General features: G+C 39.7%; 224 protein-coding genes, 2 other RNA genes and 3 pseudogenes (1 of these 229 running past the window's edge). 145 read left to right on the forward strand and 84 right to left on the reverse strand.

Features of this window, described 5'->3' with window-relative positions; translation table 11 throughout:
- Positions 1 to 56 precede the first annotated feature (56 nt).
- From aceE to acnB, 14 genes and pseudogenes are all read left to right on the forward strand, one after another.
- The gene (aceE, locus tag FVA72_RS06670) at positions 57 to 2,723 is read left to right on the forward strand and encodes a pyruvate dehydrogenase (acetyl-transferring), homodimeric type (RefSeq protein WP_004261984.1); all 2,667 of its coding nucleotides are present in this window, start codon (positions 57 to 59) and stop codon (positions 2,721 to 2,723) included.
- A 13-nt stretch (positions 2,724 to 2,736) separates the two neighbouring features.
- Positions 2,737 to 4,596, forward strand: a complete 1,860-nt coding sequence (aceF, locus tag FVA72_RS06675; protein ID WP_004261981.1) for a pyruvate dehydrogenase complex dihydrolipoyllysine-residue acetyltransferase — start codon at positions 2,737 to 2,739, stop codon at positions 4,594 to 4,596.
- A 204-nt stretch (positions 4,597 to 4,800) separates the two neighbouring features.
- Positions 4,801 to 6,228 carry a dihydrolipoyl dehydrogenase gene (gene lpdA / locus FVA72_RS06680; protein WP_094961375.1) on the forward strand — a complete coding sequence of 476 codons (1,428 nt, stop codon included), beginning with the start codon at positions 4,801 to 4,803 and terminating at the stop codon, positions 6,226 to 6,228.
- Positions 6,229 to 6,518: 290 nt separating this feature from the next.
- The gene (locus tag FVA72_RS06685; protein WP_110592152.1) at positions 6,519 to 7,853 is read left to right on the forward strand and encodes a hypothetical protein; all 1,335 of its coding nucleotides are present in this window, start codon (positions 6,519 to 6,521) and stop codon (positions 7,851 to 7,853) included.
- A gap of 16 nt (positions 7,854 to 7,869) precedes the next feature.
- Positions 7,870 to 8,193, forward strand: coding sequence for a hypothetical protein (locus FVA72_RS06690; RefSeq protein WP_036959259.1), 324 nt, complete (start codon positions 7,870 to 7,872; stop codon positions 8,191 to 8,193).
- 371 nt (positions 8,194 to 8,564) lie between these two features.
- Complete coding sequence (locus tag FVA72_RS21640; protein ID WP_243154742.1) at positions 8,565 to 9,914, forward strand: hypothetical protein; 1,350 nt, start codon at positions 8,565 to 8,567, stop codon at positions 9,912 to 9,914.
- Between the two features lies 1 nt (position 9,915).
- Positions 9,916 to 10,170 (forward strand): hypothetical protein, encoded by a 255-nt coding sequence (locus FVA72_RS06700; RefSeq protein ID WP_094962978.1) that lies wholly within the window; start codon positions 9,916 to 9,918, stop codon positions 10,168 to 10,170.
- A gap of 194 nt (positions 10,171 to 10,364) precedes the next feature.
- On the forward strand, positions 10,365 to 10,715 hold the full coding sequence (locus FVA72_RS21975; RefSeq protein WP_137018929.1) for a hypothetical protein: 351 nt from the start codon (positions 10,365 to 10,367) through the stop codon (positions 10,713 to 10,715).
- The gene (locus FVA72_RS06710; protein ID WP_004265618.1) at positions 10,712 to 10,948 is read left to right on the forward strand and encodes a hypothetical protein; all 237 of its coding nucleotides are present in this window, start codon (positions 10,712 to 10,714) and stop codon (positions 10,946 to 10,948) included. The genes FVA72_RS21975 and FVA72_RS06710 overlap by 4 nt, the downstream gene beginning before the upstream one ends.
- A 134-nt stretch (positions 10,949 to 11,082) precedes the next feature.
- Positions 11,083 to 11,154, forward strand: a pseudogene (locus FVA72_RS22205) (dihydrolipoamide dehydrogenase); the annotation flags it as partial.
- 290 nt (positions 11,155 to 11,444) lie between these two features.
- Entirely contained in the window at positions 11,445 to 12,641 is a 1,197-nt protein-coding gene (locus FVA72_RS06715) for a hypothetical protein (protein WP_110592151.1), read from the forward strand.
- 3 nt (positions 12,642 to 12,644) lie between these two features.
- Entirely contained in the window at positions 12,645 to 12,929 is a 285-nt protein-coding gene (locus FVA72_RS06720) for a hypothetical protein (RefSeq protein ID WP_094962985.1), read from the forward strand.
- Between the two features lie 130 nt (positions 12,930 to 13,059).
- Positions 13,060 to 13,413, forward strand: coding sequence for a VOC family protein (locus FVA72_RS06725; RefSeq protein WP_110592150.1), 354 nt, complete (start codon positions 13,060 to 13,062; stop codon positions 13,411 to 13,413).
- A gap of 441 nt (positions 13,414 to 13,854) precedes the next feature.
- Positions 13,855 to 16,452, forward strand: a complete 2,598-nt coding sequence (gene acnB / locus FVA72_RS06730; protein WP_096863178.1) for a bifunctional aconitate hydratase 2/2-methylisocitrate dehydratase — start codon at positions 13,855 to 13,857, stop codon at positions 16,450 to 16,452.
- Between the two features lie 62 nt (positions 16,453 to 16,514).
- On the opposite strand, the gene FVA72_RS06735 is transcribed toward acnB, so the two are convergent.
- A complete protein-coding gene (locus tag FVA72_RS06735) occupies positions 16,515 to 16,892 on the reverse strand; it encodes a VOC family protein (protein WP_004261953.1) in 378 nt (125 codons plus the stop codon).
- A gap of 190 nt (positions 16,893 to 17,082) precedes the next feature.
- Here FVA72_RS06735 and FVA72_RS06740 point away from each other — a divergent pair, with 190 nt between their 5' ends.
- The 4 genes from FVA72_RS06740 (at position 17,083) to FVA72_RS06755 (ending at position 20,196) form a co-directional block, all read left to right on the forward strand.
- Positions 17,083 to 17,448 carry a YacL family protein gene (locus FVA72_RS06740; RefSeq protein ID WP_004261949.1) on the forward strand — a complete coding sequence of 122 codons (366 nt, stop codon included), beginning with the start codon at positions 17,083 to 17,085 and terminating at the stop codon, positions 17,446 to 17,448.
- Positions 17,449 to 17,590: 142 nt separating this feature from the next.
- Positions 17,591 to 18,463 carry a small-conductance mechanosensitive channel MscS gene (mscS, locus tag FVA72_RS06745; protein ID WP_004261945.1) on the forward strand — a complete coding sequence of 291 codons (873 nt, stop codon included), beginning with the start codon at positions 17,591 to 17,593 and terminating at the stop codon, positions 18,461 to 18,463.
- A gap of 210 nt (positions 18,464 to 18,673) precedes the next feature.
- Entirely contained in the window at positions 18,674 to 19,309 is a 636-nt protein-coding gene (gene argO, locus FVA72_RS06750) for an arginine exporter ArgO (protein ID WP_004261942.1), read from the forward strand.
- Positions 19,310 to 19,461: 152 nt separating this feature from the next.
- The gene (locus tag FVA72_RS06755; protein ID WP_004261938.1) at positions 19,462 to 20,196 is read left to right on the forward strand and encodes an oxidative stress defense protein; all 735 of its coding nucleotides are present in this window, start codon (positions 19,462 to 19,464) and stop codon (positions 20,194 to 20,196) included.
- Here FVA72_RS06755 and FVA72_RS06760 read toward each other — a convergent pair.
- Positions 20,193 to 21,104, reverse strand: a complete 912-nt coding sequence (locus FVA72_RS06760; RefSeq protein ID WP_110592149.1) for a LysR family transcriptional regulator ArgP — start codon at positions 21,102 to 21,104, stop codon at positions 20,193 to 20,195. The two genes, FVA72_RS06755 and FVA72_RS06760, sit on opposite strands and share 4 nt — an antisense overlap.
- Before the next feature lie 203 nt (positions 21,105 to 21,307).
- Here FVA72_RS06760 and rpiA point away from each other — a divergent pair, with 203 nt between their 5' ends.
- Both rpiA and serA read left to right on the forward strand, forming a co-directional pair.
- Positions 21,308 to 21,970: a ribose-5-phosphate isomerase RpiA gene (rpiA, locus tag FVA72_RS06765; RefSeq protein ID WP_110592148.1), complete on the forward strand. Its 663-nt coding sequence runs from the start codon at positions 21,308 to 21,310 to the stop codon at positions 21,968 to 21,970.
- 613 nt (positions 21,971 to 22,583) lie between these two features.
- Entirely contained in the window at positions 22,584 to 23,834 is a 1,251-nt protein-coding gene (gene serA / locus FVA72_RS06770; protein ID WP_004261923.1) for a phosphoglycerate dehydrogenase, read from the forward strand.
- 38 nt (positions 23,835 to 23,872) lie between these two features.
- Here serA and FVA72_RS06775 read toward each other — a convergent pair whose 3' ends face one another.
- From FVA72_RS06775 to zapA, 3 genes are all read right to left on the reverse strand, one after another.
- Positions 23,873 to 24,466, reverse strand: a complete 594-nt coding sequence (locus FVA72_RS06775; protein WP_110592147.1) for a 5-formyltetrahydrofolate cyclo-ligase — start codon at positions 24,464 to 24,466, stop codon at positions 23,873 to 23,875.
- A gap of 120 nt (positions 24,467 to 24,586) precedes the next feature.
- Positions 24,587 to 24,768: non-coding RNA, 6S RNA (gene ssrS, locus FVA72_RS06780), on the reverse strand.
- 111 nt (positions 24,769 to 24,879) lie between these two features.
- Positions 24,880 to 25,209, reverse strand: coding sequence for a cell division protein ZapA (gene zapA / locus FVA72_RS06785; protein ID WP_004913067.1), 330 nt, complete (start codon positions 25,207 to 25,209; stop codon positions 24,880 to 24,882).
- A 139-nt stretch (positions 25,210 to 25,348) separates the two neighbouring features.
- Here zapA and FVA72_RS06790 point away from each other — a divergent pair, with 139 nt between their 5' ends.
- The 7 genes from FVA72_RS06790 to gcvP all read left to right on the forward strand — a co-directional run bounded on the left by FVA72_RS06790 (position 25,349) and on the right by gcvP (position 35,326).
- Positions 25,349 to 25,933, forward strand: a complete 585-nt coding sequence (locus FVA72_RS06790) for a YecA family protein (protein WP_094962992.1) — start codon at positions 25,349 to 25,351, stop codon at positions 25,931 to 25,933.
- Between the two features lie 199 nt (positions 25,934 to 26,132).
- Positions 26,133 to 27,455, forward strand: a complete 1,323-nt coding sequence (gene pepP, locus FVA72_RS06795; RefSeq protein ID WP_110592146.1) for a Xaa-Pro aminopeptidase — start codon at positions 26,133 to 26,135, stop codon at positions 27,453 to 27,455.
- A gap of 34 nt (positions 27,456 to 27,489) precedes the next feature.
- Positions 27,490 to 28,668, forward strand: a complete 1,179-nt coding sequence (gene ubiH / locus FVA72_RS06800; RefSeq protein WP_110592145.1) for a 2-octaprenyl-6-methoxyphenyl hydroxylase — start codon at positions 27,490 to 27,492, stop codon at positions 28,666 to 28,668.
- Positions 28,669 to 28,694: 26 nt separating this feature from the next.
- Entirely contained in the window at positions 28,695 to 29,924 is a 1,230-nt protein-coding gene (gene ubiI, locus FVA72_RS06805) for an FAD-dependent 2-octaprenylphenol hydroxylase (RefSeq protein ID WP_110592144.1), read from the forward strand.
- A 689-nt stretch (positions 29,925 to 30,613) separates the two neighbouring features.
- On the forward strand, positions 30,614 to 31,708 hold the full coding sequence (gcvT, locus tag FVA72_RS06810; RefSeq protein ID WP_110592143.1) for a glycine cleavage system aminomethyltransferase GcvT: 1,095 nt from the start codon (positions 30,614 to 30,616) through the stop codon (positions 31,706 to 31,708).
- A 45-nt stretch (positions 31,709 to 31,753) separates the two neighbouring features.
- A complete protein-coding gene (gcvH, locus tag FVA72_RS06815; protein ID WP_036958523.1) occupies positions 31,754 to 32,146 on the forward strand; it encodes a glycine cleavage system protein GcvH in 393 nt (130 codons plus the stop codon).
- A 303-nt stretch (positions 32,147 to 32,449) separates the two neighbouring features.
- Positions 32,450 to 35,326, forward strand: a complete 2,877-nt coding sequence (gene gcvP / locus FVA72_RS06820) for an aminomethyl-transferring glycine dehydrogenase (RefSeq protein ID WP_110592142.1) — start codon at positions 32,450 to 32,452, stop codon at positions 35,324 to 35,326.
- Between the two features lie 101 nt (positions 35,327 to 35,427).
- Here gcvP and FVA72_RS06825 read toward each other — a convergent pair whose 3' ends face one another.
- The 3 genes from FVA72_RS06825 to ygfZ all read right to left on the reverse strand — a co-directional run bounded on the left by FVA72_RS06825 (position 35,428) and on the right by ygfZ (position 38,184).
- A complete protein-coding gene (locus tag FVA72_RS06825) occupies positions 35,428 to 36,324 on the reverse strand; it encodes a YncE family protein (protein ID WP_165119666.1) in 897 nt (298 codons plus the stop codon).
- A gap of 244 nt (positions 36,325 to 36,568) precedes the next feature.
- Positions 36,569 to 37,189 (reverse strand): HD domain-containing protein, encoded by a 621-nt coding sequence (locus tag FVA72_RS06830; protein ID WP_004261871.1) that lies wholly within the window; start codon positions 37,187 to 37,189, stop codon positions 36,569 to 36,571.
- 11 nt (positions 37,190 to 37,200) lie between these two features.
- On the reverse strand, positions 37,201 to 38,184 hold the full coding sequence (gene ygfZ, locus FVA72_RS06835) for a tRNA-modifying protein YgfZ (protein WP_110592139.1): 984 nt from the start codon (positions 38,182 to 38,184) through the stop codon (positions 37,201 to 37,203).
- Between the two features lie 247 nt (positions 38,185 to 38,431).
- Between ygfZ and sdhE the strand changes: the two genes are divergently transcribed.
- Together sdhE and FVA72_RS06845 are read left to right on the forward strand one after the other, a co-directional pair.
- Positions 38,432 to 38,698, forward strand: a complete 267-nt coding sequence (gene sdhE, locus FVA72_RS06840) for an FAD assembly factor SdhE (protein ID WP_004261864.1) — start codon at positions 38,432 to 38,434, stop codon at positions 38,696 to 38,698.
- Positions 38,679 to 39,089 carry a protein YgfX gene (locus FVA72_RS06845; RefSeq protein WP_110592138.1) on the forward strand — a complete coding sequence of 137 codons (411 nt, stop codon included), beginning with the start codon at positions 38,679 to 38,681 and terminating at the stop codon, positions 39,087 to 39,089. Before sdhE ends, FVA72_RS06845 begins: the two co-directional genes overlap by 20 nt.
- A 99-nt stretch (positions 39,090 to 39,188) precedes the next feature.
- Here the strand turns inward: FVA72_RS06845 and fldB are convergent, their stop codons facing one another.
- Entirely contained in the window at positions 39,189 to 39,707 is a 519-nt protein-coding gene (fldB, locus tag FVA72_RS06850; protein WP_004261816.1) for a flavodoxin FldB, read from the reverse strand.
- 117 nt (positions 39,708 to 39,824) lie between these two features.
- Here fldB and xerD point away from each other — a divergent pair, with 117 nt between their 5' ends.
- The 7 genes from xerD to FVA72_RS21645 all read left to right on the forward strand — a co-directional run bounded on the left by xerD (position 39,825) and on the right by FVA72_RS21645 (position 52,364).
- Complete coding sequence (gene xerD / locus FVA72_RS06855; protein WP_004261814.1) at positions 39,825 to 40,727, forward strand: site-specific tyrosine recombinase XerD; 903 nt, start codon at positions 39,825 to 39,827, stop codon at positions 40,725 to 40,727.
- Between the two features lie 21 nt (positions 40,728 to 40,748).
- Positions 40,749 to 41,453 (forward strand): bifunctional protein-disulfide isomerase/oxidoreductase DsbC, encoded by a 705-nt coding sequence (gene dsbC / locus FVA72_RS06860; RefSeq protein ID WP_096863312.1) that lies wholly within the window; start codon positions 40,749 to 40,751, stop codon positions 41,451 to 41,453.
- A 9-nt stretch (positions 41,454 to 41,462) separates the two neighbouring features.
- A complete protein-coding gene (gene recJ, locus FVA72_RS06865; protein ID WP_110592137.1) occupies positions 41,463 to 43,196 on the forward strand; it encodes a single-stranded-DNA-specific exonuclease RecJ in 1,734 nt (577 codons plus the stop codon).
- A 128-nt stretch (positions 43,197 to 43,324) separates the two neighbouring features.
- Positions 43,325 to 44,426, forward strand: a protein-coding gene (gene prfB, locus FVA72_RS06870; protein ID WP_096863166.1) for a peptide chain release factor 2 whose coding sequence is annotated in 2 segments (ribosomal slippage) — positions 43,325 to 43,402 and positions 43,404 to 44,426 — 1,101 coding nt in all. Because the reading frame shifts where the segments join, the coding sequence is not laid out codon by codon here.
- Positions 44,427 to 44,433: 7 nt separating this feature from the next.
- The gene (lysS, locus tag FVA72_RS06875) at positions 44,434 to 45,951 is read left to right on the forward strand and encodes a lysine--tRNA ligase (protein ID WP_004261800.1); all 1,518 of its coding nucleotides are present in this window, start codon (positions 44,434 to 44,436) and stop codon (positions 45,949 to 45,951) included.
- A gap of 846 nt (positions 45,952 to 46,797) precedes the next feature.
- Positions 46,798 to 47,352 (forward strand): hypothetical protein, encoded by a 555-nt coding sequence (locus tag FVA72_RS06880; protein WP_004261796.1) that lies wholly within the window; start codon positions 46,798 to 46,800, stop codon positions 47,350 to 47,352.
- Between the two features lie 20 nt (positions 47,353 to 47,372).
- Positions 47,373 to 52,364, forward strand: coding sequence for a hypothetical protein (locus FVA72_RS21645; protein ID WP_243154743.1), 4,992 nt, complete (start codon positions 47,373 to 47,375; stop codon positions 52,362 to 52,364).
- Between the two features lie 223 nt (positions 52,365 to 52,587).
- Here FVA72_RS21645 and FVA72_RS06890 read toward each other — a convergent pair whose 3' ends face one another.
- The 3 genes from FVA72_RS06890 to FVA72_RS06900 form a co-directional block, all read right to left on the reverse strand.
- On the reverse strand, positions 52,588 to 53,406 hold the full coding sequence (locus FVA72_RS06890) for a helix-turn-helix transcriptional regulator (protein ID WP_004261788.1): 819 nt from the start codon (positions 53,404 to 53,406) through the stop codon (positions 52,588 to 52,590).
- Positions 53,407 to 54,136: 730 nt separating this feature from the next.
- The gene (locus FVA72_RS06895) at positions 54,137 to 54,499 is read right to left on the reverse strand and encodes a nitrous oxide-stimulated promoter family protein (protein ID WP_096863321.1); all 363 of its coding nucleotides are present in this window, start codon (positions 54,497 to 54,499) and stop codon (positions 54,137 to 54,139) included.
- Between the two features lie 276 nt (positions 54,500 to 54,775).
- On the reverse strand, positions 54,776 to 54,988 hold the full coding sequence (locus FVA72_RS06900) for a DUF465 domain-containing protein (RefSeq protein WP_004261774.1): 213 nt from the start codon (positions 54,986 to 54,988) through the stop codon (positions 54,776 to 54,778).
- A 267-nt stretch (positions 54,989 to 55,255) separates the two neighbouring features.
- Here FVA72_RS06900 and eco point away from each other — a divergent pair, with 267 nt between their 5' ends.
- Positions 55,256 to 55,732, forward strand: coding sequence for a serine protease inhibitor ecotin (eco, locus tag FVA72_RS06905; protein WP_094962081.1), 477 nt, complete (start codon positions 55,256 to 55,258; stop codon positions 55,730 to 55,732).
- Between the two features lie 211 nt (positions 55,733 to 55,943).
- Here the strand turns inward: eco and FVA72_RS06910 are convergent, their stop codons facing one another.
- Positions 55,944 to 56,381, reverse strand: a complete 438-nt coding sequence (locus FVA72_RS06910; protein WP_004261767.1) for a universal stress protein — start codon at positions 56,379 to 56,381, stop codon at positions 55,944 to 55,946.
- Between the two features lie 299 nt (positions 56,382 to 56,680).
- Between FVA72_RS06910 and FVA72_RS06915 the strand changes: the two genes are divergently transcribed.
- Both FVA72_RS06915 and FVA72_RS06920 read left to right on the forward strand, forming a co-directional pair.
- On the forward strand, positions 56,681 to 57,610 hold the full coding sequence (locus FVA72_RS06915; protein WP_110592136.1) for a cation diffusion facilitator family transporter: 930 nt from the start codon (positions 56,681 to 56,683) through the stop codon (positions 57,608 to 57,610).
- A 234-nt stretch (positions 57,611 to 57,844) separates the two neighbouring features.
- Entirely contained in the window at positions 57,845 to 58,885 is a 1,041-nt protein-coding gene (locus FVA72_RS06920; RefSeq protein ID WP_110592135.1) for a galactose-1-epimerase, read from the forward strand.
- A gap of 85 nt (positions 58,886 to 58,970) precedes the next feature.
- Here the strand turns inward: FVA72_RS06920 and FVA72_RS06925 are convergent, their stop codons facing one another.
- The 3 genes from FVA72_RS06925 to prpB all read right to left on the reverse strand — a co-directional run bounded on the left by FVA72_RS06925 (position 58,971) and on the right by prpB (position 62,549).
- The gene (locus FVA72_RS06925; protein ID WP_110592134.1) at positions 58,971 to 60,425 is read right to left on the reverse strand and encodes a bifunctional 2-methylcitrate dehydratase/aconitate hydratase; all 1,455 of its coding nucleotides are present in this window, start codon (positions 60,423 to 60,425) and stop codon (positions 58,971 to 58,973) included.
- 11 nt (positions 60,426 to 60,436) lie between these two features.
- Positions 60,437 to 61,600 (reverse strand): bifunctional 2-methylcitrate synthase/citrate synthase, encoded by a 1,164-nt coding sequence (gene prpC, locus FVA72_RS06930; protein WP_094962084.1) that lies wholly within the window; start codon positions 61,598 to 61,600, stop codon positions 60,437 to 60,439.
- A 61-nt stretch (positions 61,601 to 61,661) separates the two neighbouring features.
- Positions 61,662 to 62,549 (reverse strand): methylisocitrate lyase, encoded by an 888-nt coding sequence (prpB, locus tag FVA72_RS06935; protein WP_110592133.1) that lies wholly within the window; start codon positions 62,547 to 62,549, stop codon positions 61,662 to 61,664.
- A 245-nt stretch (positions 62,550 to 62,794) separates the two neighbouring features.
- Here prpB and prpR point away from each other — a divergent pair, with 245 nt between their 5' ends.
- Both prpR and FVA72_RS06945 read left to right on the forward strand, forming a co-directional pair.
- A complete protein-coding gene (prpR, locus tag FVA72_RS06940; RefSeq protein WP_110592609.1) occupies positions 62,795 to 64,411 on the forward strand; it encodes a propionate catabolism operon regulatory protein PrpR in 1,617 nt (538 codons plus the stop codon).
- A 561-nt stretch (positions 64,412 to 64,972) separates the two neighbouring features.
- Positions 64,973 to 66,115: an MFS transporter gene (locus FVA72_RS06945; protein WP_004261743.1), complete on the forward strand. Its 1,143-nt coding sequence runs from the start codon at positions 64,973 to 64,975 to the stop codon at positions 66,113 to 66,115.
- A gap of 71 nt (positions 66,116 to 66,186) precedes the next feature.
- On the opposite strand, the gene FVA72_RS06950 is transcribed toward FVA72_RS06945, so the two are convergent.
- Positions 66,187 to 67,131: an ATP-grasp fold amidoligase family protein gene (locus FVA72_RS06950; protein ID WP_036958454.1), complete on the reverse strand. Its 945-nt coding sequence runs from the start codon at positions 67,129 to 67,131 to the stop codon at positions 66,187 to 66,189.
- 373 nt (positions 67,132 to 67,504) lie between these two features.
- Complete coding sequence (locus FVA72_RS06955) at positions 67,505 to 68,602, reverse strand: fatty acid desaturase family protein (protein ID WP_096863325.1); 1,098 nt, start codon at positions 68,600 to 68,602, stop codon at positions 67,505 to 67,507.
- A 556-nt stretch (positions 68,603 to 69,158) separates the two neighbouring features.
- Between FVA72_RS06955 and FVA72_RS06960 the strand changes: the two genes are divergently transcribed.
- The 5 genes from FVA72_RS06960 (at position 69,159) to fghA (ending at position 73,031) form a co-directional block, all read left to right on the forward strand.
- Complete coding sequence (locus tag FVA72_RS06960) at positions 69,159 to 69,485, forward strand: DUF1090 family protein (protein ID WP_110592132.1); 327 nt, start codon at positions 69,159 to 69,161, stop codon at positions 69,483 to 69,485.
- A 186-nt stretch (positions 69,486 to 69,671) separates the two neighbouring features.
- Positions 69,672 to 70,589: a bestrophin family protein gene (locus FVA72_RS06965; RefSeq protein WP_036958452.1), complete on the forward strand. Its 918-nt coding sequence runs from the start codon at positions 69,672 to 69,674 to the stop codon at positions 70,587 to 70,589.
- A 192-nt stretch (positions 70,590 to 70,781) separates the two neighbouring features.
- A complete protein-coding gene (gene frmR / locus FVA72_RS06970) occupies positions 70,782 to 71,054 on the forward strand; it encodes a formaldehyde-responsive transcriptional repressor FrmR (protein WP_004261729.1) in 273 nt (90 codons plus the stop codon).
- Between the two features lie 17 nt (positions 71,055 to 71,071).
- Positions 71,072 to 72,184: an S-(hydroxymethyl)glutathione dehydrogenase/class III alcohol dehydrogenase gene (locus FVA72_RS06975; protein ID WP_004261726.1), complete on the forward strand. Its 1,113-nt coding sequence runs from the start codon at positions 71,072 to 71,074 to the stop codon at positions 72,182 to 72,184.
- A 10-nt stretch (positions 72,185 to 72,194) separates the two neighbouring features.
- Positions 72,195 to 73,031 (forward strand): S-formylglutathione hydrolase, encoded by an 837-nt coding sequence (gene fghA / locus FVA72_RS06980; protein WP_110592131.1) that lies wholly within the window; start codon positions 72,195 to 72,197, stop codon positions 73,029 to 73,031.
- A 104-nt stretch (positions 73,032 to 73,135) separates the two neighbouring features.
- Here fghA and FVA72_RS06985 read toward each other — a convergent pair whose 3' ends face one another.
- From FVA72_RS06985 to hemP, 9 genes are all read right to left on the reverse strand, one after another.
- Positions 73,136 to 73,354, reverse strand: a complete 219-nt coding sequence (locus FVA72_RS06985; RefSeq protein WP_004261720.1) for a HEAT repeat domain-containing protein — start codon at positions 73,352 to 73,354, stop codon at positions 73,136 to 73,138.
- A gap of 265 nt (positions 73,355 to 73,619) precedes the next feature.
- Positions 73,620 to 73,832, reverse strand: coding sequence for a HEAT repeat domain-containing protein (locus FVA72_RS06990; RefSeq protein WP_004261718.1), 213 nt, complete (start codon positions 73,830 to 73,832; stop codon positions 73,620 to 73,622).
- A 304-nt stretch (positions 73,833 to 74,136) separates the two neighbouring features.
- Complete coding sequence (locus FVA72_RS06995; protein ID WP_110592130.1) at positions 74,137 to 74,925, reverse strand: heme ABC transporter ATP-binding protein; 789 nt, start codon at positions 74,923 to 74,925, stop codon at positions 74,137 to 74,139.
- Positions 74,926 to 74,927: 2 nt separating this feature from the next.
- Positions 74,928 to 75,929, reverse strand: coding sequence for a FecCD family ABC transporter permease (locus tag FVA72_RS07000; protein WP_094962090.1), 1,002 nt, complete (start codon positions 75,927 to 75,929; stop codon positions 74,928 to 74,930).
- The gene (locus tag FVA72_RS07005) at positions 75,926 to 76,747 is read right to left on the reverse strand and encodes a heme/hemin ABC transporter substrate-binding protein (RefSeq protein WP_094962091.1); all 822 of its coding nucleotides are present in this window, start codon (positions 76,745 to 76,747) and stop codon (positions 75,926 to 75,928) included. The genes FVA72_RS07000 and FVA72_RS07005 overlap by 4 nt, the downstream gene beginning before the upstream one ends.
- Positions 76,748 to 76,763: 16 nt before the next feature.
- Positions 76,764 to 77,813 carry a hemin-degrading factor gene (locus tag FVA72_RS07010; protein WP_096863328.1) on the reverse strand — a complete coding sequence of 350 codons (1,050 nt, stop codon included), beginning with the start codon at positions 77,811 to 77,813 and terminating at the stop codon, positions 76,764 to 76,766.
- Positions 77,814 to 77,838: 25 nt separating this feature from the next.
- Positions 77,839 to 79,851, reverse strand: a complete 2,013-nt coding sequence (locus FVA72_RS07015; protein ID WP_110592129.1) for a TonB-dependent hemoglobin/transferrin/lactoferrin family receptor — start codon at positions 79,849 to 79,851, stop codon at positions 77,839 to 77,841.
- A 52-nt stretch (positions 79,852 to 79,903) separates the two neighbouring features.
- Complete coding sequence (locus tag FVA72_RS07020; RefSeq protein ID WP_137018932.1) at positions 79,904 to 80,182, reverse strand: hypothetical protein; 279 nt, start codon at positions 80,180 to 80,182, stop codon at positions 79,904 to 79,906.
- Positions 80,183 to 80,281: 99 nt separating this feature from the next.
- Positions 80,282 to 80,455, reverse strand: coding sequence for a hemin uptake protein HemP (hemP, locus tag FVA72_RS07025; protein WP_226617232.1), 174 nt, complete (start codon positions 80,453 to 80,455; stop codon positions 80,282 to 80,284).
- A gap of 209 nt (positions 80,456 to 80,664) precedes the next feature.
- Between hemP and FVA72_RS07030 the strand changes: the two genes are divergently transcribed.
- Complete coding sequence (locus FVA72_RS07030; protein ID WP_110592128.1) at positions 80,665 to 81,294, forward strand: NAD(P)H-binding protein; 630 nt, start codon at positions 80,665 to 80,667, stop codon at positions 81,292 to 81,294.
- Between the two features lie 200 nt (positions 81,295 to 81,494).
- On the opposite strand, the gene FVA72_RS07035 is transcribed toward FVA72_RS07030, so the two are convergent.
- From FVA72_RS07035 to FVA72_RS07055, 5 genes are all read right to left on the reverse strand, one after another.
- The gene (locus FVA72_RS07035) at positions 81,495 to 82,439 is read right to left on the reverse strand and encodes a DUF1177 domain-containing protein (protein ID WP_004261693.1); all 945 of its coding nucleotides are present in this window, start codon (positions 82,437 to 82,439) and stop codon (positions 81,495 to 81,497) included.
- Positions 82,439 to 83,164: a dipeptidase PepE gene (pepE, locus tag FVA72_RS07040; protein WP_137018934.1), complete on the reverse strand. Its 726-nt coding sequence runs from the start codon at positions 83,162 to 83,164 to the stop codon at positions 82,439 to 82,441. The genes FVA72_RS07035 and pepE overlap by 1 nt, the downstream gene beginning before the upstream one ends.
- Positions 83,157 to 84,362, reverse strand: coding sequence for an aminotransferase class V-fold PLP-dependent enzyme (locus tag FVA72_RS07045; protein ID WP_110592126.1), 1,206 nt, complete (start codon positions 84,360 to 84,362; stop codon positions 83,157 to 83,159). The genes pepE and FVA72_RS07045 overlap by 8 nt, the downstream gene beginning before the upstream one ends.
- A 17-nt stretch (positions 84,363 to 84,379) precedes the next feature.
- Positions 84,380 to 86,008 (reverse strand): OPT/YSL family transporter, encoded by a 1,629-nt coding sequence (locus FVA72_RS07050; RefSeq protein WP_094962098.1) that lies wholly within the window; start codon positions 86,006 to 86,008, stop codon positions 84,380 to 84,382.
- A 63-nt stretch (positions 86,009 to 86,071) separates the two neighbouring features.
- Complete coding sequence (locus FVA72_RS07055) at positions 86,072 to 86,785, reverse strand: IclR family transcriptional regulator (protein WP_004261689.1); 714 nt, start codon at positions 86,783 to 86,785, stop codon at positions 86,072 to 86,074.
- A gap of 494 nt (positions 86,786 to 87,279) precedes the next feature.
- On the opposite strand from FVA72_RS07055, the gene galE reads away from it, so the two are divergent.
- The 10 genes from galE to fhuB all read left to right on the forward strand — a co-directional run bounded on the left by galE (position 87,280) and on the right by fhuB (position 100,797).
- The gene (galE, locus tag FVA72_RS07060; protein WP_110592125.1) at positions 87,280 to 88,305 is read left to right on the forward strand and encodes a UDP-glucose 4-epimerase GalE; all 1,026 of its coding nucleotides are present in this window, start codon (positions 87,280 to 87,282) and stop codon (positions 88,303 to 88,305) included.
- 12 nt (positions 88,306 to 88,317) lie between these two features.
- Complete coding sequence (locus FVA72_RS07065) at positions 88,318 to 89,382, forward strand: UDP-glucose--hexose-1-phosphate uridylyltransferase (protein ID WP_110592124.1); 1,065 nt, start codon at positions 88,318 to 88,320, stop codon at positions 89,380 to 89,382.
- A gap of 68 nt (positions 89,383 to 89,450) precedes the next feature.
- On the forward strand, positions 89,451 to 90,605 hold the full coding sequence (galK, locus tag FVA72_RS07070) for a galactokinase (RefSeq protein WP_110592123.1): 1,155 nt from the start codon (positions 89,451 to 89,453) through the stop codon (positions 90,603 to 90,605).
- Positions 90,606 to 90,640: 35 nt separating this feature from the next.
- Complete coding sequence (gene galM, locus FVA72_RS07075; RefSeq protein ID WP_110592122.1) at positions 90,641 to 91,672, forward strand: galactose-1-epimerase; 1,032 nt, start codon at positions 90,641 to 90,643, stop codon at positions 91,670 to 91,672.
- Between the two features lie 153 nt (positions 91,673 to 91,825).
- Positions 91,826 to 92,830 carry a substrate-binding domain-containing protein gene (locus FVA72_RS07080; RefSeq protein ID WP_004261677.1) on the forward strand — a complete coding sequence of 335 codons (1,005 nt, stop codon included), beginning with the start codon at positions 91,826 to 91,828 and terminating at the stop codon, positions 92,828 to 92,830.
- A 263-nt stretch (positions 92,831 to 93,093) separates the two neighbouring features.
- Positions 93,094 to 94,725: a sodium/sugar symporter gene (locus tag FVA72_RS07085; RefSeq protein ID WP_094962103.1), complete on the forward strand. Its 1,632-nt coding sequence runs from the start codon at positions 93,094 to 93,096 to the stop codon at positions 94,723 to 94,725.
- 288 nt (positions 94,726 to 95,013) lie between these two features.
- Positions 95,014 to 97,089 (forward strand): TonB-dependent siderophore receptor, encoded by a 2,076-nt coding sequence (locus FVA72_RS07090; protein ID WP_110592121.1) that lies wholly within the window; start codon positions 95,014 to 95,016, stop codon positions 97,087 to 97,089.
- Between the two features lie 48 nt (positions 97,090 to 97,137).
- Positions 97,138 to 97,920: an ABC transporter ATP-binding protein gene (locus FVA72_RS07095; protein ID WP_110592120.1), complete on the forward strand. Its 783-nt coding sequence runs from the start codon at positions 97,138 to 97,140 to the stop codon at positions 97,918 to 97,920.
- A complete protein-coding gene (locus FVA72_RS07100; protein WP_110592119.1) occupies positions 97,911 to 98,837 on the forward strand; it encodes an ABC transporter substrate-binding protein in 927 nt (308 codons plus the stop codon). Before FVA72_RS07095 ends, FVA72_RS07100 begins: the two co-directional genes overlap by 10 nt.
- Positions 98,827 to 100,797 carry a Fe(3+)-hydroxamate ABC transporter permease FhuB gene (fhuB, locus tag FVA72_RS07105; RefSeq protein WP_110592118.1) on the forward strand — a complete coding sequence of 657 codons (1,971 nt, stop codon included), beginning with the start codon at positions 98,827 to 98,829 and terminating at the stop codon, positions 100,795 to 100,797. Before FVA72_RS07100 ends, fhuB begins: the two co-directional genes overlap by 11 nt.
- Positions 100,798 to 101,031: 234 nt before the next feature.
- On the opposite strand, the gene FVA72_RS07110 is transcribed toward fhuB, so the two are convergent.
- Positions 101,032 to 102,012, reverse strand: a complete 981-nt coding sequence (locus FVA72_RS07110; protein WP_004261663.1) for a LacI family DNA-binding transcriptional regulator — start codon at positions 102,010 to 102,012, stop codon at positions 101,032 to 101,034.
- A 269-nt stretch (positions 102,013 to 102,281) separates the two neighbouring features.
- On the opposite strand from FVA72_RS07110, the gene FVA72_RS07115 reads away from it, so the two are divergent.
- The 5 genes from FVA72_RS07115 to FVA72_RS07135 are packed head-to-tail and all read left to right on the forward strand — an operon-like array spanning position 102,282 to position 107,767.
- The gene (locus tag FVA72_RS07115; RefSeq protein WP_110592117.1) at positions 102,282 to 103,199 is read left to right on the forward strand and encodes a GNAT family N-acetyltransferase; all 918 of its coding nucleotides are present in this window, start codon (positions 102,282 to 102,284) and stop codon (positions 103,197 to 103,199) included.
- Positions 103,200 to 103,226: 27 nt separating this feature from the next.
- Positions 103,227 to 104,477 carry an MFS transporter gene (locus FVA72_RS07120; protein WP_004261658.1) on the forward strand — a complete coding sequence of 417 codons (1,251 nt, stop codon included), beginning with the start codon at positions 103,227 to 103,229 and terminating at the stop codon, positions 104,475 to 104,477.
- 1 nt (position 104,478) lies between these two features.
- Positions 104,479 to 105,555, forward strand: a complete 1,077-nt coding sequence (locus FVA72_RS07125; protein ID WP_004261656.1) for a Gfo/Idh/MocA family protein — start codon at positions 104,479 to 104,481, stop codon at positions 105,553 to 105,555.
- Positions 105,552 to 106,616: a sugar phosphate isomerase/epimerase family protein gene (locus tag FVA72_RS07130; RefSeq protein ID WP_004261652.1), complete on the forward strand. Its 1,065-nt coding sequence runs from the start codon at positions 105,552 to 105,554 to the stop codon at positions 106,614 to 106,616. Before FVA72_RS07125 ends, FVA72_RS07130 begins: the two co-directional genes overlap by 4 nt.
- 11 nt (positions 106,617 to 106,627) lie before the next feature.
- Positions 106,628 to 107,767 (forward strand): Gfo/Idh/MocA family protein, encoded by a 1,140-nt coding sequence (locus tag FVA72_RS07135; protein WP_110592116.1) that lies wholly within the window; start codon positions 106,628 to 106,630, stop codon positions 107,765 to 107,767.
- A 182-nt stretch (positions 107,768 to 107,949) separates the two neighbouring features.
- On the opposite strand, the gene FVA72_RS07140 is transcribed toward FVA72_RS07135, so the two are convergent.
- The 6 genes from FVA72_RS07140 to FVA72_RS07165 form a co-directional block, all read right to left on the reverse strand.
- A complete protein-coding gene (locus tag FVA72_RS07140; protein ID WP_110592115.1) occupies positions 107,950 to 109,554 on the reverse strand; it encodes a DUF6056 family protein in 1,605 nt (534 codons plus the stop codon).
- Complete coding sequence (locus FVA72_RS07145; RefSeq protein ID WP_110592114.1) at positions 109,547 to 110,485, reverse strand: glycosyltransferase family 2 protein; 939 nt, start codon at positions 110,483 to 110,485, stop codon at positions 109,547 to 109,549. The genes FVA72_RS07140 and FVA72_RS07145 overlap by 8 nt, the downstream gene beginning before the upstream one ends.
- On the reverse strand, positions 110,482 to 110,847 hold the full coding sequence (locus tag FVA72_RS07150; RefSeq protein WP_110592608.1) for a GtrA family protein: 366 nt from the start codon (positions 110,845 to 110,847) through the stop codon (positions 110,482 to 110,484). The genes FVA72_RS07145 and FVA72_RS07150 overlap by 4 nt, the downstream gene beginning before the upstream one ends.
- A gap of 294 nt (positions 110,848 to 111,141) precedes the next feature.
- The gene (locus FVA72_RS07155; RefSeq protein WP_371021498.1) at positions 111,142 to 111,474 is read right to left on the reverse strand and encodes a DMT family transporter; all 333 of its coding nucleotides are present in this window, start codon (positions 111,472 to 111,474) and stop codon (positions 111,142 to 111,144) included.
- A gap of 91 nt (positions 111,475 to 111,565) precedes the next feature.
- A complete protein-coding gene (locus FVA72_RS07160; protein ID WP_110592113.1) occupies positions 111,566 to 112,867 on the reverse strand; it encodes an HdeD family acid-resistance protein in 1,302 nt (433 codons plus the stop codon).
- Between the two features lie 27 nt (positions 112,868 to 112,894).
- Entirely contained in the window at positions 112,895 to 114,169 is a 1,275-nt protein-coding gene (locus FVA72_RS07165) for an MASE1 domain-containing protein (RefSeq protein ID WP_110592112.1), read from the reverse strand.
- A 393-nt stretch (positions 114,170 to 114,562) separates the two neighbouring features.
- Here FVA72_RS07165 and FVA72_RS07170 point away from each other — a divergent pair, with 393 nt between their 5' ends.
- Complete coding sequence (locus tag FVA72_RS07170; RefSeq protein ID WP_110592111.1) at positions 114,563 to 115,327, forward strand: phage baseplate protein; 765 nt, start codon at positions 114,563 to 114,565, stop codon at positions 115,325 to 115,327.
- Positions 115,328 to 115,468: 141 nt separating this feature from the next.
- Complete coding sequence (locus tag FVA72_RS07175; RefSeq protein WP_110592110.1) at positions 115,469 to 116,563, forward strand: glycosyltransferase family 9 protein; 1,095 nt, start codon at positions 115,469 to 115,471, stop codon at positions 116,561 to 116,563.
- 63 nt (positions 116,564 to 116,626) lie between these two features.
- On the opposite strand, the gene FVA72_RS07180 is transcribed toward FVA72_RS07175, so the two are convergent.
- The gene (locus tag FVA72_RS07180) at positions 116,627 to 117,193 is read right to left on the reverse strand and encodes a serine acetyltransferase (RefSeq protein ID WP_110592109.1); all 567 of its coding nucleotides are present in this window, start codon (positions 117,191 to 117,193) and stop codon (positions 116,627 to 116,629) included.
- A 311-nt stretch (positions 117,194 to 117,504) separates the two neighbouring features.
- Here FVA72_RS07180 and tssD point away from each other — a divergent pair, with 311 nt between their 5' ends.
- Positions 117,505 to 117,906, forward strand: a complete 402-nt coding sequence (gene tssD / locus FVA72_RS07185) for a type VI secretion system tube protein TssD (protein ID WP_256372574.1) — start codon at positions 117,505 to 117,507, stop codon at positions 117,904 to 117,906.
- A 23-nt stretch (positions 117,907 to 117,929) separates the two neighbouring features.
- Positions 117,930 to 118,982 (forward strand): PAAR domain-containing protein, encoded by a 1,053-nt coding sequence (locus FVA72_RS07190; RefSeq protein ID WP_165119668.1) that lies wholly within the window; start codon positions 117,930 to 117,932, stop codon positions 118,980 to 118,982.
- 1,188 nt (positions 118,983 to 120,170) lie between these two features.
- On the opposite strand, the gene FVA72_RS07195 is transcribed toward FVA72_RS07190, so the two are convergent.
- From FVA72_RS07195 to allD, 5 genes are all read right to left on the reverse strand, one after another.
- The gene (locus FVA72_RS07195; protein WP_110592105.1) at positions 120,171 to 121,049 is read right to left on the reverse strand and encodes an aspartate/glutamate racemase family protein; all 879 of its coding nucleotides are present in this window, start codon (positions 121,047 to 121,049) and stop codon (positions 120,171 to 120,173) included.
- A 36-nt stretch (positions 121,050 to 121,085) separates the two neighbouring features.
- Entirely contained in the window at positions 121,086 to 121,664 is a 579-nt protein-coding gene (uraD, locus tag FVA72_RS07200; RefSeq protein ID WP_243154744.1) for a 2-oxo-4-hydroxy-4-carboxy-5-ureidoimidazoline decarboxylase, read from the reverse strand.
- A 157-nt stretch (positions 121,665 to 121,821) separates the two neighbouring features.
- Positions 121,822 to 122,607, reverse strand: a complete 786-nt coding sequence (gene allE, locus FVA72_RS07205; protein ID WP_004261565.1) for a (S)-ureidoglycine aminohydrolase — start codon at positions 122,605 to 122,607, stop codon at positions 121,822 to 121,824.
- A 58-nt stretch (positions 122,608 to 122,665) separates the two neighbouring features.
- A complete protein-coding gene (gene allC / locus FVA72_RS07210) occupies positions 122,666 to 123,898 on the reverse strand; it encodes an allantoate deiminase (RefSeq protein ID WP_036958433.1) in 1,233 nt (410 codons plus the stop codon).
- 235 nt (positions 123,899 to 124,133) lie between these two features.
- Positions 124,134 to 125,180, reverse strand: coding sequence for an ureidoglycolate dehydrogenase (gene allD, locus FVA72_RS07215; protein ID WP_004261559.1), 1,047 nt, complete (start codon positions 125,178 to 125,180; stop codon positions 124,134 to 124,136).
- A 358-nt stretch (positions 125,181 to 125,538) separates the two neighbouring features.
- Between allD and fdrA the strand changes: the two genes are divergently transcribed.
- The 5 genes from fdrA to FVA72_RS07240 are packed head-to-tail and all read left to right on the forward strand — an operon-like array spanning position 125,539 to position 131,128.
- Entirely contained in the window at positions 125,539 to 127,209 is a 1,671-nt protein-coding gene (fdrA, locus tag FVA72_RS07220; protein WP_110592103.1) for an acyl-CoA synthetase FdrA, read from the forward strand.
- Positions 127,210 to 127,219: 10 nt separating this feature from the next.
- Positions 127,220 to 128,485: a DUF1116 domain-containing protein gene (locus tag FVA72_RS07225; RefSeq protein ID WP_094962122.1), complete on the forward strand. Its 1,266-nt coding sequence runs from the start codon at positions 127,220 to 127,222 to the stop codon at positions 128,483 to 128,485.
- A 32-nt stretch (positions 128,486 to 128,517) separates the two neighbouring features.
- A complete protein-coding gene (locus FVA72_RS07230; protein ID WP_004261551.1) occupies positions 128,518 to 129,330 on the forward strand; it encodes a DUF2877 domain-containing protein in 813 nt (270 codons plus the stop codon).
- Between the two features lie 25 nt (positions 129,331 to 129,355).
- Positions 129,356 to 130,258: a carbamate kinase gene (locus tag FVA72_RS07235; protein ID WP_104872849.1), complete on the forward strand. Its 903-nt coding sequence runs from the start codon at positions 129,356 to 129,358 to the stop codon at positions 130,256 to 130,258.
- Between the two features lie 33 nt (positions 130,259 to 130,291).
- Entirely contained in the window at positions 130,292 to 131,128 is an 837-nt protein-coding gene (locus tag FVA72_RS07240) for an aldo/keto reductase (RefSeq protein WP_110592102.1), read from the forward strand.
- An 11-nt stretch (positions 131,129 to 131,139) separates the two neighbouring features.
- Here the strand turns inward: FVA72_RS07240 and allS are convergent, their stop codons facing one another.
- Positions 131,140 to 132,066 carry an HTH-type transcriptional activator AllS gene (gene allS, locus FVA72_RS07245; RefSeq protein ID WP_110592101.1) on the reverse strand — a complete coding sequence of 309 codons (927 nt, stop codon included), beginning with the start codon at positions 132,064 to 132,066 and terminating at the stop codon, positions 131,140 to 131,142.
- Between the two features lie 324 nt (positions 132,067 to 132,390).
- On the opposite strand from allS, the gene FVA72_RS07250 reads away from it, so the two are divergent.
- The 5 genes from FVA72_RS07250 to glxR all read left to right on the forward strand — a co-directional run bounded on the left by FVA72_RS07250 (position 132,391) and on the right by glxR (position 137,403).
- Complete coding sequence (locus tag FVA72_RS07250; protein WP_004261541.1) at positions 132,391 to 132,876, forward strand: ureidoglycolate lyase; 486 nt, start codon at positions 132,391 to 132,393, stop codon at positions 132,874 to 132,876.
- 74 nt (positions 132,877 to 132,950) lie between these two features.
- Positions 132,951 to 133,760, forward strand: coding sequence for an IclR family transcriptional regulator domain-containing protein (locus FVA72_RS07255; protein ID WP_094962123.1), 810 nt, complete (start codon positions 132,951 to 132,953; stop codon positions 133,758 to 133,760).
- Positions 133,761 to 133,937: 177 nt separating this feature from the next.
- Positions 133,938 to 135,719 carry a glyoxylate carboligase gene (gene gcl, locus FVA72_RS07260; protein ID WP_004261535.1) on the forward strand — a complete coding sequence of 594 codons (1,782 nt, stop codon included), beginning with the start codon at positions 133,938 to 133,940 and terminating at the stop codon, positions 135,717 to 135,719.
- Between the two features lie 12 nt (positions 135,720 to 135,731).
- Positions 135,732 to 136,508, forward strand: coding sequence for a hydroxypyruvate isomerase (gene hyi / locus FVA72_RS07265; protein ID WP_004261532.1), 777 nt, complete (start codon positions 135,732 to 135,734; stop codon positions 136,506 to 136,508).
- A gap of 13 nt (positions 136,509 to 136,521) precedes the next feature.
- The gene (gene glxR, locus FVA72_RS07270) at positions 136,522 to 137,403 is read left to right on the forward strand and encodes a 2-hydroxy-3-oxopropionate reductase (protein WP_110592100.1); all 882 of its coding nucleotides are present in this window, start codon (positions 136,522 to 136,524) and stop codon (positions 137,401 to 137,403) included.
- A gap of 191 nt (positions 137,404 to 137,594) precedes the next feature.
- Here glxR and FVA72_RS07275 read toward each other — a convergent pair whose 3' ends face one another.
- The 3 genes from FVA72_RS07275 to FVA72_RS07285 all read right to left on the reverse strand — a co-directional run bounded on the left by FVA72_RS07275 (position 137,595) and on the right by FVA72_RS07285 (position 141,916).
- Positions 137,595 to 138,890 (reverse strand): uracil/xanthine transporter, encoded by a 1,296-nt coding sequence (locus FVA72_RS07275; protein WP_004261525.1) that lies wholly within the window; start codon positions 138,888 to 138,890, stop codon positions 137,595 to 137,597.
- Positions 138,891 to 138,960: 70 nt separating this feature from the next.
- On the reverse strand, positions 138,961 to 140,325 hold the full coding sequence (allB, locus tag FVA72_RS07280; RefSeq protein ID WP_094962126.1) for an allantoinase AllB: 1,365 nt from the start codon (positions 140,323 to 140,325) through the stop codon (positions 138,961 to 138,963).
- A gap of 100 nt (positions 140,326 to 140,425) precedes the next feature.
- On the reverse strand, positions 140,426 to 141,916 hold the full coding sequence (locus FVA72_RS07285; RefSeq protein ID WP_004261518.1) for an allantoin transporter: 1,491 nt from the start codon (positions 141,914 to 141,916) through the stop codon (positions 140,426 to 140,428).
- 763 nt (positions 141,917 to 142,679) lie between these two features.
- Here FVA72_RS07285 and FVA72_RS07290 point away from each other — a divergent pair.
- From FVA72_RS07290 to FVA72_RS07310, 5 genes and pseudogenes are all read left to right on the forward strand, one after another.
- Positions 142,680 to 143,819 (forward strand): glycerate kinase, encoded by a 1,140-nt coding sequence (locus tag FVA72_RS07290; protein WP_004261517.1) that lies wholly within the window; start codon positions 142,680 to 142,682, stop codon positions 143,817 to 143,819.
- 433 nt (positions 143,820 to 144,252) lie between these two features.
- Positions 144,253 to 144,537, forward strand: coding sequence for a hypothetical protein (locus tag FVA72_RS07295; RefSeq protein ID WP_243154745.1), 285 nt, complete (start codon positions 144,253 to 144,255; stop codon positions 144,535 to 144,537).
- Between the two features lie 9 nt (positions 144,538 to 144,546).
- Positions 144,547 to 145,349, forward strand: a pseudogene (locus tag FVA72_RS07300) (antitermination protein).
- 98 nt (positions 145,350 to 145,447) lie between these two features.
- Positions 145,448 to 145,999, forward strand: a complete 552-nt coding sequence (locus FVA72_RS07305) for a YagU family protein (protein ID WP_004261499.1) — start codon at positions 145,448 to 145,450, stop codon at positions 145,997 to 145,999.
- 367 nt (positions 146,000 to 146,366) lie between these two features.
- Positions 146,367 to 146,726 carry a hypothetical protein gene (locus FVA72_RS07310; RefSeq protein WP_004261497.1) on the forward strand — a complete coding sequence of 120 codons (360 nt, stop codon included), beginning with the start codon at positions 146,367 to 146,369 and terminating at the stop codon, positions 146,724 to 146,726.
- Between the two features lie 195 nt (positions 146,727 to 146,921).
- On the opposite strand, the gene hdeA is transcribed toward FVA72_RS07310, so the two are convergent.
- Positions 146,922 to 147,224, reverse strand: a complete 303-nt coding sequence (hdeA, locus tag FVA72_RS07315) for an acid-activated periplasmic chaperone HdeA (RefSeq protein ID WP_004261494.1) — start codon at positions 147,222 to 147,224, stop codon at positions 146,922 to 146,924.
- A 473-nt stretch (positions 147,225 to 147,697) separates the two neighbouring features.
- Between hdeA and FVA72_RS07320 the strand changes: the two genes are divergently transcribed.
- Together FVA72_RS07320 and FVA72_RS07325 are read left to right on the forward strand one after the other, a co-directional pair.
- Positions 147,698 to 148,219: a YagU family protein gene (locus FVA72_RS07320; RefSeq protein WP_004261490.1), complete on the forward strand. Its 522-nt coding sequence runs from the start codon at positions 147,698 to 147,700 to the stop codon at positions 148,217 to 148,219.
- 261 nt (positions 148,220 to 148,480) lie between these two features.
- Complete coding sequence (locus FVA72_RS07325) at positions 148,481 to 148,873, forward strand: YgiW/YdeI family stress tolerance OB fold protein (protein ID WP_110592099.1); 393 nt, start codon at positions 148,481 to 148,483, stop codon at positions 148,871 to 148,873.
- A gap of 80 nt (positions 148,874 to 148,953) precedes the next feature.
- On the opposite strand, the gene FVA72_RS07330 is transcribed toward FVA72_RS07325, so the two are convergent.
- Complete coding sequence (locus FVA72_RS07330) at positions 148,954 to 149,160, reverse strand: hypothetical protein (RefSeq protein ID WP_004261484.1); 207 nt, start codon at positions 149,158 to 149,160, stop codon at positions 148,954 to 148,956.
- Between the two features lie 143 nt (positions 149,161 to 149,303).
- Here FVA72_RS07330 and FVA72_RS07335 point away from each other — a divergent pair, with 143 nt between their 5' ends.
- The 3 genes from FVA72_RS07335 (at position 149,304) to gss (ending at position 152,672) form a co-directional block, all read left to right on the forward strand.
- Complete coding sequence (locus tag FVA72_RS07335) at positions 149,304 to 149,444, forward strand: hypothetical protein (RefSeq protein WP_165119623.1); 141 nt, start codon at positions 149,304 to 149,306, stop codon at positions 149,442 to 149,444.
- Positions 149,445 to 149,496: 52 nt separating this feature from the next.
- Complete coding sequence (locus FVA72_RS07340; RefSeq protein ID WP_004261480.1) at positions 149,497 to 149,946, forward strand: lysis protein; 450 nt, start codon at positions 149,497 to 149,499, stop codon at positions 149,944 to 149,946.
- An 830-nt stretch (positions 149,947 to 150,776) separates the two neighbouring features.
- Positions 150,777 to 152,672 (forward strand): bifunctional glutathionylspermidine amidase/synthase, encoded by a 1,896-nt coding sequence (gene gss, locus FVA72_RS07345; protein WP_110592098.1) that lies wholly within the window; start codon positions 150,777 to 150,779, stop codon positions 152,670 to 152,672.
- Between the two features lie 339 nt (positions 152,673 to 153,011).
- On the opposite strand, the gene FVA72_RS07350 is transcribed toward gss, so the two are convergent.
- Positions 153,012 to 153,143, reverse strand: coding sequence for an entericidin A/B family lipoprotein (locus FVA72_RS07350; protein ID WP_004261473.1), 132 nt, complete (start codon positions 153,141 to 153,143; stop codon positions 153,012 to 153,014).
- 400 nt (positions 153,144 to 153,543) lie between these two features.
- On the opposite strand from FVA72_RS07350, the gene FVA72_RS07355 reads away from it, so the two are divergent.
- Positions 153,544 to 154,059 carry a lipocalin family protein gene (locus FVA72_RS07355; RefSeq protein ID WP_004261469.1) on the forward strand — a complete coding sequence of 172 codons (516 nt, stop codon included), beginning with the start codon at positions 153,544 to 153,546 and terminating at the stop codon, positions 154,057 to 154,059.
- A 431-nt stretch (positions 154,060 to 154,490) separates the two neighbouring features.
- A complete protein-coding gene (locus tag FVA72_RS07360; protein WP_206535591.1) occupies positions 154,491 to 155,054 on the forward strand; it encodes an RES family NAD+ phosphorylase in 564 nt (187 codons plus the stop codon).
- Positions 155,055 to 155,739: 685 nt separating this feature from the next.
- On the opposite strand, the gene FVA72_RS07365 is transcribed toward FVA72_RS07360, so the two are convergent.
- The 11 genes from FVA72_RS07365 to FVA72_RS07415 form a co-directional block, all read right to left on the reverse strand.
- On the reverse strand, positions 155,740 to 156,891 hold the full coding sequence (locus FVA72_RS07365) for a hypothetical protein (protein ID WP_137018936.1): 1,152 nt from the start codon (positions 156,889 to 156,891) through the stop codon (positions 155,740 to 155,742).
- 193 nt (positions 156,892 to 157,084) lie between these two features.
- Positions 157,085 to 158,266 (reverse strand): site-specific integrase, encoded by a 1,182-nt coding sequence (locus tag FVA72_RS07370; RefSeq protein WP_110592095.1) that lies wholly within the window; start codon positions 158,264 to 158,266, stop codon positions 157,085 to 157,087.
- A complete protein-coding gene (locus tag FVA72_RS07375) occupies positions 158,221 to 158,430 on the reverse strand; it encodes an excisionase (protein WP_068445436.1) in 210 nt (69 codons plus the stop codon). Before FVA72_RS07375 ends, FVA72_RS07370 begins: the two co-directional genes overlap by 46 nt.
- A 44-nt stretch (positions 158,431 to 158,474) precedes the next feature.
- On the reverse strand, positions 158,475 to 158,681 hold the full coding sequence (locus tag FVA72_RS21980; protein ID WP_110592094.1) for a hypothetical protein: 207 nt from the start codon (positions 158,679 to 158,681) through the stop codon (positions 158,475 to 158,477).
- A 442-nt stretch (positions 158,682 to 159,123) separates the two neighbouring features.
- Positions 159,124 to 159,303, reverse strand: coding sequence for a hypothetical protein (locus tag FVA72_RS07385; protein WP_110592093.1), 180 nt, complete (start codon positions 159,301 to 159,303; stop codon positions 159,124 to 159,126).
- A 44-nt stretch (positions 159,304 to 159,347) separates the two neighbouring features.
- Positions 159,348 to 159,848 carry a siphovirus Gp157 family protein gene (locus FVA72_RS07390; RefSeq protein ID WP_042844832.1) on the reverse strand — a complete coding sequence of 167 codons (501 nt, stop codon included), beginning with the start codon at positions 159,846 to 159,848 and terminating at the stop codon, positions 159,348 to 159,350.
- Positions 159,848 to 161,812 (reverse strand): hypothetical protein, encoded by a 1,965-nt coding sequence (locus tag FVA72_RS07395; RefSeq protein ID WP_110592092.1) that lies wholly within the window; start codon positions 161,810 to 161,812, stop codon positions 159,848 to 159,850. The genes FVA72_RS07390 and FVA72_RS07395 overlap by 1 nt, the downstream gene beginning before the upstream one ends.
- Before the next feature lie 12 nt (positions 161,813 to 161,824).
- Positions 161,825 to 162,157 (reverse strand): hypothetical protein, encoded by a 333-nt coding sequence (locus FVA72_RS07400; RefSeq protein ID WP_110592091.1) that lies wholly within the window; start codon positions 162,155 to 162,157, stop codon positions 161,825 to 161,827.
- A 635-nt stretch (positions 162,158 to 162,792) separates the two neighbouring features.
- On the reverse strand, positions 162,793 to 163,449 hold the full coding sequence (locus FVA72_RS21655; protein WP_110592090.1) for a hypothetical protein: 657 nt from the start codon (positions 163,447 to 163,449) through the stop codon (positions 162,793 to 162,795).
- A gap of 128 nt (positions 163,450 to 163,577) precedes the next feature.
- On the reverse strand, positions 163,578 to 164,735 hold the full coding sequence (locus FVA72_RS07410; RefSeq protein WP_110592089.1) for a type I restriction endonuclease: 1,158 nt from the start codon (positions 164,733 to 164,735) through the stop codon (positions 163,578 to 163,580).
- A gap of 9 nt (positions 164,736 to 164,744) precedes the next feature.
- Positions 164,745 to 165,437: an XRE family transcriptional regulator gene (locus FVA72_RS07415; protein ID WP_110592088.1), complete on the reverse strand. Its 693-nt coding sequence runs from the start codon at positions 165,435 to 165,437 to the stop codon at positions 164,745 to 164,747.
- A 104-nt stretch (positions 165,438 to 165,541) separates the two neighbouring features.
- On the opposite strand from FVA72_RS07415, the gene FVA72_RS07420 reads away from it, so the two are divergent.
- From FVA72_RS07420 to FVA72_RS07490, 15 genes are all read left to right on the forward strand, one after another.
- Positions 165,542 to 165,751 (forward strand): helix-turn-helix domain-containing protein, encoded by a 210-nt coding sequence (locus FVA72_RS07420; protein ID WP_110592087.1) that lies wholly within the window; start codon positions 165,542 to 165,544, stop codon positions 165,749 to 165,751.
- Positions 165,752 to 165,822: 71 nt separating this feature from the next.
- Positions 165,823 to 166,278 carry a toxin YdaT family protein gene (locus tag FVA72_RS07425; RefSeq protein ID WP_110592086.1) on the forward strand — a complete coding sequence of 152 codons (456 nt, stop codon included), beginning with the start codon at positions 165,823 to 165,825 and terminating at the stop codon, positions 166,276 to 166,278.
- Between the two features lie 17 nt (positions 166,279 to 166,295).
- On the forward strand, positions 166,296 to 166,520 hold the full coding sequence (locus FVA72_RS07430) for a hypothetical protein (protein ID WP_110592085.1): 225 nt from the start codon (positions 166,296 to 166,298) through the stop codon (positions 166,518 to 166,520).
- Between the two features lies 1 nt (position 166,521).
- Positions 166,522 to 167,478, forward strand: a complete 957-nt coding sequence (locus FVA72_RS21985; protein ID WP_110592084.1) for a hypothetical protein — start codon at positions 166,522 to 166,524, stop codon at positions 167,476 to 167,478.
- Positions 167,475 to 168,212, forward strand: coding sequence for a replication protein P (locus tag FVA72_RS07440; protein WP_165119670.1), 738 nt, complete (start codon positions 167,475 to 167,477; stop codon positions 168,210 to 168,212). Before FVA72_RS21985 ends, FVA72_RS07440 begins: the two co-directional genes overlap by 4 nt.
- A gap of 230 nt (positions 168,213 to 168,442) precedes the next feature.
- Entirely contained in the window at positions 168,443 to 168,673 is a 231-nt protein-coding gene (locus FVA72_RS07445) for a hypothetical protein (RefSeq protein WP_110592081.1), read from the forward strand.
- Positions 168,674 to 168,786: 113 nt separating this feature from the next.
- Positions 168,787 to 168,957: a hypothetical protein gene (locus FVA72_RS07450; protein WP_165119672.1), complete on the forward strand. Its 171-nt coding sequence runs from the start codon at positions 168,787 to 168,789 to the stop codon at positions 168,955 to 168,957.
- Positions 168,958 to 168,993: 36 nt separating this feature from the next.
- On the forward strand, positions 168,994 to 169,335 hold the full coding sequence (locus tag FVA72_RS07455; RefSeq protein WP_110592080.1) for a hypothetical protein: 342 nt from the start codon (positions 168,994 to 168,996) through the stop codon (positions 169,333 to 169,335).
- A gap of 21 nt (positions 169,336 to 169,356) precedes the next feature.
- Complete coding sequence (locus FVA72_RS07460) at positions 169,357 to 170,244, forward strand: hypothetical protein (protein ID WP_110592079.1); 888 nt, start codon at positions 169,357 to 169,359, stop codon at positions 170,242 to 170,244.
- Positions 170,245 to 170,350: 106 nt separating this feature from the next.
- Positions 170,351 to 170,944 (forward strand): DUF1367 family protein, encoded by a 594-nt coding sequence (locus FVA72_RS07465; RefSeq protein WP_110592078.1) that lies wholly within the window; start codon positions 170,351 to 170,353, stop codon positions 170,942 to 170,944.
- 11 nt (positions 170,945 to 170,955) lie between these two features.
- On the forward strand, positions 170,956 to 171,270 hold the full coding sequence (locus tag FVA72_RS07470) for a Ref family recombination enhancement nuclease (RefSeq protein WP_110592077.1): 315 nt from the start codon (positions 170,956 to 170,958) through the stop codon (positions 171,268 to 171,270).
- Positions 171,258 to 171,791, forward strand: a complete 534-nt coding sequence (locus FVA72_RS07475; protein WP_110592076.1) for an antiterminator Q family protein — start codon at positions 171,258 to 171,260, stop codon at positions 171,789 to 171,791. The genes FVA72_RS07470 and FVA72_RS07475 overlap by 13 nt, the downstream gene beginning before the upstream one ends.
- A gap of 193 nt (positions 171,792 to 171,984) precedes the next feature.
- Complete coding sequence (locus FVA72_RS07480) at positions 171,985 to 173,169, forward strand: hypothetical protein (protein WP_110592075.1); 1,185 nt, start codon at positions 171,985 to 171,987, stop codon at positions 173,167 to 173,169.
- A gap of 126 nt (positions 173,170 to 173,295) precedes the next feature.
- Positions 173,296 to 173,496, forward strand: a complete 201-nt coding sequence (locus FVA72_RS07485) for a phage holin family protein (protein WP_110592074.1) — start codon at positions 173,296 to 173,298, stop codon at positions 173,494 to 173,496.
- Positions 173,477 to 173,968 (forward strand): lysozyme, encoded by a 492-nt coding sequence (locus FVA72_RS07490; protein WP_110592073.1) that lies wholly within the window; start codon positions 173,477 to 173,479, stop codon positions 173,966 to 173,968. Before FVA72_RS07485 ends, FVA72_RS07490 begins: the two co-directional genes overlap by 20 nt.
- Before the next feature lie 44 nt (positions 173,969 to 174,012).
- Here FVA72_RS07490 and FVA72_RS07495 read toward each other — a convergent pair whose 3' ends face one another.
- Positions 174,013 to 174,564: a hypothetical protein gene (locus FVA72_RS07495; RefSeq protein WP_110592072.1), complete on the reverse strand. Its 552-nt coding sequence runs from the start codon at positions 174,562 to 174,564 to the stop codon at positions 174,013 to 174,015.
- A gap of 86 nt (positions 174,565 to 174,650) precedes the next feature.
- On the opposite strand from FVA72_RS07495, the gene FVA72_RS07500 reads away from it, so the two are divergent.
- From FVA72_RS07500 to FVA72_RS22210, 3 genes are all read left to right on the forward strand, one after another.
- A complete protein-coding gene (locus tag FVA72_RS07500; protein WP_165119674.1) occupies positions 174,651 to 174,824 on the forward strand; it encodes a hypothetical protein in 174 nt (57 codons plus the stop codon).
- A 20-nt stretch (positions 174,825 to 174,844) separates the two neighbouring features.
- A complete protein-coding gene (locus FVA72_RS07505) occupies positions 174,845 to 175,294 on the forward strand; it encodes a lysis protein (RefSeq protein WP_405029963.1) in 450 nt (149 codons plus the stop codon).
- Between the two features lie 378 nt (positions 175,295 to 175,672).
- On the forward strand, positions 175,673 to 175,876 hold the full coding sequence (locus FVA72_RS22210) for a crAss001_48 related protein (RefSeq protein WP_405029962.1): 204 nt from the start codon (positions 175,673 to 175,675) through the stop codon (positions 175,874 to 175,876).
- 271 nt (positions 175,877 to 176,147) lie between these two features.
- Here FVA72_RS22210 and FVA72_RS07510 read toward each other — a convergent pair whose 3' ends face one another.
- Entirely contained in the window at positions 176,148 to 176,279 is a 132-nt protein-coding gene (locus FVA72_RS07510) for an entericidin A/B family lipoprotein (RefSeq protein WP_048607741.1), read from the reverse strand.
- 401 nt (positions 176,280 to 176,680) lie between these two features.
- Between FVA72_RS07510 and FVA72_RS07515 the strand changes: the two genes are divergently transcribed.
- The 3 genes from FVA72_RS07515 to FVA72_RS07525 all read left to right on the forward strand — a co-directional run bounded on the left by FVA72_RS07515 (position 176,681) and on the right by FVA72_RS07525 (position 178,710).
- Positions 176,681 to 176,923 (forward strand): hypothetical protein, encoded by a 243-nt coding sequence (locus FVA72_RS07515; RefSeq protein ID WP_048607740.1) that lies wholly within the window; start codon positions 176,681 to 176,683, stop codon positions 176,921 to 176,923.
- 404 nt (positions 176,924 to 177,327) lie between these two features.
- A complete protein-coding gene (locus tag FVA72_RS21990) occupies positions 177,328 to 177,600 on the forward strand; it encodes a hypothetical protein (RefSeq protein WP_110592070.1) in 273 nt (90 codons plus the stop codon).
- An 81-nt stretch (positions 177,601 to 177,681) separates the two neighbouring features.
- Positions 177,682 to 178,710, forward strand: a complete 1,029-nt coding sequence (locus FVA72_RS07525) for a terminase small subunit (protein ID WP_110592069.1) — start codon at positions 177,682 to 177,684, stop codon at positions 178,708 to 178,710.
- Here FVA72_RS07525 and FVA72_RS07530 read toward each other — a convergent pair.
- A complete protein-coding gene (locus tag FVA72_RS07530) occupies positions 178,707 to 179,342 on the reverse strand; it encodes a response regulator (RefSeq protein WP_110592068.1) in 636 nt (211 codons plus the stop codon). The two genes, FVA72_RS07525 and FVA72_RS07530, sit on opposite strands and share 4 nt — an antisense overlap.
- Positions 179,343 to 179,580: 238 nt before the next feature.
- On the opposite strand from FVA72_RS07530, the gene terL reads away from it, so the two are divergent.
- The 25 genes and pseudogenes from terL (at position 179,581) to FVA72_RS07655 (ending at position 202,872) form a co-directional block, all read left to right on the forward strand.
- Positions 179,581 to 180,978: a phage terminase large subunit gene (gene terL, locus FVA72_RS07535; RefSeq protein WP_110592067.1), complete on the forward strand. Its 1,398-nt coding sequence runs from the start codon at positions 179,581 to 179,583 to the stop codon at positions 180,976 to 180,978.
- 4 nt (positions 180,979 to 180,982) lie between these two features.
- Positions 180,983 to 182,485: a phage portal protein gene (locus FVA72_RS07540; RefSeq protein WP_110592066.1), complete on the forward strand. Its 1,503-nt coding sequence runs from the start codon at positions 180,983 to 180,985 to the stop codon at positions 182,483 to 182,485.
- Positions 182,486 to 182,522: 37 nt separating this feature from the next.
- Positions 182,523 to 183,251 (forward strand): phage head morphogenesis protein, encoded by a 729-nt coding sequence (locus tag FVA72_RS21995; protein WP_110592065.1) that lies wholly within the window; start codon positions 182,523 to 182,525, stop codon positions 183,249 to 183,251.
- Entirely contained in the window at positions 183,248 to 184,504 is a 1,257-nt protein-coding gene (locus tag FVA72_RS07550; RefSeq protein ID WP_110592064.1) for a DUF2213 domain-containing protein, read from the forward strand. The genes FVA72_RS21995 and FVA72_RS07550 overlap by 4 nt, the downstream gene beginning before the upstream one ends.
- Positions 184,504 to 185,001: a structural cement protein Gp24 gene (locus FVA72_RS07555; RefSeq protein WP_110592063.1), complete on the forward strand. Its 498-nt coding sequence runs from the start codon at positions 184,504 to 184,506 to the stop codon at positions 184,999 to 185,001. The genes FVA72_RS07550 and FVA72_RS07555 overlap by 1 nt, the downstream gene beginning before the upstream one ends.
- A complete protein-coding gene (locus tag FVA72_RS07560) occupies positions 185,001 to 186,068 on the forward strand; it encodes a major capsid family protein (protein ID WP_042844781.1) in 1,068 nt (355 codons plus the stop codon). Before FVA72_RS07555 ends, FVA72_RS07560 begins: the two co-directional genes overlap by 1 nt.
- A 54-nt stretch (positions 186,069 to 186,122) precedes the next feature.
- A complete protein-coding gene (locus tag FVA72_RS07565; RefSeq protein WP_105881054.1) occupies positions 186,123 to 186,464 on the forward strand; it encodes a hypothetical protein in 342 nt (113 codons plus the stop codon).
- Positions 186,465 to 186,466: 2 nt separating this feature from the next.
- Positions 186,467 to 186,898, forward strand: coding sequence for a DUF4054 domain-containing protein (locus FVA72_RS07570; RefSeq protein ID WP_110592606.1), 432 nt, complete (start codon positions 186,467 to 186,469; stop codon positions 186,896 to 186,898).
- Positions 186,898 to 187,356 carry a hypothetical protein gene (locus tag FVA72_RS07575; RefSeq protein ID WP_110592062.1) on the forward strand — a complete coding sequence of 153 codons (459 nt, stop codon included), beginning with the start codon at positions 186,898 to 186,900 and terminating at the stop codon, positions 187,354 to 187,356. Before FVA72_RS07570 ends, FVA72_RS07575 begins: the two co-directional genes overlap by 1 nt.
- Positions 187,356 to 187,724 (forward strand): phage collar protein, encoded by a 369-nt coding sequence (locus tag FVA72_RS07580; RefSeq protein WP_110592061.1) that lies wholly within the window; start codon positions 187,356 to 187,358, stop codon positions 187,722 to 187,724. Before FVA72_RS07575 ends, FVA72_RS07580 begins: the two co-directional genes overlap by 1 nt.
- A complete protein-coding gene (locus FVA72_RS07585) occupies positions 187,714 to 188,229 on the forward strand; it encodes a phage gateway protein (RefSeq protein WP_110592060.1) in 516 nt (171 codons plus the stop codon). The genes FVA72_RS07580 and FVA72_RS07585 overlap by 11 nt, the downstream gene beginning before the upstream one ends.
- A gap of 9 nt (positions 188,230 to 188,238) precedes the next feature.
- Complete coding sequence (locus FVA72_RS07590) at positions 188,239 to 189,726, forward strand: DUF3383 domain-containing protein (RefSeq protein WP_110592059.1); 1,488 nt, start codon at positions 188,239 to 188,241, stop codon at positions 189,724 to 189,726.
- Between the two features lie 9 nt (positions 189,727 to 189,735).
- Complete coding sequence (locus tag FVA72_RS07595) at positions 189,736 to 190,188, forward strand: phage tail fiber protein (RefSeq protein ID WP_068445366.1); 453 nt, start codon at positions 189,736 to 189,738, stop codon at positions 190,186 to 190,188.
- Between the two features lie 50 nt (positions 190,189 to 190,238).
- Entirely contained in the window at positions 190,239 to 190,697 is a 459-nt protein-coding gene (locus FVA72_RS07600; RefSeq protein WP_109911397.1) for a hypothetical protein, read from the forward strand.
- Between the two features lie 82 nt (positions 190,698 to 190,779).
- Positions 190,780 to 193,290, forward strand: a complete 2,511-nt coding sequence (locus FVA72_RS22000) for a hypothetical protein (RefSeq protein ID WP_405029961.1) — start codon at positions 190,780 to 190,782, stop codon at positions 193,288 to 193,290.
- Positions 193,287 to 193,814 (forward strand): phage baseplate protein, encoded by a 528-nt coding sequence (locus FVA72_RS07615; RefSeq protein ID WP_110592058.1) that lies wholly within the window; start codon positions 193,287 to 193,289, stop codon positions 193,812 to 193,814. Before FVA72_RS22000 ends, FVA72_RS07615 begins: the two co-directional genes overlap by 4 nt.
- Before the next feature lie 3 nt (positions 193,815 to 193,817).
- A complete protein-coding gene (locus FVA72_RS07620) occupies positions 193,818 to 194,111 on the forward strand; it encodes a phage baseplate plug family protein (protein ID WP_096863415.1) in 294 nt (97 codons plus the stop codon).
- Positions 194,104 to 194,919: a baseplate hub protein gene (locus FVA72_RS07625; RefSeq protein ID WP_110592057.1), complete on the forward strand. Its 816-nt coding sequence runs from the start codon at positions 194,104 to 194,106 to the stop codon at positions 194,917 to 194,919. Before FVA72_RS07620 ends, FVA72_RS07625 begins: the two co-directional genes overlap by 8 nt.
- 3 nt (positions 194,920 to 194,922) lie before the next feature.
- Positions 194,923 to 195,615 carry a Gp138 family membrane-puncturing spike protein gene (locus FVA72_RS07630; protein WP_110592056.1) on the forward strand — a complete coding sequence of 231 codons (693 nt, stop codon included), beginning with the start codon at positions 194,923 to 194,925 and terminating at the stop codon, positions 195,613 to 195,615.
- On the forward strand, positions 195,612 to 195,956 hold the full coding sequence (locus FVA72_RS07635; protein WP_110592055.1) for a hypothetical protein: 345 nt from the start codon (positions 195,612 to 195,614) through the stop codon (positions 195,954 to 195,956). The genes FVA72_RS07630 and FVA72_RS07635 overlap by 4 nt, the downstream gene beginning before the upstream one ends.
- Entirely contained in the window at positions 195,949 to 197,136 is a 1,188-nt protein-coding gene (locus FVA72_RS07640) for a baseplate J/gp47 family protein (protein ID WP_110592054.1), read from the forward strand. Before FVA72_RS07635 ends, FVA72_RS07640 begins: the two co-directional genes overlap by 8 nt.
- On the forward strand, positions 197,133 to 197,792 hold the full coding sequence (locus FVA72_RS07645) for a DUF2612 domain-containing protein (protein WP_110592053.1): 660 nt from the start codon (positions 197,133 to 197,135) through the stop codon (positions 197,790 to 197,792). The genes FVA72_RS07640 and FVA72_RS07645 overlap by 4 nt, the downstream gene beginning before the upstream one ends.
- A 5-nt stretch (positions 197,793 to 197,797) precedes the next feature.
- A pseudogene (locus tag FVA72_RS22215) lies at positions 197,798 to 198,178 on the forward strand (phage baseplate protein); the annotation flags it as partial.
- A 546-nt stretch (positions 198,179 to 198,724) separates the two neighbouring features.
- On the forward strand, positions 198,725 to 199,318 hold the full coding sequence (locus FVA72_RS22220) for a phage baseplate protein (protein ID WP_405029965.1): 594 nt from the start codon (positions 198,725 to 198,727) through the stop codon (positions 199,316 to 199,318).
- Positions 199,319 to 200,376: 1,058 nt separating this feature from the next.
- A complete protein-coding gene (locus FVA72_RS07655) occupies positions 200,377 to 202,872 on the forward strand; it encodes an SIR2 family protein (protein WP_165119676.1) in 2,496 nt (831 codons plus the stop codon).
- Between the two features lie 298 nt (positions 202,873 to 203,170).
- On the opposite strand, the gene FVA72_RS07660 is transcribed toward FVA72_RS07655, so the two are convergent.
- The 5 genes from FVA72_RS07660 to radC all read right to left on the reverse strand — a co-directional run bounded on the left by FVA72_RS07660 (position 203,171) and on the right by radC (position 206,081).
- Positions 203,171 to 203,551, reverse strand: a complete 381-nt coding sequence (locus tag FVA72_RS07660) for a hypothetical protein (RefSeq protein ID WP_110592050.1) — start codon at positions 203,549 to 203,551, stop codon at positions 203,171 to 203,173.
- Positions 203,552 to 203,650: 99 nt separating this feature from the next.
- Positions 203,651 to 204,403 carry a glycine zipper domain-containing protein gene (locus tag FVA72_RS07665; RefSeq protein WP_110592049.1) on the reverse strand — a complete coding sequence of 251 codons (753 nt, stop codon included), beginning with the start codon at positions 204,401 to 204,403 and terminating at the stop codon, positions 203,651 to 203,653.
- A gap of 5 nt (positions 204,404 to 204,408) precedes the next feature.
- Entirely contained in the window at positions 204,409 to 204,804 is a 396-nt protein-coding gene (locus tag FVA72_RS07670; protein ID WP_110592048.1) for a hypothetical protein, read from the reverse strand.
- A gap of 10 nt (positions 204,805 to 204,814) precedes the next feature.
- Entirely contained in the window at positions 204,815 to 205,375 is a 561-nt protein-coding gene (locus FVA72_RS07675; RefSeq protein ID WP_110592047.1) for a recombinase family protein, read from the reverse strand.
- Positions 205,376 to 205,625: 250 nt separating this feature from the next.
- Positions 205,626 to 206,081, reverse strand: coding sequence for a RadC family protein (gene radC / locus FVA72_RS07680; protein WP_137018938.1), 456 nt, complete (start codon positions 206,079 to 206,081; stop codon positions 205,626 to 205,628).
- Between the two features lie 97 nt (positions 206,082 to 206,178).
- Between radC and FVA72_RS07685 the strand changes: the two genes are divergently transcribed.
- From FVA72_RS07685 to FVA72_RS07695, 3 genes are all read left to right on the forward strand, one after another.
- A complete protein-coding gene (locus tag FVA72_RS07685; protein ID WP_110592045.1) occupies positions 206,179 to 207,033 on the forward strand; it encodes a hypothetical protein in 855 nt (284 codons plus the stop codon).
- A gap of 131 nt (positions 207,034 to 207,164) precedes the next feature.
- Positions 207,165 to 207,416, forward strand: a complete 252-nt coding sequence (locus tag FVA72_RS07690; protein WP_110592044.1) for a hypothetical protein — start codon at positions 207,165 to 207,167, stop codon at positions 207,414 to 207,416.
- A 75-nt stretch (positions 207,417 to 207,491) separates the two neighbouring features.
- The gene (locus FVA72_RS07695) at positions 207,492 to 210,158 is read left to right on the forward strand and encodes a DUF927 domain-containing protein (RefSeq protein ID WP_110592043.1); all 2,667 of its coding nucleotides are present in this window, start codon (positions 207,492 to 207,494) and stop codon (positions 210,156 to 210,158) included.
- 379 nt (positions 210,159 to 210,537) lie between these two features.
- On the opposite strand, the gene FVA72_RS07700 is transcribed toward FVA72_RS07695, so the two are convergent.
- Complete coding sequence (locus tag FVA72_RS07700; RefSeq protein WP_110592042.1) at positions 210,538 to 211,464, reverse strand: LysR family transcriptional regulator; 927 nt, start codon at positions 211,462 to 211,464, stop codon at positions 210,538 to 210,540.
- Between the two features lie 155 nt (positions 211,465 to 211,619).
- Between FVA72_RS07700 and FVA72_RS07705 the strand changes: the two genes are divergently transcribed.
- Both FVA72_RS07705 and FVA72_RS07710 read left to right on the forward strand, forming a co-directional pair.
- Positions 211,620 to 212,708: a 4-oxalomesaconate tautomerase gene (locus tag FVA72_RS07705; RefSeq protein ID WP_110592041.1), complete on the forward strand. Its 1,089-nt coding sequence runs from the start codon at positions 211,620 to 211,622 to the stop codon at positions 212,706 to 212,708.
- A 174-nt stretch (positions 212,709 to 212,882) separates the two neighbouring features.
- On the forward strand, positions 212,883 to 213,143 hold the full coding sequence (locus FVA72_RS07710) for an EexN family lipoprotein (protein WP_110592040.1): 261 nt from the start codon (positions 212,883 to 212,885) through the stop codon (positions 213,141 to 213,143).
- 354 nt (positions 213,144 to 213,497) lie between these two features.
- Here FVA72_RS07710 and FVA72_RS07715 read toward each other — a convergent pair whose 3' ends face one another.
- From FVA72_RS07715 to smpB, 3 genes are all read right to left on the reverse strand, one after another.
- Positions 213,498 to 215,192 carry a site-specific integrase gene (locus FVA72_RS07715; protein WP_165119678.1) on the reverse strand — a complete coding sequence of 565 codons (1,695 nt, stop codon included), beginning with the start codon at positions 215,190 to 215,192 and terminating at the stop codon, positions 213,498 to 213,500.
- An 82-nt stretch (positions 215,193 to 215,274) separates the two neighbouring features.
- Positions 215,275 to 215,638: a transfer-messenger RNA gene (gene ssrA, locus FVA72_RS07720) on the reverse strand.
- Between the two features lie 48 nt (positions 215,639 to 215,686).
- On the reverse strand, positions 215,687 to 216,169 hold the full coding sequence (gene smpB / locus FVA72_RS07725) for an SsrA-binding protein SmpB (RefSeq protein WP_004265004.1): 483 nt from the start codon (positions 216,167 to 216,169) through the stop codon (positions 215,687 to 215,689).
- Positions 216,170 to 216,322: 153 nt separating this feature from the next.
- Here smpB and FVA72_RS07730 point away from each other — a divergent pair, with 153 nt between their 5' ends.
- Both FVA72_RS07730 and FVA72_RS07735 read left to right on the forward strand, forming a co-directional pair.
- Positions 216,323 to 216,757: a type II toxin-antitoxin system RatA family toxin gene (locus tag FVA72_RS07730; RefSeq protein WP_036959027.1), complete on the forward strand. Its 435-nt coding sequence runs from the start codon at positions 216,323 to 216,325 to the stop codon at positions 216,755 to 216,757.
- Positions 216,741 to 217,046: an RnfH family protein gene (locus tag FVA72_RS07735; RefSeq protein WP_153673938.1), complete on the forward strand. Its 306-nt coding sequence runs from the start codon at positions 216,741 to 216,743 to the stop codon at positions 217,044 to 217,046. Before FVA72_RS07730 ends, FVA72_RS07735 begins: the two co-directional genes overlap by 17 nt.
- A 173-nt stretch (positions 217,047 to 217,219) precedes the next feature.
- On the opposite strand, the gene bamE is transcribed toward FVA72_RS07735, so the two are convergent.
- The 3 genes from bamE to nadK form a co-directional block, all read right to left on the reverse strand.
- Entirely contained in the window at positions 217,220 to 217,612 is a 393-nt protein-coding gene (gene bamE, locus FVA72_RS07740) for an outer membrane protein assembly factor BamE (RefSeq protein ID WP_004265001.1), read from the reverse strand.
- Between the two features lie 112 nt (positions 217,613 to 217,724).
- Entirely contained in the window at positions 217,725 to 219,386 is a 1,662-nt protein-coding gene (gene recN, locus FVA72_RS07745; RefSeq protein ID WP_110591986.1) for a DNA repair protein RecN, read from the reverse strand.
- 86 nt (positions 219,387 to 219,472) lie between these two features.
- Complete coding sequence (nadK, locus tag FVA72_RS07750) at positions 219,473 to 220,372, reverse strand: NAD(+) kinase (protein WP_110591985.1); 900 nt, start codon at positions 220,370 to 220,372, stop codon at positions 219,473 to 219,475.
- A gap of 101 nt (positions 220,373 to 220,473) precedes the next feature.
- Here nadK and grpE point away from each other — a divergent pair, with 101 nt between their 5' ends.
- Positions 220,474 to 221,067 (forward strand): nucleotide exchange factor GrpE, encoded by a 594-nt coding sequence (grpE, locus tag FVA72_RS07755; protein WP_004264998.1) that lies wholly within the window; start codon positions 220,474 to 220,476, stop codon positions 221,065 to 221,067.
- A gap of 53 nt (positions 221,068 to 221,120) precedes the next feature.
- Here the strand turns inward: grpE and ung are convergent, their stop codons facing one another.
- On the reverse strand, positions 221,121 to 221,801 hold the full coding sequence (gene ung / locus FVA72_RS07760) for a uracil-DNA glycosylase (protein WP_110591984.1): 681 nt from the start codon (positions 221,799 to 221,801) through the stop codon (positions 221,121 to 221,123).
- Positions 221,802 to 222,181: 380 nt separating this feature from the next.
- On the opposite strand from ung, the gene grcA reads away from it, so the two are divergent.
- Positions 222,182 to 222,565 carry an autonomous glycyl radical cofactor GrcA gene (gene grcA, locus FVA72_RS07765; protein WP_036959024.1) on the forward strand — a complete coding sequence of 128 codons (384 nt, stop codon included), beginning with the start codon at positions 222,182 to 222,184 and terminating at the stop codon, positions 222,563 to 222,565.
- A 158-nt stretch (positions 222,566 to 222,723) separates the two neighbouring features.
- Entirely contained in the window at positions 222,724 to 224,169 is a 1,446-nt protein-coding gene (locus tag FVA72_RS07770) for an ankyrin repeat domain-containing protein (protein WP_110591983.1), read from the forward strand.
- Positions 224,170 to 224,201: 32 nt separating this feature from the next.
- Here FVA72_RS07770 and srmB read toward each other — a convergent pair whose 3' ends face one another.
- The 4 genes from srmB to FVA72_RS07790 form a co-directional block, all read right to left on the reverse strand.
- The gene (gene srmB / locus FVA72_RS07775; protein WP_110591982.1) at positions 224,202 to 225,539 is read right to left on the reverse strand and encodes an ATP-dependent RNA helicase SrmB; all 1,338 of its coding nucleotides are present in this window, start codon (positions 225,537 to 225,539) and stop codon (positions 224,202 to 224,204) included.
- Positions 225,540 to 225,730: 191 nt separating this feature from the next.
- Complete coding sequence (gene gltS / locus FVA72_RS07780) at positions 225,731 to 226,936, reverse strand: sodium/glutamate symporter (RefSeq protein ID WP_110591981.1); 1,206 nt, start codon at positions 226,934 to 226,936, stop codon at positions 225,731 to 225,733.
- Positions 226,937 to 227,581: 645 nt separating this feature from the next.
- Positions 227,582 to 228,499, reverse strand: coding sequence for a formimidoylglutamase (gene hutG / locus FVA72_RS07785; protein WP_110591980.1), 918 nt, complete (start codon positions 228,497 to 228,499; stop codon positions 227,582 to 227,584).
- Positions 228,500 to 228,501: 2 nt separating this feature from the next.
- Positions 228,502 to 229,233 (reverse strand): IclR family transcriptional regulator, encoded by a 732-nt coding sequence (locus FVA72_RS07790; protein WP_004912819.1) that lies wholly within the window; start codon positions 229,231 to 229,233, stop codon positions 228,502 to 228,504.
- A 158-nt stretch (positions 229,234 to 229,391) separates the two neighbouring features.
- Between FVA72_RS07790 and trmN the strand changes: the two genes are divergently transcribed.
- Complete coding sequence (gene trmN, locus FVA72_RS07795; RefSeq protein ID WP_110591979.1) at positions 229,392 to 230,126, forward strand: tRNA(1)(Val) (adenine(37)-N(6))-methyltransferase TrmN; 735 nt, start codon at positions 229,392 to 229,394, stop codon at positions 230,124 to 230,126.
- A gap of 30 nt (positions 230,127 to 230,156) precedes the next feature.
- On the opposite strand, the gene nadB is transcribed toward trmN, so the two are convergent.
- Positions 230,157 to 230,686 carry the 3' end of an L-aspartate oxidase gene (gene nadB / locus FVA72_RS07800; RefSeq protein ID WP_165119680.1) on the reverse strand. 1,066 nt of this gene lie beyond the right edge of the window, so only the last 530 of its 1,596 coding nucleotides appear in the window; its start codon lies off the right edge, out of view; its stop codon occupies positions 230,157 to 230,159.

A 230,686-nucleotide genomic window follows, 5' to 3' on the forward strand; every position in this document is an offset into this window, starting at 1 on the left:
CAGGAAGATAGGCTCCACATAAACATATAAAATAGATAACAGATAAGGAATACACCATGTCAGATATGTTAAAAAATGACGTGGATCCGATTGAAACTCGCGACTGGCTACAGGCGATTGAATCGGTCATCCGTGAAGAAGGTGTTGATCGTGCTCAGTTTATTATCGAACAGGTATTAAGCGAAGCGCGTAAAGGCGGTGTTAATATTGCCGCTGGTGCATCTGGTCATTCTGATTACATCAACACAATTGCTGTTGAAGATGAGCCGGCATACCCTGGTAACATGGATTTAGAGCGCCGTATTCGCTCTGCAATTCGTTGGAACGCAGTGATGACTGTTTTACGCGCTTCCAAAAAAGACTTAGAACTGGGTGGCCATATGGCTTCTTTCCAGTCATCAGCAACTTTATATGAAGTGTGCTTTAACCACTTCTTCCGTGCGCATAATAACAATGACGGCGGGGATTTAGTCTTCTTCCAAGGCCATATCTCTCCAGGTATTTACGCACGTGCGTTCTTGGAAGGCCGCTTAACTGAAGAGCAAATGAACAACTTCCGTCAAGAGATTGGTGGAAATGGTCTGTCTTCTTACCCACACCCTAAATTAATGCCTGATTTCTGGCAGTTCCCTACGGTATCAATGGGTCTGGGTCCAATTAATGCTATTTATCAAGCAAAATTCCTGAAATACCTTGATAACCGCGGACTGAAAGATACATCAGCTCAGCGCGTATATGCATTCCTTGGTGATGGTGAGATGGATGAGCCAGAGTCTAAAGGTGCAATTACTATCGCAACTCGCGATAAATTAGATAACTTAGTATTTGTTATCAACTGTAACCTGCAACGTTTAGATGGACCAGTTACAGGTAATGGTAAAATTGTTAATGAACTAGAAGGTATCTTTAATGGTGCTGGCTGGCAAGTTATCAAAGTTATGTGGGGCGACCGTTGGGATGAATTACTGCGTAAAGATACAAGTGGTAAACTTGTTCAACTAATGAACGAAACCTTAGACGGCGACTACCAAACCTTTAAATCACGTGACGGTGCATACGTTCGTGAACACTTCTTTAATCGTTACCCAGAAACTGCAGCATTAGTTAAAGATATGACTGATGATGAAATTTGGGCACTGAACCGTGGTGGTCACGATCCGAAGAAAGTGTATGCTGCATTCAAAAAAGCACAAGAAACTAAAGGCAAACCAACTGTTATTTTAGCGCAAACCATCAAAGGTTATGGTATGGGCGAAACTGCAGAAGGTAAAAACATTGCTCACCAAGTGAAGAAAATGAACATGGATGGCGTTCGTCATTTCCGTGATCAATTCAATGTACCCGTTGCTGATGAGCAAATTGAAAAACTGCCATACATTACGTTTGAAAAAGATTCCGAAGAGTACAAATATCTGCATGAGCGCCGTCAAGCGTTAGGTGGTTATTTGCCAGCTCGTCGTTCAACCTTTGACGAAAAACTGGATATCCCTGCACTGGCAGATTTCAGCCAATTATTGGAAGAGCAATCTAAAGAAATTTCAACAACTATCGCGTTCGTTCGTGCGTTGAACGTTATGTTGAAAAACAAATCGATCAAAGAGCGTTTAGTACCAATCATCGCTGATGAAGCGCGTACATTTGGTATGGAAGGTCTATTCCGTCAAATCGGTATCTATAGCCCTAAAGGCCAGCAATATACTCCGCAAGACCGTGAGCAAGTTGCTTACTATAAAGAAGACTCTAAAGGTCAAATTCTGCAAGAAGGGATCAATGAGCTGGGAGCAGGTTCTTCTTGGTTAGCGGCTGCGACATCATACAGCACTAACAACTTGCCGATGATCCCATTCTATATCTACTACTCAATGTTTGGTTTCCAACGTATTGGTGACTTGATGTGGGCAGCGGGTGACCAACAAGCACGCGGTTTCTTAATTGGTGGTACTTCCGGCCGTACAACCCTGAATGGTGAAGGTCTACAGCATGAAGATGGCCATAGCCATATTCAATCACTGACTATCCCTAACTGTATTTCTTATGACCCAGCTTTCGCTTACGAAGTTGCGGTGATCATGCAAGACGGCTTAGAGCGTATGTACGGTGAGAAACAAGAAAACGTTTACTACTACATCACGACGCTGAATGAAAACTACCACATGCCAGCAATGCCAGAAGGCGTAGAAGAAGGTATCCGTAAAGGTATCTATAAACTGGCTTCTGTTGAAGGTAGCAAAGGTAAAGTTCAGCTGTTAGGTTCAGGTTCAATGATGCGTCACGTGCGTGAAGCCGCTGACATCTTGTCTGCTGAGTATGGAATCGGTTCTGATGTCTATAGCGTGACTTCATTCACTGAATTGGCACGTGATGGCCAAGATTGTGAGCGTTGGAACATGCTGCACCCATCTGAAGCACCACGTGTTCCATACATTGCTCAAGTTATGAATGATGCACCAGCAGTTGCATCAACTGACTATATGAAACTGTTTGCAGAACAAGTTCGTACTTATGTTCCTGCAAGTGATTACCGTGTTCTGGGTACAGATGGTTTCGGTCGTTCAGACAGTCGTGAAAACCTGCGTCACCACTTTGAAGTGGATACATCCTATGTGATCGTTGCAGCGTTAGGTGAATTAGCTAAACGTGGTGAGATTGATGTAAAAGTCGTTGAAGAAGCGATTAAAAAATACAACATCAACCCAGATAAAGTTAACCCACGTTTGGCATAAGAGGTAAAAATCAATGTCTATTGAAATCCAAGTGCCTGATATCGGTGCTGATGAAGTTGAAGTCACCGAAGTGATGGTTAAAGTTGGCGACAAAGTAGAAGCTGAGCAATCGCTTATTACCGTTGAAGGTGATAAGGCTTCTATGGAAGTCCCATCTCCACAAGCGGGTGTGGTAAAAGAAATTAAAATTGCTGTTGGCGATAAAGTGACAACAGGCAAATTAATCATGGTATTCGAAGCGGAGGCGGGTGCAGCAGCGCCTGCTCCTGCAGAAGCCCCTACGGCTCCAGCGGCAGCGCCAAGCGCAGCTGCATCTAAAGATGTTGCTGTTCCAGATATCGGTGGCGATGAAGTTGAAGTTACTGAAATCATGGTTAAAGTCGGTGACAAAGTAGAAGCTGAGCAATCTTTAATTACTGTTGAAGGTGATAAAGCTTCAATGGAAGTTCCTGCACCATTTGCTGGAACGGTTAAAGAAATCAAAATTGCAACCGGTGATAAAGTTAAAACCGGCTCATTGATTATGGTCTTTGAAGTTGCAGGCGCAGCACCTGCGGCGGCACCAGCTGCACAAGCTGCTGCACCAGCGGCTCCAGCAGCATCAGCAATTAAAGATGTTAACGTTCCAGATATCGGTGGTGATGAAGTTGAAGTCACTGAAGTCATGGTAAAAGTGGGTGATACCGTTTCTGCTGAGCAATCAATCATTACCGTTGAAGGTGACAAAGCGTCAATGGAAGTTCCTGCGCCATTTGCTGGAACAGTTAAAGAAATCAAGATTGCGACTGGCGATAAAGTGAAAACTGGCTCGCTGATCATGACTTTTGAAGTGGCAGGTGCAGCGCCTGCAGCGGCTCCAGCAGCTCAACCGTCTGCTCCGGCTCCAGCGGCAGCTCCTGCACAAGCAGCGCCAGCGAAAGCAACTGACAGCAAAACTGAATTTGTTGAAAACGACGCATATATCCATGCAACACCGGTTATTCGCCGCTTAGCGCGTGAATTTGGTGTTAACTTAGCGAAAGTTAAAGGTACAGGTCGTAAGGGCCGTATCCTGCGTGAAGACGTTCAAGCTTACGTGAAAGATGCCGTAAAACGTGCGGAAGCTCCTGCAGCTGCGGGTGGTGGTTTACCAGGTATGCTGCCATGGCCGAAAGTGGATTACAGCAAATTCGGTGAAGTTGAAGAAGTTGAACTGGGTCGTATCCAAAAAATCTCTGGTGCTAACCTGAGCCGTAACTGGGTAATGATCCCGCACGTTACGCTGATGGAAGAAGTGGATACCACTGAAGTTGAAGAATTCCGTAAGCAACAAAACAAAGAAGCTGAGAAGAAAAAACTGGATGTGAAAATCACACCATTAGTTTTTGTCATGAAAGCTGTTGCTCGTGCTCTGGAAGAAATGCCACGCTTTAATAGCTCCATTTCTGAAGATGCACAGCGTCTGTTCCTGAAAAAATATATTAACATCGGTATTGCCGTAGATACGCCAAATGGCTTAGTTGTTCCTGTCTTCAAAGACGTTAACAAAAAAGGCATTTTAGAGCTATCTCGCGAACTGATGGAAGTTTCTAAGAAAGCGCGTGCAGGTAAACTGACTGCGTCTGATATGCAAGGTGGTTGTTTCACGATTTCAAGCCTTGGTGGTATCGGAACTACCGGTTTTGCACCTATCGTGAATGCACCAGAAGTTGCAATTATGGGACTGTCACGTTCTTCAATGAAACCTGTTTGGAATGGTAGCGAATTTGTTCCTCGCCTAATCCTGCCAATGTCACTGTCCTTTGACCATCGTGTAATCGATGGTGCTGATGGAGCTCGCTTCATCACCCTAGTAGGGCAATTAATGAGCGATATTCGCCGTTTAGTGATGTAAATAATAAGACCGGCGAATAGGCCGGTCTGTTTTATTTAGGCTGAGGCAGAATTTTTTGCTGCTGCTACGAAAGGTTGGGAGTTACATCACGAAATGAGCCTTTTCAGGGTGTTAACAATTCTGTAAACTGCTCTCGGTGTGTACTTTTCCAGTGGAAGATCGTTTATTCAGCAGTACCGCTGGACAAAACAAAAAGAGGTCATGATGAGTACTGAAATTAAAGCCCAAGTCGTTGTGCTTGGTGCAGGCCCTGCAGGTTATTCTGCGGCTTTCCGTTGCGCTGACTTAGGTTTAGAAACTGTTTTAGTAGAACGTTATTCAACCCTTGGTGGTGTTTGTTTAAACGTTGGTTGTATTCCTTCTAAAGCTTTACTCCATGTTGCAAAAGTGATCGAAGAAGCAAAAGCTTTAGCAGAACACGGCATTGTTTTTGGTGAGCCAAAAACTGACATTTCCAAAGTTCGCTTATGGAAAGAAAAAGTGATTAATCAGCTGACGGGTGGTCTGGCTGGTATGGCTAAAGGCCGTAAAGTTAACGTAGTTAACGGCTTCGGTAAATTCACAGGTGCCAACACGCTGGTTGTTGAAGGTGAAAACGGTAGCACAACTATCAATTTCGATAACGCAATTATTGCTGCGGGTTCCCGTCCAATTCAATTACCATTCATTCCACATGAAGACCCACGTATTTGGGACTCAACCGATGCATTAGAACTGAAAGAAGTTCCTGAGCGTCTGCTGGTTATGGGTGGGGGTATCATCGGTTTAGAAATGGGAACTGTGTATCATGCACTGGGTTCTCAAATCGATGTGGTTGAAATGTTTGACCAAGTCATCCCAGCGGCTGACAAAGATGTGGTTAAAGTATTCACCAAACAAATCAGTAAAAAATTCAACCTACTATTAGAAACTAAAGTAACAGCCGTTGAAGCGAAAGAAGACGGTATCTACGTTTCTATGGAAGGCAAAAAAGCTTCCGCAGAGCCGCAACGTTACGATGCTGTATTAGTGGCAATCGGCCGTGTTCCTAATGGTAAAAACTTGGATGCAGGCAAAGCTGGCGTTGAAGTTGATGACCGTGGCTTTATCCATGTCGATAAGCAAATGCGCACTAACGTTCCTCATATCTTCGCTATCGGTGATATCGTTGGCCAGCCAATGTTAGCTCACAAAGGTGTTCACGAGGGGCACGTTGCCGCAGAAGTTATCTCTGGTCTGAAACATTACTTTGACCCGAAAGTGATCCCATCAATCGCTTATACTGAGCCAGAAGTTGCATGGGTTGGTTTAACTGAGAAAGAAGCGAAAGAACAAAATATCAGCTACGAAGTTGCGACTTTCCCATGGGCAGCATCAGGCCGTGCAATTGCATCTGATTGCGCCGAAGGTATGACTAAGCTGATTTTCGACAAACAATCTAACCGTGTTATCGGTGGGGCTGTTGTCGGTGTGAACGGTGGTGAATTACTGGGTGAAATCGGCCTAGCAATTGAAATGGGTTGTGATGCTGAAGATTTAGCATTAACTATCCATGCTCACCCAACACTGTATGAATCAATCGGTATGGCTGCTGAAATTTACGAAGGTAGCATTACTGATTTACCAAACGCAAAAGCGAAAAAGAAAAAATAATTTTCTTTAATCGCATAGATAAATAGTATCTCTAGTATGCTGTTTATCACTAAAGCGAATTGAAGCCAATGTGGAAACACGTTGGCTTTTTTTGTTTTTGTGAATATAAACAATCAGCCACATGTCTTTATCCAATTATTTATTAAAACCAATATTAATCATTTTATAAGTAATATGTATTTAATTTTAAATAACTGAATATTTTTTAGTAAAAACGGTTAGTTGACTATAAAAATATTAAATTCTAATTTCTTTATTCTGTTTTTTATAACTAATAAGGAAGTTAGTTTATGGATGGTGTGACAGACCTAGGTACAATAACGGTATGGGGAAGTAACCCTAGACCGCATTTCAATGATTGTTTTAATAATTATGATAATGCTCATGAAGATATTGATTTAACTGGGAGGTATGAAAAATTAAAAAGTATTTTACATGAAAATCTTTATGATAATATAAAACTAGCTGATATCCATGATGATGTTAATAATCACAAAATCGATGCTTTTCAAGATTATTCTACTACAATTAAAAATGATTTAAAATCTAAACAAATATCAATTGAAAATAATTTAATTACCTTAAGAAAGGATATTGCGGAGATTGAAAAATCGCCTGGCTGGAAATTTATCATTGATCCACAAAAATATCCTTGTACATACAAATGGCATTTTCAATCTTCAGACTCCTCAAATTTAAAAATTTCAGCAATCTTTAAATTTCGCACAATTGAAGATAGGGACAGGCTCCTCGCAGAGGATTTTGACGATAATATACCCGGTATACCGAGATTTCCTTTTGATAATATAGATCTATATATAGATGCGGTTAATAAGCGAGCTGACCGTGATGCTAGAAATCAATTGCTCGAAATTAAGAGACAACATAAAAGTATCACGGATAAAATTCAGTTTAATTTAAATGAGTTAAATAAGCTGAAAATAGCTCAAAGTAGCATGTTTGCTATTCCCTCTCCGAATGTTCCTACATTACCTCATGGTGTTGGTTTAAATACGCAAGTCACACAAACGGCAAACAGCAACATAGTAAAAGGTGTCGAAAAGACATTAGGCAATATTCGCGATGGCTTAGCTGAAACGTTTGATTGCTCTTTTGGCATGAGTTGCTCAAATGATATAGATAAAGCAGCAAAAAATTCAAATGTTGGGAAACCTCATACTGGTGGCGACCAAATACCCGAACAAGGAAAAATTGATACGGGTGGAAACCAGATACCTGAGCAAGGGCGGACGGATACTGGCGGAGATCAAATACCTGAACATATAGATAATACGCATATAACCCCACTGCCTAATCAGATTACAGTAGAAGATATTGCCTATTTATCTGAAAACAAAAATAATATTAAAAATAAATGGCATCAGGGTAGTTTTAACTCTCCTGACGAATCATTACAGAAGCATTATGAAAAACATGGAAAAGAAGTTGGAGCGGGTAGTGTTGAGCAGTACAGAAACAAAGCTGAAGAATTTGTCAAAAACTTAAAAGGTGCTAGAACAGTGAAAGTAAGAGGTGCGACTGATAATGTGACTCGTTATTATAAAAACGGGAAATATTTAGATAGAACATCCGAAGGGAAAATAATATCTTTTGGAAAACAATAATATAGAGGGATATGTTATGTGGCATGATTTAAATATTACAAAAGTGAGCTGTATAGAGAAAACAGTTGCTGAATTCACAGTTACTATGATCCCTATTTTGCCTTATGCCAAAATGAAGATAAAAATTTATGAAGATCAGTCGGGTTTTTTTACAGGTATGACGGATTTAGCAATAAAAAGAAAATTTGATGGTTGCCCCGAGTGCGCCATTGGACGTGGAAGTACCATTGAAAAAGCGTTAGAAGATACTATCCTCTATTTTAAAGAAATGTTGAGTCAAGATGGTTTTACTGAATTAACCGAAGATGATATTAGCTACGCAGAGTGGTCTGATTTTTAAAAGTTAAAAGATCCCAGTTCGGTACTGGGATCTCTGCTAACAATTTTACTCATCCTCAGCTAACTGGATGATTAGCTGTCCGGTTTGGCTGCTGAGATTTACGAAGGTAGCATTACTGATTTACCAAACGCAAAAGCGAATTGAAGCCAATGTGGAAACACGTTGGCTTTTTTTGTTTTTGTGAATATAAACAATTAGTCACATGTTTCTGTTCTATTATTTATTAAAATCGATATTAATCATTTTATAAGTAATAAGCTTTTAATTTTAAATGGCCGAATGTTTATTAATGATAACGGTTAGTTGACTATAAAAATATTAAATTCTAATTTCTTTATTCTGTTTTTTATAACTAATAAGGAAGTTAGTTTATGGATGATGTGACAGACCTAGGTACAATAACTGTATGGGGAACTCGATCACCTGTTGATAATAATACCGCTTTATATTTCGGTGATGGATATTATGAAGGATATAACAGTTATCTTGAAAGTTATAGACATGATATTTCACCTGAATGGTATCATTCCCTAAATGATTTTATGGATTACATGTCATATTGTGAATACATGGTTACTCCCATAGATATTGAGCCTTTATTAGACAAAAATGGAAAGGTTGATTTATCATCAAAAGAAAATATTGAAACAAAAAAGGGAATAATTAAAGAGCATATCGAGAAACAAAAATTATTTTTGGAAGAAGTTGAAGGATTTAATGAATGGAAATTTTTAAATAATCCAGAGAAATATCCTTTTGAACAAGAAATAATAATATCAGGCAGATTAATCAGAAAAGAGTATAAAACCTCAGCTGAGCTAGATAGCTTTTTAGTTGGATATAATAAGAATACCTATCTAGACAGTTTGAATGACAATTATAAATATGGAGATGGGGATGAAGAGATACTTGATAAGTCGGCAAGAGAAAGTATTGTTTCTGTTAAATATCTACATAGCAGATTAATTAATGCCATTGATGTTAATACAGAGAATTTGAATAAACTCAACTTTACTCAAAGTAGCATGTTTGCTATTCCCTCTCCGAATGTTCCTACATTACCTCATGGTGTTGGTTTAAATACGCAAGTCACACAAACGGCAAATAGCAACATTGCAAAAGGTATCGAAAATGCCTTAGGTAATATTCGTGATGGCCTAGCGGAAACGTTTGATTGCTCTTTTGGCATGAGTTGCTCAAATGATATAGATAAAGCAGCAAATAATTCAAATGTTGAGAAATTTCATACTGGTGGCGACCAAATACCTGAGCAAGGCCGGATAGATACAAGCGGAAACCAAATACCCGAACAAGGAAAAATTGATACGGGTGGAAACCAGTTTCCAGAACCGATCGAAAAACTGCCTGGAACATCTATTCCTGATACTCTATCTTTAGATAACCTCGCCTATTTAGACAAGATTACACAAGGTGAACATGCGGGAATCAGAAATAAAGAGGGGCGTCCAGTCAGTTCAGTCATTAATGATGTTCAAAAATCGAGGCCTTCAGATATCTTAATACAAGATGATGGTCGTTGGGTTGTAAAAGGTAATGACGGAAGAATACATCTAATTGAGCCTGATGGAGAAGTGGTCTCGTCATTTAAAAATAGTGATAAAAATACTGCTCAACGTACTAGAGATGGGCGATGGAATAGACCTAGTAATGAAAAACTAGATGAATTTAAAGAAAAATTTTCTGATTATGTGAGGTGGTAGGATGGATACATTAAAAATTAATTACATACCAGAAGCGGATGTAACTTTATTTGATATTCGTTTATCTGAATCGGAAATTGTAATTTATACAGATTGCTTAAATTACGTTTTAACTCATTTATCTGATGAGCAAATATATGAAAAAACGGAATGTTCAAATAAACAAGAGTTATCACATTACTTGACAGATCTAAAAAATTTAATGAAATCAATGGAACATAGAAGATACCTTCCTAATAGGTACAAAAATCTATAAAAAATAATGGCATAGTGGCTATTTAAAGAGCCACTATGCCAACAAATTTTAGTCTCTTACCTCAATCATTTTACTCGCTCTCAGCCAACCGGATGATCAACTGTCCGGCTTGGCGAGTGAGAGTATGTGGTTACTCACCTTAAACCCAAACTCACTCAATCACTTGCCGCTTAACGTGAGTTGTGGGCTGGGGTTTGGTTTACCTCGGTTGGGGGGAACCCATTGTATACTTTCTGGTTTTGACCACTGCTTCTTTAGCCGTCAGTGTTTTTACACTACAATCGTGCTTATTCTCAGCTGTGAGAGCATGGGACAAACATGTAACTAGGCCCGATGGCGTTTTTGAACCCTTAAATGATAATCCAGCACAAAAAAATGCTGCTGCCGAGAATTTCATCCGAGAAATCTTTAAAGATCCTAAAGTAGTTCGAAACGATTTAGGTGGTGGTGCATTTGAATATCGTTTGCCTAGTGAAAAAGGCGTTAGATATAATGCGGATGGCTCATTTAATACTGTGTTAGACCCAAAGAAGGCAATAAAATGAAAGATAATAAATTAGAACTATTTTTTTCAAGTCCAATGGAATATGAGAATCTAACGTTAGAGGTTCAATTAAATTGGGAGCGGGTTGCAGAAATTAATCAAGATAAAGGTGTAGATAATTTAGAAATTGAACTATTTGGTTCAGATTTATCCCACGGTTTTACAGCTAAAATGCCTTTAGATGATCTAATTTCAATATTGATTGAAGCCAGAGATACATTAAAGAAACAATGAATTTTTACTGAATGAGTAAAAATCCTTGCTCTACACAGGGATCTGAATTAACGGTCTTACTCGCTGTCAGCTAATGGGATGATTAGCTGTCCGGTTTGGCTCGTGAGGGGGAGTGGCTACCTTAGGGAATATTCGGTATGGCTGCTGAGATTTACGAAGGTAGCATTACTGATTTACCAAACGCAAAAGCGAAAAAGAAAAAATAATTTTCTTTAATCGCATAGATAAATAGTATCTCTAGTATGCTGTTTATCACTAAAGCGAATTGAAGCCAATGTGGAAACTCATTGGCTTTTTTTGTTTTTGTGAATATAAACAATTAGTCACATGTTTCTGTTCTATTATTGATTAAAATAGATATTAATCATTTTATAAGTAATACGCTTTTAATTTTAAATGGTCGAATCTTTATTAATGATAACGGTTAGTTGACTATAAAAATATTAAATTCTAATTTCTTTATTCAGTTTTTTATAACTAATAAGGAAGTTAGTTTATGGATGGTGTGACAGACCTAGGTACAATAACGGTATGGGGAAGTAACCCTAGACCGCATTTCAATGATTGTTTTAATAATTATGATAATGCTCATGAAGATATTGATTTAACTGGGAGGTATGAAAAATTAAAAAGTATTTTACATGAAAATCTTTATGATAATATAAAACTAGCTGATATCCATGATGATGTTAATAATCACAAAATCGATGCTTTTCAAGATTATTCTACTACAATTAAAAATGATTTAAAATCTAAACAAATATCAATTGAAAATAATTTAATTACCTTAAGAAAGGATATTGCGGAGATTGAAAAATCGCCTGGCTGGAAATTTATCATTGATCCACAAAAATATCCTTGTACATACAAATGGCATTTTCAATCTTCAGACTCCTCAAATTTAAAAATTTCAGCAATCTTTAAATTTCGCACAATTGAAGATAGGGACAGGCTCCTCGCAGAGGATTTTGACGATAATATACCCGGTATACCGAGATTTCCTTTTGATAATATAGATCTATATATAGATGCGGTTAATAAGCGAGCTGACCGTGATGCTAGAAATCAATTGCTCGAAATTAAGAGACAACATAAAAGTATCACGGATAAAATTCAGTTTAATTTAAATGAATTAAATAAGCTGAAAATAGCCCAAAGTAGTGTATTTGCCGTTCCCACACCGAATGTTCCTACATTATCTCATGGCGTTGGTTTAAATACGCAAGCTACACAAACGGCAAACAGCAACATAGTCAAAGGTGTCGAAAATACCTTAGGTAATATTCGCGATGGCCTAGCTGAAACGTTTGATTGCTCTTTTGGCATGAGTTGCTCAAATGATTTAGATAAAGCAGCAAAAAATCCAAATGTTGGAACGGAGTTATCAGATTCTGATAGAATAGCGCTAGGCGGGACTGGCTCAGGAAGCCCTGACGGATGGGAGCCTGATAATAACTTAAGTACATCAGATAGGCGTTCAATACAGTCTTTGAGGGGGCAAGTAAGGTTACATAAAGAGAAATTAGCCGCTTATCGACGTAATCCAGATGCTTTTGACAACCAAGGACACCTTAAGAATGCGCCCAATAATACGGTTAGGCAACGCATTATTGATGGGCGAATTAAGCATTTAGAAAAAGAAATTAAAACATTTGAAAAGAACATAAATGAAATTAAGAATGGTAAAGGTTAAAATATGAAAATAGAACTGAGTCTACTGGAAGAGGCTATAGTAGCCATTTTCAAAGAGATGAAAGTACAGGGAATGGATAATATAGACTTAGATGCAGATTTTTATTGGAATGTGCCTTCTGAATCTATTTATGATATTTACAATGAGCCTACTCAGTTAGATATTGGGCAGTTAGAAGCTGATTATGAGATGCTATGTAAAGCTAAAGAAAATGAATTACTTATAAAGTATAACTTAAAAAATATATCAGCCATTCTTCGTTATTTATCAGAAAAACACGCAATATGATCTGACTTGATGATACTAAAGGTGTAAGCAAACGCTGGTTTGGCTATTGCTTACACCTTATCTACATCTACTAACTTTCAATCATGCGTGTAAGCTAAAACAAAATAATAGATATCAATAAGAAATCGCTATGCAACTAAAACCCTCTGCAATTTTAATTCATGTACCTGATGTTCAAGCGGGTTTGGCTTGGTATCAGCAAGCTTTTCCACAAGCAAAGGCAGAATACTTGCCTGAATTTGATTTCACCTTACTGCATGTCGGAGACTTCACGATAGAAGTGGTGCAAGCGGATGAAAAAGTCAGTGAGGGTAAAAAAGGGACTGTATTGTATTGGCAAGTCGATGATTTTGATTTGGCTTTTGAGCATTTCACTCAACTAGGGGCAAAACTGTATCGCGGGCCAATGTTAATAGATGGTAACAATCGAATGTGCCAACTTGAAGACCCATTTGGCAATTTAATTGGTTTAAAAGGGCAGTAAAATCCATTAAAACATTTAAAGAAATTAAAACCAATCGCAATGATTTACCTTATCAATTAGTAATATAAATAAAATTGCGATAAAAAATATAATTTGTGATAGCTGATGAAAAAAGGCACTAATTAGGGTGCTTTAAATTTTAAAATGCATTATAAAAAGTATGGTTTTTTCGGCGTTTTACGATGATTAATAGTATCTTAAGCTGAAAAATAGCCAGTAATGAAGTGTTAAGGCGTAAAGTTAGTAGTTAAATGTTGCTTTCTTGTGAATGAATTAACATTACGTTTAAATTCTGCTATGCTGATCGCCCGAAGCTGGGCATAATTTTACCGCCATTGAGATTATGCGAGCAAATTCCTCTGACCTGGCACCGGATGATAATTTTGTCAGTATGGTGCAGAGAGCCGGGTATATAAATAACAAAGAAGCGAGGAGAACGTCGTGCTAGAAGAATACCGTAAGCACGTAGCCGAGCGTGCCGCTCAAGGGATTGTCCCTAAGCCATTAGATGCGTCACAAGTAGCTGCACTGGTAGAGTTACTCAAAAACCCACCCAAAGGTGAAGAAGATTTCCTGTTAGACCTGCTGACCAACCGCGTCCCCCCTGGTGTTGATGAAGCAGCGTACGTAAAAGCTGGATTTTTAGCCGCGATAGCTAAAGGCGAAACTTCCTCTTCTCTTATCTCCCCTGAAAAAGCCATTGAACTGTTAGGTACTATGCAGGGTGGATATAACATTCACGCACTAATTGAAGCGTTGGATGACGAAAAACTGGCGCCAATCGCCGCTAAAGCACTTTCCCACACCTTACTGATGTTTGATAACTTCTACGACGTAGAAGAAAAAGCGAAAGCGGGAAATGTTCACGCTAAACAAGTTATTGAATCATGGGCGGATGCCGAGTGGTTCAAAGAGCGTCCTGCGTTAGCTGAAAAAATGACCGTAACTGTGTTCAAAGTTACGGGTGAAACTAACACAGATGACTTATCGCCAGCGCCTGATGCATGGTCACGTCCAGATATCCCATTACACGCGTTAGCAATGCTGAAAAACGCACGCGATGGTATTGAACCAGACGATGCGGGTAATGTTGGTCCAATCAAGCAAATTGATGCATTAAATAAAAAAGGCTTCCCATTAGCTTACGTGGGAGATGTCGTCGGTACCGGTTCTTCTCGTAAATCAGCGACTAACTCCGTGCTGTGGTTTATGGGGGACGATATCCCATTTGTACCAAATAAACGTGGCGGTGGGGTGGTATTAGGCGGCAAAATTGCACCAATCTTCTTTAATACGATGGAAGATGCGGGCGCATTACCGATTGAAGTGGATGTTTCTAAACTGAATATGGGCGATGTGATCGACATCTATCCATTTAAAGGTGAAGTTCGTAACCACGAAACCGGTGAACTACTAGAAACATTTGAATTAAAAACAGATGTGCTGATTGACGAAGTCCGTGCGGGTGGTCGTATTCCATTAATTATCGGCCGTGGTTTAACCAATAAAGCACGTGAATCACTGGGCTTAGAAGCGACAGATGTATTCCGTCACGCGAAATCCGTTGCACAAAGCAACCGTGGTTTCTCATTAGCACAAAAAATGGTTGGTCGTGCTTGCGGTCGCCCAGGTATTCGCCCTGGCGAATATTGTGAGCCAAAAATGACCTCTGTAGGTTCACAAGATACAACCGGTCCGATGACCCGTGATGAACTGAAAGACCTAGCTTGCCTTGGTTTCTCAGCAGATTTAGTCATGCAGTCATTCTGCCATACAGCAGCGTATCCAAAACCTGTTGATGTGACAACACACCATACCTTACCTGATTTCATCATGAACCGTGGCGGTGTTTCTCTTCGTCCGGGAGATGGTATTATCCACTCATGGTTAAACCGTATGTTACTGCCAGATACCGTTGGTACAGGTGGTGACTCACATACGCGTTTCCCAATTGGTATTTCATTCCCTGCGGGTTCAGGTTTAGTCGCATTTGCTGCGGCGACAGGGGTTATGCCACTGGATATGCCTGAGTCAGTATTGGTTCGCTTTAAAGGTGAAATGCAGCCGGGTATCACTTTACGTGACCTTGTTCATGCAATTCCGCTATATGCAATCAAAGACGGCCTATTGACCGTAGAGAAAAAAGGTAAGAAAAACATTTTCTCTGGCCGTATCTTAGAAATTGAAGGCTTACCTGAGCTGAAAGTCGAACAAGCGTTTGAATTAGCGGATGCGTCAGCAGAGCGTTCAGCGGCGGGTTGTACTATCAAATTAGATAAAGCGCCAATTATCGAATACCTGCAATCGAATATCGTTCTATTAAAGTGGATGATAGCCGAAGGTTATGGTGATCGTCGTACTATCGAACGCCGTATCAAAGGAATGGAAAGCTGGTTAGCGGATCCACAACTGCTGGAAGGTGATGCAGATGCGGAATACGCGGCAGTGATTGAAATCGACTTGAATGATATCAAAGAGCCAATTCTGTGTGCCCCAAATGACCCAGATGACGCACGTTTATTGTCTGATGTGCAAAACGAGAAAATTGATGAGGTCTTCATCGGTTCTTGTATGACAAACATTGGCCACTTCCGTGCAGCAGGTAAGTTATTGGATTCTCATAAAGGCCAATTACCAACACGTTTATGGGTTGCGCCGCCAACTAAGATGGACGCAGCGCAACTAACCGAAGAAGGTTACTACAGCGTGTTTGGTAAGAGTGGTGCGCGAATTGAAGTTCCAGGGTGTTCACTGTGTATGGGTAACCAAGCACGTGTAGCTGATGGGGCGACAGTCGTTTCCACTTCAACGCGTAACTTCCCTAACCGTTTAGGAACAGGTGCGAATGTTTACCTCGCATCAGCAGAACTGGCAGCGGTAGCTTCTCTGTTAGGTCGTTTACCAACGCCAGCAGAATATCTGCAGTTTATGGATAAGGTCGATGAAACAGCGGCGGATACATACCGTTACCTGAACTTTGACCAGTTATCACAATATACCGAAAAAGCGGATGGCGTGATTTTCCAAACAGCGGTGTAATAAGGTAATATTAATAACGGAGGCTCCTAATGTTAGGGGCCTTTTTTAATTGGGTGTATTTGCTAAATATATTCAGAAATTTCGATTAAATTTAAATCGACATCACGTAAGTAAATAGATCTAATTGCTCCAGTTGCACCAGTCCGATTCACCGGCCCTTCAATAATTTTTACACCTTGTTGTTCAATATGCATTTGCACGTCACACAGCGGTATATCACTAATAAAACATAAATCGAGTGCACCCGGTACAGGCAAGTGGGCTTTGGGTTCAAATTCTTTTCCATATTGGTGAATATTGATTTTTTGCTTCCCAAAACATAACGCATAACGCTGTTCACCAAAGGTAATAACTTCCATTTTTAACACCCGTTGGTAAAAGTCAATGCAGGCATCAATGTTAGTTGTGGTTAGCACTATATGGTCTAAGCGATCGATCATTAGAGCTCCTATTGTTTTAATTATGACTATTTTAATTATTTTCTTATTTAATATTAAGTGAATTACGTGGCTTATGTGTTGAAATCGGTGCTTTACTCAATTTTATTTTTTCTGTTGGTAATACCTCTCAACAAAGCGGTTTGACTCGCGTTATACTAGGTTCAATAACGCAAGAGTAGAGGGACTGCATATGGACTACCAATTTTTCCAAGATATCACCGGAGCTATCTCCGCTAAATTCTCGATGGATCATGAGGCTATTGGATATTGGCTTAATGAAGAGGTTAAAAATAACCTTAGTCTGTTAGATGCTATTGAAGAAAACTATGAAAAAATCAAAGGAAGTGAAAAACAATGGGAGCTTATTGGCCACGAATATACATTGTTGCTTGATGATGAAGAAGTGATGATCCGCGCCAACCAATTATCATTTGAAACTGAAGGGTTGGAAGAAGGAATGAGTTATTATGATAATGAAAGTGTTGCATTTTGCGGCACTGATGACTTCTTATTAATGCTAAAAGATTATCGAATTTTTGTTATAGAAAATAGATAAAATAATTTTATTTAGTGATTTGTTTTGTGTTTTAATGAATCATCGCTATTATTTGCAATGTACGGCCAGCCATTAAACGTTTCGTTAAAGATTTATTGGTTGGGGTTAATATTGATAATTGGATCCTAAAGGGCATATATATATGAATACTGATGATGTTACAGGCGCGTTGAATGATGCAACGAATTGGTTTGTGGCGAACCAAGATCTGTTAGTTCAGTATGCTGTGAATATCGTGTCTGCTATCGTTATCTTGATTGTCGGGATGATGATTGCAAAATGGGTCGGGCGTGGTTTACATCGCGTGATGACCATGAAAGGCATTGATTCAACAGTGAGTGACTTTTTATCAGCGATAGCGCGCTATACCATTGTTGCATTCACCTTAATTGCTGTATTAGGGAAAGTTGGCGTACAAACAGCCTCTGTGATTGCGGTAATGGGGGCGGCCGGTTTAGCTGTTGGCTTAGCATTACAAAACTCGCTGGGTAACTTTGCCGCAGGTGTGTTGCTGGTGGTATTTAGGCCACTAAAAGCGGGGGAGTATGTCTCAATCGGTGCTGTTGAAGGTACAGTGCAAAATGTACAAATATTTTCAACTACGCTAAGAACCGCAGATGACCGTATTATTGTTATTCCTAATGGAAAGATCATTGCCGATAACATTATTAATACCAGTCGTGAGCCTAACCGTCGTCAAGATATTATTGTAGGTGTTGCTTACGATTCTGATATTGATGTGGTGAAAAAAGTATTAGGTGATATCGTCGCCGCAGATAGCCGTATTCAGCATGCTAAAGGCGTTACTATCCGTTTACATGATATGGCACCATCGTCATTAAATTATTTAGTGCGTTTTTGGACCACCAATGGTGATGCATGGCCTGTGTATTGGGACTTGCTAGAAGAGTTTAAGCGAGCATTGGATAAACATAATATTGGTATCCCATTCCCACAAATGGATGTTCATGTTCATAAACAAAATGCGCCTATCAAGCAAGATTCTGCCGAGTAATATTTAGAAAGTCATATTCAGCAGTTTCACTGAAAATAAGAGCCTGTCTTCGATAGGCTCTTATTCATTTCTCACTCCTATATTTTTCTTACCGATCCGTTTTTAGTTATAAGTGATACTTATGACCTATTAGACTTAATCATTTCCACTAATAATTTTTTCTCGTTAATATTCATGCATATTAATTGAATAAAAAGTTGGAATTAATGCATGTTTTCGATCTATTTACAGGGTGCACTGTTGGGTGCAGCGATGATATTACCTTTAGGGCCGCAGAATGCTTTTGTCTTACAACAAGGAAGCCGGAAGCAGTTTCATTTAATGAGTGCATTATTATGCGCTTTAAGTGATACCGTTTTAATTATCGCAGGTGTTTTTGGTGGGAGCGCTTTATTAAGCCAGTCTGAAATATTAATGCAATTGATTACATGGGCAGGCGTAGTATTTCTTCTATGGTATGGCTATGGTGCGTTTCGGACAGCACTCAGCCCTGATGAGGTCATACTTCAAACAGAAAGCCGTGCTATCACAAGATGGAAAGTGATTGTCACATTATTTGCCGTCACTTGGCTGAATCCTCATGTTTATTTAGACACCTTCGTTGTATTAGGTAGTGTGGGAGGCCAATTAGAAAGCCAGCTGAGACCTTGGTTTACGGCTGGAGCATTAACGGCTTCTTTTGTGTGGTTTTTTGCGTTAGCGATACTTGCAGCTTGGTTTTCACCCGTGTTAAATAAACCGCGTTCACAGCGCATTATTAACATTTTTGTCGGTAGCGTGATGTGGTTTATTGCATTTCAACTCGCTATACAGGGGCTTAAAGGACTAGGTTTGCTTTCTCAATAACAATATATCTTCAACAGACAAGCAATAACGTTTAATTTCTCATTATTCTGACTGTACTTTTTGTTTCATGTGTTACTGTTAAATTGAGCTCAGGGATAGTTTATTACCAATTATCCCTTTTTTAGCGATAAATAATTGCCTTGGGAGGTTCTGTGAAATTAAAATCTTTAGTTTTAGCTGCGATGGTAGCAGGTGCTGCGGTTCCTACCATGTCATTGGCTGACCCGTTGCCTAATGGTCCACATATTACCACCTCGGGTAATGCAATAGTGAAAGCGACACCTGATATGGCGACGCTGAATATTCAGGTGGAAGTGACTGCTAAAGATGCGGCGGCTGCGAAAGCCGGGGTCGATAAGCGAGTTGCGGAGTATTTTGAGTTTCTTAAGAAAAATGGTATTGAAAAAGAAGATATTAATGCAGCAAATGTGCGAACTCAGCCTAAATATGATTACAGTAGTGTGAAACAAAAATCAACCATCGAAGGCTACACGGCAACACGTTCTGTTGAAGTGAAAGTGAAGAAATTAGACCAACTTAATGTCTTGTTAGATGGTGCTTTAGCCGCAGGTCTCAATGAAATCAACTCAGTACAGTTTGGTGTGGCTAATCCGCAACAGTATCGTGATGAAGCACGGTCTCAAGCGATTAAAAATGCGACAGAACAAGCTAATCTCTTAGCGAAAGGCTTTAATGTTCAGTTAGGCCCAGTGTATAGCATTAACTATAATGCGCCAGCTGCGGTGCCATATCCAATGGCAACAAGAAATTATGGTGGGGCGATGAAAGCCTCTGTTGCTCAAGACCTCAAGATTGATGAGACTTATGAACAACAGAGTATTGATTTTAATGACCAAGTTGATGTGGTATTTGAATTAAAACGCTAGTCTTTTGCGGGTTCATCTTCTTGTTTTAACATCTGGCGCCCAGTTTTTAATAGGGCGTCAGTCACTTTTTTCATCGTACGGCTTTCAGGTGCGAAGCGGTGCCAATAAAGCATGCGTCGCTGACATAGCCCTGGCGTTAAATCAACCAACTCACCATTCGCTAATTCACTTGCTATCTGCAAATGTGGGATCATACAGCAGGTAGAGCCCTGTTTCGCTAACTGTACAAAGGCCTCTGAGGAGTTCACGATATGGCATGGAACACTGCCGGGCGACAACCCAAAGTTTTGTTGCACAAACGCTTGGTGCATATCGTCTAAATGGTCGAAAGCAACCGCAGGCGCTTTTAATAACGAAGAGCGAGTCACCCCATCGGGGAAATATTTCGCTGCAAAGCCAGGTGACGCGACAAAAATATAGTCTAGTGCGCCAAGTTTATCGACCAAGCAACCCGGTAAGGCTTGGGGTTGAATACTGATAGCGCCTACCACTTCACCACGTCTTAAACGTTCTTGAGTTCGAGTTTCATCTTCTACCTGAATATTTAGCCGAATAGGGCTGTTGCCTAATACAGGGTTTAGGGCTGGAAGAAACCAAGTTGCCAAGCTGTCGGCGTTGACGGCAAGTGAGAGCAATAAAGGGGTGGAGCCACTATTTTCATCACCTAACCATTGTTCTTCTAACAATTCGACTTGATGAAGCAATGCTAGCAGTTTTTGCCCTTGTTCAGTTGGGTGTGGCGGAACGGTACGCACAAGTAGTGGCTGCCCAAATAGGTTTTCTAACTGCTTTATACGTTGTGACACAGCAGATTGCGTGATGCAGAGCTTTTGAGCTGCGCGCTCAAAGCCGCGTTCACGGATAACGGCATCCAGTGCTTGTAATGCGCGATAGTCAGGGCGCTTCATCAAAAAGATCTCCTTGTTGTTATTCTACCAAGCACTATGCCATATTTTTACAAATAACACTTAAAAATATTATTGTTGTGGCCTAAATCCCAAGAACCGTGACACAAATACAGCGAACAAAGCTGCAACTTATTGGGTGTCCGGTATATACTAGTTATTAATAACCTTAATCACGACTCAATTAAATCTTAAAAGGCATGAGCATGACTCAGGACGAATTAAAAAAAACGGTAGGTTGGGCAGCACTTGATTACGTAAAACCGGGCACTATTGTTGGTGTTGGAACGGGCTCGACGGCTTCACACTTCATTGATGCATTAGCAACAATGAAAGGTCAAATAGAAGGTGCGGTATCAAGTTCAGAAGCATCAACTCAAAAATTAAAATCATTGGGTATTACGGTATTTGATTGCAATGAAGTGGATTCCTTAGATGTTTATGTTGATGGTGCTGATGAAGTTGACCATCACCTGAATATGATCAAAGGCGGTGGTGCGGCATTAACACGTGAAAAAATTGTTTCTGCAATTGCAAAAACCTTTGTTTGTATCGTTGACGAATCTAAGTTAGTTGATGTGTTAGGTAAATTCCCTCTGCCTGTTGAAGTGATCCCAATGGCGCGTAGCTATGTGGCACGTGAATTGGTTAAACTGGGTGGCACGCCAGAGTACCGTCAAAATGTGATTACAGATAACGGTAATGTGATTTTAGATGTCCATAATTTAAATATTATTGACCCAGTGGCATTAGAAAATACCATTAATGGGATTGCAGGTGTTGTGACCGTTGGGTTATTCGCGAATCGTGGTGCAGACGTCGTCTTGATGGGAACTGCAAACGAAGGCGTTAAAACCATCAAGTTATAATCTATATCGTATTCAATTTTTTAATAAGCCAGTGGAGTTATACCCACTGGCTTGAGGTTGTTGACAAAGCGGGATAAAAGCGTGGTTTTTCCCGCTTTGTGTTATCAGCCGAAAATCAATAAATTGATTTTTCTAGTTTATTTTCAAAACCTATTCGACTTGCCGCCAAACATAATATGTTTGTCAGCAGTCTGAAGCCAGTGGAGTTATACCCGCTGGCTTTTTTGTCTTACTGGTATTTTGTCATTAGTTTATGATTTGATAGAAGCTAAATTAATTAACCAGTTTTATTAATATCACCAATTTGAAATTTATTTTATTTTTTTTAATATCTAGCTATTTTGGTGATATATCTCACACAAATAGGCATTGTGCAGGAAAAATCCTTATTTTGTGTTATCACCCCTGATTTTCTACCATTTAACTTCTTTTTCTTCGCGCTTTTTAGCATCCATTAAGCAAACGGTTGTATTGCTACTGCGCTATTTTTTGCTATGTTGGTATACGCTTCATAGCTCAAGGTAGATGGATGTCATCTCTCTTGAGCTATGTTAGGCAAACACATATGTTCATCTGTTATAAATCTTAAGTACGTTCACGATAGGGTAGGGAAATGGTTAAGGTATCTTTGCAAAAAGACAAAATTAAATTTTTACTGCTAGAAGGTGTGCACCAAAGTGCGGTTGATAACTTAAAAGCTGCGGGCTACACCAATATTGAATATCACAAAAGTGCGTTATCCGACGAAGAATTAAAAGAAGCGATTAAAGATGCACGTTTTGTAGGTATCCGTTCCCGTACTCATCTTACTGAAGAAATTTTTGCAGCAGCAGAAAAACTTGTTGCAGTGGGTTGCTTTTGTATCGGCACCAACCAAGTTGATTTAGATGCTGCGGCAAAACGCGGTATCCCTGTATTTAACGCACCATTTTCGAATACACGTTCCGTTGCAGAAATGGTATTAGGCCAATTATTACTTTTACTGCGTCGTATTCCTGAAGCGAATATGCAAGCCCACCGTGGTATTTGGGAAAAACAAGCGAAAGGCTGTTTTGAAGCACGCGGTAAGCGTCTTGGTATTGTTGGATATGGCCACATTGGTACTCAGTTAGGGATCTTAGCTGAGGGTATCGGTATGAATGTTTTCTTCTATGATATTGAAAACAAACTACCATTAGGTAATGCAACTCAAGTTCGTTCTTTAACTGAACTTCTGAATATGAGCGATGTGGTTAGCTTACATGTCCCTGAGACCCCAAGTACGAAGAATATGTTTGCTAAAGAACAATTCGACCGTATGAAGCCTGGTTCTATTTTCATTAACGCATCACGTGGAACAGTTGTGGATATTCCTTCACTGGCAGCCGCGTTGGAAAGCAAGCATTTATCAGGTGCTGCGGTGGACGTATTCCCAAGTGAGCCAGCTGCAAATAATGACCCTAATGACCCATTTATCTCTGAATTAATTAAGTTCGATAATGTGATTTTAACGCCGCACATTGGGGGCTCTACAGAAGAAGCTCAAGAAAATATTGGGTTAGAAGTGGCTAGTAAGTTGGCGAAATACTCAGATAATGGTTCAACACTATCTGCGGTTAACTTCCCCGAAGTTTCCCTGCCTGTCCATACTGAAGATACCAACCGTTTCTTGCATATTCATGAAAACCGTCCAGGTATTTTGAACAGCATCAACCAAGTATTCACTGAAAATAACATTAACGTTGTTGGCCAGTATTTACGTACATCAGGCAACGTAGGTTATGTGGTTATTGATGTATTAATGCAAACGCCAAACCAAACAGATGAAGCACTCCAGAAATTAAAAGATTTGCCTGGAACCATTCGTGCGCGTTTACTGTTCTAAGTTACGCTAAAAATTGTGTGAAATAATGGCGCGGGTGTTTATGACCAGCGCCATATTTTTTGCGGCGTAATAATTTCGGGTAAAGGAACATCCCAGTGTGCGATGGGGAGTTTTTCTACTTGCTGACAATTATGGGCAAGGCCAATTGGATAAAAACCGGTTTTTTGCCAATTTGCTAGAGTCCTATCATAGAACCCACCTCCCATACCTAACCGTTGCCCTTGAATATCAAATGCCACTAATGGGATAAGCATGATATCCAGTTTCTCAAGTGGTAGCACATCTCTAACATCAAGCGGTGGTTCATCAATATTAAATCGGTTTTTAACGAGTTGACTATCGGGGCGATAGTGAAGAAATAATAAATGGTGACGACTAAAAGGATGTAAAACAGGGAGATAGACTTGTTTGCCTTCAGCCCAGAGCGCCTGAATAAGCGGTTTAGTATCAATTTCGCCATCAAAAGAAAGAAACAAAGCAATCGTGTTGGCTTGTGCTATTTTCGGGTGGTTTAATGCATTATGCATGAGTTGTTCCGCAGCGTCATATTGCTGCTGAGCGCTTAATTGACGACGTGCTTGGCGGATTGTTTGACGTACCTGCTGGCGTTGGGTCGAGAGGGAGTCTTGCATGTGATAACCTGTTATATATGCGATAAAAAACAGTTAACCAAGAAAGTAAATTACTTAAAGTATATCGCAAGATGAAAGGTTATGTAGAAAACAAATGAAAAATAAGCAGGAACTTAATTGAGGGTCTCCAAGATGCCGTTGTAGGCTGTAACCCTTGAACCCTTGGTTCAAGGTGAACGCAGTTTAGCAACCTTTAGGCTTCCTGAGCGAATCAGGCATGCTCACCAGCGCCATAACCACATTCTATTTAGTTGAAATATCGGCTCAGGGGACTCGCCCACTCACGCGCATCTCAGAGAAATTTGGTTTGAGAACTTATCGTTACTCAGTGATTTCATTGTACGAAACTAGATTTAAAATGCAACCTTAATTTTGTATATTTTTTTCTACTAGTGTCTGATTAATAAGCAGATTTACTCTAAGGGCAATACCTGCCTCTCAGTAATTTTCACCTGATCGTGCAACGCTTGTTCGATTGTGTGCTGCAACATTTTTATTTTCTCTTCCATATTATAAGCATAATCACGTGTTTTTGTCTTTTCTTGTGCTAATTCGTGACAGACGTTCAATGCTACGATAAAAATAAGTTGTTCCATATTGGTCACACCGCTTCTATCTTTCAGATTTTGCAAGCGTTGTTCTAATTCTTTAGCCGACTCAAGAAGGGCTTCTTTTTGTTCTGATGGGCAGTTAACTCGCATTGAACGCCCGAAAATCTGGATGTCGACAGGTTGTGCGGACATGATACCTCCATACTGAATAATACTCGCCATAAATACATCATATTTGGCGCAATTAATAGATAAGACAAAAGCATACTGGTCTAGCGGCTATCCTTGATGGTAGCATATCACGAATCATAAGCTAACATGACGAATTCAGATGTCTATACAAAAATCTTTACCAAACTATGAATCACTGGACAAACTACTGCAACAGCACTCAATCGCACTTACTGCCGCGGAGATCCATGGTCTAATAACCGGGTTGATCTGTGGTGGGGGACGTGACCAAAGCTGGCAAACGTTAGTCCATGACCTTGCTAACGATGGTTTAGCTTTTCCACAAACCGTTTCACAGCCACTGCGAGAACTTTTTGATACCACGTTTGAAGCACTTGATGATAGCGAGTTTGCATTTACTATGCTATTTCCTGACGAAGACGCTTCTGTTTTTGACCATGCTGATGCGCTAGCTGGCTGGGTAAATCACTTTTTATTAGGTGTTGGTGTTACACAACCGAAACTGGCTGATAAAAAAGAGATAAGCGAGGTTATCACAGATTTACGCAATATTGGTATGCTTGGTTATGATGAAGACGAAGACCAAGAAGAACTCGAGCAAGCGTTAGAAGAAGTGGTGGAGTATGTCAGGGTGGCGGTGCAATTATGTTACATTGCATTGATTGAGCCAACTAAAGGCCAAGGCCCAACCGCAGTGGAAAATGATAAGCCAGTTCTTCATTAGTTTCTTTTAACGTGTAACGTGAGTTTTCAAAGCCACTTAACTTTATCGGACGATATTATATTATTGATAAAATTAAGTGCTTGAAAACGGGGTGTATCCAGTTTTAAGTCATTTCGCCAGTGTATGTTGCTATGTGATTGGTTAAACACAAGCAATATATTCAGCAATCTAATTATTCTGATAATAAGGCAAAAACGGTATGAATAAACAGGAATTTATTTCTCGTCGCAATGCATTATTGGCTCAAATGCAACCAGGCAGTGCAGCAATTATTTTCTCAGCGCCTCCTGCGCAGCGTAATGCGGATTGCGAATACCCGTACCGTCAACACAGTGATTTCCTTTATTTGACGGGGTTTAGCGAACCTGAAGCCGTATTAGTGTTGATTAAGAGCGATGAAAAACATAGCCATTCTGTTCTTTTTAACCGTGTTCGTGATTTAACTGCTGAAATTTGGTTTGGTCGCCGCCTTGGCCAAGACGCCGCACCTGAAAAGTTAGGTATCGACAAAGCGTTACCTTTCAATGAAATAGAAGAACAACTTTATCAATTATTGAACGGCCTCGATGTGGTTTATCATGCACAGGGGGAGTTTGCCTATGCCGATAAATTAGTATTTGATGCTTTAGATATTTTACGTAAAGGCAGCCGCCGTCACTTACGAGCGCCACAAACATTGGTAGATTGGCGGCCGATTGTCCATGAAATGCGCTTATTTAAGTCAGAAGAAGAAATTAATACTCTGCGTATGGCTGGGCGAATTTCTGCTCTCGCACACGTTAGAGCCATGGAAACTTGCCGACCTAATATGTATGAATACCAACTTTGTGGTGAGTTAGAACATGAGTTTACTCGCCATGGTGCACGTTTCCCTTCGTACAATTCCATTGTGGGTAGTGGTGAAAATGCCTGTATTTTGCATTACACCGAAAATGAGAGCCTAATGAAGGATGGCGAATTAGTCTTGATTGATGCGGGGGCAGAATTTGAAGGCTATGCAGGGGATATCACGCGTACTTTCCCAGTAAATGGCAAATTTAGCCAAGCGCAACGTGAAATTTACGATATCGTCCTTAAAGCGTTAAATACCGCGTTAGAGCTATACCGCCCGGGAACCAGTATTCATGAGGTGACTCGTGAAATTGTTCGTATCAAAACAGAAGGTCTCGTCGCACTTGGAATTTTACAAGGCGATGTGGATCAATTGATCGAAAACAAAGCATATCAGCCATTCTTTATGCATGGTTTAAGTCATTGGTTAGGGTTAGATGTACATGATGTAGGTTTTTATGGCACAGACCGCGACCGTACACTTGAAGTGGGGATGGTATTAACTGTTGAGCCTGGTTTATATATTGCTCCAGATGCCGATGTGCCACCACAATATCGCGGAATTGGTGTACGTATCGAAGATGATATTGTTATCACCGAAAACGGAAATGAAAACTTAACAGATTTAGTCGTGAAAGACCCTGATGAAATTGAAGCCCTAATGGTGGCAGCAACGCACAATTTAGGGTAGCTGTCAGTCATCATAGAAAGGTAATAAACAACGCATGAATGTGATCATCGTGGGGGGCGGTATGGCGGGTGCAACATTAGCACTGGCGATATCATCCCTTAGCCAAGGAAAATTATCGGTTTCATTAATCGAGGCAGCTTTGCCTGATGGCAAACATCCGGGATTCGACGCACGTGCGATTGCGCTAGCCCACGGTACTTGCCAGTCGTTAGCAAAAATAGGCATTTGGCCTGCTTTAGCGGATTGTGTGACCCCCATTAATCATGTTCATGTGTCTGATATAGGCCATGCTGGTTTTGTGAATATCGCAGCCGATGATTATCATATCGATGCTCTAGGCAATGTTATTGAACTGCACGAAGCTGGTGCCCGCCTATTTTCATTGTTACGTAAAGCCCCCGGTGTAACCCTTTATTGCCCTGCAAAAGTAGAAAATGTTTATCGTGAACAAGAGATTGTGACGGTCACCTTGGATAATGGAGATAAGGTGACAGGGGAATTACTGATTGCTGCGGATGGCAGCCATTCCGCGATTGGTAAAGCCTGCCATATGCAATGGCAACAGGACGATTATGGGCAAGTGGCTATTATCGCGAATGTGAAAACCGCCATAGACCCACAAGGCCAAGCCTTTGAACGCTTTACGGAATTTGGCCCATTAGCCTTGTTGCCAATGTCACAAGGCCGTAGTTCATTGGTTTGGTGTCATCAGCAAGAACAAGCTGACACAATCAGGTCTTGGGATGATGAGACATTCAAGGATAAATTACAGCAAGCATTCGGCTGGCGGCTAGGCGAAATCGTCATGGCCGGTAAGCGTCATTGTTATCCATTGGTATTACGTAAGGCGCTTAACCCTGTTAGTCATCGAGTCGTGTTAGTGGGGAACGCTGCTCAGACCCTGCATCCTATTGCGGGGCAAGGCTTTAATTTAGGTATCCGTGATGTGATGCAACTGGCTCACATTGTGGTAGATGCAAACGCGAAAGGGCAAGACATTGGCCGTTATTCATTACTCAGCCAATACCAGCAAGCCAGAGCGTTAGATAGAGACAAAACGGTTACGATAACCGACGGTTTGGTTCGTTTATTTGCGAATCGCTGTTTACCGCTTATTGTCGGGCGTAACTTAGGTTTAATGGCAATGGAAATGTTACCGCCAGCTCGTGATGTTTTGGCTCGCCAAACATTGGGTTGGGTTGCACACCAATAACCACGAAATAAAGAGGAATAAAAAATATGCAATCATTTGATGTGGTTATCGCCGGTGGTGGTATGGTTGGGTTAGCAGTCGCTTGTGGGCTTGAAGGGAGCGGGCTCCGTGTTGCGGTAATTGAGACTCATCCACCCAAGGTACCATTTAGTGTAGCAGAGCCGCATGCATTAAGGGTATCTGCTATTAATGCGGCAAGTGAAAAGTTACTGACCCACTTAGGTGTATGGTCAACTATTAAAGGAATGCGAGCTTCTGCATATAATGGCATGGAAGTTTGGGATAACGATAGCTTTGGGCGTATTACTTTTACCGCTCAAGAACGTAACCTGACGCATTTAGGGCATATTGTTGAGAATAATGTCGTACGTGATGCACTATGGCAAAAGGCGTCGCAGCTTCGCGATGTGACATTATTAGCACCCGCAACGATTAAAAAAGTAGTGTGGGGAGAAAATGATGTTTTTATTACGTTAGATGATGAAAACATGTTAACAGCACGGTTAATTGTGGGGGCTGACGGGGCAAACTCGTGGTTGCGTAGTCATGCGGATATCCCATTAACCTTTTGGGATTATGAACATACCGCGTTAGTTGCTACGGTCCGAACTGAAAAACCTCACGAAGGTGTTGCTCGCCAAGCTTTTGATGGTAAAGGTATTTTGGCGTTTTTACCATTAAGTGACCCGCATCTTTGCTCGATTGTCTGGTCTCAGCCTGCCACTGAGGCAGCAAGGCGCCAGTCTTTAGAACCTACTGATTTTAATAAAGAATTGGCAGTTGCATTTGATATTCGTCTTGGTCTTTGCCAAGTGGAAAGTGATCGATTAACTATTCCATTAACTGGACGCTATGCAAGGCAATTTGCGGCGCAACGTTTAGCGTTGTTAGGGGATGCGGCTCATACCATCCATCCATTAGCGGGCCAAGGGGTTAACCTTGGTTTTATGGATGTCGCTATGCTGATTGGTGAAATTAAACGTTTGCACCGTGAAGGCAAAGACTTTGGTCAATATTTATACTTGCGTGACTATGAGCGTAGCCGTAAGCACAGTGCAGCGTTGATGTTAGCTGGTATGCAAGGCTTCCGTGAATTATTCGATGGTAATAACCCTGCGAAGAAGTTGCTGCGTGATATTGGGTTAGTGTTAGCGGATAGCTTACCGGGGGTTAAACCTCAATTATTGAACCATGCGATGGGGCTGTTTGATATGCCTAAGTGGCTGGAACAGTTACAAGTCGAAGACACTCTCTAAATCCCTTTCTGCAAAGGCACAATCTCATAAATTGTGCCTGAGGTTGTTGACAAAGTGGGATAAAAGCGTGGTTTTTCCCACTTTGTGTTATCAGCCGAAAATCAATAAATTGATTTTCCTAGTTTATTTTCAAAACCTATTCGACTTGCCGCCAAACATAATATGTTTGTCAGCAGTCTGAGGCACAATCTTATAAATTGTGCCTTTTTCTTTTTTAATTTCAATATACAAAGTGTCATCACTGGTTTCTGTATACGAAATAACCCTGCCGATCTTGTTTTAGTATGAATAGCAGACTTTTCTCTTTTTATCATGACTGAAAAAAACTAATTACATTCATTTTTCGCATTAGTTTTATTTATATTGGTGTGATGAGTTTTATTGGCGAAGCTATCATTTAAATTCTTTAATTGATGATATTTTGAGCTTCTAGACGCTAAATGTAAGGGTTTTGAGTGATCATTCTCAATTATTTAACAAAAAGCACTGGCAAAATCAGAGCGCAATCAGTAATACAGATGGATAGTCGCCCTATTTTTTTTTATAGAATAGAACTGCAAACAGTGGTAGGTTTTTTAAAAGTTATCGTTTGCGTCGGGTTAAAATTATCTCGCGACTTTGTTGCAGATGGATAATTTTCACTACGCAATCACCCTGTCATATTAATTAATAATGTAAAGAGGGTATTCATGGTAAAGCAAACAACGCTATATGATGAACATATAGCCTGCGGTGCAAAAATGGTCGATTTTCATGGTTGGATGATGCCGTTGCATTATGGTTCGCAGATCAATGAACATAATTTTGTCAGAACCGAAGCAGGGATGTTTGATGTTTCCCATATGACTATTGTCGATTTACACGGGGAAGGCTGTCGCGATTTTCTCCGTTATCTTCTCGCCAACGATATCAATAAACTTACAGAGCAAGGCAAAGCTTTATATACAGGTATGCTGAATGCTTCTGGTGGTGTTATTGATGACCTGATTGTGTATTACCTCGCTGATGACTTTTATCGTCTCGTCGTCAACTCAGCAACACGCGATAAAGACCTCGCTTGGATTGAACAACATGCTAAAGGTTATGCAGTTGAAATTCGTGTTCGCGATGACTTAGCGTTATTAGCTGTCCAAGGGCCGCAAGCACCAGAAAAGGTTCATTCATTACTGAGTTCGGAACAAAATAGCGCCATTGAAGGAATGAAACCATTTTATGGTATTCAAACTGGAGATTTGTTCATCGCAACCACGGGCTATACCGGCGAAAAAGGTTATGAAATTGCTATGCCTAAAGAGCAGGTCGTTGAATTTTGGCATAAACTGCTTAAGGCAGGGGTACACCCAGCGGGCTTAGGGGCGCGGGATACTTTGCGCCTTGAAGCCGGTATGAACCTATATGGGCAAGATATGGATGAAACGATTTCACCATTAGCCGCGAATATGGGATGGACGATCGCTTGGAAACCAGAAGATCGCCAATTTATTGGCCGTGAAGCATTGGAAAAGTTACGCGAACAAGGTACTGAAAAACTTGTCGGTATTGTGATGCGTGAAAAAGGTATACTGCGTGCAGGGCAAGTTGTCCGCTTTACTGATGAACTGGGGAAACTACAAGAAGGGGTAATAACCAGTGGCTCTTTCTCGCCAACCCTTGGCTTCAGTATTGCGTTAGCGCGTGTCCCGAACGGAATTCAAGACAAAGCAATTGTTGAAATCAGACAAAGAGAAATGCCAGTTGAAGTTGTTAAACCGGGCTTTGTCCGTGAAGGTAACTGCTTAGTGTAATTTGGGCGAATCTGATTAATAAATTTAAAAATTGAGAGGCTAATGATGAGCAATACACCTAAAGAATTAATGTACACCCGTGAACATGAGTGGCTGCGCGATGAAGGTAATGGTGAATTTACAGTTGGTATCACCGAACATGCGCAAGAAACGTTGGGTGACATGGTGTTTGTTGATTTACCCGAAGTGGGGACGGCGGTAAGTGCAGGTGATGACGTTGCAGTCGTCGAATCAGTTAAAGCAGCATCTGATATTTACGCACCACTGAGTGGCGAAATTGTGGCGGTTAATAGTGAGTTGAATGACGCGCCAGAACTCGTAAATGAACAGCCGTATCAAGAAGGTTGGATTTTCCGCATTAAAGCATCGGATACCGCAGAGCTGGCGGATTTGATTGATGCGGCGGGGTATACTTCTATGATTGAAGCCGAAGAATAGTTTATTCGTCATATTTTGTGTTGTGGCGGTGTTGGCTGCACTCGACAACTCGGGTCACATACTTGTGTATGTTCCCCAAGATTGTCTACGTTTGCCGCCTAGCCACAACGCAAACTATTTAGAATAAACACTTTTTAGTGATAGCCATAAGATGAGCTATTTAGAGGATTGATAAAATCTAATTAGTTAGAAACAAGAAACAAGAAACAACCGCAATATCATTGATTTTAAGCGTTATCTCGCAAGTTCCGTAATAACCGCCCTACAACTTATGCATAGCAGACAAAGGATGGGAACACAGATATGTCGATGTCACTGAGTCAATTAGAAAATCGTTCAGAATTCATTTCGCGCCACATTGGTTCATCAGAACAACAATTAAAAACCATGTTAGACACCGTGGGTGCAACGTCATTAGATGCCTTGATGGGCAAAATTGTCCCCAAAGCCATTTTGCTTGCAGAACCGCCAAGAGTGGGGGGGGGAGCAACTGAACAAGAAGCTTTAGCGGAATTAAAAGCAATAGCGTCACTCAATAAACGCTACAAAAGTTATATTGGTATGGGCTATGCCCCTGCTGTGCTTCCGCCAGTTATCTTGCGTAATTTATTAGAAAACCCGGGTTGGTATACCGCTTATACGCCATATCAACCGGAGGTGTCACAAGGCCGTTTAGAATCATTACTGAATTTTCAACAGTTAACTATCGACCTTACGGGGTTAGACCTCGCTTCTGCATCGTTATTGGACGAAGCCACCGCTGCGGCAGAAGCTATGGCGATGGCAAAACGGATCAGCAAACTGAAAGATGCAGATCGTTTCTTTGTGGCGGATGATGTTCATCCGCAAACTCTGGATGTTGTTCGCACACGTGCGGGGACTTTTGGTTTTGAAGTGATTGTGGATAGCGCAGAGAAAGCACTGGAACACGAAGGTATTTTTGGTGTGTTACTTCAACAGGTTGGCACGACAGGTAATGTCCATGACTACAGTTCGCTATTTGCCCAATTAAAAGAGCGTAAAATTGTCAGTTGCGTTGCAGCAGATATGATGGCGCTAGTATTGCTCACTGCACCGGGTAAGCAAGGGGCGGATATTGTCTTCGGTTCAGCGCAGCGTTTTGGCGTCCCGATGGGGTATGGTGGGCCACATGCGGCCTTCTTTGCTTGTCGTGACGAATTTAAACGGGCAATGCCGGGACGTATTATCGGTGTGTCACGGGATGCAGCAGGTAATACCGCACTGCGTATGGCGATGCAAACCCGTGAACAACATATTCGCCGTGAAAAAGCGAACTCGAATATTTGTACATCCCAAGTGCTGTTAGCCAATATCGCAGCCATGTATGCGGTTTATCATGGGTCAAAAGGGCTGAAAATAATTGCAGAGCGTATTCATCGCTTCAGCACTATTTTTGCCAAGGCATTAGCAGACGCAGGTTTTACATCACGCCATAAAACTTGGTTTGATACGTTATGTATTGAAGTCGCTGACAAAACAGCGGTGCTAGCTCGTGCTGAAAAAGCCAAAGTGAATTTACGTACTGATATTCGTGGTGCAGTTGGCGTGACTTTTAGTGAAATCACGACTCGCCAAGATTTAAATGAATTGTTTGCGGTGATCACAGGTGTTGAAACTAAGTTAGATTTTGAAAAACTAGACCAATCTGTTTCAGCGACAGAGCAAGCGATCCCAAGCTCTATGTTACGTGATGATGAAATTTTAGCTCATCCAAATTTTCATCGTTACCATAGTGAAACCGAAATGATGCGCTATATGCATAGTTTAGAGCGTAAAGATTTAGCCTTAAACCAAGCTATGATCCCTCTGGGTTCTTGTACGATGAAGCTTAATGCGGCTGCGGAAATGATCCCAATTACTTGGCCTGAATTTGGCGAGCTACACCCATTCTGCCCACCTGAGCAGGCTCAAGGTTATCACCAAATGATAGAGCAACTTTCCCATTGGTTAGTGCAATTGACTGGTTATGATGCAGTTTGTATGCAACCTAACTCAGGGGCTCAAGGTGAATATGCCGGTTTATTGGCTATTCGTCGCTATCATGAGAGTCGCAATGAAGGGGAGCGAAATATTTGTTTGATCCCGGCTTCTGCTCACGGTACCAATCCTGCCTCTGCGCATATGGCAGGTATGGAAGTGGTGGTAGTGCGTTGTGATGATGAAGGTAATATCGATTTAACGGATTTACGTGAAAAAGCTCAGCAACATAGCGAAGCTCTTTCTTGTGTGATGGTAACTTACCCATCAACCCACGGGGTATATGAAGAAAGTATTCGTGAAGTGTGTGAAATTATTCACCAATATGGTGGTCAAGTATATCTTGATGGTGCAAATATGAATGCTCAAGTTGGGTTAACAACACCGGGCTTTATTGGTGCGGATGTTTCTCACCTGAATTTGCATAAAACATTCTGTATCCCTCACGGCGGTGGCGGACCAGGTATGGGGCCTATCGGTGTGAAAAAACACTTGGCACCGTTCGTACCGGGGCATTCTGTGGTTGAGCAAGAAATGTTAACTGACCAAGGGGCGGTATCTGCAGCCCCATTTGGCAGTGCATCAATTTTGCCAATTAGCTGGATGTATATTCGGATGATGGGCTCTTATGGTCTACGTAAAGCTAGCCAAGTTGCTATTTTAAATGCGAATTATATTGCCAAGCGTCTTTCTGGCCGTTATGACATTTTATATACAGGGCAAGAAGGCTATGTTGCCCATGAATGTATTGTCGATTTACGCCCAATTAAAAGAGATACGGGTATCAGTGAGCTCGATATTGCTAAGCGCTTAATTGATTATGGTTTTCATGCGCCAACCATGTCTTTCCCTGTAGCAGGGACATTAATGATTGAACCGACAGAGTCTGAAAGCATAACTGAAATTGATCGGTTTATTGACGCCATGTTAGCGATACGCGATGAAATTGACCAAGTCGTGAAAGGGCAGTGGACACTAGAAGATAACCCTCTCGTGAATTCGCCTCATGTGCAAACGGAGCTAGCCGGGGAGTGGCCTCATAGTTATAGCCGTGAACTCGCAGCATTCCCAACAGCACAAACGAAAGCGAATAAATACTGGCCAGCAGTAAAACGGCTTGATGATGTGTATGGGGATCGTCATTTACACTGCTCATGTGTGCCGATTGAAGATTATATGTAGGAATATATCGCACACTTCTATTATATAATGTGAATTAAATACTCTTTAGGCTTGATTTCGGTGAGTTACTGAATTCAAGCCTTTATTTATTTAGGATTTATTTAACCTAAATATTGTGAGATACCCGTATAATTTTTACCTTGGTGTAGCTTTTCCACAGCACCTGTTTCTATAATGACTCGGTAAACCCCTCCATTAAGGTCAGCCACATACATCAGTTGTGCAGGCTTATCATATGTGAGTCCAATAGCCTCTTTAAAACCACGGCTTATCACCTTGTAATGGCTTAATCCATCAGCAGAAATATTGGCACAATTTAAGCTATTACCATCGGGCTCAGCGCCTCTATCTGTCCAATATAAAATATGGTTTTCTTTATCAAGCAATAAATCAATAGGTTCGGGGAGGTCTTGAAGGAGTAATTGAATATCAGTTCGTTGATTGGCCGATTGTTGGATTTTAGGCGTTAATGGCACCCTAAAAATACGACCTAAATTACCTTTAGGGGTCCCTTTCTGAGTCCAGTAAATCCAATTATTTGTGACATCAACAGTAATGCCAACACATTGGTCTAATATATCTACTTTATTGTGTTTATCTCGGGGTCTTGCTACATGGACGAATAAATCAGAACCATCAATATTACATGATGAAACCATACCACCTTCACGGTCACACCAATATAATCGTTGATTTACTAAATCAAGATGCAATTGTTTTGGTGTTCTTATCTTTCCGTTGCCTACTAGTATTTTTCTGCCAGTACCATCAAAATTCATCACATTAATGGAACCATCGTCAGCCTCATAATCTTCACCCATATTACTCCAATAAATTAATCGGTTAGCAGGGTCAACGGCAATACCATCAGGAGTCCCACCGAGTCCTTCGATAATTGGAATTGTTTGATGTGTTGATTTATTGAATTGAATTATAGCGGGTGAATGGACATCTAGAAGTAAAAGATAAGGATTTGAATATTCATTGAATTTTTCCATTTTAAACCTCTCTGGCAAATGTTCAATGATAAAGATAGGAGCGATATTAATAATTGGCAAGTTATTAATATTGATATTTCTATATAAGTCGAGATTAATAATTATTAAAAAATATAAAGTAGTTTATTATTTAAATCAAAATAATAAATTAGTGAAAAGTATATCTTGCTGTGGGTAATACACATTAGATTAGATGAGTGTAACACGTTAAATAAAGCGGCTTTGTAGCCGCTTCTGACATAAATTACAGTAACCAGCCTTTTTGCTGAGCGAGTTCCAATTGTAATTTAAGTTGTTGATAAAATTCAGGTAGGATCTGCTGAATATAATCACATTTACTGAGGACTTGTTCCAGACGAATGTGGTTTTCGACCCAACTTTGGCCTTGATTATGCAGGTTCATCAGCATCGGCATCGCTCGGTCAATGGCATTCGCATACACAGATTCCGGGGTTTCTAATGCATCATATTCATTCCACAGAGCTAATAGCGTTTCATTTTGCGGGCTAGGCAGTAAGTTAAAAATACGCTTAGCCGCTTTAACTTCTTCTTCATGAATAGCATCACGAGCGGCATTATCAAATACCAATACATCGCCTGCATCAATTTCAACAATGTCATGAACAAGGGCAAGTTTTATCGCATGTTCGATATTAATGCCTTGAACATAAGGTGCAAAACTCATTGCTGCAACGGCAAATTGCCAACTGTGTTCTGCTGTGTTTTCTTGGCGTTCACGGTTCAATAACTTATTTTTACGATAAACACTTTTGAGTTTATCTAATTCCATCAAAAATTGGACGACTTCGGTAAAAGCCCCAAAATTAACCACCTCTACGGGCTTGTTACCTAATGCAGATGACATAAAAACTCCAATTAATTCTCTTCTAATGAATAAGGTAATGGTGCGATAGTTAGATGACTTTGCTCATCCCCCATAACACGGAAAACGCTATCCGCTTCCATATCGTTATTCATAATGACTTGCACATAGATTTCGCCGCTACCTAAGCGAATAGCAGCTAAAACAGTTCCTGTACGGCGCCATTTATCACCAAGCTGCCATTCCACACCTTCACCAACGACAGGAATAGTGGTACCTGTACCTTTTAAGGTGTACATCGCACGTTTATTTGCACCACGGAATTTTGCACGGGCAACCATTTCTTGACCGGTATAACAGCCTTTTTTAAAGCTAATACCATCAGGTAGGGCTTGTAAGTTGGTTGCTTGAGGTAAATGTTGGGCACTATTTTGTTGATCGATAACCGCAAAACCGGCTTCGATATCAAGGGCTAACCATTGTTCATCGTTGACCTGAATAGCACCTAAGGTTTGGGCCATTTTTTGTGCCGTTTCTTCGTTAGTGATCACTAAAAAACGCTCTGTGGGTAATGCAAAATGTAATATTGTGGAGACGTCGTCTGTAACTACTTGGTTTTGAGCGTCAGGTAATGCAGTAAATAATGTTGCCAGTGCTTCTCTAGCGCCTTTACCCGCGACTCCGACTAATTTCAGTTCTGGTTTTTTTTCAAAGGTGACTTTCGAAAAAACAGCATATTTTTTCAGTTCGGCGAGTTGTGAGTCGGCAACGCTGGTTCTTAATAAATATGAGTAGCCATCTAAATGATGGAATAAGCGGAGGTCGCTCCACATCTTACCTTTAGGATCACAATGTGCTGTTAATGCATGTGATTGCTTGAGTGTGGCGATATCTGCGGTTACTTGGCCTTGCAGGTATTTTTCTGCATCGGCGCCGTGGAGGTGAATAAGTTCCCAGTTTTCCAGTGAAATCAAAACGAGTGGTAAAGACTGAGATCCGAGAGGGAATTGCTGTGTACTATCAATTTGGTTAGTCATGATTTCACCTGTTGTTCTTTGATAGATAAAGGTGCCTAATGGTAAAATAGCTAGATAACATTGCAAGTAGTTATTATGATGAAGCTGTATTATCTAATAGTTTTTTATCATCTGTTTGTAGAAAAACGGTATTTTACTACTAAAATTACAACAATGTAGTCTATAACATGTTTTCTTAGCGGATAATCTGTTAGAGTATGGAAAATAATCAATCTAATCAGTTAACTGCAAAAAAGGCCGTAGTAGAATGGATATTGAGAATAAAGCGCGAATTCATTGGGCATGCCGCCGTGGTATGCGTGAATTAGATATTTCAATCATGCCGTTTTTTGAGTATGAATATGATGACCTAACAACTCACGATAAGCAGGTATTTGTCCGTTTATTAGAATGTGCGGACCCTGATTTATTCAATTGGCTAATGAATCACGGTCGTCCAGATGATGACGAACTTTTTCGTATGATTAAACTGATTCAGGAAAAAAATAAAAATCGTGGTCCTGTGGAAATCTAATCTCTCCATTTCATGGAAAACCCAACTGTTCTCAACCTGTGTTCATGGGGTCATTGGGATGTTTTTACTATTGGCTCCATGGTCCCCTGGTAACTCAATGATATGGTTGCCGCTATTAGTGGTTGTCGTTGCGAGTTGGGCAAAGAGTCAGAAAAATATCAGTAAAATAAAAGGGGTTGCTGTACTGGTTAATGGTAATAAGGTTCAGTGGAAGAAAAATGAATGGAGAATACTGAAAGCACCTTGGTTTACCCGCTATGGTATATTACTGACACTAGAAGCGTTACAAGGTAAACCACAAAAGCTCCATTTGTGGGTTGCAAAAGACGCATTGTCGGAAGAGAATTGGCGTAATTTAAACCAATTATTGCTGCAATACCCTGATATTTAGGCTACCAAAATCATAGGTGATAAATCAAATTGGTAGCCTAGTGTAGGGTAGGTAACCCTCACTTTGGGGGTTCGATGAGCAAGTACATATAAACTTGCATCATAACAGCGCTTCAATTTCCTGAAAAATCTGCACACACCACTGCGCAATACGTTCATCGGTCTGTTCAAACTGGTGGACTTCATCTAATGCCAGCCCAACAAACATATCACCAGTTTCATTGAGTGGTTTAGGGCTATCAAAGGTATAGCCTTCAGTTGGCCAGAAACCGACAAATTTAGCGCCAGTTGGTTTTAGTTGATGATAGAGCATGCCAAGGGCATCAAGAAACCACTCGCCATAATCTATTTGGTCACCCAGTCCATACATCGCAATGATTTTATTTGCGAGGTTAAGATTGGGAAGCGCTTCCCAAATTTCAAGCCAATCTTCCTGTATTTCACCAAAATCCCACGTAGGTATTCCCAAAATAAGAACATCATACTGTTCCATTTCTGCTGGCGGTGTATCGTTAACGTTATGCAATGTGACTAAATCATCGCCGAGAATATCACGTATTTTTTCTGCAACCATTTCGGTATAACAGGTACTAGAACCGTAAAAAAGACCTATTTTCATATATATTATTACTATGTCCAGCTATGGTTTTCATCACAAGAGAGATATTGTAACAGAAGCAGCCACATTCAGGCATAATAGAATCGTGTGGTATTATCTAAAGGAAGCTTATCTGTCGTGGAAACAAAACAACTTAATCCATTAATTGAACAATTTCTTGATACAATTTGGCTTGAACAAGATCTAGCCGAAAATACATTGGCTTCTTATCGTAATGACCTTCAACTATTAGATAAATGGCTTGATGCGCATCAGTTGCATTTAGAAAGTGTTCAATCAATTGACTTACAATCTTTTTTTGCAGAACGTATTGATTGTGGATATAAAGCAACCAGTTCAGCACGTTTATTAAGTGCGATGCGTAGGTTATTTCAATATTTGTATCGGGAGAAAATCCGTCTGGATGACCCTTCTGCGGTGATTGCTGCCCCCAAAATTCCGCAGCGTTTACCCAAAGATTTAAGTGAAAAACAAGTTGAAGATTTATTAAATGCCCCTGCTACCGAAGATGCTTTAGAACTACGTGATAAGGCCATGTTGGAAGTGCTATATGCTTGTGGTTTGCGTGTTTCTGAATTAATCGGCTTAACTTTTTCAGATATTAGCTTGCGGCAGGGGGTTATTCGCGTTGTTGGTAAAGGCGATAAAGAAAGATTGATTCCCTTGGGGGAAGAGGCAATATATTGGCTAGAGAAATATATTGATGAAGGTCGCCCAGATTTATTAAATGGCAAAACTAGCGATATTCTATTCCCGAGTAAGCGTGGCACGAAAATGACTCGGCAAACGTTTTGGCATCGAATAAAATATTATGCAGTACTTGCACATATTGATAGCGAGCTACTCTCACCGCATGTTCTTAGACACGCATTTGCAACCCATTTACTCAATCATGGGGCAGATTTACGCGTGGTACAAATGTTGTTAGGTCATAGTGATCTTTCAACCACCCAAATTTATACTCATGTTGCTACTGAACGGTTACGAGTATTGCATGAGCAGCATCATCCAAGGGGGTGATGCATGATTAAAGGACTATCTATGAAACGCAAATTGTTATTATTGGCTGCTGCATGTATTGCGACTGTGACTTCCACGGTCTATGGGGCAACAGAAGAAAAAGTTATCCGTGATACTTTGGAAAAATACAACATGGTTGTTGAGGTAATTAAACCTTCGCCAATCGTTGGGCTGAATGTTGTTGAAACCACAACAGGGGTTGTTTATATCACTGATGATGGCAAATATTTATTGCAAGGGCCAATTTATGATATGAGCGGTAAAAATCCAGTCAATATCAGTAATCAGCCATTAATGAAAAAAGTAGAAGCGCTCAAAGATGAAATGATTATCTTCAAAGCCCCTCAGGAAAAGCATGTTGTGACAGTTTTTACCGATATTAGCTGTGGTTATTGTAAAAAATTACATGAATCTGTTGGTGAATTAAACAGCCAAGGTGTTACGGTGCGTTATCTGGCTTATCCACGCCAAGGTGCAGATAGCGACGTAGGAAAGAAAATGGCATCTATTTGGTGCAATGGCCTACAACAAAAAGCATTAACTCAAGCGTTTAAAGGTGAAGAAGTTGCCATGATTGAAGATTGCAAAATTGACCTAAGTAAACATATGAGTGTGGGTAATTTATTCAAAGTGACGGGAACACCAGCAATCATCCTACCGGATGGGCAATTACTGCCTGGCTACATGAAACCGGATGCCCTTGTTCAATTACTCAACGAAAAATAGTTAATTATTGTGAATGTAGAAACACTCTTACAACAAAGACAGCAGCAAAGTTCTGCCGCTCAACTTCCTGGCTTGCCTGAGCTATTACAACGAATTTACCAGCATCGGGGCATCACGGATATCACTCAGTTAGAGCGCAAAGCAGCTAATTTATTGGATTATCGGACATTATCGGGTGTTGATAAGGCATTGCCCCTACTTTATCGTGCGTTAAATGAACATGAAGCTATTACTATTGTTGGGGATTTCGATGCGGATGGAGCAACCAGTACGGCATTAGCTATTAGAGCTCTAAAATCAATGGGATATAGAAATATCAATTATATCGTTCCGAACCGTTTTGAAAATGGTTATGGATTAACGCCATTGGTTGTCGAAGAAGCTCGTAAACGCGGAACGAATCTCATTATTACCGTTGATAATGGCATCTCATCCCATGAAGGGGTTGCAGTAGCTAATCAATATGGAATGAATGTAATTATTACCGATCACCATCTGCCGGGGGAAACTTTGCCTGCTGCGGATGCGATAATCAACCCGAACTTAAATGAATGTTGCTTTGCATCTAAATCATTAGCCGGGGTTGGTGTCACATTTTATTTAATGTCTGCCTTACGTGCATATCTACGTCAGCAAGGGTGGTTTGTGCAGCAAGGGCTAGCAGAGCCTAATTTAGCCGAGTACCTTGATTTGGTTGCATTAGGAACTGTTGCAGACGTGGTTCCTCTTGATACAAATAACCGCATTTTAGTTCACCAAGGGCTAAATCGTGTTAGAGCTGGGCGCTGTTGCGCGGGTATTAAAGCCCTCATTGAGGTTTCCAAACGTGATTTATCAAGACTAGTGGCAAATGATTTTGGGTTTGCGCTTGGCCCTAGGCTAAATGCGGCAGGCAGATTAGATGATATGTCAGTGAGCATTGAATTATTACTGACAGACGATATGGCGTATGCAAGGGAACTGGCAAATGAGTTAGATGGGCTGAATCAAACTCGCCGTGAGATTGAAGCGGGTATGCAGCAAGAAGCGCTCGTGCTTTTTAATCAATTCGAATACGGTGAAAGCCAGTTACCAAATGGCTTAGCCATTTATCATCCTGAATGGCATCAGGGGGTTGTCGGTATACTCGCCTCAAGGATCAAAGAACAATATCATCGTCCTGTTATCGCTTTTGCTCCTGCGGGTGATGGTTTATTAAAAGGTTCTGGGCGTTCCATTCAGGGTGTCCATATGCGGGATGCATTAGAACGGTTAAATACATTACAACCCGGGATTATGCAAAAATTTGGTGGCCATGCAATGGCAGCAGGCTTAACTTTGCATGTTGATCAATTTGACGCTTTTAAACATCACTTTGAATTATTGATGGGTGAATTAGTTCAACCTGAGCAATTGGCTGGGGTAATCTGGAGTGATGGCGAACTTTCACGCAATGAGTTTTGTTTAGAAACTGCGGAACTTATTCGAGAAAGTGGCCCATGGGGACAAGCATTTCCGGAACCTATATTTGATGGTGAATTCCAATTATTACAGCAAAGGCTTGTTGGTGAGCGCCATTTGAAACTTATGCTGGAACCCGTGAATGGTGGGCCAATGTTAGATGCAATTATGTTTAATATTGATGTTCGTCGATGGCCAGATAACAGCATCAAAAAAGCGAAAATAGCCTTTAAATTAGATGTGAACGAATATCGTGGACAAAAAAACGTCCAGCTAATGATTGAGCATATTTGGCCTGATTAAGCCTATCATAAACGGCGGAATAACCAGCAAATAGCGTTTGATGGCGCTATAAACATGAGATAAATTCCGCTATACTAAGCGGTTTGTGAATAAAAAATTATTTTTGACTAACCATAAGATATTGAAAAATGACGTTTGAAATAAACCCAGTAAAAAATAAGATTCAGGACCTGTCTGAACGGACAGTGGTTCTGAGGGGGTATCTTTGACTATGATGCCAAGAAAGAACGCTTAGAAGAAGTCAATGCTGAGCTTGAACAGCCTGATGTGTGGAATGAACCCGAGAGAGCGCAAGCCCTTGGTAAAGAACGCTCATCTCTTGAAGCAATTGTTGAAACGATTGACCAGATGACGCAAGGCCTTGAAGATGTTGAAGGTTTATTAGAGCTTGCGGTTGAAGCTGATGACGAAGACACATTCAATGAAGCTGAAGCTGAACTAGAGCAATTAGAAGGCAAATTAGAGCAACTTGAATTTCGCCGTATGTTCTCTGGCGAATACGATAGTGCAGATTGCTACATTGATTTACAAGCGGGTTCTGGCGGTACTGAAGCTCAAGATTGGGCAAGTATGTTATTGCGTATGTACTTGCGTTGGGCTGAGTCAAAGGGCTTTAAAACCGAGATTATCGAAGAGTCTGATGGTGATGTTGCTGGGCTAAAATCGGCAACAGTCAAAATTATTGGTGACTATGCCTACGGGTGGTTAAGAACGGAAACTGGTGTTCACCGTTTGGTTCGTAAGAGCCCGTTTGACTCAGGTGGGCGTCGCCATACTTCTTTTAGTTCTGCGTTTATTTATCCTGAAGTTGATGATGATATTGATATCGAAATCAATCCAGCGGATTTGCGTATTGATGTATACCGTGCATCTGGTGCGGGTGGTCAGCATGTAAACAAAACGGAATCAGCGGTACGTATCACACATATTCCAACCAATATTGTGACGCAATGCCAGAATGACCGTTCGCAGCATAAAAATAAAGACCAAGCTATGCGCCAGTTAAAAGCGAAGCTATACGAACTGGAAATGCAAAAGAAAAATGCAGACAAGCAAGCGATGGAAGAGAACAAATCTGATATTGGCTGGGGAAGCCAGATTCGTTCTTATGTCCTTGATGATGCAAGAATTAAAGATTTACGTACTGGTGTGGAAACGCGTAACACGCAAGCCGTACTGGATGGTGATTTGGATAAATTCATTGAAGCTAGTTTAAAAGCTGGCCTGTGAGGAAAAAATGTCTCAGGAACAACAAGGTGTTGAACAAGCACCTGATTTGAATAACGAACTTAAAGCACGTAAAGAAAAATTAGCGGCACTGCGTGAAAAGGGTATTCCATTTCCAAACGATTTTCGTCGTGAAGATATTTCCGATAAAATTCATGCGCAATATGATGATAAAACCTCAGAAGAGCTTGAAGACCTAAATATTGAAGTGTCGATTGCTGGCCGTATGATGACTCGTCGTATTATGGGTAAAGCTTCGTTTGCAACGTTACAGGACGTTGGCGGACGCATTCAAATTTATGTATCGCGTGATGATTTAGCGGAAGGCATCTATAACGAACAGTTTAAAAAATGGGACTTAGGCGATATTTTAGGTGCTAAAGGCCGTTTATTTAAAACCAAAACGGGTGAGTTAACTGTTCATTGTCATGAAGTTCGTTTATTAACCAAAGCGTTGCGTCCATTGCCTGACAAATTCCACGGTTTATCAGACCAAGAAACACGTTATCGTCAGCGTTACCTTGACTTAATTGCGAATGATGAATCTCGCCATACTTTTATTGTTCGTTCTAAGATCCTAGCTGAAGTACGTAACTTTATGGTTAGCTACGGTTTTATGGAAGTGGAAACACCAATGATGCAGGTCATCCCTGGTGGTGCTTCTGCGCGTCCATTTGTGACTCACCATAATGCATTAGATATCGATATGTACTTACGTATCGCACCTGAATTATACCTGAAACGCTTAGTTGTAGGTGGTTTCGAACGCGTATTTGAAATCAACCGTAACTTCCGTAATGAGGGGTTATCCCCACGTCATAATCCAGAGTTCACAATGATGGAACTCTATATGGCTTATGCTGATTACCGTGATCTAATCGCATTGACAGAAGATTTGTTCCGTACACTGACACAAAAAGTGTTAGGTAATACTGTTGTTCAGTATGGCGAACAAGAGTTCGATTTTGGTAAGCCATTTACTAAAATGACGATGAAAGAAGCTATTTGCAAATATCGTCCAGAAACGAATGTTGCTGATTTGGATGATATGGATAAAGCGGTGGCAATTGCTCAGTCTATCGGTATTAAGATTGAAAAGAGCTGGGGCTTAGGCCGCGTACAGTGTGAAATCTTCGAAGAAGTTGCAGAAAGCCACTTGATTCAGCCAACATTTATTACTGAGTACCCAGCTGAAGTATCGCCGTTAGCCCGTCGTAATGATGACAACCCATTTATTACCGACCGTTTTGAATTCTTCATTGGTGGTCGTGAAATCGGTAACGGTTTCTCGGAATTAAATGACGCAGAAGATCAAGCTGAGCGTTTTGCTGAGCAAGTACGTCAAAAAGATGAAGGTGATGACGAAGCAATGTTCTATGATGAAGACTATGTCACCGCATTAGAACATGGTTTACCGCCAACAGCAGGTTTAGGCATCGGTATTGACCGTATGGTGATGTTATTCACTAACAGCCATACTATTCGCGATGTTATTTTATTCCCCGCTTTACGTCCTAGCAAAGCTTAAATACCATTATGCCCGGTTAATTCCGGGCATATATTTACATTTATAAGCAATCAATATTACTCTCCTCATGTTTTATTCAAATGCTTCATTTTAGGTTAAAGATAAAACACCATTTACTAGACGTTAAATGAGTAACATGGAATAAAATCACTGAATAGTGTTTTTTGAGTGATTACGGCTATGTGAACGCTATATTTTTATTAAAAATAAATTTGAGTTACGAATCGTATCAATTTAATATAAGTAATTCCGACAGATAACTGCTATGCTTTATTACGTAGTTGGAAATTATGTAGCTGAAATGCCGATAAATTCGTTTTTTTATAATCGACTGATTTTGCTTGTAATTTTTAATTGCTGTTAGTTTTTGGAATTGAATTAAGCAGGTTACCCATATTTTGAATGATGGCGGTTATTGCCATGTCACAGGTTTAAAGTGTGTCAGCAGCTTGATAAATGAAAAGTAGGTGTGTTTATTGTTAGCCATCATTTTATTTGTTAACAATTGTTACAGGGACAGAACTAAAATGAGAATTTACTTGAAAGGTATCTAATTGTTAGCAAGGTTTATCGAGCAACTTAATCGTTATCTGACATAAAATAATAAAAAATTCCGGTAAAGGTGTTAATTTGTCTCTTTATAAGGACTGCTAGCGGAAATTAGCTCATAAATTTAATAGAAATGTAGCAATAAAATAATTTTAAAACTAAAGTTAAGTTAATCTAAATTTATGAGATGACTCTATTTCTACATTCGGGCTTATAGAAAATAGCTAATTTTTAGCTTACACTAAGTTTTTTGGACATCATTATAATAGCGAAGAAAAGTGCTGGTAAGGTAACCATATGTTTTTAAAAAATAAATTTCATGTTGCATTTTTGCTTATAGCAGGTACAGCTCTTCTTTCAGGTTGTACATTTGGTTCAGACACATACAATACAGCAACACCTAATACCCCAAGTAAACAAACAGTCGATACAAGTACCGCTCAGCCGGTAACACAATCGACTGTTGATACCAATCCAGGTCAGGTTGATAACTCTTATCCTGAATCTCAAAAAGTTTTAAACAGCGCAATTAACCGTACACCAGTTGCTTCTACAACTTATGGTGAAGCGGGGGCTGACCAGCAAACATTTGCTCATTTGAATACGTGTGTTAAAGAATTAAACGCGCTCAAAACACTATCACCAAAAGATTACAATCGCTTAGTAGGTTCATTTAAAGAAGTTAGCGAAATCAACCGTCTATATCGACAAGTTGAAGGGACTGCTAGCCCTGACACAATTGAACTATTACAAATGGCAATAGAGTCTAAAACTAAAGTGTTGTGTGCAAAAGTTCGTTATAACTCAGTATTGTCTACCGAATCAACATTGAAGAAAATTAGTGGATTATGAGAATAAACCTTAGGCTTTGTGTGTCACTGGCACTTGTTACGACTTTTTTTAGTCATGCTCCAAAAGCAGAGCGCTTTAACAATGTAATTGATGATTTTGATACCTACCTTCAAATGGAAAAAGAAGGCAAAGTACAAGAGCAAAAACAACAATTGCCAGTTAATACACAAAACCAAGGTTATGATATCTTTTCTTCGCTATCTACCGTTCCTGCGCCAAAAGAGAAGCAAAAATCTGCGGCAGCGAATAAAGGAACTAAAGGCAAAACTACAGGGAAAAGTAAATCTGCTGCTACATCAACGAAGAAAGCAGATGTAGCGAAAGCAGACCCTGTAGAGCCAGAAAAAACGACTTTTCCTGAAGTGTGTGCGGTGGCGACAGAAAATGGCGTAGCGCCTATTTTATTGTCGTCTTACCCTTATTTTTTTCAAAGCAACCAATGGGATCCAGCTTATCTAGCAAAAGATTTTGCAAAGTATCAATTGGTTCTTGACCCACTCGGCTTATATTCATCTAAATTTGCTAAGCCAACAGGTATTAATACCTCTGCTTATCTTGAGCAACTGGCACAATTAATTGAACGCCAGCAATTAACACATCTATATAAGTTTGGTATTGCTCAAGGAGTAGGCCAGCTTATTGCCTATAATCATTTACTCAATGATGATCAACTCGTTTCTGAACTCATTAATCATAATAAGAGTATTGCGCAATTAACGCAGACAATTACCGAAAAACAATTTGAGATTGATAAACTAAACGACGAAGTTCTGAAGAGTAAAGAGCATATAGCCCAGCTACAGGCGGTTGTAAATTCATCAGATGATCAGTCTTTAATTGACACATTAAAGGCTAAATTGGCGGATGCCCAAAAAACAATTGAGCAAAAGCAAAATAGTCTTGAACAATTAAGTCAAGAAAATCAGCAAACCCAAGAAACGATTGCCCAGCTTGAGAAACAATTAAATGAAAGTGTTGTTGAACAAGCCCAACTTAAACAGCAATTAGCAGAAAAAGAACAACAATTTGCTACCGCAAATTTGAAAATTGAGCAATTAACCGCTGATATTGCAAAATTGGAGTCAGAGGCTAAAAATCAACTGCAACTTGTTGGTAATACTGATGAACAAATGAAGTCAGTGACAGCTGAACTTTTACAGCAAAAAGAGTTGTTAAAACAGAAAGAAAATGAATTAGCTACGGCTAAAAGTGAAAAAGATGATGTCCAATCTTCTTTGGTCGCTCAGCAAGAGAAAAGTAAATCATTAGAGTCACAAAACCAGCAACTACAAGCCCAGTTAGTCGAAAAAGAACAATTAGCGAAAAGCATTCAAGCTTCTCTGGCGGAAAAAACTGAACAAGCTGAGCAAAAAGTCGCATTAGAAAATGCCTTAAAAGTTGCCCAAGAACAGCTGAATTCATATCAAAGTACGCAAAATACGTTAGAAAAACAGTTAGCTCAAAGTGAAAAACAGCAAGCCGAGTTGCAGGCGAAGCTCAACCAGCAAGAGCACGATTACGTTACGGCACAGGCGCAACTGAAACAAGCGAACGCAGATCTACAAAAGCTCCAAGGGGAGATGGAAAAACAAACCGCCTTGATGAGCCAAGCCAGCGACCAACAAGTTAAAGCGTTGACGGCGGATTTAAACAAACAACTCGCTTTGCTGAAGCAAAAAGAAGACGGGTTGAAGAAAGCTGAAACGGAGAGCCAAACCACCCGTGAGGCGCTCGCCAAACAGCAAGCGGAGGCAAAAGCCTTAGCCGAGAAAAACCAGCAGCTTGCTGCCGAATTGCAACAAAAAGCGCAACAAGCGGAAAAAATTCAAGCGTCCTTAGCCGAGCAGACGGCGAAGGCTGCCGAGAAGGTGGCGTTAGAAGCCCAACTGGCTGAGGCGAAAAAACAGTTAGCCGAGCACCAAACGGCGCAAAATGCGTTGTCCAAACAGTTTGCGAACAGTGAAAAACAGCAAGCCGAGTTGCAGGCGAAGCTCAACCAGCAAGAGCAAAATTACGTTACGGCACAGGCGCAACTGAAACAAGCGAACGCAGATCTACAAAAACTCCAAGGGGAGATGGAAAAACAGACCACCTTGATGAGCCAAGCCAGCGACCAACAAGTTAAAGCGTTGACGGCGGATTTAAACAAACAACTCGCTTTGCTGAAGCAAAAAGAAGACGGGTTGAAGAAAGCTGAAACGGAGAGCCAAACCACCCGTGAGGCGCTCGCCAAACAGCAAGCGGAGGCAAAAGCCTTAGCCGAGAAAAACCAGCAGCTTGCTGCCGAATTGCAACAAAAAGCGCAACAAGCGGAAAAAATTCAAGCGTCCTTAGCCGAGCAGACGGCGAAGGCTGCCGAGAAGGTGGCGTTAGAAGCCCAACTGGCTGAGGCGAAAAAACAGTTAGCCGAGCACCAAACGGCACAAAATGCGTTGTCCAAACAGTTTGCGAACAGTGAAAAACAGCAAGCCGAGTTGCAGGCGAAACTCCGCCAACAAGAGCAAAATTACGTTACGGCACAGGCGCAACTGAAACAAGCGAACGCAGATCTACAAAAACTCCAAGGGGAGATGGAAAAACAGACCACCTTGATGAGCCAAGCCAGCGACCAACAAGTTAAAGCGTTGACGGCGGATTTAAACAAACAACTCGCTTTGTTGAAGCAAAAAGAAGACGGGTTGAAGAAAGCTGAAACGGAGAGCCAAACCACCCGTGAGGCACTCGCCAAACAGCAAGCAGACGCAAAAGCCTTAGCGGAGAAAAACCAGCAGCTTGCTGCCGAGTTGCAACAAAAAGCACAACAAGCGGAAAAAATTCAAGCGTCCTTAGCCGAGCAGACGGCGAAGGCTGCCGAGAAGGTGGCGTTAGAAGCCGAACTGGCTGAGGCGAAAAAACAGTTAGCCGAGCACCAAACGGCACAAAATGCGTTGTCCAAACAGTTTGCGAACAGTGAAAAACAGCAAGCCGAGTTGCAGGCGAAACTCCGCCAACAAGAGCAAAATTACGTTACGGCACAGGCGCAACTGAAACAAGCGAACGCAGATCTACAAAAGCTCCAAGGGGAGATGGAAAAACAGACCGCCTTGATGAGCCAAGCCAGCGACCAACAAGTTAAAGCGTTGACGGCGGATTTAAACAAACAACTCGCTTTGTTGAAGCAAAAAGAAGACGGGTTGAAGAAAGCTGAAACGGAGAGCCAAACCACCCGTGAGGCACTCGCCAAACAGCAAGCAGACGCAAAAGCCTTAGCGGAGAAAAACCAGCAGCTTGCTGCCGAATTGCAACAAAAAGCACAACAAGCGGAAAAAATTCAAGTGTCCTTAGCCGAGCAGACGGCGAAGGCTGCCGAGAAGGTGGCGTTAGAAGCCGAACTGGCTGAGGCGAAAAAACAGTTAGCCGAGCACCAAACGGCACAAAATGCGTTGTCCAAACAGTTTGCGAACAGTGAAAAACAGCAAGCCGAGTTGCAGGTGAAACTCCGCCAACAAGAGCAAAATTACGTTACGGCACAGGCGCAACTGAAACAAGCGAACACGGATTTGCAGCAGCTGAAGAATGAAGTTGAAACAAAAACAGCTTTAATGAATCAAGCCAGTGACCAACAGATTAAAGCGCTGACGGCAGATTTAAACAAACAACTCGCTTTGCTGAAGCAAAAAGAAGACGGGTTGAAGAAAGCTGAAACGGAAAGTAAAGTAACTCGTGAGGCGCTCGCCAAACAGCAAGCAGATGCAAAAGCGTTAGCGGAGAAAAACCAGCAGCTTGTTACGCAACTGAAACAGAAAGCGCAGCAAGCAGATAAGATCCAAGCATCTTTAGCAGAGCAAACTGCCAAATTAGCACAAAAAATTACGTTAGAGTCTGAATTAGCAACAGCAAAAAAACAGTTGGCTGAGCAGCAAGCAGCACAGAATGTTTTATCAAAACAATATGTTGAGAGCCAAAAGCAACAGCAACAATTGCAAGAAAACTTAAAACAAAATGAACAAAATTTTGTTAATGCTCAAAAACAATTGGAACAGGCTAATGCAGAACTGCTGAAATTACAAAAAGATGTTGAAAAACAAACAGCGCTAGTAGGTCAAGCAAGTGACAAGCAAGTTAAAGCGTTAACTGCGGACTTAAATAAACAAGTTACATTATTGAAAGAAAAAGAAAGCGCTATTGCCAAGTTAGAATCTGAGAAAAAATCAATTAGTGACGCTCTTGCTACCCAAGAAAGTGAGAAGAAAAAACTTGACCAGCAAAACCAGCAATTTACTAAGCAGACTAAGGCTCAAGAAGACAAAATCAGCAAACTTGAAAGTGATATTGCGGCTAAAACAAAGAAACAGTCTGAAATTGAGCAAAAACTGACAGACACGAATAAACTTCTTGGTGATTTAAAAGCGAACTCTCAAAAAGAGTTGGCATTAGCACAAGAAAAATTGAAAAAACTACAAACGGAATTGGATTCAAGTAAATCCATTTCGAGTGATGAAGCTTTAAAATCACAAATTATGGCGTTAAATCGACAGATAACTCAATTACAAAATGAAAATGATGCATTAAAAGCAAGAGGTGGTTCGAAATCGAGTACTGGTCTGGCTGGGCGAATTCCTCCTAGCAAAGATGCAAAAGTGATTGCCGCAGAAAATGCGAAGAAAAACCAAAAAATTATTGAGCAAATTACCGCTCAAAAATACAGTAAGCTCGATAGCAATACTTACTATAAAATCATTCAAGTTGGCTCACCGATAAAAGACGTGAAAAATAAAGACGTGACTTTTATTATGAGAGAGCAATTAACTGACGGTAAGGTTACGGTGTTGTATACCGATCAAAACCCTGTCACATTACCTTATAATCAGTTACCTGCACCATTAAACTCCTTTGTCGAACGAGCAGGGGAAGGGGGAATGGTTAAAGTCTATATTAAACCTGAAGGTGGGTATGGCGTTGAAGGCATACCAGGTGAGGTACCACCAAACTCCATGTCAATTATTGATTTAAAAATAATCAAAGCGAAATAGCATAGCTTTTATTTAAGGTTATCTTAAAGGTAATTTGTCACTGAAAGGCAAATTACCTTTTTTTGTGATGTATCAATCTGAAAGAAGTATAAGAAGTATAAGAAGTATAAGAAGTGAATGTGAATATTTAAAGGAAGGATTTGATGTTTGCCTTTCTGCCAGATTATAGTGAAGATTAAACTTCTATAACTGACAGGGCATGAGTTAGAGTCTTACTGAGCGGTTAAGCTGCTATTCTTGACCGACTCGGTGTGTAGCCAAACCGTTTTCGATAAGTTTGGGTGAAGTAAGATTGACTTGAAAAGCCTGCTTCCATGGAAACCTCTACAATACTCATTGTAGTATTAATTAATAACTGGTGTGCATACATAATACGTTTTTCACTTATCCATGCGCGTGGTGACGTTGCATAAACGGTATTGAACAGTTCTTTAAATGTTGTTAATCCCATACCAAAAGTACGTGCGAACTCACTTAATTTCCACTCTTTAAGATAATTATTTTCCATAAACATTTGTAGACGTTCTATTTGGCGACTACTTAGCTGTCTAAAATTAGATAGCAATAAAGCACCTTGTTCACTGTAGCTTAGTAATAACAGTAATTCACTAACTCGGAGTGAGAAAATGACGTCAGGGTATTCGTTATTAACAAATGTATTTAAGCTTGATTTGATTTCTTCAATGAGAGGGGATGAATTAAATTTAATGATATCACAGGGTAAGCCTTCATTGCGGTCTATTTCGCTTAACTCAGTGCCATGATTGGCGATGAAACTACGCAAAAAGTTATCATCCAAGGATATCCAAAGTAATTTGCAACTTGTTGTTTCAGTGAGCTGTAGTGAGTAAGCTCCCTGTTTGTGATATAAGATATCGCCTTCATTTAAAGATTGTGAGTTAGCTGGGGTTTCTAGTAACACAGAGCCTTGTTCTATAATTAAAAGCCCTTTAGTTTCTAGGTCAATAATGTTATGGGCCGCGTTACTATCAATGTTTATCTGTTTAATGAAGTGTCGATTTGGTGAGTTTATTGCTTGCATGACTATACCTTTTTAATCGTATTTAAATATAAATTCAAAATAAAATATTCAACTATTCCTATCTGGTGATATAAAGCATGGATGTTATTAGTATGATTGAAATTATATAAATCGATTAATTTTGTGTCACATTATAATTCTAAATATAAATAAATGTTTCTAAATATACTTTTTCCGAGCTATTGGTGTGGATTACTCGGTATTTTTTGTGTAATTAGTGGGATAATTTAATTATTATACTTATAATTTTAATTAGTTTGGATTTTTAATCTGAATTGATAAAATTAGTCGTATGTTAATATGTTATCGTTTTTTACACCTAAACCGTGTTTTTTTCTACTTTCTTCTTACTTATCATTTTTAGCATAGTAATATAAATTTTAGCTATGCTAATGATGATTATAGATTTCGGCAAAACTATCATTTATTAATTTTGCTAATGTAATTAATGGTTATTAATCTAAGTTATTTATTTTTTAAATCGATATGATTGATTTAATTTATTAATATGTGGGGGATTGCTATTTGTTTGTGACTTGAGTCTCGTTTTTTAATTGATAGGTTTCTATGATTGCTTTAATAGGTATTTTAAATATATATTTTTATAAATAGTTCTTTAGCGTTACTACTTATTGCTCGCCATTTTTCAACATCTTTGTGCTTTATTATTTCTCCTCATGTTGTACTTTGCTTTAAATAGAGGGTTAAGCTTGAGCTATAGGCTCACTAATTATGGCTCTTGTTTCTGAGTTGCTCGCTTGTTTACTTTAGCTGGTAAATCAGGGACTGGTTTACGATCATCAAGTAAATGACGTATAGCGAGAATTGGGTGATGGATTAACATCTTCGGGCCAGCCCAGCGCATAACTAGCTTCATCTGCTCTCTCATTTTGGGTTGGTAACAATGGATTGGACATTGTTTACATGCTGGTTTTTCTTCTCCATATCGGCATTTTTCTAATCTATTAACGGCATAGGAAAATAGTTTTTGATAAAAATCAGGTGATTCTGCTGGTGCTGGATAGGCTTTCTCATAGATTTTTATCATTTTTTCAATCGTTTTAATTTCACGGTGTATGCGTTTGCCAACCATAGAAAATTCTCTATAAAAACAAAACATATATTTAATATACAATTTATGGTTGGTTTATGATAATTTTTTTGTATTTTTATTGATGGGACTCAATAAAATAGTGAGTTATTAGGCGTAATAAAAAGAGGGTAATAAAAAAATACCCTCTTATATTAGTGTGAAAAAACACTAGCTAACGTTAAATGATCGATAGAATATCATTATCTTTTAGGATGTTAGCCCAGTTTTTGAATTTCATTATGTGAGAAAAACAACTAATACTATTATCGTGATAACCTATTGACTCGAGAGCATTATTTTTTGCATTTCATCTTTAAGATGTAATTTTTCTTTTTTTAGCTTAGCGACATGCTCATTGTAACCAGCACCAGAAGGCCCTTCTAATTTGCTGATTTCTTTGTCGAGTTGATGATGTTTTTCATAAAGAGTTTGAAAACGGGGATGTGTAGAGATTAATTTTGAAACTAAATCTTGATCTGCTGATAACATACTACCTCCTCAGAATATATTAAGCCTCAGTTTCAGTATAAACAGTGCATGCATTTTGTACATCCAAATAGCTTGTAATTTACATAATTTTTATTAGTTTTATGATCCTTCTACTAGAATTAAGTAGTATTACATGGCTTTTACCTGAGTTATCTATATTTTTGTAATTAAGAATCATCTATAGTGATAATTACGGTGTAAATGACTTAACATGGATAAAAGACTGGTTTTAAAAATTAGTTTTGTGTTCTTAAATAGGAATAAATAATGAAAAAAGCGATTTTATCTGTAATGGCGGCGGCACTAATTTCATCTTGTGCAGTAGCAACGGAAGATTTGGAAAAGATCGCGCCATACCCAAAAGCAGAATCGGGTATGACTCGTCATGTGATTGAATTAACCAAGCAACAAAATGAAAATGACTTTATGGTTGAGTTAGTTATTGGAAAAACGATCAAAGCAGATTGTAACCGCCAATGGTTTATGGGTGATCTAGACAGAAAGACGTTGGAAGGCTGGGGCTATGATTATTATAAACTCGACGAAGTAAAAGGCCCTGCATCTACTATGATGGGATGCTCTGAGCCTGCAAAAGACCGTTTTGTGACGACTCAATTAGGCGATGATGCATTTGTGCGTTATAACAGCAAATTACCGATTGTGGTTTATGCTCCGAAAGATATGCAAGTAAAATATCGTATCTGGTCTACAGACGATAAATTAATTGATTCAGTTACAAAATAAATATTAAAGAAAATGCCGCATTTAGCGGCATTCAGACTGCTGACAAACATATTATGTTTGGCGACAAGTCTAATAGGTTTTGAAAATAAATCAGGAAAATCAATTTATTGATTTTCGGCTGATAACACAAAGCGGGAAAAACCACGCTTTTATCCCGCTTTGTCAACAACCTCAAATGCCGCATTTAGCGGCATTTTTTATAGAAACCAATTTAGCGAATAACGAAGACAGATGTTTTCGCATGGCGCACGATTGCAGAGGCTGTTGAACCTAATAAATAGGTTGAAGTGCTTGGGTGATGGGAGCCTACAACAATGAGATCTGCGCTAATTTCTTGCGCATAATCTAAGATTTCATCTTTAGCTGAACCAATACCAATTTTGCAGTTAATCCGTTCATCAGCAACTTTGATATCTTTAATGACTTCTTCTAACGCACGCATTGCAAGGATTGAGCGTTCCGCAGAATCTTTGTTGCTTTCTGGTAATGCGGCAATTTCAATACCAAAAAATAACTCAAGGCTCGGAATAACGGATAGAAAATGAATTTCAGCTGAGCTTAGTTGCGCTAGTGCCTCAACGTGTTTGATGATCTCTTGGTTTAATTCATCTTCTAACAAATCAATAGGGACTAGGATTTTTTTATACATAGCTACCTCATTTTCGTATTATTTAAAATTAATTACAAAAGGTTATCTACAATATACTATAAGTTAAATGAAAAGTAATAAATGCTATAACGTGCGCATTTATAGCGATAATCTAAAAATGACATAGCTTCTTCTTTGAAAAGAAAGAATAATTATTATCAACTCTCAGTGTTATTTACAAATCACACTGAGACTTTTAACAAAATATATGCGAAGATTGCGGTAATTTGCTTAACTAATTGATTTAAATGTATTATTTGAATGATAATTGTTTTGTTTTTCATTAAAGAACCCATTTTATGACTATGAATAATGCTTCAACACAGAAAAAAAGTGATTTTGAAATCCAACAAATAAAATTTAAAGCCGCAAAAAAAAGTACCTTAGTCAGTGTTGTCGTAAATATTTTCTTATCGATTTGGCAGATAATTGTTGGTATTTTTTCTCATTCTTCCGGGTTAGTCGCTGACGGTATTCATACATTATCGGATTTGGTCGCTGATTTTGTGGTGTTGATAGCCAATAAGAAAAGCCACAAGAAGCCAGATGAAGACCATCCATATGGTCATTTTCGTTATGAAAATGGCGCTTCATTAATATTAGGTATTATTTTATTAATTGTGGGCGTGGGAATGGTTTGGTCAGCGATTGAAAAATTACTGAAACCTGAGTTAATTCCTGAAGTTCACTCAATTGCATTGATTGTTGCACTGATTGCTTTAGTCGCAAAAGAGGGGCTGTTTCGCTATATGTTGCATGTCGCGAAAAAAGTAAACTCCAGTATGTTAGTGGCGAATGCATGGCATGCTCGTTCCGATGCGGCTTCCTCCCTAGTGGTGGCCATTGGTATTGTTGGTAGCTTGTGTGGGGTTAAAATTTTTGACCCACTGGCCGCGTTGATTGTAGGGACATTTGTTTTTCGGATGGGGTTTAAATTCACCAATCAATCCATGCAAGATTTAATGGATAAAGGCGCAGACGAAGAAACTTTGCAGGAAATCCGTTCTGTTTTGGATAATATTAGTGAGTTATCAGGATATCATGATTTAAAAACACGTAAATCGGGTGACTTTTTATTGGTGGATGTGCATTTAGAGCTTGATGGAAATATGAGTATTACTGTTGGCCATGAAATTGCGGTAAATGTGCGTAAAAAATTGATGGAAAACCCATTAATTTTGGATGTTATGACCCACCTTGACCCGTATGACAAAGACGCTAAGCATTAATCATACATTTATTTTATTTTTCGATAAAAACCGAGCTTTAAAGTGGCTCGGTTTTTTATTGCAAGCTATTATGTAAAATCAACACATTAATTATTGCACCTGATTGATAACAAGGCGAAAATTAATAAGCAGTTTCAAGATGGCACAATAAGGTATTTGTTTCAAAATATAGGGCAAATGTAGCAAACCCCAAAAAATGCTCTCTATAGTGATTATTGAACGATTGAGGAAAAAATGCGGTTAACTCAAGAACAATGTCAGACATTTCGCGCCCCAAAGGTTATTGCCCTTACTAATCAAAATGGTATGAAGGTTATTCTCAGTAGCCTAGGAGCTAGTTGGGTTAGCTGTATACTTCCGCTAGCAACAGGAAAACGAGATGTTGTTTTAGGTTCACCCAATATGGCTAAACAGATGGAACAAGGGGTATACCTTGGTTCAATCGTTGGGCGAGTTGCTAACCGCATAAACAATTCACAATTCACGCTAAATGAACAGCATTATCAACTTGCGAATAACCAAGGTGTACATTGCTTGAATGGTGGAAAACACAGTTTTAGCCATCGCATATGGGGTATTTTTCAACCAACACCTCAAAAAGCTGTTTTTTCTTTGACGTCGCCTGTTGGTGATCAAGGCTTTCCGGGGCAGTTAGACGTTGAAGTGAGCTATGAACTCACAGAAGATAATCAAGTCGTTATTCACCATACTTATCAATCGACAGAAGCTTGCCCTGTTAATCTTGCGAATCACATCTACTTTAACTTAGCGGGGGAGGACTCGGTCAGAACGGCTTTGGAACATGATTTATATATTGATGCAGACCAATATTTGCCGACAGATATGGACGGTATCCCAACGGGAGAGTGGTATAACGTTGCAGATACAAATTTTGATTTTCGCCAAAGTAAACGGATTGGCCGAGATTTCTTACAAGATGATGACCAACGTCGTGTTGGGGGGTATAACCATACGTTTATATTAAACAACACATTAACCGATGGTCTGCAGACGGTGGCAACCCTCGGGGCACCAAGTGGTGATGTGCGGCTAAATATCGCAACCACGCAGCCTGCATTACATGTGTACAGTGGAAATAACCTGCTTGCAACGTCGGGGAAAACACGAACGTATGTCCCTTATTCAGGGGTAGTGATAGCAACTCAGTTTCCAGCAGATGCAATCAATCACCCTGAGTGGGGAGAACAATACAGTTCGATTGCATTTCCTCAACAAATGTATCAAAACCAAACGCGTTACCAATTTGTTTTCTAATAAAATAGTGAATATTCAGCGCCTCTATATTAAGGCGCTGAATTACTCGCCAGTTAATGCTCGCCAGTTAATAATTTCCTTAGTCTTAAATAACGAATAGATCCATATATTCATTGACGGGCATTTTTTCTAGCATTGGCTTATCGAGAGAGGCTTTTAGAATTCGAATTTGTTGAGCCTCTGGGAATTGCCTTGCTAAATTAATTCTAAATTTATTTAATAACAATGGCATCCCTTCTTTACGGCGGCGTTTATGGCCAACAGGATATTCGATAACAACTTCATCAAGCACTTGCCCATCCTTCAATGTAATGGTTAACCCATTGCTAATCGAACGTTTTTCAGGGTCATGATAGTCTCGGGTAAACTGTGCATCTTCAGTGCAATGCATTTTTGCACGTAATGCATCAATACGCTCATCTTTGGCAATATTATCGTCATAATCAGCAGCCGTTAAACGACCAAAAATTAATGGGATAGCGACCATATATTGAATGCAATGGTCACGATCTGCCGGATTATGTAATGGGCCTTTTTTATCAATGATACGAATACAAGCTTCATGAGTGCGTATGGCAATAGACTCAATATCTTGAGCCGTTTTTCCTAATTTTTCGAGGGTTTGGTGGAGTTGTAACGCTGCCTCTACTGCTGTTTGGGAATGAAACTCAGCAGGGAAAGAAATCTTAAACAACACATTTTCCATAACATAGGAGCCATAAGGACGTTGAAAACACAGGGGTTGTCCATTAAATAAAACATCGTAGAAGCCCCAGATTTTAGCCGTTAGCGCCGTTGGATAGCCCATTTCCCCTTTTTGAGCCATTAAAGCCAGCCGTACAGCACGGGAGGTGGCGTCACCTGCCGCCCATGACTTGCGAGACCCTGTATTGGGGCTATGGCGGTAGGTACGTAAGCTGTGGCCATCAATCCACGCTTGGGAAACAGCATTGAGAATTTGTTCTCTTTCCAGCCCCAATAGATGAGAAACAACCGCAGTTGATGCCACTTTGACTAAAATAACATGGTCGAGCCCGACTTGGTTAAAGGCATTTTCTAGTGCGATGCAGCCTTGAATTTCATGCGCTTTAATTAATGCAGTCAAAACATCTCTAATAACTAGCGGGGGCTTGCCTTTCGCAATGTTTTCACGAGAAAGCCAATCCGCAGTGGCTAAAATACCACCAAGGTTATCCGACGGGTGGCCCCATTCGGCAGCCAGCCAAGTGTCATTAAAGTCGAGCCAACGGCACATTGTGCCAAGATTAAATGCGCCTTGCACTGGGTCTAATTGAAATTGGGTGCCTGGGATTTTTGTGCCATTTGGCACAATCGTACCCGGAACGATAGGCCCTAATAATTTTTTACATGCAGGGTATTCAAGGGATTCCATACCGCAACCAAGGGTATCGAGCAGGCAATGATAAGCCGTATCATAGGCGAGGTCAGAAATAATTGGGTAATCCATTACATAATCAACAATATCGCTGATCACTTTATCAAATTCAATTTGTTGCGAACGCACGGTTTGTGTTGTCATTAGGTTACCTTTTAACGCTGTTCTATAGGAGTAAATAATTGATTTTCAGGACCAATATAGTTGGCTGAAGGACGAATAATTTTATTATCTTGTCGTTGCTCAATAATATGTGCTGACCAGCCAGCGGTACGTGCCATAACAAATAATGGGGTAAACATGGCGGTGGGAATGCCCATAAGGTGATAAGCCACAGCAGAAAACCAATCTAAATTTGGAAACATGTTTTTTTCACGTTTCATTACGGATTCAATTCGATCCGCAACGGTATAAAGATGTCGATTTAGGCTCTGTTCAGATAACTGTAAAGCGACAGACTTGATAATAGGGTGGCGGGGGTCTGCGAGGGTATAAACGGGGTGGCCAAACCCAATGATAACCTCACTATTTTTAACGCGCGCTGTAATATCTTGTTCTGCTTCCTCCATTGAGGCATAACGTTGCTGAATTTCTAATGAAACTTCATTTGCCCCCCCGTGTTTTGGGCCACGCAAAGCGGCAATTGCACCTGTCATCGCAGAGTAAAAATCCGTGCCTGTTCCCGCAATAACCCTTGCTGCGAATGTCGATGCGTTAAATTCATGTTCTGCGTATAAAATTGCCGCAATATGCATAAATTTTTCCCATTGAGCAGGGGGCTTTTTACCGTGTAATAGGTGCAAGAAATGCGCGCCAATTGAATCATCATCAGTTTGGGTTTCAATACGTCTTCCATGGTGGCTAAAGTGATACCAATATAACAACATCGAACCCAGTGACGCTAATAAGCGATCAGCAATATCCCTAGCACCGGAAAAAGGGTGAGATTCTTTTTCGGGTAACACGCAGCCCATCATTGATACGCCTGTGCGCATGACGTCCATTGGGTGCGCGTTCGCGGGTATGGATTCTAACGTTTGTTTAACACTTGCCGGTAACCCCCGAAGAGATTGCAGCTTTTCTTTATATGCAACGAGTTCGGTTGCTGTCGGCAGCCTTTCATGGATGAGCAAATGCGCGATTTCTTCAAATTCACATTGTGTGGCTAAGTCGTGAATGTCAAACCCGCGATAATGCAGGTCATTACCATTACGCCCAACGGTACAAAGTGCGGTATTTCCTGCAGTAATACCTGAAAGTGCAACGGATTTTTTAGGTTTAAATTGAGGTGTTTCAGTACGACTAAGTTGTTCATTCATCATTTATTCCTTGTAGGGGACAGAGGCGATGCAACTTTTAGTAATGATAATTGCCTAAAAATTAAGATTTATTCTTGGAAAATAACGCATCCAGTTTTTGTTCATAATCGTAATAATGAATACTTTGATACAGCTCTTCTCGAGTCTGCATAAGTGGAATGACACTTTTTTGAGTGCCCTCTTTGCGTAATGTTGTATAAACCTGTTCAGCGGCTTTATTCATGGCTCGAAACGCAGACAGTGGATACAGCGCAATGGCAATGTCAACACTGCGTAGTTCATCAAGAGTAAATAAAGGGGTTTGACCAAATTCAGTTAAATTGGCCAGTACGGGAGCGGAGGTATTACTTGTAAACTGTTGATACATAGAAAGCTCAGTAATTGCCTCTGGAAAAAGCATGTCCGCACCGGCTTCTAAGTAGGCTTGTGCACGTTCCAGTGCGGCATCAATGCCTTCGACCGCTAATGCATCGGTTCGAGCCATAATGACAAAGCTGCCATCGGTTCGTGCATCAACAGCCGCCTTGATGCGGTCGACCATCTCTTGTGTCGAAACAATTTCTTTATTAGGGCGATGGCCACAACGTTTTGCACCCACTTGGTCTTCAATATGCAACCCTGCCGCACCGGCTTTACAAAAGGATTTCACCGTGCGGGCGACATTAAAAGCAGAAGGACCAAAGCCAATATCGGCATCGACCATAAGTGGTAAGTCACATACATCAGTAATGCGTCGAATATCAATTAAAACATCATCTAACGTTGAAATACCTAAGTCCGGCATGCCCAGTGACCCCGCAGCGACGCCACCTCCAGATAAGTAAATAGCTTTATAGCCAGCTTGTTTTGCAAGGAGCGCGTGGTTGGCATTGATAGTTCCAACGAGCTGCAATGGAGATTCTTGCTTGATAGCCTCACGAAATTTTTGTCCTGCACTAAATGACGACATAATAGCCTCATATGATGTTAATTAATTGTAATGAAATTGAGATAACTATAGTCATATAGCAATTGACGTGCCAATCTGGCTCTAAATTACATGGGTATGCAAATGTGTTTAAAATCAAACTGATATTGTTTTTTTTGATTTGTGACGGGAAAAACAATTTTAAAATAATCGGTTGGTGTGTTTCGTTGAAACAAGATATTGTCAATTGAAACATAAATGAAACATGGTAAGAAGGTATGGCGATGATGGAAAAACCGATTATTTGGACTGTTTCAGTGTCTCGGTTATTTACACTGTTTCGAGATATCAGCCCTGAATTTAGTGAACAAGCGGAAATCACCCCACTAAACCTTGGTTTTGAGCAGGCGGTAGAGGCCGTACATCAACGATTACAGGGTGGACATTGTGATGCCATCATTAGTGCAGGTTCAAATGGTGCTTATTTAAAAAGCCATGTTTCAGTTCCTGTTATTATCGTGAAAATTAGCGGGTTCGATGTCATGCAAGCATTGGCCAAAGCCCGAGAGATTAGCGATAAAGTCGGGATCATTAATTATAAAAAAACACTTTCCTCATTAGATGAATTTCAGCAACGTTTTGGTTTGCAAATTGAACAGCGTAGTTATGTCACCGCAGAAGATGCAAGATCTCAGCTTAAAGCATTAAAAGCAATGGGAATTTCCGTTGTTGTAGGGGCTGGGCTCATCATGGATTTAGCTGATGAAATGGGGATGACAGGGGTTTTTGTCTATTCCACACAAACCATACGACAAGCATTCTCAGACGCTATCGAATTAAGCCGAATGTCGAGGCGTGAAAACCATTCGCAAGACAAATATCTCCTTCCTAATCCCGCAAAAGTCCGTTATACCATTAATGACCTGATTGGTTCGTCATTACCGATGGAACGTGTTAGGCAAACTATTATGTTGTACGCACGTTCTGATGCAACAGTATTGATTCAAGGTGCGAGTGGAACTGGGAAAGAGATGGTGGCACAAGCGATTCATCACGAATATACCTTATTTAATCAACATAAGCGCAGTAAACAGCAAATGCCTTTTGTGGCCGTGAATTGCGGGGCGATCCCTGAAACATTATTAGAAGCCGAATTATTTGGCTATGAAGAAGGTGCCTTTACTGGCTCTCGCCGGGGTGGCCGAGCAGGGCTATTTGAACTGGCGAATGGGGGAACACTGTTCTTAGATGAAATTGGTGAAATGCCGATTGCATTACAAACAAAATTATTGCGAGTGCTCGAAGAGCGTTCTGTCGTGCGTGTTGGGGGGTATAAACCGTTAAAAGTCAATGTACGAGTCATTTGTGCGACTCATTGCGATTTAGACCGTTGGGTAAGAGAAGGGCATTTTCGTGCCGATCTATTTTATCGGCTCGGGGTATTGAGAATGCGAGTTCCAGCACTCAATGAACGTGGCGATGATATTTTTGTATTAGCGGAGCGGTTACTTAAGTTAGCCTTTGCAGGCTTAATGCAGCCGTTGCCTTCTTTTCGTGTACAGCAGTTAATTGCGTGTAAACGCTTTTTTGTTGAGTATTCATGGCCCGGTAATGTGCGAGAACTCAGAAACTTAATGGAGCGAGTTGCACTTTATTGTAGCGCATACCCCGAAAAGGCCATTAGTGAGGAAATGTTGGCGAGTCTATCTCCTGAGCGCAAATGGGATGCAACAAGCCATGAGGTTGTTATCGATAAAAGTAAGGAACCGCTTACTGACGTGATGAATAGGTTTGGTGGTGATCGTAAAGCCGTAGCTCAGTATTTAGGTATTAGCAGAACAACCCTGTGGCGGCGTCTTTCTTTATTAGAGAAAGCAAATCAGGTAAATCACGATACTAAATAATAATTAATTTGTATTCATTCAGGAGGGGGGTTGATTAAAAGGTAATGGATTAGTGAGAGTGCCATAAAGGAGATAATTAGGTTGTTTTTATTCATAGAATCATTGAATACTACTTGTTGAATTAAATTCATTCAGTCGTGTTCAGTGACAAATAAATTATTTTGTTATTAAGTGCTTTTAGGATTTTTTCCATATGACTTAAGTTGTATCAAATCGTAACAAAAAACAGTGATGTTAATATTTACCTATTATTTTGATTTTTAAGTATTACTTTTGTTTTTCTTGTTGTTCTTTCACTAAATTCACCATCGTAAAAAACGTGATTTTTCTCACATAAATTATTTTGCTAGTCACCATTAGATTTTCTCATTTTAACTTCATGATTGAACGTTCTATATTGCGCTCAAATTAGTCCTATCTTTGTTTTTTTACTACTGCACTAATCGCCGAAATGTGTTCTTTCTTGGGAGCACAATGCTGTCGTATTCAACGATGTAGTTGCAGCGCATATTATTTATTTTGTTAGTTGGAGAGTGGGGCGTGAATCAGTCCACTACTATCATGCGCAAACGCGACAATGCATTCGTTCCTGTTGCAGGGTTAACGATTTTTGCTATTGCATCGGGTTATTTAATGAGCTTAATCCCATTATCGATGGGAAGTTTTGGTATTGATACGCAATATGCGGGTTGGTTAGCGAGTGCGTATTATATTGGTTTATTAATTGGCTCAATGTTAATTGAACCAATTATTGCCAAAATAGGCCATCGTCTTGCCTTTATTGGCTTTTTATTGATGCTTGCCGCGACAGTTATTGTACTGCCGTGGACCCCGACCATTGAAGCTTGGTTGCCAAACCGCTTAGTTGCAGGGGTTGCAGTGGCTGGGATTTTTGTGGTTGTCGAATCTTGGTTATTGATTGGCGATAATCCGAAAGAGCGTGCTAAACGTTTAAGTTTTTATATGACGTCATTGTATGGCGGAACCACTCTTGGCCAACTTGCTATTGGTGTTATTGGAACCCATGGTGCTTATCCGTTTATGGTGGTATTAGGGTTATTATTATTAGCGGTAATGCCACCGTTATTAGTACGTCAAGGCCAGCCAGAAAGTGGTTCGCATCAAAAACTGTCATTGAAAAAAATTGCTCGTTTAAGTAAACCTGCAATTATCGGTTGTATGGTTTCTGGTATTACCATGGGGACTATCTATGGGTTAATGCCGTTATCATTGAAAAAAGACCAATTCACCACCGACCAAGTCGGTGTGTTGATGGCTTCAATTATTCTTGGTGGGATGTTAATACAGCCAGTTGTTAGCAAATTATCTGTCTTAATGAGTAAAACCTTATTACTTGCGATGGTTTCATTATTAGGTGTTTTTGCTATGGGTGTTATTTATATTTCGAGTGACTACTTAGTGATGATTGTCGCTTTAGCGCTACTCGGTATGTCAACTTTTGCCCTATATCCTGTGGCGATAACGTTGGCGTGTGATAACTTAGATTCCTCCTATATCGTCGCAGCAACACAAGTGATGCTGTTTAGTTACAGTATAGGTTCAGCAATGGGGCCTATCGCAGCAGGGACGTTTTTAGGCCAACATAATGGTTTAGTGAATTTCTTCTTTATTGTGCTGTTAGTGACTGCGATTTATATGTTAATTGCGAGCTTACGTCGTAAAGCCAGTGTGTTAGCAAATTAATTTTATCGACAAATAAAACTGCTAAATAAAAGGCTCTGTGAATTACTTACAGGGCCTTTTTGTCGTTCTAATTATTTCTTTTTATTGACGGTTGAAGGTGACAGTTGTGCTTCAATGGGTGAATGCTTTGTATTACGTACAATGCGTTGCTCCCAAAGCTCCCCTAATTTGAAATCCCATGATAGCGGTGATATTTCTGTTCTACCTGCATTTGGGGCAAATGTAAGTTCGCTGAAATACAAGGTATTTTCATCAGACATCAAAAAATCCGCACGGCAATAATCAAAAGGTGTGACGAGTATTTCTGCTAACCGTAACATTTCTTTGAATAGTGGCGGCTCAGATACGGGTTCCAGCATGTTTGGATAACCAAAAGTCACGGGTTGTAACTGCCAGTTGATATCATAAATATTAATAAATTCATTGCCAAATTCGTCTGAGTAATCAATCTCTGCATAGGCAGGCTTACCAGAGAAGCAATGGATCCTGCATGTTTCTGGTACTAACTTCCGGTTTTTATTAGCGAATAAATCAATATATTCTTCACACATAATTTGTGCGGGAATAGTTTTATAATGACGTTCTCGAGTAATATAGTAAAGGTTTTTAGTTAAATGAAAATCTAATTTATTTTTAGCTTTTAGCCAGTCAAAGTGTGCTTTATCGCGACAAATAATGCTACTACCACTGTCGTGATTGCATTTTAAAACGAAACGCTCTGGCAGTTTGTTTAGATCAATTTCATCGACACTTTTATAAGTGGCGATGATAGGTACTAAATATTCATTTCCTATTGTTCGTGAGATATATTCCCTTACCGCGAGTTTATCTGCAAATTGTGAATATAATGGATTTTTATCTCGCAACATTCTGAAATTTACTTTCTCATTAAAACTTTTTGGGGCTTTAAAATCAGGGCGGTAATTGAGTTTTTTAGTAAATTTATTAGTGAGATATGTTTTGTCACTCACTATGAGTGTACGTAATTTTTTTATAAAATACTCTGCTTTTTTCATGCGAGCACCAACCATTCTAAAATTGTAGTGTGTAATTAAAATCTAATTTTTATTTGATTATATTTTTTATAACTTAAATAAAGCATCAATAAATGTAACGGTCAATTTAATAATTTCTTAATAAATAAATATTAAACAAAAGATAAATAATGTTCATTTTGTTAATAATAGCCGGATATCCGTACACTTTTATATCAATAATTCAATCGATCGTTTTAATTATTCGTCATTAATAATAAGGGTATTGTTTATTTAAAGTGTAACAAAAGTAAAGAAGATAGACCTTAAGGATTTATTTAGATAATGTCCCTCCTAAAATAAGGGAATAGAGGGGACATTTGAGAGAATTGTTATTTATAACTTACTAAGATAACTATTTTAATGGCGGCTGCCCCATCTTTTTTAGGAATCGTATTTGAGCCGCAACGAGTTGTTTGTAATCAATACAACGATATGGCATATCATATTGCTGCGCCAATTGGGCTAAGATGTGAGCTAAAGCAGGGTAATGGCGGTGATGCCAATGAGGAAAAATATGATGTGTAAGGTGGTAGTTTAGTCCCCCAGTTAAACGCCATAAATAATGGGGGGTCGGTAGCCAGTCACAAGCCGTGACAAAATTATGATGGTACCAACCATGCTTGATCTGTTTATCTTCAGGAGCAGTGAAAAACTGCGTCTCTGCCCAATGTGTACCGAGTAATAAATAAATGACAAAAATGGATGCAATCATTTGGCTCAATAAGTAAGTGATAAGTATTGTTGTTAAGCTGATCCCATGGCTGTGAGCCACTAGCAGTGGGGTGCCAATCATTAATATTAAGTGACATACTTTGCTACCTAAAAATAGCGTCCAACCCAGTTTACCCTGTAAAACTTTCTGTGTTTTTAAGCGTGTTTTCCCAGTTCTGTCCGACCAATCAAAAACCAGTGCAATCCATGTGAGTGATAATGATGCAACGAAAGGCCAATAAATATGTTGATATTTCATGAAAGGTCGCCAGCGTTGAAATGGCGTTTGGCGGAATATACCATTTTCTTCAGTATCTAAATCATAATGCTCAATGTTGGCATAGTGATGGTGATAATGAACATGGCGTGTACGCCAAAACTCTGGCTCTAAACCTAAAGGTAATGTCACTAAACGGCCAAATAACCGATTTTTCCAGCTTGATTTAAATAAGGTATTATGACAGGCATCGTGCTGGCCAATCACATTCAATAGCATGATGAGTAAAACAAATACAAAATAGGATAATATGTAAATTGAGGTAGATGTTGTTATGAGTGTTGGCAGGTAACTCAGAAGAGCAAAAATAAACAAGATAGCAATTGCAGTAAGATCATATCGGCTGGCAAATACGTGATCTTGCTTAGTTTGCAGATATTCTTGACTAGCTTGTTTTAATGCAGCATGAAATTGTTGTTCGTTAGCATTTGCGAACGTGAGTTCGAAGTCAGTGTGATGCATGCTACTCTCATTTGAGGTTATCTTCTTTTAATTAAAGAGTATATCTTCACTAAGTAAAGCGTCGCAAAATAAATATGAAGGGGGAGAAATATTTCGACTTATTCTGAATCAATTTTTATCAAGAATAATAATTTTTGGTATTTTGGATGAATATTTTTGAGAAATATCGATATAAATTGAGGATTTGTGCAAAGTAAACAATTAAATACGAGTTAACCATTAATTAAACTGATATATATTCTATAAAGTATTTGGTCAAAACACGTACTTATTAATTTTCTGAAATATAAAAACTAGCTACATCCTTGTAGAGTGATCCTTTAATATTAAGGTATCAGGGAAAAATGTGTCTGTCTGTAATAAATTATGTGAAAAAAATACTCAATCTAATTTAAGTTGTTAATAATAAAATATAGTTATCATTTTAGATGGGTTTGTTTTAATTATCCATTATATTTGTTTTACCTAAGCTAAATTAGGAGCTTGCCTATATGAATAATGCGTCAACATGATGAAATAGCCACAGATAAATTATTTTTCGAATAAGGAATGTTATATGAAAAAAATACTGTTAATAATTTTATCAACACTGATTATTCCTGTGTCCGCTCAAGCAGGTTATCAATATTATGGTTGTGATAAAAAAATCTATCAACTAGAGAAACAGCTAAAATATGCCAAAATGCATGGTAACCGAAATAGAGTTGCGGGGTTAGAGCGCGCTATTTCAAATGTACAAAATAACTGTTACGACCATTATTCTGGAGCGACAGGCCCAACTAAACTAAATCATCGATATAGTTTTACTGAAACTGATCATTTAGAGCAGCAGATAGAGGCGTTACAAGATGAAATCGAACGCTTAAAAGCCGCTAAAAAATAATGTAATAGGTAATATTAAAACCCAATATTATTTATAGAATAAAACCGTGTTGGATGAATTTAGCACTATTGCTGCTTGTCGTAATTATTGTCATATTCACTTTAATTTTTGTCTAGCTATAGCGCATTGAATTAATCAGTGAAATAATAAGTTAACGTCGTTTTTTAATATTGTATACTTTTTATTATGGTTATTCGTCCTCACCAACACTGGTTTTTTCGGTTATTCGACTGGCATGGCTCTGTACTGTCAAAAATAACATTTCGGCTTTCTCTAAATATAATGATATCAATCGTAGCAGTACTAAGTTTCCAATGGTACGAGCGATTAGGTATACACTTAACAATAGCCCCCTTTAGCTTACTAGGGATTGCCATCGCAATATTCCTAGGTTTTCGCAATAATGCATGTTACAGCCGCTTGATTGAGGCTCGCACACTCTGGGCTTCGTTATTAATTAACCAAAGAAATATTCTAAGAAATATTAAAGGGTTATTACCTAATGATCAGGCCGCCCAAAAGGAATTTGCTAATTTGCTGATTGCTTTTGGTTGGAGCCTTAAACATGAATTAAGGAAAACCAGCCCAATCATTGATATGTATAGGTTATTACCCCGTACTATTTTTGATGAGGTTATCCGAAGTCCGTTTCCCACTAGCCGAATATTATTGCAGATTGGCCTAAAGGTGGGGGAATTACGCGATAAAAAAGTCATCAGTGATGTACTATTTCAAGCTATTAATAAAGATATTAATGCGCTATCGGAAGTTCTTGGCGGCTGCGAACGTATTGCGAACACGCCGATCCCGTTTGCTTATACACTAATTTTGCAGCGAACAGTTTACTTATTTTGTTCGTTACTTCCATTTGCATTGGTTGTTGACCTACATTATATGACGCCATTTGTTTCTGTTTTTATTTCTTACACTTTTTTAGCGTGGGATGCACTAGCCGAGGAACTTGAAGATCCTTTTGGGACTGCTGCAAATGATTTACCGCTGAATGCCATTTGTAATAGTATTGAACGCAATGCATTGGATATGTTGGATATTCAACCACTTCCCCCTCAGTACCAGCCAGATAAATATTTTAACTTGTTGTAGTGCTAATCTATTCATTCTTGAAGACAGTAGAGCGTGATATTCACGTTTTACTGTTTCTCCTTATTTCTCTTTCCTCTTTTTTCTTTTCTATCGAATATTATTTTGTCTTTTTGGGTCATACAAATCAGGAATTCTGTACAGATAATCTTATCAATACTATACTCCCCCTATGTATACTAAAGGGGCTTAAATATGCCACATTCCCCAAAAGAAAAAAAAGCAGTTCTTACGCGGGTCAGAAAGTTGAAAGGGCAATTGCTTGCCTTAGAGTCAGCCTTGGAAGATGAGGTTGAATGCGCCGCCATTTTACAACAAATTGCTGCTATTCGTGGGGCAGTTAATGGTTTGATGGCGGGGGTATTAGAGAGTCATTTGCGGGAAGGGCTTCAAGAGTCAGCAACAACACAGTTGCAAAAAGACTCAGTAGACGATGCCATCTCATTAATTCGTACCTATTTGCGGTAAATAAAGAAGGAATAACGATGAAATCACGTGCAGCAGTTGCATTTGGCCCTGGTGAGCCATTAAAAATTGTCGAAATTGATGTCATGCCACCAAAGGCTGGGGAAGTGTTAGTCAAAATTAGCCATACGGGTGTTTGCCATACTGATGCATTTACCTTGTCAGGTGATGACCCTGAAGGGTTATTTCCTGTGGTATTAGGGCATGAAGGCGCGGGCGTTGTTGTTGAAGTCGGTGAAGGTGTAACTAGCGTTAGCGTTGGTGACCATGTCATCCCACTTTATACGGCAGAATGTGGAAAATGTGTTTTTTGTGAGTCAGGCAAAACGAACTTATGTGTCTCTGTTAGGGAAACACAAGGTAAAGGTGTGATGCCTGATGGGACCACACGTTTTTCTTACAATGGCCAGCCTGTTTACCATTATATGGGTTGTTCAACATTCAGTGAATATACCGTTGTTGCCGAAGTCTCTTTGGCTAAAATTAACCCTCAAGCCAATCATGAAGAAGTGTGTTTATTAGGTTGTGGCGTGACCACGGGTATCGGTGCTGTACATAATACGGCTAAAGTACAAGAAGGTGACTCAGTTGCAGTTTTTGGCCTCGGTGGGATTGGTCTTGCGGTTATTCAAGGAGCAAGGCAAGCAAAGGCTGGCCGTATTATTGCCATTGATACTAACCCGTCTAAGTTTGAATTAGCGCGCCAATTTGGTGCGACAGAATGTTTGAATCCTAATGATTTTGATAAGCCGATTCAGCAAGTGTTGATTGAGAAAACCCAGTGGGGAGTTGATCATACCTTTGAATGTATTGGTAATGTTAATGTTATGCGTGCAGCACTTGAAAGTGCACACCGAGGATGGGGTCAATCAATTATCATTGGTGTCGCAGGGGCAGGGCAAGAAATTTCAACTCGTCCATTCCAATTAGTAACAGGGCGGTCATGGCGTGGTACGGCTTTTGGTGGTGTGAAAGGTCGTAGCCAGTTGCCAAAAATGGTTGAAGATGCCATGAAGGGTGATATTGAGCTGTCTCCATTTGTGACGCATACATTGCCATTAGAGCGTATTAATGACGCATTTGATTTAATGCATGAAGGCAAATCAATCCGCACCGTTATTCACTATGATTAAGGAGTCTTTGATGGAGAGAATTGAACGCCATGCGTGTTTTGGGGGCTGGCAGGATGTTTATCAACATCAATCCACCGTGCTCGGCTGTGAAATGAAGTTCGCAGCTTTTCTACCACCACAAGCGAAAACAACCGTCTGCCCAGTGATTTATTGGTTATCAGGGTTAACCTGTAATGAACAAAATTTTATTACTAAGGCGGGAGCCCAACAATTTGCGGCAGAACATGGCGTGGTTATAATCGCACCAGATACTAGCCCTCGAGGGGCTGAGGTTGCTGATGACGAGGCTTATGATTTAGGACAAGGCGCAGGTTTTTATGTGAATGCTCTGCAAGCCCCGTGGAGTCATCATTACAGAATGTATGATTATATTGTGTCTGAACTACCTGATTTAATCGAAACACATTTGCCTATATCTGATAAACGTTCTATTTTTGGCCATTCTATGGGTGGACACGGGGCTCTAATGATTGGCTTACGAAATGCAGGCCGATATTCTAGTTTATCTGCATTTTCTCCTATTGTTGCTCCAACCCAAGTTCCATGGGGGCGCAAAGCCTTTATGGCTTATCTGGGGGAAGAAACAGCTAGCTGGTCTCAATATGACACTGTTGAATTAATCGGAAAAGCGGAGGCTATTCCACCTATTTTAGTGGATGTAGGCACTGCGGATCCTTTCTATCAAGAACAATTAAAACCCGAGTTATTTGCAGATATTTGTGACAAAAAGCAATTTGAATATCGTTTGAATTTACGTGATGGATATGACCACAGTTACTATTTTATTAGTAGCTTTATTGGTGAACATATTGCATTTCATGCACGCTATTTAAACGATAATAGCTGAGTATGGTAGTGTTAGATATATTGTAGTGTTAGATATATTGTAGGGTGAGGCCAATAGTTGGTTTCACCTTGCTATTCCTTAACGTTTTAATCATGCCTAAATCGCTACTCTAACCCTCCATGGGAGAGCTTGCTGATTGCTTTAATCGCACTGATTGCGACATCTTTATTTGGGTCATTACATAATTCAAGTAGTCGATTAATCGTATTATGTTGTTTCAGTCGTATTTTACAATCACCTAAAGCGGATATGGCAGCTATTTTTACATCATCATTTTTTCTTTTCGTTAAATCAAGTAATGTATTTATGACTTTGTTATCCATCTTTTATCCTAATCAGGGTATTAAGAAATAAAGTTAATTAAAATTCATTTGTTTCAAAATATTAATTTCAATGTAGAGATGCTACTAAATGAAAGAATTTATTAATATCAAAAAACACAACTAATATGGATATAGTATGATTAGGTTTTTGTATGAATAGGTAGCAAAAATCATACCTATTCATATATAGGGATTAGAAAGATTAAATAAGATTAATTAAAAAACCTGTGCTTTAACGGATTGATAAAAAAATATTATTTGTATACTAAAAATGGTGGGAGAGTTTACTCAGTGCCTTTATTGCAGACACCGCAACATCCTTATTGGGATCTCTACAGAGTTCAATTAAACGGTTGATCGCATTTTGTTGTTCAACGGTCGCTTTATAATCACCTAATGCGGAAATAGCTGCAATTTTAACATCATCATTTCCACGATGCGTTAATTCAATTAATGTTTCAATAATGTTATTTTCCATGTAAACCCTTTGAAATACCTATGCGATACCAAGGTATTCTAAGTGAATTTACTTGAGATTTATTTTTGAAATTTAATGCTTTATTAATACATTATATAGATTTTACGCATTTTCAGGCTATTAACTATCTTATTAACTAGGGCGCATTAAGAGAGTAAGGATTATTGATATAAAAAATTTAAAATATTAAAAGACATTAGTTATCTATTAAAATAGATATGACTAAATAATTCTTTATTAAGGTAAAAATAATAAAGCACTTTACCTTTAAAATGAGTTAAATAAAGTGCTTATTAAGCCTGAGTTAGTGACGTAAATAAACGTGAGGCGTGTTATTTTCAGGGTGTTGAGTAACACCTAAGTCAGCTTTATACCAACGAGTTAAGTTTTCAGTCGTTAAAACATCGGTAGGGGAACCTTGAGCGACAAGCTTTCCATTATGAATTAATAACACTTTATCTGCATATAATGCGGTTAGATTAAGGTCATGTAATACACAGCAAACACCTAACGGTCGTTGACGTGTAAGTTGATGTAGTAACCGTAAGCTATGCTGTTGATGATATAGATCAAGCGCAGAAGTGGGTTCATCGAGAAACAAGCATGCGGGTTGAGCTGTCGGTTGCCATAATTGTGCTAATACTCGAGCTAATTGAACGCGTTGCTGCTCACCCCCTGAAAGTTGGCGGTAATCCCGCTGCCGCAATGATTGGCAACTGGTTTGTGCTAACGCTTCATTGATGGCGGTGTGTTTATATTCTGAACCATAGGGGGTTCTGCCCATTGCAACCACATCTTCAACAGTAAAAGCAAATTGCAAATGGCTATGCTGTTTCATCACAGCACGTTTTCGGGCTAACGCATTATGGTCCCAGTCAGTCATTGCTCGGCCTTCAATAAAGCATGTGCCATGAGTCGGGGTATTATAGCCTGTTAGTAATTTTAATAGACTGGATTTCCCTGCGCCATTTGGCCCAATGATCACCACAAATTCCCCTTGATCAATCGATAAACTCACATTATCTATAAGCGTCTTTTCACTGATTTTATATGATAAATTTTGTGCTTCTAACAAGAGCGATTTTGTTTGCATTTTTAGATCCTCCCCGAAGGCTGCCGTAAAATTAGCCATAAGAAGTAGGGGCCACCAATTAACCCTGTCAGTAAACCAACAGGAATTTCAGCAGGTGCAACCGCAGTCCTTGCTACAGTATCGGCAATAAGTAATAAGCCCGCACCTACGATAGCGGAACCAGGAATTAACCAACGATGGTCTGGCCCGAGAGTCATGCGAATGAGATGGGGAACAACGAGACCGACAAAACCAATAACACCGCTCATGGCAACCGCACAACCAACTAACATGGCGCTGAGGAATAATAAAATAAACTTGGTACGCTCAACATTGAGCCCAAGGTAATGGGCGTCTTCGTCCCCTAATTGTAGGATATTAAGCTTACTTCCTTGTGTTAAACAGATAATACAAATAGGAAGAATAACTGAAGCGGCGATGGCCAATGATGCCCAGTCAACATTACCGAGCGTGCCCATCATCCATAAGCTAAATGTTCTGAGTTGTTGGTCATTACTGATATAACTAAGAACACCGATGAATGACATACACAGCGCATTGATAGCGATACCCGCGAGAAGTAGTTTTGCGAGGTTACCATTTGATGAACGATTTAAGCTAAAAATAATAAAAGATACGGCTAGGCTACCAATAAAAGCAGCAGCGACATGGCCATAACCTTGCATCACGGTGGGTAATGAAACAGAGAAAACAATAAATGCGGCAACGGATAAAGCCGCGCCACTACTGATACCGAGTAAGCTAGGATCAGCGAGGGGGTTACGGAATAACCCTTGCATAATGGCACCAGATACTGCTAAGGCAAGGCCAACTAAGATGGCAATTAACACGCGAGGAAGGCGGATATTCAGCCATATCTGCCAATCCGAGTCTGTGGCAGATGCCTGCCACAGTGCTTTTAATGAGAAGTTCATTGCGCCGGCATTCGACGCGATGAGAACTAAACCGCCAAGTGCTAACAATAATACGATAATCACCAAAAATGGGTTTTTAAAGCGACTCATTGGGATTTTTCTAATGCCTCACGTAGTTGTTGCATGACTTTAGGCGTACCTAAACTGAAAGTGAGCATACCGACGTCATCGACAACCAGAAGCGCTTTATTTTTCCCTGCGGGGGTCATTGACATTCCTTGTAATTTCCACACTTTTTCTATTCCACCTAATGATTTAATACCTTCTTTGGTAAAAATGATTAAGTCAGGTTGGCTTGATAGCAAGCCTTCTTGGGATAGAGGACGATAGCTGTCGAAGCTGCTCATGGCATTTTTTGCCCCTACCGCGTTAATGACACTGTCTGCCGCAGTGTGCCGTCCTGCCGCTAAAGGCATAACACCACCGTGACTCATGATAAATAAGACTTTTTTGTCAATAGGAGCCGTATTTACTTGGCTGAGCTGTTGGTTAAATTGATTAACTAATTGCTTTCCTTGCTCTGTTTTACCGACCACATTAGCGATGGTGGTAATTTTTTCTGGAATGGCTTCTAAACTCGGTTTCCCTGTCACCTTAATAATTTTTACGCCGCTTTTTTCGATTTGCGAAAGAGCCATTGAGGGTTTAGCTAACTCACTCGCAAGTACTAAAGTCGGGCGCATTGACAACACGCCTTCTGCGTTAAGCATACGCATATAGCCCACATCAGGGAGCTTGGTGGCTTGCTCTGGATGAAGGCTGGTGCTGTCACGGGCGACGAGCTGTTCCTGTGCTCCAAGTTCATACACAATTTCAGTCACATCACCCCCTAAGGTGACGATGCGTTCTGTTGCATAAGAACAAAAAGAGATAAACAGCGTTGATAAGATTAGAAGCCATTGTTTCATAATAAGTTACCTAGTTTTAAATGCGTGGTAATGCGGTGACTTGTTGGCGCCATTGCTCTTGCTCTGGAGTCCCTTCCGTACGCTGCCCATACATTTGTGCGATTTGATTTCCTTGGTTATCGAAGACTTCAAGGCTAGTCACATGGCCATCTTGCGTTGGCTTGCGTGTGACCCAACATTCGGCAATACCATTTTCAATCATGTGCAAGGTGAAATCAGGATTGAAAATATTTAGCCACTTTAAGTCTGAACCTTCACTTTGATATGGCATGATTTTTTTGATTTCACCAGTAAAAATTTGCACACATCCGCGGTTGCCCACAAAAATCATAATTTCGTTTTGATCTTTGAACGCAGTGTTAATCAGCTGATTGAAGGAATCATTAGGCACTTTCCAAGCCAAATCATCGCTAACCGCAGCGAAAACTTGCTGGCGGCTGAGGTTGTTTTTCTTGAGTAGAACAAAAAATTGGTGAACGTCTGTCATGTTGCGCCATTCTTGTTCTAATTGTTGTTTTAGCTCTTCACTAACGGGCTGATTGGTAAATGCAGTTGCTGTTTCATGGATGAGCTCCGGGTTATCTTGGGTAGCATATTTTTCAATCAATGCCTGCCATGCCGCCATATCCGTTTCATCGGTGGTGTAAACTTTATGTAGTGCGTCACCTTGTTTATCAAAAAATTGGATACTATGACGCTCACCGTGTTTGCTGTCTTCCGTCAAAGCAAAGATAGCGTCCCAATGGCTGAAAAACATCCGTAAATCAAGGGCGCGAGGGTTTAAAATTAACCCACCGTGTGGGCTAAAGGTTGCATTGTCATAACGACCAACTTGCTCATGAACCACATATTCGTTACGGGTAATCGCTTTCACTTTCCCAACAGTGGCTAATTCTGTCAACAAAGTGGGGGCATCGACATTTAAACGAACAGCTTTGTCGTGACCAACACGACTATGCAGTAGCTGAGCTTCAGATACATTTAAATAGGCGGCGAGATCGCGAGCGTATTTGGCTTTGTTATCTGTTTTTGCTTGTTGGTAACGCTCGTAAAGTGCTGAATTCACGTTTATCTCCTTAATATTGTGTGAATTACCATTGGAAGCTGACAAGCAGCTTGGCATTACGTCCATCTTGAGGAATACCTTGTGATGAGTAGTATTCTTTATCAAATGCATTGCCTAACACGACACTGGTTCCTAACCCTTTGAGTTGTCCTTCACCTTGATAACTCACATAGAAGTCATGTACGGCATAGCCGGCTTGTTGTTCTGCTTTAGAGGCTTTATTGAATTCTGTATGGCGCGTAAACTCCCCTAGCCAGCCCACTGAAAAACCGCTGTCTGCAATAGGTACGGCCAGATTACTGGTGACAGAATCAGGTTTAATTGATGTTATTGATTTTCCATTAGATTCATCTTTTCCTTCAGTATGGTTATAAGCCAAACTCCAATTGAAATAGTCTGTTTTATAATCCATTGAGGCATCCCATCCCCAAATTTTGGCACGTTTAGTATTGATTGATGTGGTGTAGTTATTTTGCAAAATATATCTATCAACATTCACATATGTGTTGATGTAATCTTTCGCTTTGGTATCAAAATAACTGGCTTTAAATTGTAGGTTGTCACGATCCATCAATAGGTCATCGAAACGCAGACCAAAACCATATTCTGCGGTACGGGTTGATTCAGGTTTCAGATTAGGGTTTGGTTTCCATCTATTAACGATTGGCCCCATTTGGAAGTGGACCTCGTCGTTATACATTTCCATCATAGAAGGGGCTCGGAAGGCTTCTGAATATGACGCAAATAGCATTGACCACTCTGTTGGTGTGATGCTAACGGCACCTTTAGATGACCATTTACCTTTTTTCACATCTTCATTGCCATCAGATGTCGCTTTATAGTGGTCATAGCGCGTACCGACAATAAAGGAAACAGGCAAATCTTTTAGGCTAATTTCATCTTGTAAAAAGCCGGATGCAAAGGTGATGTCCGCATCGGGGAATTGGGTGGTATTTGCATAAGGAGTTTGTTTTTGCTTATAAGCTTCACTGCCGTAAGTCAGGTTATGTGATGCTAATGGCAAGTCATAAAAGTTAGAGCGGTTATCCGCTTTTATGCCATAAGTTTTTTGTGTACGACCTTCATAGGGGGTTCCTTGGCCTTTTGCCGTGATATTAATATCGGAGTAATAAGGCGTGACTTTAAAATTTAGCCATTCCTGTGAGCCCGGTTTAATTTGATAAGTTATCTGTGCATCACGTTGGCGAGTGGTACGGTTAACTTTTAGATTGTCACTCCCTACATTAATTTCTTGCGGGTTTTTAGGCTCATTGGCATCATTATTATAATAACGCATTTGGCCAGAAAGCTTTTGTGCATCATCGATTTGCCATGTTCCTTTTGCCAGCAGGTTACCAATGGTTTCCTTGTTTTTCATGTCATCGCCATTACTCATGCGGACATTACCGGTTTCTTTCGTGACAAAGCTGAATAGCCCATCAAGGTTATCACTACGGCCAAACGCAGTGCCGCCGAAACCGAAGCTATGATCGCCAGTAGCGGCTTCGGTAAAGACACGGAAACCGTGGTCTTGGCCTTCACGTAATAAGTCTTTGGCATCAACGGTTTCCCAAGCAATCACACCGCCCATGGCACCACTGCCGTAGAGTAGGGCAGAAGGGCCACGGATAATTTCAACTTGCTTAATCAGAGCAGGGTCGATAAAGGTGCCATTGACATGGCCTGTATCTGTGCCTTGGCGAATACCATCCACTAAGGTCAAAATGCCGCGTCGATCAAACCCGCGCATATAAATATCTTGCCCATTTGCACGGCTGGTACCGGTGACACCAATCCCGGGAACTTTACGTAAAATGTCATTGACGGTGCTGGCCGTTTGCGTTTCAGGTGAATTATTTTTGATCACCGTGACCATCATCGGGGTTTCGAAGCTGTCACGTTCGCTACCTGTCGCATAGACAGTCATCACATCATGATGATTTTTTTTTGGTGATGGTTCTGTTGTTTGTGCTTGAGCACTTGCTATCACGCCTAAGATGGCACTGGTTAGGACTGACATTCGCAAAACAGGGGACATAATTGTGATACTCCATATAGTTTTTATCTGTATTAAGCAGAGTGAATTCGTATTAATTGATAGCGATGTATTGGTCTGGAGGACCTGAATTCGGTATGACACAGGAAAAATTGCATGTAAGCGGTGTCTGAACATAGCAAGAGGAGTAAACAACTAATGAAGGTATAAAGCTGAGGTAATAGTCAGTAACTGGTTGGTGTTCAGCAGGACTATTTGGGATGTGGCACATTAACGCTACCGCTGCGCGATAGTCAGGTATCGAGTGGCTATCCTTGCTGATTCGATATTTAGTGGCACAAATGTGAAATACAGACGTCAGTTTAAACTCCATAAGAAACCTTTTCCTATGTTTAGATTAAGCTGGCTGCCTGGATAATTAACCTAGGTGGCTTGCGAATTAAGTTTTGGTACGACTTACTTTGGGTATGGCTTACTTAGTTAAGATCAACTTACCTGTACGTGTTTGTCTCAATTGATAAAGCTCGCCATTATGTTGAATTGAGACCTTACCGGCAGGGCCCAATAATTGTTGGCTTTCTATCACGTCAGTTTTAACGGGTTGTTTCGCCGTTTCGACGGTATTTTCTGCAACTGGGGCTGTCATATTATTTACCATACTAAGTTTGTTGATAATCGAAATGATATTGAGAATGATTATCTTTAGAATGATTGCCAATATCAAGTAATTTTCACAATCAAACAACAAAAGAGCCACAAAAAACTAAGTTCGTACGAAAAAACAGCATTAATCTAGTGGTTCCCCACTTACAAGGCTATAATTGAGTTTCTCTATTCATTGCATGGGTGAATAAAATGAAAATATTACTGTTAGGAGCGACAGGGCTTGTGGGAAGTCATGTTTTATCATTGGCACTTGCAGACTCTCGTGTGACTCAGGTGATAGCGCCAACACGACATGCATTAGCAGAACATGAGAAATTACAAGCACCTATTGTTGATTTTAACCATTTACCTGACGAGGCTGCGTTATGGGAAGTCGATGCTGTGATTTGCGCGCTCGGCTCAACCCTCAAAGCTGCTGGTTCAAAGGCGGCATTTCGTCAAGTGGACTACACCTATCCTTTAACCTGTGCAAGGCTAGCCAAAAAATGGGGCTGCCCGACATTTGTATTGACTTCTGCTTTGGGGTCAAACGCTAAGTCACCTTTTTTTTATAGCCGAGTAAAAGGGCAGCTTGAACAAGATTTAAGATTACTGGGTTTTGATTCTTTAACTTTAGTTCGCCCGAATGTGATTCGTGGTGACCGCCAAAAAGTGCGTTTGGGGGAAGTTGTTGTGATTCGTATTATTTCCTGTCTATCATCTATATTGCCCGCGAGCTGCCAAGTTAGCCCCGCAACAAATATTGCGAAGGCATTATTTGAGGCTGCAATAAATCCCACGAAAGGGGTTCGTGTTATTTCATCTAAACAGCTTATATAACACTGGCTAGTTCATTTTTGTTGTTTATGTTGTTTTTTGTTTCACACACAAAAGCTTCAATTTTATGATGCCTGAAATGCTAACCGATTTAGGAATTACAAAAGTTAATATAGGGTTGGTAAACATACTGATTGATGACAAACATATTATGTTTGTCATCAACCTAAAGCCCACAAATGTGGGCTTTTACTCTTCGAAGGTTACCCCTGAATCTGTGCTAATGAACCGTATAAATCATAAAGTGTTTCATATTCATCTTGCTGATAAAATCGAATTTTATCCCAACAAAATTGCTTAGCGACTTCCACGGTAAAGCGTGTTGCATCGATTAACTCACTTTCATAACTTGCACCTGTTTCACTACCGGGGACAATCGATTTAGCCGTAATGGCAAGGCCAACAACAGGTGCCTGTGTTGCAATATGCGGTTGCATTATAGAATTAAAGTGATAAACACCGTTATCATAAGGAGAAATGTCTTGTGTGGTGATAGGAAACGTCTTTGCCACATCTCCTGTTGCATACTCCAGTAAGCGAACTAAATCAGGTGCGACGCGTAAAATATAGCCTTGCATAGCCGTGGGAGAAATCGCAATCCCTCGGTGCTTAATGATGCTGTTTCCCTTTGATGTATCGATGGATAAAATAGCATCCATCTGTTTATCGACTTCATATTGGTTCATGGTATTAGATGAAACTGGCATCCCCATAAAATCGACAGGGTCATGAGGAGTAATCGAAACATGCGTGGCGATATGAGAGCTAATTATTACGTCCCCTTTGAGGCTCTGCCCCTTTGCCGCCATATCCAACAACTTCATCGCGCTGGCAAAAGCGACAATTGACCCATCAGCATCAGAAACTATTCCAATACGATTCGGTTGTGCCTGTTGTGCACCTAAACGACCGATAATGCCTAAAGTCGGGTAAGTGCCTCCACGGTGTTTGCCCTCAGAGCCTGGGATTAATACTTTTATAAAATGGCATAACTGACTTGTATCCTCTGGGGATTCATAAGGAATAGAAGTAACAGTGATGATGGCATCATTTGAGCCAACAGAATGAAGTAGCGCTGCCATTTTTTCGCCATCAACATCAGGGGTGTCTAATAAGTCATAAACTTGGCTTAGATAATTCAAAGACATTATTGCACTCCTTTAATAATATTTAATTTGAATGGCTTGTTGGTAGCAATTTCTTCAATCTTATTAGGTCCCCGTAACCATAGGGCATTTTGCTCACCTAAAATGGTGCCATGGTGGTTTTCAATAAATAATGCAGTTCCTTCATATAGTGCGATCAATTCTTCCATGGGGTTAATCGTTAAAAACTCATTTAATCTCTCTTCACGACTTTCCCCATTATGGCCAATTGGTTTACCAGAAATAAAATGCGGGTTAATTTGAAATGGGCAAATATTCAGCGCACTAAATGTAGGGGGTTGGACAATTGGCATATCATTGGTGGTGCGAATACTCGGTGTTGCAACATTACTGCCTGCACTCCATCCCATATAGGGAATGCTTTCATATTTAACTCGTTGTGAAATCAGCTCCACTATGTTGGCATCATATAGGCGTTTTAATAAGGCAAAGGTATTTCCGCCGCCAATAGCAATCGCTTGTGCTTGTTTAACTGCCGCAACAGGGTCGCTAAAGTGATGAATTGATGTTAATTCATAACCTAAAGCATTAAATACCGGTTTTACAATTGCTTCAAAATCATCAAAACTGAATGTAACTGCGGCATAAGGAATAAATAGAATATTTTGTTTTTTATGTTGTAATAAACGATGGATTTGTTCGCCCGCATGTTGTAAATAATTCATATTCCCCATACGTGAACTACTCATTAATAACGCATTAGTCATTGCTATATTCCTTTTTGATTTTTTTTATTGAATTAATTAATAAATCGATTTCTTTTTCACTATTAAAATAATGAAGTGATAAGCGGGCCATTTTTTCTATTTGATAGAACTTTAAAATAGCGGTTGCCATAAAGTGACCTGATTCAATAATGATATTTTTAGCTTCTAATTTTTGCATTAATACATCAGAGGGGATTCCGTTAATATTAAATGGAATTATTCCTATTCGCTGGTGGCTATTATTAGGGCCATAAATTTCGACACCAGAAAGTTGAGATAATTGCTGCATCGCATATTGAGTGAGTGTTTGGTTGCGATTCTCAATTTGTTCAATACCGATATTTACAGCATAGTCTAAAGCCGAATCTAAACTAATAATGGCCGGAACATTTGGGCAGCCCGCTTCAAAGCGTTTTGCTGTTTGAGGCAGAATAACGTCTCCTGTTTGTGGGTCAATTGAGCTATTCCACCAACCGACCAGTGTGGGGGTTAATGATGGTACCAATGATTCACGAACAAACAGAATGCCACTGCCTTCTATCGCTCTTAACCCTTTTCGGCCACATGATGACATAAAGTCACATTGCCATTTTTGAACATTAACGTTATACATTCCAATGGCTTGTGAAGCACTAATATGGCTAAGTACACCATGCTTTCTGGCTATCTCACAAATAGCCTGCACAGGTTGAATTACCCCAGTTATGTTAGATAGCGCAACGAAACTGATGAGCTTTGTCTTGGAGGTTATCGCTTGCTCGATAGATTCAGGTGAAAGGACACCATAGCTATCCGCACTCACCTTAATAATTTTTATTCCTTTTTCATGCGCTAACAGTTGCCAAATTGCAATATTGCTGAGCATCTCAGTATCAGGAATTATCACTTCATCGCCAGCTTGCCAAGAAATACCTCTAGCAATCAAGCTGATAGATTCTGTGCCATTTTTGGTAAATGCAATTTCACTGGGCTTTGCACCGATAAATGCGGCCAATTTTTGTCGACAAATTTCAACTTGCTCATAGGTTTGCTTGCGGAAGCTCGGTAAATAAGTCCCTTGCTCTGCGGTTTTATCAAGATAGCGCTTTACTGCGTCTATTACCGGTTTTGGCGGTGGTGCAGCGGCTCCCGTATCAAAATAAGCGTAATGTTGTGAAACTAGAGTGTCTTTTTGCACTTGCGACCAGATATTCGTCATTATTATTCCCTATAAAGTTATTTAGCCCAGAAGGAAAGCAGTTTCGCTTTGAGGGTTGGCAGGAATGCTTTAGCCGTGGAGTAAAGAGCATCGCCAGCAATAAGCCCACCAGCGAAAGTTGAAATTTTATCGGAACTGATATTGAAGAAACGCTCAATGATAATTCGAACCGCGAGTGCAGTAAGAACCGTCCAACCTGCAATAGGGTAGTTAATCATCAAGCCAGTTGAGAAGAGTACGCCAATCTGGTTTTTAGCACCGCCAATTAACTGAATGATGGCACCCGGTATGGCCCACAATAACAACATCATTGCCACATTTGAGGAGCTTCCTGCTTGGATCGTAGCGGCATAAAGCCTTGATGCAGGAACGATTTTGTCTTGTTCGAAATAAAAATCGTAGGTAAGTGCAACCACCACCAAGGCGCAGCAAAAACCGATAATAGCGGCGAAATATTGTTGTTTTCTCCCATAATGTTCTGCAGATTGGTTTTTACCATAACCGCGGATCATAAACCCCGTTTTTAGGTCAAAACCCATATCGGCAAAAGCAGGGCCTGTCGCGGCACAAAACCCAACTAAAACGGCCAATGCTTCGGGGGGAAACCCCAGTAAAATACCAATCATCAATGAGATAAGAGCTGCTGCAGTTGCAGGAAACCAGCCAGAATGCATCGCAGCCATACCCACAATCATCTCTTGGATTAAAGCGGCTAAGGTCGCAAAAATGAGGAATCCAATAAGTTGTGGCAATGTCATGGTGACAAATATTTGGCTAATAAATGTGAGTGCTAATGCGGTTAAAAAGTAGAACGTTGCCCCTTTGATTAAGGTTGATTTGATACGTTTGCTACTTTGGCGTAATTCATCACTATCTTCGCTTTGTTGCTGACTATCTTTCTTGTTGCGAAATACAATGGCTCCGATTTGGATTAATGCGACGATACCTGCACCAATCATCACACCGTGTGGGACATAGTTTTCATATAAATTATAAGTAATTAGCCCTGACTCAGAAAAACCGCGAATGAGAAGTCCAACAGCAAACATGAATAACGCGAAAATACTGCCAATCAACGCGATCCCTGCGGATGCCATTGGGATACCAAAACCTGCACCGATGGCTCCAGCAGCAAAGCCTGTCAGCAATGCGCCAAGCCGCTTTCCACCTTTATTTCCTGCCCACAAAGTTTCTGCGGTGGCAACACCGGCAGGCCAAGATGCACTGGCAGGATAGGCGCGGGTATTAAACAAGCCATATAAAATCGTGCCATCAATGATAATCGCAACGAAAGCTCCAGCCATCATCGGATAAATTAATTCAGGCATACCCAATACCCAAGGCACACCAATGGCTACTATTAAACCATTTGCTGCAGCAAAGGTTGCTGCAGAGATGCTAGTTTGAATTAAATTTTGCGCATCGATAAATTTAAATGATGCGAATATAGAAAGTGGGACACGAGATAATAAAATGGCGAGAACAGCACCGATAATTGATGTGTTTGCGGAGATTCCTAGTGTGACAATAATCTGAATACCAATAATAGCACCAACAAAAGATAATATAATTATTGCGATGAGTAGTGCTGGAGAAAAAATAGATACACGTACCTCAGTATCATTTTTATCATGAGATATATTCATAGAGTTACCTATTTTATTTTAATAATTAATAACTGCTTTTTATCTTATTATTTCACCATGGATTTAAAATATGGTAGATAATTTACTGGCTGTGGATTTTAATAATGGATAATACTCGGTTAAATTTTTACTTTGGCTTGATGCTGCAATGCATAACGAGCCTAATACCCCTTTTTCAAAAGAAAATATAGGAACGGATAACCCTTGTGTTCCTGCTAAATAAGCTTCTTTTGAATATGCATATCCTTCTTCAGCATAGAGACTTAATTGCTTTTTTAATAAGGTGTTATTTTGCAAATTATGTTTAGAAAGATATTCATCAATATATGAAATATCCATTGAGCTTAAAATGATTTGTGTAAATGGGGCTTCATGCAAGCTCAACGCTTCTCCTTCTTTAGATGTAAAGCGGATAAGATGGTCACTTTCTAAAATGAAATTACAAATAGCGATATCATTGTAACGGCGATAAATAAATATGGTTTCATGTGTTTTATCAGCGAGAGGGCGTAAGTAGTCACTCGCTAATTGTGAAAACTGGCGTGTGTTATTGGCTAAATGACCGATTTCAATACACCGCAAGCCTAATAAATATTCTTTATTTTTATTTTTTTGTAAGAAACCTTGCTCTTCTAGAATATTAAAACCCCGCTGTACGACGGAAGGGCTCTTATCAAGATGACGAGCTAACTCACGTACTCCCCATATGGGCTTGTTGATTGAAAAGTAATCTAACAAGGTTAATACGAAACCAGCAGATTGTAGTCGGTTATTCATAGCTTCCCCTGTTTATAATTAGTTGAATTAGCACTATTGTTATATTTTTGTTCCTTATACGGGAACAGTGTGCCGTTTGGTAATACAAACATATTTAGATGAAACAATATGCAAAGTAAATGATTTGTTGCGTCTGTGTTAAGTAGGTCACTAAAACAGTTCTTATCATTTATCTTTTTTTTCTTGCTTTCTCTATAACTATTTGAAGTTAATCTATTTTTTTTATTCTTTAGCTGTTCCTACTAGCGAAACAATCAAAAGGACGGAAATGGATAAATGAGTTATTGGTGAAAACAGGAGAATTTGTTTACCTTGAATGATCTTTTCCTGATGCGATTTATTTATGTGAGAAATAGATTATTTTATATTTTTGTGTAAACGTTTACACTAAGTCGAGGTTGATCACAGAATCTTATCTAAACTCGTTGTTATACTCGGTAGCAATGACAAGTTGGAAGACAGAATGCAATTTAAGCAGTATTGGGGGAAGAGAGATGCAACAGGTTGAAATTCTCGTTACAGGCGGGCTCGGGTATATCGGTAGTCATACTTGTGTTCAATTGATAAAGGCTGGGCTATCACCAGTTATTATTGATAATTTGTGTAATGCAAAGCTAGAAGTGCTTAATCGTATTGAAAGATTAACCGGTATGCGCCCAGTATTTTATCAGTGTGATGTTCGAAATGAGCAACAGCTAGCTCACATTCTTTCTTCTCATCAATTTCATTCAGTTATTCATTTTGCAGGGCTAAAAGCGGTTGGTGAATCAGTAGAAAACCCGCTTAGATACTATGATGTTAATTTCAATGGGACATTGGTATTAATGCGCTGTATGCAGGAAGCGAACGTGAAAAGTTTGATTTTTAGTTCGTCAGCAACGGTATATGGCGAGCCCAGTCGTTTACCTATCACCGAAGAGTTCCCAACGGGTAATACGCAAAGCCCTTATGGCACCAGCAAGTATATGGTTGAGCGTTGTTTATCTGATTTATTTCACTCAGACCCGTCATGGTCATTAACATTATTACGTTATTTCAACCCAGTAGGTGCTCATCCATCGGGTTTGATGGGAGAAGACCCACAAGGGATCCCAAATAATTTAACACCTTATATTACCCAAGTTGCAGTAGGGAAAAGAGAAAAATTGGTGATTTATGGAAACGATTACCCTACGGTGGATGGGACGGGGGTTCGGGATTATATTCATGTCATGGATTTAGCTGATGGCCATGTTGCTGCTCTACAAAAGGTTGGTAATCAAGCAGGGTTACATTGCTACAATTTGGGTACGGGGAACGGTACCAGTGTTTTGCAAATGTTACATGCATTTGAAAAAGCAGTTGGAAAAGCCATTCCTTATGTGATTGAACCACGTCGTGCTGGGGATATTGCGGAATACTGGTCAACACCAGAAAAAGCGCACCATGAACTAGGATGGCAAGCGGAGCGAACTCTTGAGGATATGGCGACTGACAGTTGGCGTTGGCAATCAAATAATCCCAATGGTTATGAAGTTTAGGAGATGCATGAGATGAATATTTTGCCTTTTAACCCTTCGGATTGCCCTCATCGTCGCTATAACCCATTAACAGGCCAGTGGGTGTTAGTGTCCCCTCATCGAGCAAAACGCCCGTGGAGCGGCAAAGATGAAAAACCATCAATAGAAAATTTACCTCAATATGATGAGCATTGCTTCTTGTGCCCTGGTAATACAAGGGTTTCCGGGGAAGTGAATCCTAACTACCAAGGGACTTATGTATTCCAGAATGACCATGGTGCGCTATTAGCACAACCCTGCGCTCAACCTGATAATCAATCTGAATTGTTTCAATCACAATCGGTGAGTGGGGTTAGTCGAGTGATTTGCTTTTCGCCTGATCACAGTAAAACACTGCCAGAGCTGTCTGTACCTGAAATTGAAGGTGTTATCGAAACATGGCAGCAACAAGTTGCTGAGTTAAGTGAACGTTATGCTTGGGTTCAGGTTTTTGAAAATAAAGGGGAAATAATGGGGTGTTCTCAACCGCATCCTCATGGACAAATTTGGGCAAGTGATTTTTTACCTAATGAAATTGCACGTAAGGACCATTTTCTCACGCAATATTATCAACGTCATGGCAGCAACTTATTAATTGACTATATTAAAGCTGAGCAACAAGATGGCTCACGAATTGTTGTTGAAACTGAAGAATGGATTGCACTTGTTCCTTATTGGGCAGCTTGGCCATTTGAAACCCTGTTATTGCCAAAGCAGCATATTCGCCGTATGGATGAAATGAATGAAGCCATTCGTGCAGACCTTGCTGTTGCGCTAAAAAAACTCACAAGCCGTTACGATAATCTATTTCATTGCTCTTTCCCATATTCAATGGGATGGCACTTTGCACCTTTTATTAATGAAAGCCAAAGTATCGATCACTGGCAACTACATGCCTTATTTTATCCGCCATTACTGCGCTCAGCGACGGTGAAAAAATTCATGGTGGGGTATGAAATGTTAGCTGAAACTCAGCGAGACCTGACACCAGAACAGGCCGCACAACGTTTACGTGATGTGAGTGACTGCCATTATAAACAAAGTCAAACTACTAAATAATTCATCAAATTATAATTAACTTAGCTGTTTGCTGGGTTAACCAAATTACGCATTAAGGATAATTAAAAATGGAAACGTTAAAGCAAACTGTTGCCTCGTCGTTTGAAAAAAACTTTGGTTATCAACCTGAAATTTATGTTCAAGCGCCGGGGCGAGTGAATATTATCGGTGAACATACGGATTATAATGATGGCTTTGTTTTGCCTTGTGCGATTGATTACCAAACGATGACCGCGGCGGCTAAACGTGATGATCGTATCATCCGAGTCGTTGCGGCTGACTACCATAATGAATGTGACGAATTCAGTTTGGATAGCGAAATTGCATTTTTGCCTGAAAAAATGTGGGCAAACTATATTCGCGGTGTCGTGAAGTTTCTCTTACAAAGAGGGCTTTTATTCAATGGTTGCGATATTGCAGTCAGTGGTAATGTGCCGCAAGGCGCGGGGTTAAGTTCTTCAGCCTCACTCGAAGTTGTGATTGGACAAACACTTAAGGCTTTGTATCAATTAGATATTAGCCAGCAAGATATCGCGCTTAATGGCCAACAAGCTGAGAACCAATTTGTTGGTTGTAACTGCGGTATTATGGACCAACTGATTTCAGCGTGTGGTGATGAAGGCCATGCTCTATTGATTGATTGCCGCAGTTTGGCGCTATTTCCTATTTCCATACCTGATGATCTGGTTGTGATGATAATCAACTCAAATAAGCAACGGGGTTTGGTTGGAAGTGAATACAATACACGCCGCCAACAATGTGAAGAAGCTGCTAATTTGTTTGGGGTGAAAGCGTTACGTGACATCACATTTGATGAGTTTTTACAGAAGCAACATCTATTATCGCCTATCGTTGCTAAGCGAGCCAAACACGTGATCAGTGAAAACGAACGTACTTTAGCGGCAGCAAAAGCATTAACACAAAATGATTTATTGCAGTTAAGTGAGTTAATGGCGCAATCCCATATTTCTATGCGTGATGATTTCGAAATCACCGTCAAAGAAATTGATACCTTAGTGGATATCGTTAAGTCCGTTTTAGGTGTTCAGGGCGGGGTACGAATGACAGGAGGAGGCTTTGGCGGCTGTGTGGTTGCACTGATGCAGCAGCAATGTGTTCAACCGGTGATTGACGCGGTAGAAGCGCAATACCAGAAAATGACAGGCCTACAAGCCGATATTTATGTTTGCCAGCCAAGCTCAGGTGCGAGTGTGGTAAGTTAAAACCAAATTAATAAATTGAAAAAAGTTGATATAACATGCTGTTTAATCAAGAAAAAAATCAGACGCCCAAAGTCGTAGAGTTAACCAATAAAAATGACATGAAAATTGTCCTGACAAGTTTAGGGGCAAGCTGGGTAAGTTGTATTTTGCCGCTAATACATGGGAGACGAGATGTGGTTCTAGGTTCACCAAATATGGATAAACAAAAGGAACAAGACGTGTATTTGGGCGCGACAGTCGGGCGCGTAGCTAACCGTATAGCGAATGCACGTTTTTCTATTCATGGTGAAAATTATTCAGTGTCAGCCAATCAAGAGCCGCATTGTTTACATGGTGGGCAGGACAATTTTAGTTATCGGATTTGGGCCATATCACAACCTAGTACTCAACAGGCTATTTTTTCACTCATTTCACCCGATGGTGACCAAGGTTTTCCCGGGGAATTGAAAGTTGAGGTGAGTTATGAGTTAACGGATGAAAATCAAGTGATTATCCGTTATAAGCACCAAACTACAAAGGCCTGTCCTGTAAACCTAACCAACCATACTTATTTTAATTTGGCGGGTGAAGGTAGTGAAAAGACAGCGCTAGATCATGCTCTTACGATTTACAGTGACTGTTATTTACCCACAGATAAAGCAGGGATCCCTAGCGGAGAGTGGCGTAATGTCACTGGTAGTTATTTTGATTTTCGCCAAAGCAAACTCATTGGCCGTGACTTTCTACAAGATCACGACCAAATTTCTGCTGGGGGATATGACCACACTTTTATGCTAGATGCAGCCCGTATTGATGGGCGGCAAACGGTGGCATCGTTGAGTGCTCCTGAGGGAGACGTAAAGATGAATATTTCTACAACGATGCCCTCTATGCAGTTGTATACAGGGAATTATTTAGTTTCAGTTGCGGGTAAAACTAAATCTTATACGCCTTTTTCTGGGGTTGCATTTGAAACACAGTTTCCACCTGATGCTGTTAATCACCCTGAATGGGGAGAACGATACAGCCCGATTTCACAGCCTAATCAAATTTATTGTAGTGAAACCTGCTATCAATTTATTTTCTAAATCTATATATGATTAACACCGCATCTAAGCGGTGTTTTCTTTTTTGCACGATAAATCCATTATTTTACTTTAAATAATTTTAATATGCGTTATGCCATTGTTTTTAATTCTAGCTCATTGTTTAATAAGCCATCCTAATTGTAGAGGTGCACAATGGCGACAATCAAAGATGTGGCAAAAGAAGCAGGTGTTTCGGTTGCAACTGTTTCTCGAGTGATTAACCAATCACCGAAGGCAAGCCAAGCTTCTATTGCATCAGTAAAGAGTGCAATGAATAAGCTAGGTTATCGTCCCAATGCCGCTGCGCGAGCTCTTGTGAACCAAAGTTCAAATACCATTGGGGTGTTAGTTAACGATGTTTCCGACCCTTTTTTTGGCGTTATGGTCAAAGCCGTTGATGCCGTAGCGCATAAAAATGGTAAACATATTCTGATTTGTAATGGTTACCATAATGCCAAGGAAGAGCGCCAATCGATTGAGTTGTTGATTAACAACCGCTGTGATGCTTTGGTTATCCACTCTAAAGCCCTGGATGATGCTGAACTGCTTCAATATGCAAAAGAAGTCCCAAGTATGGTACTGATCAACCGCCATATTGATGAAATTGCAACCCGTTGTATTTCTTTAAATAACTACAAGGGCGCATATTTAGCGACAGAACATCTTATTCGACATGGGCATACTAAAATTGCGTACATTTCATCAAATCACCAAATTGAGGATGCGGTACAGCGTTTACAGGGTTATCGAGATGCGTTAAAAAATAATGGTATTCAACTGTCTGATAGTTATATTGAATATGGCGCTCCTTATGGGGAAGGTGGGGAGCAAGCGATGACTAACTTACTGATAAAATCACTCGAAATCACAGCGGTCGTGGGTTACAACGATTTTATGGCCGCGGGAGCCATCGCGGTATTAGATGAAAATGAAATTCACTCACCAGAACAGGTCTCGGTTATTGGTTTTGATGATGTGTTGATTGCCCGCTACATCCATCCACGCTTAACAACAATTCGTTATCCTATCCAAATGATGGCAGAAAAAGCCACACAACTAGCACTTTCTTTAGCGAGAGGGGAAAAAACGACAGGTGAAAGTTTGATTTACTCTCCGACATTGGTTCAACGTAATTCAGTTAGACCTTTGCACGCCTAAGTATTTTATAGGCCATAGCGTTACGAAAATAAGTGTAAACGTTTTCATTAATATTTGATGAACTTCACGAATTTATTAAAATCTAGATTACTTCCTGGTACCTTCTCTTCTATCACCTATGAAAATTTACATTAATTTCTGCTATTTAGTCCATTAAGTTAATTCTTTAGAGGATATTGTGAAAATATGTGATTCATCTAACGGTGATATTTTGTGGTAACGTTTACACTTGCTTTGTTATCACTTGGCGAAGGAATTTGATTATGCAAACTGAAGGGGTTGGGTTAAGCACATTAGATTACGGAATATTCATTCTGTATGTGCTTGTCATTATTAGTGTTGGTCTTTGGGTTTCTCGAGATAAAAAAGGACAAAAGAAAGGTACAAAAGACTATTTTCTAGCAGGAAAAACATTACCTTGGTGGGCTATTGGTTCTTCACTGATTGCGGCAAATATATCAGCAGAGCAATTTATTGGTATGTCGGGCTCTGGTTTTTCAATAGGTTTGGCTATCGCATCCTATGAATGGATGGCAGCACTAACACTGATCATTGTCGCAAAATACTTCATGCCCGTGTTTATTGATAAAGGTATTTTTACCATTCCAGAGTTTGTTGAAAAACGTTTCAATAAAACGTTAAAAACGATCTTAGCCGTGTTCTGGTTGGCATTATTTATCTTTGTTAATTTAACTTCAGTTCTCTATTTAGGGTCGTTAGCATTACAAACAATCCTAGGTATTCCAATGCATTATGCTATTTTCGGCTTAGCATTATTTGCAGTGATTTACTCTCTTTATGGCGGGCTATCTGCGGTTGCGTGGACGGATGTTGTACAAGTTTTCTTCTTAATTTTAGGCGGCTTTTTAACCACGATAATGGCGGTGAGCTATATTGGCGGTGATGCGGGGTTATTCGCAGGTATGAGCCGTATGGCAAGTGAAGCGCCTGCGCATTTTGAAATGATTTTAAGCCAAGACAACCCACAGTTTAGTAATTTACCCGGTATTGCCGTGTTAATTGGCGGTTTATGGGTTGCTAATTTATATTACTGGGGCTTCAACCAATATATTATTCAACGTGCATTAGCCGCTAAGTCTATTAATGAAGCGCAAAAAGGCTTGGTTTTCGCAGCATTTCTCAAACTTATTGTCCCAATCCTTGTTGTCGTACCGGGTATTGCGGCATTTGTGATAGTTTCTGACCCTGCATTACTGGCGGGATTAGGAACGATGGCACAAGAACATATGCCAACATTGGCCCAAGCGGACAAAGCTTACCCATGGTTAACACAATTCTTACCCGTAGGCGCTAAAGGGGTTGTGTTTGCGGCATTAGCTGCGGCTATCGTTTCTTCTTTAGCTTCCATGTTGAACTCAGTGGCAACTATTTTCACCATGGATATCTACAAAGAATACATTGCTCCATCAACCGCGGACCATAAATTAGTGAATGTCGGGCGGATTAGTGCAGTTGTTGCGTTAATCGTCGCATGCTTCATCGCCCCATTACTGGGTAACATTGGACAAGCTTTCCAATATATTCAGGAATATACCGGGTTAGTTAGCCCAGGTATCTTAGCGGTATTCTTATTAGGTCTATTTTGGAAGAAAACCAATGCGAAAGGCGCGATTATCGGTGTGCTGCTCTCAATTCCGTTTGCATTATTCTTAAAACTAATGCCGTTAGGTATGCCATTCCTTGACCAAATGATGTACACCTTCTTCTTTACTGCGGTGGTGATTGGTTTAATTAGCCTGACAACGGCAAAAGAAGATGACTGTGAAGGGGCTATTATCCTAACGTCGGAGACCTTTAAAACATCGACAGGCTTCAATATCGCATCATACGCAATTATGGTTATCTTATGTGTGCTATATGCGCTGTTCTGGTAATCCAAAACTTCTAACAAGCTGATAAGTAAAATGATAGCACGAGGCGGGAAAGGTCATTCCCGCCTTATTTTTTGCGTTTGTTAACTTAAATAATGACCTAATATTCGCATCGAGATCATTTTCGTTATTCTTGACTAATAATCTCCCTTCCTTATGTATGGTTAATTGTGTTTAATTTTATTTTTTTAATAACTATTTGTTATAAGCAAATATGCCAAATTGATTTTAATTTGACTTATTTTTAGGAATAATACTGAGACTTATTATTATTATCATTGGAACTATTTTGTGAAAAATTTAGGTTTATTTCGTTTACATCAGGTTGCCATTTTCACTCTGTTAGCGCTGGCTGTTCAAAACCAATCCATGGCAAATGAACAAAATAGCGACAAAAAAGACTCTTTCGTTGTTAGTGCACAAGCACTCAAAGTGAATACTGCGCTGCAAGAAACGCCAAAATCTGTTTCGATCATTACGGAACAAGATTTGACCATACATGCTCCGCAAAAAATTGATGAAGCACTTCGTTATACCTCGGGGGTTGTTGCACAACCTTATGGGGCTGATAATGATACGGATTGGTTCAAAGTTCGCGGTTTTGATGCCGCAACTTATTTAGATAATAGCCGGTTATATCGAGATGGCTACTACACTTGGCTACTTGAACCTTATGGATTGGAAAGTATTGAAGTCGTGAAGGGGGCATCAGCCGTTCTCTTTGGCGAATCCACTCCTGGAGGCGCTGTTAACTTAGTAACGAAAAAGCCATCTATTAATGCTAAAAATGAAATATTTTTAGAAGCGGGTAATAACGATCATCAAGCGCTAGGCTTTGATCTTTCTACAGCATCAGCCGATGCAGGTGCCCGCTACCGTTTAGTGGGAACGATGAAAAAATCGGATGGGGAACTCAAAGGCACGGATAATAAACGTATTTATCTGGCGCCAAGTGCGGCATTTGACTTGTCTGATCAGACTGTACTTACGTTAATGGGGACGTATCTGCACGATGATGGTACGCCCACGAATCCTTTTTTCCCAGCGGCGGGAACATTAATTCACTCTAATTACGGTAAAATTAAGCCATCAACCAATTTAGGTGAGCCTGATTACGATAAATACAAGCGGACTCAGTTCTCAGTGGGTTATTTATTAGAACATCAATTTAATGATGAGTGGCGTTTTGCGCAGCGTGTAAATTATGGTTACAACGACCTAACACTCAGAAGTGTTTATGCTTTCTTTAATGCAGACCCTACCGTGCAGGAATTGGGGCAAGGTATTGTTTTTCGCGATGGTAAAAACCAAAGTTTTAGTTTTGATAACAATATCGTCGGTGAATGGGATAGTGAACGGTTTGAAAATACCTTACTTGCGGGCATTGAATTCCAATATCATCAAACCAAAGGCGATGAACAGGATAATTATGCTTTTGGTAAAATTAACCCGTGGAAGCCAGTTTATGGGCACTATACCCCACTTGACCCATCAAATAACATTCATCGCACTATTGATAAAACACAAGCTAGTATTTATTCACAATACCAAACAAAGCTTGATAGCAAATGGATTGGGGTCGTTGGTGCACGTTATGATTGGGTAAAAACTGAAAATAAAGCACATAAAAAAGCAGAAGATGAGTCTAGAAATGATGGGCAGATGAGTTTAAATGCGGGTTTAATGTATATTGCTGACAATGGCATTTCACCTTATTTAAATTACTCTCAATCTTTTGAAGTTCAATCGACAATCGACCCAACAACCCAAAAACTATATAAACCACTTAAAGGTGAGCAATTTGAAGCAGGTATCAAATATACACCTTATTTTATGGATGGTTATTGGAATATTGCTTGGTTCGATATCGAACAAAAAAATGCGTTAGTCACAACTCCTGAACACCCTGTTGCAACACAAACAGGTAAAGTCACTTCACAAGGTATAGAAACAGAACTATTTGCAAGTGTTACTGATAATTGGGATATTAAAGCGACATACACTTATACCAATGCGAAAACAGATCAAACAGGTGGTAAGGGACGTAAACAGGCTGGTATGATCCCCAAACATATGGCGACTGTCTGGACTGACTACGAAATTCCAATCGTGAGTAACCAGTCGTTAAAACTCGGAACTGGTATTCGCTATTATGGTCAATCAAAGGATAACCCAGCAAGCAGCAACCTTTCTGTTCCTAGTGCGACGCTCTGGGATATGGCCGCGATATATCAATTATCGAACAATTGGCAGTTCCAGTTCAACATGAATAACATCCTCAATAAAGAGTATGTTTCATCCTGTGATACCTGGTGCTATTACGGCCAATCGCGCTCATTTGTGTTACAAACAAAGTACACTTGGTAATTTTAAAAAAGGCATGCTAATAATGTTGGCATGCCTTGAGTCCTTTCTATGTTTCGATTAGCAAATATTAATATCGTTCGCGATCATCGTTCTATTTTATCTATAGATTCGTTAAATATACCCACAACAGAACTCACAGTGGTTCTTGGTCATAATGGTTCAGGAAAATCTACACTGGTTAATCTCCTTTCTGGGCAGATGGCACCGGATAGCGGGAAAATTGATTTAAATGGCACGAGTCTTTCTCAATATAAAACGAAAGAATTAGCGCAGAAAATCGCATATTTACCACAAAAACTGCCAGCCTCAGCGGGGCTGTCTGTGAAAGAACTTGTGCGGTTAGGGCGTTTTCCGTGGCGAGGTGCACTTGGTCGCTGGCAAGCTGACGATGAAATTATTATCCAACAAGCGATGGAGAAAGCTGGGGTTGAGGGGTTTTCCGCGAACTTAGCGGACAACTTGTCTGGTGGAGAGCGCCAGCGCGCATGGGTTGCCATGTTACTTGCTCAACAATCACCAGTTTTAATACTGGATGAACCGACTTCTGCATTAGATATTCACCATCAATACCAGTTAATGAATTTATTGAGTGAGCTTAATAAAGTTCATGGGATTGGTGTGATTGTGATCCTTCATGACCTCAACCTTTCTTTACGGTATGCAACACACATCGTGGCATTAAAAAAAGGGAAAATAGAATTTGAGGGAAAAAGCGTTCTTCTCCATGATGAAGCAAGGCTATCGTCACTCTACGATACTCCGATTAAATTAATACCACATCCTAGTTTTCCCGAGTCAGAACATCATAGGGTTGCTATCGTATGCGCTTAAGAATCAATTTGCTTGGCCTTATTTTATTAACAAGTACATTATTATGCTCATTTTATACACGGGCTTATTCTGTTACGGACAGTCGCGGCATTATCGAGTTCAATTCGCCGCCTCAGCGTGTTGTGGTTTTAGATTGGGATTTACTGGAGCAGCTATTAACGCTTGAAATCACACCTGTTGGGGCCACGGAATTAGAGAGTTACCAGCAATGGGTTGTTGACCCAGTTGTTCCTTCTTCAGTCAAAGAGGTAGGAACCCGGGCTGAGCCTAATTTAGAGCAAATTGCCGCATTGAAACCTGATGTTATTATTGCAAGTAGCGCGCAAGAAGATTTACTGCCTTTATTGGAAAAAATAGCGCCAGTCGTTTATTTATCAAATTTTGCACGCCAAGATGACTCAGGGCTTGTAGCCATTGCGCATTTTAAAACGTTGGCTCGCTTATTTGAGAAGACGTCTTTTGCCGATGAATATTTAGTGAAAATGGATAAACGTTTTGCTGAATTAAGATCACAACTTGAACGTGCTTTTACAACGAAACCAAGTGTTGCTGTTATCCGGTTTTCAAGTTTAAGCACTATTTTTCTTTATACTGAGAATTCAACACTCAATTATGTTCTTGAACAGCTTGCATTAAAGCCTGCTATTTTAGTCCCCGCACGTCCTTGGGGAATAGAGCAGAGACGAATAAATTCATTGCAGTTTATAAATGATGGGTACGTGTTATACATCAAACCATTTGTAGAAGAAAAAAAACTGAATGATTCCATATTATGGCAGTCGATGCCTTTTGTTAAACAAGGGCGGATAAATAGTGTTCGTCCCGTTTGGAATTATGGTGGTGTCTTTTCCTTGCAATTAATGGCGGAAGCATTAACAGAAAGCTTATTACAGGTTGCTCCTCATAATGACAACTAAACAGCACTCAATACTATTTTTTGTATTAATGGTGATCGCGCTGATTAACCTTCAGCTCGAACCTGGGGTTACACTCAGTCAGCAATTATTTTTAGTTATCCATCCAGCTTCAGCCGATACATTTGCTGATTATTTTTATTTATATGGCCAATTACCACGCCTTGCTATGGCATTATTAGTGGGAGCAACTTTTGGTTTATTGGGCAGTTTGATGCAGCAATTAACACAAAATAATCTTACTTCACCACTAACGTTAGGTTCATCATCCGGTGCTTGGTTAGCATTAGTGGTAGTCAATATTTGGTTTAGTAACGAGATTGGGTTATATCAAACGCTAGCTGCGATGGTGGGAGCATTACTTGCATTTGGTTTAGTAATATTAATTGCAGGTATTCGTAATATGACAGGCATTCCGTTAGTTGTTTCAGGAATGGTCATAAATATTTTGTTTGGTGCTATAGCGACTGCATTAATTACATTAAATTCGCAATTTGCACAAAACATTTTTATGTGGGGAGCTGGAAATTTAGCGCAAGATGGCTGGCAAAAAGTGGTTGGTTTATTACCTTTATTGTTCCCTGTTATTATTATTATCTGTTTCGCCCCACGTACTTTGACATTATTGAAATTAGGCCATGAGGGGGCTAAAGCTCGTGGCTTATCCGTTTTACCGATTTTTTTACTTTTTATTGTTTTAGCATCTTGGTTAGTGGCGGCGACTATTTCAACTGTAGGGGTTATTAGTTTTATTGGTTTATTAGCTCCAAATATAGTACGGCGAATGGGTAATATGAGTACAAGGCAAGAGTTATTAAATAGTGCAGTTGTAGGGGCTATTTTATTGCTTCTTGCAGACAGCGGGGCAATCGCACTAACAAATTACCTTAATATTGTGGTTCCTACGGGTGTAATGACAGCTGCTATTGGTGCTCCTTTATTGATCTGGTTTAGCCGCCGAACTATGACAGCCCAAGATCAATTATCGATAGGGTTATTACCAACAAAAATAATACTTTCTAAAACCACGGTATCTATTCTTATTTTATTGTTAGTAAGTGGAGTTGTATTTTCCCTTTGCTTACAAACGAATGGTGAACAATATTATTGGCAACTGCCGTCAAGTTTTCAATGGGATATTAAATGGCCTCGTTTATTAGCGGCGACATTTGCTGGATTAGCCTTGAGTATTGCGGGGGTTTTATTACAAAGGATTATTTATAACCCGTTGGCAAGCCCAGATATTTTAGGGGTTTCTTCAGGGGCTACAGCGGCACTCGTTCTATTTAGCCTACTATTAGGCACGGCTATTCAAACCTCATTTTGGGGTGTTGCTTTAATCGGGAGCCTGATTGTATTAGGAATATTGTTATATCTAGGTAAACGGCACCAATACGCACCAGCAAGTTTAATTTTGACAGGGATCTGCCTAACGGCAACGTTAGAAGCTTTTGTTCAGTTCTTTTTAGCTCAAGGGACATTGAGTAGCTATCGGATATTATTATGGCTTTCAGGCTCAACTTATCGTGTGGAAGGGCAACAGGCCATTATTTTTTCAATCAGTGTTGTTGTGTTAACTATATTAGCGATCACGTTAAATCGTTGGCTAGTTTTATTATCAATTAGTCGAACATTTGCACAGGGAAGAGGACTAAATTCACAATTAGCGACTATATTGCTATTAATCTTAGTTGCATTATTGTGTGCCTTTGTCACTTCCACTGTTGGCCCCATTGCATTTCTTGGTTTAGTTGCACCCCATATGGCTTTTTTAGTTGGCGCTAAAAAGGCGAAACAACAACTTATTATTAGTGGGTTGATCGGCAGTATATTAATGGTTTGGGCAGATTGGCTAGGCCAAATTATTATTTATCCAACACAGATTGCGGCTGGAATTTTTGTCGCTATTTTAGGTGGTGGATATTTTTTATTGCTGATGGCGATGAATAAAATCAAGTCATAATTTATGGTGTAAATGTGGTTAGTTAAAGCCTTACTCAAGGCGAGCTAACTAACACTAAACAATGAATTTTGGGTAGTGTTGCATTGAAGGTTGTTAACGAAGGTACGACTTCTGTATTGATCAAAATATGGGTTGATACAGGAGACAAAACCGCTTCACTAGAAAAATTATAGCGTCGTTTCTTATCCGTATTATTTCAATATCACTGCCCCAGAATGGAGGTAAAAAAGTGAGTTAAGTTGAGCCGCGTTCAATTAATTGCCATTCGAGGATTTCATGGCTGTCATCGAGTTGCGGGTGCTTAATTTTATTGAGTAGCAGTTGAACGCTACGGATGCCAAATTGATGCATCGGCTGCACAATGGTACTTAATGGCGGTGTGGTTACTTCACCGAAGGGCACACCATCAAACCCTAACACAGCAATATCATTCGGAATATGCAATCCCTGCTGATGCAAAACACTCATTGCACCGCCTGCGATGACATCAGAAATCGCGAATACAGCATCGGGTTTGGGCGCATTTTGCAGTAACTTTTCCATGGCCTTCGCCCCCGCGGTGTAATCTAATTCTTCTACATACTCGATTTTACAATATTCAAAGCCAAGTTCAGCGAGTGCTTTTCGGTACCCTTGTTCCCGTTGTTGTGAATAGAGGTAACGCATATCACTGTTAATTAATGCAATGCGTTGGCGATTTTTCGCTGCTAAATGATAAACGCCTGCGCTAGCAGCTTGTGAATTATCAATAGTAACCGAAGAAGCACGAAATTCTGGATCCCCTTCACCACACTGTACCCACGGAAAATCCCCAATCATATCAGTAAGCCCCGGCAAACAACTCACAGCATCCATAGTGATGACGCCATCAACAACCTTACCTCTGAGTAAACTCAGATAAGCGGATTCACGCGTTGGATTGGATTCAGAATTACATAACAAAATATGATAGCCGTGGCGTTCCGCTTCTTCTTCAATACCACGTACAACCAATGAACAAAAGGGGTTAGTGATATTAGACACCAGCACCAATAGCATGCGACTACGCGAGGTACGTAGCTGGCGCGCTAATAAATTAGGTTGATAATTACACTGAGCGATGGCGGCGAGAACTTTATCTCGAGTTGCGGGTTTTACAATATGTTGATCATTCAATACCCGTGAAACCGTTGCGGCAGAGACTCCTGCAATTTTCGCCACTTTTTCTATCGACATTATTCACTTTTCCTTTTGTCTATTGCCATGCACAGTATGCAACATCGTGATGAAAAGTACGATTGATACAAGCAACTTGTGATGCAGATTGCAAATTTATCTTTTAGATCATTATTGAACCATTCAGCTAGTTGCTGAAAGAAACAATTTGGCTATATTTTATAAATGAAATCGATTTCAGTAAAAATGTAATCGATTTCATTTTTGGATTTAGCTGCCATTTAGTGAAAAGCCTCATTTTATAAACAATAAAACATGAGAGGTAATGAATGGATATACAACTACAGCTTGCGAAATGCGCTGATCGGAGTGAAGTCGCGCATTTGATTTATCACTCAACGAATGTCTGGTATCAACAAGATGGTTTAGGCGCAATATTTCAGTCTGCGCCTGAAGAGTGCCATTTATTTGTTGATGTATACCAACAACTTGATCCTGACTACCACTGGTTAGCCCGTGATTCACAACTCAATATTCTTGGCTCGTGTTTTTTTCACCCACGAGAAACACATTTGGGCCTTGGGATTATGAATGTCCATCCCGACGCATTTGGACAGGGTATTGCAAAGAAATTACTGTCCAAAGCGGATGAATTAGCCGGAAATTTACCCATTCGCTTAATTTCAAGTGCCCTGAATTTAGACTCTTATTCTCTTTATCGCCGCGGCGGTTTTACACCTTATGCAATTTACCAAGACATGGTGATTTCAGTACCAGAGCAAGGCGTGAATCTCCCTCGCTTGACCGAAGGAATTGTGCGAGATGCTCGAACCGAAGACTTACCGGCTATTTTACAATTGGAAGCGGATTTATTAGGTATTAGTCGTCAGCGGGATATTGAATATTTTTTAAATGACACCGGCGGGTTATGGCGAATTGCAGTCTGGGAACATAACCAGCGCATCGAAGGTTATCTTGCCTCTATCGCACACCCCGCATCGAGGATGTTAGGGCCCGGCTGCAGCTATCGTGATGAGGTAGCGCTGGATTTACTCGGTTGGATGCTAGACAAACATCATCGTGGTGCGATGCCAGTCGTTTTAGTTCCCACAGAGCGAAGCGCACTGTGCCAAGCGCTATTACGATGGGGCGGTAGAATTTGTGAATTGCATCTTGCGCAAGTCAAAGGTGCTGCGCAGAAACCAAGCGGCGTGGTTATGCCGTCCTTTTTACCTGAAAGTGGCTAATAAAAAATAGAAATTATTGGGGGTCTTATGGGTACGAATAGTCTTGCTCAAGGTGGTAAAAATACTGCCCATGTATGGGTAGTACCGCGATTGGCGTTAATGATGTTCCTTCAATTTTTTGTGTGGGGGGCATGGTATGTCACGCTAGGGGTTGTTATGGGGAAATATGGTTTATCAGCAATTATTGGTGATGCCTATTCGACAGGACCCATCGCCTCTATTTTATCTCCTTTTGTACTAGGGATGGTGGTTGACCGTTTTTTTGCATCACAAAAAGTGCTTGGCGTGCTGCATCTCATCGGTGCCGGTTTGTTATGGATGATCCCAAGTTACTTTACGGGAGACCATAGCGGTCTGTTATGGATAATCTTTGGTTATATGCTTTGCTATATGCCAACTATTGCTCTTAGTAACAACGTTGCCTTTTATAGTTTACCGAACAGTGAGAAAGCGTTCCCAGTTGTGCGTGCATTCGGTACATTTGGTTGGATTGTTGCGGGGCTGATTGTCGGTTCAACAGGGTTATCAGATAGTACAGAAATTTTCACCTTGGCGGCAGTAGCTTCGTTGGTACTAGCGATTTACAGCTTTACATTACCACACACGCCAGCACCAGAGCGTGGTAAACCTGTTGCGATGCGCGACTTGTTATGCGCAGATGCGTTTGCCATGCTCAAGCAACGTCATTTCTTAGTTTTCATCATTTGTGCAATGCTGATCTCTATCCCATTGGCGGCTTACTATGCCTATGCGGCGCCATTTGTTGCGGCGACAGGATTTACTAACGTTGGTGGCGTGATGTCTTTAGGGCAGATGTCAGAACTGTTCTTTATGTTATTGATACCATTCTTCTTTGCTCGTCTTGGTATTAAAGTGATGTTGCTGATTGGGATGCTATCTTGGTGCTTACGTTATGTCATGTTTGCCTTAGGGATTGCTGAAGAACTGCGCTGGATGATTTATATAGGTATTTTCTTACATGGTATGTGTTATGACTTCTTCTTTGTTATTGGTTTTATCTATACAGACAAAGTTGCTGGCGAGAAAGTAAAAGGGCAGGCGCAGAGCTTGCTGGTCTTGTTTACCTATGGCGTGGGGATGTTAATTGGTTCACAAATCAGTGGAATGCTGTTCAATAGCATTGTCACAACGGAAGGCGCAGCGGCTCTGCCACAATGGCAAAGTTTTTGGTGGTACCCAGCGATTGGTGCGTTACTGATTGCCGCATTGTTCTTCTTCACGTTCAACTATAAAGAAAAGCCAGTGGAGGAGAAATAAGATGGCAAATTTACGCGTCTTAGTCGTTGGTTGCGGCAATATGGGAGCCTCTCATGCAGAGGCTTACCACCGAATGGAGGGCGTTGATATATGCGGGCTGGTGGCTCGTGGTCATTCAAAAGATGCTCTCAATGAACATTTAGGTGGTGAATATGCCACGTTTGATAATTACGAACAGGCATTAAAAGCAACGCAACCAGATGCGGTTTGCTTAACGACATACCCTGATACGCATGAAGCTTATGCATTGTTAGCACTCAAGGCTGGCTGTCATGTGTTTATTGAAAAGCCGTTATCCACTACGGTTGAAGGGGCTAAGCGCGTCATTGCTGCTGCTAAACAAGCCCATCGACAAGTGGTGGTGGGTTATATCTTGCGTCATCACCCATCATGGCAACAATTCATTCATCTAGCGCATGAGCTGGGTAAGCCATTAGTGATGAGAATGAATTTGAATCAACAAAGCCATGGGCAGATGTGGAATGTACACCGTAACCTGATGCAATCACTGTCACCGATAGTTGACTGTGGCGTTCATTATTTAGATGTGATGTGCCAAATGACCCAAGCTCAGCCAGTGAGTGTCAGCGCTATTGGCGCAAGATTGACCGATGAATTACCAGACAATATGTATAACTATGGTCAATTACAGGTTCGTTTTGATGATGGCTCAGTAGGTTGGTATGAGGCGGGTTGGGGACCAATGATCAGCGAAACGGCGTATTTTATCAAAGATGTTATAGGCCCTCGCGGTGCGGTTTCGATAATGGCTCGGCATGGAGAAGGAAATAGCGACAATGTTGATGGGCACACACGCACTGACTCTTTACGTATCCATTATGCAGAGCTTGATAAAAACAATGCTTTTAAACATCCTGACCGTTGGGTTGACTGCCAAGATGAGCCAGACCATTTGGCGCTGTGCCTAAGTGAACAACGTTATTTTATTCAAGCGATTACGGAACAATTTTCATTAGAACAGCATTTACAAGATGCACTCAATAGCTTGCGAATTGTTCTTGCTGCGGATGAAGCTGTGCGTACACAGCGCACTGTGATTTTAGGGAGTGAGTCATGAAAACAATCCAAGGTCCAGGTATTTTTCTAGCACAATTTATTGGTGAGAAAGCCCCTTTTAACTCATTAGAAAGCCTTGCTGAATGGGCATCAAGCCTAGGTTTTACATATATTCAAGTGCCAACGATCGACCCACGTATCTTTGATTTAGACTTGGCAGCCACAAGCCAAACTTATTGCGATGAGTTGGTTGCCATGTTACAGCAATATGGTATTCAGATCAGTGAGTTATCGACTCATATACAAGGCCAATTGATTGCGGTACATCCAGCGTATGACACTGTTTTTGATGGTTTTGCCCCAGTGAGTGTCAGAGGTAATCCTCTAAAGCGCCAACAGTGGGCGGTGGAGCAACTCATCAAAGCGGCAAAAGCCTCGCAGCGCCTAGGGTTAGTTACGCATGTAACTTTCTCAGGCGCACTGGCGTGGCCTTATTTTTACCCTTGGCCCCCTCACAATGCGCAACTATTTAACGAAGCATTTGCTGAACTTGCGCTGCGTTGGTTGCCTATTCTGAATGTGTTTGACGAGTGTGGCGTCGATGTATGTTACGAGTTGCATCCAGGGGAGGACTTACACGACGGCGTGACATTTGAGCGTTTTCTTGGGCTTGTGGATAACCACCCGCGTTGCCATATTCTCTACGATCCAAGTCATTTATTGCTCCAGCAAATGGATTATCTTGCGTTTATTGATTGCTATCATCAACGCATTCGCGCATTTCATGTCAAAGATGCGGAATATTCACCAAATGGCCGTAGCGGTATCTATGGCGGTTATCAATCATGGGTTGAGCGTGCAGGGCGTTTTCGCTCATTAGGGGATGGTCAGATTGATTTTGTATCTATTTTCAGCAAATTAACTCAGTACGGTTTTTCCGGTGTCGCTACAATGGAATGGGAGTGTTGCCTTAAATCCCCAGATGCCGGGGCGAAAGAGGGAGCCGATTTTATCGCCAATCATATTATTCCAGTGGTTGATCATGCCTTTGATGATTTTGCAGTGGTAGATACTAATCTTCAACAAATCAGAGCATTACTTGGGATCGTAAGTGATAAATAAAGGATAAGGCGATGAGACTAAAGCTGGGAATGGTTGGGGGCGGGGAAGGTGCATTTATTGGTGCAGTGCATCGATTAGCGGCTCGTATGGATGATGAGTTTGAGTTAGTTGCAGGTGCATTTTCTTCAGACGAGCAAAATTGTCAACGCACAGGGCAACGGCTGCATCTTGCTCCTGAACGTTGTTACGCCAGTTATCAGCAAATGGCGCAAAGTGAAGCCGCACGTGATGATGGCATTGATGTTGTTGCGATTGTCACGCCTAATCACTTGCATGCCCCTATTGCCGTTGAATTTTTGCGCTCAAGTATTGACGTTATCTGTGATAAACCATTGTGTACATCATACTCAGAAGCTTTGCAGCTTGCTGATGTTGTGCGAGAAACGGGTAGGAAACTGATTCTCACGCATAATTACAGTGCTTATCCGTTAATTCGTGAAGCGCGCAGCCGGATATTAGCAGGGGAACTAGGAGAAATTCGTTATATTGAAGTGGAGTATTTGCAGCAGTGGTTAGCAACACGATTAGAGGAAACTGAAAACAAGCAGGCGAATTGGCGTACCGATCCAAAAAAAGCGGGGACGGGCTGTATCGGCGATATCGGTACTCATGCGTGGCAGTTAGCTTCATTCGTCACAGGGATGTTACCAGAGTCCATTCGTGCTGAACTCACATCAATGATCCCAGGAAGAGTGCTAGATGACGATGTGCGTGTGCAAATGCGTTATCACAACGGAGCAAAAGGGCGTCTATGGGCGAGCCAAGTGGCTTGTGGTGAAGAAAATGGGTTGCGACTACGCATATATGGCAGCCAAGGGAGTCTTTCATTTTCCCAAGAAAATCCTAATCAATTATGGTTAAAACCATTTGATTCGCCCATGTACTGTGTGTCTCGGGGATCAATGTCTCAATGGGAGGAAAACCGTGCGATGACAAGGGTTCCAGCCGGGCATCCCGAAGGATATTTAGAAGGTTTTGCACAGATTTACCGTGAGGCAGCAACTCGTATACGCGAGGGAGGTGGCGCATCACCGCTATTACCGGGTATTGAAATTGGCCTACAGGGGATGGCTTTTATTGATGCTGCAAAACGTAGCGATGATAACTGTGGTCAATGGATTGATTTTACGCAATATCGTTGCTCATCATAATCTCTGTGATGGATGGTATGAGGCTAATGTGAAATTGAGAGTACTATCACCGAGTTAAAAAAGAAACCCAGCCAGAAAATATGAAATTTGCTGACATATTATCATATTAATGAGTTGGTAGAATCCCGTTAATTACAGTTATAACCTCTGTGTAATATATTACCACACAGAGGCTGTAATAATTATATTTTGATAGTTACATCAGTCTCGTTATATCTTTTGTAAGAAATCGAATATATATCGGATGGCACTACCGGAATGATAAATCCTACAACATTCATACCGTACAGTGTATCAACTTTTAAGTTTTTATATTCATAGTATTTACCGTTTTTTGTCTTGACTATAAATTTTGTGTCAGGAGTAAATTTATTTACACTATCAAATTCTATTGCTATAGATGTATCCCTTAATAAGGTGTCTTTTCCTATGTAAATATTACTAATACCAGTATTTTCACTATCAGGTAATGGGATTTTTTTACCATTAATAATTACAGAGTAATTGTAATTAATAGGGTATACGTTAACTGAATTTGATAAGTTATAATATTTTCCTGTTGCATTGGGGTCATTATAAAGGTCTATTGAGTCACCTGCTCTTAAAGACTTAGGATAATAGAAATTAGGTATTTTATCTATTTTTTGATTTTCAATTATACTTTTAGATATTTGATATTTTCTTATTTTTTGTTGAGCATTAACTGAGTTGTACGAAAAGACAATTTGTGAATATGAATAAATAAAGCTAACTAAAGATAATGTACTTATTACTGATAGGGTTGATAGAGATATTATACTTTTATTTTTTGTATTTAGGATATGGCTAATAGAGAAAGAGCAAGAAATAATATAAAAAAGATGTGGGCCACTAAGTGCTCTAGTCGGAAATGTTGGCGACACCACCATCGATAACGTACTTAACAATCCTAATATAATGAAAAGTAAAGAAAGATAAAAGTTATTGCATTTTTTGTTTTTAATATATGAGGTTAATAGTACTAAGGAAACTAGTATAGGTATCCATGTTTTACTTAATGCATATGGCAATTTATCAGATAAAAATAACCATATTTTACTCACCAAGCTTAATTCATAAAATTCAGTAGATAAAGCCGCTCTATTGAGATTACCAGGACTAAAAATTAGCACTGAGAACCCTATAAAAACAAGTAATGTAGATAAAAATAATATTTTATTTTTTTCTTTATAATAAAGAAATGAAGAGGTTATTAAGGATGTAAGTAGTACAATCCAAGTAGTATTTTCATTGCTACAGCCTGCAAAGAATGAGACGAGAAGAAGTAAAGTAATGCCTTTTCTTTCTTTAAAGTATCTTATTAATGCATAAATGAAAGTAACAACAAATAGATTGGTTAAAAGATAGTTAGCAGCGCCAACAATCCAGAAAACAATTTGTCCAATATTTGGAATTGTAATCCAGTAAATAAAGAATAAAGTTAAAAACTGGAGGTTGAAATATCGATTTGACTTATTGAGACTATTGCCAATTTTTGTAATAAAAAATAAAAGAATAGTTACAATAATTGCAATGGTTGTTGATTTTAGTATTTGAGAATCCGTACTAAGTAGTAAGGTACTAAAATAATCAGAGACAAAACGGCCACTCCATGAAAAGTAATGGTTTAAATGAACGGCGATTGAATTCCCTTTGATATAATAAACAAAGTCATCTGACTGCATTGGAGTTAGGTATTCAATTATAAAAATAAATATAAAAGGTATTAGTATAATTAAATTACTTAAGTTAAAAATACGATTATTCATCAGAATTTTCCATTTTTTTTATGTTTTTCAATATATATTTAGGTCGTTGTTTACTTTCAATATAGATACGCCCGATGTATTCACCTAATACACCAATACCAATAAGCTGTACACCACCTAAAAATAGAATAGAAACAAGTAAAGAAGGATACCCAGGAACAGGGTTGCCCCAAATTAATTTATCTACCATCATCCAACCACCATAGATAAAAGATACAAGAGCGACAAATAAACCAATATAAGTCCAAACGCGTAATGGAAAAGTAGAAAAGCTAGTGACACCTTCTAACGCTAAATTCCATAATTTCCAGCCATTAAATTTACTTTCGCCAGCAGATCTCTCAGCTCTGTTATATTCAACAACATCAATTTTTCCACCTACCCATGAAAGAATCCCTTTCATAAATAAATTACGCTCAGGTAATAATTTTATATATTCGACGCTCTGGCGAGATATTAATCTAAAATCGCCGACATTTTCTTCAATCTCAGGTGAGCTAATCTTATTATGTAGCTTGTAAAACCACTCGGCTGTTTTGCGTTTTAACCATGTATCGCTAGAACGATCAGCTCTTTTTGCGAGAACAATATCTGCGCCTTGTTGCCATTTTTTTATAAGTAATGGAATCACATCGATAGGATCTTGAAGATCTACATCAATGGGAATTACAGCTTCTCCAGTTGCATGCTCAAGGCCCGCAAATAAAGCGGGTTCCTTACCAAAATTTCGCGTGAAGTTTAAAGGGAGCACTAAAGGATCGGCAATAGCTAATGCATTGATAATATTTCCAGTGCTGTCTTTACTTCCATCATTTATGAAGACTATTTCGATATCATATTGATTAAGAATCGGGTGTTCTCTTACTGACTTATAAAATATAGGGATAGCTTCTTCTTCGTTATAAACTGGTACTACTAATGATATTTTCATTGTGGAGTATCTCTGAAAACAAAGATTTTGGAGTAAAGGAAACCTAATACGAGGCTAATGGAAGAAAAAATTATTAAGGTTGCGATAGGTGGTAATCGTAGTTGGTCAGCGGCATAGCCTGTTAGGTAGCTTAGAAGCCCCATAAATAAGGTAAATGATATGTACCGTGTTGCTGTAGCTTTGGCTTTAAAAGTGAATTTTGCATTAGCAAAAAAGGAAAAACTGACCGCGGCGATAAAGCCTATTAAGTTAGCTATAGCTTGAGAGGTTGAAAGAAATACTGTCAGTAGTCCAAAAATAGACCAATGTATAAGAGTGTTTAAAATTCCAACCGAAAAGTATTTAGTAAATAACTTAATCATTTCAATCATTCGTATTGAGAAGAGAATAAGTAATTTAGTATACCTGAATATACTTATTGATGCAGCATACCAATAAGAAGAGTTTATGTGGAACGCTGTGTTAATCTTACTCTTCGAAACACTATTTTTCTGGGCTCGATCAAAAAATTGCCACCAATATATTAGTTGAATTAGGATTTTTACCTCAAGCGTCAGTGGTGAGTAAGCGGTTAACCGGTAGCGAAGTTTCCTATATCCACTCTTGTTGAATAATTTCGACCGGTTAAAAAGAAAAAGAGTATTAAATTTATTAACTCAATGAGTAATTGATTTAGAGAACAGCTGGATAATAACAATTCCCAGCGCAATGCATGCCAGACCAATTAATGCTGGAAAATCAAGTTTCTGTTTATAAACAAAAAACGATAATGCTGAAACAAGAAATATTCCTGCTCCAGCCCATATCGCATAGGCGATACCAATATTCATACTTTTTACAACTTGGGATAAGCCATAAAAAGAAATGGCATAACCAATAACGACAATAATACTGGGCACCAACTTGGTAAACCCATCAGACGCCTTCATCATGGTTGTCGCGGTTGTTTCAGCTATGATAGACACCATTAAGATTGCATACACTTTCAGCATAAAAACCTCTTTAACTTATTTAGCAAACATTCCAAAATGACAATTCTAAACTATGTTTGAGATAAAAATGTCATCATAGCTATGAAACTCAACGCTTAAGTAAGCGTTTATACCAAGGGACAGGAACAGGGTGTACAATAGCCCGCAAAGCACGTGCATAATCCATAATTAATCCTGGGGTCCATGCCATCATCAGCGCACGCCGACGAATTTGAGCCGCAATCCATAACTCTGGCATACAAAGTACATTTAAAATCCCGATAAAATCACTTCTCTTTTGCATAGACAAAACACCATCCAACGCAGCTTCCAAACCATATGCAACACTGCTGGAACAGTTTTGGTATGTTAGGTTATAAATAGGATATTGGCGATATTTTTCCCAAAAACTCAATAAAGAAGCATAGTTATAAACATTGAAAACAATCTGTCTGTCAGATTCACACCATTCGGATGCTTCAGCTTGATAATTAGGCAAGAAACGCCCCGGAACGTTATTATCAGCGGTTGCTTTTAGTAGCCTGAAAAATTCTGAAGGAGAGCGATCAATATCTTCTTCAGGGTATAAGCTGATATAGAGGTGCGGATAGAGTTCTAGAGATGCATGCCCCGTAGAGATTACCCCCTCAGAATCAACAGCCGCAATATAACGATTAATAATTGGCCGTGGTACAGGGCGTTGGTTTGCGGAGCCTTCGGGGGTCCAGATATGAACAGTCAAAATAGTATCTTGTTCAGTTTCTCTATTTAAAGGGGAAGATTGTGGGTTCTCTGTTATTGGTCGCATTGCTCCTTTTTTCTTAAACGACACAGGTAAAGGACGCATTAGTTCAAATATGGATGTTCCTCGTTGGATATGACGGGCTCGAAATGCTAACTTCAGGCATCCAAATCCACTTCCTATCATCAAAAAGCCGATGAAAAAAGAAATTGTTGCTTGGTGATGGGTAAACAGAAAAAAGGCAAACAGCATTTCAATTACGCCCCATAACAGGATTAATTGCCATCCAGGAAAACGTACGATCCAAGCTGATGCAACAACAAACAATCCGGTAATAAAAAAAACAAAACCGAACATTGCTGACAATAATACATTGCTATATGTTTGATTAATTAAGATAACCAATGCACAGAATAAAAACAAACCACCTTTAAAGAAGAGTATCGTTTTTTGTGTCCCAATTCCACTTGAAGCGACACTTAATGTGATCAGACTTTCAAGTAACAATAGAAAACCAAACAAATGTATTGGAAAAAAAAGAATACCATCAATACCATCAATAAAAATAAAGATACCAATAAAACACCAAAGGAGCCCAATCCCCCAGAGGTAATGTGCTTTTCCTCTGATAAATTCGGCACCGAAAAGTAATAATGCAATTTGTAGCATCACTTATCCTTTGTTATTACATCAATTTTAGGATACTTCACCCAAAATAAACCAATTCCCAACAATCATTACTGGCTTGTTATGACTAAAAATAACACTTCCACGATCTTCTATATTCCACCAACGACCTTCTTTATCTTTCAAACAAAAGGTTATTATTGGAAGAGTGGTCTGAGCTTGCTCTTGTTCCCAATGTCGAGCGAGTTTTTCTCGGTCGTCAGGGTGAATAGATTCCATAATTTGCCTTAGATCGGAAAGGGTTATTAAATCAGCCTTCGGATATGAACAATCTGTATTTCCCCATTCTATAGCACCATTATCTAGATTAAGTTGATATACTAGGTGCTGCGGTTTATAAGCCCCTTGTGTGTCATCAATTCTATGAGTACTTCGAGCGACAACCCGTAAAAAAACCATTAATAATGATATTACGGTCAAATATCCCTGTATTAACCACAGTGATTCATGGCGAAATAGGCCATGAAGGTAAAAAGGTCCTTGCTGATTACGAGTGTAATAGATTGTAATAGTGGCAAGTATTAATAGTGCGATTGATCCTCCTCTGTTTCCCCATAGCATAGACAGGGTAACAGCAAGCAAAATAGGGATGCAGAGTAGTGATAATTTAGCAGTATTACGATGCTGATGAAAATAGGAATAGTACATCTGTATCGCAGTATCATTGAATATTAATATTGTGCTAATAATAAGAAGAATAAAAACAATACTTCCCCAAATTATATTAATTTTGAAAGAAGGCACCACCCTTTTGAAATGGGTATTAATTAGCCCCATAATCACTGTTGTCGCAAATATGTTGCCAGTAATATCAGCAATAAAACCATCCCAGAAAATATCATTAAGTGATGTATTATCAAACCAATACAAACTGATAGAAAATAAAACTGCATCTGCAAAACTGACAATTATTACTGCCGATAGCCATAACAATATTAGTTGCAGATCATCTCCTCTCTGAGCATACCTACGGACAATCCAAGCAATAGCAATACAAGAAAGTACAGCTAGAGCGGCGTATATAAGTGAAAGGGTGATTTGCTCATTATCGAAGCCATTCAGAATCAAGTTTAATACAACGAAGCCAATCAGTAATGGTAACCATTGGCGCTTGTGCATACATAAAAAAGCGGTTGTTGCGACACCCGCAGGAAACCAGACAACAGAAATATCTGAATTCTCTGGTGTAAGTATTTCGGAGATTTCACCTGTTACGTAATAAAGTAATAGCCATCCTATTATTACGATTAGTGTGGTCTTATTTGATAGCAAGGATGTTTTCATAGTTTATTTCAGGTTATACATCATAAAGTTATGTTTGGCCTTATCTTAACGCAAAAAGGTCTACATCATTTCTCTTTTCAAAAAATATCAAAATGATATCTTGAGGTATAGCTATTATTATATTTTCTCCTGTATTTTTAGGCACTTTTTATTTCTTATTTTAGTATGAGTTCGGCTCTGTAGGTACTTCAATGAACATTACGCTCCCAGTCAAAGCCAATAGCACCCCAAATCTGAATTTTTTAAAATATAAAACATGGCTTGTTATTTTCATAGACAGCTATTTGTGGAAGATACCCAACATCATATAAAGCAATACTCGAGCAATAATGGCAAAAATTGAACGTGTTCACCACAATTAAAAATAGCTAACTATGTCCCGCAGGGAATTATGTGCTCAAAGGCGAGAGTTATACCAAAGCGGAAGGGGATATGCGGTGCCAAGCTAAGGCGAGTTATCAGTCATCGGGGGGATATGCAATAAACACAGCACTCAATAACGGGCTTAATACTAAGCTAAACACGAGTAGTGTTGACCAATCAACGGGCGAATCAACAACGAGTGTGATGAGCGAGAAGGCCGTCAGCGATGTATTACAAAACGCGGTTAACCTGAATACGGTCTATCCCGTTGGTATTGTTGTGTGGTTCGCGCAAAACAAGAACCCCAATACGTTATTCCCTGGTACAAAATGGCAGTATATTGATGAAAACAAAACCATTAGTTTAGCCGAGACAAGTGGCTCGAATGTTTTCACACCAGGTGGTTCGGATTTAGTGACCATTGGTAAAGGCCATCTACCCGTAGTGCCATTAAAGTATTTAGGAACAACTGTAAGTAGCAGAGGGCATACTCATACCCGAGGAACGATGAATATCACGTGTGAGATTGGATATATCCGGAGTGATAATGCTATTCACTCTATGGCAACAGGCGCTTTTAGTCTTGCTAACGGGGGAACTGGCTATAATGGTAATAACACAACTAGCGGCTATAAATATGTATTTAACGCATCTAAAACATGGTCAGGTGAAACGTCTAATAGTGGAGCGCGTACGCATACCTATTCAGGTAAAACGGAAAACCTCGGTTCAGGAACGGCCTTAACAGTTACCAACGCCTATATCATGTTGATGGAGTGGTATCGAGTCAGTTAGTATCAGCATATTAATGCACAATATTCAACTCAATGTGAAGCATATATGGAAAAATAAAAGTAAGTAAATCTAATGAAATCACTGTATAATTCAGATTAGACTCTGTAAATTATACAGTTAAATAATTATGATGATAGCACTATGGAAATTTTAAAAAAAATCAATAGATATAGAAACATACAAACAAAAAAAATCAAACTAAAATTAAAATTATTATTTATGAACTTTTGTTATCGAGAGAGAGATTCAACGATAGCTGAATATAATAATGTATGCTTTTTTATGCATACGCAGGCTATTGGTGATTCTATTATTACATCTGGATTAATTGAAAGAGTCAGACGTAGTGGTAAGAAAGTATTTATTGTTGGGCCAGAAAAAATAAGGTTTTTATTTAATAGCATAATAGTAGTTGATGGGTTTTACTCATTTAATAAGAAAAAAATACCGGAACTTATCATTGAATTGAGTAAAGTAGATATTGATTTGGTTATTGATACATTTGATTTCGATCATTCTGTTTTATATAGACTAAAAACACTTTTTTTATTAAAGCCCAAGAAATCAATTGGTTTTGGTCACCCTAAAGGAACAATTTTTGATGTAAATATAGTAAATGATAATAGTGATGCTCACTTGTCTGAAAGGATGAAGAAAATACTTAAAATTATTGGGTTGAATGATAATAGCTATGGGTATTCTTTATCATTTTTAAGTGATGAATTTAAAGTTGCGCATGATTATGCTAATGCTATAAAGAAAACTGATAAATTAGTAGTTTTCAATCCTTTTGGTTCTCACCCTGCTCGTTCACTTTCAATGGAGCAAATAAATAAAATTATTATTTATTTAAATGCGCTTGAAGGATATAAAACAGTTTTCTTTAATTTGGATTGTGATTTTTCATGTGATTATTTAAATAATGTTATCTTGAACCCATTCAGAAATGCAGGAGAATCTTTTGCTCTAGCTAGTAATGCAGATATTATAATTACTGTTGATACTTCAATGGTTCACTTAGCAAGTGCATTTAATATTAAACAATATTGTATTTATAATAATAGGCTAAATAATGGTACGCAAAATAATAATATCATGTTTGGTCCAAACAATGATAAGGCAGTTCAATTGACAACAAATGAGTATCTCCAAACTGAGGATGGTGATGATATTCATAATTTTGATATTTCATTACTTATTGATGCAATCAATGATGATTTAAATTCCTTAAAGTGATAAAGGGATGTCTAGATAGATTAACATTTAATAAATCATCTAGACATGACTTTTTTGTTATGGTTATGTATGAAAAATAATTTTAGTTTTCATATCTGTAGTATATGTGCAATTTTCAGGGATACTTGTCAGAACTAGTGACATTGCACCTATTTTTGCATTATTACCAATTATTATGTTCCCCCCTAAAATAGTGGAGCCACAACCTATAACGACATTATTCCCTATTACTATGCTGTAAGGATTTTTTCTCCATCCGATTGTTATATTTTGATAACAAGTAAAATTATCACCAATTATAGCGTGTTTTGTTATTATAATTGATGAGAAGTGATGTATTTTCAATCCGATACCAATGGTTGCACCTAGTTCTATTTCGGTATTGTATTTATGTATTAGTTTATTTTGAATTTTACTAGCGGTACGTCTATAATGCTTATTGGTTGATGAATGCATACAGTTTGCCAATCTCCACCAAAAAATAAAATTAGCTCTATTTCCTTTAGCTATGCGCTTGAGTAATCTAATCCACGAAAACGATTTATTATTCAAAAATTCAACTTCCCAGAATTTCTTGAGCTCCTTTGTGTCTGAAGTGATAATAAAAAATAGTATAATCATATAGTTCATGTAACATAACCTTCTAGATTGATTTGCTAATACCGGTGAATTGAATTCATATTATGTATATTATCAGTCATTAAGTCTTTCTAAAAGTATGCTCCATTATAAACCTGATTTAGTGGAGCATTGGTAGAAGGTTGTGGCCTTAAAGGATTATAAATAACTTATGCGTAAGAATAAGAATTTCTCACTATAGTAGAGAAACACTACTATCTAATTAAATTTATTATATATTTATTCCTGCTTATAGTGAGAGTGTTATAACTAATGGTAAATAGATTTATCACAATGAATTTAAAACTCTCAGGGCCGTTAGGTTGTGTGGGTTCAAGTTCCGAACTGGCTACCAAAAAAATTTTACTAATTCAACTAATTATAGTATGAGTCGTCACCAAAATGTTTCACACTCACCCTTTTCATTTGCAAAATTAGATGATAAATCGACCCCTCTCTTGATGAATAGCATTAATAATAACGAGTTACTTGATTGTGAATTTAGCTTTTATAGAACCGATAGAAGCGGTAAGTCGATAGTCTATAAAACAATCAAATTGACTAATGCATCAATCGTAAGCATTAGTAATCACCATCCAAATGCCCTAGACAATAATGATGCACAAGCTTATGAAACAGTATCGATGAAGTATGAAAGTATCACTTGTGAACATAAAGCTGCAAATACCTCAAGTTATAGTATTACACAAAACCTAGTTAATTAATTTTATTGAGGTGATTTATGGTGATGTCATTCAAAGTGCTAGAGGGGGATAGGACTACATGCGGTGGAAGAGTATTAAAGGGGAGTGCATTAGCACATCGGAGTGGTATTAATTTTAAGCGACAAGCCGTTCAAGGTAATAAAGTTACATGTGGTGTTCATGCAGGAAGGTATGAAATAGTAGGGGGAGATTTTACTCATTTAATTGGAGGGCAACCAGCTGCTGATACCCGCAAAAGTTATTCAACGTGTCCGTGTCACGCCGCTTTTATTCCTTCTAATATCATAGGTGAATGCACGGCTTTAGATAATCTCATTCCTGATGGGGTTTATGTGTGGACAGAAAGAGTAGGCTCTGGGCACTCGTATGTTTCATTACATAAAAATAACCAAATAACAGTTTATACTTATGGTAGATTTGGTCGGACTGGTGCACTTGGCATTGTGGGGGATGGTATCTTAATTCACCTTATAGGTGAGGATGTACGAAATTACTACCGACACGAGTTATACAAAATGAATGCTCGGGTTTTTGCTATAAATGATGCCAATATACAGCAAGTAGAAGCTCACTTTATGGCGTTGTGGAGGGACGGATCTTCCCCTGTTGGATTATCCCCTAATGTGGGCGAGGCAACTAAAAAGTATGGGCACACAATAAACATTTATGATTTATCAACGAGTAATTGTACAACACAAACAGTAAATGCAATAAAAGCAGGTGGCTCGAAGGTTTTTGAAAAAGAATTATCATCTGTTCGTTCGGGGTATTCGTTAGCCAGATATATTGTGACTGGTCAGGAATCTTTTGTGGTTCCCGCATCTTTAGAGGATTACATGGTTGGTAAGAAACAAGATTTATCTTCTCTTGTTGTCGTAGAAGTAACTGGGTTATTCAAAGAGCAGTATCCAAATGTCACAGGTGTTACACCTATGGAAAAAAGTAAATCGAGAACATTGTTTGAAGCCGCATCTGGTGCAGCATCTATGGTTGGATATCATACCGATTTTTCTGGAGAAGAAACAATGGCGATAATTGGACAATTACTTTACGGGGACGAAATTAATGGGAATTAAATTATTCGTAAAGTGGGGATTAACGCTTGGTATTATTGTAGCAAATTACGTTATATTGTTTTTATTGAATGCAGGAATGGCTATTAACCAAAAATACCAAATGGAGCAGCCATGGTCAGATAACATGACTACAATACAATTAAGAGCAGTTATTAATGAGATGCTAGATACCAGTGTGTTAATTTCATTTGTAACATTATTTTCGTTTCCAGTTAGTCTATTATTAATAGTGATAATACATAAAGTACTAAAATGAGATTTTGATAATTCAACTAAGGATTGGTGTGGATAATGCTCGTATCTGTGTTAACACATGATTCCTTTTCTAGTGAGTTTGATAAGTGGTACAAATTATTCTTTTATAGCTTTATCTTACCTATTTTCATGGAATGGCCTAACCATGGAGGTATTGTTGAATTTATATTTCCAATAATTTTACTTAACATTTTACTAGTCAGAACAATCAAACTTAAATTATGAACCATAGAGGAAATGCTTATTTATAATTGTTAATTGGATTTCTTAGGAATAGCAATATATTTATTTTCAATAAGTTATGTTGGTAAAATTAATGGTGTAACTCATCTTATAGTGCTGGCGGAGTCTGAATTCGTCGCTTAACTAAATGATTTTATAGTGCTAATGTTCAATTCAACTTTTCAAAAGTGCCTAATAAGGTGCCTAAAAATGAATTAGTTTATTTCTTGAGTCTATGATTACTTAAATTCACGTAAAAAACTATATTTTTTTCGGTTAGCTTTAAATAAGGTATAATTTTTCATATTGGAAATATTCATAGTGGCTGTAATACTATTAATTTTCTAATAACCTTCAAGGTTTATTCATTATTGGCTCTTGTATAAAACATAATGGATGTTGTTCAGGATATGAATAATGTTGTTTAAAACCTAGAATAACATCCTTGGTTCTTACGGTATTGAATATTATTGGCCATAATTTAAATTAACCAGAAACTTTAACTTATTGATAATTAGTGTGAAATGTGGGTTTTGCTGAAGGTGAATTATAATTAGTCTATTAGAAATTAAACTAAAAAAGGCCCACATGCCTAATGCGGGCCATAATATTTTTCGGTTAACATAAGTTTTAATATCCATCTTCATTAATTGAGACGTATTCATATAGATATTAATAGTACCTTCGATAAATTCATTGGTGTAATTTTAACTAATCTGTTGTTTTTTTTAAAAGAAAATCAGAAAGTTCTGGTGATAAATTTTGGCTACCCATTTTAGGTGATGGCGTTTGCTGGTTACGATTTGGCTGGGGAACGTACTTTGCTAGAGTGAGTGCCGTTGAAATGGTTACTGCGAGATTATCAATCAGTGGAACACTTACTCGCTCATGAAGGATTGCGGGGAAACCTGCGAGTGCAGCTCCCCCCAAAATGACACAGGATGCCCCATCTTTTTGTGCACAGGTATCGCTGAGTTTCACTATCATTTCATAAGCTTTATCTGGATTGTTAACGATTTCTGCACCTGTCATTGAAACAGTTCTCACGGAAGCTAACCGGTTTGCTAGGCCAAAATTTTCAACTTGTTTTTCCAAAATAGGCTTCCATTTTTCGCCTCCCGAGAGAATTGAAAATTTACGTCCAAATAGCAGGGCAGTGGACAGAGATGCTTCGAGTAAGCCGATGACGGGAAAAGGCACCATCTCTTGTAAAATAGAGGCTTCGCCGCAGCCGAAACCTGCAATAATCGCGGCATCAAATTGTGCGTCTTTTTTAAGTTGTTTAGCCATCATATCAATGAGTGAATGCATTGCGATACCGATAGCAACCTCGCTGCCGATATAGTCAGGCCCAAAACTGGATGTTAGCCCAACAACCTCGACATTATCTCCTGCAGCTTTACGTGTTTCAGAGACGATGAGCTGAGTAAATTTCTCAGAAGTATTTGGATTAAGGACTAATAAACGTATTTTTTTCATTAAATTATTGGCCGTTGAGTCGGTAGATGCGATAGTTTTTTGGGTAACCGCTATAGTCGCTAAAGCCGATGCTCCGAGTATAAAATTTCTACGGCTGCTATTCATATTCATTTTGAACTGTCCTTAGTTGAAATAACATAAATGTGATTATTGAACGGTATCTAATAAACGAAATAGGACAATCTTGTATTCTTGCTGTAAGGCAATTTTAAATTCTAGATCTCTGGTATTATTGATTCTGGTTTTAAGAGAAGAGAAAATTTGTTGTTTAGTGGCTTTTTTAACGGCCAATAAAAAAGGGAAACCAAATTTTTCATTATATTCTTTATTTAATTTAGCTAGTTCTTTGGCCTCTTCCTCTGTGCATTCATTGAGCCCAGCACCTGATTGTTCCCCTCGTGATAAGGCTGCGATGTTATTATTGCGCAAATTTTTGCACGCTAATTGAGGATGAGATTTAATGAGCTCTAATTGTTTCTCTGCTCCCGATTTTTCAACCACATTAACAAGATCAATATACATATTAACAAACCCAGTAAAAGGGCGTTTAGAGGCACTCTCGACAATAGGCCACGTTGTATCTTCAAAAATATTCGAGAATGTTTTTTCGTAATCATTAACACTCATTTTATTTACTTCATCAATATTATAAACTTGACTGGCAGTTACATAGTGTGCAGAAAGTAACAAAGGCAAAGAAATTAAAGCGCATTTAATTAATTTCATATCTATTCCTTTATATAATGGTAAAGTTGATTTTAATTTTAAAGAAATCAAAGGCATTATTTATTAATGCCTTTGATTGCGAGTGAGACTATTCTGTTTTCTTACAATTCAAATAATTTAGAATATAGATAATGAATTGCAAAATAGTTATTTGAAATTATAGTTCAATATCACGGTTACAATCTTTAGAATAAATATAGCTAAATTCTTCGTCGCCAACAGCATAACCTGCTTGCAGTGCATATGATGCCATAAAAATATAATCGCCTTTCTTGACAGGAACCCAATCATTATCGAGGTTATACATACCTTTACCCGATAATATTAACGCACCATGTTCTTGATAATGGGTTTCGATATAACCGTGGCTAGCACCTGGTTGGAAGGTTAGAATATGGATATTCATATCAAAACCAAGGTCTTTAGGTAATAAGTCTTGTAAATGGACGTTGTGCATTCCTTCATAATCAATTTTAGGAAGCTCATTGACGTTACCACAAACCACGTGTGCTTTATGGCCCTCTGTTGGTTCATAAACGCGTTTGTATAAAAATATTTGTGAAGGGTTACCCTTGTTATTATTTTTAAAGCGCATGGTGACACCCGCTGGGCAATACAGGTAACCACCTTGGGTTAATTTATGTTCATCTTTATCAGAATAAGCAATTAGTTCGCCTTCAATGACATAAATAATACATTCAATTTTACCGCCACCAAAACCCGCTAAGTTACCACCTTCATTGAATAAGGTTCCGACGTAGTCAACAAAGCTAGCTCCTAATTTTGGGGTGGATAAAATTGTCATATTACAGTCAGTAAAACCGGGAATGATATTACAAACAACCCCGTTAGGTGGAATGATGGCATAATTATCTTTTTTGATAATTGCACGTGACGCCAAAATATCATTTGGGTAGCCAATTTGATTATCTAAATAACCCATTTTAACCTCTCCTAAGTAATTTCATTATTTGTTGTTTTGGCTATATGTTGCAGAACATCTATTCCAGATAGGCCAATTTATATAAAACTTCCGTCAGTAATTTCACTCCTTCAGCGAGATCGCTTAATGTAGTGGCTTCCGCAGGATTATGGCTGATCCCTTTAATGCTGGGAACGAACATCATGACGGTTGGAACAATAGGGGCAAATATTTGTGAGTCATGGCCAGCACCACTGTGCATGACTTTATAGCTATATTGATTTTCATCACAAATTTTTTTTACGAAAGTAACTAGCTGCTCATCCATTGGAATTGGTGCTTCGTCCATCCAGAGGTCGATTTTTACCTCAATACCCATTTCAGCGCAAATTCGTTGAATATCGTTCTCTATCATAGCGGTGAATTCAACTAGCGTTGCTTTATCGGTATGGCGACAATCAATCGTAAAATCAGTTTGGCCTGGGACCACATTCACCGTATTTGGGTGGGGAACTACTCGACCAAACGTGAGTACTAATGGGTCACCATACTGTTTGGCTTTTTCAGTGGATTCATAGCAAATACGGCTGAAGGCACAGATAGTATCTTTGCGATACCCCATTGGCGTTGTGCCTGCGTGATTGGCTTCACCTTTTAAGGTTATATTGTAACGACGTTGACCAACAATGCTATTCACAACGCCAATTGTAATATGTTCACGTTCAAGAACGTTACCTTGTTCAATATGTAATTCAACAAAGGTTTTAATATCACTGCGAGGTTTTTGGTTGGCGGGGCGAAATTTAAAACCAGCTTGCGACATTGCGTCGACAAAATTGACCCCTTCAGCATCTGAAATATGTTTAACGTCTTCCTTTTTGGCGATACCGACAATATTTTTGCTACCCCAGTACACGTAAGGGAAGCGGCTACCTTCTTCTTCCGCTAAGGAAACAACCTCTAATGTTCTGAGTGGCTGGCCATATGTTTTTTGCAGATAATCTAAAGCTATAAAGGCGGCTTCAATTCCGAATTGCCCGTCTAGATTTCCACCATTAATAACGGTATCGATATGTGATCCTGATAAAATCACTTGATCTGGATATTTACGGCCCTTGAGTTGACCAAACAGATTGCCAATATCATCGTAATAGGCATATAGACCTGAACTTTCGAATGCATTTTTTAACGCTCTTTGTGCACTAACCCATTCTTGAGTATAAAGCAGGCGCGTCATGCCATTATTTTCTACCGCGCCGTGTTGAGACAGCCAATTTGAAGTTTCTTTAACTTCTTTTGTAAAGTCCTTCATATTCATACCACCTAGTGATTTTTATACTGTGTGCTGTAGCAACAAAACAGTTTGTGTTGTCACTAAAGCGCGATATTTGTTTTCATAGGCAAAAGAAAATAATTAATGGTTCTACTGTATCTTTGTTATATTTGGCAAGGAACCCCTAATCTCTTATTTATCGAGTGATTAGGGGTAGAACGATGCAATAAATATTGGCAGGAGATCCGATTAATCATCGTATTTCCGTATTTATTTAGCTGGCAAATGGTGATTTATTGTCATAGGATTTTTGGTAAATATCATCAGAAACCAAATAATCATAAATTTCATCGACAATATCGATACCATTTACTTCACTTTGTTTTTCTCTTGCTAAGCTATTTTGTCCTGGGAATTGAACCTTATCGAAGCCTGGAGCAGGCTTAACGGCATTGAGTTCATTCATGACTTGAGTGATGTGTTTGCGGAACATCACAGGGTCAGTAAAATAAGCAGGGTTGATAACAATATGTAATTGGCCCAGCTCTCTTCCTTGCGTTAAATCGTGGTACATGGAACTGACGTGTTTACCAAAAGGCAGTCCAAGTAATACACCGGAGAGAATATCGACCATCATCATCAAGCCATAACCTTTAGGCCCTGCAATTGGGACTAATGCCGTTACTGCAAATGGATCTGTTGTTGGGTTACCGTCTTTATCTACAGCCCAAGTATCTGGAATTTTTGCATTTTTTGAACGAGCATCTAACACTTTGCCCCAGGCTTGTACGGTAGTCGCCATATCAAAAGTGATATTATCTGTTTCACCCGGCGCTGAGAATGCGATAGGGTTAGTACCATAGTAGGTTTCAGCACCACCATAAGGAACCACCATCGGGTCTGACTGACAAACTGAAATACCTATCATGCCAGCACTAGAAGCCTGTTGAACAAAATAAGATAATGAGCCGCTGTGACCTATACGGCGCACTCCTACCACTGCAATCCCATTTTCTTCTGCCATTTTAATGGCTTCGTCCATACTCAGTTTTGCAGCAACGTGGCCTGCGCCGTTATCACCGTCAAAGACAGCACTACAAGGACCTGTTTTATCAAAAGTAAAATTAGGTGAGTTATTTGTGCCACCTTTCGAAATGCGCTCTGCATAATATTCGACACGCACTGCACCGTGGGAGTGAATACCCTTTGCATCGGCATGGACAAGAACATCAGAAACGATATCAGCATGATCTTTAGATAATCCTGCTGCATGGATTTTATTAGCGATGAGCTGATGGAGTTTTTCTTTAGAAACTTTCATACATAAATAACCCTTTAGTGTTTTCGAAGTTTAATAAAACTCTTTGCTGATACCAATGTAACAACTAAATTATCTATAAATGTGATCTAGATTATTTTTATTTGATTTTATAAAAAATTATGCAAATAGCCCCTTAATTATTAGAACGAATCTAATAGTTTTAAATTTGGTGTTTTTTCTTTTAATGTCCAGTGTATTTTAAAGGAATTTCTAACAATATATAAAGTGTGAGCATTCTCAACTTATTTGTAAGGTTTATTTGTAATTTTATTTTTCAATAAATGCCTATTTACTTTTTCATCTCATATATTGAGTAAATAAAACTTCAATTAATAAAAGTTGTTTAAAGGATGTCACTATGATCCATGCTTTCATAAAAAAAGGGAGCTTCCAAGATTCAGTGAGCTTAATGCTGATATCTCGAAAACTAAGTGAATCTCCAAATGTTTCAGAAATCTCCGTCATGATGGGAACACCAGCAAATAAGTCGTTACTTGATGCGACCGGATTTTGGCATTCATCCTTTGATGAAGCAACACCGAATGATATCTGTGTTGCGATTAAAACCGAATCTGCAGATACCGCTATTGTTGATGAAATTGCACAAGCGCTGGATGAATCACTCAAAGCATTGGCTCAAGGACAGCAGCAAACGGGGAAAAAACTCCAGCGTGTTCGTAGTTGGCGAATGGCCAAGAATAAGCTTCCAAATGCCAATGTTGTATTAGTTTCTATTGCAGGGGAGTTTGCCGCAGAGCTGGCTGACCAAGCATTAGATGATGGCTGTAACGTCATGATGTTCTCCGATAATGTGTCGCAAGCGGATGAGCGTAGATTAAAACTGAAAGCAAGCGAACGTGGTCTGATAGTGATGGGACCAGACTGCGGTACGGCTTACTTAGCCGGGGCACCATTAGCGTTTTCTAACGTAGCACCACAAGGAAACATCGGCATTATTGGGGCATCGGGAACTGGTATTCAAGAGCTGATATCTCAAATTACGCTTGCGGGACAAGGTATCACCAATGCGATTGGATTAGGTGGTCGTGATTTAACGGCGGAAATTGGTGGCGTCAGTGCCATGACCGCCATTGAATTACTCGCATCTGATCCGCAGAGTGATGTTATCGCCTTTGTTTCTAAGCCTCCAGCCAAAGAAATCCGTAGCAAAGTGATTGATAAGCTTAAGGCTCAAGGAAAACCAGTTGTCGCATTATTCCTCGGGACAAAACCCGAAATCAAACAGGATGGAAATTTATACTTTACTGAAACATTGGATGAAACTGCACGTGTTGCGGCCATGCTTGGCCGTGTTGAAAAAGCAGCAGCATTTCAACCGCAAGCAAAGGGCAAGAAAATTTCAGGCCTATATGCTGGGGGGACACTCGCGGCTGAGTGCGCAATGTTATTGGCAGAAAAATTAGGACTGCAAACAGACGCAGCTCACGATCAGGGAATGATGCTTAATCAAGATGGCCACAGAATTATTGATTTAGGTGATGACTTTTATACACAAGGCAAGCCTCACCCAATGATTGACCCTTCTACTCGCAACCAGCAAATTGCTGCGTTTGCTCAGAAAAATGATGTTGGGGTGTTATTGCTGGATGTGGTTATTGGTTACGGTGCTCAAATAGATTCCGCGCAAACACTAGCCAAAGAAATCAAAGCATTAAGAGAAAGTCGTCCAAGTAGCTCACCGATTGCGGTTATCGCTACCGTGACGGGGACTGAGCAAGATCCTCAAGTGCGCTCCGAACAAATCGCTTATCTAGAAGAGGCCGGTATTGCGGTGATGAATTCACTGCCTGAAGCGGTGACGCTGGCATGCAATATTATCTCTCCACCTGTGATTGTATTCCCCCAAAAAGAACAAGATATCCTGCAAAGCGTTTCGGTCATTAACGCGGGCGTACGCAGCTTTGCGGATGACTTACAAGCCAATGATATTCCAGTTGTTCACTACCAGTGGGCTCCAGTCGCTGGTGGGAATAAAAAATTAGCTAATATTCTGAAAAAATTGAAATAAGGGTTTGGATATGTACTCAACGATTGAAGAAGCAAATACCGCAGTAATTGAACGTATTCGTGCCGCTCGTCCTTTTTGGCAAAGTGTTGAACCTGCAAAAGATCTCATCCCAACTTTGCAACAAGGCAAAAAATTACTGCATGCGGGCCCACCTGTAACTTGGGAAGAAATGAGTGGTCCAGTGCGTGGTGCTTGTATCGGTGCGTGTTTATTCGAGAAATGGGCCGATAATGAAGATCAAGCACTTAACCTATTGAATAATGGCGAGATTGAATTTATTCCTTGTCACAGTGTAAAAGCAGTGGGGCCAATGGGGGGAATTACTTCCGCCAACATGCCTATGTTAGTTGTCAAGAATATGACCCATGGCAACGTTGCATATTGCAACATGAATGAAGGAATCGGTAAAGTCATGCGTTTTGGGGCATATGGTGAAGATGTGCAAGTACGTCATCGCTGGATGCGTGATTCATTAGGTCCTGTTCTGAAAAAAACCTTACAAACGTTAGAAAATGGCATTGATTTAACGGCGGTGATGGCACAAGGCATTACCATGGGTGATGAATTCCACCAACGCAACATTGCCACTTCAGCATTGTTATTAAGACAACTGGCACCAATCATGAGTGCGCTGGATATCGATAAAACTGAACTTCAGCAAGTGATGCAATTTTTAAGTATCACAGACCAATTTTTCCTCAATCTTGCAATGGCTTACTGCAAATCGGCGATGGATGCTGGCGCTGAAATTCAGCATGGCACCATTGTGACCGTATTAACGCGTAATGGTAAAAACTTTGGTGTGAAAATCAGCGGTATGGGTGATCAGTGGTTTACTGCGCCAGTTAACACACCGGAAGGTCTCTTTTTCTCAGGTTACAGCCAAGCTGATGCCAACCCAGATATTGGTGACAGCGCAATCACTGAGGCGTTCGGTATCGGCGGTGCAGCGATGGTAGCAGCACCGGGTGTTACACGTTTTGTTGGTGCAAGTGGTGGTATGAGCGCCGCATTAGATGTGTCTGAGGAAATGACTGAAATTTACTTAGAACACAACATGATGCTGCAAATTCCGACTTGGGATTTCCAAGGCGCGTGTATTGGGCTGGATGCGCGTAGAGTCGTAGAAACGGGTATAACACCGCTCATCAATACAGGGATCGCACATAAAGAAGCAGGGATTGGTCAGATTGGTGCGGGTACGGTAAGAGCACCACTGGCTTGCTTTGAAAAAGCGATTGTTGCGTTAGCTGAAAAAATGGGTATCAGCGAATAAATCGATAATTTTCACTCTGAAGGAGTTTAAAAATGATCATGCAAGCACTGTCCGTTAGCGCTCACTTACCTAAAGAAACAGGAATATTGAATTGCGTTGGACGCTTTAATCATGCACTTAATTTTGTCACTCCTTCAGGTGAATTATTGACATTACATCGCTATGGTCGAGGATTAAGCCCAATGGGCTGGATGGTCTCTGATACTGATTTTCAAGCTATTTTTAATGATGAGAATGAGTTTGTTGAGTATAAAAACGATCGATTGGTCAGCCCTAACTGGCAACTCATTGCGCCAAAAGAACACTTATCGCTCAAGTTGGTGCCACAAAAACTCCCTGATGGAACGTTTACAGCGCTATGGGATATCTTAAGGCAATCGAAAGCGAAAAGTGGTTTACACGGCAGTTTGAGTGAAGCGACAACCGGCCCATTATGTCGAGAGCTAAAAGAATTAAAAGCAAACTATCAACGATACCTTCAAGGTGAACGTATTGATTGGCAGTCGATAATTGGAAGAGGGCCGGGGTTAACACCAAGCTTTGATGATATCTTAATAGGTATGCTATTGGTCACCTTTCTTAATCCAGAGATTGACAGCGACAGCTTACCAAACTTTTTTCAAGATACTCCTTCTTTAGGGTCATTAACGACTCTGATCAGTGTGAACTATTTACGTTTTGCTTCCCAGGGCATCTTTTCTACTCCACTACAAACATTAGCAACTGCGTTAGTGCAGCCGATGAAATTATCACAGGCGGTTCGCTTGCTGCTTCAGGTCGGCCATTTTTCTGGTGCGGATACGTTAATAGGCGTGTGGTTAGCGGGTATGGATGAAATGGGTTAACGTTCGCGAATAAACAAGGACAAACATGGAAACTATTGTTATCGCCTTAGGTGGCAATGCATTACTGCAGCGTGGAGAAGTGCTTTCCGCTGAAAATCAATACCAAGCTATCGCATCGATTGCGGGTACTTTGGGGCAACTTGCACAAAAATATCGTGTGGTGATTGTACATGGCAATGGGCCTCAAGTCGGGCTATTGGCCTTGCAAAATTTAGCTTATACCGATGTTCCTGCTTATCCTTTGGATATTTTAGTGGCCGAAAGTCAGGGAATGATTGGATATATGCTGATGCAAGAACTGGGACGCAAGCACCCTAAACAGCCAGTAGCAACGCTGCTCACTCGTGTTGAAGTTGATAGCAATGACCCTGCTTATCAAAACCCCACTAAATACATTGGCCCTGTGTATGACAAGCAGGAAAAAGAAAGCTTAGAAGCTGAGCTAGGTTGGGCGATTAAACCCGATGGCAAATATTATCGTCGGGTTGTTCCATCTCCTCAACCTAAAGCCATTCTGGAAATTGATGCCATCAAATGCTTATTAGATCAAAAGCATATTGTCATCTGTAATGGTGGCGGTGGTGTTCCTGTTATTCAGCAGGATAATGGATTTTGTGGGAGTGAGGTGGTTATCGATAAAGATTTATCCTCCGCACTATTAGCAGAAGTGCTTGAGTCTGACCACCTAATTATTCTAACCGATGCGGATGCCGTCTATCGGAATTGGGGAACTCCTGAGCAAAGCGTGATTAGATGCGCAACGGTAGCAGAGGTTGCCCCTATGGCAATTGATGATGGTTCTATGGGACCGAAATTGATGGCGGTCAGCCGTTTTGTACAGCGTTCTGGTAAACCTGCTTATATTGGTGCGTTAAAGCAAATAGATGCTATCTTGAAAGGAGAGGCAGGCACTAGAATTATACCATAGTGATTAATTGCTTTGATAATCAAGGAAGTATTAATGAAAAACGTTTCATTTGGTCATGATGTTTTACCCGCAATTGGCATGGGTAGTTGGAATTTGGGGCAGCAGCGGAAAAGTGCAAAAGAAGAAATTGAAGCGATACAAGCAGGCCTTGATGTAGGCTTAAAATTAATTGATAGCGCTGAAATGTATGGCAATGGGGCTTCTGAACAGTTAATTGGTAAAGCAATTTCAGGACGACGCGATGAAACGTTTTTAGTATCAAAAGTTTATCCCTTCAATGCCGGAGGTAAAGCATTAGTTAATGCTTGTGAGGCATCTTTACGCCGGTTAAAAACGGATAGGCTTGATCTTTACTTGCTGCATTGGGCTGGCGATATTCCTCTCGAAGAGACTATTAATGGTTTCGAAAAACTGCAATCTGCTGGGAAAATTCGTTATTGGGGAATATCTAACTTTGATATCAATGAACTGCAAGATATGTACGATCACCTCGCGGGTGGAGGTTATTGTGCGACAAATCAGGTGCTATATAACCTTGGTAGCCGCGGTATTGATTATTCATTACTTAACTGGTGTCGGCATAAAAAAATGCCATTAATGGCTTATTCACCACTCGGCAGCGGTAATCAATTACTTAGACATCCAACGTTGAAGATGATTGCGCAAAAATATCAGGTCGTGCCAGCAACGGTTGCATTAGCGTGGGTGATCCGTGGTGATGGGATCGTTGCTATTCCTGAGTCAGGTAGCAGGGCGCATATGTTGCAAAATGCGCACGCTTGCCAGTTAGTATTAGACAACGACGATATTGCTTTATTGGATGAAAGCTTTCCACCGCCAACACATAAGCAATATCTGGATATTTTGTAATTCATTCAACGTTATTTTGTTGCTGGGTCAATTGGGCACAGCAAGCTTTGGATGATGGGATCGCGCAGTTTGAACAGTTTCACGACCGTTTTTAATACTTCCCCTTGCTGATTGCTATTCCAAGCTAAGGATAAGGGGGACGGTCTTCTAGGCCTTTTTATTGATTTCTCAATCAGTTGTTGGTTTTGAATATAGGGTTTGCAAATAGAGGCAGGTAAAAAGCCGATCCCCGTTCCTTTTAGGTGACAGAGTACTTTGGTTTTCATATCAGGCACTTTGATTTCTCGTTGGCCTGATAATAGCCATGCAGTGCGTTTGGATAAAACTTGCGAGGTATCTTCCACATTGATAGTCGGGTAACAACGCAGTTGTTCATCGCTAAGAATACCATCAATAGAGGCAAGTGGGTGTTGATTGGCAACTGCAAAGACCCAATCGATTTTGCCTAAAAACAAGGTATTCATGTCGCTGTCCAATGATTCAGAACCTGGGACACCGATTGCAATATCACATTTGTTACTGAGTAGGGCATCCCATACCCCCATATACACTTGCCGAGTGATATTAAGGCGGGTGAAAGGAAAGCGCTCGGTTAGGTGTTGGAGTAGGTCAGCGACGGCATTTGGCTCATAGAGTAAGTTATTAATTGCAATCGTAATTTCTTGCTCGACACCTTCATTAATCAGCCGTAACTGATTTGGCATATTACTTAACCAGTTATGCCATTCGCGGCAATGTTCAAGGAGATATTCCCCCGCAGATGTTAGGTTAACGGTTCGTGTCGTTCGAGTGAAAAGCTGGACGCCAACATATTCTTCTAAGATTTTGATCCGGTAACTGATAGTTGCAGTACTTTTGTAGAGTTGTTTTGCGGCTTGAGAAAAGCTCTGACACTGCGCAACAGTGATAAAGGTTGTCATCGTTTCTTGATCTAACATGTTTGTATCTCCCTAAAGTCAAAGGAAAAACCAATTTATAATATTTTTTAGATCTGCATTTTGTTTCACGTCATCCATTAAGTAGGCTTCATCATAATTGAAAGTGATAAGTATAAATTCTGGAGAATTGTTAGTAATTATTATCTTACTGAATATTAAGGGATTATATATAAAATAAAATGAAAAACTGTGACCTGTGATTTTTTATGGAAAAATTTTCCAAAAAATGATGTTAAATGTAATACAACCTGATAAACTGATTTTGTCATGTAGGTGGTTGTACAAAATAGTGGCTTAAAATTTTTAGTGTGTTAGGAGAAAATAATGGAACTTGTTCTATCTGATCTGACACCGGAAGCGTTTGCCCCCTATGGAGACGTCATCCAAGTTGAAGGATCTGAATTTTTTCATATCAATGATGGTACGACAGAACGTTATCATGCTTTAGGTAAGGCAGAGATTACAGATGCAAGTCCCGTTCTGATGAGTATTAGCCGTTCAGAACCTATTGATATGCCAATGAATGTTAAGCTTTTAGAAAAGCATCCGCTTTCCAGCCAAGCTTTTATCCCAATGAATGGTGAGCGTTTCATTGTGGTGGTTGCTGAGCCAGGGGATGATATCCCAGTTGATACCTTACGAGCATTTATCACCAATGGTAAGCAGGGTGTAAACTATCACCGTGATGTTTGGCATCATCCGATTTATGCATTTCAATCACAAACGGATTTTTTAACGGTAGATAGAGGCGGTGCTGACAATTGTGTCGTTAAGGATCTCCCTGAGCCTTGTCAAATAGTTTTTCCTTAACTACTCTATTGGGCAATAAGGGCTAGGTAATATAATTCCTTTCTGCCGATAGCAAACATAAAAGGTAAAAATAAATGACTGAACCACGCACAAAAGGAAGACCACAGACAGATAAAAGTTCGCCAAAAGGTGCGCAAGCACTTGAGCGCGGGTTAGATATTCTTCAATTTCTGGCTAACTCAGGTGGTAGCTCATCAGTCTCTGTTTTATCTGAGCAGTTAGGTTTGCCTTTATCAACGACATTTCGCTTGCTGAAAGTCCTTGAGCAATCAGAGTTTATTTTTCAAGACTCACAGCTTGGCTGGTGGCATATCGGTCTGCAATCATTCACAGTTGGGGCCACATATATGAATGATAGGGACGTCGTATCAGTTGCTGGGCCATTTATGCGCAGGCTAATGTTGCTATCAGGGGAAACGGCAAACTTGGCTATTCGTAATAATTTAGATGCTGTTTTAATTCGCCAATGCGAATGTCATGCGTTAGTGAGAATGTGTGCACCGTTGGGGAGTCGTTTACCATTACATGCATCAGGGGCTGGGAAGGCATTATTGTTCCCACTTGATGAAGAGGAAATGTTAGAGCTTGTCACACGCTCTGGTTTACAAGAATTCACCCCTAAAACTATCACCAGCATTAATGTGTTGAGAAAGGCGTTAGGGCATTATCAAGAACTGGGTTATGTCATTGATAATGAAGAACATGCTCTGGGTCTTAATTGTTTAGCGGCACCTATATTTGATCGTAATAATTCAGTGATAGCAGCAATATCTATTTCGGGCCCTAGTGCAAGGGTAACTGAAGAACGTTTTACTGAGCTAGGGGAACTGGTTCGTGACGTTGCTGCGGATATCAGCGCGGCATTAGGTGAGCGCCAATCATAAAGACCAGAGATCAGCGGGTGTTAATCATCCGCTAAAAAGAGGCTATTTAACAGGTGGTTAGCAGGTGATCAATGAGCTGACCAACCAACGAGTACAGAATACATAGATAATCCGTTTTTAAAACGGTTTTTTTAGATAAAAAATAAAGTTGGAAAAATTTTCCAAATAGGAGTTGTTATGGCTAAGATGCGCGCAGTTGATGCTGCAATGTATGTACTGGAAAAAGAAGGGATCACAACCGCATTCGGTGTTCCTGGAGCCGCAATAAACCCATTCTATAGTGCGATGCGTAAGCATGGTGGGATCAAACACTATCTTGCTCGTCACGTAGAAGGTGCTTCTCATATGGCTGAGGGATACACGAGAGCAAATCCGGGTAACATTGGAATGTGTCTTGGTACATCAGGTCCTGCGGGAACGGATATGATCACAGCATTATATTCCGCCTCTGCTGATTCAATTCCTATTTTGTGCATTACAGGCCAAGCACCAAGAGCTAAATTGCATAAAGAAGATTTCCAAGCAGTCGATATCGAGTCTATCGCAAAACCGGTCACCAAAATGGCTACAACGGTGTTAGAGCCCGCATTGGTTCCTCGAGTATTGCAGCAAGCTTTTCATTTAATGCGTTCTGGTCGTCCTGGACCCGTATTAATTGACCTACCTTTTGATGTGCAAGTCGCTGAAATTGAGTTTGACCCAGAGACTTATGAACCATTACCTGCTTACAAGCCAGCGGCAACAGTTGCTCAGGTTGATAAAACACTGGATATGTTATTCGCGTCGAAAAAGCCACTGATTATCTCCGGTGGCGGCGTTATTAACGCGGACGCGGCAGATAAGCTGCAAGAGTTAGCTGAAATCTGTAACGTGCCAGTCATTCCAACTTTAATGGGTTGGGGAACTATCCCTGATGACCACAAATTAATGGCAGGTATGGTGGGCTTACAAACGGCTCACCGTTATGGAAATGCCACTTTATTAGAATCTGATTTCTTATTAGGCGTCGGTAACCGCTGGGCGAACCGACACACTGGTTCTGTAGAAAAATATGTTGGTGACCGTAAAACAGTACATATTGATATCGAGCCTACACAAATTGGCCGTATTTTCTGCCCTGATTTAGGGATTGTCTCCGATGCTAAAGCGGCGTTAGCGCTCTTGGTTGAGCGAGCAAAAGCACGTAAACAAGCGGGTGCTTTACCTGATTACAGCAAATGGGTAGATGAGTGCCAAGCGCGTAAACGTACTCTGTTACGTAAAACGCATTTTGACAATGTACCTGTGAAGCCACAGCGTGTTTATGAGGAAATGAACAAAACATTTGGCCGCGATGTTTGCTATGTCACAACCATTGGTTTATCGCAAATTGCAGCCGCTCAAATGTTGCATATCTTTAAACCGCGTCACTGGATCAACTGCGGTCAAGCGGGCCCATTAGGTTGGACTTTACCTGCTGCATTAGGGGTATGTGCCGCTGATCCTAAACGTAAGGTCGTTGCCGTATCAGGGGATTATGACTTCCAATTTATGATTGAAGAATTGGCGGTCGGGGCTCAGTTCAAATTGCCATATATCCATGTATTAGTGAACAACGCTTACTTAGGTCTGATCCGTCAATCACAACGTGGCTTTGATATGGATTATTGCGTCCAGCTTTCCTTTGAAAATATCAATAATGATGCCATTGGTGAATACGGTGTTGATCACGTCAAAGTGGTTGAAGGCTTAGGTTGTAAAGCTATTCGTGTCTTTAAACCAGAAGATATTGCGCCAGCATTCAAACAAGCTGAAAAACTCATGAAAGAATTCAGTGTGCCTGTTGTTGTGGAAATCATTCTAGAGCGCGTCACAAATATCTCCATGGGAACCGAGTTGGATAATGTGACTGAATTCGAAGAGATAGCAACTTCTGAAGCCGATGCGCCAACCGCGACCGCATTTTATCAATATAAATAAGGATGCGAGAAAATGACCAAGTTTGCAGCTAACTTATCCATGTTATTTACTGAAGCAGAGTTTATGCAGCGCTTTAAATTGGCGGCTAAAAATGGCTTCAAAGCCGTAGAATATATGTTTCCTTATGATTTTCCAGCACAGTCTATCAAGCAAGAGTTAGATGAAAATAAACTGACTCAAGTTCTTTTTAACCTTCCAGCGGGTGATTGGAATGGTGGCGAAAGAGGCATTGCTTGTTTGCCTGAAAGACAAAAAGAGTTTCAAGAAGGCGTCAAAAAAGCAATTGAATATGCAAACGTCTTGAATTGTAAACAAATTAACTGCTTAGTGGGGCGTAAAGACTCATCTCTTAGTGAAGAAAAAACGATGGAAACCCTCGTAGCAAATCTTCGTTATGCGGCTGAGCAGTTAGAAAAAGAGAATATACGTTTACTGGTAGAAGCCGTGAATACATACGATATTCCAGGTTTCTATTTGAATAAATCAGCTCAGGTCGAAGATGTAATTAAGCGTGTCGGTCATGCCAATATTTACTTCCAATATGACATTTACCATATGCAGCGAATGGAAGGTGAGCTAACTGAGACAATGAAACGTTTATTAAAGCATATTTGCCACATTCAACTCGCAGATAACCCTGGCCGTCATGAGCCAGGAACGGGTGAGATTAATTATACCTATTTATTTAAACAGCTAGAACAGATGGGCTTCACAGGCTGGATCGGTTGCGAATATAAGCCTGCGACGACAACAGAAGCGGGTTTAGGCTGGATGAAACCGTATTTATAATTAGGAGAGTATCATGAAATTAGGCTTTATCGGTTTAGGAATTATGGGTGGCCCAATGGCTGCTAACTTATTAAAGGGTGGTCATGAGCTAGCTGTAAATACTCGTGGGCAAATTCCGGCTTATCTTACAGATGAAGGGGCAAAGACATTTTCATCAGCTAAAGAAGTGACTGAAAACGCTGATATTATCTTTGTTATGGTGCCAGATACCCCTCACGTTGGGGAGGTACTATTTGGTGAGAACGGCTGTGCATCTACAGCGTTGAAAGGCAAAATCATTGTGGATATGAGCTCCATATCCCCGATTGAAACCAAAGAATACGCAAGAAAAGTCAATGAATTAGGTGGCCAGTATTTAGATGCTCCGGTTTCCGGTGGTGAAGTTGGCGCTAAGCAAGGCACATTAAGCATTATGGTGGGTGGTGAAGACTCGACTTTTGCTAAGGTAAAACCGCTATTTGAATTAATGGGTAAAAATATCAGTTTGGTGGGCGGAAATGGGGATGGGCAAACCTGTAAGGTTGCCAACCAAATTATCGTTGCATTAACCATTGAAGCTGTTTCTGAAGCATTAGTTTTTGCGTCAAAAGCAGGGGCCAATCCTGCACGCGTTCGTGAAGCATTAATGGGCGGATTTGCATCCTCGCGTATCCTTGAAGTTCATGGCGAGCGCATGGTAAAACGCATATTTGACCCAGGATTTAGGATCTCTTTACATCAAAAAGACTTAAATCTTGCTTTACAGGGTGCGAAGGCATTATCGATGAGCTTACCGAATACCGCGACCTGTCAGGAACTCTTCAATTTATGTGCCGCACATGGCGGTCAAGATAATGACCATTCAGCCTTAATCAAGGCAATTGAAATTATGGCTAACCATAAATTAGGAGACTAATACTTAGTCTAATTGTTTGAATGTAATGATCCTCATGTTTTAAGTGTAAATGTAAGTAGTAAGCAGTTTAACTAGTCGTTTATTTGCCCCATGTATCTGGGGCTTTTTTTTTGCATAGCATTAAGTGAATAAAAAAGAGGTAATATAATTAATGCATATTACCTCTATAAAATCTTACTTATTTATCTTTTCTATTTTATAGCATCCCACTTAAATATATTTTCAAGGATAATAGAAATAATAATTCCCATTAATAACCCATTTGTGATGATAGGCCTTACTATCAATGGAATATCTTGCATGTAAGTTGGAGGAACACTCATCAAAAATATGCCAATAAAAATAGGCAAAGCAAGCCGATAAATATTGCGCGGGTTTAAATCTAAAATACGAATAAATAACAAAGAAGACCAAAGCAGAGGTAAGTAAGTGACCATCATCACGGTACTACTGATCACTAAAGGAAAGGTAGAAAAGAACCCTGACAAAACGGGAACGAAACTAATAACAAAGAATAACAAACTACCAATAATAAAGGGCTTTTTACTAAAATCGTTGGTTTGAGTAATGAGCCCTATTGAAGAAACAAATGGCGCGAAAGGCACAATTCCTAGTGGTGAACAGGCAAAAGTGAGCGCACCAGAACTAATAAAACTACGACGATACATGGCTGGCGTTGCTGGCGAATCTGGATGAAATAAATCTGTTCCCTTAATCGCGCCAAACGTATTGGACGTATTTAGTAGTGAGGCAATAACACAGGTTGTGACAATACCATAATTGATAGTTTCAATTTTTCCGAGAGGGAATAGCTGCCAGCCAATGCCACTCACGCCTGTTGAGCCACTTCGAAAGATAACTGAAAATAATAACCAACCCAATATTGAGCCAATCAGTACAGCATATTTATTAATATGACGAGGGAGTAAGACAATAATTCCAATGATCAATACCATGATAAATAAAGCTAACAAGAATGTATTGAAATTAATATGGACAATATCTGTTGTGGCACTAAAAGGTAAGCCCAACATACCTTTTAAAAAAATAGTAATTAAGTTAGCGCCGAGTAACAGCATGAATACTGCCATCACACCAGGCGAAAATAGCAGAGCCAAATACTTTCCTGCCCCACTCAAACCGATAATGACAGTGATGATCCCTGCAATGGCAATTCCCACTGCAAAACTACCACCAATAACCTCTAATGGTGTTCCTTGAGCAGACTCTGCAAATGCAACAGATAAAATCGTTCCCCACCACAGCCCCGCAGGACCTTCCATGATAGAGCGCTTGTGTCCGAAAATAGCTTGAATTAAGCAAGCCAGTGATGTGGCTAAAAAAGCATACTGGGTAATTGTGTAAGTGGTGGCATTGCTCAGATGAAATGCAGATTGTAATGTAGGAGGTATAACGACTGTATTACAGAAAATAAAAAAGAACCATTGCAAGCCTGATAACATATTATCTTTGTTCAAACTAAACATAAATTACATCCTGTTATAAATAACAATACAGCACACCCAGTAAAGAGTGTGCTGTATTATTTACATCATATTACTGTTGGTGTTTTAAAATAAATTGCCCGATAGGCGTTTCACGAACACCAGTATTAATATCGTAGATAGTTTCTCCGCGTAAAATAGTGCGTGCAACTTGTGCACCTATTTTGCGCCCTACATAAGGGCTGACTTTATGGCGATACTCTAAATCTTGAGCTTTTAATTCATAAGGTGAGTTTGGCTTGATGAACACGAAATCTGCATCTTTACCAACGGTAATGGAGCCTTTATGCTTAAGGCCGAAGATCTTAGCTGCATTAGTTGCCATTAATTTGGCAAATAATGGGAGTTCCATTCCACGTTTTTGCACTGCTTCATCAAACATCAAGTCAACACAGCTTTGCATCCCTGCAATTCCACCCCAAGCTTTGAATACATGACCCGCTTTCATATCTGGTGGGCATGGTGAGTGGTCAGAACCTAAACAGTCGATTTCACCATTAAACAGTTTTTCCCACATGCCTTCTTGGTTCGCTTCATCACGAATCGGTGGTGAGCATTTTGCTAAATTACCAATTTTTTCAAACTGATTAGTTGTTAAGGCAAAATAGTGAGGGCAAGATTCTGAGGTAACATCCTGTCCTTCATTACGTGCCTTAGTCACTTCAGCAACGCCTTCAGGGCTACTGATATGGCAAATATGTATTGGGCAATTAGCCACTTTTGCCAGATATAGCACGCGGCGAATTGCCTCAATTTCAGTATATACAGGGCGCGAGGCTACATAGTCGTGAGCAGTTATGCGTCCTTGAGCTTCAGCTTCTCGACCTAATTCATCACAGATTGATGCATTTTCACAGTGAACTAATACACGAGAGTCGTTAAATTTACTGATAATTTCTGCACCACGTAAAAACTGAAAGTCATCAACATCACGGAAGTCATTATCAATAGTTTTGTCACCACAGGTGGCAACAAAGCATTTGAAGCCAACAACACCCACTTCATCTAGCTCGTGCAGTCTATCGAGATTATAAGAGACTAAACCGCCAAATTGGGCTGCATCTACTGACAGTTTACCTGCGGCAGCGTCGAATTTTATTTGAATACTTTCACGGTCAACGGTTGCAGGTAGCTGATTTAATGGCATTTCGATGATAGTTGTGATGCCACCTTTTGCTGCTGAACGCGTCCCTGTTTCATAGCCTTCCCAATGTGTTCTTCCTGGTTCCGAAATGTGGGCATGAGAGTCAACCATACCTGGTGAAACGACTAGGCCTTCGGCGTTTATTTCTTCTTTTGCACCAGATAAACCAGAGCCAATAGCGGCAATTTTGCCATTTTTTACCGCGACATCTGTTTTAATTGCTTCGTTTTCAAGAATGACAGTACCGTTTTTAATGATTAAATCGTATGACATAGGGTATTCCTTAGATAAGATTATAATTTCATTTATTAACATTACTGTTCAGCGTGTTTTCAATATATTAAAACGGGCTGAATAGGGTATTTAATTCAGATTACATTGGGTTTTTTATGCCGATATCTGAATCATTCGTAGCTTTTACTTTATTTTCAACCACCTTAGTGGTGTCTTTTTTGAATAAAGAGTAGAGAACAAAGGCCAATATGACGCCAGCAAACCAAGACACTCGTGATATAGGCTCTAATACAGGAATGAATTTTCCACCAAGGGAGAAAATAACTGCAATAACAGTGACAACGAAAGCGGTAATATTAAATCCGTGCTCATAGAATTTATAATCGCCTGCACGGGTATATAAGACATCTAAATTAATATTTGTACGCATTACGATGAAATAATGCGATAGCATGACACCAATAACTGGACCTAAAATACCGCCAATAATATCCAAGAAAGTATAAATACTGTCCTGATTCTCAATTAGTTTCCAAGGCATGATTAATACGCTGATAACGCTGGCAATAATAACGCCGTGACGATAAGTGAGTTTGGATGGGTACAGTGCAGCAATTTGGTATCCTGCAGGAATAATATTACCAGCAGCGTTGGTGGAAATTGTCGCCATCAGAATAACGACTACCGCAAAGAGTGAGGCATATAAACTATCCCATTTTTGAACAATATCAAGTACGTTCCATGTATCAACGCCGTAGTGAATACTGGCGCCGGCTAAAATACATACGCTACTAATGGCAAAGAGCAAGTAAGCCACTAACAGGCCAGCGGTTTGTCCAATGGCTTGTTGTTTAAAACTAGTCGAATATTGAGTGAAATCAGAAGCATTTACCGCAGGAGCTGCCCAGACAGCGACAACACTATTAATAACGATAAAGAAAAAGAATACTTTACTTGGCGTTTCACTAATACCATTTGGGATATAATCCAAAATAGGTTGAATGCCCACTAAAGAAACTGACCAAATTGCCATACCACCAAACAAAATATAAATACAGGGGTTAAGAATGGCAGTAAGTTTATTTAATACCTTGCCTCCACCTAGTCCTATGGCAACATTCATTGCCCAGAAAATGATGAAAACAATAAAGGCTGGAATGGTAACCCCCATATAGGTTTCACCATTGCCTATATTTAAAAATTCAGGCCAAATTTTCCCGATTAATATTAATAGCGCTAATGAACCAGTAAAGCATTGTAAGCCAAACCACATAATAGCAGCAATACAGCCTCTTAATACGCCAGGAAAGAGTGAGCCTTTAATTCCATAAGATGCCCGAAGTAGCATCGGGAATGGGATACCATATTTAGACCCCGCCGCACCATTCATTACCATAACGAAAGCGATGCATATTGCGCTTAGTGCGATGGCAAACATAATGTTCAAAGTAGAAAGGCCTAGAATAAAAAAACCGCCAACCATTAGATAATTTGGGACATTGTGTACGGAACCCATCCATAGCGTAAAGTAGTTAAATGTTTTCCATGTTCGTTGCTCCGGTGTTTTAGGTAATAAATCATTTGTATAACCACGTTCACGATAAATCTCTTTTTCTTCTGAATAGTTCATATATGAGTCCTTCCACGCATATAATTTAAATTTGAAAGCGAGAGATTTAACTAATCGAATTTTTAATAAAGTAATAAAGTTATTGTTTTAATTTTTTAAATAATATTATTTTTTATATATACATCAACTTAATAACTAATGGTTTATATATAGTTATTAGCGTCAGTTTAATTAATTATATTGACTACCCAGGAATTAATTCTTGAACTCAATATAGCCACCGTTAACTGATGGATGCAATATAAATTTAAAAAATTTTTCCAAAAAATAGATCTGGAGCGCTTTTTTTGACAAAATAACATAATAAACAATGCGTTATAAAATATTTAGTTTTTTATTATTTCTTTTTTTGTATTTTTTTTGAGATGTTTTGTTCAATTTAAGTTAATTTACTCTATTTCTTCTTGATTTTAATGAAGTTTGATTCATTTTAAGTTTGTTTTAATGCTTTATTATTTTTGATTTAAATGCAGCTTATTGATTTTTTTATGAAAAAATAATTGGAAAATTTTTCCAATTAAATCTTTATCAATTATTTTTTTTTGATACAATGACGAATAGAAGTTAATGGCTATACTCAGTGCTAAAACGTTTTTTAGAAAGTGGTGCTGAATATAATTCTCTCAATTTAATAAGCTAATCTATTTATCAGTAATATGCGCGCATTTGTAAAAATGAATGTGTATTTTGATAACCGATAATATTTTTCGAAATTAACAATATTATTTAACTGATTACTTAACCGTTCTATAGGTAGCCATATATGAAAATTATCATAGCCCCTGATTCTTTCAAGGAAAGCATGAGTGCAGAATGTGCCGCAAATGCCATAACTAAAGGATTTAAAAGTGTATTCCCTGATGCCCAATACCTTTGTTTACCGATTGCTGATGGTGGTGAAGGAACTGTTGATGCATTGATTGCAGCCGCAGGTGGTGAGCGAGTATCACTTGAGGTTAAAGGCCCATTAGGGGATATGGTAAGTGCTTACTATGGTTTATTACACAATGGCGAAACCGCTGTTATTGAAATGGCTCAGGCCAGCGGATTAATGCTAGTTAGTCCAGAGCAGCGTAATCCAATGCTGACGACGAGTTACGGAACAGGTCAGCTAATTCAAGATGCGCTTGAAAAAGGGGTGAAAAAAATCATCTTAGGGATTGGCGGTAGCGCAACCGTTGATGGTGGTGTCGGTATGCTTCAAGCCCTAGGTGTTGTTTTTTATGATAATCAACAAAATAAACTTGGTTTGGGCGGTGAAGTTTTAAATCATATCGCAACGATTGATACGTCAAGTCTATCTCCTCAATTGCAACACTGTATGATCGAAGTGGCTTGTGATGTAGATAATCCTCTGGTTGGAGAGCGGGGTGCTGCGATGATATTCGGGCCACAAAAAGGGGCAACGGCTTCAATGGTATTGGAATTGGAAAAAGGTTTAAATCGTTTTGCTGAGCTTATCCAACAAATTAAAGGGCATGATTTTAGGCATTTATCTGGCGGAGGTGCTGCTGGTGGGATATCTGTTGCTGCCGCTGCATTTATGAATGCTAAGCTTAAACCCGGCATTGATATCGTTATTGATGCAGTGAAGTTAGAGCAAGAAATCTTTGATACCGATTTGGTTATTGTGGGGGAAGGTAGCATGGATGGGCAAACGGCAGGGGGGAAAGCGCCTTTAGGAATAGCCAAGGTTGCGGCCAAACACAATGTCCCTGTTATTGCATTAAGTGGTGTATTAGGTAAAGGCGTTGAAGCACTACACCAAGAAGGTATCGATGCTTTTTTCAGTATTTTGCCAAGATTAAGCCCGTTAGATGAGGCATTAAAGCAGGGGGCGGAGAACGTGCAACAAGCGGCATATAATATTGCAAAAGTTTTACAGTTAGGTAAGTTATTGTAATTAATTTTATTTTTGTTTTTTTTGGATGTTGAGTGTTCGATAAAATTAATAACATTTAGTATAAAATAGATAAAATCCGTTTTAGTGTTGTGAAAACCTGTTTTGATTCAGGGTAGTTAGAAAGTGGATAGGGTTAATACCAATCCGCATTTGGTTATCTATAGAGAAGCGTCGTAAAGGCAACCGTAATGCCAGTAATATCTATCAACTGAATGTTGAGAAGCTGGCTTCAGCGGCACGTATTGCATTTCCTCAACTAGCAGATTTTGACCCGTCAAAATCTGTTCCCTCAAAACCTGACCCGTCAGAATCTGGGGGTGATCCGTCAGTAACTTCAAAACAAGATCCATCAGTAACTAATCCTTCATCGCAGAATTCTAACGAATCCAGCGATTAGTCAAAAATTGATTTTTTAAATCGTTACCCAGAGGTAGTGATTTATAGGACTAACTTACAGAAATGGGGATCTGCGGATGACCTTAAGTGCGCTGAATGGCTGTTTAGCCGCAAGTGTGAAGTATTCAAAGAGCTTGGACTGCAAGAGCCGAAAGAGTCAAATTTCACAGAGTGGGCTAACGATGTTCGCTTGATGGTTAACCAAGACGGGCGCACTCACAAGGAGATTTGCCAATTCTATAAACGTGTTAGCCAAGATGCATTCTGGAAAAAGAACGTTCAATGTCCGAAAACATTACGTACTCAGTGGGATGATTTATAGGCGGGCAGCATGAAATTAGTAAATGCACTAAAGAACTTCCATCCTAAGTCACCCACATTTAGTGACTCAGCCAGTTGTACGTCACCAGACCGTTTAACGGGTACTGATATTATGGCTGCGATCGGGATGACCGAATCACTAGCTAAGTTTGGGATGACAGCCTTTCTGGCTAAAAATGATGTCAGTGAAGAGGGTAAATTTTCTACCGTGGAGGGCTTGACTCAATATGCGCTAAAAATAGCGCCTAAATTAGTTCGCAAAGCTGCTGGCAATAAATTGGGCTACTGTTTAATTGTTCTGTCTAAAATGACTTTTGAGGATTACGCTCGATCAGCAGGTTCGGTTTGCCAGTGTTCAGCATGTAGTGGGAAAGGAATGCTTGATAAAAAAATTACTACAACAAAGTATTCAACGAGGGAAGCTATTTTTCCGTCATTTTCCAAGAGCCAGCCCAAGCGATATACCAATACAGAGCGCGATGTTGTGGAAACTAAAAAAGTGATTTGTGAGTCATGTAATAGTAAGAGCCAATTAATAAACCGTTGTCGTTGTAAAGGGAGGGCAAGGTCTTAGATGAAGTTCAGAGTGAATTACAAGTGACACCAGTTTATAAAGATTGTTCTCGTTGTGCTGGGCGTGGCTTCAATCGTGTACCGTCATCTGTAGCATTTAAAGCAATAAGACATTTAGTACCTGACCTTAATGAAAGAACATGGCGTAGAAATTGGAAGCCGTTCTATGAAATATTGATAAGTAAGTGTTTTGTTGAGGAAAGTATGGCAGAACAAGCATTTAGTCGAACAATTAAATAGTTTTAGTAATTAATTAAATTCAAATTATTTTAAAACTGTAAATTTAATGTTATTTGGTGTAAAAATAAAAACTTGTAAATTTACATGAGGTGGTATTTATGTGGAGTAATAAGATAAATTTAAAGATAGTTGTTTGGGGAACTATTATTGGTGGCTTCATTAGCTCATTAGTTAAATGGGGCTCTGAAGTGAATATGCCCCCGAGAGTTGCAGGTGAAATATCACCACCAGCAGCGAATATTGATGCGTGGTTTAGTTGGTTAGGCATCAATTCTCATTCTCTTGATTATTTTTATCAGGGATCATTGGTCGGTGGTGCTGTAACCTTATACCATTGGTTATTTAGTTTTGCGTTCGCTTTTGTATACGTCTTTATATCAGCTTATCTGCCTAAAATTCGAATGTTTTATGGTGTATTATATGGTGTTTTGATCACAATATTTGCTCATGGAATAATGATCCCATTATTTGGATTTCGTCATCCCTCATATAATGAGGGTAAAGTTGGTTGGCTCTGGAATTTAAATGGTTATGAATTAGTTAGCGAGATTTTAGGACATATTTATTGGGCTGTATCTATAGAAATATGTCTCATTGCAGTTTTAGCATCTTTTGCTCGCCCTATACGTGGTAGCTGGACTGTACGATAAAAAATACTTGCACTCACTGGTATAGAGTGTTGCATTTTGTCCGGAACTGGCTTATTTTTTTCCGAAAATGGACATTCTATAACTAGTCGCATAAAACCAATTCAAGGCCTGCAATCGCGGGCTTTTTTACATCCAATATATTCATAAAAAGTACTAGTGCGCTACGTAAATTCGATGTTATTGTGATAAGAGTGAATACGTTGTCACCTAACTTATAGAATGAAACCTTGCGATGTGATCTGACCCCATAAAGTTGGATGATTCATTAAGCGGGGTTTTTTATTGCCTCATTATTTAATCTTTAATAATATTATCTATCTAAATTAAATAGATATCTGATGTTCATATTTAATGAGGGGGTAATTAAATGAGTAAATTATTCTCAGTAGTACTAGCCATCTCAATTATGGCTGTATCAAGCAGTGCTTTAGCAGCAGAGAGAGGTCTAAATAAGGAAGAAGAAGCAAAGGTAGTTAGCCTAATAAAAAACCACCTTAAATTACCAATATCTGCAAAGTTCAAACTCGGTAAAATGATTGCTAATCCGTATGATGCATATTGCGGTTTAGTCGCTAAATCCAATAAAGAAACAATCCCTTTCATCACATCAATGCCTGAGCCTGTAGGTAACATTGACTTACGTAGAGTTGTTCTGGTTGGTGATAATGAATATAAGTATCGCAGTGTTATTGAACAATGTGAAGAGTATGGATACAAATTGAACTAATGCAGATCGGTGAGTCTTGAAAAGAATAGCATCCCGAAGTATAAATATATCATATTACACGTGTTATAGACCCGTCAGTAATGTCAGGTTTTATACCTAAAACAAACATAAGACTTGCTGTTACGATTGTTCATAGTTACATGTGTAGTTATGCACAATAAAAGAAAACCCCACCAGAGGGGTGGGGTCTTTAGATTACATTTTTTTCAAATGAGCTTCGACTTTTTGAATAAATGATTCTTTGGGAGCTTTTTCGCAAGCTTCAACAATTAACGGAGTGGATGTTGCAATACCACTAATATCTAAAGTAGGGTCTTCTACCTTACCTTTCTGGGTAATAATCTCAGCAGCACCAATTGCTGTTGGATAAAATGCATCATCGATTGCTAAGAAATCTTCGCATGTCCATTGAGATACAGGTTTTGCATCTGTTGCGGCGAAAGCTGAAGTGGTCATTAACGATGTTGCAATGATGCTAGCAAATAATATTTTTTTCATAAAATATCCTCATTGTTTTTAGTGAGACTTGCCTAATGCTTATTTTAATATAACTTATTATTTTAAAAAGCAAAATAATCATTATTTGAATGTTGTTTTTTGATGGCTATTATGTGTCGGATTATTGAAATAATAAAAATATATCTTCAATTTTTCTCTATAACGATAAAGTAATTTCAAGTGGTAGGTCTGCCGTTCTTGAAATCCACACGCAAAGTTGGGAGTTACTTTTTCATTCTGGTGCATGTCAAGGCTGACTGGCTAAACCCTATGACAATTACTCAGGGATCTGAGCAGGGGTATCGATTGAATTTTTTATTGTCGTTGATTTTTTATTTATATTTAATGAGCCATCTTTTGTTACTATGCTTCAAGCATCCCAACACATTAAAAATAATAATTATACTAATAATAAACAATCGCCCTTTTCTCTACTATATTCATAATATCTATTCATAAGGCGTGTATGTATAATGATTGATCTATTTAAATTGACAAAGAAAAGCTCTAGGCATATTTGTATAGCAATATATGTTGGTATTATTGCGGGTATATTTTCCGCTTTAGTTAAATCTGGCTTTGAAGGTTTGATTCCACCGAGAACGCTAGAAACAACCCCACCTCCCATTGTCTTGTTAGAAAAGCTTGGGCTAAATATAGATACTATGACTTATCATTGGATGGGATATAGTATTAATTGGGGCGGGAATGGTGTTCATATATTATTTTCGATAGTTATTGCAGTTATATATTGTGTTATCGCTGAATACTTACCTAAGGTGAAATTATTACACGGTATATGTTTTGGTATCGGTGTTTCTGTTTTTGCTCATGGCTTAGTTGTACCATTATTAGGATTGTCTGGCTGGCTTTGGACTGCTGGTTATCAAGCACTAATATCTGAGTTTGTTGGAACTGCTTTTTGGATTTGGTCTATTGAAGCTATTAGGCAAAACTTGCGTTATTGTTTAACTAAAGAAAAAGACGCTGAGTAGAGAATGATGTTCACTCTTAATCTTTAATAAACTTATGGTCAGGTTAAACTTTTCATCTGAGCTATATCAGTTATTCATAAAAGATCGCCTAGGCGGTCTTTTTTATAGTTAAAATAAACATAAGATTTTCTGTCACGATTGGTCAGAGTTACATGTGCTGCTATGTGCAATAACCGATCTAAAGTGTTAATTATTTGCCTTAAGATTCTGTTAAGGTTTAATTGATAAACTATAAAAAATTAACAGACAAAAGGAATTATTATGAATAAGACAGTTATTGCGCTCGTATTATCAGCAGCTTCATTTGGCGTATTAGCTAATAACCATGCTGGTGGATTTGTTTCGAATGATGGTTCTGTTGGTTCAAAAGGTGGGTTTGTTGCAACAGCTCAAGCAGTAACAACTGTCGTTCAAGCGAAAGAGCTTCCTGATGATGCATGGGTTTCACTTGAAGGTCATATTGTTAAACAGATTGGTAAAGAGCTTTACGAATTTAAAGATAGTACTGGCTCAATTGCTGTAGATATTGATGATAGGCGCTGGCGTGGACAGGTTGTGACACCTGAAACAAAAGTTCGTTTAGATGGTGAAATTGATAAAGAGTGGGCTTCATTAGAAGTTGATGTAAAGCGAGTAACCATTATCAATAAATAGCTGTAAATTTTTAATAAGCCCCATGATTGGGGCTTTTCTGCAATGAAAACTCGCTTACTAGCTTCTGTCTAATTCATATGTTAGATAGCTTTATCTATAGCTCTTTCAATCGCTTTACATTCGGGACTATTTCCACTGGACTGCTCTATTTTCCCAGGCAAGTTACCTTCGGGAGTATCCATTTTTATCTCGCAAGTATCTGACTTAGTTTGGGGTTTAGTGTTTGATGAACAAGCTGTTACTAAAGCGATAACAAAACATACTAATATAGCTTTGTTTTTATGCATACTGTCTATCCTGTTTTTAAAGGGCTATTCTTGATGCTATCAAAGGTTAAGCGTGAAGTGCAAAGTAATCAATAAAGCTGGTCAGTACGGCTTCTTTATCTTCTATAACGATGAGGTAATCGCAGAGAAGCGGAGGCGGCTATATGTTATGGAAACTTATAGTGGTAGTAATTTGCTTTATGTTACTCGCGATATCAATGATTGTATTTGGCGCCAACAGACTCACTGACAATACATGCGGTATTGATAAAGCCAGTTTAGAAAAACGCGCCAGAAAGTTATAGAACACTACAAAAGTCGGCAAGTTAACTTTTAATTATCTATATAGTGGATACCATGAATACAGTCAGTGCATTGTTATATATCGCTGCGTGGGTGGCCATATGGGGAATGTGGAAACAACACGAGAGGATAGGTGAGTTAAATACCAAAAATGCCGGACTACTCGTTGAGTTGACAGAGCAGGTCAAAATTAATGAGGATTACCAAAAACGTATTAACTCACTTCACGAACTCGACAAAACTCACACAATGGATCTCTCAAATGCAAAAGCTGAAATTGATAAGCTGCGCAATGATGTTAGTAATGGTACTAAGCGCGTGTACGTCAACGCCAAATGTCCAAAACCCGAAGCGAATACCTTCGAAAGCGGAGGCAATGAAAGCTCCGCACGACTTAGTGAAGCAGCTGAACAAGATTATTGGCGTCTCAGAAAAATGATAGTTGAGAACGAAAAACAAACTTTGTATTTGCAAGATTACATTAGAACGGAGTGCTTACATTAGTTCCAGCCAATGAAAGTTCTAATTAAAAAAAGTAAGTTTAAGAAGGAGATAGCTGCAAGTAGATATATAAAAGCTTTAAAGAATAGAGTTGTCACGTCTGCTTGATAGTTATCACTAATAAGAATAAATACAACGCAAAGAAATAGGGAGGTAACGATAAGTATGGTTGTGATCGGGAGGTTGTGTATAAGGTTCATATTTTGAAAACGTGATTTTATCTTGATTCTGTAATGGTGAGAGCCTTAAAAGTTATAGTACCAGAAATTGTATGGATAAAAAAAGCCCACACAGCGTTGGGCTAAATATGTTGCTTTATACAATTAAATATCGCCTTAAATATAGTTGGTATTTCAAAATACGCAAAAGTATTTCCAAATATTTTAAATTGATGGCTGTGTAAGACAACAACAGCGAGCTTTTAAGAAAACAGAGGCTTTTTAAAGGCAAAAAAATAGCCCCTAGATTGGGGCTTAAAAGGGATGGTCTATTTAACTGAGGGTAACTCTTGTAAATAGTTATACCGCTAAATAGGTCATTTTTTGAAAGTGAAAATAAAAGAACTCATTGTTTTGTAAAGATAGTAATCAAACCACTTTTCACCCGGTATATAGCAGACATATTTAAAACACTAAGAACCCACAGAAGGGAGCATCGGAACTGTTGCTATAAATGGCGATCTCTCTTGGGAGCTTTTTTGTGCTAACAGGTTGCTTTTATTTAACTAACTATTGATAAGTTTCTTATATCAAAAAAATGGATTTTTCATATTTTATAGGCGTACACTGATAGTTATGGCTAGCATGTATTTATTATTAAGATGGAGCTATAACATGGGGTTATTAAGTAGTGAATACGAACCTTTTGGAACTTTACTCGGATATGCTCCAGGAGGCGTAGCAATATACTCATCAGATTATGATTCATTGCCTAATGTGGAAAATAAAAAAGATATTTCTTTTCGAAGTTATATTGGCAATGAATATATGGGCTATAAATGGCAATGCGTTGAGTTTGCTCGCCGTTTTTTATACCTCAATTACGGTACTGTTTTTAGTGATGTTGGTATGGCCTATGAAATATTTTCTCTGCGCTTTCTACGACACGTAGTTGATGATGACATTTTACCGTTAAAAGCTTTTGTTAATGGGAGTCCTGTTAAGCCTGCCGCGGGGTCATTGTTAATTTGGGATGAGGGGGGTGAGTTTAATAAAACAGGCCATATAGCAATTATCACCAAGGTTTATGATGATAAAGTTCGTATCGCTGAGCAAAATGTCATTCACCATAAATTGCCCATAGGCCAGCAGTGGACAAGAGAATTGTCTCTGAAAAGAGATAAAGGAAGATATACACTATCAGATACTTTCCCAAACACTAAAATTTTGGGATGGATGATACAAACAGATAGTGATGAGCATGCTTATTCAGGCCCGTATACTAATCCTGAGTTGCTAAAGATTCATGCTGCTAAAATAGATAATAAGATTGACTATAATAACGAATGGTTGAATAGCTCAAATCCCATAGAAAATAAATATATTCAAGCTAGACAAGGTCGCGCGCTAAATAGCGCTCTTCATGAATATTTTACAATATCTAGTACCGCTGAAAATAAACTGATACAAGCAACCAATGAAGTTCATCTTATGTATCTGCATGCGACAGAAAAAGTATTAAAGAGTGATAACTTATTGAAACTTTTTAATATTCCAGAAATTCTTTGGCCTCGCATACGTTTATCCTGGAAGAATCGGCGTCATGATATGATCACAGGAAGATTAGACTTTTGTTTGGATGAGCGAGGGTTAAAAGTCTATGAATATAATGCGGATTCAGCTTCTTGTCATACAGAGGCAGGGGTAATTATTGATAAGTGGGCAAAAGTAGGGCAGCTGAAAGATGGCAAAAACCCAAGTGGTTACTTAACTGAATTACTTTCTAGTACATGGGAACATTCTTCAGCTAAACCGTTTATTCATATTATGCAGGATGTAGATAGTGAAGAAGATTATCATTCGCAATACATGGCGCATGCAATTACTGAAGCGGGATTCGATTATAAAATTATTCATGGTTTAGACGAATTATTTTGGAATGAAACAGGTCAAGTCGTTGATAGTGATGGCCGTATATTAGAGTGTGTTTGGAAAACATGGGCGTGGGAAACTGCTCTTGAGCAAATTCGGCAGGAATGTGAGAAAGACTATGAGCATTCAGCGCTACAAATTCGTACCGGACACTCAGAATATAATGACGTCAGACTAGTTGATGTATTATTAAAGCCTGAGATTCGTGTCTTTGAGCCTTTATGGACAGTCATTCCAAGTAATAAAGCGATATTACCTATTCTTTGGTCGTTATTTCCCTATCATCCCTATCTTTTGAATACAAGTTTTGATATCAGTGACGAGTTACGCTCGAGTGGTTATGCAATAAAGCCAATAGCAGGCCGCTGTGGTGACAATATCGGTTTGATAGGTGAGTGCGACACGATTTTAGATGAGACTTCTGGCCAATTTGATAAACAGGAAAATATTTACCAACAATTATGGTGCTTGCCAAACGTTGCAGGGCGTTTTATTCAAGTCTGCACATTTACTGTCGGAGGTCACTATGGTGGAGCATGTTTACGTTCAGACCCATCATTAGTTATCAAAAAAGATAGTAATATGGAGCCATTATGGATACTTGATGATAATGATTTTTTGGAAAAACCATTATGTTAGAAAGTGTATTTTAAAATTAATATAGTTATATTTTGAAAGTGGCATTATTAAAATCTGATTTTTTGTAGTTTCTTAGGCCTTCAGTTAATAGCTGATGGCCTTTATTTATAAAAAAATTGAAAAGCAAAGAAAAGCCCCAAATATCGAGGCAAAATAAACTGATACAATAGTTTAGAACACACTATCAGCATAGACATATTTATAAATGTTTTACATGAATAAAGTGTAAGCAAATACGGAAAAGAAAATACAAATTGGAGTCTCGTTAAATGAATAAGGAAATACTAGAGGATTCAAAATAAATATACCCTCTAGCATTTGAAATAAGAGCATTAATGTTTACTGGGCTGCTCTTTGTATTGCTTCTCCTCCTGCTTCTATATCTTCACCAACACCTTTAGTGGTATTACAGGCAGTTAATGTGAAAGCAACAACTAATGAGCAGATGAGGAAACTGATTTTTTTTAACATATTGTCTTCCTTTAAAGTTTGAAGTTATAAGTTTCAAAAGATCATTTTTAATTATAGCAGAACAATTCGATGACTATTTCTAGCTGTATACAGCAGTAAGATTGGGGTTAAACCCTCATTTTTATGTGTAATTGCCGTAGTTAGTGATACCTGACAAATGAAAATGAGCTGCTATATTTTAAGTGTTAGTACTTATTTTGGGCGATCAATCTACATTAGCAATAAAGGGTATACTCTATGATATTAAAAGAGCTATTTATCCGTATGCTTTATGTTTTTCAATACTTATTATTTGGTTTTCTTTTGTTATTATCATCAATAGCCTTACCTAATTGGTTAGGTAACGTCACAAATTTTTTGTAGGATAGTATCTCATCGAGAAATATTCAACGGAGTTACCATGCGAGTGAAGTCAATTTTTATGTTTTTAAGTATGCTTCTACTTAACGGATGTAGCGTTAAAGTGCCAAAAGATATATCACCTGTTGAGAAGTTTGATTTATCACGTTACCTTGGCGAATGGCATGAAGTAGCGAGAATAGATAATCGATTTGAAAAAGGATTAAGTAAAGTCTCTGCTAACTATTCTCTTCGTGATGACGGAGGTGTAAAAGTAGTGAATAGAGGATGGAATTCTGAAAGCAAAAAATGGAAAGAGAGTATAGGGAAAGCTTACTTTGTTGAATCCTCGGATACTGGGGCTTTAAAGGTTTCATTCTTTGGGCCCTTTTACGGCGGCTATAATATTATTAAGCTAGATGATAACTATCAATATTCATTAGTTGTTGGACCTAATAAAGATTATCTATGGGTACTATCGCGTACTCCAACTATGCCACCAGAGTTATTAAATGAATATCTTAGTTTTGCAAGTAACCATGGTTTTGATAGGCAAAGAATATTGATATTCCAATAGTATTTATTCCTTGTGATTAGCTTTACAGTGTTGGTTACTGAAGCTATTAATGTTAAATGAGTCGGTTATTTGTGTTTTACATCAATTGAATAGATAGGGGATTTAACAGAATCAATAATATGTATTAGACTGAGAAATTTACAAACAGAAATTTTGTTTAGCGGGTTCGTATATGGCTGTTAGTAAGAAGAATTTAATTCATCAGTCTGAGTTTGCTTGTTAGGACAGTTATTCACAATTCGCAGACTATGTTCGCAAGACCAGCCGTTACATCTTAAGTAAAGAGCAGAATGTATTCCTTGATACTGTTCTAGCTACAATCAAGGGACGAGATCGTGAGTTGAAAGAGGGGGAGCATTTTTTACAGGGCTCAGCTTGGTATAGATCTTTGTGATAGGACCGATAATGATGGCAACTGGATCGAAGAGAATATGTTAGGTTTTAGAGCTTCTCGTATGAAGCCTTTGGTTGATAGAGCCAAAGAAGGGCGTGCAAATCCCTCAGGCATTCCAGTGCTATATGTAGGTACAACAGTAAGGACTGCGATTTCTGAAGTGCGGCCTTGGGTCGGTGCTAATGTTTCTTTAGCAACATGCAAACTTTTATCTCCATTGAGGGTACTCGATCTTTCGCTTGGTCATGGTAAGTCCTCACTTTCTGGGCCTATTTTTAGTTATATACTCGGTGTAAAAGAGCTTACAGCACAACAGAAAGAGAAAGCTGTTTGGACTGATATTGATAACGCATTTTCAACGCCAGTTACGCGGTCGGATGATAAGGCTAATTACGCACCGACTCAAATACTGGCTGAGCTTTTTCGCAGTGCTGGGTATGATGCAATAGCATCTAAAAGCCATTTCGGAGATGAGGGCTATAACATCGCAATATTTGATTTAGATTCGGTCGATGTAGTTAGTTGTGCTCCCTATCAGGTAAAAACGATAAATATTATTGCCGAACAGGTAAATAATGCATGGTATAAGACTTCTACCTAATGAATCATGTTTTTATGTTTGCAAGGCTTAACATGAAAACTATTATATATTTCAGCAAAGGATAATTAATTTAGTGTGATGGTAAAAAAAGCCTAATTCTTTTAAGAAAATTGAATAATAAATAGTTATTGATGTTTACTTTGAATTCAACTCCCTGTGAGGGAGCTGAATTGATATTTATTGAGTAGTTGCAAGCTATTGGTAATTCCATTAATGATTGAGGTGAAATAGTTTGTAAGCCCCCGTCTGAGTTCATCAATTCTCTTATCAATATTCAGATGAAAATCATCTATTTCACGCTGCCGCCATGCGTTGACTAATAACCTAAGTTGCTGCTGGAAAAAGACAATGTATTCCTTGACCGTTTCCGTGGTTCCTGAATATAGGGCTTGCCAGTGATTATATTGGCTATTGAAGATTAAGGCTAATGGTCGGGATGGTTTTACGAAACTATCATGTATTGGTTCGATAGTAGAGGTAGTGGGAGAGCTTTAATGTCGTCATGCAGTACATCCTACAGCACAATTTCAACATGAAATGGTTTGAAACTCGTTATAAATCAATTAATTAGGCTGGCGGGAGTTGAACCAGCGTCCGTAATTTTTTAATTATTTGATTATGAAGGAATATTTATAGCTCAGTTATGTGGTGTGCATTTAACGTGCATTTTAGGGTTATAGTGTAGTCACTCTGAAGGAACTATATAGCGACTAATAAGCTCAGCAAATTTAGTGTCATTAGCAAATATATCACGTGGAAATGATGATGATATTGTTACATTTTTTCCATCGGTTTTATCATTTTTATAATTCATGACTAATGATCCTAATTTTATTAGCCCCTTATCCTCAGAAAGAAAAGCAATATTATAAGGAGAATTTTCTTTTTCGCTCTTTCTTATCATATTGACTAATAATTCTATAGCACTCAAATCACAAGCTGTATTATAAGCTTCATTTAAACCATAGGTTTGAGATTCTTTTATTACTTCAGTTGCAAGGTTTGATTTCTCACCCTCAGGTTTAACTAAATTAACTCTTAAAAAGACCAAAACAACTGCAATATCTGCTCGCTTTAATTTAAATTCATCAGCTAGCAAAAATATTTTTTCTACGATAGTATCTCTGGTTTTTTCTGTAAAATTTCGATTTATAGTGGGGGCGACCTTAATGAGAAAATTCATTCTTTTTTCGATGATGTTTTTTAAGTAATTTGATAACTCATGGTAATATTTATTCCCATTAGGATATTCAGATATTGCAATATCTGGTAGTGCTAATTTCAATATGTTTTTTGCAATAATTAACTGGTTATCAATAATATCGGCTGATGGTATTCTTTTCTCATTTGCCTCTAAAGACCAAAGGGTTAAGTCTATAGTTAATTGGTTTCTAGGTAGAAACATACTGTCGAAATAATCATATGTTGTGTCTTTTTTTTTGTTTAAAAAATATCTATATTGTATTTTCGATATAACATTTCTATCAGCAAATAGTAAAGTATTTTTTTTCATGAAGATGCATGGAATCCACCCATTCTTAACTAAAAGAAAATGGTTATGAGTAGAACCCATGTCTATATTTAGCCTTGCCCTGAATTCACCATCTATGCCTTTTGCTCTTACATTAAATAATTTAATTGTAATTTTATTGCTTTCATTCATTTGAATAAGGTCATGATAGTTATTAGGTATAATTTCATATGAGTAAATTACTAAACCATCAAATTCTTGATTATCTATTAGAATTTTCCCGTTTATTATAATATTTCCACTATCATCTTTCTCTATCGCATTTTTTTTTAGAATGATATCATTGTCATCTTTTTCAGTAGTCATTTCATAATAGTCCATGTGTCAACTAATTTCCAAATAAGGAATGGTCATTTAAATAATAGATATTCATTTTATTTACCATAACATTCTATTAAGTATTTCACATAGTTACTATATTATTTTTGTAAATTTAATAATACAGTTCAGCTTGTTTATCTATAGCAAATTCATCTAGAATAGCTGAGGGTATCACAAGCTAGATTAAAGAACGGGTTACTTTTTGACTCACTGTACCCACATCATATTCCTTAAGATATCCCCCATAATGTCTAAACAACATTTCAGGCCCCTTATGCCCCATTTGTCCAGCTAGCCAAAACAGATTAGCACCTTGGCTAATATGTCTTGTGGCAAAGGTATGTCTCGTTTGATAAGGATTACGATATCTGATTCCTGCTTTCTTCAGCGTTGGTACCCATGCTTTCTTTCTGATCGCATCAGCGCCAGCCCAGGCTTTATTTGTTTTTGGGTCTTCAAAAATCACACCATCTTTCAAGAACGTGAATTGCTTCTGCTCATTTAGGGCGTTCATGGCCTCATTATTCAATTCAACCTTTCTGGTGCCGGCTTTAGTTTTGGTTTTCTTAATAACACCCACCACGCTGGCGGATTGCACGTGTGCAGTGTTTTCTATGAAATCGATATCGCTCCATCTCAATGCACATAGTTCAGAGCTTCTTAATCCTGTATTAATGGCAAACTGGAATAAGTTTTTCCATTGTTCATATCTTGCCGCAGCGAGTAGGGCAGAGACTTCTTTAGGTGACAATGGGTCAACAATATAACTGCTTTCATTGTCACTGTTATTTGATTGATACCTTGAAGCGGATACAAGGCTTACTGGGTTAATTGACACTATCCCATCGGTAATGGCTTCATCTAGCGAGCTACGCAAAAATGAGAGCTGGTTACGGATAGTTTTTAATACTGTCGTTTGCTTTTGTATCCAGTTTTTTAGGATCGCCGGTGTTAGTGATGAAACATGTAGTTGGTGCAAATCAGATAAGGCACTTTTGCATTTTTTATAACCCCCAATTGTTGAGGGTGATAAATTTCGCGTTTCGCAAATAATTAAATACTCATCTAAATAATCAATTACTCTTTTTTCACGATTATTAACACCAAAAAGCATTAATTTTTTAGAGTTAGGAAAATATTTAGCGTAGTTAAAAGTGCCTTTTTCAATGTTATTTTGAATTTCAGCGAGCAACCTTTCAGCGTATTTAATGTTTTTATTATCGACGGTTAATCTAGAGAGAGGCTCTCTACAGAGCGCCCCTCTATAAGTAAACGTGATAACAATAGTTTGGCTGGTTTTGTTGTTACGAACCGTCACCCCTCTTGGTAGTGCGTAGCCTGTTTGTTTTTTCGCGCCCACTTATTCACCTCAGCAATATCAATCCAACGTTCTTTTGAACCCTCAACTTTTAAAACATGTACACCGACTATCCAATATTGCCGTTGTATGCGCTTATTAATGGACTCTGGTGTTTCTCCGTACATATTGCAGTATGCGGAAATAGGCAAACATTCATATAACATAATTTCCTCCCATATCCGCTTGCTTAATGTCGCGGAGAAATAAATCATAGCCTTCTGTGATATTTTGTCTCATCTTGGTCTTGCCTCATCATTAATAAAATAAGTTGGTCAGCAATGTTGCAGGCATGCTTGATATTAGCTTTTGTACATGGTCTGTTTTTTACACTGGCAGCTAGCTTGCCTAACTTAATATCAAACTCAGTTAATAACTGTTCCTCGGGTGCCCAAGGGGTTAATTGTGGTTGTTTCATGGTGGTTATCCATTGGTTTTGAATAAACCACCACAGTAAGAAAAAATGCAGAATAAAACTAATTATGCTTAATCAATTATTGGCCCGAATAATTGCTTCGATGGGATAGCATTCAGACAAAACACCTCGTTGAGTTAGGGCGTCTTTATCCATTAAACAATTCTGCTCATCGGGATAGGTATAGCCGTTAGATTTATATAAACAATCAGCACCACTGCAATTTAGCAGGAATAAACCATAAATCATTGTTTACTCCTTTGTAGTTCTGCCTGAGTAGGCTGTATTTCTATTCTAATATGTGCAGGAAAGTCATAAGAAACCTTGCAACGTCTATCTGTTGAAACAAACCCGTGCGAGCCATCGGGTAGGGTGATTTTGACTTCCTGGTCTTTTTGATGTTCGTGTCTTAGCATTGGTCTTGCCTCGTTTGTGACATGTCATGTTAATGGATAACAGTGTGTGCCGCTGGGTAACCCAGTTGAAGTAACAATGCCTTTTTTACCAGTGATAGCGTTTGTTCTTCTTGGCGAGTGACTTGTTGAGTCGATGCAGTGGTCCACTCAACGCTGCATTTATTGTTAGTTTCATCGTGAGTAATGATGACTTCTAATTTCATGGCCATAAAAATATCTCCTGATATGCGCCCATTGCTGGGCGCTAAAGTGATTAACGAACCATCAATGAGCGATCACCGACTTCTAAGTGAGCACCAGGTATTTCAATACCATTTTCGATTGCTTCTTTAATACGCTTTTTATCAGGGGCAGTAATGGTCTGAACATCCACCAATTCATCGGGCAAAGCTGCTTCGTTATCGATGATGACACGCACAACACCAGCGCGAGCCGTAAAGGTATTTTTCGTGGTTTTTAACTTGTCTTTGCCTGATGTTAACAAGCAATCCAATGCATATTTTTTCAGGTTTTTAACTTGGTTTTCGAATGATTTTTTACGGTCTGCCAAACGTTTTGATTCTTCATCCAGCGTTTTAGCTTGCCCCTCTAAATTACGGGCATGAAGCATAATTGCATCCAGTTTATCGCCTAGTTCACACTCGATACCCTCTAAGGTATCGGCAACATCTTCTGCGGTGAATTCACCTGTTTCGACGAGTTGTTGTAACTTGCTGTAGTCAGCAGCCATTGCAATAGCAGTTGTCTTGGTCATTAGATTGCCTCTTCTTTTTGTTTCAGTTGGTCTAAACACTCTTTTTCAATTTCATTTAATCGACGTAAACGGCCGTTTAAATATTTTTCATATTCACTGTCGCCACGTTGTTTGGCCAACTTGGCATGCGTTGAAATTTCACGGGTAAGGGTGGATGTGATACCCCGTAATTCGTTTGGCGTCACTGCACTGCGCATCGTTTCAGTGTGTCGCGTGAACTTCTCGTCTAACTCTTTGCGAATGCGGGTCGCATCTTCAGCGTTATCGCTGGCGGCTTTGATTTCATACTCGAGCTTATTACTCGCCACATATTCAGGGTTATCATGCATTCCCATAAATACGTCAGAACTAAAGCCCAGCATGGAAAGTGCTTTTTTGATTGAGTCGGTGAGTGATTTTTTTATCACTTCACTGTCCGTCCTTATTCCTTGCTTAGTCTGATAGCGATAAGGTGTGGCACCGTAGCTCTCAAACTCACCACGAGTTTCGCCTTCGATGATGTACCAAAAGCGGATCTTGATTGAGTGATTTTGTTCAAAGAGTAATGTTCCATCCCCATCACGCAGGAACCTCATTGCGACTTGTTTATGGTGAGCATCGAGTACGGGCTCGACAAGGGGCTTTCCATCAATCATTTTTTCTTCAATGATTTCATAACCCCAGCCTTCACCTATTGGGCCAAATATTTCAGTCGCACGCATAAACATATAGGTGCTGTTGATACTGGTACCAACAAAGCCCATGCCATCAAGTGGTTTGGTAAAGCGTGAATCAGTACGTTGTACTTGCTTCCAAATATTAAGGTGGTTTGTATTACCGCTATTAAGCACCTCATCAAGTATCGCTGCACGTTGTTGAAAGTCATCTTGTTCAGTGGCAATTGGCGTAGAAACAACAGGTGTCTCAATCACAACTGGTTCTTTTTCTACTCTAGCCGGTGTGTCTTTTTTCTTGCTGGCGCGCTTTGGTTTCTCTGTTTTAGCCGGTTGCTCAGGTGTTTCATCATTAGCCGGCTTAGCATCTAAATTATCAACAGCGAAACGGCCACTACCGAGAGATGTTACTTTTGGGCTGTTGGTACTAAGTTTTGAATCGATAAACGCTTTACGGGCATTCGCATCATCAAATAGTTCGGGCTTTTCGCGTGCCTCAGCCACTAGTGCAAAGATGCTTTCGCGAGGGATATCTAGAACGCTAGGGAATGTGCGTAAATCCATAGATAAACGTTTCCATGCCTTATCTTCAGCGCTGATGAGTTCTTTTGCTTTGCGAATATCTGCACTTTTTGCATCGCTTGGTTTAATGTCCAAGAGCGCGAGGGCAATTTCGAGATCAAGTGCGGCATAATCACGTTTAAGGACAGGCTCGTCCTCAGCGGGAGGAAGTTCAGGTTCCTCGGTTAACCAACTTTCACCAAGCGCCTTAGCCTCTTCGATAGTGACATTATCGTCAGCATACTCATAAACCGCCTGCGCGATTTCCATCGTGGCTTCGGCATCCATTAATGAAACTTTGGTGATTTCAGCAAGGCCAGTGGCGATATGGCGGATTTTTGGCGCTTCTTTACTTTCATTGAGATATTTCAATGTTGAAGTGTATTCTTTATCAGTAATTTGAGTTTTACCAAACATCAGTAAAGCAGCTACGCGGGGTTTAGTTGCAAGCTTTTTAAATTCTTTATATTTAATGGGGTGCCATTTTTCTCCGTCGAACTCATTTTCAAGTGCAAATTTTTCATCGAACTGATCGAGCGCAGGGCGAGGGGAACCGACAGCATCCTCACAAATAATCGGCTCATCGATATTAAAATTATCCAGAGAATCAGGGTAAGCTTCAGATAGCTTAATCATTGCTGTTGCTGCCGCAATTTTGGCATTCGCTGCATTGAAAGCGATGGTTAAAGGTATAGCGCCATTGGTTCGAGCCTCGGTCGTAGGCTCAAATACACAGATAAAAGTTGTCATTGGTCTTGCCTCTTAATAAGGGATTTGTTCGTCAGTTTTAGAAATGGGTTTGCCTTCCAAACAGAGCAACATCTGGATCTGGTCTTCCAGTAAGCTTGATTTCACCTGAGCATCAGCAAGATTTTTGCTTTGCTCAGCTTTGAGTGCATTGATTTCTAACTGAACAAGTTCTGCATTGGTTGGTTCTGTAAAAGGAATTTCAGTAACGTGTTCAGCAATAACAAAGCCTAAACCTGATTTCACATCAGACTTAAATGCATAGGCGTTGAATTGATATGAACCATCAGGTTGCTTCTGTGCATGAATGTATAAGGTGACACTTAGGGTTTTAGGTTGTGCTTTCATAGCAGCTCCTTTAAAATAACTGTGATCAGTGATTTATCATTGGTCTTGCCTCTTCTAGCGTTTGGTCGCGCTAGTAGAACTCTCGGTTAGCTTTGGTCGGCGACCCGAGGTAAAGGAACCCACTTCGGTGGGTTTTTTTACGTCTATAAATCAATGCCCGTCTTTCCGAGCTGTCTGGTCTTGCCTCTGGTTTTGGTCTAACTGTTTCCCTGGTGTGGGCTAATTTTTAAGTCTGAACACTTATCTAAACACTTGCTGTATTTGTTTCGATGTTTGTAATATACAAAATATCTTGTATATCTGTAAACAATTAAATTTGTATTAAATTGTATTTCATCGTGGTTTTAATTGTAATTAATTGTTTTAACAGGATGATTTATTTTGTTTAATTTTGTGAAAACAGGGAGGCGGTCACGTTTAAATAGCAGGAAATACTACAAATGGGTTATAGGGAGCTTTAAACTGAGAACAAAACATGAGGGAGAAAGTATAGAGAACATACAAAAAACCCTTGTGCTTTATTGAACAAGGGGGATATAGATAAATTAAAATTTATTTGTACTAGTTCAGACTTGAACTGACAGATTTTGAACTATGCTTGACAGCCTAGTCTGAGCGAAGAGCGGAAGTAACCTTTATGACTTTAAATTTGTTATTTTTACTTGTAGTGCCGTTATTTCTTGGTCAATAACCCTAAATCCCTCGTTGATAGCATATCTAAGTTCTGCATCAATATTTTTTATTCCTTGCGCATAATCCACCATTATTTCGATTTTTTCAGCGTGCAATCTTTCATACATATCTCTATTTTTATTATTATCAGCCATGTCAAAAAGGATCTTTTCATACTCTACAAGAAGCTGATTGTTTCCTTTGAAAGACTGTATTAGCGAACGAGCATATGTGTAAATATTAATTATTGAATCTCTTGCATCGTCATCTAATTTTGCAATAATTTTTGCGTTTTGCTCATAGAATGTAAAGTTATCATCTCCAACTGGGAAATTAAAAAGAAGTGCTTTTCCTGACCCAATACTATCAATAGAATTTTTCATTCTTTTATTATATAGGCTCATTAAAGTGAATATCTCGCCCTTAATTCCTTTTAATACAGACAACTGCAACTCAAGGGAATTTTTTTCGTTCTCTGCGCGAGTAATCTTAGCCTCGCGGTCAACTCCTTTAAGAGTAAACCAGCCACCAACAAATGCGCCGATCAAAGCGGTAATAAATGATGATAACCATTGAGGAATGCTATTTAAAAAATCACTAATTCCTGTCAAAAAAGCCATGATACTTCATCTCTTAATCAATTGACTCATAATGTTTGTTAACATCTGCTTCTGGCACAGAGCGCCCTGTCAGGTTAGATTTAGCTCTGTGCCATAGCTATGTAAGATCAAATCTGAGCTAATACAACTTATTCATTAGCTGATTTTTTTCTGAAGTTTTCATCATTTTTTACGTATTCAAACGAGTCAAGAATGATGCCTGTTATTCTTAATATATCTTCAGGGGATTGAATGGTGATTCGATTATTCGTTAATTCTAAACCTGCACGCTTTATTTCATTACCTAGCAGATCAGTAATCTCTATAGGAACCATGATATAAGCGCTATTTTTCTTATCGTAGAATCTAACTATCCAACGATTAACCTTGCCTTGATATAGGACACCAAAGTAAGACTCAGTATCTTTATATTCAATTTCATCACATCCAGTGATCTGCTTTATTTTTTCAAATAAAGTTAATTCGGTCGTTGTGGTAATAATGTTTGGGTTATCGGGATCGATAATATCTTTTAATTCATTAGACTCTTGAGTTTCCTCTACTGCTGCTTCAACAGGCTCTTCACCGTAAGTAAACTTACCAGATAAGCCTGAAACCACCATTGCACTAACAGAACGCTCAACGGCTTGTTTTACTAGCGGTGTAATAGAGTCAATAAAACGCTGATTTAATTGTCTTTCAACATTAGAACGGCTCGCGACATAGCGAACGAATTCACTATCAACATCTCTGAGGCTTGAGCTAATGGTTTTAGTGAAAGCAGATAAATATACGCTCTCTTCAGCCAGTGTTCTTAATGCTTCTGGTTTGAATTTATCATGTCTAAAACGGAATAATTGGCTTGCGTCTGAATCACTAATTTCATCCATTCTAATGCGTAAGAATGGAGTAGGGTCCATAACGTTTTTTTGTTTTAAATCAGTGAAAAAACGCCACTCTAGCCCATTGGTTATTGCTGAGATTGTAACTTCAGGAGTGGAGTTAAAATACCGAGAAAGCTGAGGACAATGGTTATCTAATTTTTCAAAATAGCATTTGGCTTCGATAAACATAACGGGGACATCTTGACAGAATAGTGCATAGTCAACACGCTCATTTGCTTTTACTCCGGGGAAATCAGCGCCGTATTCTGCTTTGACTTTTTGAGGGTCATAAGGGCTAAAGCCGAGGATATCAAGGAAAGGCAATATTAGTGCCTGTTTAGTTGTTTCCTCTGTTGAGCAATGTTGCCCAACTTGTTTTACATGATCCACATGATTTTTAAGCTTTAACTTGAAATTTTCCATAGGGTTACCTTAGTAATCAAGAACAGAATACCAAAACATTCTGCCAATAATCATGACGCTGTTTTCATCAGCCTCTTCATCGTCGTATTCTTCACGGTTATAACTGCGAATAATAAGTTTTCCACCTGGTTTTCGATAAAGCATTTTTAAACGTTTCAAGCCATCTTGATCGATAGCATAAACTTTTCCATCAATAATTTTTTTATTAGATACATCAATGGCAATAGCAGAACCATCTGGTATTACAGGCTCCATACTATCGCCACTTGCTGGAAAACAAATAATTGTTGAACCATCAGTAGGGGCACCAATCTTGCGCAGTGTTGATTTGGCAAACCTTAATTTAAAACCGTTGTAATCCACATCAATACTACCGCCTGTACCACAAGCAAATTCAATATCTTTATAGAATGGCACTTCCACTTCATCGTAATCCAAAGGCGTTTTATTATCCCAAGACTTTATCCCTCCCCATTCATTTTCAGGAGGTAGGGTATCGTTTTTGTCTTCTTCTCCTGTAACCAACCAGCTAACAGAACACTTTAAGGCAGCTGCAAGTTCAGGTAGAAAGCGAGGACGTTTTGTTTTTCCGCTTTCTAATTGCTCTATTGACTGCTGTGTAGTGCCAACGGTTTCGGCTAACTCTGTTTGAGTGAGGCCGAGAAGGATTCTTTTATTTTTTACGCGTTCAGAAATTGACATATAAACCCCTTTATAGCTCTAGAGGATAATTACAAGAAAACCTGTAATTGACAAACAAACTAATTTGTTTTTAAATACAAGAAATATTGTAAAAGGAGGTGAGGATGGAAACGTTATCTGAACGAGTTAAGACTCGTCGTATAGAGCTCCATTTAACTCAGTCAGAACTTGCAGACAGAGTTGGGCTAAAACAGCAATCAATTCAGCAAATCGAATCAGGTCTTATTAAAAGACCCCGGTTTATTGTTGAAATTGCGAAGGTTTTAAATTGTGACCCAACGTGGCTCATCAATGGCAATGAGAGAGTTGTATGAAAGCGAATATATCAACAAGAAATTTAAAAAACTGATTATTCATAATCAATTTTGCGACAGGAGACGCAGAGATGAGTTTTGATATCGATATTGTCCGCTCCGAAATTGAGAGCTGGGCTACAGAACATGGTCAAGAGCACGTGGCGATTGAGATAAGCCGTGCGTATTTACAAATCACACGAGACAAATCACAGAGCCGCTTACATGTGATTGAAGATGAACGAGGCCAAGCGGATTGGAAAGCGATTAACAATAACCGACAACAGATATTTCGGTGGTTACGAGGCGATTCGAACGCATCAATGAAGAAATTAGCAGAGCTGATGCCAGCGATTGAAATGGCGTTGCCGGCTTCGAGGTTAGCCCGAGTAAGAGGAGATACTAAAAACTATTTAGCATCAGTAGCCATACAGCGATTTGCAGAAGCTATGACCGAAATTTTACTTGAGGGACGTGACATGTCACGAAATATCAATAGTGCAATTACTGCACTAAATGCAATATCACGCCCGACCAGCGTGCACTAATTCAAGAGGCAAGACCAATGCTAAGAACGACTGAATTAATTACCTACTGTAATGGTTTTTTATTGAATGGAAAGCCTGCAGACAGACAACAGATCGAAGATATTTTCGAGGGAAGAAGGGCGGCAGCACTCAATATTGGCATGCAGTACGAACAACAAAAACAAAAGCTACTTTTAAAGAAACTGACGCCTGAGCAATACCAGAACGCTTGCCGCGCTATCGCTAAAGCGCTGGGGGTATGAAATGAGACCATCAGATTTGTTACTCGATTTTGGGCGGCCAGTGGCTTACTACCCTGGTCTAGTTAAACGCTTTGGTAGCGTCAATGCAGTAATATTTTTTAGCCAGATATTTTATTGGCAGGATAAAACGGATTCTGAATTAGGGGTCTATAAGTCATCTGAGGATATTACGGCCGAAACAGGGTTAAGCTATCGCGAACAACTCACCGCCAGAAAGCATCTTGTTAAACGCGGGGTTTTAATTGAAACGGATAGGCGTTTAGAACACAAAATATATTACCGTATAGATTGTGACCAACTTGACCAAATTATGACGCAACCTATTGATAATCTCCCAAATGCGCAAAGCGCAATCGGGGAAAGTCACTATGGGGATTTGGCGAAACAACAAAATGAACAGCCGCCACAAGACAAATTCGACGGTGGCGGTGAAACAAATCCGCAGTTCGATCCTTCAGAGATTACAACAGAGAATACTACAGAGAATATAAACCCTTCTTGTCCGGTCGTTTCACAACCTGACGAAAACACGAATGATAATTCGTTTGTGGCTCGTCACCCTGATGCCGTTGTGTTCAGTGCAAAGAAACGACAATGGGGAACATCGGATGATTTGCTTTGTGCGCAGTGGATATCCAAACGGGTGACTGAACTTTACGAAAATGCATCTGCATCTGATGACGATATCAATCCACCAAAAGAACCAAACTGGGCGTTATGGGCCAATGATGTACGGTTAATGCGCACCATTGACGGCAGAACGCACAGGCAGATTTGCCGGTTATTTGATAGGGCAAATAAGGACCCATTTTGGTGCAAAAATATTCTTAGCCCAAGCACACTTCGAAAACAGTGGGACAAACTGGTATTAAAATTTGCTGAAATTCCACAGGGTGAAGATTGTTTACCTGCACAAGCCCATTGGAATAGCCCTGAAGCATGGGAGAACACACTATGAAAAGTCTTCTCTCAGCAATTGAAAACAGAGATGGCAAAAAATTATCGAGCCTAATTCAGCCAATCAATAAACCTGCTGGAATCAATGAACATGCGGAAAAGTTGGTTGATATGCTGTTTGATAACTTAGTGCAAATTTTCCCAGCGGCAAAGCATACTGTGTTTTCAAACCAAGACGATATTTCAGCAACTAAACGGCAATGGGTACTGGCGTTTATCGAAAATGGCATAACATCTGTTGAGCAATTGAAAGCGGGAATGAGTGTGGCTAGGCAGCAAGAGTCTGATTTTTTCCCATCCTGCGGAAAGTTTATCAGTTGGTGTCGCGAGGGAATGATGCAAGCTATGGGTCTACCTTCAGTTTGTGAGGTCATGGCTGAAATGAAGCGCTATAGCAACATGGAGTGGCGATATCCATCCGTTGAAGCATTCCCTTGGAAATCAACGGTTATGTATTGGATTGTTCCAGAGGCAAGGCGACGCATGACGCAGTATAACTTGTCCGATAAAGAGATTAGGGAATCCATCAAAAAGCAGCTGATCGCTTATTACAACCAGATACAAGAGGGGAAACCAATCCCACCAATCAAGCCGTTAATGGGTCAAGCTAAAAGAGGGATTTCTACATCTGAACTCATCGATAAAGACGGTAAGTATCGTTTAATTGGTGAGGAAGCGATAAAGGAAATAAGAGATAAAATTTTATGTAAAAAGGGTAATTACAGCCACAAATAAAAATCGATAAAAAGGCTCGACCAAGCCGTGACCATTAATACAGAGGCAGACCAAATGACAATCAAAGACTCAATCACCGGCGAGTCACTCGTCCGGAGCAATCACCCCATATTGCCCGATGATGGTTTAGACCATTCTCCGTGCCACATTGAACGCTTTAATTCTGCAGCAAGGGCAAGAACCAAAGCACCTTATCAACCAGAGCCGAAACCTCAAAGGCAGAGGTAATTATGTCGGGTAAATATTTACCTGATGGACTTCCTCATAACCGTGCTTTATGGCCAGAAGAATATCGCAAACTGGAGCAACTTGATTTATTCGCTAGTCGGCTAATTCGGCAACTGAAAAATCGAAAAATTCATAGGGAACGAATACTGGTTGAAATAGAAAAAGCACCAGAGGTACATCGGGAATTTTTTAGAGATAGGTTAAATCATTGGCGAGAGGTGATGAAGGTATGAAACGCACACACTTGGAAAAAATAAAATCGTTCCCATCATATAACTACAAGCTTTACAGCGGATATAAGGCCGTTTAGTCATAAGGTTATTAAATGTAGTTAGTTGGGGTAAAAATGAAAAAATCGGTTTATAAAGCAAGTGGTTTATGGAACCAAACGTCTTTCATAACTCTTTTTGTCGCAACAAGCGAAAAAGATGTACTTTCAACAATAGCATTTTGGGCAAATCTAGGTGGCGCTAGAGTAGATGAGTTATCTATTGAGCGTTATTGCTCAGTGCATTAACCGAGTTGATATAAATGATATGAAGAGGCAAGACCAATGGCTAAGTCAGCAGCAGAACGCAAGGCTGCCCAACGCAAACGCCAGCGTGAAGCTGGCTTTGTTATCCCGCAGTGGCAAGTTGAATCTGAAGAACATGAAATGATTAAGCGTAATTGTGCATTGCGTAGACCAGGACGTGAGCCATATGATGAAAGTGAATATATTCAAATGCTCATACGAAATGATGATGCGAGACTTAAGCGCGAGATTGCGGAATTATCCAATCGTTGTTGTGGTAAATGTGGTGAACGGTTACCAGTGATGGAATGTTGCCTTGATGGTGATTCTAAGTGCTGGATAACCAAGGGGTGGCACAAGCTTAAATTGGGGGTAGAATAGAAAGAAAAATAGGAGCTAATAATGCCATCTCTTTTCTCCGAAATACAAAATGATATTTTAAATCCAAGTTCAAATATAACGGATATTTTACGTAAATGTTCAGTGTTAGCATATAAGATAAACAACGACACATTTATTAAATGGACTGAGTTAGAGTTAGATGGATATGATGGTGATGATGCAATTCCTGATTACCGCATAGTAGGCACTGTAATTCGAGGGGACTTCTCTAATAGAGCAGGTGCGAATCACTCTGCACTGCAAATTGATAAGCATTTATTGCCAGATTTTTTACAGGATAGTTTTGGCTCAGGGAAAGTTTACTATCCAGTGTCATATATAGAAAGTCTACTTTCGTACTCAGCTGATGATGATCCTGTAAGAGATATACCCATGTCAGCTTTACCTCTATTCAATAGGTTATATCAAGGTTTCTTTTGCACTAGAGCATATGAGATTTTACCAAGGATGGCTTGTTATAGTGTAATTGATTCTATAAAAAATAAAACACTTAGGTTTTTATTGGAAATAGAAAGAAAAATAGAGAATATAGAGGATATTAAATTGTCAAAACAAGACGAAAAAATAGTGACGCAAACCTTTAATAACCATATTTATGGTAATGCTAATGTAGTAAATGCCAGTGAAAATTTTAGTCAGAATTTACAAATTCAATCTAATGAATTGATTGATAAGTTAATTTCTGAATTAATACAAATAAAAAATCAAGGAGTAGATGCTGACGTTATTGATAAGGTGATTCCTAATCTTGAATCAATGAAAGGTATTAAAGACAAATCCATTATTATGGAGAAACTAGTAGATATAATGACTATTGCTGGAGGGGCTGCTTCTGTTTCATCAGCAATAATGCCATATATTGAGCCAATAAAAAAATTATTCATGTAAAATTAGATAGTTATCATTTTTGCAGAAAGTAAGATTTCTGATACAATAACTCTCATTGGTCTGAACACCCAATCCTAACACTTGCTGTGTCTACTGAGAGAAACGTATGGCACAGCATAGCTTTATCAAAATGTCTAACGACACTCTTGTGCCGGCTAACCCCGCTGCGAGAGATTTCTTACATTCAAAAATCAAGTGTGGTGATGTGCTTTCTGCTGATTTCAAGAAAGCTCGTAACCCGCGTTTCCACCGTAAATACTTCGCTTTATTCAATCTAGGGTATGAATACTGGGAACCAACCGGTGGCACTATTTCGCCTGAAGAAAAAGAGCTAGTACGCGGTTACGTTAAATTCCTCGCTTACTACACCGATAACGATGATGCTCTCCAATCCGCTGCAGATGTTTATCTCGATGAGATAGCTCAGAAACGTGCTCACAATATATCAGCAACCAAATCCTTTGATGCTTTCCGCTATTGGGTGGTAGAGCAATCAGGCCATTATGAAACCTTTGAAATGCCAGACGGTAGCCTACGCCGTGTAGCCAAATCAATTAGCTTTGCCAAAATGGATGACCTAGCCTTTGGCGAACTCTACAAATCAACCCTCGATGTGCTTTGGAACTTCATTTTATTTCGTAAATTCCCCACCCAAGAAGCTGCTGAAAATGCGGCGGCTCAGTTATTAGATTTTACCTAGAGGCAAGACCAATGACCAAAAAATCAAAGGCTAAAGAAGATAAACAGTGGCTATCGGATGTAGCAGAACTTGGCTGCATTTGCTGCCGTAATATGGGGTATGGAGCAAGCCCCGCGGAAATCCATCATGTAAGAACGGGGCAGGGAATGGCGCAAAGAGCTAGCCATAAAGATGTTTTACCGTTATGCCCGCCTCATCACAGACCTACTTATGATACTGGTTTTCATGCAGCGCCTAAAACATGGCAAGAAATTCACGGTACTGAGAGTGAACTACTTGAGCAAACCAAAAGAGAAGTCATGGAGCTGCGAGCATGTCGAGTATAAAAAGTATTTCTGATGGGCTTGTACTTGATGCTGAGCAAGAAGCTTGGTTACAAGGTTGGCTATCCAAGTTTGGTGCTTGGGTTTACAGCGGTAGATTAGAGAAACGCCAAAGCAGTATCATTGCTGAATTTATGGCAACTGTAGAAAAGCGTGATTATCCAGAAAGGGAAATGTGTAATGACGACGATGGAATGTTAATCACCAAGGTGGTTGATAAAATTTATCATATAGACCGAATTGCATTCACATTATTGTTATTACGTTATGCCTTTGTGAGCTCCGACCGTGCCATTGCTCGTTATTATTATGGTATTGCACAGCCACGGCAAATGCTTCGCAGAAATCGCACGCTTGAATATCGAAAACCCTCGATGGCCACATGCCGTCGTGAGGTAAAAGAAATTATTCGTTCTGCAGAGTATTTAATTTACCCACATCTCTATAATGCATTTAAAATACGCGATAATGAGTGGAAAAAGAAAAATAATAGTAAGAACGTGTTGACTTCTTTGAGCCAATGAGCCACTATTTCAAGGTAAGTTGCCATTTTAGTAACTTCACCGACTAACCCAGCCAATGCGCTGGGTTTTTTGTTAACTATGATAAAAATATTTCGGGAAATATTGCTATTTTGTGATATAAAAATTCTTAAGAGTTTACTTCTCATTTATACTTAACTTATTGATTTGTTTTTTTTGTATTTTAAGGAAAGTAATGAGCGGGAAATTAGGACATTTAGAGTCATATCAAAATTCATTGATAGAGATTAAAAATCTTTTAGAGAAAGATGATGCCTTGTATAAATTATTTTTGATTGATGAGACTACTAGCTTAGATCAAGAAACGAAGTCTTGTTTAGCGAAATTTATTGGTGAAGTAAGGGAAACAATAGATATTGCATTAGATAGAATTAATAGCTTTGATGAGTATTGTAAGATTACTGGTAATTTCAGGTTGGCTATAAAAACTGACACACCAAGCAATATAATGTTATCTTATATTATAATTATAAGGTACATAATAGAATACCTGATTGTTGTTCCTGATGGAATGTTGAATGATATATTATCTGAAAGAGTTCGCTATTTAAAGAAGAATAGGCATTTGTTTCTATTTCTTGAAGATAGAGTAAAGTTTTATCTTGAATATTCAATAGATGAGTACTCTGGTTATATATATAGTATTTTGATCGGAAATTTGAATTTTGTGTTTGATTCTAAATTTAGTGATTTTGAGAGATTAACTGAAATAGAAAAAAATATAAATTTAAAACATGAAGAGATTGTTCTCATAGGTAATAAGGTTACTGATTTTAACGAGGAAGTTGAAGACTTATTTAATGAGAAATCAAAATTTATAAAAGATGATCTAGAAGTTAAGCAAAAAAAGATTGATGAATTAAAAAAATATTTGGAGAATTTGTCTTCTGGATATAATTTCGCTGGATTGACAAAGGCTTATCATGATATATATAGTTCTAAAAGTAAAGAACGATGGATTTCTTTAGCTATTTTATTTCTATTGGCTTTCGTTTCCATATGCCCTATAGGATATAAAATAATCACGGAAAAAGCCGATGAATTTAATGATGTTATGATATTTAAATACATAGGTTATTCGGCTTTAACTATTATTTCTTTATATTTTTTTAGAGTTTCCCTACAGAATTATAACTCTATAAAAGCAGAACTAACCCAGATAAATTTGAGGAAAAATCTGTGTATGTTTGTTGATAACTACTCTGATTTTTCTAAAACAAAAGATAATCGTGAAGCATTAGAGAAATTCGAAAATATTATATTTTCAAATATTCAACTCAATGAAAATAATATACCATCAACTTTTGATGGCCTTGAACAACTAGCATCACTAATAGAGTCACTATCTAAAAGAAAATAGTAACTTTAATATGGATTTTTATCGTATTATTGGCCGCTATTAGATATAGCGGCTTTTTTCTTCCATAAATTGACTTCATAAGCATTTAAATATTGACCTTACAGGAACACTCCATCGGGGGTGGATATGCGTATGCACGAAAAATACTCAAGCCCTGCTGCAATCATATGGGGTGTTCTAACATCCATATTTGGTATTTTCACACTAGATCAATGGGCAGTAATCGTCGGTATTTTATGTACGGTCGCTACATTCTTGGTGAATTGGTACTACAAGCGGAAAGAATTCAAATTAAGAGAGACTAACAGTGGCAAAAATACCAAATAAAATTCAAATGGCTGCTGCTGGTGGCTTGATGGCTTTAACTGTTGCGATGGTCACTAATTTTGAAGGATATGAATCCAAGCCTTACCGTGATGTAGTAGGAGTGCTAACTGTATGTTATGGACACACAGGTTCTGACATTATCCCCACAAAAAACTACACAAAAGCAGAGTGTGATGCACTGTTAGAAAAAGACTTGGCAATTGTAGCTAAGGTAGTAAACCCCTTAATTAAAGTTAATATCCCTGATTACACCAGGGCTGCACTTTATTCATTTACCTATAACGTTGGAACAGGGGCTTTTTCGCGCTCTACACTACTTAAAAAATTAAACGCTGGTGACCAAGTTGGCGCATGTAATGAACTTAAACGCTGGATATATGCTGGGGGCAAGCCGTGGAAAGGTTTGATAACGCGTAGAGAGATAGAAAATGCAGTATGCTTGTGGAGTGAGCAATGGCTGCAATTACATTAACTATCGGTATAGCTATGTGGATCAATCATATTGATGGGTGGTGGTTATTTTTTATCGCTTTCATTTTTATGTTCTAGTTTTTCATTCAGAGAATCAAAGGCAGTATTTGATACTTTTCGTAATACAACCTTTTCTGGGAAAAGACTTGCATACTTTTCATTTTGTAAAATCACAAGCTCTCCATTTTTATCTATGGTTAGGCTCATTACGCCAAGGTGAACTTCATTCCCATTAATGAAATCAAATGCAACGCCTTCAATTGTATTACTGAAATAATTTTTTTTACCTTTGAATAAAACGAAGTCAAATGGGAGAAGTTCTTTTATTTTATTGGATGTCACAATCCCTTCGACTTCATAATTTTCAACCTCCAGTTCAATTTCCATGAACTCATAATTATTTCCATGCCAGTTACTAGCATCTAACCAACCTTCTGTTGAGTTGGTCCATTTCCCTGTTAGCTCAGGAGATGAACCATGCCAGTGACAGAAAGTATTGATATTTTCCAAGGCTTTATCTCCATTTAATAAAACCCATCCTAAGGTTAAAAAAATGATAGATAGACTAGACCATTTAATTTTGTTGGAAATTTTCATTTGGATGTCAGGAACCTTTTATTGTTTTAGGTATTTTTCTAAAAAGCCTAAAGATGATAACTGATAATAAAATTAGAGGAAAGTTCATGCCTTGGAAACCTATAGTAGCTGTAATTTTCTTTATGCTGCTTGCGATATCAATAATTGTATTTGGTGCTTATTGTATGACAGATAACACATGCGGCATTGATAAAGTCAGTTTAGAAAAACGCTGCCAGAAAGCCATCGATCACTATAAAGGGCGGCAAGTTAATTTTTAATCATCTATATGGTAATCGCCATGAATAAAGTCAGAGCATTGTTATTTATCGCTGCGTGGGTGGCCATATGGGGAATGTGGAAACAACACGAAAGGATAGGTGAGCTAAATACCAAGAATACCGAACTACTTGTTGAGCTGATAGAGCAAGTCAAAATCAATGAAGACTATCAAGAACGTGTTCAATCCCTTCATAAACTCGATACTAAACATACTCAGGAATTAGCCAATGCAAAAATTGAAATTGATAAGTTGCGTATTGCTGCTGAGCGTAATCCTGACCGGGTGTACATCAAAGCTAGTTGCAAAAAAGCCGAAGGCACTACCGCCCCCAGCTTGGATGATGCAATCACCGCCCGACCTACTGACACCGCTATCCAAAATTATTGGCTACTCAGAGAGCGAATTGCAGAGTCAGAGCAAATGATTAAAGGGCTGCAAGATTATATTAGAACGGAGTGTTTACCGTGACCTACTCTGAATTGATTAAAGGTGCCTATTTAGAGATAGCCAAGAAAACAATACGGAAAATTGAACAAAAACGACAGGTGATGAAATAAAAAAAGCCTACACAGCAGTAGGCTAAAAGATGTTGCTTTATACAATTGAATATCTCTTTAAACATAGTCGGTATTTCAAAGTATGCAAAATTATTTCTAAGAATTTAAATTTATAGTCGATTAAGTGAACAATGAACCTCTATTGGGGGCTTTTTAGTAGCCAGATATTGAATAGGCCTCTCAGCAGCCCTTGGTTTGGTATGACCAGTAATTGATAATTTGAAATATCTGAATTCATATCTACTCTTTAAGTACTCATAATTAGTGTAATTGGTTATACGAAAGTAGTATGAAAAACAGAAGTCAACAATTACTAAATGATTCAGCACTCTTAGATGTAAGAATTAGATATTTAGTCAAATTTATACGTAGTAGAGCGTTTAATAAACTACCAGACAGTGAAAAAGGATTATTTGAGTCGCAACTTTATTCAATGAAGACGCTATCATCAATATTAAAAATGAGAGTAGATATAGTAAATGATAGAAAATAATAATAAATAATAGCCAGCCTCATACTAGTTTTTTATAAGGGAAAAATACAAAGTAACAACAAAGAAAAGCCCCTGTTCAGGGGCAAAATAAAATAAAGCAATAGTTTGAACACACTATCAGCATAGATGGTTTAAAAAGTTTTCATATGAACTAAGTGTAAGCAAATACGGAAAAGAAAATACGAATATGAGCCTCGTTAAAAGCTTAAGAAAACACTAGAAGGACAAAATAAACTTATCCTCTAGTTTGTTAGGTAAGAGAGTAGGCTTTTTACTGGGCTGCTCTTTGTATTGCCTCTCCTCCAGCCTCTATGTCTTCACCAACACCTTTAGTGGTGTTGCAGGCAGTTAATGTGAAAGCAACCGCTAATGAGCAGATGAGGAAACTGATTTTTTTCAACATATTTTCTTCCTTTTAGTGTGAAGTTATAAGTTACAAAAGATCACTTTTAATTATAGCAGAACAATTTGATTACCATTTTTATCAGTATAGAGCTGTAATATTAGTATTAATGCATGATATCTGTATGGGGTTGGTATGGTTAGATATACCTGACAAATGAAAATGAGCTGCTATATTTTAGGTGTTAATACTTTTTTTGGTAATTAATCACATTAGCAATAAAGGGTACACTCTATGATATTAAAAGAACTATTTATCCGTATGCTTTATGTTTTCCAATACTTAGTAGTTGGTTTTCTCTTGTTATTAACATCAATAGCCATACCAAACTGGTTAGGCAAGGCATCAGTCTTTTTTGTAGGGTAGAATTTAGTAAGTGGGTAGTGTTTAGGGAGGCTGCTATGGCAGGTAGTGAAGGGGACGAAATTAAATATTTACCATGGACAGGTGCGGCTTTGAAAGTAGCTTTGATAATGACGGTCGAAGCTATGAAGTTAACGCCTGAAGAGGCAGAAAGGAAAAACATTATAGTTGTAGTTGGTCCGTATGCTCGTCCATATAAGGAAATAATTTCCATAGCTGAAGAATATGGTGAAAAAGAAATTCCTAAATCAATGAGAGATGCTACTCCAGAAACAAAATAAAAAAGAATTCGCAATAACCCGCCTAGAGCGGGTTTTTTTATTTGAGGGAAATAGCTAATCAGAAAGTTTATTCCTACAAGTAGACTTTCTAATCGGCTAAGGAGATAAACACGATGGCTAAACCGGATTGGGGGACGCTACAGCAACAGTTCCACACATAACGTTATTTTGTGAGGGAAAAATAAAAATGCCCCAGATATCGGGGCGAAGTAGAGAATAATAGTTTATGAATGTGACGTCACTATACGTTAATCGTGAATGACCACAATCTGAAAAAGGTAGTAATCTCAAGCAGATGGTCAGATTAGAGCTTTGATGAATATCTCCTTTCTTATACATAAGTCAAATATGCGTTATTCATTATATTTAGCTAGTGTTAGTATCTCTCAAAAAGGGGGTAACTAATGATTTCATGGTTCGATGTTATGGCTCTTCTTGCGATACCAATAATTATATTGTTTGTAGTTATAAAGATGGCAATAGGAAGTCATAAGATGCTAGAAAAAAGTGAGCAAGTAAAAGGGGAAGTATTAGAATCTCACAAAAACGAAATTAAAGAGTCTAGCGATGATGTGCAGGCAAGGAAGATAAAGAAAAAAATAGTAACAAAGATAATCTGGTACAGGGTATGCTCTGTTGTACTATTGATACCGGTCCTATATTTTTTGTTTAGATAACACCTCGCTTAGAACGGGATTTTATTGCAAATCACAAAGCTCACTACGGTGAGTTTTTTAATTTGTTATGAGGAAAATATTATGGCTAAGCCGGATTGGAGCGAGCTACAAAAACAGTTCCTGTCTGACCATGCTAAATCAGGAATATCCCCTAAAGAGTGGTGTGAAGACCAGGGACTTAATTACGCAACAGCAAGGCGATATATAAAAAAGCCAGCTGCGCAATCTGCGCAAAAAACTGCGCACAAAAAATTGCGCACTGCGCACGAAAAAGAATGCGCAAAAGAGGCAATACACGATAGTGATATATCAACTGCGCAGGGTAGTGAACAAGATAATGCGCATAATGATGAAAATACCTTTGATGTGCGCAACTACGGGCTTAACGATATGCAAGCACGTTTCGTAACTGAGTACTTAATTGACTTAAACCGAACTGCAGCATACAAAAGAGCCGGCTATAAATGTGAGGGGAATAATGCGTATATCGCAGCATCAATCCTTTATAGAAATTTTAAGGTTTCAAGAGCAATCGCGGATGCGCTAGCTGAACGAGAACGTCGAACCGAGATAACCCAAGATGCCGTATTAAAAATGTGGTGGGATATTGCAACTGCAGACGTTAACGAGCTAACTGAATATCGCCGGCTATGCTGTCGTCATTGTTGGGGTTTTGGTTTCAATTATCAGTGGCGTGATGCGATAGAATTTGAAGACGCTGTTACTGAGGCTAGGGCTAAAAAGAAAAAGATACCAAATGATAATGGTGGTTACGGTTATGACAATTCGCTTGATCCTAATCCTGATTGCCCTCGCTGTAGTGGTTTTGGTATTGGTCGTGCGCATTTTCATGATACGCGTGACTTAACTGGCGCTGCTCGTCGTTTATTCGCTGGTGTGAAAGAGGGTAAGTTTGGTGTTGAGGTGATTACTCGTAATCAAGACGATGCGCTTAAAATGGTTGCACAGCATTTAGGGATGGTTAAGAACAAGACTGAAATAACTGGTGCTGATGGTGGGCCTATTCAATCAACTGGGATTGATCTAAGCCACCTAAGTTTTGAACAACTAATGAAATTGAGGAGTAAAAAGAGTAAAGAGAAAAATTAAATTGGTAACATTGCTAAAAGCTCGGTTCCTGATGAAGTTATATCAGTAACACCTGCTTTTTTAGCCTCTTCGCGTAAATTAGTAGAGGCCCAATTACCGCAGAAAATGAAAACCGGAGTTTGAATATTAAGATTTCTTATTTCTTTTGTAAGAGTTATTCCTGCCCGATCGTCTTTGGGTCTTCCCATATCGGATATTATAACATCAAAATTATTTTGTTTGATTCTTTCAATGGCATCAGTTGTTGAAAGTGAAGTATCTACATCTACATGATTCATTTTTAGTGTTTCAATCAAATAGCTATTATTTGAAGGACTATCATCAACCCATAAGACCCTTTTTCTCATTGAAATATTAGATTGCACATTTGTTTCTGAATTAGGGTGTAATGTGTTTATTTTCTTTTCCATTTCAACAAGTTTAGATTGTAGGTCTAGAATAATGTGGCCTTGTTGTATTGAATTTTCTTTCAAATTTAGTTCAAATCCTGAGACTTTTATATTTAACTTGCCATCAAAGAAAGTGTCTATGAGCTTTAATAGATGCTTTCTAAAATAATAGATTAAAAAACATACAATCAATGGCCATAATAAAGAAGATAATGCAGATAAAATAGCAGGTATAACATCCATAACGAATTATCCTTATTTGATTAGGATGGTTGAGAAGATACTTATTGATAAGAGTATATTAGATTCATAGATACTATGGAACTAACAATAATTGATGCTGTGATTAAAAGTGCATTGATATTATTGCCTTTTTTATAAACATGTAAGGTGTTTTTTATATAACTGTTGATTAGATTAAATTATTATATTTTTTATCCAATTTAAATGAGTGTTTTGCCCTTATAAATTAGGTACAACCATGAATATCGATTTCAGTTTGTTTGATGAAGAGATCGAAAGGGAGATAGCACGCCGTAGTTTGCATGAATTCATTCAGTATATAAACTCTGAATACATCACAAGCCATTTCTCTCAAACGGTATGTGATGCGCTCGACCAGTTCTTGGTTGATATGATGGAAGGTAAGCGTCCTAAGTTAATATTAGGCGCACCGCCACAACACGGTAAGTCTGATATTGTTTCCCGCTATCTTCCCGCTTATTTCTTTGGAAAATACCCTAACATGCGAGTTGGGGCGCTGTCGTATTCGTCTGATTTAGCCGGTGATATGAATACCGATGTTCAGCGGATCATGATGTCGGCTGAATATCGTGCGTTATTTCCTAACAGCTGGTTGGGTAATAAGCCTGAAAATGGCATTGTTGTTAAACGTAACTCTGACGAGTTTGGCATTGCCAACCACAAAGGCAGTTATGTATGCGCGGGTGTCGGTGGTCCATTAACGGGTAAGAAAGTTGACCTCGGTATTATTGATGACCCAATAAAGAACTCGAAAGAAGCACTTAGCCCGACGGTTAAAAAATCGATTTGGAACTGGTACGTCTCGACCTTTAAGACCCGCTTATCACAAAACAGCGGTGAAATCATCATGGCCACGCGGTGGGCGACCGATGATTTATCAGGCCAATTAAAAGAAAAAGCCCCTGAAACCAAGGTACTCGCATTCCCTGCTATTAATGAGCAAGGAGAAGCGTTGGTACCTGAACTTCATCCCATTGATAAGCTGTTGGAAACCAAAGCAATACTGGGTGATTATTTTTGGTCTGCCATGTATCAACAATCACCGAAGCCGGGCGACGGTCAAATCTTCCATGAAGAGTTTGTCCGCTATTATTTACCTAAAGACCTACCAGATAAATTCGATAAGGTTATTCATAGTTGGGATATGACCTTTAAAGACAGCGACGGTACCGACTATGTAGTGGGGCAGGTTTGGGGTAAGAAAGACGCCAATGCCTATTTGCTCTATCAAATTAGAAAACGCATGAGTTTTACTCAAACGAAGGATGCCGTGAAGCTACTTGCGGAAAAATTCCCAGAAGGGCGCCGTAAGCTGGTGGAAGACAAAGCCAATGGCCCAGCAGTTATCGACTCTCTTAAATCATCGGTATCAGGCTTAATTCCTGTTGAGCCCGATGGTAGCAAAATCGCACGTGCTCATGCCTGCACCGCGGAATGGGAGGCGGGCAATGTGTGGCTACCACACAAAGACATTGCGCCGTGGATAGTGGAAACCGTGGAGGAAATTACCACGTTCCCATTTGCTGGCCATGACGATACGGTGGATGCAATGACGCAGGCATTACGTGATTTATACCAGAAGAAAAAAGGCGGTTTCTTTACAACCAAGAGGTAATTCTATGTGGCCGTTTAAAAGGCGAAAAATTGCAGAACAGATTGCACCGCCGAAGCGGTCAGCGTTTACCACAGATTTGTATCCTGCATTAGCAAAAGAGAAGGGATTTAACGGGTTAGTTCTACCGCAGCCGATGATTAACGGTGTGGGGATGGACAGTATTGATACTTCCGTTCCTTCATTCAAAGGCGAACAAGTTTATGGTGTGCCTGAATCGCAAGCGGCTTGGTATGCCTCACAAATGTTTATTGGTAACAACATGTGCGCCATCATTGCGAAACATTGGCTGGTGGATAAGGCCTGTAATATGCCTGCTCGTGATGCTATTCGCCAAGGGTATGATATTGATTGCGATAATGACGATGACAGTGCTATCAGCAAGAAGCTACGCAAGCGCGATAAAAAGTACCGCATACAGCATCATTTGAAAGAACTTATTCACTTTGGGCGAGTGTATGGTGGTCGATTAGCGTTGTTTGTGGTGGAAACCTCAAACCCGAAAGAGTGGTATGAAAATCCGTTTAATCTCGATGGTGTGTCCAAAGGAATGTACAAGGGGATCAAGCAAATTGACCCACAATGGGTAACGCCTGATTTAACCGATTCCAATATCCAAGACCCAGCCAGCATGGATTTCTACGACCCAACCTATTATGTGATTGCGGGTCGCAAATACCATAAATCGCACTTTATTAAATTTGTGCCATTCCCCGTGCCTAATGTACTTAAGCCGCTGTATAACTACTTTGGTGTCTCGGTACCAGAGCGCATCTATGAGCGTGTCTATGCATCGGAACGAACAGCCAATGAAGCGCCGCAGCTGGCAATGACCAAACGGTTATTGACTATCGGTATGGCAGACCCTGAAGGTGCAGATAAGAACACCATTCAGGAAAACATGCTTTATTTTATGGAGATGCGCGATAACTACGGTGTGCAGGTGATGGGGAAAGAGGATGTTGCACAACAGTTTGATACCTCGTTAGCGGATTTAGATGCCACCATTATGACGCAATACCAGCTAGTCGCAGCGGCGGCAAACGTACCCGCGACTAAGTTACTCGGTACCACACCAAAGGGATTTAATGCCACCGGTGAATATGAAGAGTCGAACTACCGTGAAGAACTGGAAAGCGTCCAATCAAACGACTTAGAAGAACTTTTGCAGCGCCATTACGACATGTTGATGCGCAGCGAAGAACTACCGCTGACTGAAATATCGGTTACGTGGGCGCCACTTGATAGCCCAACGGCCGCAGAGAGTGCTGATATTGAGTTGAAATCTGCTCAGACGGATGCGGCTCTAGCGGCTACGGGGGCAATTGATGGGTTGGATATCCGTAAAAAATTGGCTGCAGATAAAGAGTCGAGCTATTACGGCATTGATGTAAACGAGAGTGACTATGTCGGGACGAATACGAGTCCGAACGAAAAAGGCGAAATGGGCAACCTCCCGCCAAGCGGTATTGAAGGGCAAACCCCTGCAGTATTCAGCAGCGCCATCTAGCCGTTATCAACGTGACATGTCACGGTTAATCAGTTCGATGATTAAAGACTATGAAAACGTATTTAGTGAATTGAATGATGATTTTTACGGCTCCACGATGGATGCCAGCATTGCGAGTCAAACGCGAATTTGGCTCAACCGGTTAAAACGCAAGTGGGATAAAATCTTTAGTACGCAGTCTAGCGCCATGGCCGATAAGTTTGTTTCCCAAGTCGATATCGGCGCGCAGCGTAATTTAGATGATTCTCTTAAACAGCTCTCTGGCGGTATTACCATCAAAACCGCTGTCATGCCGGACGCGTTAAAAGACCGAATGATTGCCGCCACGGCTGAAAATGTTTCCCTGATTAAATCCATCCCTACTCAATTTCATCAACGTATCGAAAGTGTCGCTCTGCGCTCTATCTCACAAGGGGGTGAGGGTGCGAAAACCTTATTAGATGAAATCAGGCACACTGGCAGCGTCACAGAAAGCCGAGCGAATTTTATCGCCGTTGACCAAACGCGAAAAATCACGACTGCGGCAAACTATGAGCGCATGAAATCAGCGGGAATTCGTAAGGCTATTTGGCATCACTCTGGTGGAAGCGCTGAACCTAGAGAATGGCATCTACAGCTGGATGGTGAAGTGTTTGATTTAGACAACCCACCGATTATTGAGCCCAAAACGGGTGAACGTGGATTGCCGGGTCAATTACCTAACTGCAAATGTTTTTGGACGCCTGTAATCGATTTTAGTGGGGAAGAAAGTGGCGAGGAGACATGACAAAACGAACCTATGACAATAACGGCTGGCTCGAAGTGACAGACAACCCCATCTCTAAAGTTGGGGTTTTTGATTATTTGGGGGCTGAAATTGGTGCGCCAATACCCGATAAAATCTATCGCGTATTGCGCCCTCCGGAAGAACTGGCCAGCGAAGCGACAATTAACTCTTTCAAACTCACTCCATTCATCATTGAACATGAAATGTTAGGCAAGCACGCGACCCCAGCGGAGAAAAAAGGCATTCAAGGGGTGATTGGTGAGAATGTCTATTTTGATCCACCGTATCTTAGAGCCAATATCAAAATCTTTTCAGATGTGGCGCTTAGCAATATCGACAGTGGCAAAATCGACCTTTCACCAGGTTATCGCAGTAAATATGAATTCACCTCTGGCATTTATGAAGGCCAACACTATGACGTTATTCAACGTCACCTACGTGGCAATCACCTCGCATTAGTGGATGAAGGGCGAACCGGCCCTGACGTCGCTGTGCAAGATCACCTCGTTATCACTATCGACACAAAGGAACTTATTCGCATGAACGAAGAAGAAAACAAAGAGAAGCAAACCACTGATGAAGGTGCGTTTACAGCGGAGCAAGTCACTGCGCTGAAAAGCATTATTGCAGAGGTGATTGCACAAACTAAGCCTTCAACCGATGAAGAGCCGAAAGAAGAAAAGAAATCCACTGATGCTAATCCCGAAGAAGAGCAAAAAGCGGAAGAAGCCGTGACAGCCGCCGAAGTTGCAGCAGAAGAAGCCACAACCGGTACACCTGAAGCCGTAGAAGCTGCCGAGGTGGCGATTGAGACAGCTGTCGAAGCGATTGAAGAAGCCAAGGAGCATCTCGACCAAGCAACAACGGATAGCTTAAATCGTCGCATCAAACGCTTGAAAAATGGCATCGGTACGATGGACGAGATTGCATCTTTAAAGCGCAAAATTAAGCGGTTAGAAGCATCAAAGCCAACCATGGACACCGGAGAGCTGTTAAAGCAAATCGGTGAGCGTGATTCATTAGCGCATAAGCTGACCCCATTCCTTGGCGTATTTGACCATGCCGCCATGACCAAGCAACAAGTGGCCGAGTATGGCGTTGATAAGCTCGGTATTCAATGCGGTAAGGGCAATGAAGCCATTGCACTCGATGCGTGGATGCAAGGGCGTGTGCCTGATTCACAGAAAGCCACAGTGACGATGGATTCTGCGGTGAGTAATCAATCAATTATGGATAAATGGGGAGCGAAATAATGGCAATTCCTAAATCAGTGTCGCATGGCTTAACGTCTGGCGTAGTGGGTGAAATCAGCCATGCAGGGCCTATTCGTGCCGTTGCCGCCATTCTCAGCTCAGCGGATGAAAAGCAAAATATCTTCGGTCGGGCTTACACCTACAAAGATGATTCTGTGGAGTCTGTGCAAGTGGGTGGCAAGGGCGCATTTGCGGGGATCATGATTAACCCGAAAGCGTATCGTATTGAAGTGAACTATGCACGCAATGGCACCCAAGGTGAGTTTTTAACGATGGGTGAGGTGTATGTCGAACTAAGCGATGACGAAGGCAAAATCAATGATCCCGTCGTATTCAGCGAAACGGACGGTTCGTTATCGGCTAAAGGTACGGTAGGTACAGGTGAGCGCGTGATTGGCTTTGTCAGTCGTCATCTTTCATCAACTGACGCACCGCATTTGAGCGTTATTCGCTTAACCGAAATCCCATATCCAGCGGCAGTAAAGGAAGGTGAATAATGCCAGTTAGCAAGCAAAAGTTTTATATGTCTGGCCGCGATATTCGCAAGCATGGTCAACTTAATATCCAACCTAACCAACAGTGGACGTATCGCGAACTTGAGCAAATTGGTTTTGGTGGTTTGGCATCGATGGACTCCGCGATCACGGGCGCAGCCATGCAAGGTGGGTTGATTCAGCGTGAAATGTTGCAACACGTTCTTCCTGGTCTCATTCGCACCGCAACCCGTGTTCGTGTGTTGGATGAAATCACCGGTGTATTGAATGCGGGTGAATGGCACGATGAGGAAATCATTCTGAACGTGGCAACACCAACCGGTAAAGCCGAGCTCTACGGCGATCATACCAACGTGCCGTTAGCATCTTACATTCAAGACCAAGAACGTCGCGGTATCGTGCGTTTTGAACAAGGTTTTCAAGTCGGTAAGTTAGAGGAAGCGCGCCAGTCTGCAGCTGGGTTTGAAGCCGCTGCGGAAAAACGTAATTCAGCGACTGAATCTTTAGAGCAAGGACGTGAGCGGATTGGTTACTATGGGTTTAATAGCCCTGAAACACGTGTATTTGGCTTGATGAATGAACCGAATCTACCGGCTTATGAAACCGCATCGAAAAAATGGAAGGGCGGCACGTTTGCCGATATCACCCAAGATATTACCGATATGTTCTCGCGCATTGAAATGAGTTCAGGTGGGATTATCAAAGACGATATCGCGATCACATTGACGTTACCGCTGGGCTACCGTTCAACGCTCAATGTTGCTAATCCTGTGGCGCGTGGTGAAACGGTGTATCAATGGGTAAAAGAGAACTATCCAAACCTGCGCTTTGTGTTCTCGCCTGAATTTGTCGGGGCAAATGGTGGTGCGGATGTGGCGTATATGTTCGCAGATACCATCGATGATGGCTCAACCGCAACCAGCGCGACCATCTTACAAGTGGTACCCGTTAAATACCAATTGTTGGGCTCACAAGCGCAAATCAAAGGGTATTTAGAGGATGCGACCAATGCGACAGCGGGTGTCTTTGTTACCCGACCTTGGGCTATCACCCGTCTCACAGGCATCTAACCTGACCACTTTTTTTTACGCCCTCAAATGAGGGCTTTTTTATCGGAGAAAGCCATGTCTCTCTATGTCTATTGCACGCTATCGAATGACCAAAACTACTCGGTTACGGATGGCAAAGTGTTTATTGCGGGTCAAGCCAATATCATGACCAAGCACATGTATACCCCGCGTGGGCGTGTCACGGAAATCAGTGACGAACAATACGCTCAACTTAAAGATAACCATGTATTTCAACTGCATAAAGAAAACGGGTTTATCAGCGTTGAAAACCGCAAAGAAGATCCTGAAAAAGTGGCCACTAATATGGAGGCTAGCGATAAGTCAGCGCCAGATACCGTGGAATCTTTGGAAGCAGAAAAACAAGCAGTCCCGAAAACCAACAAAAAGGGTAAATAATGATGGAGGCGAGCACATTTCCCCTAATGTCATTTCGTGTGCTCTATCCATCGTTTAATGGTGTGAGTGATGATGACATTTATACTATTGCTCAATCTGCCCTGAACTATTTTTCGCCTTGTCGCGGTGTTTGCACTAACGAACTGTGGATGCTGGTTGTTGCTCATATGCTATCACTGCGAAAGTGGATTGCGGATGATGAATCCCCAACCGGTGTTGTGACTAGTGTGACCATCGATAAAGTCAGCGTGTCATTCTCTGCGCCCCCTGCGGGTTCTGATTGGTCACACTGGTTCAAAATGACGACCTACGGCCAACAGTTTTTAGCACTGATAAAGCGCTGTAGTGTGCCGCAATATATTGGTGGTGCAGGTGAACGTTCAGCCTTTCGCGGTGTAGGTGGGCGATTTACGCGCGGGGGGCGGTTACGTTAATGACGAAATTAACCCAGTTAAAAGCGGTTTACGATGAGTTAGCCAAGAAACAATTGAAAGTGGGTTTCTTTGAACACTCCAAATATCCCGATGGCACGCCCATTGCCTATATTGCGGCGATTCAAGAATTGGGATACCCCGCTGGTGGCATTCCTCCCCGTTCGTTTTTTCGCCCAACGATGAGCGATAAAAAAGCAGAGTATGGCCAGTTAATTTTCCGTGTGGCCAAAGCGGCGACCGTTGGCAATATTTCCGTTACTGATGGGCTAACCCAAGTCGGTGCAAAAGCGGCTGGGGATGTGAAACTGGCCATAAAAGCGGTAACCACACCAGCCTTGGATGATTCAACGGTAAAGGCCAGAGCAAGACGTCACAGCAAAGGGAAATCTACCGATAAGCCCTTAGTGGATACAGGTCAGATGTTACAAGCCGTCAATTTTGCCGTGGAGGATAAGTAATGTTTGGAAATTTACACCGTATCGCTTCTCGCTATATTCCTCAGCAAACAGCCCTGTGGTTTCGCTTTAAAAACCGTGAGCCCGATGAGCGAGGCCATGACCAAAACCAATATCATGAGCCAGTGGATATTCGGGGCAGTTGGCAAGCGGTTGATACTCAAGATGCTCAATCAATGGGCTTTGATTCAAACCAAGTTTATCGCCGCTTTTATACTCCCCATGATATCAAAGGTATTCAGCGCGGTACTTCACCGGATTATCTTGTTTTTAATGGCAAGAAATACGATGTGATGGGGGATGCGGATTGGTACGAGCAGGACGGCTGGAAATCGGTGATTTGCATCGAGGTAGGGGCCTATGACGGATAATGATGTTGATATTGCCATTCGCAAACAGTTATTACGGCAGCTGACCGAAGTGGGTATTGATATCCCCGTGAAAGCCGGTTTTCAATCCACCAAGCAAGGCCGTGAAGATAATATGGTGATGTTCTTTGCTATCAATGAAAGTGGGCATGGTTGGCAAGGTCGCAATTACAATGTCCAAGGTAATAATGCCAATCACCAAGAAAACCAATTATCGGAAAAAACGTACCAAGTTCAGGCATTCATTACCCAATTAGGTTCGTATACGGCCAATGATATTGCCGCCATTACCCGAATGGTTGTCAATTCACTGCCTTTTGTGACCACACTGAGAAAGCAAGGTATTGGTGTACAACGGGCAACATCAGTTCGCCAGCCTTATTTTGTGAATGATCATGGCGACTACGAACAAAACCCCTCGTTTGATTTTAATGTGACGTTTAAACGCTCTCTTTTCCCTGATACAGCTGCCATAAGCGCGCTCTATCCTGATATCCACCGCATATAAGGTTTTATTATGCCAATTAAACAAACTCGATACGTTGATATCGCATCGGCGGTTATTGGCGCGTCTGCTGTTCCGATGCGTAAATTAACCGGTCGCTTATTTTCCACTAACCCCAAAATACCTGCAGGTAAAGTTTTAGAGTTCGCCAGTGGTCAAATAGATGATTTGCTGGGTGTTGATTCTCCCGAAGCCCACTTTGCACGACAATATTTTAGCTATGTTAGCCCTGCACCGGTGAGTAAGCCGAAGGAGTTACAAATTGCTTCTTATGAGCCTGTGGGGCGAGCGCCTACGCTATTTGGGACAAAAGCCGCCGCATTAGCGGATTTAAAAATCATTGCGGATGGAACGCTTTCGGTCACGATTGGTACTGTCACCAAAAGCTACAAAGACATTGATTTGTCGGAAGCGAAATCCTATGCGGATATTGCGTCCACCATTCAAGCAAAACTCAATGCAGAAAGAGAACCACAATTTTCCAGTAGCTATTTGACGTTTAATTCACTCGATAGTGCCTTTGAGCTGAGTGGCGGTGTGCAAGAACGTGCATCCATTAGTGTTGAATATTCAGTGCTGGCGAACGCCATGGGGCTGTCTTCCGGTACGGTATCTGAAGGTAACCCCGCACAAACGCCTCTGGAAGCCTTTATGGTAGCAGAGCAGGTTTCCGATTCATTCGGGAGCGCGACATTTTTGGACGAACTGCCGTTAGAGCAAGCGGTGCCATTGGCGCAGTATGTTTCCGGGGAGAACGTCAAATACCAGTTGCATATTAGCGTGAGTGAAAAGCAGGTTGAAGATTTTAGCGCAGCGTTGATGGGAACGGCTTCGGTGGGGTTAAATCTCAAAACGGATACTAACTATTTTATTCAAACCTTACCCATGGCTGTTATGGCGGCGACTGATTATGACCGCACTAATGCCACAACAAACTACATGTTTCGCCAGTTAGGTGTGACGTTCCCTGCGCAAGTGACCACGGATAAAGTCGCTGACCGCTTCGATAAGCTGCGCGTGAACTATTACGGTGAAACTGCGGTAGCTGGCTCACAAATTCGTTTCTATCAGCGGGGCTTCTTGTGCGGTGGTGCGTCTAATCCACTGGATATGAGTGTTCACGCCAATGAGCAATGGTTAAAAGCCTATATTGCTCAGCAATGGTTCAGTGTGTTATTGGCGACACGGGGCGTTCCTGCCAATAAAGACGGTGAAGCACGTGCGTTAATGGTGATAGCGGGTGCGGTCACTAAAGCCATTAATAACGGCACGATTTTAGCCGGTAAAACGCTGAGTGACGCACAAAAGCTTGCGATTGCTGATGCGTCGGGTGATGACCTTGCGTGGTATGACGTACAGGATAAAGGCTATTGGTATAACGCGCAGATTGTTGAAAATACGGGTGAAAGTGACTTGCCTGAGTATGTCATGAAATACGTGCTGATTTACGGCAAAGGCGATTGGGTTCGCAAAGTCGAAGGCTCACATAATTTAGTCTAGGAGTAGAACATGCATGATGTATCTGCAACCGGCTTGAGTTTTACCATTCAAGCCAGCAAAACCTTTCCCACTGGGATTTTAATTACCGCTTTTGCTGACGATGCTGATCCACTGGATTTACCGGCTGTCGATATTGCACAAACGGGTATGGATATTAACGGTAACTTGGTGAGTTGGTCTACACCAACACCACAAACCGTCACGATTAACGTATTGGCCGGTAGCGAAGAAGATCAAAACTTGTCTATTTTGCTCGAGGCAAATACCGCGAAAAAAGGGCGCCGACACGCAGGGGATATTATTACTTTTGTTGCGTCTTATGGCGATGGCTCAACGGTCACGGCGCGCAATGGCAAAATCACCAATGGTAGTCGTGGCAACTCAGCCGCCTCTGCGGGGCGTTTGAAATCTAAAGCCTATACCTTTGTGTTTCAGGATTTCGACAGTACGCGTATCCGTTAATTTATTTCAATTTCTGGCGGGGTTTCCCGCCTTTTTTATTGGTGTTTACCATGATGATTAAACCTAAAGAAGTCGCTATCAAAGACGTTGATGGTGTTGAAAAACTATTCATTATTAGTCGCCTACCCGCCACAGTCGGGCGTGAAATCCTAGCCAAATACCCGTTATCTAACGCCCCCAAAATTGGTGACTATGAGGTCAGCAAAGAGGCCATGCTCAAAATGATGGCCTATGTGTGTGTCACTATCGACGGTGAAGAAATCCCCCTTAAAACACAAACACTTATTGATAACCATGTGCCTGATGGCGAATCGTTGATCCGCTTAGAGTTGGAAATGTTGAAATATAACACCAGTTTTTTCGGCAACGACGGGAGCCAAGGTTTCCTCCACTTCCTGCTCAGCAAGGTAAGCGGTTCACTCCCGTCGATTATAAAAACGCTGATGGGTTCTTTGCCGTCATCGTCAGCGAACGCCTCGCCACCTTCACCGAACTCAAAACCTCAATAGATTTAGAAGAAGCAATGGACCTATGGGAAATTGCCATTACTAACCGTTATAACGAAGCCCTTGCGGCTTCAAAGGATCGCTAATGTCATTAATGGATACCTTTGTGCAGGTCTTTGAGTTTGATACAAGGCAAGCGGATGGGGCATTTAAAAAGGTGCAACGTTCGACCGATGACATTATTGATGGCATGAAACAAACCCAACAAGCGGCGCAGCAAAGTTCACTGACCATCAGGAGTGTAATGACAGAGCTTTGGCAATCACTGCAGGGGCTGTCGACCGAACATGCCATTCAGTTTACAATCAATGCCAGCGAGGTTAGTGCTGAGACAAGCCACATCGTGGATAGGTTAGATGCGGTGAGCTCATCATTAAGCGCATTGGATGAGCAACGGCAAAATACAGACACAGCTTGGGTCTTTGCGGGGGATACGCTAGGGGAGTGGGGGCAATCACTGCAAGCTGAAATCAGCCAACTGAAAAATGATCTCGGCTCGTTATCGGTGGGTGACCAAAAAAACGCATTAGAACAGGTAAAAGGCTCAGTCAGTGAGTATGTTAACGAGCTGCAAAAAATCCCGACCACTACTGCCGATGGCGCCGCAGAAATTGAACGTGTGATGGCAGACTTACGCCAATCGGTGCAAGGCTTATCGATTGAACATTCGATTGATTTCGTTACTAATGCAGATGAGGTTATTGCCCAAACTGGCTCGGTTAAAACACAATTAGAGACAGTAACAGATTCGATGGCTAACCTTGAGGCGCAGCGGTCAATATCTGACGCAGGCATGCAATCCACTCAGGTTGTTTTGGGCGAGCTCGATGCAAACTACTGGGCACTACAGCAAAATGTTATTCAACTTAATCAAGGTGTCACCGACCTCGCGTTAGCCGAACACCAAGGTATCACCGCGAAGCAACTGTCCAACGCCATTATTCAAGCACTGCAAGGTAATTACAGCGAGCTAATTCGCCTTGTGGACACGATGAAAGTGAAAGGAATTGAAGCGGCGACCAGTGAAATTAAAGCACAGCAATCCGTGCAAAAAGCCCTTGAGAATACCGAAACCAAATATCAGCAAGCTGGTAATACGGTTATGTCGTTTGCCAAAAAGGCATTAGGGACGGTTGGTTTACTGATGGGGGCTACCGCCTTGGTGGGAGAATCGATTTCACGTTCGACTGAAATTGAAGCCCTCGATAAGTTAGGTAAAAAAATCAATGTAGCCACAGCCGATGTAGACGCATTCGCGGGTTCAATGGCTGAACTGGGCGGCACGCGTGATGCGGCCCAAGCAGATTTATCGGCGATGGCTAAATCGTTTGGCTTGGCTAAAAACTCCATGGAAAAAGTACTTCAGACTGCAGATAAAGTGCAGGGTATGAAGTTTGATAAAGCCAAGGCAACGCTTGCGGGACTGGGCGTAACAGATGATAAAACCGTCGAGCTGATGATGAAAGGTCGCAAAGAACTCGAGCGCATGATGGGTATTCAAAAAGAGTACTCAGGCATCAACAAAGAGAGTATTGAACAATCCATCAAATTCAACAAAGCCATGCAAGGCTTTAAGCAATCATCAGGTTTACTGAAAAACAGCTTATTAGAAATGGTGATCCCGATTTTAACTAAAGGGTTAGAGTGGATTAACCGCTTTGTGAGCTTTTGCAAAGAAAACAAATCGCTCATTGTGGGGTTCTTTATTGCGATAGGTTCGGCTATTGCGGTGTTTTATGTGCCTGCTCTGTTATCGGCAGCGGCAGCGACCTTGGCAGCAACATGGCCCATCTTGGCGATTATCGCGGTTATTGCCTTACTGGCTGCGGCGTTTGCCTTAGTTTATGACGATATCATGAATTTTATCGACGGCAACGATTCGATGATAGGGCGTATTTTGGATGAATACCCCGAACTTAAGGCGGTCATTATTGCGTTGTGGGAAGCGTTTAAAGCCTTCTTTTATTTTGTCATGGCTTTATCTCAAGTTGTCGCCGATGTGGCGGTGGCTGCTTTTAACTTTATTGTTGATGGTGGCAAGCAGTTATGGGCATGGCTCACGGACTTTATTCGCGATTTAGCGGGTTGGGGCAAGCAATTTGAAGGGGTCTTTACGGTGGCTTCTGATGCCGTTGTAGGGATTTTTAAGTGGTTATGGGCGCAAATCAAACAGTATTTAAGTTGGATTAATGACGGCTTAGAAGCGATTAAAAATGGCTGGAGCACGGTCAAAGGGTGGTTTGGTTTTGAGGATGCACAAGTGACTCAAACGGTTGAACGCAAAATCACGACTGACGGCACGATAGAGCACCAAATCCCCGAACAGCCCAAGTTATCTGGAGAAGATACTGCGTTGTTAGTGAAAGGGCTGAGCCAACAAATTAACGGTATGTCGGCTAATCCAATTAACCCGATGACCAGCCAAGCTATCAGTAATCAATCCAGTACCACCAATGAAACTAACTTGTCGATTGGTGAAATCAAAGTGGAAACCCAAGCGACGGACGCGCAAGGAATGGCGAATGGCACGAAAGATGCGTTGCAATCCCAGCTACAAGATTTAGCCCATCAAACCAGTTCGGGGGTAAGCAAATGATCACCGAGGTGAAAATCTTCAATGTCGATAACTTTTCGACGTTATTTGAAACGGCCAATCCGATTCAAATTAACGTCCGTGACGAACACAAAGCAACACAATTTACCGTTGAGTCGGGGGAAACACGCAGTGACCATGTGGTAGTTCAGCCCGTTGAAATTGGTATGGATTTAATTTTAGCCGGCGAAATGAAAAGTGCCTTTGAAACCCTGCAACAAGCCTATGATAAACACCAGTTAGTGGGTATTCAAACTCGGGTGAAAACCTACCAGCCGATGCTGTTAGTGAATCTCTATCACGATGAAATTCCAGAGATGGCCGATGCGATTAAACTCTCGCTGCGCTTTACGGAGTGGCGAACGGTTGAGCCTGAATATGGCGACCTGCCGCCCCGTAAGGTGGCAAAAAAAGAGCAATCGAGCACGGTGAATCGCGGGAAAGTGCAAACGTCCACGGTACCGGACAAAAAGAAAAAATCGGCAGCAACCAAAATTGCTGACGGTGAATTTACGTTAGGGTGGTGACCCATGCAAGAGATCCCTTTAAATACCGTACCTAATCAACGTTTGCGCGTGAGCCTTGGCGGTGACGAGTGGGAGCTGACGATTAAAGTGGCGCGAACAACAATGTGTTGTGATATCAAGCGCAATGATGTGGTTCTATTGCAAGGCATTCGTGTGATGCCCAATCAACCGCTGATCCCCTACCGATATTTATCGGGTAACGGTAATTTTGCCTTTATCACTGAAAATGATGAATATCCGTGGTGGGCGCAGTTTGGCCAATCACACAGTCTTGTTTGGTGGGGGGATGATGATTGATTTACGCCGCATACGATTAGGGATTGAAGTTAATGGTCGGCTGCAATGGTATGAGGGGCTGCGAATTCGTGCTAACGGCACTAAATATGCCAATCCCCTGCAAAATGAATGCACGGTGAATATCGATGGCCTCAATGCGACAACACGCAATATGTTGCTGACCGAAACCAGCCCTTATACCCAAGCGAAGAAACCGCACCGTTTAATTGTTGAAGCCGGCCGTGTTAGCACCGGTATTTTTCGCATTTATGTGGGGGATATTGTTAGCGCAGAAATCGCCTCACCGCCCGATGTAACGCTGACCTTAAAAGCAAAAACCAACAATACAAACGCCCGAGATATTGTTTCTTCATCGGGTAGTGCCATAAGTAAAATGAGCGAGCTGGCTAAGAACATAGCACAGGATTGCGGGGTTAAATTGGACTTTCAAGCCACCGATAAAAATATCGCTAATTGGTATTTTTGTGGGCCAGCACTCAAGCAAGTGGAACGCCTGCAAGATGCGGGCAATGTGAAAGCGTTTATCGACGATGACATGTTGTATGTGAAAGACCAGGACAAAGCGTTAAGTGGCCGTTTGCGAATTCTTAACCAAAAATCGGGCATGGTAGGGATACCGAAAGCCACTGAGAAGGGCGTCGATGTCACTTATTTAATTGATAGTGAGTCGTCATTGGGCGGCATGTTACGCCTTGAAAGTCAGTTTAATCCTGCCTTAAATGGCGATTATATTATTGAGCAACTTAAGTTCGATATTGCCTCACACGACGACCCTTTCTTTTACCAAGCGACCTGCAAACGAGTGTAAACCATGAACCAACCCAATAATGATATTGCTAGCGAAGGCAGCTTGGCAGGGCAGTTTATGGCTGCGTTTCGTAGCCTATTGATGAATATTGACGACATGCTCCCAGCAACTGTGGTGAGCTATGACGATAAAACTAACCGCGCGGTGATTAAGCCGCTCGTCATGATGGTATCAACACAAGGGCAAAAAATCAGGCGAGCGGCAGTGCCGAATATTCCCGTTTTTCGTTTTGGCGGCGGTGGCTTTTTTATTCGTATGCCAATTAAACCAGGAGACTTTGGTTGGCTAAAAGCCAATGACCGCGATATCAGCTTAATCTTTCAGCGTGGCGGTTTGGAAGATGAACCGAATACGGCTCGTTTACATACCTTCAGCGATGCGATGTTCTTTCCCGATACACTTAAAGGCTGGTTAATTGATGGCAAAAATACGGATGCCTTGGTGATTCAGTCCATGGATGGCTCTGTGTGTTTGTCATTACATGCAGGAAAAGCGGTTTTAGATTCACCGATTCTTGAGGTCAATGTGCCTGAAACTACCTTTAACGGCAATGTCACCATCAATGGTAATCAGGCCGTGAATGGTAACAGCGATTCAAACGGGGGCACGATGAAACACAACGGTAAAGATATCGGCTCAACACATAAACACAGCGGTATTCAAAGTGGTAATAGCAATTCAGGAGTCCCCGTATGAAAACATTTAATGTTAACAGCAATAACGACATCCATCTCGGCAATGACGGAAACTTGTCGATTGTGAGTGGTGAACGGGCATCTAAAAACCGTTGTGAACATTATGCCAAAGCACTCCGCGGTGAAATGCTGCATAAGCTCGATATGGGTATTCCCTACTGGAAAACCACGTTTGGGCGACAGGCGGACATTCCGTTATTTGAAGCGGCGTTTCGTGACCGGCTGCGTGAGCTGGATGATGTGATATCAATAGTGTCATTTTCGGCATTTATCGCGGATAACTCGCTGAACTATACCGCGTTGATCCAAACCATCTATGGGGAGATAACGCTTAATGGCTGATTATCAATATCTTACGTCACAGGGTGTAATTGTGCCGGATACCAGCACATTACGTGATGATGTCGAAAGCGAATATAGAAGTGTGTTTGGTCAGGATTTAGATGTTAACCCCGAAACCCCACAAGGCGCATTGATCACCATGGAGGTCGAAAATCGGGACGCCGTTGTGCGCAATAATGCAGAGTTGGCCAATCAAATTAACCCCGATTTAGCTGGTGGCATTTTCCTTGATGCAATATGGGCCTTAATGGGCGGGCAGCGTTTTGATGCCACACACTCCTTTTTATCACAGGTGAAATTCACGGGTATTGCCGAGACTATCATCCCTAAGGGGTCACAAGCTGCCACGCTGAATGGCGACTTATTCGAAACCACCAAAACCTTAATTATCGGTAAAGATGGCTCAGTAACTGGGGATATGCGCGCCATTGAAACAGGGGCGGTTGAGTGTGGCGTGGGTCAACTTAATAAAGTGGCCAGTTCGGTATTAGGCTGGGAAACCGTACATAACCCCAGCAATGCGGTGTTGGGTCGAGATGCTGAATCAGACTTACAATCAAGGCGACGACGCAAACAGACGTTAGCCAAAAACACGGTGAGTGTGGGGGAGGCGATTACCTCTGCATTGTATGAATTGGAAGGGGTACGTTCGTTGTCGTATCGAGAAAACTACACGGACCAACCGATGATTTTTGATGGGATCACGTTAGTTCCCCATAGCATTTATGTGTGTGTTGAAGGGGGTGATAAAGAGGCTATAGCACGTTCGTTACTACGTACTAAAACCCTTGGCGCCGCCTTTAACGGTCGTGAAGAGGTTGAGGTATTGGAAACTATCAGCGGTCAAATTTATCCCGTTAAATTCGATAGGGCGAAAGAAATTGTGTTGTTCTGCCGAGTAACGGTGAAAAAAGCCACCGTCGATGCACAAACTATTATTCCTGCAGCGGTTGAGTCATGGGCGAATGGGGATATCGATGGTGAGGGCGGTTTAGTGGTGGGGCGCGATGTATCACCTTTTGAAATATCAGCCGGTATCAATGCCGTCGAGCCTCGGTTGTTTATTACACGAGTTGAACTTTCAACGGATGGCAAAGCCTGGTCTTCAAATAATTATGAAATCAAAATGAATGAGGTGGCAAGGCTCAAACGCAGTGCGGTACAGGTGGTGTTGGTATGAGTAAAATCCAATCGTTTGATTTTCATTCTGATTTATTAAAGGCGATCCTTTGGCAATATGAAGATGCGGCAAACCTCAAGGCGTTAGCTAAATACAAAGCAGACTATTTTGAACAATCCACTATCCAGTTTTGGCGTGATTGGTACCGTGATGTATTTAATATCGATACTGCGAACGAGTTTGGGCTAAATATTTGGGCGCGCATACTCGATGTGCCGTTGGGGATTGATGTCCCGCCTAGCGATAAAACAAAAATCGGCTTTGGTTTTGGTAAAAAGAATACCAATTTCAAAGGCAACTTTCGGCGTAATGCCGATTACACCCTATCGCTGACGGTCGACCAAAAACGTCTCATCGTGCGTATGCGCTATTTCAACCTTACGCAAAGCCCAACGGTCACCAATATTAACGAATTTCTTAAACGCTTCTTTTGGCAAGCAGACAGTAAAGTGTTTGTACTTGACCCGCTTGATATGACCTATCTGTATTACGTGTTTAATTTCAACCCGGACGAACGATTACGGGTACTTCTTGAAAACTTCGACCTTATGCCTCGCCCATCAGGGGTAGGGGTTAAATATCGTATCGTGACAAAGAAAGCCTTTGGTCACGGCCAACATCGCAAAAACTTCCTTAGCAGTAATTTCGGAGCCTAAAACTCATGACAAAAATCTTTAAAATCCCCTTTGCAACACAAGGGGATAGAACCCCTATTCCCGATGATGTGCAAGCTGATGGCGCGGTTTCTTACACGCAAGGCTATAGCTACGATTATGAGCGTGACCAACAAATTGATCCTGCGGCCAAAGATATCGAACGTGAAAAGATGAACGGCATGTTTCACGATATCACAGAAGCGATAGGCGAGTTGCAAAGCTTTGGTTTTCCTAAATGGGCGACAGAAGGTAAACCATACCCGATCCGCGCAATTGTTTATCATAAAAACAAAACGTGGCAGTCGAAGATTGAAAATAACAATGTTGAGCCAGTAGCTGGCACAGCATGGCAAGAACTTAAAGCGGATTTAAGTGCGGGTGATATCAATGTTTATACCAAAACAGAATCTGACAAGCGCTTCCAGCCGTTAGGCAATTACCAAGCGGCAGGTTATAGCTATTCTAAAGCCGAATCTGACACCAAGTATCAACCCAAAGGCAACTATGCCCCCGCAGGCAATTACGCACTTAAAGGTGAAAGCTACACTAAAGTAGAGGGCGATGGGCGATATCAGCCGAAAGGCAGTTATCAGCCCTCAGGGGACTATGCCTTAAAAGGAGATAGTTATACCAAGGCTGAAACCGATGGTAAGTATCAACCTAAAGGCAGCTATCAAGCTGCAGGTTATAGTTATTCAAAAGCGGAGTCTGATACCAACTATCAACCTAAGGGCAATTATGCCCCAGCAGGGAATTACGCACTCAAAGGCGAGAGCTACACCAAAGTGGAAGGGGATACACGGTACCAAGCTAAGGGGAGTTATCAACCGTCGGGGGATTATGCAACAAACACAGCACTTAATAACGGGTTGAATGCAAAGCTCAATACGAGCAGTGTTGCCCAATCAACGGGTGGATCAACAACGAACGTGATGAGCCAGAAGGCTGTCACCGATGCATTACAAAATGCGGTCAATCTTAATACCATTTACCCTATTGGTATTGTTGTGTGGTTTGCACAAAATAAGAACCCCAATACCTTATTCCCTGGTACGAAATGGCAGTACATCGGTGAAAATAAAACCATTCGTTTAGCTGCTGCAAGTGGTGCGAATGTGTTAACAACCGGTGGTTCGGATTCAGTGACCATTGGTAAAGGTCACCTCCCAGCAGTGTCATTAAAATACTCTGGTACGACAAGTTCAAATGGCGGTCACACCCACAACCGTGGAACAATGAATATAACAGGCGCACTCAATAGTATTCATGATAGTCGAACAAAAGGTGCATCTGGTGCATTTTCGTGGGGAGGGGCAGGTGGTAGCTGGAGTTATAGTAATGCATATAACCAAGATGCTAACTCTGGATGGAAATTTGATGCATCTAAATCTTGGGTAGGCGAAACATCGAATAATGGAGTGCACACGCATACTTTCTCGGGAGAAACTGAGAATTTAGGCTCTGGCACGGCTCTAACAGTGACGAATGCGTATATTATGCTTATGGGTTGGTATCGTTTGAGTTAAAAATAAGATTGGATAGGTTTATATTATCAGACCTATCCAATTAGAAAAATGCTATATGGCTCTGAATTAGGTGATGAGCTGACATCTGAAAATCTACCATATACTTATGATGGTGGACATTTGAGCGAGTACGGAACTAAAGCTACGGCTAAGAATTTTAAAGACCCATCACTGTATTACCAAGTGATAAAACAGTTGTCTGAGTAGTCGATAAAGCCGCTATAAAAACACGTTTTTACTGTTAAACGGCTAATGTTTTATTGTAAAAGTAAGAAAGCTCCAATTAATTCTACCATTTCTAAATTTGAGCTACAAAGAAATAACCTTAATAGGTTGTTTTTCTATGAACAATAAAAAAGCCCACCGAAGTGAGCTTTTAGTAACTTTCAAATGCGCGTGCATTTCACGTGCACTTTCTAGTCTTAATGTTGCCAGTACCTAGTCCAACTAATTTTGCTAACTTCCTGTTTTTAAACCTGTTGTCCTATCACTGACCCACCAAATTTGGTGGAGCTGGCTTGAAGCTCCTCCCCAATGTAACTGTTTGATTCTTCTATCTATGTCGATGAAGTTTATGGCACAATAGTGTGGCACAGTCAGTTTATGACTGCAAGTATGTGGTATTGAGGTTTGTTATTAATTCAACTCCTCTTATGGGAGTTGAATTGAAATTAGGTATGTTAATTATGTTATAAAAAATTTAATTAATAGGATAACACTCACATTAGATAATGGAGAGTTATTTGAATCACTTATAATTAATAAAGAAACAAGCAAATAAACAGTATTAGTGAATATGCGTGTATATCATGAAACGAGGAGGTGGCTAGTTGTAATATTTTGATATTAAAATGTAAATCATTAATTTTTACTGTGAGATTATTAATGGTATCCCATCTTAGATGTGAAAATATCTTTCGGAGGATAATACTTTAAAAAAATCAAGGAGTCATAGATGGGTAAATACCTGTTTTTTGAATAAAATAACGTATAACTAGCTTTTTTTCAAATATATGCTATATATCTTTTTTATTAAATATATTGATAATGAGGTGAATATGAATGGTGATATAAAAAAAGCTATTAAAGAAGGTAGGCTTGTATTGCTTCTTGGTGCAGGAGCATCTGGTTCTTCTACTACAAAACTTAACGAACCGATACCGCTAGGTTATCAATTAGCTAAAATTCTAGCTGAAAAATCAGGTTTAGAATACTCAAATGAACCATTGAATAAAGTTTATTCAGCCAGTAAAAAAATATTAGGAAATGAACTTGATAATATTTTTGACTCATATTTCAACCATTGTAAACCTTCCGCGGAGTATAATACCCTAGCTAAATATGTCTTTAGAAGAATATATACCCTAAATATCGATGATGCATGTGAAAATGCCTTTTCGAGAAATTCAAAGCAAAATCTTTATATTAGGGGTAGAAATGATAATGTATCGCCACCTGACCAGCTATTTTATAATATAGATTATATTAAACTAAATGGAGATATAAAAAGACCTGATGATGGGTATATTTTTTCTGAGCAGGAATACGGACAATCTTCCGCTAGAGAGCCTTTATGGTATAAAGAATTAGGAGTAGACTTCTATAATTATAAATTTTTATTTATAGGTACTAAATTATCAGAACCACTATTTTATCATCAGATAGAAAGGTATAAAGGGGCAACATCGAGCAAAGAGCAACGTAGTTATGTGCTTACACCCTCAGCTACTACCATAGAGAAAATTACACTGGAGGAATATAATATTGAACATATTTCCGGTAAGCTAAGTGATTTTACTCAATGGTTAATAAATGAATTTCCAGAACCTCTAACCCCAAGAGACACATTAATAAATAGTAGGCCTGAATATAACGTTAATGCGCAAGATGATAAATCTCACTATTTAGAGATATTTAGAGATGTACTTCCAATAAGTAGAGCTAACATACAAATTCTTAATGAAAGGGATAGTGGTAGCCCTATTAGGAATTTCTATAGAGGATTTAAACCAACATGGAAGGATATATTAGACCGTGTTCCTGCTGAATTGAAAAATACAAAAAAAATATATGCTGAGTTACTTGAGTTATCGAAGAAAAAAGATGGTGTAAACTTATATTGTATTTTTGGTTCAGCTGGTTCAGGTAAGACCACTCTATTGAAACAGCTTGCTTTAAAGTTTTCTGAGATTAATATTCCATGTTATTTCATTGAAAGTATTAATGCTAATATTTCCAGTTTAATTGTTGAGCTGGAAAAGAAAAACGAAGGAAGGTATTTTATTTTTCTTGATCGAATTGCTGATTCTGCCCAAGTAATAGGTGAGGTCATATATGAAAATAGAATAAAGAAAGGGGTGATTATAGGTGCGGAAAGTAAAAGTATTTGGAAACATAGGGGGCAAGAATATTTTAGTCAAGAAAGCTATATGAAAATGGATATATCCTTGATTGATAAAAATGATGCAGTACTTATTTTGAATAAAGTTGAAAAGTTTGGATTTTGGACTCAATTAGGTAGGCTCAGTCATAAGCAAAGGTTGGATGAGTTAATCAATAAATCTAGAAAGCAACTTCTTATTGGCTTGATGGAAACTACTATGGGAGAAGGGTATAATCAGATCATAAAAAATGATTTTGATAAAATTCCAAGTAATTCTCATAAGGCATTACTTGTTTTAATTGGTATTGCAACATATCAGAGGGTTGATGCTCATGAGAGCACACTAACTAGAGCTTTAATTGAGCTGAATTTGAATGCGAATATAGTTCAACTTGCTAGTGAGATGGATGGTATTATTTATTATAAGAACGGGTTCATAGAAGCAAGGCATTATAATTATATAGATAGATTATTCAATAATTTTTTAGACACTCAGTATATTTATAGTATTTTATCTGCATATATTTCAGCTTTTACAGTGTACAGTACCCCTATAGTAACTAACGTTATAAAAACAGAAGCAGCAATTTATAAATCGTTAGTGAATTCTAAAAATATTAGGAAATTATTACGTAATGATGAGGAACTAGTTCTGAGTTTATATAATAAATATGAAAAAAAATTAGAACATGAAGGTTTATTTCTGCTTCAATATGGAATAGCCCTTAGGGACTTTGGTTATTATGATGATGCTTATGAAAAAATAAAAATTGCTAACATTGCTTATCCTAACTCTCCACAAATTGAACATGCGTATGCACAAATGAAAATGATTATAGCATTACGTTGTAATAACGAGAAGTTAGCATATGATTTACTTGATGAAGCAGAAGAAATTTTCTTAAGGCTTGATGGGGGAAGAATTAAAATTATTGATGGTTATCCTCTTGTATCTCTTTCGAGGGGTCATATTCAAATAGCTGAAAAATATAGAGGGAAAGAGGAAGCTAGAAAAATCGCGGGCGAATATTATGAAAGAATCCGTAAAATATACTTTACTAATAAAGTTTCTCAAGACTCAAAAATAGAGTCAACCTCTAGCATGCTACTTAAGTATTCTACTACAGGAGTGATGGATTCCGAAATGGAAGATACTGATTTAAATTTCTAATAATTAGCCCTCTTAGATACAGAGGGCTAATTTACTAATTGAAATGAGTGATTTTTTAATTGATTAAGTTAAATTCAATTTTATATTAGATGTTAGTTGACTACTTTACCTTGGGTATTATGTTCAGCGTAGGTCTTATCAATATAATGGTGGTTTAGCACCCAATGAATCAGAACGATTATATAGGGAATACTCATAAAACTATGATCAATTTTTATTGACCATTACAAATACGAATTTATTGTTTTAGTTAAATAGCAAGCCAATTTTTGGACTTGCTATTTTAATTGGAAATTAATCACACTTTCTTTTGTACTGGCACGCAGAAAAATACGGCATGCATCGCGGGTTCATTTTCCATGCTTTTAGCGACTTCTTTAATTGCTCCGACGCATGTTTCGTATTCGTCATCTTCAAAGATGTGAAGGTCTGAATACGGTGGTGTTTTACCTGCTTGAGTGCCTTTACCACCAGCAAGGATACCGTTGAGGTAAGGTCCTGAAGGGTAGTACATCGGTGTTTCTCTGCACGTTGACTTTATGGACATACCTTTCGTGCCAGCAACGGTCAGTTGGCTTTGTGCTTGTTTGCATGTTTCCATGTCATTGTATGTGCTTACAGGGTTTGTTCCCATAGCAACGGAGCCTAGCATAAATGACAGATATAATGATGCGTACATATTGACCTCTTCATTAAAGAGTTTATTGATTTTGATAGTGAGTAGGGGCGGTTAGTATTCCTATGATTATTTTGCTAACCGCCATATATTTGAAGATTGTTATTTAGATTTCGAGCCTTTTGTCTCAGTAAAGCCTTGACCAGCAAGATTACCCATGCGTTTACCAAATACCTTACCTGCAGCAGCTCCAATTCCACCCCCGACGATTGTGCCAACACCGGGGAGGAAGAATGAACCGATGATCGCCCCTGCTTTGGCTCCTGCAACGAAGCCGCCTACGTTACCAGCTAATTCACCATACTTCGCTTCCTTGCTGTCAATTTGACCTGATACAACACCAATATCGACGTTAACTTGTACGACTTCATCAAAGTTTTCACAGGGAAGGTTGGCAAGTTGATAATCGGAAAAGTCAGCTAATAACTTGTTAGGTGGTACACCTTGGTTAATGAGTTCATCACAGACGCCAAGCACTAAATCAAGACCGAATCCACGGTATAAACGAGTGATCTTTCTAACCAGTGGATTCTCATCATATTGTTTAGTGATGGTGTCTCGTATAGTTTTACCTAGTGGGTTTGAAAATAGATTATAGAGATGAGCAGCTTGACTTAGCCAATTATCGTTATCCGCTAGCATAGCTGTAACTGCACTGATGCTTTTTGCTCTTTGCTCATCAGTTAGCTTTAAGTGGGTATAAAGCTCAGAATCGTTCGCTTCGCAAAGTGCTTTGCACAGTATGTATGGAACATCGACAAGACAAGCAGTATCTTCTTCTTTTTCAATTATTTCAGTAGCCTGCATTATCATGATGGTTAATGCAGTAGCTTCAATGCGTTGAAAATCGTCCATGTTAACTACCCCAGAAATTTATGAAAGAAACTGGATAATCCATCAACGTGCTCGTCAGTAAGGTTATCCCCAATCATTGAGATATGTTCAGATGAACCATCAGCAATATCATGCAGTGTCACACCTTGAAAATCGGGTATAGACATGGCTTGAAATGAACCCGTCGAACTTAAGTAGTCAACGCCACCAAAGATGTTGGGTCTCGCAAAGCCCTCTAGTTGACCCATATCGCCGTGAAATATTTCAGTGTCACCTAAGGTGCTAGTGTGGCCTAGAGACTCTCCAGTTGCTCCTGAGAGATTATAACCACCGAATACGTTTGGCATTGCTGAGCCTACATATTGACCATCTTTCATGAAAGAGATACGGTCTGCAAAGTTTGTCATTGTGTAAAACGCCATGATAATTTCCTTATAATGAAAGTCTATTTGAGTTACTTTTAACGATGCGATAGATGCTGGTAATACTGATATCAAGTTGTTTTGAAATAGCAGGTTTGGTTGCGCCTTGGGCTAGTAGCTCCAAAACTTCCGCTGTTTTGGCTCTAGCGGTTGCTTTTCGCCCTGTATACCGACCTAGTTGTTTAGCTAGTGCAATTCCTTCTGCTTGGCGTTCTAACATGATTTCACGCTCAAACGTTGCAATAGCACCTATCATTGTAAGCATTAGCTTACCTGTTGGGGTGTCTGTATCTATACCTATATTCATAATTAATAACCGTACTTTTTTTGTTTCTAAGTAAGCGGATATTTCTAGTAAATGCTTTGTATTGCGAGCAAGCCGATCAAGTTTTGTTACTTTAACTGTGTCACCTTCACGAACGTAATCGAGTAGGGCAGCAAGCTCTGGGCGATTATCTTTTGCCCCACTGATAATTTCTTTAAATATTTTGTCACAATCGTGTAATGCATTAAGTTGAGCATCGAGGCTTTGGCCTCGAGTTGACACTCGTGCGTAGCCGACAACTGCCACGAAATCCTCCTTACCTACCAATAGGGCATGGTATGATGAAAAATCACGCCAAATCAGAAAAGAGACCTTTTGGTATGGTTTCGTCACTTATAGAATGGTTTGGCTGGTGGCATGACTTTAAAGCATGCTTATTGGTAGGGGTGATAATGAAATTTAAGTTAGGTTTAGTTGTGAGCAGCAGATACAACTTTTAGTAGATGAAAGGCAAATGTGATAAGCCCTTTTATTAATGCAGTGAGGAGAATCCCTTTCATAGCAGACCTTTTTCAGCAAATGACATTGTTTCTCCACCAGCCACAATAATGTGGTCAAGCAGTGTTATGTCCAACAACTGCATGATTGTTTTCAGCTTATCGGTAACTTTAATATCGCTTTTTGATGGGGTTACCGTACCAGAAGGGTGGTTATGGGCACAGATAATGTTGGCGGCATTGAGTTTTAAAGCTAATTTCGCAATTTCTCGGGGATAGACGTTAGTATGATTAATGGTGCCGTTAAACATTTCAACGTATTGTATGACTTGATTTTGAGCATTCAAGTAGATTACCGAAAATACTTCTTGCTCTTTATCACCGAGTTGAACAGTGAGAAAGTCGTAAGTGTCTTGAGGGGATGTCAGTTGGTCGGTAAGATAAAGACGGCTTGATAAGTATTCTCGAACTTCATTAATTTTTGCTTGCATAGCTAGCTCCTGTGGTTTAGTCAAATTTCTTATACCAATTTATTATCTGAAAAATGATAATAGTGTTGAATATGCTTATTTTAAAAATAGTTGTTATTGTTTTATTAAAGAGGATAGATAAGTGAGTGATGATTTGAAAGAAAAAAAAGAGCCACAATATGAATTTTTGTATGAAAACTTAATGAGAATGGATAAAAATAAATTAGATATAACTGATGAGGACTCATTTGCTACATTAGTTGAAAAAAATGGAGGGGATGAAAATATTAATACTCCATTAGTTAAGTATCATGAAAAGAAAAGAGCTCCAGAGGGCATACCTGAACGTGTATTGAAACATATAAGTTATCTTTTACTCAATGATTTTGAATTGCCTCGTATAGCTAGATATTATCTCGGAGAAGCAATAAATAAATATCTTAATAAAGATTGTGGACTTGAGGAAGCCTTGTTTTTGAATTTGAAATATAGGAATTTTTCTGAGGAAAAGAAAGATTTTATAAAAAATGTCAATAATTACTTATATTTTAGATTGGTTATAATGAAAATTATAGGGATTGAATGGGATGATATATTATTAGTTAAAGGGGATGATTCATTTTTAGAACAACTTTCAGATGAGCTTTCTTATCTATATAAAATTAATGCTTATAGCAAAACAGGTGAAGAGTTAAATGAGGGGATATCTTTATCCCGAAAATCAATTAAATCTAGAATAGAGAATCAGGCGTTAAATAATAGAGTTGTATTTCCGCTATCATATTATAAAGAAGATATTTGTTGTAGTGGGTGTTATCAGGAATATAAGTCTTACCTAAAATTTAAACAGGATAACAATAAAAAGGTAACTTACTTCCCTAGAACTATTGATGAATTAGAGTTAATAGAGAAGTTTAGCGAAATCCCAAAGTGCGATTTACCAGCTGATAAAAGTTTTCAAGCTTGGTATGAGACTTTGATTCATAAAAAACAATAAATGTCAAGATAGCTTGTTTGGGCTACCAAGCAAGCTGCTACTTATTCTCTAAATATATTAATCTCCTCTATATCGATATGACATCTAAGTCGATATTACATCCAAAATTAATAATATTGATAGGAGATATTATGAGTAATCAGTTTAATAATTTACCCCTTCGCACTAAGATCGCTATATTTAAAGAAATCAATAGTGAAGAAGGTCGTCTTGAATACATACCTGAACTTCTCGACGATATTCTTTACATAGAAGATGGTTATGTCGAGTATTGCCCCGAATCCAATGACTATAAGTTTTTCACTTGTGATGGTCATTATTTTCTCAAAATTATATTTGATGATTATGGTGACCTAGAAGAGTTTTCTATTAAAAACTTTTAATTCAATACTCAACAGCCTCACTCAGTCGAGTGAGGTTCATCAAACTTTTATCTTAAACACTCATTGGAGTTAAATATGACTATTGATGAACACAATCAATATGCATTCGATTCGTTATTAAAGTTAGCTAAAGAACATCAACTTGCTGCTGAAGATGCAGAAATACATAATATCGAGGTGGACTATCCACGTTTTAAAGATACACATGATAAAGAAGGAGAAACTAGCGGTTATATAAAAACATTAGCCGATGAAAATGGAAAAATTCATTGGTTAATAGCGAAAAGTTTTCATGAGGATTTAGGAGAGGTAATTTGGCGTAGTGATGGGTTAAGTTCCGTGTCAGAGGAACAGCAAAAAACAAGAATAGATGAATATAAGCAATTGAAAGCAGCTAATGATGCAGCACGAGAAGCTCTATTTGCAGAAAACAGAGCAGAATTAAGCGAGCATATTCAAAGGTTTCCTTTAGCTTCAAATAATCATCCTTACTTGTTGAGAAAAAAAGTGGAGGCGCACGGTATATTAGTCAATGGTAATCAATTGGTTATTCCATTGAGTGAATATAAAGGTGGCTTCATTACGGCTCAACGCATTTGGGTGGATGGTACTAAACGCTTTTATAAAGATTGTGGCAAAAAAGGGGCTTGCTATGTGATAGAGGGCGATAGCAGCACCATATTGATAACCGAAGGGTTTGCGACGGCGGCATCCTGTTATGAAGCGACAGGGTATACTTGCATTATGGCGATTGATTGCGGCAATTTACCTGAAGTAGTTAAAGCTGTGCGAAGTAAAACAGATGTACCGATTGTGATTATTGCTGATAATGATAAGTATAAAGAGAGAAATGCTGGGGTTGAAGCTGCTGAAAAAGCAGCAAAATTATATAGTTGTTCGTGTTTTATACCTCAGTTTCAAGATGAATCAACACAACCGACAGATGCCAATGATTTAGCTGTTTTAGAAGGGATTGATGAACTTAAACGTCAGTTGTGTCCAGTTATTGCTATTGCCCGAATGAGGATACCAGCTGATTATTTTTTCAATAATGGGTGGTTATATCAAAAACGAACTACGGACAAAGGGACGTATGATGCACAAATTTGTTCTGCATTGTATCCGCAAGCGTTGTCTCGTGATAAGTCGAATGAAGAGTGGGGGATCGTCTTCAAGTTTGCCGATTTAGACCGCCATGAACATATGTTTGCTTTGCCACGGGCTGCTCTTGTTAAAGACCCATCAATAATACTGGAGCCTTTAGCGTCTAGAGGCTTGCATTTCAATCCGAGTGAATACAAAGCGTTACTAAGTTTTATCTCAACTGTTCAACCAGTAGAACGTGCCCGCAATGTGTCTCAAACGGGCTGGCATGGTGAAGTATTTGTTTTACCGAGTGAAGCCATTGGGGCTAGCTCTGAACGCGTTGTTTATCAGTCTATGTACGGAGCTCCGGCAGGTTATGAACAATCGGGGACACTAGAAGAATGGCAGCGTAATGTAGCGGCTTATTGCCAAGGTAACAGCCGATTAATTTTGATGGTTGCTGCTGCGTTTGCGGGACCATTATTGGATTTAGACCATGCATTAGAATCAGGTGGCTTTCATATTCGAAGTGAAAGTAGCCGAGGAAAAACAACGGCCTTACGTCTGTGTAAATCAGTGTGGGGGCCAGCGGATAAATTGGTGACATGGCGTGCAACGTCCAATGGGCTTGAGAGTGTCGCATATGCTCATAATGATGCAACGCTTGTCATTGATGAATTAGGTCAGATGGCAGATGAAAACCCAAGTGAAGCAGCTCAGACCGTGTATATGGTGGCTAATGGGTCAAGCAAGCAACGTGCAAACCGTTCCGGTGGGGCGGCATCGCTGAAAACATGGAGACTCATTTTTGTTTCAGCGGGTGAAGTATCCTTGTCTAATTTAATGAGCCAAGCGGGAAAAATGGTCAAAGCGGGGCAAGAAGTTCGCTTTATTGACATTCCAGCGGATGCTGGAAAAGGGTTAGGTCTTTTTGAAGAACTTCATGGTTTTTCTGATGCGGCAAGTTTTGCCGAAATGTTAAATAGCAATAGCAAGCAGTACCACGGTGTCGCTTCCAGAGCGTTCTTGAAGGCGTTAGCGGGTAATAAGGTTGAGTACTCGATAAAGCTAAGGGAGCTGATGACAGCGTTTTTACAATATGTGCCCGATAATGTGGATGGACAGATAAAACGTGCTGCAAATCGGTTTGCCCTCGTTGCGGCAGCGGGAGAGTTGGCAGCAAACATTACTGGCTGGGAAAAAGGTGAAGCTTTTCGTGGTGTGAAAACCTGTTTTGATGCATGGCTATTAGAAAGAGGCGAAGGCTCACACGAATCTAACCAAGCACTTGAAGTTGTTAGAGGTCGATTACTCAAATGGGGAGACTCTAGATTTGGACAAAATACGAATGGACCTGTTTGGGGCTGCAAAGATGGCAACGACTTTTGTGTTTTCCCTGAATCGTTTCGCAACGATATTTGTCAGGGACTTGACCACAAAAATGTCGCCAACATATTGGTTAAATTAGGTTTTTTACCTAAAAAATCATCAGTAACTAAGCGATTGCAGGGTGGTGGTCTCCGCCGCGTGTATCCTATATCAGGAAAAATACTCGATGTTGAGCAAGCAGAAGAGCAAAAACCCTATGTTGTATCAGGGACACGCTTAGGTCAAAGCGATCAGGAAAGTGAGGCACTGGAAAGCTATACTGTTTAAGCATGAAAGCTAACAAGGGGAGGATTATCTCTCCTTGTTACGTTACACCACCAGCAGGATGTAACAAAAAGTGCTTCAATGTTGGCTTGTATCGTTGTTACGCGTGTAACGTCATTAAATGCATTAATAATAGAAACGACGCTTAGATTAATTTTTTGATTGTTCTGGTTTTCGTTCAGATACGTGTCTTTATCACATAACAGCGGTACAGGCTGATATCACAGCGATCTGCTGTAACTATCTCTAAAAATGTAATGTGCCATTTTTACTCTGTAGTGCTCACTGTAAAATGGATATACCTTATTTAGTGATTCAATATGACAAACTACTCAATATGTATTAGTGCCAGTTTCAATATGCAAGTGAGTTTGTAACCATACTAGCGGCTGAATCTACTGATCCAAGGGCTGGTATTGTCTTGAGACCAAAGCTTCATCAATATTTCACGAAATTTATCGGCTGCAGGGCTTAAGGTGTCATCCTTTCTAAACACTAATCCCAGTGTTCTCCTGATCACAGGCTCTATAAGTGGTCGACTAACCAGTATATGGTGCTCATCCGTAGGCATTGCCAGACTTGGTACAACAGCAACACCAAGCCCAGCTTCAACCATCCCGAGTGATGTGGACAGGTGTCTTACTTCGTAAAACCAGTTTGGTTTCCAGTTAAATCCTTCTAAAGCCTGATCAATTAGATATCGATTACCACTCGATTTTCGGACTCCAATAAGTTTGAGTCCGGCAAGATCTTCCCACATCACGAGATTTTTTTTGGCAAGCTCATGGTCGCGTTTACAGGCAAGAACGAAAGGCTCATTAACCAGAGGTGTGAACTCTATATTAGAATGTGTGATGTTAATCATATTTATTCCAAAATCTGCATCCCCATTAAGTACCGCCTCAAGGCAGTCGCTAGCACTATGCTCAAGTATTCGGATACGTATATTCGGGTAATGTTCGTTATAATCACGAATAACGGAAGGTAAAAAATAGAAGGCTGCTGTAGGTAAACAAGATAAAGTCACTGTCCCTGTTTGATGTGTTGCCATTTCTTTAATACTGAGTATCGAGCTTTCATAAAAATCGATGAGATTTTTTGCATGAGGTAGAAAATCTCTCCCTACAGCAGTCAATTTTACTCGTCTTGTTGAGCGTTCAAATAGTGCTGTACCTAAACTATCCTCAAGCTTTTTTATTCGTCTCGTCAATGCGGGTTGAGAGATGTGTAAAAAATGAGATGCTTTTGTAAAACATCCCATTTCCGCAACTTTTACGAAAGATTGGATACCCTGTAATTCATGCTGCATTTTTCAACCCTCAGGCTTATAGAGAAATTAAACCATAATAACTGAAGGCTTATTAATGTGTAAAATGCATTAATCTCTTGTTTCTTTGCATTAGAGTTATTTATCCGCATATGGGACGCTTGGCGTATCATTTAATCTGTAGGAAGAGAGAAAGTATGTTCAGCATACCCTGTGTTCTGATGCGCGGTGGCACTTCTAAAGGGCCAGTTATTCTATCGACTGATTTACCAGATGATATTCAGGAACGAGATGCCGTTTTGCTAGCTTTGATGGGCTCAGGCCATGATCTTGAAATTGATGGTATCGGTGGAGGTAGTCCGCAAACCAGTAAAGTAGCCATTGTGAGTCTTTCAGATAGCCCTGATGCTGATATTGATTATCTTTTTGCTCAGGTTATGGTGAAAGAACGAAGGGTCGATACAACTCCAAATTGTGGAAATATGTTATGTGCAGTTGGTCCATTTGCTATTGAAAAGGGGCTAATTGCTCCGAAAAATCCAGTTACGGCAGTGCGTATTCGGAATCTCAATACTGGAACATTAGTTAATGTTGAAGTTCAGACCCCTGATTTCAAAGTGACTTATGAAGGGGATACCCAAATTGATGGTGTGCCGGGGGCAGCTGCTCCAATTGGTTTGACGTTCCTAAATTCCGCAGGTTGTAAAACGGGTAAATTACTTCCCACAGGTAATGCAACAGATGTATTTGATGACATTGAGGTCACATGTATTGATATGGCAATGCCAATGATTTTAATCAATGCACATCAAATGGGGAAAACCGGTAGTGAGTCTCCAACTGAACTGGATTCTGATTTGATGTTTATGAAACGTCTTGAGAAGATCCGCCTAGAAGCTGGCGTTGCAATGGGGCTTGGCGATGTAGCTGATAAAGTCATTCCAAAGCCTGTTCTTCTGAGCAAACCAACAGCGGGGGGGACGATTAAAGTTCGCTATTTCATGCCACACAATTGCCATAAGTCATTGGCAATTACAGGTTCTATAGGTATTTCAACAGCAACAATAATTGAAGGCTCCATTGCTCAAAAAATCATAGGTGGTCAGTCTCAAGATAGGCTAAACAGTATAGTAAATATTGAACATCCAAGTGGGAAAATTACTGTTTCTTTATTAAAGGATGGGGATCGAATAGAAAATACTCAGGCTGCCGTGATCAGAACTGCTCGTAAATTATTTGAAGGTAATGTCTGTGTTCCAGAAGGCATCTTAGAGGAAGCTATTTAAATATGAGCTAAACTTTGCAAATCTCATTTAATCAATATCTTTAGCATGAATAGTAGATTGAAGCACAGTTAGAGAATTTTTCATTGTTTAGCACTGATATAAAGGCAGAGTATGAGTCCAATTTCTTTTAGATATGTGCGTATCCGAACTAAATAATCTGTAAGGATAAGTATAATGGCTAAATACTTTTTATTAGTTAGTCTCATTATAACTGTTATCACAATGTCAGGTTGTAATGATAAAACTTCTGTTGAGTGGTATGTCAATCATCATGATGACCTAGTTACTAAATATACAGAATGCTTATTAACTGATGCTTGGCATGATATTGTTTGTAAGAATGTCAGAAGAGCAAAAAACCTTGAGATAAACGAACCAGATATTCAAGAAGGATTAAAGGTAGCGAAACAGAAATTATTTGAGCTCAGAGAATAGGTCAGTCTAGCGCCTTATATATCCCAATATTTCCCCCTATATTAATTACCAAACACGATTCTATTATGGATTCATCACAATAGGAGTTCTTACTGTGAACGATAATCAAGAGTAATATAGGAATGCCATTTATGAGTCAATAATACAATAATGTTTAGATTAACTTGTAGTCTGTTCTAGTTTTCGTTCAGATAGGTCTTTCTATGGCGTAACAAGCGTAACAAGCGTAACAATGATACACGTTGATATCATGGGGATCTGCTGTAACGTTCTCTTAAAATGTAACGTTACAGCCCTTTCAAATGCCTGTAACACCCCAATCACGATTTCGTAAGTAGACTATTGATTCATTGCCTACTGTTTGTGGAAGATGTCCAATGTTTCATAAGGTTTTATCTGAGCAATAATGGCTGAAAAATCGAGCTTATTAACCAGTTCATGCATAGCTTGTTGTTCCTTTGGTAAGGCTTTACCGTAAGAACTGGTTTGATGACCCATAATCTTATTCAAATATTCATCAGAAGGATGCAGGGCGAGTAGCTTATCTCTAAAGTAATGCCTAAAGCTATAGAGCGTGACGTGCTCAGGAAGCGATTGTTTGTCTCGTAAATTACGGTTGAACCATTCACCCGGCTTGGTCGCAAAAGAGTCTTGAATGAGCATAATTTCAGGGAACAGGCGTGTATCTTCACGGTGTGTGCCTGCCTTATCGTTCACAAATACCAAGAAGCCTAAATCAATAAGTTGTTGATGGATTGGGATGTAGCGTTTGGCATTTGGTGTTTTCAACCGCTGTTTTTCATATCGGTTATCCACACGAATACACCAAATGTCATTCACATTTTCAATGTCATTAGTGAATAACTGGCAAGCTTCACCGGGGCGCATACCCGTAAATAAACACAATAGCGGTAACCAAAAATGGTAAGGCTGCTGTATCTTTTTGGTTTTGACGCCTTGATGCATCGTAAACAGGGGATGCTGAAAAACTTGTATAGCTTCCTCGTCAGTGATGACGGCTCTATCGTCTTTATGGTTAACCCGTGGAGCCGGAAGCGGCTCTTGAGGGATAGGATTGTAGGTTAAATACCCTAAGGACACTATCCAATCAAAAAACTGGGACACTTTTTGCAGGTGTGAATTCGCCGTTTCTACCGATATGATTTGAGTACGTGGATGTTTTTTTATGATTTCACTCAGTGGCTGTGCCAGCATCTCTTTTGTTTTAATCCCAAGAGGAAATGTCTTTAAGCACTCTCGAAAATGTCTGCCTTGCTCGGGTGTGATCGTATCAACAAGCACATCACCAAAGTAGCTAATTGCTAAGGCGAGGCATTGAGCATACTTATTTTGGGTCTTTTGACTGTGTCCTTTTTGCTGGCTTTCTTCTTGATATTCGCTAATCAGTTTAGATAGGGGGTAACGTGGTTTATCATCAATGATTGATTCAACCTCAAAGGTTGTGGGTGCGTTTAACCAGTCTGGTGTTGGGTTTGATAAATACGTATTGAGTCGTTGATAGTGCTGCAAAGAGGCTTGGTCAACCATACGAGCCAGTTGCTGATAGTCTTGTTCGGTTAAGTCAGAGGTGATATCCGATTGTTGCTCTTGGATTTCATCTAATAACGTGGCAGCTATTCTCTGGTTTTTGGCATTGTCCCGATACTCTTTTTTAATAATACGTTTGTGATGAAACTCAATAAGCCCCGTTGTGACGTGCTGTAAATCATTGAGTTCATCAATTCCCTTATCAAGGTTGCCATGAAAATCATCCATTTCACGCTGCCACCATCTGTTGACTAATAACTTGAGTTGCTGCTGAAAAAAGGCAATGTGTTCCTTGGTCATTTTCGGGCTTCCTGAATATTGGTTTTGCCAGTGATTATATTGACTATTGAGGATTAAGGCTAATGATCGGGCTGCATGCAATTGATTAGTTTTGAGGCTCAGCCGGATGTCATGGCGAGCGTTTGTGGTCGGGATGGTTTTACGAAACCACCATGTATTGGCTCGTTGGTAGAGGTAGTGGGGGAGCTTTAATGTCATCATGCGGTACATTCCTGCGGCACAATTTCGACATGATAGAAAGAAAAACGACCTGAAACTTGTTAAGAATCAGGTCGTTAGATAGTGGTGGAGCTGGCGGGAGTTGAACCCGCGTCCGAAATTTCTACATCCTCGGTACTACATGCTTAGTCTAGTCTTTGAATTCATTTGCCAGCTGCGGACAGACACGCCACCAACAAACTATCCTGATTAAGTTTAACGCTTCAACCCCAGGCAAGGCATCCACGCGATCTCTTTTGGGTTTGACCTCTCTTGATCCCCGTCCTAAGAGCGGAGGCTAGGGAGAGAGGGCTCTAAGCAGGTTATTAAGCTGCTAAAGCGTAGTTTTCGTCGTTTGCGACTATTTTTTTGCGGCTTTTTACGAGGCCAACCGCCCCTCGGCATGCACCTTGGGTTTCGCAAATCCCGTCGAATCCAGAATCAGCCCCAAGTTGTTGAGCGTAGTATAACAGAAAAATACTCTATAAAGCTAGAGGTTAGCGGTTAGAATGTTTCATTATACGTGCTTTATCGAGTTGCCATTCACGTTCTTTAATATCAGAACGCTTATCGTGAGATTTTTTACCTCTGGCAACGCCGATTTTAACTTTACACCATGCATTTTTCCAGTAGAGAGAAAGTGCAATAACGGTATAACCTTCGCGGTTAACTTTACCGTAGAGTGTATCTAATTCACGTTGATTTAAAAGTAATTTTCGACTACGAGTTGGGTCGCACACAACGTGCGATGATGCAACAGTCAGCGGTGTGAAGTTTGCACCGAATAAATAAGCTTCGCCGTCCCTTAAAAGAACGTAGCTATCTCCAATGTTGGCTTTGCCCGCACGGAGTGATTTGACTTCCCAACCTTGTAGGGATAGACCCGCCTCGAACTCCTCTTCGATAGAATATTCGTGGCGAGCACGCTTGTTCATAGCAATTGTTGCTGAACCGGGTTTATATGGTTTTTTCTTTGTCATAGTGCAATCATTATACTGTAAGCTGAGTTGAAAGAAATCTTTCTAAGCTGATATTTTTTTGATTGTGCAAATCTTGCCCTATGTGGGTTTTGTTTTTTGTTTAACCAATCAAAGATGGTATTATACGCTCAGTTTTTGGGGATAGGAATTGATATGCCACAGATTAGTCGCTCTGCGTTGGTCCCTTTTAGCGCAGAACAAATGTATAAACTCGTTAATGACGTTATTTCATATCCGAGCTTTTTGCCGGGGTGTGTGGGTAGCCGAATTATTAGTCATAGTTCTGAAGAAATGACCGCTTCTGTTGAAGTGTCAAAGGCAGGTATTAGCAAAACTTTTGTCACAAAAAATGTGCTAGAGGATAACAAGTGCATTCATATGCAACTTGTGGAAGGGCCATTTAGTAAATTAGCTGGTGGTTGGAAATTTATTCCTTTAAGTCCTGATGCTTGTAAAATCGAGTTTCACCTTGATTTTGAATTTACAAATAAATTGATAGAACTTGCATTTGGCAAAATTTTTAAGGAATTAGCTAATAATATGGTTCAAGCCTTCACTTTAAGAGCAAAGGATGTATACAGTGTCTGAGCTGAATATTGAAGTGGCATATGCGCTTCCTGAAAAGCAATTTTTGCTATCAGTAAAAGTGAAAGAGGGGGCGACAATAGAAGAAGCAATACTAGCTTCTGGTATTTTAGCTCTTAGAGATGATATTGATCTTAAAAAAAATAAGATTGGTATTTATAGTCGCCCTGCTAAATTGACAGATTTAGTGCAAGATGGGGATCGTGTTGAGATTTATCGACCTTTGATTGCAGACCCAAAAGAATTACGTCGCAAACGAGCGGAAAAGTCTAAAGAAGTTAAAAATAAGTAAACCGATTATACGTAGCGAACCGAGCAAAGCTCGGTTTTTGTCTTTAAATTTATTTATACAAGTTGAGTCTAAATAAATTTTTAATAAAGATACTCATAATAACAACCCGCCTGAATAAGTCCTTCATAAAACAGGTTGTTACTATCACACTAGGTGGTTCTTAGTGTTTGTGGTTAGTCAGCTGTTTTAGTTTCTGATGCTTTTGTTTCAGCAGCTTCCATTGATTCCTGCGCGGCAAGATTTTTCTCGTTTTTGATGTCAGTAAGAATACCATTGCGATCAAAAATCAGAGTCAAAGTTTCTTGCTGAACTGGGTCATGCCCTAGTTCTTGGCGGAAAACATAATACCAAGTCTGAGTACCAAACGGGTCAGATAACATTGGCGTGCCCAAAGTATAAGCGACCTGTTGCTGTGTCATTCCTTTTTGGATCTTAGCAACATCTTTCGCTGTGAGGTAATTACCTTGGTTAATGTCTGGGTGATAGACAAGACGTTCCATCATTGAACAGCCCGTAGACATTAATGCGAGTGATAGTGCGGCAGCAGTTAACAATTTATAACGCATGGATATCTCATTCCTTTTGGAGTCAGAACATCAATGATAATCGACATTGATACAATTTAAAACCTTCCTTATCGACTCTAAGACCACATGAGCGTAAAAAAGTTGTCAAAAATTATGCTGCAAGTAACTCTTTTGCGTTGGCTAGTGTATTTTTGGTGACTTCTGAACCTGCTAAAAGGCGCGCAAGCTCTTGTAATCTAGATTTTTTATCTAATAGCTGCATATGAGTTTCAGTTTCAACGCCATTAGTTTCTTTGCTTACATAAAAATGATGATGTCCACAACCTGCAACTTGAGGTAAATGCGTTACACACATGACTTGAGTTGATTCACCTAACTCACGTAATAACTTACCAACAATAGCGGCTGTTGGTCCGCTAATACCCACATCGACCTCATCAAAAATTAACGCTGGAGTATCCATTTTCTTAGCGGTAATAACTTGAATAGCTAGTGCGATACGCGATAGTTCACCACCTGAAGCAACTTTAGCGAGCGCCTGATGTGGCTGGCCTGGGTTCGTTGTAACATTGAATTCTATCTTACATGCACCATCAATCTGCAATTGTTCTGGTATAAATTTCACATCAATAGTAAACAGACCATGAGGCATTGAAAGTTGATGCATACTGTTGGTAATTAGCGTGCTTAACTCTTGGGCATAATGCAGCCGCACATGGTGTAAACGCTCTGCACAAGCTAATGCTTTTTGATGATCGATAGCGACTTGCTCGTTTAAAGTTTCACAATCTTCGTTTTGATTAGCAATTTGTTCTTGCTCAGTCAATAACTGTTGAAATAGTTCAGGTAGTGCCTCGGGGCTAACATGATGTTTTCGAGCTAAGCTAATTTGTTTAGAGATACGTTGCTCAAGTTCAAATAAACGGTTGGGATCAAGTTCGTATTGATCGCAATAATGTTTTATTTCATCACTGACTTCACTGACTTGTATTGATGCTTCTTCAAGCATATCGAGAAGTTCTGAAAATTTCGGATTGAGAGCAACGAGATCAGTCAATTCATTTTTTGCCATATTTAATAAACTAATGACGTTCGCATCATCATTTTCAGATAGTATGTGCGTGGTTGTTTGACCAATAGATAAAAATTGCCCATGATTAGCGAGTTGTTTATATTCTTGGTCTATCTCTTCAAATTCTCCTTGAACAGGAAGGAATTCGCTCAGTTCTTTTAGATGATATTCCAGCAACTGTTGCCGAGATTCACGCTCTTGCATCTCTTTTTGAAATACGGCTAATTGTTGGCAGGAGTCGTGCCATGTTTTCCATGCTTTTTTCATTTGAGCAAGTAGTTCTTGCTGGTTTGAATAGGCATCAAGCAGGGACTTTTGATGAGTGTTATCTAGCAAGAGTTGGTGCGCGTGCTGGCCATGAATTTGGATCAGTAATGTACCGAGTTCTCTAAGTTGTGATAAAGGTACAGAAACGCCGTTAATAAAACCTCGGGAACGGCCGTCAGGAGAGATAGTCCGACGTAATAAGCACTCATTTTGGTTATCAAGTTGGTGCTCAATAAGCCAATTAGCAGCCATCTCAGCATCAACTAAGGAAAAACGGGCACAAAGATCAGCACGCAGTGCACCAGGGCGTACCATATTGGCTTCCCCCCGATTACCTAAACATAGGCCAAGAGCATCAATAGCAATGGACTTACCCGCACCTGTTTCACCGGTTATGGCTGTCATACCATTACGGAAATCAATTTCTAATTCACGTACGATTGCAAAATTATTGATTGTTAGTTGGGTAAGCATCTGCGCTCTCCTGTAAAAATACACACCTGTGTTTTAATACAGTGTATGACTGTTTTTTTATACAGTAAAGAGGCAGAGTGAAAAAATTAAAAAGTTTTTTTAGCCCAGCCTAATTTTGAACTTAACGTATTGAAATAATTGTAATCTTGTGGATGAACTAAATTAAGATTTTTATTACTACGTTTAACAATAACTTCCTCTCCATCCTGAATAGGGAGCATAATTTGGCTGTCACAGCTGACTTCATAATCAATATTTGTTCGTAAAAACTTCAACCGAATACTGCTGTCGCTGCTAATCACCAGTGGTCTGGAGGATAAGGTATGTGGAAACATTGGAACTAATACAATAGCATCTAAGTTTGGGGTTAAAATAGGGCCACCTGCGGAAAGAGAATAAGCTGTAGAACCTGTTGGTGTGGCGATGATCAAACCATCAGAACGTTGAGAAAAGGCAAATTTTTCATCAATGTAAACCTCGAATTCGATCATATGCGCAACTTTGCCTGGGTGCAGAACAATCTCATTAATTGCGGTGCTTTTACGTGCTTTTTGGTTAGCTTTAATGACTTGTGCTTCTAGTAAAAAACGTCTTTCTTCGCGGTATTTTCCTTCAAGAACACTTGAAAGTTGTTGCAATGCATTATCAGGGTCTAAATCAGTAAGAAAACCGAGATTACCACGATTTACACCGATCACTTTATTATTATACCGGGATAAAATACGAGCTGCGCCAAGCATATTGCCATCCCCGCCAACGACGACAACTAAATCAGCCTGTTGGCCTATTTCAGTTAATGTACCAGTGTTGGCATTAGCTAATTTTAAATCTTTAGCAACTTGTTTATCGATAATGGCATGATAATTTTTTGAAATTAACCAATGGTATATTAATTCATGAGTTGCCAATGCTTCAGGATGCCTAGGGTGCCCGACAATGCCTATCGTTTTAAAATGTGGTAGTGCTGTATTATTGTCCTTTCGCATACTTTTTTGGCCTCTGATTGTATGACTTCCCTTGAATCCCTGTATTAGATCCCCATAATACTCTCATATATGGGATTAATGCTAAATACGCGGAGATATTCATGAGTAGTAAAGACCAAAACATGCATGATGAGCAAGCTTTTGAACAAAATGAATCACAAAAAGTTCAAGCTGAGCAAGAAGCCAGCGTTCAACAAGCTGATGAGTTACAAGCAGACGAACAAGCGTTAGCCGCGCGTATTGCTGAGCTTGAGCAACAGTTAGAAGCTTCACAAAAAACTGAACGTGAAGCGATGTTACGTGCACACGCCGAAATTGAAAATATTCGTCGTAGGACTGAGCAAGATATCGAAAAGGCACATAAATTTGCACTGGAAAAATTCTCAAATGAATTATTGCCAGTGATTGATAACTTGGAACGTGCAATAGAAGCTGCTGATCACGAAAGTGAAGAGTCTAAAGCGATGTTAGAAGGTTTAAATTTAACGTTAAAAACCTTTTTAGATGCAGTGGCTAAGTTCGGTATTGAGCCTGTCAGTGAAGTGAATGTGCCATTCAACCCTGAAGTTCACCAAGCGATGACGATGATTGAGTCACCTGATCACCAAGCTAATCATGTGATTGATGTGATGCAAAAAGGGTACACGTTAAATAACCGTTTACTCAGACCTGCAATGGTTATTGTGTCTAAATAATCGATGAAATGGGATACGTGAGTATCCCATTTTTTATTGTCCGCAATTTGAAATTATTCGCTAATTACAGGTGTCCAATCTATAGGTTTTTTGCCTTGCTGAGCTAAAATTTCATTTGTTTGTGAAAAATGCCCACAACCTAAAAACCCGCGATGAGCAGAAAGTGGGGAAGGATGTGGGGCTTTCAGAACATGATGGCGTTTAGTATCAATAATTTTACCTTTTTTCTGGGCATGAGAGCCCCAGAGTAAAAAGATCACGCCCTCGGTATTTTCATTAATTGCTTCAATAACTTTATCTGTAAATGTTTCCCAACCTAAATGTGCATGGGAATGGGCATTGCCTTGCTCGACGGTGAGGACGGTGTTAAGGAGTAAAACACCTTGTTGAGCCCAACTGAGCAAGTACCCATGATTAGGCCTTTGAAAGTCACTAATATCTTTTTCTAGCTCTTTATACATATTGACTAATGATGGTGGTGGCTTAATTCCTGGGAGTACGGAAAAAGAGAGGCCGTGAGCTTGCCCTGGCCCATGGTAAGGGTCTTGCCCAAGGATAACAACTTTAATATCAGAAAGCTCGGTATACCTAAATGCATTAAAAACGTCGTCTTGAGCAGGATAGATAATTTTACCATTTTTGCGTTGTTCTGCTACATAAGCCAACGTTTCTTTGAAATAAGGTTTTGATTTTTCAGGGCCAATAACATCGTGCCACGTAATGGAGTTTGACATGAAATATTCCATAACAATGAATTTAAGAAGGAACAATTATATGAACCAGTTGATAGCTATAAGCTTACTGGTTCATGAGGGAGAGATAAAGCCCTGATATTGAGTATTAATCTTTAAAAAAAATTGAAAATATATAAAAATAGTTAAAAAAGTGAATTATGAATTTTGATTTAAATCATAATGTTGGGTTGGTTGAATTAGTTACTAAGCGGAATAATTGATAAATATCAAAGAAAATAGGGGATCTAGCTGGTATAAAATACCTATATACATTGGTTAGACCAAATATCCAATTACAAGTTTTCATAAGATTGATGGTTAATGTAGCTTCGATTTATTAAGCAAATCGAATGCAATCTAGCTCGAACGTGGAGGTCGACATGATTACAGGTATTCAAATTACTAAAACTGATAATGCAGCATTGATGAATTCGTTTTGGTTACTGGATGACGAAAAAAATGAAGCTCGTTGTGTTTGTGCGAAAGCCGATTATAACGAAGGGCAAATCGTTGCTAAAGACGAATTAGGTGCTTTTGAGTATCGTGAAGTTCCTTTAGAAATGAAACCAACTGTACGTGTTGAAGGTGGTCAGCACTTAAATGTTAACGTATTAAGTCGTGAAACATTAGAAGATGCAGTTAAAAACCCAGAAAAATATCCACAATTAACAATCCGTGTTTCTGGTTATGCAGTGCGTTTTAATTCATTAACGCCTGAACAACAACGTGATGTTATTACTCGTACTTTCACTGAAAGCTTGTAATAAATATTAAATGTAATTACATCTAGTAATGCATAATAAATTCTAAAGCCATTGTTACCAATGGCTTTTTATTTGTTCCTAATAAAGTTGATTATTTCCCACCTTGGTTATTTGTATTTCAATATTCTTCCAACAAATACACTTGTTAGGGAGAATTCATGTCACTATCAACACTACAAACATTATCAAAAAAAGATGAATATATTTTTGTTAGAGAAAACTTAAATATTTATTTGCAGCACCAACATCAAGAAATTAAACCTTGTATAACAGATTTATGGCCTAAAGAGATATTAAGAGAAGACTTCTTAGGAGGTCATGCACAACAAAATGACTATATTTTGGCTCTATTAGCGCAAGGTGCTTATCATAAAAATTGGCGGAATATTCAGGGTGTTGAAAGATTAAGTAATAAAGAGATTTTTGATCTCGGAATTAATGCGGAACTATTAAACGACGAGCAAACAGGTTTTCAAGCTAATATCTGTCGATTTAATGATTTATATATTCTTTGTTTTGCTGGTACTAACGATATTATCGATTTTTACAGTAATATTCGTCAAGGCCTTGGTTTTTATGAGTCTCAATATTTTCAAGCTGTTGGTTTGATGAATGTTTTATTCAATGCAGTTAATGGAAACACAATTTGTACAGGGCACTCATTAGGTGGAGGATTGGCATCAATAGCGGCGTTAGCGAGTCAATCACCCTGTATCGCATTCAGTCCTGCAGGGCTGGCAAAAAATACTATTAATAATATTGGGATTGATTATCACGTTGCTGAAAAAATGGCACAAGAAGGGTTGATACGTTATTACACGGTGCAATATGATTGGCTCGATGGATTACAAAACTCTTTACCGATCCCTTCTGCGTTGGGAAATTGTATTAAAATGGCTTATAGCGAACATAGCTCTTGGAAAAATTGGTTACCCACCCGTTTATTAACAAGAAGTTTTATTGCTCATTCAATGCTTAAAATTATTAGGGTTATGTGCAAACATAAGCCATGGAATAATTGGAATGCAATCACAGGTGAATATAATAAGGTACAAGAAATACCACTAGAAATATTTCCAACTAAAGAAGAAAAACAGGAAATGAGTTGGCAGGAATGTTGTGAAAGTGCTATCAAAAAAGGAAATATAACGGAGTTTTCAGCACTTTTATCATTAGACCACAAACCTTGTGACATTAGTTTATTGGCACAACAATCAGTCAGAACAGTTAATGGGCAGTTTATGGCAGCCCTAATGGAATCTCAATATGGTCAAACAATTAAAATGTTTCAATCCAGAGGCCAAAAAAGTATTTTGCATTTAGCTGCGCAAAATGGCCGTCTTATACAATCGCAACTTTTATTAAAAAATGGATTAACAGTGAATATTAAAGATAGTTTGGGGAACACACCTTTACATGATGCGTTAAATAGCCATGCACTTGATGTTGCTACATTACTATTGGAAAATGGAGCCGATTGGCGAATTAAAAATAATAAAGGCTTAGATTGTAAGGATATACTTGGTAGCCATATTATTAAGTATGATTTGCTAACTCATGAAGGCAAACAAATGCGAGATAAAGTTTTTCAAATGATGGGCTAAATAAAAAACGGGCCTAAACCCGTTTTTAGTGACTAGCTTTTATCGCTAGCTGTTGGTATAGAAGGGCTAGCAGGAGTACGACGTTTACCAATATTTTTCTTATCGCGATGGCGTACTTTTTCTTTTTTCTTAGCTTGTTCTTCTTTTTTCTTTTCTTTACGCTTAGCAAGCACTTTCTTCGACGGTTTTGGCTTATTTAGCATCGCTTCTGAAGGGGCTTTAGTTGTTGGACGTAAAGAATCAACCACACGAATTTTGATAGGTTCTTCAATATAACGAGTAATTTTACCCAATAATGGGAAGTCATGCGCTTCGACTAAGGAAATTGCGGTTCCTTTACGTCCAGCTCGGCCGGTACGGCCAATACGGTGCAAATACACATCTGCAGTTCTAGGTAAGTCAAAGTTAAAAACATGGCTAACGTTTTCGATATCTAAGCCACGGGAAGCAACATCTGTTGCAACGAGTACTTTAACTTGGCCATCAACTAGGCGACGTACCGCTTCATTACGCTTAGCCTGCGGCATTTCACCTTCAAGATAACAAGGTTCGATACCCGCTTCACGTAACCATTGGACTAATTCGCGCAAACGCTCACGCTTACGCACAAAGACGATAGCTTTGGTGACTTCATCTTGTTTTAACAAATGGCACAGTAATGCCGTTTTATGCTCTAGTGTGTCAGCACGGTAATGAAATTGCTGAATTTTTTTACGTTCACGGCGTGAAGGGTCGGCGTCAATTTCAATTGGGTCTTCTAATAAGCGCTCAGCAAAGTCACGAATAGCTTCGCCTTCAAGAGTTGCAGAAAACAGCATGGTCTGCTTGCGCCAGCGCGTTTCGCCTGCAATTGTTTCTATGTCATTGGCAAAACCCATGTCGAGCATGCGGTCAGCTTCGTCAAGGATCAAAATCTCAACTGCACGACAGTCAAAGTTTTCTTCTTTAATATATTGGAGTAAACGGCCTGTTGTTGCGACGACAATGTCTTGATTTTCACTGAAAACTTCAGAGTGATTCATATAAGCAACACCACCCGTAATTGTTGCAATGTCTAGGTGATTATGGGCACATAATTCTTTTGCTTGGTCAGCAACCTGCATGGCTAATTCACGAGTCGGTGTGACAACTAGAACGCGAGGCGGCCCTGATTTCTTTCTAGGGAAATCAAGTAAATGTTGGATCGCAGGTAGTAAGAACGCGGCGGTTTTACCTGTACCTGTCGGAGCTGAACCTAATACATCGCGGCCATCCATTGCAGCAGGAATAGCTGCCGCTTGAATAGCGGTTGGACGTTGATAGCCTTTATCTGAAAGCGCATCAATTAGGCTTTCATCAAGTTCAAGTTCAGTAAAAGTGGATGCAGTCATGATATACCTCTATTTGGGGCGCTGATTATAAACAGGTTAGCAAAATTGTTCACCTGAAAAAATCAGCTTTGCTCAAGTGTAACTGTTTTCACTGTGGACAGGGAGCGATATATCAATGCATGTGAGTGAAATATAGAGAAGATAAATAATTGAAGGAGGAAAGAGCTTTTCCTCCTTCATGCTTATCTAACTTAGCTAAGTATATTAATTAACCATGTATGATAAGGAATACCAACTAAGTCAATGAGCACGGCACCACTGAGTGGCACAATCATGAAAGCTTTCATTGACACTTGTTTGTAACGTTCACAAACAGAGGACATATTCGCCATTGCATTTGGCGTCGCACCTAAGCCGTGCCCCATTAGGCCAGCACACATTACTGCGGCATCGTAGTTTTTGCCTAATAAGCGGAAAATGACAAAGACAACTAATAGAATTAAAATAATGACTTGCGCCAATAGAATGGTGAATAATGGCAAAGCAACAGCTTTTAGCTCCCATATTTTCAATGACATCATCGCCATAGTCAAAAATAGGCCAAGCGAAACTTCAGAGATAAGGTCAACCGACTTTTGGTTAATACGGAATAATTCTACTTGGTCATTAATATTGCGAATAACAATCGCAATGATCATTGCTCCAACATAGCTCGGCAAAGAAAACCCGGTTGCTTTGGTAAATTGCGCTGAAGCGAATTGACCAATAACCATAATTCCAAGAACAAGTGCTAGCATTTTTAAAAAGGCGTGAGCATCGATGGATTCAATTTTTCCAGCAATGGTTTCAGGAACTTGAACTCGCTCAACATTTTCATCAGCTTTAATCTGCACGTTAAATTTCTTAATTAAGAACGTTGCAATCGGACCACCAAGTAAACTTCCTGTAATTAGGCCGAATGTTGCTGCGGCAATTGCGGCAACCGTTGCGGATTGCACGCCAAGGCCCTCAGCCATGCCACCAAAGGCTGCTGCACCACCATGTCCCCCAGTAAGAGAAACGCCACCAGCCATGATACCAATAACGGGATCAACACCGAGTAAATGAGCTAGGCCTGCACCAAAGGTGTCTTGGAAAATAACCACAAACCAGCAGATAAACAGGTAGATAAAGAGTAACCGACCACCACTTTTTAAAATACGGAAGCTGCCGTCAATACCAATAGTGGTAAAGAAAGCGACCATTAAGAAGGTTTGTAAACTGGTATCAAAATTGATTTCGGCCAGATTAAATGATTTGAGCCCCCAAATAATCAAACTAACCAGAAAGCCGCCAATGACGGGAGAAGGGATACAAAAGCGCTGTAGACATTCGATACGTTTCTTTAAGTGGATCCCCATGAGTAGGCAGATCACCGTTAGGAAGAGGGTGGAGAGTGTGTCGAGGTGTAGAATCATATTTTTCCCTTTTTAACTGTTGTCTTTCACGCTACAGCGTTGTTGGCCGCGCTCCGTTACCCTAGTCACATACTTTTGTATGCTCCTAGGGATAACGTCACTTGCCGCCTAGCTGTAATGCGAAATTCAATAGTTAAAAACCATTAAGTTATTGCGCTACAGCGTTGTTGGCCGCGCTCCGTTACCCTAGTCACATACTTTTGTAGCTCCTAGGGATAACGTCACTTGCCGCCTAGCTGTAACGCGAAATTCAATAGCTAAAAACCATTAAGTTATTGCGCTACAGCGTTGTTGGCCGCGCTCCGTTACCCTAGTCACATACTTTTGTAGCTCCTAGGGATAACGTCACTTGCCGCCTAGCTGTAACGCGAAATTCAATAGTTAAAAACCATTAAGTTATTGCGCTACAGCGTTGTTGGCCGCGCTCCGTTACCCTAGTCACATACTTTTGTATGCTCCTAGGGATAACGTCACTTGCTGCCTAGCTGTAACGCGAAATTCAATAGTTAAAAACCATTAAGTTATTGTGTTACGGCTAGTTTGATAATCAACTTCAAAGCTATTTTTATTGTGGTGTTTGAAAATTAATAATCTTAACAGCGTGAGAAACAGTGTATTTATCAGTCGAGTTGTTGTGTTGTTTTATTAGAATAAATATTGGTATATCAAATAAGCCGCGAGTTTGGCGGTATGGTTGTCAATATCAAATTCAGGATTACATTCTGCGATATCAAAAACCGCAATTTTTTGGCTGCTCTTGATAATGGCAAACAATTCATCAAAAATTTCAGTAGAAATGCCTTTTGGCGCTGGTGCACTAACGCCCGGCGCAATAGCAGCAGAAAAGACATCTAAATCAACGGTGACATATAAATATTCTACTTCGTCAATAAATTTTTTAATTTTTTCAATCGCTTGAGGCAGCTTGGAATAAGCGAGTTCTTTATCGCGGATATATTGGCAACCTAGCGTATCTGCGGTATCGAATAATATTTTTGTATTGCCATGATCTGCGATGCCTAAACATAAATATTTGAAAGAGCGTTGGTGTTGCTGGCACAACATGGCTGATTGTAAAAATGGAGTGCCAGAAGTGGCGACAGGGGCTTCACGCAAATCAAAATGTGCATCAAAGTTAATAATACCAATCGTTTTACCCGCTTGATGTTGTTCAACGTAGTCAAACAGGCCCTGGAAGCTCGCAAATGCAACTTCATGACCGCCGCCAAGGACAATCGGTTTTTGGTTATCTGCGAGGAGGGCGATAAGTTGGTCGGATAAACGGCGCTGTGCTGCTTCTAAATTGCCATCATCACAGCGAATTGTACCGACATCTTTGATTGCAAGTGGTTGATGAATAGGCAAACCTGCCAGTTGATGACGAATTGCATCAGGGCCTGCTTTTGCACCTTGGCGACCTTTATTGCGTCGGACGCCCTCATCAGAAGCAAAACCAATTAATGCAAACTTGGCAGGTGTGTGTTTATTAATGACTTGGTGGATGCGCAAATGTTCTTGCGTTTCACCATCTGTGCGCCCTTGCCATTGGAAAGGTTGTGTCATAGTTACTCCAAGTTAATTAATTTAGTGATGTTATGCGCTGTTTGGCAGGTGTGCGTGATAAATTCATCCACGCGATGTGTAGAACGAAATTCAGGTGCCATAACTGAAACGACAGCTAACACATCATTACCTTTGAAAATCGGTGCAGAAACACCCAGTACGCCTTCATCGATTTCACTCACAGACATGCCGTAACCTTGTTTGCGTATCTGTTGTAAATCTTGTTGTAGCTTTATTTTTTGTTGTTCAGTGGTTAACTGCTTTGTATGAGCTTCAAGTACTTGGTTTTGATAGAGTTCATGACGAAAAGCTAACAATGTTTTCGCACTTGCTCCTTTAACTAAAGTATTGCCCCGGCCAATAATAAAAGAGCAGCGCAGCGCTTGTTCACTCTCAATCATGTCGACACAAATGGTCTCTCGTAAATTTGAGGTGATAATCGCCACGGTTTCTTGGGTTTTTTTCGCTAAAGTTTGCAGTTCTTGTTTAGACGCGCTCATCAATAAACTGTGGTGATAGTATTTTTCTTGATTTTTGATACTCTGCGAGCCAACACAGTATGTTCCATATTGTTTTGCGTGAGATACAAATTCCCAATCTATGAGAATTGTTAGTAAACGATAGACGGTTGATAATGGGATCTCTAACGCTGATGAGATAGACTGTGGCGTCACTGGAGATGCGCAAGTTGTGATGTAAGACAAGATGTCTAAGGTTCTATTTATACTGTTCATGGCATCTCCTTTTTTTCGAACTTATCAGTAAATTTTTTTCGTCTCAAATATAATTCTCATATTATGAGAATTATATTGTAGCAAATAGGTTAAATTATGACTTTTATTTGCTTAGTATGAGAATGTTCGAACAAGTATTAGACAATTAGAGTGTTTGCATGTGTAAGCAAAAAAAGAATTACCGTAAAGGCGGTTTTACGTTTAAACAGTTTTTTGTGGCTCATGACCGATGTGCGATGAAAGTGGGGACGGATGGTGTGCTATTGGGGGCTTGGGCTCCTGTAGACGGTGTTCAGTCTGTATTGGATATTGGTAGCGGTAGTGGGCTAATAGCATTGATGCTAGCACAAAGAAATGCAATGTTATGTGTTGATGCCGTCGAGTTAGATAGTGACGCGGCAGTGCAAGCACAAGAAAATTTTATTGAATCCCCATGGGCGGATCGTTTACATGTCATCAATCAAGACATTGTGAGTTACAGCCAGTTGTCATCGGTTCAATATGATTTGATTGTTAGTAACCCACCTTACTTTGAACCTGCGGTTGCGTGTCGGGATGAAAAACGAGACCAAGCGAGATATACCGCGACATTAACTCATGATGTATTACTCGAAAGTGCAAAATCCTGTCTTACATCTCATGGACTATTTTGTTTAGTGCTGCCCTATGAAGTTGGTGAAAAAATACAGAAGATGGCTGAGAATTCAGGTTGGTTTACCGCTTTTCGCGTCAATGTTAGTGATAAACCTACAACGGTCTACCATCGCATGCTATTGGGTATTCAACTGCAAGAGATACAAACACAAGTAATATCGCTGGCACTCAAAGATGAAAAGGGTGAGTATACCGATGAATTTCGTAAACTAATTCAGCCATTTTATGTGAAATATTAAAGCCGGCTCAAAGGCCGGCCCTAGCTCACGTTATTCAGGTTTTAAAATAGTGGGGCCTGAATTAGGAAGTGGTTCTGGGTAATCCAAGGTGTAATGTAACCCACGGCTTTCTTTGCGTTCTAATGCACAACTAACCATTAATTCAGCGACTTGAACTAGGTTACGTAATTCAAGTAAGTTATTTGAAATGCGGAAATTTGCATAGTAGTCGTGAATTTCTTGCTGCAATAGATGGATGCGACGCAGTGCGCGCTCAAGCCGTTTTGTGGTTCTCACAATTCCCATGTAATCCCACATAAATAGGCGTAATTCATGCCAGTTATGTTGAATAACAACCTGTTCATCTGAGTTATGCACTCGGCTTTCATCCCATTCAGATAAATAGGGAATTTCGTCGATCTGTTTGATCGTTTTATTAATATTTTCAGCCGCCGCCCAGCCGTATACCAAGCATTCTAATAGTGAATTGGATGCCATACGGTTTGCACCATGTAAGCCGGTGTAGCTCACTTCACCAATTGCATAGAGATTCGTGATATCAGTCATACCCGTTTCATCTA

The sequence above is a fragment of the Providencia sp. PROV061 genome (assembly GCF_011045655.1).
Taxonomy (GTDB): domain Bacteria; phylum Pseudomonadota; class Gammaproteobacteria; order Enterobacterales; family Enterobacteriaceae; genus Providencia; species Providencia hangzhouensis.

What these genes read in the sequence shown, in the direction of transcription:
- aceE (WP_004261984.1), top strand. Translation starts at nt 57, where the DNA reads ATGTCAGATATGTTAAAAAATGACGTGGATCCGATTGAAACTCGCGAC.
- aceF (WP_004261981.1), top strand. Translation starts at nt 2,737, where the DNA reads ATGTCTATTGAAATCCAAGTGCCTGATATCGGTGCTGATGAAGTTGAA.
- lpdA (WP_094961375.1), top strand. Translation starts at nt 4,801, where the DNA reads ATGAGTACTGAAATTAAAGCCCAAGTCGTTGTGCTTGGTGCAGGCCCT.
- FVA72_RS06685 (WP_110592152.1), top strand. Translation starts at nt 6,519, where the DNA reads ATGGATGGTGTGACAGACCTAGGTACAATAACGGTATGGGGAAGTAAC.
- FVA72_RS06690 (WP_036959259.1), top strand. Translation starts at nt 7,870, where the DNA reads ATGTGGCATGATTTAAATATTACAAAAGTGAGCTGTATAGAGAAAACA.
- FVA72_RS21640 (WP_243154742.1), top strand. Translation starts at nt 8,565, where the DNA reads ATGGATGATGTGACAGACCTAGGTACAATAACTGTATGGGGAACTCGA.
- FVA72_RS06700 (WP_094962978.1), top strand. Translation starts at nt 9,916, where the DNA reads ATGGATACATTAAAAATTAATTACATACCAGAAGCGGATGTAACTTTA.
- FVA72_RS06710 (WP_004265618.1), top strand. Translation starts at nt 10,712, where the DNA reads ATGAAAGATAATAAATTAGAACTATTTTTTTCAAGTCCAATGGAATAT.
- FVA72_RS06715 (WP_110592151.1), top strand. Translation starts at nt 11,445, where the DNA reads ATGGATGGTGTGACAGACCTAGGTACAATAACGGTATGGGGAAGTAAC.
- FVA72_RS06720 (WP_094962985.1), top strand. Translation starts at nt 12,645, where the DNA reads ATGAAAATAGAACTGAGTCTACTGGAAGAGGCTATAGTAGCCATTTTC.
- FVA72_RS06725 (WP_110592150.1), top strand. Translation starts at nt 13,060, where the DNA reads ATGCAACTAAAACCCTCTGCAATTTTAATTCATGTACCTGATGTTCAA.
- FVA72_RS06735 (WP_004261953.1), bottom strand. Translation starts at nt 16,892, where the DNA reads ATGATCGATCGCTTAGACCATATAGTGCTAACCACAACTAACATTGAT.
- FVA72_RS06740 (WP_004261949.1), top strand. Translation starts at nt 17,083, where the DNA reads ATGGACTACCAATTTTTCCAAGATATCACCGGAGCTATCTCCGCTAAA.
- mscS (WP_004261945.1), top strand. Translation starts at nt 17,591, where the DNA reads ATGAATACTGATGATGTTACAGGCGCGTTGAATGATGCAACGAATTGG.
- argO (WP_004261942.1), top strand. Translation starts at nt 18,674, where the DNA reads ATGTTTTCGATCTATTTACAGGGTGCACTGTTGGGTGCAGCGATGATA.
- FVA72_RS06760 (WP_110592149.1), bottom strand. Translation starts at nt 21,104, where the DNA reads ATGAAGCGCCCTGACTATCGCGCATTACAAGCACTGGATGCCGTTATC.
- rpiA (WP_110592148.1), top strand. Translation starts at nt 21,308, where the DNA reads ATGACTCAGGACGAATTAAAAAAAACGGTAGGTTGGGCAGCACTTGAT.
- serA (WP_004261923.1), top strand. Translation starts at nt 22,584, where the DNA reads ATGGTTAAGGTATCTTTGCAAAAAGACAAAATTAAATTTTTACTGCTA.
- FVA72_RS06775 (WP_110592147.1), bottom strand. Translation starts at nt 24,466, where the DNA reads ATGCAAGACTCCCTCTCGACCCAACGCCAGCAGGTACGTCAAACAATC.
- zapA (WP_004913067.1), bottom strand. Translation starts at nt 25,209, where the DNA reads ATGTCCGCACAACCTGTCGACATCCAGATTTTCGGGCGTTCAATGCGA.
- FVA72_RS06790 (WP_094962992.1), top strand. Translation starts at nt 25,349, where the DNA reads ATGTCTATACAAAAATCTTTACCAAACTATGAATCACTGGACAAACTA.
- pepP (WP_110592146.1), top strand. Translation starts at nt 26,133, where the DNA reads ATGAATAAACAGGAATTTATTTCTCGTCGCAATGCATTATTGGCTCAA.
- ubiH (WP_110592145.1), top strand. Translation starts at nt 27,490, where the DNA reads ATGAATGTGATCATCGTGGGGGGCGGTATGGCGGGTGCAACATTAGCA.
- ubiI (WP_110592144.1), top strand. Translation starts at nt 28,695, where the DNA reads ATGCAATCATTTGATGTGGTTATCGCCGGTGGTGGTATGGTTGGGTTA.
- gcvT (WP_110592143.1), top strand. Translation starts at nt 30,614, where the DNA reads ATGGTAAAGCAAACAACGCTATATGATGAACATATAGCCTGCGGTGCA.
- gcvH (WP_036958523.1), top strand. Translation starts at nt 31,754, where the DNA reads ATGAGCAATACACCTAAAGAATTAATGTACACCCGTGAACATGAGTGG.
- gcvP (WP_110592142.1), top strand. Translation starts at nt 32,450, where the DNA reads ATGTCGATGTCACTGAGTCAATTAGAAAATCGTTCAGAATTCATTTCG.
- FVA72_RS06825 (WP_165119666.1), bottom strand. Translation starts at nt 36,324, where the DNA reads ATGGAAAAATTCAATGAATATTCAAATCCTTATCTTTTACTTCTAGAT.
- FVA72_RS06830 (WP_004261871.1), bottom strand. Translation starts at nt 37,189, where the DNA reads ATGTCATCTGCATTAGGTAACAAGCCCGTAGAGGTGGTTAATTTTGGG.
- ygfZ (WP_110592139.1), bottom strand. Translation starts at nt 38,184, where the DNA reads ATGACTAACCAAATTGATAGTACACAGCAATTCCCTCTCGGATCTCAG.
- sdhE (WP_004261864.1), top strand. Translation starts at nt 38,432, where the DNA reads ATGGATATTGAGAATAAAGCGCGAATTCATTGGGCATGCCGCCGTGGT.
- fldB (WP_004261816.1), bottom strand. Translation starts at nt 39,707, where the DNA reads ATGAAAATAGGTCTTTTTTACGGTTCTAGTACCTGTTATACCGAAATG.
- dsbC (WP_096863312.1), top strand. Translation starts at nt 40,749, where the DNA reads ATGAAACGCAAATTGTTATTATTGGCTGCTGCATGTATTGCGACTGTG.
- lysS (WP_004261800.1), top strand. Translation starts at nt 44,434, where the DNA reads ATGTCTCAGGAACAACAAGGTGTTGAACAAGCACCTGATTTGAATAAC.
- FVA72_RS06880 (WP_004261796.1), top strand. Translation starts at nt 46,798, where the DNA reads ATGTTTTTAAAAAATAAATTTCATGTTGCATTTTTGCTTATAGCAGGT.
- FVA72_RS06890 (WP_004261788.1), bottom strand. Translation starts at nt 53,406, where the DNA reads ATGCAAGCAATAAACTCACCAAATCGACACTTCATTAAACAGATAAAC.
- FVA72_RS06895 (WP_096863321.1), bottom strand. Translation starts at nt 54,499, where the DNA reads ATGGTTGGCAAACGCATACACCGTGAAATTAAAACGATTGAAAAAATG.
- FVA72_RS06900 (WP_004261774.1), bottom strand. Translation starts at nt 54,988, where the DNA reads ATGTTATCAGCAGATCAAGATTTAGTTTCAAAATTAATCTCTACACAT.
- eco (WP_094962081.1), top strand. Translation starts at nt 55,256, where the DNA reads ATGAAAAAAGCGATTTTATCTGTAATGGCGGCGGCACTAATTTCATCT.
- FVA72_RS06910 (WP_004261767.1), bottom strand. Translation starts at nt 56,381, where the DNA reads ATGTATAAAAAAATCCTAGTCCCTATTGATTTGTTAGAAGATGAATTA.
- FVA72_RS06915 (WP_110592136.1), top strand. Translation starts at nt 56,681, where the DNA reads ATGACTATGAATAATGCTTCAACACAGAAAAAAAGTGATTTTGAAATC.
- FVA72_RS06920 (WP_110592135.1), top strand. Translation starts at nt 57,845, where the DNA reads ATGCGGTTAACTCAAGAACAATGTCAGACATTTCGCGCCCCAAAGGTT.
- FVA72_RS06925 (WP_110592134.1), bottom strand. Translation starts at nt 60,425, where the DNA reads ATGACAACACAAACCGTGCGTTCGCAACAAATTGAATTTGATAAAGTG.
- prpC (WP_094962084.1), bottom strand. Translation starts at nt 61,600, where the DNA reads ATGAATGAACAACTTAGTCGTACTGAAACACCTCAATTTAAACCTAAA.
- prpB (WP_110592133.1), bottom strand. Translation starts at nt 62,549, where the DNA reads ATGTCGTCATTTAGTGCAGGACAAAAATTTCGTGAGGCTATCAAGCAA.
- prpR (WP_110592609.1), top strand. Translation starts at nt 62,795, where the DNA reads ATGGAAAAACCGATTATTTGGACTGTTTCAGTGTCTCGGTTATTTACA.
- FVA72_RS06945 (WP_004261743.1), top strand. Translation starts at nt 64,973, where the DNA reads ATGCGCAAACGCGACAATGCATTCGTTCCTGTTGCAGGGTTAACGATT.
- FVA72_RS06950 (WP_036958454.1), bottom strand. Translation starts at nt 67,131, where the DNA reads ATGAAAAAAGCAGAGTATTTTATAAAAAAATTACGTACACTCATAGTG.
- FVA72_RS06955 (WP_096863325.1), bottom strand. Translation starts at nt 68,602, where the DNA reads ATGCATCACACTGACTTCGAACTCACGTTCGCAAATGCTAACGAACAA.
- FVA72_RS06960 (WP_110592132.1), top strand. Translation starts at nt 69,159, where the DNA reads ATGAAAAAAATACTGTTAATAATTTTATCAACACTGATTATTCCTGTG.
- FVA72_RS06965 (WP_036958452.1), top strand. Translation starts at nt 69,672, where the DNA reads ATGGTTATTCGTCCTCACCAACACTGGTTTTTTCGGTTATTCGACTGG.
- frmR (WP_004261729.1), top strand. Translation starts at nt 70,782, where the DNA reads ATGCCACATTCCCCAAAAGAAAAAAAAGCAGTTCTTACGCGGGTCAGA.
- FVA72_RS06975 (WP_004261726.1), top strand. Translation starts at nt 71,072, where the DNA reads ATGAAATCACGTGCAGCAGTTGCATTTGGCCCTGGTGAGCCATTAAAA.
- fghA (WP_110592131.1), top strand. Translation starts at nt 72,195, where the DNA reads ATGGAGAGAATTGAACGCCATGCGTGTTTTGGGGGCTGGCAGGATGTT.
- FVA72_RS06985 (WP_004261720.1), bottom strand. Translation starts at nt 73,354, where the DNA reads ATGGATAACAAAGTCATAAATACATTACTTGATTTAACGAAAAGAAAA.
- FVA72_RS06990 (WP_004261718.1), bottom strand. Translation starts at nt 73,832, where the DNA reads ATGGAAAATAACATTATTGAAACATTAATTGAATTAACGCATCGTGGA.
- FVA72_RS06995 (WP_110592130.1), bottom strand. Translation starts at nt 74,925, where the DNA reads ATGCAAACAAAATCGCTCTTGTTAGAAGCACAAAATTTATCATATAAA.
- FVA72_RS07000 (WP_094962090.1), bottom strand. Translation starts at nt 75,929, where the DNA reads ATGAGTCGCTTTAAAAACCCATTTTTGGTGATTATCGTATTATTGTTA.
- FVA72_RS07005 (WP_094962091.1), bottom strand. Translation starts at nt 76,747, where the DNA reads ATGAAACAATGGCTTCTAATCTTATCAACGCTGTTTATCTCTTTTTGT.
- FVA72_RS07015 (WP_110592129.1), bottom strand. Translation starts at nt 79,851, where the DNA reads ATGTCCCCTGTTTTGCGAATGTCAGTCCTAACCAGTGCCATCTTAGGC.
- FVA72_RS07020 (WP_137018932.1), bottom strand. Translation starts at nt 80,182, where the DNA reads ATGGAGTTTAAACTGACGTCTGTATTTCACATTTGTGCCACTAAATAT.
- hemP (WP_226617232.1), bottom strand. Translation starts at nt 80,455, where the DNA reads ATGACAGCCCCAGTTGCAGAAAATACCGTCGAAACGGCGAAACAACCC.
- FVA72_RS07030 (WP_110592128.1), top strand. Translation starts at nt 80,665, where the DNA reads ATGAAAATATTACTGTTAGGAGCGACAGGGCTTGTGGGAAGTCATGTT.
- FVA72_RS07035 (WP_004261693.1), bottom strand. Translation starts at nt 82,439, where the DNA reads ATGTCTTTGAATTATCTAAGCCAAGTTTATGACTTATTAGACACCCCT.
- pepE (WP_137018934.1), bottom strand. Translation starts at nt 83,164, where the DNA reads ATGACTAATGCGTTATTAATGAGTAGTTCACGTATGGGGAATATGAAT.
- FVA72_RS07045 (WP_110592126.1), bottom strand. Translation starts at nt 84,362, where the DNA reads ATGACGAATATCTGGTCGCAAGTGCAAAAAGACACTCTAGTTTCACAA.
- FVA72_RS07050 (WP_094962098.1), bottom strand. Translation starts at nt 86,008, where the DNA reads ATGAATATATCTCATGATAAAAATGATACTGAGGTACGTGTATCTATT.
- FVA72_RS07055 (WP_004261689.1), bottom strand. Translation starts at nt 86,785, where the DNA reads ATGAATAACCGACTACAATCTGCTGGTTTCGTATTAACCTTGTTAGAT.
- galE (WP_110592125.1), top strand. Translation starts at nt 87,280, where the DNA reads ATGCAACAGGTTGAAATTCTCGTTACAGGCGGGCTCGGGTATATCGGT.
- FVA72_RS07065 (WP_110592124.1), top strand. Translation starts at nt 88,318, where the DNA reads ATGAATATTTTGCCTTTTAACCCTTCGGATTGCCCTCATCGTCGCTAT.
- galK (WP_110592123.1), top strand. Translation starts at nt 89,451, where the DNA reads ATGGAAACGTTAAAGCAAACTGTTGCCTCGTCGTTTGAAAAAAACTTT.
- galM (WP_110592122.1), top strand. Translation starts at nt 90,641, where the DNA reads ATGCTGTTTAATCAAGAAAAAAATCAGACGCCCAAAGTCGTAGAGTTA.
- FVA72_RS07080 (WP_004261677.1), top strand. Translation starts at nt 91,826, where the DNA reads ATGGCGACAATCAAAGATGTGGCAAAAGAAGCAGGTGTTTCGGTTGCA.
- FVA72_RS07085 (WP_094962103.1), top strand. Translation starts at nt 93,094, where the DNA reads ATGCAAACTGAAGGGGTTGGGTTAAGCACATTAGATTACGGAATATTC.
- FVA72_RS07095 (WP_110592120.1), top strand. Translation starts at nt 97,138, where the DNA reads ATGTTTCGATTAGCAAATATTAATATCGTTCGCGATCATCGTTCTATT.
- FVA72_RS07100 (WP_110592119.1), top strand. Translation starts at nt 97,911, where the DNA reads ATGCGCTTAAGAATCAATTTGCTTGGCCTTATTTTATTAACAAGTACA.
- fhuB (WP_110592118.1), top strand. Translation starts at nt 98,827, where the DNA reads ATGACAACTAAACAGCACTCAATACTATTTTTTGTATTAATGGTGATC.
- FVA72_RS07110 (WP_004261663.1), bottom strand. Translation starts at nt 102,012, where the DNA reads ATGTCGATAGAAAAAGTGGCGAAAATTGCAGGAGTCTCTGCCGCAACG.
- FVA72_RS07115 (WP_110592117.1), top strand. Translation starts at nt 102,282, where the DNA reads ATGGATATACAACTACAGCTTGCGAAATGCGCTGATCGGAGTGAAGTC.
- FVA72_RS07120 (WP_004261658.1), top strand. Translation starts at nt 103,227, where the DNA reads ATGGGTACGAATAGTCTTGCTCAAGGTGGTAAAAATACTGCCCATGTA.
- FVA72_RS07125 (WP_004261656.1), top strand. Translation starts at nt 104,479, where the DNA reads ATGGCAAATTTACGCGTCTTAGTCGTTGGTTGCGGCAATATGGGAGCC.
- FVA72_RS07130 (WP_004261652.1), top strand. Translation starts at nt 105,552, where the DNA reads ATGAAAACAATCCAAGGTCCAGGTATTTTTCTAGCACAATTTATTGGT.
- FVA72_RS07135 (WP_110592116.1), top strand. Translation starts at nt 106,628, where the DNA reads ATGAGACTAAAGCTGGGAATGGTTGGGGGCGGGGAAGGTGCATTTATT.
- FVA72_RS07140 (WP_110592115.1), bottom strand. Translation starts at nt 109,554, where the DNA reads ATGAATAATCGTATTTTTAACTTAAGTAATTTAATTATACTAATACCT.
- FVA72_RS07145 (WP_110592114.1), bottom strand. Translation starts at nt 110,485, where the DNA reads ATGAAAATATCATTAGTAGTACCAGTTTATAACGAAGAAGAAGCTATC.
- FVA72_RS07150 (WP_110592608.1), bottom strand. Translation starts at nt 110,847, where the DNA reads ATGATTAAGTTATTTACTAAATACTTTTCGGTTGGAATTTTAAACACT.
- FVA72_RS07160 (WP_110592113.1), bottom strand. Translation starts at nt 112,867, where the DNA reads ATGCTACAAATTGCATTATTACTTTTCGGTGCCGAATTTATCAGAGGA.
- FVA72_RS07165 (WP_110592112.1), bottom strand. Translation starts at nt 114,169, where the DNA reads ATGAAAACATCCTTGCTATCAAATAAGACCACACTAATCGTAATAATA.
- FVA72_RS07175 (WP_110592110.1), top strand. Translation starts at nt 115,469, where the DNA reads ATGGAAATTTTAAAAAAAATCAATAGATATAGAAACATACAAACAAAA.
- FVA72_RS07180 (WP_110592109.1), bottom strand. Translation starts at nt 117,193, where the DNA reads ATGAACTATATGATTATACTATTTTTTATTATCACTTCAGACACAAAG.
- FVA72_RS07190 (WP_165119668.1), top strand. Translation starts at nt 117,930, where the DNA reads ATGTCATTCAAAGTGCTAGAGGGGGATAGGACTACATGCGGTGGAAGA.
- FVA72_RS07195 (WP_110592105.1), bottom strand. Translation starts at nt 121,049, where the DNA reads ATGAATATGAATAGCAGCCGTAGAAATTTTATACTCGGAGCATCGGCT.
- uraD (WP_243154744.1), bottom strand. Translation starts at nt 121,664, where the DNA reads ATGAAATTAATTAAATGCGCTTTAATTTCTTTGCCTTTGTTACTTTCT.
- allE (WP_004261565.1), bottom strand. Translation starts at nt 122,607, where the DNA reads ATGGGTTATTTAGATAATCAAATTGGCTACCCAAATGATATTTTGGCG.
- allC (WP_036958433.1), bottom strand. Translation starts at nt 123,898, where the DNA reads ATGAAGGACTTTACAAAAGAAGTTAAAGAAACTTCAAATTGGCTGTCT.
- allD (WP_004261559.1), bottom strand. Translation starts at nt 125,180, where the DNA reads ATGAAAGTTTCTAAAGAAAAACTCCATCAGCTCATCGCTAATAAAATC.
- fdrA (WP_110592103.1), top strand. Translation starts at nt 125,539, where the DNA reads ATGATCCATGCTTTCATAAAAAAAGGGAGCTTCCAAGATTCAGTGAGC.
- FVA72_RS07225 (WP_094962122.1), top strand. Translation starts at nt 127,220, where the DNA reads ATGTACTCAACGATTGAAGAAGCAAATACCGCAGTAATTGAACGTATT.
- FVA72_RS07230 (WP_004261551.1), top strand. Translation starts at nt 128,518, where the DNA reads ATGATCATGCAAGCACTGTCCGTTAGCGCTCACTTACCTAAAGAAACA.
- FVA72_RS07235 (WP_104872849.1), top strand. Translation starts at nt 129,356, where the DNA reads ATGGAAACTATTGTTATCGCCTTAGGTGGCAATGCATTACTGCAGCGT.
- FVA72_RS07240 (WP_110592102.1), top strand. Translation starts at nt 130,292, where the DNA reads ATGAAAAACGTTTCATTTGGTCATGATGTTTTACCCGCAATTGGCATG.
- allS (WP_110592101.1), bottom strand. Translation starts at nt 132,066, where the DNA reads ATGTTAGATCAAGAAACGATGACAACCTTTATCACTGTTGCGCAGTGT.
- FVA72_RS07250 (WP_004261541.1), top strand. Translation starts at nt 132,391, where the DNA reads ATGGAACTTGTTCTATCTGATCTGACACCGGAAGCGTTTGCCCCCTAT.
- FVA72_RS07255 (WP_094962123.1), top strand. Translation starts at nt 132,951, where the DNA reads ATGACTGAACCACGCACAAAAGGAAGACCACAGACAGATAAAAGTTCG.
- gcl (WP_004261535.1), top strand. Translation starts at nt 133,938, where the DNA reads ATGGCTAAGATGCGCGCAGTTGATGCTGCAATGTATGTACTGGAAAAA.
- hyi (WP_004261532.1), top strand. Translation starts at nt 135,732, where the DNA reads ATGACCAAGTTTGCAGCTAACTTATCCATGTTATTTACTGAAGCAGAG.
- glxR (WP_110592100.1), top strand. Translation starts at nt 136,522, where the DNA reads ATGAAATTAGGCTTTATCGGTTTAGGAATTATGGGTGGCCCAATGGCT.
- FVA72_RS07275 (WP_004261525.1), bottom strand. Translation starts at nt 138,890, where the DNA reads ATGTTTAGTTTGAACAAAGATAATATGTTATCAGGCTTGCAATGGTTC.
- allB (WP_094962126.1), bottom strand. Translation starts at nt 140,325, where the DNA reads ATGTCATACGATTTAATCATTAAAAACGGTACTGTCATTCTTGAAAAC.
- FVA72_RS07285 (WP_004261518.1), bottom strand. Translation starts at nt 141,916, where the DNA reads ATGAACTATTCAGAAGAAAAAGAGATTTATCGTGAACGTGGTTATACA.
- FVA72_RS07290 (WP_004261517.1), top strand. Translation starts at nt 142,680, where the DNA reads ATGAAAATTATCATAGCCCCTGATTCTTTCAAGGAAAGCATGAGTGCA.
- FVA72_RS07305 (WP_004261499.1), top strand. Translation starts at nt 145,448, where the DNA reads ATGTGGAGTAATAAGATAAATTTAAAGATAGTTGTTTGGGGAACTATT.
- FVA72_RS07310 (WP_004261497.1), top strand. Translation starts at nt 146,367, where the DNA reads ATGAGTAAATTATTCTCAGTAGTACTAGCCATCTCAATTATGGCTGTA.
- hdeA (WP_004261494.1), bottom strand. Translation starts at nt 147,224, where the DNA reads ATGAAAAAAATATTATTTGCTAGCATCATTGCAACATCGTTAATGACC.
- FVA72_RS07320 (WP_004261490.1), top strand. Translation starts at nt 147,698, where the DNA reads ATGATTGATCTATTTAAATTGACAAAGAAAAGCTCTAGGCATATTTGT.
- FVA72_RS07325 (WP_110592099.1), top strand. Translation starts at nt 148,481, where the DNA reads ATGAATAAGACAGTTATTGCGCTCGTATTATCAGCAGCTTCATTTGGC.
- FVA72_RS07330 (WP_004261484.1), bottom strand. Translation starts at nt 149,160, where the DNA reads ATGCATAAAAACAAAGCTATATTAGTATGTTTTGTTATCGCTTTAGTA.
- FVA72_RS07335 (WP_165119623.1), top strand. Translation starts at nt 149,304, where the DNA reads ATGTTATGGAAACTTATAGTGGTAGTAATTTGCTTTATGTTACTCGCG.
- FVA72_RS07340 (WP_004261480.1), top strand. Translation starts at nt 149,497, where the DNA reads ATGAATACAGTCAGTGCATTGTTATATATCGCTGCGTGGGTGGCCATA.
- gss (WP_110592098.1), top strand. Translation starts at nt 150,777, where the DNA reads ATGGGGTTATTAAGTAGTGAATACGAACCTTTTGGAACTTTACTCGGA.
- FVA72_RS07350 (WP_004261473.1), bottom strand. Translation starts at nt 153,143, where the DNA reads ATGTTAAAAAAAATCAGTTTCCTCATCTGCTCATTAGTTGTTGCTTTC.
- FVA72_RS07355 (WP_004261469.1), top strand. Translation starts at nt 153,544, where the DNA reads ATGCGAGTGAAGTCAATTTTTATGTTTTTAAGTATGCTTCTACTTAAC.
- FVA72_RS07360 (WP_206535591.1), top strand. Translation starts at nt 154,491, where the DNA reads ATGTTAGGTTTTAGAGCTTCTCGTATGAAGCCTTTGGTTGATAGAGCC.
- FVA72_RS07365 (WP_137018936.1), bottom strand. Translation starts at nt 156,891, where the DNA reads ATGACTACTGAAAAAGATGACAATGATATCATTCTAAAAAAAAATGCG.
- FVA72_RS07375 (WP_068445436.1), bottom strand. Translation starts at nt 158,430, where the DNA reads ATGTTATATGAATGTTTGCCTATTTCCGCATACTGCAATATGTACGGA.
- FVA72_RS21980 (WP_110592094.1), bottom strand. Translation starts at nt 158,681, where the DNA reads ATGAAACAACCACAATTAACCCCTTGGGCACCCGAGGAACAGTTATTA.
- FVA72_RS07385 (WP_110592093.1), bottom strand. Translation starts at nt 159,303, where the DNA reads ATGGCCATGAAATTAGAAGTCATCATTACTCACGATGAAACTAACAAT.
- FVA72_RS07390 (WP_042844832.1), bottom strand. Translation starts at nt 159,848, where the DNA reads ATGACCAAGACAACTGCTATTGCAATGGCTGCTGACTACAGCAAGTTA.
- FVA72_RS07395 (WP_110592092.1), bottom strand. Translation starts at nt 161,812, where the DNA reads ATGACAACTTTTATCTGTGTATTTGAGCCTACGACCGAGGCTCGAACC.
- FVA72_RS07400 (WP_110592091.1), bottom strand. Translation starts at nt 162,157, where the DNA reads ATGAAAGCACAACCTAAAACCCTAAGTGTCACCTTATACATTCATGCA.
- FVA72_RS21655 (WP_110592090.1), bottom strand. Translation starts at nt 163,449, where the DNA reads ATGGCTTTTTTGACAGGAATTAGTGATTTTTTAAATAGCATTCCTCAA.
- FVA72_RS07410 (WP_110592089.1), bottom strand. Translation starts at nt 164,735, where the DNA reads ATGGAAAATTTCAAGTTAAAGCTTAAAAATCATGTGGATCATGTAAAA.
- FVA72_RS07415 (WP_110592088.1), bottom strand. Translation starts at nt 165,437, where the DNA reads ATGTCAATTTCTGAACGCGTAAAAAATAAAAGAATCCTTCTCGGCCTC.
- FVA72_RS07420 (WP_110592087.1), top strand. Translation starts at nt 165,542, where the DNA reads ATGGAAACGTTATCTGAACGAGTTAAGACTCGTCGTATAGAGCTCCAT.
- FVA72_RS07425 (WP_110592086.1), top strand. Translation starts at nt 165,823, where the DNA reads ATGAGTTTTGATATCGATATTGTCCGCTCCGAAATTGAGAGCTGGGCT.
- FVA72_RS07430 (WP_110592085.1), top strand. Translation starts at nt 166,296, where the DNA reads ATGCTAAGAACGACTGAATTAATTACCTACTGTAATGGTTTTTTATTG.
- FVA72_RS21985 (WP_110592084.1), top strand. Translation starts at nt 166,522, where the DNA reads ATGAGACCATCAGATTTGTTACTCGATTTTGGGCGGCCAGTGGCTTAC.
- FVA72_RS07440 (WP_165119670.1), top strand. Translation starts at nt 167,475, where the DNA reads ATGAAAAGTCTTCTCTCAGCAATTGAAAACAGAGATGGCAAAAAATTA.
- FVA72_RS07445 (WP_110592081.1), top strand. Translation starts at nt 168,443, where the DNA reads ATGTCGGGTAAATATTTACCTGATGGACTTCCTCATAACCGTGCTTTA.
- FVA72_RS07450 (WP_165119672.1), top strand. Translation starts at nt 168,787, where the DNA reads ATGAAAAAATCGGTTTATAAAGCAAGTGGTTTATGGAACCAAACGTCT.
- FVA72_RS07455 (WP_110592080.1), top strand. Translation starts at nt 168,994, where the DNA reads ATGGCTAAGTCAGCAGCAGAACGCAAGGCTGCCCAACGCAAACGCCAG.
- FVA72_RS07460 (WP_110592079.1), top strand. Translation starts at nt 169,357, where the DNA reads ATGCCATCTCTTTTCTCCGAAATACAAAATGATATTTTAAATCCAAGT.
- FVA72_RS07465 (WP_110592078.1), top strand. Translation starts at nt 170,351, where the DNA reads ATGGCACAGCATAGCTTTATCAAAATGTCTAACGACACTCTTGTGCCG.
- FVA72_RS07470 (WP_110592077.1), top strand. Translation starts at nt 170,956, where the DNA reads ATGACCAAAAAATCAAAGGCTAAAGAAGATAAACAGTGGCTATCGGAT.
- FVA72_RS07475 (WP_110592076.1), top strand. Translation starts at nt 171,258, where the DNA reads ATGTCGAGTATAAAAAGTATTTCTGATGGGCTTGTACTTGATGCTGAG.
- FVA72_RS07480 (WP_110592075.1), top strand. Translation starts at nt 171,985, where the DNA reads ATGAGCGGGAAATTAGGACATTTAGAGTCATATCAAAATTCATTGATA.
- FVA72_RS07485 (WP_110592074.1), top strand. Translation starts at nt 173,296, where the DNA reads ATGCGTATGCACGAAAAATACTCAAGCCCTGCTGCAATCATATGGGGT.
- FVA72_RS07495 (WP_110592072.1), bottom strand. Translation starts at nt 174,564, where the DNA reads ATGAAAATTTCCAACAAAATTAAATGGTCTAGTCTATCTATCATTTTT.
- FVA72_RS07500 (WP_165119674.1), top strand. Translation starts at nt 174,651, where the DNA reads ATGCCTTGGAAACCTATAGTAGCTGTAATTTTCTTTATGCTGCTTGCG.
- FVA72_RS07505 (WP_405029963.1), top strand. Translation starts at nt 174,845, where the DNA reads ATGAATAAAGTCAGAGCATTGTTATTTATCGCTGCGTGGGTGGCCATA.
- FVA72_RS22210 (WP_405029962.1), top strand. Translation starts at nt 175,673, where the DNA reads ATGAAAAACAGAAGTCAACAATTACTAAATGATTCAGCACTCTTAGAT.
- FVA72_RS07510 (WP_048607741.1), bottom strand. Translation starts at nt 176,279, where the DNA reads ATGTTGAAAAAAATCAGTTTCCTCATCTGCTCATTAGCGGTTGCTTTC.
- FVA72_RS07515 (WP_048607740.1), top strand. Translation starts at nt 176,681, where the DNA reads ATGGCAGGTAGTGAAGGGGACGAAATTAAATATTTACCATGGACAGGT.
- FVA72_RS21990 (WP_110592070.1), top strand. Translation starts at nt 177,328, where the DNA reads ATGATTTCATGGTTCGATGTTATGGCTCTTCTTGCGATACCAATAATT.
- FVA72_RS07525 (WP_110592069.1), top strand. Translation starts at nt 177,682, where the DNA reads ATGGCTAAGCCGGATTGGAGCGAGCTACAAAAACAGTTCCTGTCTGAC.
- FVA72_RS07530 (WP_110592068.1), bottom strand. Translation starts at nt 179,342, where the DNA reads ATGGATGTTATACCTGCTATTTTATCTGCATTATCTTCTTTATTATGG.
- terL (WP_110592067.1), top strand. Translation starts at nt 179,581, where the DNA reads ATGAATATCGATTTCAGTTTGTTTGATGAAGAGATCGAAAGGGAGATA.
- FVA72_RS07540 (WP_110592066.1), top strand. Translation starts at nt 180,983, where the DNA reads ATGTGGCCGTTTAAAAGGCGAAAAATTGCAGAACAGATTGCACCGCCG.
- FVA72_RS21995 (WP_110592065.1), top strand. Translation starts at nt 182,523, where the DNA reads ATGATTAAAGACTATGAAAACGTATTTAGTGAATTGAATGATGATTTT.
- FVA72_RS07550 (WP_110592064.1), top strand. Translation starts at nt 183,248, where the DNA reads ATGACAAAACGAACCTATGACAATAACGGCTGGCTCGAAGTGACAGAC.
- FVA72_RS07555 (WP_110592063.1), top strand. Translation starts at nt 184,504, where the DNA reads ATGGCAATTCCTAAATCAGTGTCGCATGGCTTAACGTCTGGCGTAGTG.
- FVA72_RS07560 (WP_042844781.1), top strand. Translation starts at nt 185,001, where the DNA reads ATGCCAGTTAGCAAGCAAAAGTTTTATATGTCTGGCCGCGATATTCGC.
- FVA72_RS07565 (WP_105881054.1), top strand. Translation starts at nt 186,123, where the DNA reads ATGTCTCTCTATGTCTATTGCACGCTATCGAATGACCAAAACTACTCG.
- FVA72_RS07570 (WP_110592606.1), top strand. Translation starts at nt 186,467, where the DNA reads ATGGAGGCGAGCACATTTCCCCTAATGTCATTTCGTGTGCTCTATCCA.
- FVA72_RS07575 (WP_110592062.1), top strand. Translation starts at nt 186,898, where the DNA reads ATGACGAAATTAACCCAGTTAAAAGCGGTTTACGATGAGTTAGCCAAG.
- FVA72_RS07580 (WP_110592061.1), top strand. Translation starts at nt 187,356, where the DNA reads ATGTTTGGAAATTTACACCGTATCGCTTCTCGCTATATTCCTCAGCAA.
- FVA72_RS07585 (WP_110592060.1), top strand. Translation starts at nt 187,714, where the DNA reads ATGACGGATAATGATGTTGATATTGCCATTCGCAAACAGTTATTACGG.
- FVA72_RS07590 (WP_110592059.1), top strand. Translation starts at nt 188,239, where the DNA reads ATGCCAATTAAACAAACTCGATACGTTGATATCGCATCGGCGGTTATT.
- FVA72_RS07595 (WP_068445366.1), top strand. Translation starts at nt 189,736, where the DNA reads ATGCATGATGTATCTGCAACCGGCTTGAGTTTTACCATTCAAGCCAGC.
- FVA72_RS07600 (WP_109911397.1), top strand. Translation starts at nt 190,239, where the DNA reads ATGATGATTAAACCTAAAGAAGTCGCTATCAAAGACGTTGATGGTGTT.
- FVA72_RS22000 (WP_405029961.1), top strand. Translation starts at nt 190,780, where the DNA reads ATGTCATTAATGGATACCTTTGTGCAGGTCTTTGAGTTTGATACAAGG.
- FVA72_RS07615 (WP_110592058.1), top strand. Translation starts at nt 193,287, where the DNA reads ATGATCACCGAGGTGAAAATCTTCAATGTCGATAACTTTTCGACGTTA.
- FVA72_RS07620 (WP_096863415.1), top strand. Translation starts at nt 193,818, where the DNA reads ATGCAAGAGATCCCTTTAAATACCGTACCTAATCAACGTTTGCGCGTG.
- FVA72_RS07625 (WP_110592057.1), top strand. Translation starts at nt 194,104, where the DNA reads ATGATTGATTTACGCCGCATACGATTAGGGATTGAAGTTAATGGTCGG.
- FVA72_RS07630 (WP_110592056.1), top strand. Translation starts at nt 194,923, where the DNA reads ATGAACCAACCCAATAATGATATTGCTAGCGAAGGCAGCTTGGCAGGG.
- FVA72_RS07635 (WP_110592055.1), top strand. Translation starts at nt 195,612, where the DNA reads ATGAAAACATTTAATGTTAACAGCAATAACGACATCCATCTCGGCAAT.
- FVA72_RS07640 (WP_110592054.1), top strand. Translation starts at nt 195,949, where the DNA reads ATGGCTGATTATCAATATCTTACGTCACAGGGTGTAATTGTGCCGGAT.
- FVA72_RS07645 (WP_110592053.1), top strand. Translation starts at nt 197,133, where the DNA reads ATGAGTAAAATCCAATCGTTTGATTTTCATTCTGATTTATTAAAGGCG.
- FVA72_RS22220 (WP_405029965.1), top strand. Translation starts at nt 198,725, where the DNA reads ATGAGCCAGAAGGCTGTCACCGATGCATTACAAAATGCGGTCAATCTT.
- FVA72_RS07655 (WP_165119676.1), top strand. Translation starts at nt 200,377, where the DNA reads ATGAATGGTGATATAAAAAAAGCTATTAAAGAAGGTAGGCTTGTATTG.
- FVA72_RS07660 (WP_110592050.1), bottom strand. Translation starts at nt 203,551, where the DNA reads ATGTACGCATCATTATATCTGTCATTTATGCTAGGCTCCGTTGCTATG.
- FVA72_RS07665 (WP_110592049.1), bottom strand. Translation starts at nt 204,403, where the DNA reads ATGGACGATTTTCAACGCATTGAAGCTACTGCATTAACCATCATGATA.
- FVA72_RS07670 (WP_110592048.1), bottom strand. Translation starts at nt 204,804, where the DNA reads ATGGCGTTTTACACAATGACAAACTTTGCAGACCGTATCTCTTTCATG.
- FVA72_RS07690 (WP_110592044.1), top strand. Translation starts at nt 207,165, where the DNA reads ATGAGTAATCAGTTTAATAATTTACCCCTTCGCACTAAGATCGCTATA.
- FVA72_RS07695 (WP_110592043.1), top strand. Translation starts at nt 207,492, where the DNA reads ATGACTATTGATGAACACAATCAATATGCATTCGATTCGTTATTAAAG.
- FVA72_RS07700 (WP_110592042.1), bottom strand. Translation starts at nt 211,464, where the DNA reads ATGCAGCATGAATTACAGGGTATCCAATCTTTCGTAAAAGTTGCGGAA.
- FVA72_RS07705 (WP_110592041.1), top strand. Translation starts at nt 211,620, where the DNA reads ATGTTCAGCATACCCTGTGTTCTGATGCGCGGTGGCACTTCTAAAGGG.
- FVA72_RS07710 (WP_110592040.1), top strand. Translation starts at nt 212,883, where the DNA reads ATGGCTAAATACTTTTTATTAGTTAGTCTCATTATAACTGTTATCACA.
- FVA72_RS07715 (WP_165119678.1), bottom strand. Translation starts at nt 215,192, where the DNA reads ATGATGACATTAAAGCTCCCCCACTACCTCTACCAACGAGCCAATACA.
- smpB (WP_004265004.1), bottom strand. Translation starts at nt 216,169, where the DNA reads ATGACAAAGAAAAAACCATATAAACCCGGTTCAGCAACAATTGCTATG.
- FVA72_RS07730 (WP_036959027.1), top strand. Translation starts at nt 216,323, where the DNA reads ATGCCACAGATTAGTCGCTCTGCGTTGGTCCCTTTTAGCGCAGAACAA.
- FVA72_RS07735 (WP_153673938.1), top strand. Translation starts at nt 216,741, where the DNA reads ATGTATACAGTGTCTGAGCTGAATATTGAAGTGGCATATGCGCTTCCT.
- bamE (WP_004265001.1), bottom strand. Translation starts at nt 217,612, where the DNA reads ATGCGTTATAAATTGTTAACTGCTGCCGCACTATCACTCGCATTAATG.
- recN (WP_110591986.1), bottom strand. Translation starts at nt 219,386, where the DNA reads ATGCTTACCCAACTAACAATCAATAATTTTGCAATCGTACGTGAATTA.
- nadK (WP_110591985.1), bottom strand. Translation starts at nt 220,372, where the DNA reads ATGCGAAAGGACAATAATACAGCACTACCACATTTTAAAACGATAGGC.
- grpE (WP_004264998.1), top strand. Translation starts at nt 220,474, where the DNA reads ATGAGTAGTAAAGACCAAAACATGCATGATGAGCAAGCTTTTGAACAA.
- ung (WP_110591984.1), bottom strand. Translation starts at nt 221,801, where the DNA reads ATGTCAAACTCCATTACGTGGCACGATGTTATTGGCCCTGAAAAATCA.
- grcA (WP_036959024.1), top strand. Translation starts at nt 222,182, where the DNA reads ATGATTACAGGTATTCAAATTACTAAAACTGATAATGCAGCATTGATG.
- FVA72_RS07770 (WP_110591983.1), top strand. Translation starts at nt 222,724, where the DNA reads ATGTCACTATCAACACTACAAACATTATCAAAAAAAGATGAATATATT.
- srmB (WP_110591982.1), bottom strand. Translation starts at nt 225,539, where the DNA reads ATGACTGCATCCACTTTTACTGAACTTGAACTTGATGAAAGCCTAATT.
- gltS (WP_110591981.1), bottom strand. Translation starts at nt 226,936, where the DNA reads ATGATTCTACACCTCGACACACTCTCCACCCTCTTCCTAACGGTGATC.
- hutG (WP_110591980.1), bottom strand. Translation starts at nt 228,499, where the DNA reads ATGACACAACCTTTCCAATGGCAAGGGCGCACAGATGGTGAAACGCAA.
- FVA72_RS07790 (WP_004912819.1), bottom strand. Translation starts at nt 229,233, where the DNA reads ATGAACAGTATAAATAGAACCTTAGACATCTTGTCTTACATCACAACT.
- trmN (WP_110591979.1), top strand. Translation starts at nt 229,392, where the DNA reads ATGTGTAAGCAAAAAAAGAATTACCGTAAAGGCGGTTTTACGTTTAAA.